The sequence below is a fragment of the Micromonospora sp. WMMD708 genome, from assembly GCF_049315245.1.
Lineage (GTDB): Bacteria > Actinomycetota > Actinomycetes > Mycobacteriales > Micromonosporaceae > Micromonospora > Micromonospora wenchangensis.
Map to the genome: position 1 here is coordinate 3,813,311 of NZ_CP186060.1, position 230,686 is coordinate 4,043,996.

Consider the following 230,686-nt stretch of genomic DNA (forward strand, 5'->3'; position numbering starts at 1 on the left):
CCGCAGCAGCACCCGGCCGAACGCGACCTGGCCGGGCGGGTCGAGGTGGTCCGGGGCGAGCAGGACCAGCACGGTGCCGCCCCGGGCGAGGGGGTCGTCGGCGGCGGCGAGCAGTCGGGGCAGGCCGAGCGGGCGCAGCACCGGGTACCCGGCCAGCGCCGCGCGCAGCCCGACGGCGGCGGGGCGCGACAGGGCGAGGCACCTGTCGGTCAGCCCGTCGGCGTGGTAGCCGGGGTGTGCCAGGTCCAGCCGCAGCCAGTGCCGCAGTTCGGCGACGAGCGCCGGGTCGGCGTACTGCCGGCGGTCGGCGGCGCGCAGCAGGGTGCCGAGCCGGCCGGCGTCCGGCACGGCCCGCACGCCGCCGCCGGCCGGGCGGGCGACCGCGTCCAGCGCGGCGAGCACGTCCGGGTCCACCGTCCCGGCGAGGGTGCCGCGGTGGGTCCGGCGTTCCCACACGTCGGTGGTGCGGAACGGCGTCGGGTAGCGGTCCGGGGCGGGACGCAGCAATCCCACCCACCGGTGGTGGTCGTCGTGGTCGGCGACGTACTCCAGCCGCTGGCCGGCGTCGGCCGCGACGATCAGGCAGGTTTCGACGAACGCGCCGAGGGACAGCCGCAGGTCCCGGCCGGTGGGGTCACCGACGGGCAGGGTGTGGGCGGGGTCCCAGCCGATCCGGATCGCGTCGGGCTCGTAGCGCAGCCGCCACGGTTGGGTGTTGTGCGCGCTCGGGGCCCGCCAGCACCACGGTTCGAGGGCGCGGAACGCGTCGTGGTCCACTAGCGCTCCTTCGCGTAGAAGGTGTACCCGTGCAGCGGGCGACCGCCGAGGCGGCGGTACTGGGCGGCCGAGGCGACGTTGTCCCGCTCGACGTAGGTGCTGCGCAGTGTGGTGTAACCGCCGGTGTACAGGTTGCGGTGCAGGTGGGCGGAGAGCAGCCGCTGGTAGCCGCGCCCCTGGTGCTGCGGGAGCACCCCCTTGACGATCAGCACCGCCTCCCGGCGGTAGCGGCGGCGGGCGGCCAGCAACCGGGCCTGGTTGAGCAGGTGCAGGTCGCCCCGGACCGCGATCAGGAACTCTGAGATGTCGGGTACGCAGAGCACGAACGCGACCGGCTCACCGTCGCGGGTCAGGTAGAGCAGCAGCGACTCGTCCAGCAGGTACGCCAGCCCGTCGGTCTGCCGCCGTAGCTGCGCGGCGGAGATCGGCGTGTAGTAGCCGAGTTGGGCGAAGGAGGCGTTGAGCATCCCGCGCAGCAGGTCGAGCTGGTCGTCGAGGTGGCGTACGTCGCCCCGGTGCAGCGCGATCCGGGCGCCGTCCGGGTCGACGTGCACCGGCGGGAGGGGCTCCGGTGGGGCGGGCACGGGGCAGATCCAGGTGTCGGCCTCGAACCGGCGGACGAACCCGTACGCCTCGTAGGCGGTCGGGTACCACGGCGGGTTCCAGGCGCTGTCGACGAAGCCCCGCTCGGCGTGCCCGGAGGTGATCACGCCACCGGCCTGGTTGGGCAGCAGCGCCACCGGGCCGAACAGCAGGTCCCGGTCGGTGCCGGCGTGCGCGGTGATCGCGTCGAACAGCGGCTGCGCCGCCGGCTCGGTGAACTCGGTGAGCCCGAAGAGCTGGCACCGGCGGCCGAGCTTGGCGTCGAAGTCCGCGTCGGTGTGCAGGGTGGTCCGGCCGACGACCGTGCCGGCGGCGTCGCGCAGCAGGTACAGCGGTACGCCGTCGCGCCACCAGCGGCGGATCTGCTGGCGCGGGGTGGGCACGTGGCGGGGTTCCCCGGCGTAGAGCCGGTCGCCGAAGGCGAGGAACTGCCGCAGGCCGCGCCGGTCGGTGACCCGGGTGAACCGGGTGAACCGGTGCCGGGCGGGGCTCATCGGCGCACCGCCGGCCCGGTCGTCTCCGCGCCCAGCGGGGTGAAGGTGTCGATGTGGCCCATCTCGGGGCCCTCGGCCCGCCAGGTGCCGTTGGAGTAGCCGTCGGGGCTGGCGGTGTAGAGCCGGATGAAGCCGGCGGTGGCGTTGCGGGTGCCGTCGGTCAGCCAGACCATCAGCCGGCGGTGGTGCCGGGTGCGGGCGAAGCGCAGCATCGCGTCACGGTCGGTGAAGAACGCGATGGTGCCGAGGGTCAGCGGGAACTGCCAGTAGACGGTGTGCCAGCAGTAGCCGTTCATCCGGCGCATGTCGCGCAGCATCCGGAACCAGGAGGGGGCGAGCCGCAGCAGCACCAGCGGGTTGGTGTAGCGGGTGCCGCCGATGAACATGGCGCCGGCGCGGGCCTGCGCGGGGGCGCGGGAGAAGTCACGGGTACGCATGGTCACCTCACCAGGTAGCTGTTCTTGATCTTCTGTTGTCCGGCGAACGGGCCGGTGCCGGGCGCGTGCAGCTCGACCCGCAGGTCACCGGCGGTGGCGTCCTCCACCAGGGACTGCGCGAAGTCGCGGGAGACCGAGGTCAGGTGGCGGCGTACGCCGAGGCGGCACGCGTCGGCCAGCGCGGCGCGTCGCGTCGCGTCCAGCGGGCGGCGCAGTTCGAGGTGGATCACCGGACGGCTCTCCAGCGTCGCGTCCTCGACCAGGGCCAGGCAGAACCGGCTGATCTCGGCGGCGTACGGGTTGCCGACGTAGAGGCCGTACTCGACGTCCTGGGGGTAGAGGTTCGCACCGAGGTAGGAGATGGTGGAGTCGCTGCGGCCGAAGAGCAGCAGCAGCGGCAGGGTCATCCGCTCGGCGGCGAGCGCGGGGCGCAGTTCGGCCCGGCGTACCGGGTCGGCGCAGACCAGTTCGACGGCCCGCCGGTACGACACGAGCAGCGCCTCGTCCCCGACGTTGTAGCGCAGCCGGGGCTGGAGCACGTCCCCGGTGACCGTGCAGAGCAGTTCCCGTCGCCCGTTGGTCTCCAGGTAGGTGGCGAACGGGTTGTACTGGAACACCATCGGCAGCCGTTGCTCGTCGGCGCCGAGCAGGGCGTCGCGCAGCCCCCGGTCGGTCTGCAGGCGGCGGCGCAGCCACACCGTGAACCGGGTCTCCGCGCCGATGCCGATGCTCAGGTCCGACGCCCCGTACGCCGAGCGGACGCGGGTGAAGCGTTGCTCCAGGTAGTCGCGCAGCGCCTCGGTCATCGCCTCCCCGCCGCAGCTGGCTGCTATGCGGTACCGCGACCAGGGGAAACCCTCGGCGTCGAGCCGGTCGCGCAGGTGCTTGAGGAACGGTGGGTAGGCGGTCACCAGGTAGTCGAAGTCGGGGCCGAACTCCCGCAGGGTGTCGATGATCTTCCCGAGGTCGGGGCCGGTGTTCTTCACCACCGCGATCCGGGCCATCGCCGCGCCGGTGGTCGTCCCGGTCGCCCAGGCCCCCATCGAGTAGGCGTTGATGACGAACGGTCGGCGCATCGGGAAGACCAGTCCGGTGTAGCCGGCGATGTCCCGGTGTACGGCGTGCAGTTCCCGTTCGCCGCGCGGCCAGTTGAACGGCTGCCCGGCCGAGCCGGCGGACTCGTCGACGACCACCCCCCGGGTGGGCAGCCGCCCGTGCCGGCACCGGGCGGTGGCGTCGTGCGCCAGCACGTAGCTGCGCTTGTCGGTCTCGGGGAAGTCGGTGAGCCGGCGGCGTACGCCCGCCGGGTGGGCCCGCAGGAAGGCGCGGTAGGCGGGAACCTGCCGGGCGGCCCGCGCGCACACCGCCCGGGCGTGCGCGGCGGCCAGCGCGTCCAGTGCCGGGTGGTGCCGCCGGGCCGTCCAGCGCCAGCCGGCGGGGTGCCGGGCGGCGAGCCGCCCCAGCGCGCCCACCGCGCGGCCGAGGGCCCCCAGGCCGACCTGCCGGCCGTGCGCCACCACGGCCGGCAACGGCGATTCGACGGTACGCAGGGCGACGGGTCGGTGCGGTAGCTCGGCCATGCCGACCACTCTGTCCGGGCCGGCGCGCCGGGTCCTGAGGCCGGATGCGGTGGGTACCTGAGTATTCCTACTCGGTCGACGCCGACCGGGGTCAGCAGGTGGGTCGGCCGGCCACCCGGCGCCGAATTTCGAATGTTTCGGCGTCCGCCCTACGGACGGCGGACGCAACCGGGTGTCGCCCGCCCGGCCACTCCGCGTTCCGGCGCGACCACCTGCGCGAATCCGACTTCCACCAGCGCAGCCCACCCGAAGAGGTTTCCGGAACATTTCCGAAAGTTGTTGACAGTGTGGTAGACCGGTATCGATACTGACCCTCCGATGGGCATACACATGCATCAATTATTGACGTCAGCTAGCGAGGAGGGTCCGTGGGCAGCAGCCTGAGGCGACGCAGGATAGTGAGCAGAACGGCCTTGCCGGCGGCGGTGTTGCTACTGGTCGGCGGTGCGGTGGCGGTCCAGTCCGGCACCCCGGCCGTCGCCGCCGAGACCACGCTGCGGGCCGCAGCGGCCAAGGCCGGGCTGTTCTTCGGCACCGCGTCCTCACCGAACCGGCTCTACCCGATCCTCAGTCAGGAATTCGGCCAACTGACCCCCGAGAACGACATGAAGCCCGACCGGATCGCCACGTCGAGCGGTGGGTTGCAGAACACCAGCGGCGCGGACCAGCTGGTCAACCACGCGCAGAGCAACGGCATGCTGGTCCGGGGGCACACCCTGGTGTGGCACTCGCAGGCCGGCGCGTTGCAGGGGGCCAGCCAGTCCACGCTGAACACCTTCATCGGCAACGCCATCAACCGCTGGGGCAGCAAGATCGCCTACTGGGACGTGGTCAACGAGGCGCTGGAGGACAACAACACCGGCCGCCGCCGCAACCAGTGGCCGCACACCATGAACCGGGACGCCAACGGCGACGGCGACTTCTTCGACGCCGGGGACACCGACGTCATCCGGGACTCGTTCATCCGGGCCAGGCAGGTCGTGCAGGCCGGGGGCTACTCCACCAAGCTCTGCATCAACGACTACGACGTCGAGGGGCTGACCGTCAAGGGCGGTGGCCCGAACCGCAAGGCCAACGCGCTGTACGACATCGTGCGGACCTACCGCCAGTACATCGACTGCGTCGGGTTCCAGTCGCACTTCAACGACAACCCGAACAGCATCATCAGCAACGACCTGCAGGCCAACATCCAGCGCTTCGCCGACCTCGGCGTCGAGGTGCACCTGTCCGAGGTGGACATCGACGACGACCTGAGCAACAACGACATCGGCGCCGGCCAGGCGGACAACTACCGCAAGGTCGTCCGGGCCTGCCTGAACGTCGCGAAGTGCACCGGCATCACCGTCTGGGGCATCTCCGACAGCGAGTCGTGGCGTTCCTCCGAGCGGGGCCTGCTGTTCACCGGCGGCAACGGCAACTACCAGAAGAAGGCGGCGTACTACGCCGTCCTCGACGAACTGAACAAGGGCCGGGGCACCACCCCGCCGCCGACCACCACCCCGCCGCCGACCACGCCGCCGCCGACGACCCCCCCGCCCACCACGCCGCCGCCCACCACCCCGCCCCCCACCACGCCGCCGCCGACGACCCCCCCGCCCACCACGCCGCCGCCGACGGGCGGTTGCACGGCCACGGTGTCGTTGAACTCCTGGACCGGCGGTTTCGTCGCCACCGTCCGGGTGACCGCCGGCAGCGCGCCGCTCCAGGGCTGGAACGTCCAGCTCACCCTGCCGTCGGGCGCCGCGATCACCAACGTGTGGAGCGCCGAGCGCACCGGCACCAGCGGCAGCGTCCAGTTCAGCAACGTCAGCTACAACGGCTCGGTCGCCGCCGGCCAGTCCACCGAGTTCGGTTTCCAGGGCACCGGGTCCGCCACCGGCCTGACCCCGGTCTGCACCGCCTCCTGAACCACCCGGTCCGGGACGGACGCACGCCGTCCGTCCCGGACCGCCCGGAGGGGACCGGCCACGGGGCCGGTCCCCTCCGCCACGGGTCAGCCACGCCCGGACCCGGCGACGATCCCGTGCCGTCCGGCGTCCGCGCCGCCCACCCCGGCGGCCCGGCGACGGCGCACCACCACCAGGGCCACCGACAGCAGTACCACCCCGGCGCCGACGCCGGCCGACAGCCACCGGACCGGCACCGGGGACGGGTCGACCGTATCGGCGATCCACTGCCTGAGGACGTCGGTGCGGGCACTGAAGTCGGGGCCCGGATGGGGACATCCCGGCCCGGTGCTGACCAGGGCCACCAGGACGGCCGTACCGTCGGCCCGCTCCCGGAAGTAGGGGCCGCCGGAGTCGTGCGGACACGGACTGGTGTCCGCCCGGGGCCGCCGGCCGGAGGTCTCGACAAGGTCCGTACCGACCCGGTCGACGGTGAACTCACCGGTCTGGAGCCGGGCCGCCGGCGCGGTCGCGTCGGCGGCGGTCAGGCCGTACCCGGTCAGCCGCAGCACCTCGCCGGCCACCGGCGGCCCGTCGGCGATCTCCACCGGCGGCACACCGGTGACCGCGGTGTCGAGTTCGACCAGGGCCACGTCCGCGCCGTCCGCCTGACGGACCGCGACGACGCCGGCCTCGTGGCCGTCCCGGCCGCCGAGGTCAGTCCGCCCGAGGGTGACGGTGGTCCGCCCGGCCACCGTCCGGCCGACCCGCCGGCCGTCCGGGGTACGGAAGCAGTGGCCGGCGGTGATCACCCAGCGCGGGGCGACCAGCGCGCCGGAGCACCAGCTGTCCCGGGTGCCGCCGCCGTCCACCGGCAGACCGGTCATGGTCAGCCGGGCGGTGAACCGGTACGCGCCGTCGGCCGCGTCCTCGCCGTGGGCGATCGCCGCCGCCGGCCGGGGCGCGACGGCAACGACGGCAACCGCGGTGGCCGCCACGGCGGCCATGACACACTGTGTGGCGAGTCGGAGCACGGGTTCACCAGCCTGTACGTACGGGAGCAGGAACGCTGCGATGCTGCGCCCCCGGCCGTCCGGGCGGCGTCAGCGGCGCCCTTATCGGTTCTTTATGCGCCGGGTGCCAGCCTTGCGGGCGGTCCCGGGCACGGGGAGGCGACGGGAGGGGGTCGGCGTGCGGGTGCTGATGGCCGACGACGAGCGGGTGCTGGCCGACATGGTGGCCGAGGGGCTGCGCCGGTTGTCCATGGCCGTCGACGTGGTCTACGACGGCGACAGCGCCCTGGAACGGCTCGCCGTCAACCGCTACGACGTGGCCGTGCTCGACCGGGACATGCCCGGTCGGACCGGCGACGAGGTGTGCCGGTGGATCGCCGGTTCCACCACCGGCACCCGGGTGCTGCTGCTGACCGCCGCCGCCGGCATCCGGCACCGCGTCGAGGGCCTCGGCCTGGGCGCGGACGACTACCTGACCAAGCCGTTCGCCTTCGCCGAACTCGTCGCCCGGTTGCAGGCGCTGTCCCGGCGCTCGACCCCGGCGCTGCCCCCGGTGCTGGAACAGGACGGCCTCGTGCTGGACGTCACCCGGCACACGGCCACCCGCGACGGGATGCCGCTGTCGCTGTCGCCCAAGGAGTACGCCGTCCTGCACGTGCTGATGCGCGCCGGCGGCCGGGTGGTCAGCGCCGAGGACCTGCTGGAACAGGCGTGGGACGAGCACACCGACCCGTTCACCAACACGGTACGTACCACCGTGATGACCCTGCGCCGCAAGCTCGGGGACCCGCCGGTGATCCACACCGTGCCCCGGGTCGGCTACCGGCTCGGGGCATGAACCTGCCCTCACCGGCCCGGCGGATGCTGCTGGTCGTCGGAGCACTGCTGCTCGTCGCCCCGTTCGTGACGACGGCCGCCGACCTGCTGCTCGCGCTGTGGCGGGAGTTCGGCCCGTCCTGGTGCGCCACCCCCGACCTGCGGGCACCGGGCGACGACGCCCCGTTCGTCTGTGTCCAGGTGTTCAGGCGGCCGAGCATCCCCCTGGCGATCGCCGTGACGATCGTGCTGCTGGCCCTATTCGCCGCCGCCTACCCGGCCGTCCGCTGGTGCCTGCGCCCGCTGCGGGACATCGTCCCGGTGATCGCCGACGTCGGGCCGCAGAACCTGGGCCACCGGCTCAGGCCCGGTCCCGGCCGCGACGAACTGGCCGTCCTCGGCCGCACCATCGACGAGATGATGAACCGGATCGCGGTGGGGTACGAGGCGCAGCGCCGGTTCGCCGCCGACGCGTCCCACGAGCTGCGCACCCCGTTGGCCGTCCAGCGCACCCTGATCGAGGTCGGCCTGACCCGTACCCTCACCGACGACCAGCTCACCCTGCTCGCCGCGCAACTGCTGGAGACCAACGAACGCAACGAGCGCCTGATCGAGGGGCTGCTGGTGCTCAGCGAGAGCGACCGCGGCCTGCTGACCCGCGTCCCGCTGCGGCTCGACCGGATCGCCGCCATGGTGCTCGACGCCCACCGCGGCCGCGCCGAGCAGGCCGGGGTCACGATCGTCAGCCGGCTGGGCCCCCGGCTGGTCGTCGGCGAACAGGTGCTGCTGGAACGGCTGGTCGTCAACCTGGTACAGAACGGCCTGAAGTACAACCGGCCCGGCGGCACCCTCACGGTTCAGGTGGGCACCGACCCGGCGCTGGTGGTCGAGAACACCGGTGACGACGTCCCCCCGGACGAGGTGGCCGCCCTGTTCGAGCCGTTCCGACGCCGCTCCGGCAGGCGCATCGACCACAGCGGCGGCGCGGGCCTCGGCCTGGCGATCGCCCGTTCGATCACCCGGGCGCACGAGGGCATCATCACCGCCTCCTCCACCGGCCGCGACGGGCTGCGGGTGCAGGTGACGTTTCCGGCGGTGGACACCGGCACGGCCGGCACGGACGACGGCTGAACCGGCGCACCGGCCCGACGCTCAGTCGCTGTCGCCGGGGCGGGCGACCGGTTCGCCGCCGATGCAGCCCACGTTCACCTCGAACTCCCCCGCCGGGCCGGCGAAGGTCACCTCGGCGTCGTCGTCCGGGCCCCGGTCCACGTCCTTGACCCGGAAGTCCTGCGCCGGGGCCCAGGAGACCAGCCGCACCTCGGACCCGACGCACTCGGCGACCGCCGTACCGCCGGGGGTGGAGAAGCTGCGGCGCTGGCCGGGCGTCGCGGAGGGGCCGACGGTCGGGGACGACGGCGTGGACGCCGACGACGGCGCGGAGGCGGCCGGGGCCGACGGGGTCGGCTCCGGGGCCGCCAGGGCCCGTTCCACCTCGGCCTGGCTGCGCACCCCGCCGGGGGTGCCGGTGATGCTCTCCCCGACCAGCCGGATCGCGGCCACCCCGATCAGGGTGGCGAGCACGGCGGCGGCCAGCCAGCCGGCGGTGGCGAGGAGCGTACGGCGACCCATGCCCCGACTATGCCCGACCGGCCCCTAAGCCGGGCCCGGCGGCGGGATAAGCGGAGGTTAAGAGCCGGCCCTCAGCCGGTGGCACCGGCTAGCCTGCCTACCGGTGGCAACCCTGCTCCTGATCGGGGACGACGGATGAGACGGCGGCTGGCGCTGCTGGTCGCGGCGACCAGTTGCCTGACCCTGGTGGCCTTCCTGGTGCCGCTGGCCCTGCTGGTGCGCACGGTCGCCGAGGACCGGGCCACCGTCCGGGCCACGGCCGACGTACAGGGGCTGGTGCCGGTGGTCGGCACCGCCGACACCGCGACGATCCGGTTGACGGTGGAACAGCTCACCGCCGAGTCGGGGCGGCCGGTGAGCGTCTACCTGCCCGACGGCACGGTGCTCGGCGCGCAGGAGCCGCGTACCCCGGCGGTGGCGCTCGCCGCCCGGGGCCAGAGCCTCACCGCGGAGCTGGACGGCGGCCGGGAGATCGTGATCGCGGTGCAGGGCCGGGCCGACGGCACCGGCGTGATCCGCACCGTGGTACCCCGTGCCGACGTCACCGCCGGGGTGGCCCGCGCCTGGCTGGTGCTGGCCGCGCTCGGCATCGTGCTCGTGCTGCTCGGCCTCGCCGTGGCCGACCGGCTGGCCCGCACCCTGGTCCGGCCGATCACCGAGCTGTCCTCGGTCTCGCACCGGCTGGCCAACGCCGAACTGACCGCCCGCGCCGAGCCGGCCGGCCCACCGGAGCTGCGGGAGGTCGCCGGTGCGCTCAACCACCTGGCCGCCCGGATCCAGGTGCTGCTGCGGGAGGAACGCGAGCAGGTGGCGGACCTGTCGCACCGGCTGCGGACGCCGTTGACGGCGTTGCGGCTGGAGGCGGAATCGCTGCGCGACCCGCACGACGCGGCCCGGGTGGCGGCGGCCGTGGACGGGTTGGAGCGGGCGGTGACCGGCCTGATCCGCCAGGCACGCTGGCGCAGCGACCCGGCCGACGGTGATCCGGGCGCGGTCACCGCCGACGCCGCCACGATCGTGGGGGAACGGGTCGCCTTCTGGGCGGTGCTGGCCGAGGACACCGGCCGCACCGTCGACCTCGACCTCGCGGCCGGGCCGCTGCCGGTCGGGGTGCCCGCCGACGAGTTGGCCGCAGCCGTGGACGCGCTGCTGGGCAACGTCTTCGCGCACACCCCGGAGGGCACCGGCTTCACCGTCCGGTTGACCCGGGAAGCGACCGGGGCCGCGCTGACCGTCCGTGACGCGGGGCCGGGGATACCGGCCGTGCTGGTGGAGCGGGGGGCCAGCCAGGCCGGCTCGACGGGGCTCGGCCTGGACATCGCCCGCCGGGCCGCGCAGGCCAGCGGCGGTCGGCTCGACCTGGGGTCGGGCGCGCAGGGCGGCGCGGTGGTGACGCTGTGGCTCGGGCCGCCCCGGTCGGCCTTAACCGGAGCTTAGGGTCGGCGCAGCGCGCCGCTATCCACCGCCGGAGCACGCTGGGCGCACCAACCGAGAAACTCCGGAGGTACGCATCATGAAGCGCACATCCCTGCTCCTGGCCGCTGCCGGTGGCGCCGCCGTCCTCGCCGTCACCGGCACGGCGATCGGCGTGTCCGCCGCGGAACGGGCCCCCGGCCCCGCCACCACCGCGACCACCGCCCCGGCCCCGGTGGACCCCACCGTCGCGCCGACGGCCACGACCCCCGGCGGTACGCCGACGGCCGGGACGCCGGGTGGCGGCCCGACGGCGGGAACGCCGGGCGGCACCACCCCGACCACCGACGACGCGGTGAGCCAGCAGCGGGCCGGTGAGATCGCGCTGGCCACGGTGGGTGGTGGCCGGATCACCGAGGTCGAGCGGGAGCGGGAGGAGGGCCGCCCGGTCTGGAGCGTGGAGATCATCAACGGCGACACCGAGCACGAGATCGACGTCGACCGGGACAACGGCGGCATCGTCAAGTCCGAGCAGGAGAAGGCGGACGCCGACGACCGTTCCGGTCACGACGACGACGCCGACGACGACCAGGACGACGACTCCGACGACCGGGACGACGACGGCGACGACGACTGACCGTCCGGGTGGCGGTCAGAAGGTGTACAGGTCGACCGTGAGGCCACCGGCGCCGGAGCGGCTGACCGCCACCCAGTCCGTGCCGGCTCCGACGAGCCACCCCGGATAGCGGCCGAGCTGCCGGCCGGTGTCCACCTCGTACACGAGCACCGTCGGGCGCTTGTCCTCGACTGCGCTGACCGCCACCAGCCCGGCCGTCACCGCCGACCGCCAGCTCGCTGAGCTGCCGGGCAGCACCGGGTCCGGCGCGGTCCAGCGGGAGACGCCGGTGGCCAGGTCGAGCAACGCCAGCGCGCCGGTGTCGGCGGTGTCGCGGACCAGGACCGACCGGTCGTCGCCGTCGATCGGCACGCCCGCGGTGGCACCCTGCCAGACCGTCCGGCCGGTGCGCAGGTCGACCAGTTGCGGCCGCTCGTCGGCGGTGACCGCGACGAGCCGGGTCCCGGCCCCGATCAGCTCCCTGCCGCTGCGGGGGTGCGCCAGCCGCTTCGCGCACTCGCCGTCCTCCCGACGCCCGCTGTAGACCGCGCCGGACCAGCCCTTCGCCCCGGTGCGCGCGTCGACGCTGGCGATGCTGACCGTGCAGCGCCCGTCCCCCTCGGGCGGGTCGTGGTCGGTGGTGACCAGCAGGTCGTCGGCGGCGAAGCCGAACCAGGCCCGGTTCGGCAGCCGCCCGGCGCCGGCCCGCCCGGTGGTGGGGGCGACCGGGGTGTAGGTGGCCGTCCGGGCGGAGGTGCTCAGCCGTACCACGACGTACCGGCCGGCGGCCGGCGCGTACGGCAGGCGCGCGCCGAGGGTCACGTCGCTGACCCGGGCGAACCGGTCGGAGGGCAGTTTCCACAGTTGGCGGCCGCTCTGAAGCTCCCGGCCGACGATCACGCAGGTCGCCTTCGTGCCGGCACCGACGCACTCCCGGGCGTAGACGACCCTGCCGTGGACGACGACGTCCTGACTGCCGTCGGCCCGCCACCGGGTGGTTCCGGTGACCGCGTCGAGCACCTCCACACCGCCGCCGTCGTTGTCGCCGGCCACGATGGACCCGTCGGCGATGACGTACCGGTAGCCGCCGTCGAGCGGGTGCCGCCACCGCTCCTGCCCCGTGCCCCGGTCCACCGCCCGCAACTCCCGCTCGTCGGGGACGACGATGAGCTGACCGGTCTCCCCCACCTCCTGGTCGATCCGCCGCAGCGACACCGACCAGGCCGACGCCGGGCCCGGCGGGGTGGTCGGGTCGGGCCCGTCGCGCAGCCGCTCCGGGGTCTGCCCGACCGGGGCCGGCGGTCGCTGCGGGCGGGGCCCCGCGCAGGCGGGCAGCCCCACGACCAGGGTCAGGGCGGCAGCGGCGGTACGCCAGCGGGCTGGTCGGTGCGACGGCAACGGGTTCCCCCTCGGTGGACGGTCGATCCGTCACCCTAGGACCCGCGCGCATCCCCTGCCACCGGACGGACGATGTGCCGGTCCCGGCGGTGCGGGACATCCACCCCTGGCCGGCGGGACAGGGCGCGGACCAGGCTGCGCTGCGCGTCCGCCGATCCGGTGGCGCGCGGTGACCAGGAGGAGGCCCGTGGGTGTGCTGGTGCGGTCCCCGTCGCCGGGCGCGGCCGGTGGCACTGTCCGTGGCGGTGGTGGTGGTCGTGCTGGGACAGTGGACCGGCCATGCCGAACGTATCCGTGACCGCGCGCTCGACCGGGTGGGCGGTGCTCACCGGCACCGTCCTGCTCAGCCTCGGCGCGGTCGTCGCCTGGGCGGTGGCGACGCCGCCGTGGTCCGCCGACCAGCTCTACTCGCTGGTCGACCTGCTCGACGGCATCGTCTACGGCATCCTGGCGTGGCTGATCCTGAGCCGGCAGCGCGCCGGCAGCCGGATGCCCGCCGTGATCGCCTGCGCGGCGGGGCTGGGCAGTGCGGTCGCCGCCTGCGCCGGCCAGTGGCAACTCGCCGTCGGCGGGCCACCGGTACTGACCGCGCTGCACCGCTTCGCCTGGGTGCCCGGCCTGTACGCGCTGGTCGTGGTGATGCCCTGGCTGCTGCCGGACCGGCCGCCGGAGCGGTTGGGCCGGTTCGCGGTCGCCGCCGGGGTCGGCTACGTGGCGGTGACGATGGCCGCCGCCGTCACCGCGCCACCGCCGCTGGGGGTGGTGCCGCTGCCGGACGGGCTGCGGGGCGTGCGGGCCGTGCTGCTGCCCTTACTGCCGTACCCGCTGGTCGGGCTCGGCCTGCTGGCCTGTGTCGGGTTGGGGTGGCGGTGGCGACGTGGCCCCGCCGCGCAACGCCACGGCCTCGGCTGGGCGACGGCCGGCAGCGGGCTGCTCACCCTCGCCTTCCTCGCCACCCTGCTGCCCCCGGCCGTCCCGGCGGCCCTGCCGGCGCTGCTGATGCTCGCCTCGCAGGCGTTCTTCCCCGCCGCGGTGGCGGTGGTGGTGCTGCGTCAGCAGCTGTGGGGGCTGCGGCTGGCCGTGCGCCGCACCCTCGTGTGGTACCTGATGACCGCGGTGGTGATCGCCGCCTACTGCGCGACGGTGACGCTGCTCGACCGGTTGCTGCCGCAGCGGCTGCCGTTGCCGCAACTCGTCGTGACGGGGGTGCTCGCGGCGGCCTTCCAGCCGATGCGCGAGGCGGTGCAGCGGCGGGTGGACCGGCTCGTGCACGGTGAGGCCCCGGAGCCGCTGCTGCACCGGGTGGTGCACAGCGTCGGCAGCACCACCGAGATCAGCGCGACGATCGCCGCCGCGCTCCGGCTCGCCGAGGTGCGCATCACCGAGAATGGGGTGCAGCCACCGCCACACCCGTACGGTTGCCCGTTGACCGTGCCGTTGACCAGCGGTGACCGGCTCGTCGGCCAGTTGCACGCCTGGCCACTGCCCGGTGAGCTGCTCGACGGGCGGGCCCGCGAGTCGCTCGCCGTCCTCGCCCCGGTGGTCGCCGCGGTCGTGGACCTGGCCGGCACCAACCGGGACCTGGCCCGCTCACGCCAACGGCTGGCCGAGGTACGCGACGAGGAGCGCCGCTCCCTGCGCCGCGACCTGCACGACGGGCTCGGCCCCGCGCTCAGCGGCATCGGGTTGGGGCTGGCCGCCACCCGCAACCTGCTGCGCCGCGACCCGGACCGGGCGGAGGAGCTGCTGGACCGGTTGACCGGGGAGCTGACGGCACGGGCGGCGGAGGTCCGGGACTTGGCGCACGGCCTGCTGCCCCCGGTGCTCGCCGACGGCGGCCTGAGCCCCGCCCTGCACCTGCTGCGGGACCAGTACGCCCGGACCGGCCTGCGGATCGTGCTGCACGGGCCGGCCACCCTGACGCCGCTGCCGGAACCGGTCGCGACCGCCGCCTACGGGGTCACCGCCGAGGCGATCCGCAACGTGCAGCGGCACGCCGGGGTGGACCGGTGCACCGTGTCGCTGGACCAGCGGCCCGACCGGCTGCGGGTCACCGTCACCGACCAGGGTCGGGGCCTGCCGGCCGGCCGCACCAGCCACGGCGTCGGCCTGCACGCCATGCGGGAGCGGGCCGAGGCGGTCGGCGCGACCCTCACCGTGGGGCCGGCCGGCCCCCGGGGCACCACCGTCTGCCTGACCGTCCCCCTGGAGCAGCCGTGACCGACACCCCGATCCGCGTCGCCGTGGTGGACGACCACCCGGTCTTCCGGCTGGGCATGGGCGCGTTGCTCGACACCCTGGCGGGCATCGAGTGCGTGGGCGAGGCCGCCGACGCGGCGACCGCCGTGGCGCTCGTGGCCCGGGTACGCCCGGACGTGGTGCTGATGGACCTGCACCTCGGCCAGGGGTCGGGGATCGAGGTGACCCGGCTGCTGCGCCGCGACCATCCGTCGGTGCGGGTGCTGGTGGTGAGCATGCTCAACGACGACGCGTCCCTGGTCGCCGCGCTGCGCGCCGGAGCCCGCGGCTACCTGCTCAAGGGGGCCTCCGCCGCCGACGTGGAGCGGGGCATCCGGGGCGTGGCCGGTGGTGACCTGGTCCTCGGCGGGCCGCTCGCCGACCGGGCCGGCGCGCTGCTGGGTGCCCGCGCCGACGCCCCGTTCCCGCAGCTCACCGACCGGGAACGGGAGATCCTCGAACTGCTCGCCCGGGGGCTGTCGAATCCGCTGATCGCGCACCGGCTCGGGTTGAGCGCCAAGACCGTCCGCAACAACGTCTCGGTCATCCTGGTCAAGCTGCACCTGGGCAGCCGTGCCGAGGCGATCGCCCTGGCCCGCGACCACGGGCTGGGCGCACCCAGCCCGGCCGAGGCCCCGGCGGCCCCGGTCCCGGACCTGTCGTGACCGGGGACGACCCCGGTCGCGGGCCGGCCGGCGGCCCGACTGCCGGTCGGGGCGGGGTCGGGCGGTCACCCGGCCGGTGCGCCGCCACCGTCGGAGGGTCAGCTCGGTCGGGCGTCGGGCAGGGTGACGCCGGTGAGCTGCGCGCAGTGGGCCAGCAGCTCCTCCCCGAGCCCGGCGAGCCGCGACAGCGACGGCCGCCAGTCGCGGGCGCTGACGTATTGCCCGCTGACCAGGACGTCGGGGTCGGTGCCCACGGCGAGGCGCACCTGGGCACGGGCGGCGTCGTCAGGGCTGGTCGGGGCGGCGGCACCGCCCATCCGGGTGCGTACCCAGCCGGGATCGAGCGCGTTACTCAGGGTGGCGGGCCAGCGACGGGCGACGGCCACGGCGAGCGCCAGGTCCAGCAGCTTCGAGGTGCAGTACGCCCCGACACCGTCGAAGGGGCGGGTGTCGTACCGCAGGTCGGTCAGGTCGGTGGCCCCGTCGGCGGCCATCGCCGACGACACGAACACCAGCCGGCCGGGCGGCGGCAGCAATGCCGTCAGCAGGTACGGCGCGAGCACGTTGACCTGGAACGTCGACTCCAGCCCGTCGCCGGTGAGCTCCCGCTCGGCGGCGTCGAGGCGGGCGATCCCGGCGTTGTGGACGATCGCGTCGTAGCGGCCGAACGCGGCCAGCGACCGGGCGAGCGCCGTGGTCTCCTCGAGCGAGGCCAGATCGCCGACGACGGTTCCGGCCGCGTCGGGGACGGCCGCCTTGGCGACGGCCGCCCGTTGTTCGTCGCGGGCATGCAGCACGACGCGGTGCCCGGCGGCGGCGAGCTGCGCCGCGGTACGCCGGCCGATGCCGTCCACCGACCCGGTGACCACCATGGTGCCCATACTGTTGCCTCCGTCCTGGTGCGACCGCACCCCGGGCAGGTCGCTGCCCCGACCGATGGGACCCGGTGCCGCTTGGCGACGGCTGAACGGGGCCGCGACCGGGCACGCCAGGTGGACGCCAAGTGGTGGTTGCTGTGCTGGACGGATGAAGAGAATCCTCGCCGTCGGCCTGGCGCTCACCCTCAGCGCCGGGCTGACCGTGGCCGCGGCCGGCACGGCGCTGGCCCGCCCCTACTGCGACGTACCCAATCCACCGCCGGCCTGCGACGACAGTCCGGCCGAGCCGACTCCACCACCGGTGGGCAGCGACAAGTACCCGATGGGCTGGCTGGAGTCGTGGGAGTACGTCGGCGGGGCGGTCCGGGTCAGCGGCTGGGCCAGCGACCCCAACGGCGGCCCGGTGCAGGTGACGGTGCAGACCGACGTGCCGCCGGCGGTCACCCGCCCGGCGAACCTGTGGCACGTCGAGCGGGGCGGTTTCGTCGGTTTCTCGTTCACCGTGCCGAGTTCGGCGCTGGCCGGGGTGCACACGTTCTGTGTGACCGCGAACAACGTGCCCGACGGCAGCCAGCCGGTGCCGGAGGTCGTCCCGCTGGCCTGCCCGCAGTACCGGGTCAGCCCGGCGGCGCCGAGCGGGCTGACGCTGTCCGCCGGCTACCAGGAGGGCAAGCGGACGTTGGACGTCACCTTCACCGACAACTCGGTGCGGGAGGACGACTACCGGATCGACCTGAGCTGGCTGCAGACCACGCCGGACGACACCCCGACCGACCCGGGGCTACCCACCACCCCGCCTGGCGGGCCGTCGCTGCCGATCCCGCAGCCCACCTGGGGTGCGCCGATCCCCACCACCGAGGTCGGCGTCGCGCGGGCGGTCATCTACGGCACCCCCGACACCGGGCGGCGCACCTGGCACTTCACCCACATGCCGCAGGCGTTCGTGCACGTGGTGGTGGTGTCGAACGAGGCCGGCCTGACCTCCGCCGCACTCAGCGGAGGCGTCTCCACCCGCTGAGCGGGGTCCGGGCGTGACGGCGATCGGCGTGCTCGGCCCGGTGCGGGCGGTCCGCGACGGCACGCCGGTCGACCTCGGCGCGCCCCGGCAACGCGCGGTGCTGGCCCGGCTCGTCGCCGGCGGCGGTCACGTCGTGTCGGTGGACCGGCTCGTCGACGACCTGTGGGTGGGCGATCCGCCGCCCCGGGCCCGGGCCTCCCTCCAGGTGTACGTGTCGAACCTGCGCCGTGTCCTGGAACCGCACCGTCGCGCCCGGACCCCCGCCCGGGTCCTGGTCACCGTCGCCCCCGGGTACGCCCTGCGGCTACCGACCGCGCGGGTGGACGCCTGGCGGTTCGAGGCGGCGCTGCGGTCGGCGACGCCGGACGCCGTACCCGGTCCCGGCGCGGCGCTCGCCGTCCTCGACGCGGCGCTCGCCTGCTGGGGTGCCGACGCCCCGTACGCCGAGTTCGCCGGGGAGCCGTGGGCGGACCGGGAGGGGGAGCGGCTGACCCGGCTCCGGGCGGGTGCCGTCGAGCAGCGCGCCGGACTCCTGCTCGAACTCGACCGACCGCACGAGGTGGTTCGCGACCTCGACCCGCACGTCCGCGAGCATCCGCTGCGGGAACGGGCCGCGATGCTGCTCGCGGTCGCCCTGTACCGCCTCGGTCGGCAGGCCGACGCGTTGGACGTGCTGCGGGCCGTCCGCGCGAGCCTGGCCGAGCAGTTGGGCATCGACCCCAGCCGGGCCCTGCGGACCCTGGAGACGGACCTGCTGCGGCAGAGCCCCCGGCTGGAGCCGGCCGTCCCCGGGCCGCCGGTGCACGCCGCCCCGGGTCCGCTGCCGGTGACCGCCGTTCCCGACCCGCCACCGGCGCCGCCCGCACCAGGCCCGGACCAGGTGTGGGGGCGTACGGCGGAACTGACCCGGCTGCGGGCGGCGGCGGACCGGGCCGCCCGGTCGGGGCTCGGCTTCTGCTGGCTCGGCGCGGAGGCCGGGGCGGGGAAGTCGACGCTGGTGCGGCAGCTCGCCGCGACCCTCACCGACGCCGGGTGGCGCACGGCGGTCGGCACCTGCCCGCCGGTGGCGGGTGCTCCGCCGGCGTGGGCCTGGCGCGAGGTGATCGCCGCCACCGGGCGGTCCCTGCCGCCCGTGGGGACGGGGAACGGGGACCTGAGCCCGCTGCCGGACCCCGGCGGGCCGGACGACACCCGGTACGACGAGTTCCACCTCCATCGGGCGTTGGCCGCCCACCTGTCCCGGCTGAGCGGGCACGGTCCGCTGCTGCTGGTGGTCGAGGACGTCCAGCACGCCGACGGGGCGACCCTGCGGGTGCTGCGGCATCTCGCCGCCGCGCTCACCGGCTCCCCGGTGCTGGTGGTGGTGACCTACCGGCCGGACGAGGTGACCGACGACGTGGTGGCGGCGCGGGCGGCGCTGGCCGGCGTACCGGCGGTCGAAGTCACGCTCGGTGGTCTCGACGCGGAGGCCGTCACCGCGTTGCTGCGCCGCCACGGCGTGCACGACACCGCGCTGTCGCGTACGGTCCGGGAACGCTCGGCGGGCAATCCGCTGTTCGCCATCGAGCTGGCCGGGCTGGTGGCGGCGGAGGGGCCGGCGGCGGCGCTGGACGGGGTGCCCGCCGGCCTCGGACACCTGCTGGCCCGCCGGCTGGCACGGCTACCGGCGGACGCGCGCACGGTGCTGCGGCACGCCGCGCTCTGCGGTGTGGAGGTCGACGTCGATCTCCTGCTCGCCGTCGACGGCGGACCGGAGGAACCGGTCCTCGCCGGGTTGGAGGCCGCGGTGGCGGCCGGCCTGCTCGTCGAGCCCGCACCGGGACGGGTGCGGTTCGCCCACGCCCTGATGCGCGACGTGCTCTACCAGGGCCTCCCGCTGCTGCGCCGGACCCGGCTGCACGCCCGCGTCCTCGCGGTGCTGCGTGAGCAGCGACGCGACGACGTGGCCAGGCCGGGACGGCACGCGCTGACGGCACCCATCCCGCCCGCCGGCGGCGCGCCCCGACCGGCGGGGGCGCAGGTGCAGGTCGGTCACGCGGCCGCGTCCGGGTGAACAGACGCCGCAGGGGCAGGGGGCCGCCGGACGGGGACGGCTACCGGGTCCGGGGCCGTTGGAGGGCGAGGTGGTCGAGCAGTTGGGTCAGTCCGTCGTCCCGGGGCGCGACCTCCAGCGCCGGGTCGTCGGCGAGGACCGCCTGTTGGAGCAGGTGCAGCCGCTTCGACGGCTCCAGCCCCAGTTCCTCCACCATGGAGGTGCGCAGGCGGTGGAAGACCGCCAGGGCCTCGCGCCGCTGGCCGCTGCGGTGCAACGCCACCATCAGCTGTGCGCACAGGTTCTCGTTGAGCCCGTGCTCGGCGATGAGCAGGGTGAGTTCGGCCAGCACGTCCTGGTGGTGGCCGAGCCGCATGCGTGCCTCGATGCACTGCTCGACGGTGGTGAGCCGGGTCTGTTCCAGCGCCTTGAGGCGGGGCTCGGCAACGGTTCCGGCGCGCACGTCGGCGAGCGCCGGGCCACGCCAGAGTGCGCAGGCGCGCACCAGCAGGGCCGCCGCGTCGACGTTCTCGCCGGCCGCCAGGGCGCGTCGACCGGCTGAGGCGAGCTGCTCGAACAGGCGCAGGTCGAACTCGTCGGGGCCGACCCGCAGCACGTAGCCGCCGGGGACGGTGACCAGCACCCGCTTGGCCACCTCGGCGACCGGGACGTCGAGCAGGCCGGCGAAGCACTTGCGGATCTGGAGCACGTACGTCTGGAGCGTGGTCAGCGCACTCACCGGTGGGGACGCGCCCCACAGGTCCTGGATCAGCGCGGAGACCGGTACGGTCTGGTCCGCGTTGAGCAGCAGCAGGCCCAGCACGCTGCGGGGCTTCGGGGCGGTCGGTGTAGCGGTGTGACCGGCGTGGGCGAGCACGAGCGGTCCCAGGATCTGGATTTCCATTGCCTCTCCCCCCAGAGCACGAACTGCCTGCGTCGACGTGCCGCCGCGGGGGCCGGAAGACAGCGGAAACCACGCCTATCCATAGACAGGCGTCAGCTACAGGCGACATTCGGGCCTTTTCGCGTCGCAGTGGTACGACGTTCGACTGAGAGGCTAGCCGGTTTCTGAGCGATCGTCGTCGATTGTTCGAGCAATTTTCGAGGACCGGCGGGCACACCGAGGTCAGACCCCTCGGCGAGACGACAGCGCAGGGCCCTGCGGTGGCCCGGGGCGGGCGGCAGTCATCCACACATCGACACCATTGCTTGCCTTCATGAGAAAAGGGATGGGTCGCCGCGAAGCATCCCGAGCGCCACGCTTCGGGCGGGCCGGTTCACCGTCGGCGCAGTGCCGCCACCCCGACCCGCCAGAGGATGTCCGGACGACGCAGCCGGGCGGGGCCGGCCGTCAGGTTGACGACCTCCAGGAAGGCCCGGTGCACCACCTCGTCGGTCACGGTCGCGTGCTGGACCGCCTCGGCCAGGCCCCGGCGCAGCCGCCAGCCGAACGGTCGGGCGACCCGCACGTGGGGCAGGTAGCAGTCCTGCGCGGCGGAGAAGTCCCAGGCGTCGTCCACCACCGCCCGGACCCGCCGGAAGTACCCGTACGCCGGCCGGTCAACCGCGCCGGGCCCGGCGAGCCACTCGCCGAGCGCGACCGCCTGCAGGGCCGCCACCGAGATGCCCTGGCCGTAGGTCGGGTTGAACGAGGCGACCGCGTCGCCGATCGCCACCAGGCCGGCGGGGAACCGGTCCAGCCGGTCGAAGTCGCGCCGGACGCTGTCCGGGAAGCGGTGCACGTACACCTCGCTGGCCGGCTCGCACGCGTCCGGCAGCAGTTGCAGCGGGGTGGCCGGGTCCGACCGGCAGCGCGCCAGGAACCCGTCCAGGTCACGGCCCGGCCGCCGGTCGCCGTATCCGCTGACCAGGGTCAGCCAGCGGTTGCCCTCGACGGGGGTCATCGAGCTGGGGCCGGTGCGCGCCCGGCTCGGCGTGTGGACCGAGTACACCGCCACCTGCCCGGCCAGCCGCTGGCCGGGTTCCCGGTGGAACAGGCAGGTGGCGTAGCCGAGGTCGAGGGCCATCCGGCGCTTGTCGGGCGCGGGGTAGCCGAGCCGGCCGAGCCAGTCGGCCAGCCGGCTGGACCGCCCGGTGGCGTCCACCACGAGGTCCGCCCCGTGCCGCTGGGCGTCGGTGTGGCCCGGGGCGCGGACCAGCGCCCCGTCGACCCGGCCGGCGGAGGCGGTGAGCCCGACCGCGGTCCCGCCGACCACGGCCACGTTGGGCAGCGCGAGGACCCGCCGACGGAGGTGCCACTCCAGGAACGGCCGGGACACGCTGACCACGCTGCCGCCGCGTACGGGGACCTTGGCCCGGCCGTTGAGGAACCACTGCGCGCCACCGGGACCGCTGGTGACCAGTTGGCCGCCCTCGCGCACCATCTGCCGTACGATGCCGGGCAGCAACCGGTCGATGACCGTGCGGCCCCGGCCGAGCAGGGTGTGCGCCTGGCTGCCGTGCGGAGCGCCACGGCGGATCACCGGGGCGTCCGCCAGCCGGTCGGGCTCGACGATCCACACCTGGTCGGCGTGGTCGGCCAGGACCCGGGCGGCGACCAGGCCGGCGATGCTGCCGCCGAGGACGAGCGCGGTCCGCATCAGCGACCGGCGGCCGGCCGGGGGCGGCCGGGCCACGCCGACGCGCGGGCGACCGCCAGGACGTGGCCGGGCAACTCCCGGTGGGTGACCAGGACGCCGGGGGCGTCGACGGCGGGTCGCCACGCCGGCGGCGCCGGCGGCGCGGTGCGCCAGCGCAGCAGCCGGCCGCCGCGCAGCCCGGTGCCGTGCAGCTTGGCCACCGCCTCCTTGCCGGTCCACAGCGCCAGGAAGTCGACGCCGAGCCGTTCCACCGGCCGACCACGCAGCCAGTCGGTGTCCTCCGGGGCGAACCACCGCCGGCTCAGCGCCACCGCGGGCACCGGGCGCAGCGCCTCCACGTCGACGCCGACCGGTCCGTGCCGGGACACCGCCACCGCGACCAGGCCACGGGTGTGGCTGACGCTGGTGTGCCAGCCGGTGGCGACGCCACGCAGCACGGGCGCGCCCGTGGCCGTGTGCTCCACGGTGACCGCGGCCGGCGGGGCACCGGCCATCGCCGCGGCCGTCTCGACGAGCAGCGCGCGGGCCGCCGCCCGCCCGTCGTCCACCGTGCGGCGCAGCCGCACCACCAGGTCAGCCGGCACGACGGTACGCCCCGACGGACGTACGCCCCGCGGCCCCGACGGACCACCCGACCGTAGCGACCGCACCCATTCGATCCCCCCACGGATCCCCATTGACGACAATTGTCAACGCACGCTGGTTAATGCGAGGATGACCGGGCCGAATTGACCATACCGAGGCGCCTGCGGGCCCGGCCCGCACTTCTCTGGACATTCACTAGAGTCTCAGTGGAGGGCCATCCGTGGCGCGTGACGACGACTACTTCCGCAAGCGGCTGCTCACCATGCTCTGTGCCACCTGGACGGCCCAGGCGTGTTCGGTGTTCGCCCTGCTCGGCCTGGCCGACCGGATCGCCGCGGGCACCACCGGCGGCGGCGAGTTGGCGGCCACCGCCGGATTGGACCCGGTGGCGCTGCGCCGGTTGCTCGCCGCGCTCGCCGACGCCGGTGTCCTGCGTCAGACCGGTCCCGACGACTTCGTCCTGTCCGGCATGGGGGAATACCTGCGCACCGACGCCCCCGGTTCGGTCCGCGACACGGCGGTCCTGTACGGCCAGGAGGTCTTCGCCTCGTTCGCTGGCCTGCTCGACACCGTCCGCACCGGCCGGCCGGCCTTCACCGACCGCTTCGGCGAGTCCTTCTACCGGTACCTGGGCGGGCACCCGGAGCTGGCCGCGACGTTCAACGGGGCGATGTCCACCGCCCCGGAACCGCCGCCGCCCCCCGCCCGGCTGTTCGACGACGCCCGTACGGTGGTGGACCTCGGCGGCGGCGACGGCGGCCTGCTCGCCGACCTGCTGCGGGACCGCCCCGGGCTGCGCGGGGTCCTCGTCGAGCTGCCCGAGGCCGCCGCCCGGGGACGTGCCCGGCTCGCCGCCGCCGGGGTCCTGGACCGGGTCGACGTCGTCGTCGGCAGCTTCTTCGACCGGGTACCCACGGGCGGGGACCGGTACGTGCTGCGGCGGGTCCTGCACAACTGGAACGACGGGAACGTCACCCGGGTGTTGACCCGGGTACGGGCGGCGATGCCGGCCGGGGCGCGACTGCTGGTCCTGGAGGAGCTGCTGCCGGCTCAGCCGCAGCGGTCCGGGGCCGGCGCGGGCACCTGGGGGGCGCCCCGCAACCGGATCGTGGACCTGCTGATGCTGGTCCTGATGGAGGGCCGGGACCGCACCGCGGCGGAGTACGGCCAGCTCCTCGCCGACGCCGGCTTCGCCGTCACGGGAGTCACCGACGGCGCGATCGAGGCGGTCCCGGTCTGAGGCGGCGGGCCGGGGCGGAGCCGTCGTGCCCGGCTCAGCGGGCGGACCGGGTCAGCAGCAGACCCTCCTGGGCCACCGTGGCCACCAGGTCGCCGTCGCGCGTGTACAGCCGCCCGGTCGCCAGGCCACGACCGGTGGCCGCCCACGGGCTGTCGCAGTCGTACAGCAGCCACTCGTCGGCCCGGCAGGGCCGGTGGAACCACACCGTGTGGTCGACGCTGACGCCGAGGTCACCCGGACCCCACTCGGTCGCGTGCCCGGCCACCATCGCGCTGAGCAGCAGGGGCAGATCCGAGACGAGCACCAGCGCGCCGGCGTGCAGCGACGCGTCGTCGGGCAGCGTCCCGGCCACCCGTACCCAGGCCCGGCGGTGCGCCTCACCGGCCCGTTCCCCGTCGGCCGGCCCGCCGGGCGGCGGGTCGGGGTACCTGACGTCGAACGCGAAGAGCATGTCCCGCACCGCGGCCAGCCGATCGGGCGCATGGGCGAGCAGCCGGTCCAGGGTCGGCACCTCGTCCGGCGGCGGGACCCCGGGCGGCGGCCGCCGGTGCGTCGGCCCGGTGCCGGGATCGTGGAACGAGGCGGTCAGGAAGAAGATCGGGGTGTCGCGCTGGAGGGCGGTCACCCGTCGGGTTGACATTGCCGGTCCGTCGCGCAGGGTCTCGACCAGGTAGGTGACGGGCCTGCGGCTGTCGCCCGGCCGGGTGAAGTAGGCGTGCAGCGAGTGCACCGGTCGACCGGGGCGCACGGTGTGCGCGGCGGCCGTCAGCGCCTGGGCGGCGATGAGCCCCCCGTACCGGCGGGTGGTGCCCCGCGTCGTACCGCGTCCGGAGAACATCCCCGCGACGGGCACCAGCCGGTCCGTGGTGACCCCCGCAGGGTCGACCCGCACCAGGTCGAGCAGTCCGACCACCTCTTCGACGACCGCCCGGGCCCGGTCGGGGGCGGCTGCTCCGCCGCTCATCCGGCGAGGTACTTGTCGACCTCGTCGGCGGCGACGAGCGTGCCGTGGGGTTCCGCGCGCATCTGCTCGCCGAGCTGTGCCGCGCGCCGCCGCAGCGCAGCGGTGGTCAGGCGGGACATGCCGGAGCGCAGCACGTCCTCGGACAGGTCGGTGAACCGCACGTGCACACCGGCACCGAGCCGTTCCAGCTGGCGGCCCCAGAACGGCTGGTCGGCGTAGGAGGAGCAGACCATCGTGGGGATGCCGGCGCGCACACCGGCGGCGGTGATGCTGGCGCTGCCGTGGTGCACCACCATGGCACAGTGCGGCAGCACCAGGTCGTAGTCCACGTAGGGCACCACCCGCAGCTCCGGTGACGTGGACGGCGCGACCCCGGCCAGGCCCCAGCCGGTGGCCACCAGGGCACGTACCCCCAGCGACCGGCAGACCCGCCCGATGCCCGCCATCATCGCCGCCGGATCCGCCACGTGTGTGCTGCCGAACGTCAGCAGGGCCGGCGGTTCGCCCGCCGAGAGCCACTCCGCAAGCTCCGGATCGAGGGTGGACATCCCGGCGCGGTCCAGGTCGGCCGGGGTCAACCGGAGGTCACCGACGATCGGCCGGTAGGCGTCCCAGGTCAGGCCGGGCACCAGGGTGGGGCTGTAGCCCTGCAGCTCCAGCGGTCGCCGCAGCTGCCTCGGGGGCATCGCCGGGAGCCCGAGCTGGCGGCGGAAGTCGAACATCAGTTCCCGCCGGTACCGCCAGGCCCGTCGGGTGTAGTGCAGGTAGGTGGCCCGGTTCGCCGCGGCGGTCGGCAGCGGGTCGAGAGCCACCAGCGGATGCGGCACCACGTCGTTCGGCCGCGACGGCGTGAGGTCGTACGCGATGAGCGGGACGTCGTACGCCTCGGCCAGGGTCGCGGCCCACTGCTCGCTGACCACGGCGCAGACGATGGCCTCGCTGCCGGCGGTGATCTCGATCGCCTCGTCGCCGAACCGGCGACCGTAGTCCCGGTACGCCTCGATGGTGATCTGGAGGAAGGAGTCGAGGGTGCTCTTGGTGACCCACTCCCGGCCCCGCTCGGTCTGCATCATCGACTGCTGGTTCCAGCCGACCGGCACCACGTCGAGCCCGAGCTGCCGGGGCAGGTCGACCAGGTTCATCGACGCCCCGACGCGTACCTCGTGGCCGTGGCGGGCCAGCTCGGCGGCGAGTGCCGTCAGCGGATGGACGTCACCGCGGCTGCCGAGCGCCAGGACGGTGATGCGCATCGTCGTTCCCCTCCGGTCCTCGGTGCGGCGTCGACGGCGTCGACCCGTCGCCTGCGTTCAGGTCGGTGGAGAACGCGAGCTCCCGCTGGCCCTCCAGCTCCACCAGCCGCGCGGTCAGCCCGCGCCGGATCGAGGCGTACGCGTCGCTGCCGAGCGCGAGCCGCAGCGGGACGGCCGGCCCGGTGGCGACGTCGACCACTGCGGCGGCCAGCTTCGCCAGGTCGCCACGGCACGGCAGGCGGCCGTCCTGCGCCCGGCGACGCAGGATCGCCGCCGGGGTGCCCGCGTAGGCGGGCGACGCGGTGGTCAGCTCCTTGCTCCGTCCGAAGAATCCGGTGCTCACCGTGCCCGGCTCGACGATCGTCACGCCGATCCCGAAGCCCTTCACCTCGGCGGCCAGCGACTCGAAGAAACCCTTCACGCCCCACTTGGTGGCGCAGTAGACGGCCGTGCCGGGTGACCCCCGTTGCCCGGCCATGCTCGACACCTGGATGATCCGCCCGCCGCCCTGCGTGCGCAGGTACGGCAGCACCGCCCGGGCCAGGTTGATGGGTCCGGTCAGGTTGGTCCGGATCTGCCTGTCGACCTGTTCGCCGCTGGCCTCCTCGGCGGCGCCGACCAGCGCGTACCCGGCGTTGCTGACCACCACGTCGAGACGGCCGAGCGCGCGGACGGCATCGTCGACCACCTGCCGGATCTGCCCGGGGTCGGTGACGTCGAGGCGGGCCGTCCACAGTGTTCCCGCCCCGGCGGGTCGCAGGTCCGCCAGGGTGCGGGGGTCGCGGGCGGTGGCCGCCACCGACTCGCCCCGGGCGAGCAGTTCGGTCACCAGCGCCCGGCCGATCCCGGTGGAGCTGCCGGTGACGAGCCAGGTACGGGGGGACGCGGTCATGCCCCGGCCCACTGAGGGACGTCCAGGATCTCCAGGACCGCGCAGGACAGGGTGGCCGGAGCGCCCCCGTAGATCAGCAGGTGGTCGCCGGCGGTGAGCTGGCCGGTGACCAGCAGGTGGTTGAGCGACAGCAACTGGTCGCTCGCACCGGTGTGTCCGACGCCGCGACCGAACTGCCAGGTGGTGCGTTCCATCGTGATGCCCAGCGGCTCCACCAGGTCGTGCTGCACCATGTACGCCGCCGCGTTCCCGCAGATGACCCGGGTCATGTCGGTCAGCTTGCGGTCCGCCTCGTCGAGTGTGCGGTCGATCAGGTCGAGCCGGGCCCGGTTGCGCAGTTCGGCGGCGTCGGTCAGCGACATCACGTTGTCGCGGAAGTACTCGGCCCGTTCGCGCATGTCGATCACGCGTCCCTGGCCCGCAGCCGGCGGGTACAGCGGCTCGCCGCCCCGGTACAGCGGCTCCACCCCGGGCACCGCGACGCTGCCCACGGCGCGTACCCGGGCGAAGCCGTGGTCGCGGTCCAGCAGCAGCGCGCTGCCGGCGTCGCCCAGGATGAACCCGGGTGCCGAGTTCCACCTGTCGATCAGCGGTGAGCCGAGGTTCTCCGCCGTGGTCACCAGCACCGTCGTGCCCGCCGCCGCGCCGGCCAGGTGCCCGGCGGCGATCTCCAGCGCCGCGAACACCCCGTTGCAGCCCAGCCGGACCTCGAACGCGGGGGCCGCCGTACCGACGACCTCCCGCTGGATGTACGGGCCGGGCAGCCACATCTCCGGACCCTGGTGGTGGATGGAGGCGTGCAGCACCAGGCCGATCCCGGTCGGGTCGGCGGCGGCACGGGTCAGCGCCTGACGGGCGGCGTGCACGGCCATGTCCGGCGGTGAGACGTCCCCGGCGACGCAGGCACCGGTGAGCCGGTTCTCCAGGTAGGCGGCCGGGCTGTAGTCGCCGCGCCGGGCGGCCTGGCCGGCGTCGACCACGGGGGGTTGGAAGACACCCAGCCCGGACAGGTGAACGTTGGTGATCTTCAAGCGCGTCTCCCGGGTCGGCCGTCCATGGCGCCACGTCCGCCTTTCGCAAGGACTGTAGTTGCCCCGCGTGCCGAGGCGGTGCACCCGAACTCGACGCCGGACTGAGAACTGCTCGAATTCCGCCGCCGCTCCGCCTTGCGCACCCGTGGAGGCCCATTTCCGACGCATTGACCGGCGCGAGTGCCCGTTGATAACTTCGGCCCACTCATTTCGGCAGTAACGTCGTCGACCGACGCCGCCGCGCGCCATCCGACAGGAAGGTAGCCCCACCATGTCAGCCGACGAGGTCCTGGCGTTCACCCTGCAGTCGCTGCGCGAGATGAACTTCTACACCGACGACACCGGCCCCGACTCGATGCTCGGCCCGTCCGGTGTGGACCTCGACTCGCTCGCCGTGTCCGAACTCGCGCTGCGGGTCGAGGACCAGTTCGGCGTGACGTTCGACGACGACGACATCGAGACGCTCGCCATCATGACGCTCGGCGAGTTCGCCGCGGAGGTGGCCCGGCGGGCGGAGCTGATCCCGCAGGCCGACGCGGCCCGCGGCTGACGGCGCGACGGGCGGCACCCGACGTACGACACGGTGGCGGTGACCGGCACGTCCGGTCACCGCCACCGGTCGTGCCGGGACCCGACCGCGCCGGTGGGCGGGACCGGCCGGACCGGGGCCGGCGGGTCGCCCCGTGCGGGCGACCCGCCGCACCGTCCACCGGCGCGGTCAGCGGCGGCCGGCCTCGCCCAGTTGGGTGAACACCTCACCGGCCAGCTCGGCGACACTGTGCCCGCCGAGCATCTTCGCGATCGGCAGCAGCATCCCCAGGTCCCGCTGGACCCGGGTGCGGACCTCCACGGCCATCAGCGAGTCCAGTCCCTGCCGCTTGAGCGGCCGCCGGGTGTGCACCTGCGCCGACGGCATGCCCAGTACCTCCGCGAGAACCCGGGCCAGGTAGCGCTCCACGGCGTCCCGGTCGGTCAGCGTGCCCGCCACCCCCGTCTCCACCGGTGCGGGACGGGTCGGCGCGGGGGCGGGCGGGGCGGCGGTGGCCGTAGGGGCGACGTCCCCGGGCCGCGCCGGAGGTTCTGAGATCGGCGGCGACCAGGGCACGACGGGCGTCGCAGCGGCGGGCGCGCCGACGGCGGCAGGGCTGCCGGTGGGGTCGGCGAGCAGGTCGCGCAGCAGCGGCGAGGTCGCCGCGTCCGGGTGCGCGCCCGCCCACCGCCGCCAGTCCGCCGGCAGCACCACGCCGTGGGTGGCGTCGCGGGCCAGCAGCAGGCGCAGCGCCTCGATGCCCTCCCGGGGACTGAACGTGTCCATGCCGGCCGGGTTGATCGCCCGGCCCTGCTCCCGCCCGACCCGGGCGGGCATGCCGATCGACCAGAAGCCCCAGTTCACGCTGAGCGCGGTCTGACCGGCGAGCCGGCGCTGGTCGGCCAGCGAGTCCAGGGCGGCGTTCGCGGCCGCGTAGGCGCCGAGCATCGGGGAGCTGAGCACCGCCGAGCCGGAGGAGAACAGCACGAAGAAGTCCAGCGGCTGGTCGGCGAAGAGCCGGTGCAGCACGGCCGCGCCGGTGACCTTCGGACGCAGGACCGCCGACAGGGTCCGGTCGTCCAGCTCGGACAGGGCGCGGTGCTCGATCACCCCGGCGGCGTGCACCACGCCCCGGATCGTCACGCCGTCGGTGGCGTACCGCTCCACGACCGCCCGCATCGCCTCCTCGTCGGCCACGTCGACCGCCTCGTACGCCACCCGCACCCCGTGCCGCCGCAGCTCCGCCAGCCGGTCCGCGCCGCCGGTCCCGGAAAGCGGGGTACGCCCGGTGAGCACGATGTGCCGGGCCCCCTCGCGGACCAGCCAGTCGGTGACCACCCGGCCGAGGTCGCCGAGCCCGCCGGTCACCAGGTAGCCGGCGGTCGGGTCGATCCGGACCGGCCGGTGCGGGATCGCTGCCGGGGCGGGCCGGGGCGCGGTCAGCTCCCCGACGGACACCAGCACCTTGCCGATGTGCCGGGCCTGGGCCATGTGCCGGAACGCGCCGACCAGGTCGGTCGCGGGGAAGACGCGGTACGGCAGCGGTTCGAGCAGACCGGCCTGCACCAGGGCCAGCGTCTCCTGGAGGATCGCGCCGAGCCGGCGCGGTTCGTTGAGCCCGAGGTCCACCACGTCGACCACGAAGAACGACGCCCCGCGCGCCAGCAGCCGCAGGTCCAGCCGGGTGCCGTCGACCAGGTCACGCCGGCTCAGCTCGACGTAGCGCCCCCGGTCGGCCAGCAGTTCCACGCTGCGCAGCAGGCCCTCCCCCGCCTGCGTGTTGAGCACCACGTCGACGCCCTCGCCCCGGGTGGCGTCCCGGATCTCGTCGGCGAACCCGGTGCCCCGCGAGTCGGACACGTGGGTGACGCCCATCATCCGCAGCAGCGCGCGCTTGTCCGGGCTGCCGGCGGTCGCGTACACCTCGGCACCGCGCCACCGGGCCACCTGCACCGCGGCCAGGCCCACCCCGCCGGTGGCGTGGTGGATCAGCACCCGTTCGCCGGGCCGTACCTGCGCCAGCTGGACCAGCGAGTGGTACGCGGTGACCAGGGCCACCGGCACGGTGGCGGCCTCCTGCGCGGTGAGCCGGGACGGCCGCGGACGCACCAGGTGCGCGTCGACGCAGAGGTGGCTGGCGGCGGGCGTACGCAGCGAGATCGCCACCACCTCGTCGCCGGGCCGCAGCCCGGCCACGCCCGGTCCGACCCGGGTGACCGTGCCGGCGCACTCGCCGATCATGCTCGCGGGCTGGTCGGACAGGCGCGGGTACAGGTCCATGGCAATCAGCACGTCGCGGTAGTTCAGGGCGAGGTGGTCGGCGCGGACCTCCACCTCGCCCGGCCCCGGCGGCCGGCGCGGCACCGGCACCAGGCGCACCCCGTCGAGCAGGCCGGGCGAGGTGACCTGGAGCTGGTGGGTGACGTCGGCGTCGGCCGGCCGGGCGGTGGGCGTGGGCAGCAGGCGGGCGGCGTACCGCTGGCCGTCGCGCAGCGCCACCTGGTCCTCCGGCCCGGCACCGGCCAGTTCCCGGTCCAGCGCGGCGGCGAGTTCGGCGGGTGGGCCCGCCGGGTCCAGGTCGACGAGGACGCAGCGCAGTTCCCGGTGCTCGTGGGCGACTACCCGGCCCAGGCCCCAGAGCGCACCCTGCCACATCGACACGGTCCGGTCGGCGTCACGCACCCGGTGCGCGCCCCGGGTCACCAGCGACAGCCGGGGCGGCTCGGGCAGGCCGGCGTCGGCGAGCGCCCGCAGCAGCCGCAGGACGCTGCCGCAGCCGAGGCGTTCGGCCTCCCCGGCCGCCTGCTGCGCCGACTGGGAGCTGTCAGGCTCGTCAAGCGTCCAGAGGTGCACCACCTCGGTCGGCGCGAGGCCGTCGAACCCGGCCCGGACGTCGGCGAGCAACCGCCGGTACTGCGCCGGTGCCGTCGGGTCGATCTCGTACCGGTCGGCCGCCAGCCGTTGATACCCGCCGCCCGCGAACACCCGGACGTCGGCGGGCAGTGCGCCGCCGACGCCGGACCGGTCGGCGAAGACCAGCCGGCGCTCGGCCGGCCGGGACGGGTCGGGCAACGCCGGCAGCGGCTGCCACCGCAGCTCGTGGAACCATCCGTCGGGGTCGCGTACCGAGTCCGGGGGTTGCAGGTACTGCAGGCGCAGTCCCTCGATCTCGACGATCACCCGGCCGTCGGCGTCGGCCACCACGAGGTCGCCACAGACCGAGTCGGACCGCCAGGCGGTGACCGCGACGGCGTGCGCCCAGCCGGGGACGCCCGGGTCGGGGTGGACCGTCACCGCGTCGATGCCGCCCAGGACGAACGCCGACGACCGGTCCCCGGCCGGGATCAGCGACGCGAGGACCTGCCCGCACGCGTCCAGCAGCGCCGGGTGGCAGGTGTACCCGGCCGGGTCGACCCCGGCGGGCACCTCGATGCGGCCCAGGGCCTGGCCGTCGCCCGTCCAGAGTTCCGCGACGCCCTGGAACGCGCCCTGCCACTCGTTGCCCCGCGCGGCGAACCGGCGGTAGAAGTCGACCCCGGTGAGGTGGTCGGGGCAGCCGGCGCGGGTCGCCTCCACCGGCAGCCGACGTCGTTCGGGCGGCGGGGTACGGGTGACCGTCGCGGTGACGTGGGTCGTCTCCGCCCCGGTCACCGCCACGTCCCAGGTGTCGGGCCCACGCGGGGTGAACGTGGTGGACAGCGCGGGCGGCGGCTGGTCCGGACGCAGGAACAGCGCGTCGAGGTAGCGGATGTCGCGCAGCACGGGTGTCTGTCCGGCGCAGATCCCGGCGGCGGCGGTGTGCAGCAACTCGACGTACGCGGTGCCCGGCACGACCACGGTGCCCTGCACCCGGTGGTCGAGCAGGTACGGCTCGCGGGCCGGGTCGACGACCCGGTCCACGCGGTGCGGGGCCGGCTGTCCGGCCGGGGCCGGGGCGAGCCAGTACCGCTGGCGCTGCCACGGGTAGGACGGGAGCCGCACGTAGCGGGCCGGGGGGCCGCCGACGACCCGGTGCCAGTCGACCGGGCAGCCGGCGCGGTGCAGGGCCGCGACGGTGTCGAGCAGGCTGGCCCGTTCCGGCTCGTCGCGGCGCAGGCAGCCGACGGCGGCACCGTCGGTCCCGGCCGCCGCCAGGGTCTCCTGGATGGCGGGCAGCAGGATGGGGTGCGGGCTGATCTCGACGAACACCGTGTCGCCCGATCCGGCGAGGTGTGCCACCGCCGCCCCGAACCGCACCGGTTCGCGCAGGTTGCGGATCCAGTAGGCGGCGTCCCAGCCGGATCCGTCGCAGGGGGCGTCGTCCACGGTGGAGTACAGCGGGACGTGCCCCGCGTGGGGGGTGACGTCGCCGAGGTCGGCCAGCAGGTCGTCGCGGAGCTGGTCCATCTGCGGGCTGTGCGAGGCGACGTCGACCCTGACCTGCCGGCAGAACACGCCGCGTTCGTCGAGGGCCGCGACGATGGTGGCCAGCGCCTGCGGGTCGCCGGAGAGGACCGTAGAGGTGGGGCTGTTGCTGACCGCCACGGACACGAGGTGCTCGTAGCCGGCCAGCGCGGCCTGGGCGTCGGCGGCGGACAGCTCCACCGAGTACATGACGCCCTGCCCGGCGACGCTGCGCAGCAGCCTGCTGCGCCGGCAGATGACCGCACCGGCGTCGGCGAGGCCGAGCGCGCCCGCGGCGCCGGCCGCCGCCACCTCGCCCATGCTGTGCCCGACCACGTGGTCGGGCTCGATGCCCCAGTCGCGCAGCACCGCGCAGAGCGCGGTCTGCATCGCCCACAGGGTCGGCTGGACGGTGTCGATGGACGCCGGGGCGTCCGTCTCGCCGGTCAGCCGGGCCAGCAGCGACCAGCCGACCTCGGCGCGGATCACCTCGTCGCAGCGGGTGAGCGTGTCGCGGAAGACCGGTGAGCGGGCCAGCAGTTCGCGGCCCATGCCGTCCCACTGCGAGCCCTGTCCGGGGAAGACGAAGACGACGGTGGGCCGGTCGCCGTCCACCGGCGCGGACGCGGTGACGCCCAGCCGGGGGCGGGACTCACCGGCGGCGTACGCCCGTAGCCGCTCGACCAGGTCGTCGGGTGACGCGCCGACGGCGGTCAGCCGGTTCTCGTGGTGGTCGCGGCGGGTGGCCGCGCTGAAGCACACGTCGCGCAACGGCAGGTCCCGCCCGTCGCCGCCCGGCCCGAGGAACCGCGCGTAGTCGGCGGCGAGGGCGGTGAGCGCCTCCCGGTCGGGTGCGGAGAGCACCAGGAGCTGCGCGTCGTCCCCGTCGGATGCGTCCCCGTCGGTGGTCGCGGGTGCCGGTGCGGTGTACTCGCCGAGCACCACGTGCGCGTTGGTTCCGGAGATGCCGAACGAGCTGACCCCGGCCAGGCCCGGCCGGTCGGTCTGCGGCCAGGGGGTGCGCTCCCGCACCAGTCGTAGCCGCAGCCCCGCCCAGTCGACCGCGCCGGTCAGGTCGGTGGCGTGCAGGCTCGGCGGGATCTCCCGGTGCTGGAGGGCGAGGACCGCCTTGATGACCCCGGCCAGCCCGGCGGCCGCCTCGGTGTGGCCGATGTTCGTCTTGACCGAGCCGACCAGACAGTGCCCGTCCCGGCCCGCGCCGGCCACCGCGCCGAGGGCGGCCAGCTCCACCGGGTCACCGGCCGGGGTACCGGTGCCGTGCGCCTCGACGTAGTCCACCAGCGTGGCGGACACGCCCGCGTCGGCGTACGCCGCGTGCAACGTCTCCTCCTGGCCGGGTCGGGAGGGTGTGAGCAGGTATCCGCCGGACTGGCCGTCGTTGCCGACGGCGGACCCCCAGATCACCGCGTGGATGGCGTCGCCGTCGGCCTCGGCGCGGTCCAGTGACTTGAGCACCAGCACGGCCACCCCCTCGCTGCGGACGAAGCCGTCGCCGTGGGCGCTGCCGAACTTGCACCGGCCGTCGACGGCGAGCATCCGGGCCGCCGAGAACGGGATGGTCTCCTCGGGGGCGATCACCAGGTTCACCCCGCCGGCCAGCGCCAGTTGGGTCTCCCCGTTGCGCACGCTCTGGTAGGCCAGGTGCAGCGCCGCCAGGCTGGAGGAGCAGGCGCAGTCCACCGCCATGCTGGGGCCGCGCAGGTCGAAGGCGAAGGACACCCGGCCGGCCAGGAAGCTGCGCGCGCCGCCGGTCGCCGCGTGCAGGTCCAGCACCGACGCGTCGCTGAGCAGTTGCCCGTACGCCGAGGACATGCCGCCGACGTAGACGCCGGTGCGGGTGGTGGACAGCCGGTCGCGGGTCAGGCCGGCGTCGGCCAGCGCCTCGGCCGCGGTCTCCAGCAGCAGCCGCTGCTGGGGGTCCATCCGTTCCGCCTCCCGGGGGGCCACCCCGAAGTAGCCGGCGTCGAACTGGTCGATCTGGTCGAGGAAGCCGCCCCGGCGGCTGACGATCCGGTTCGGCGTGCCCGGTCGTGGGTCGTGGTAGGCGTCGATGTCGTACCGGCTGGCCGGCACGTCGGTGATCGCGTCGCCGCCGTCGCTGAGCAGACGCCAGAACTGCGCCAACCCGTTGGCGCCGGGAAACCGGCAGCCGATGCCCACCACGGCGACCGGTGTCCCGCCCGGTGTGTGCGCCGACTCGTCCCGTCCGGTCATCCGCCCCGCCTCTCTCGGCGTCGTGTGCTGGCTGCGCCCCGAGTCTCCCGGCCACCGCTTGGGAACGGCTCGAGAAACCACGGACGCCGGTGGGCAGACCCGCTCGCCTTCCGGTCGGAGCCGGCGGCGCGGGGTCCCGACCGGCGGGGCCCGGCGGTGGCCCGTCCTTGAGAACGGCTCGACGACAGCTCTCGGGGAGGGTCGGGGACGGTGCCGCGGGTCGACAACGACCGTCGTGGATCGATAGTTTGGCAGCCGGTCCGACGCCGGCCCACCGGTCGGGCACCAGGACGTATCCGGTGCGGTCCAACGGCACGAACCGTCAGCACGATTGGACGCCGACCATGAGGGTCATCACCATCGCCACCGACCTCGAACACCCCTTCCTGCAGCGGCTGCTGACGCCGTCCTGCGCGGCGGTGGGGCTCGAGCTGGTCGTCCTGGAGGGCAGGCAGCGGGGGTTCCGGCCGCGGGACAAGCGGGCGCTGTTCACCGATCACCTCGCCCGGCACGTCCCTGCGGACGAGCTGGTGCTGTTCACCGACGCGTACGACACGCTCCTGCTGCGCGGGGAGGAGTACATCCGCACGGCGTACGCGGGCTTCACGCAGCGGGTCGTGTTCAGTGCCGAGCCGAACAGCTGGCCGATGGGCCCCGTCGGTCTCGCGTTGCACGAGGGTCCCCCCGTCGGCCCGTACCCGTACCTCAACAGCGGCGGTTTCCTCGGGCCCGCCGGTGACCTCCTCGCCCTGTGCGCGGCGTATCCGGACCCCCCGAGCGGGCGTTTCCCGCTGCTGAACCGGCTGCGGGCGCACCAGGTCGACACGGACCGGCTGCACGGCACGAGCGACCAGTACTACTGGACCCTCGTCCAGCTCCTCGAACCGGACACCGTCGGGCTCGACCACGGGGCCGTCCTGTTCGAGAACTTCGCACCGAGGGTCACCAACTTCTGCGAGCTGAACCGCTGGACGGACGACTTCCGCACCCACGGCAGGCAGTCGGCAAGCTACCGGCGGGAACGTTCCCGGCTCCTGTCGCGGCTGCGCACGCCCAGCGGGGCGGCCCAGGTGCACTTCGCCTCCGCCCTGGCCAAGACGGTGGTCCTGGACCTGCTCGACGAGGGTCTGCTGCCCTCCTGGCTGGTGGGGACGGTGGCACGGTGACCGCGCGACCGGAGTACGAGCAGCGCCACCGTCCGTCGTTGCAACGCAACGAGCTGCAGCGCAACGACCTGCTTGCCATGCAGGCGCTGGCCCCGCTGTCGCTGACGTACCTGCCGTGGAGCGCGAGCGCGATGCGACCGAGCGGGGTGGTCGCGGTGCTCAACGAGATCATGGTGAACCGACGTCGGTCCGTCGTCGAGCTGGGCGGTGGGGTCTCCACCTTCTACATCGGCCGGCTGCTGCGGCAGCGCGGCGGGCACCTCTGGACCGTGGAGCACGACGAACGCTGGGCGGAACTACTCGGTCAGGAGCTGGCGAACGAGGGCCTCGACGACGTGGTGACCGTGGTGCACGCCCCCCTGACGCCTGTCGAGTCCCGCTGGCCGGACGAGGAGTCGACCTGGTACGAGCAGCGCCGCCTCGCGGAGATGACCACGGGCCGGGCCGTCGACCTGCTCGTCGTCGACGGGCCGCCCGCCTACCGGGCAGCCAACGCGCACGCCCGCCATCCCGCCGGACCCTTCTTCGCCGCACGGTTCGCCGAGGACTTCGCCGTCGTGCTCGACGACATCGACCGGGAGGGTGAACAGGACATCATGCGGTGCTGGGAGGATGAGCTGGGGGTGACGTTCGAGCACCGCCCCACCAACGGCCGGATCGGCATCGGCCGGCCCGGACCGGCGTTCACCGTGTAGGGTCACTGCCCCGACTGCGGGAACCCGCCCGGTCCGCAGTGGCCGATCACTGATCCACCGTTCGGGTAGGCCCCGGGCGGCCCGCGCGGGGCGGCCGGGGTGCCCCGCGCCCGTACGGGAGGTGTCAGTCGTGGACGCCGACGTGGAAGTTGAAGACCGCACCGTTTCGGGTGAGGACGAGGTTCCACTTCCCGCCGTTCTTGAGCACCACCGGGTTGGAGTTCGGATACCGCTGGAGGAACCAGTCCTCCAACCGCTGCGCCTCCGCGGCGGCGAGCACCCCGACCTCACCGATCGCCGCCGCGTGGTGCGGTTCCTGGTTGCAGCCGGCGTTGAACCGGTAGCTGGTGTCGCGGTTCCACCGGCCGCTGCCGAGCATCGTGACCGTCACGGGGCCGGAGTGCTGGAACGCCAGCTGCGGGACCGCGGGGTCGGCGACGACCACGCCGGGTGGTGTCTCCAGGGACGGGAACGGTACGGCCACCGTCTCGATGACGGCCTGCGATGCCCAGTTGAAGTCGACCTCGAACGGCATGCCCATCCTCCTGACCGGGGTGTCCCGTCCGCCGGCCTGTCGCGACGGCACGTCGACGTGACCCATCATGGTTGGGACATGGCGTCACCTGGCGGCCACTGTCCGTGCCCGGACACTGCCGGCCAACCGACAGCGTCCGGCACGGACCCGGCCCCCGCGGGCGGGCGCGACGCCGACCGTCGGGGCCGGAGCGGACGTCGCACCACCGGAGGTCGTCAGCAGGCGGCGCGCTGGCCGGAGTAGTGGACGCCGATCCGGCCGACCACGGTCAGGTCGGTCAGGGCGGTGTCGGCGGCACGGTTGACGTAGCAGGAGTACCGGTGCTGGTTGATCACCTCGAGGTGGATGTGCGCGCCGCTGTCCCCGTTGACCTGGTAGCAGCTGGAGTACCGGAACCGGCCGGTCTCACCGAGCTTGGTCCACGGGCCGACCGAAGCGCCGACGACCACGCCGCCGGGCTTGTTGTTCACGTGCATCACGTCCGCCCGGCCGACGACCCCGCCGGTCGTGGTGTCGCGGGCCTCCAGCCCGATCCGGTAGCCGCCGTCGGCGAGGTTGCCGGTCGCGCAGCCCGGCCGGACCGTGACCACGGTGACCGCGACCGGGTGCCCGGCCGCCGTCTTGGTGCCGAACGGGGACACGACGGTGGCCCCCGGGTTGCGGTAGATGTCGACCGCCCAGTCGTTGGTGTAACCCCAGTTGCCGAACACGATGTGGTGGTTGGCCGGCCCGGACCCGCCGAACCTGTTCCAGGTGGACGAGCCCTGGATCGGCGGGTACACCGCGATCGCGTCGGCGGTGCCGTGCGCGGCGGCCGGGGCCGCCGGTACGGCGAGGGCTCCCAGCACGAGCGTGAGTGCGCCGAGCGTACGGGCGATGCGGAACCTCATCGTGCCTCCGAAGGGTGTGCGGAGCGGAACGAAACACCTCGCCGATCGACGAGAATGGATGAGGATACCGCCTGCAACGCGACGTCGACGCGCGTAGCTAGGCCCCGGTCAGCCGTCCCGGTGCGGTGTCCGTGGGTCCGGGGCGGCGTCGGTGCCGGCCTGGAAGGCGGCGAGCTGGTCGCGGGCCGGTTCCGGGGATCGGCCCGCCCCCGGACACCCGGAGCGCGGGCAACCCGGGTACGGGGACCGGTCGGATGGCAGGGTGGGACGCATGGACAGGAAGCACGTCGACGACTGGCTCGTCGGCTACGAGCGGGCCTGGCGCACGCCGGGCACGGACACCCTGGTCACGCTCTTCACCGAGGACGCGAGCTACCAGCAGGGGCCCTACCTGACCCCCGTGGTGGGTCTGCCGGCCATCGCCCGGATGTGGGAGGACCAGCGCGACGGCCCCGACGAGGTCTTCCGGATGACCGGCACGGTCGTCGCGGTCGACGGCGACACCGCCGTGTCCCGCCACGAGGTGCACTACGGCGACCCGGTCACGCAGGAGTACCGCGACCTGTGGGTGATGCGCTTCGCCGACGACGGCAGGTGCCGGTCGTTCGAGGAATGGCCGTTCTGGCCGGACCGGCAGCCGCCCGGGGTGCCGCAGCCGTGACCGGCGATACCGACCCCCGGGTCGGTCAGGCCCGCGACCGGAACGGGGCCAGGGTGGCCCGGACCGTGTCGGCGGCACCCCAGTCGTCGTCGAACTGGGCCAGTACCGCCAGGTGCTGCCGCAGCTGGATGATCGGCGCACGGTCCCGCCAGCCGGCGTCGAGGCCGGTCAGCTCGGCGTAGACGGCGAAGAACCGACCCGACTCCGGTGGCGCCGCCGTGGTCCACAGGTGCGCCAGGTCCACCTCGGCCCACAGGTACGACACCGCCGGATCGATCAACGCCGCCCGTCCGTCCCCGGTGGACAGCACGTTCTGCGACCACAGGTCGCCGTGCGTCAGGCACGCCGGCCGCTCCGGCAGCAGCTCGGGCAGCCGGGCACACAGCCGTTCCACCGCGGCCCGGTCGGCGGCGTCGAGCGCGGCCCGCACCCTCGGCTCGCGCAGCCAGCGCAGCAGGCGGTGCTCGGCGAAGAAGGCGAAGCCGTCGTCGGCCCAGGTGTTGACCTGCCGGCGACGCCCCAACCAGTTGTCCCGGTGCCAGCCGAAGCGGGGGTGGACGGTGCCGGTGTGCAGGTGGGCCAGCGCGTGCGCGAACCGCTCCCAGAACGCCCCGTCCGACGGCCTCGGCGACAGCAGTGACAGCACCAGCAGTTCGTGGTTCGCCACGAGCACGTCGGGGGTGGCCAGCCCGCCCTGCTCCCGTAGGGCCGTCAGCCCTTCGGCCTCCGCGGCGAAGGCGTCGCCGGCGGGCGGTTCGGCGACGGTCTTGACGAAGATCGGCGGCGCGTCCCTGCGGTGGGCGATCCCGGCGAGCGCGGCGAGGCCACCGCTCACCGGCTCGACGGTGACGACGTCACCGATCCCGGCCCGGAGCAACCGTTCGGCGAGCAGTTGCGTCACCCCGGTCACCCGCCGGTGCCCTCCTCCGCGCCGTCGTGCTGGTCGCCGTCCAGATAGACGTGCTGGTGGCCGTGACCGGCGTCGACGTTGACCTGATCGAGCTGGGTGGCGGCGACGGACCAGGCGGCGGCGGCCTGCTCCGCCTGCCGTTTCGCCAGTGCCGTCAGCGCCGCCCGCTGCGCGGGTGGCCCGGTGACCGCGAGGAGGTACGACTCGACGGCCAGGGACGTCTGCTCCACGGCGGCGCGCAGGCCACCGCGCGCCACGTTGGTCGCCGTGCTGCCCGACGGCGGGTTGGCGAACGGCTCCGCCGCCCGCTGCAGGGTCTGCTGCCACTGGCGTGCCTGCTGCGGGTCGGCGGTCGGCCCGGCCCGCAGGGCGTCGAGCACTGGGGTGATCTCGTCGCGGAGGCGTCGGGCGGTGGCCGTCAGCTCGGTTATCTGCTGGGCGTCCCGCTTCGCCTCGGCCCGGCGCAGGTCGGCGATGGTCGACTCGGTGGCGTCCGGTCGACCGACCGCATAGCCGATGCCGCCGCCGACGAGCGCGATGACGAGGCCGATCGCGACGACGACAGCGAGCCGGGACAGCCGGCGGCGTGGGGGTGGCGAGGCGGCCAGCAGATACGAGGGCCTTCCGGTACGACGCGACACGTCATCTCCCTGCTCGACGGGGACTGGTCGCAGCATAGTGCCGCTCGGCGGGCGACGGATCGGCCGTTTACCGACCCGCCGTGGTCACCGCAGCGCCACCACGGCGTCGGTGCCCCCGTGGTGGCGCAGCACGGTCTCCGGCGCCGGATCGTGCCGCAGCAGCGTGTGCCGGACGAGGTCGGTGCCGGCGGCGAGATCGTCGAAGACCGCGATGTCCACGCTGACCGCGTGGGTGACGTAGCCGCCGGAGGTGTCCCGGCGCATGCTGCTCCCGCTCTGCTCGGCGTGGCCCAGCCCCCGGTCGCGCAGCGCCCGGTCGAGGTCGCGGGTCACCGTCGTGGCGTACCCGCGCGGGTCGGGCCGTCCGTCGACCGCCAGGTGCAGGCTCAGCCGGTGGCGGCGGGCCGCGTGCAGCGCGCTCGGGCCGAACCACCTGGCGACGAGGGAGCCCCGCGCCGCGCCGGTGACCGTTTCGAGGATCCAGCAGACCTCGGCGGGGTGCGCGGGTTCGGCGAGTCCGCGCAGGAGCACCGGATGTCCGACGCCGGCGGCGGCGAGCGTCCGGCCGGTCTGCGCGGCCAGGCTCAGGTCGCGGTCGGCGACGGCCCGGGCCGGCAGGTCACCGAGGGCGTCCCGCGCCGCCGCGGGCACGGCGTCGGCGACGGTACGCCCGGCGGCGGCCAGCAGGTCACGCCAGGCGTCGAACGGGAACTCCGACCCCGGTCCGCGCAGGCTGTAGAGCGTGAAGTCGCCGCCCTGCTCCTCGTCCTGGTCGACGGTCCAGTTCCCGGCGTCGTCGCGCTGCCAGGTGACGCCCCTGCCGCGCCCGTCGCACCGGTACAGCCAGGAGCGGACCGTCGGCCAGTGGGCGGCGTCGTCGGGGCCGGTCCCGAAGGCGGCGGCCAGCAGCGGGGTGACCGCGTCGAGGTCGTCGTGCTCGCCGAGCAGCACGAACCGGCTGGCCAGCGCCAGCAGCGGGCCGGGATGCGGCAGGTCCGGGTCCCGCAGGGCGACGGCCCGGGCGATCAGGTCGAGTTCGTCCCAGCGCAGGGCGTGCGGGAAGGGGTGCGCGTCGTCGTCCCAGCCGAGTTGCAGCGGCTCGGTCACGCCGGGCGGGCACACCCCGAGGTTGAGCATGCCGAGATCGATGTCGATCTCCAGGACGAGGGTGTGACCGTCGCCGACGTCGGCGGTCAGCGTCCACCCGGGGTGGTCCTCCCAGCGCTCGTCGTCGTCATCACCGTAGTCGCCGTCGGTGCGGTCGTAGGCCGACCAGAACGACGGGTCTTTCAGCAGGTCAAGCAGGTCTGCGGGGAGAGGCACGCCGGGCATCGTACCCAGGCACCCCGACGTTTCCCCGGGTCGGTTCGCACACCACCGGGTGCGGATCCACGACGGCGGGGAGGGACAGGCACCCTCCGCGACCCGTTCACCTGTCGTCGGCGGCCGGGTCGACCACCCGTACGCCGGGCCAGCGTGCCGCCGGGCGCTGGCGGGCGAGCCGACGTCGGGACACCTCGCGGCCGGCCCGGGTCGGGTTGTGCCGCCACACCCCGTCGAGCAGGTCGTCCAGGCCGTACGGCGCGCAGACGGCGATCGTGTCGTCGGCGTGCAGGCGTACCGCGACGGCGGTGGCGTACTCGGGCCAGGTGGCGACCGCCTCGGCAATCGTCCGCAGCGGGGCCACCGGGTCGCCGCCGAACGTCGCCGGGTACCAGGTGTGCACGGCGGCCTGGTTCTTCGCCTCCCACGGCGGCTGCGGCCAGGCCGTCGCCAGTCGCGCGGTGGCCCGGTCGTCGTTGGCGCGGGTCAGGTCCGTCGGGTCGAGGAAGACGACGTCGACGTCCCGGACCGCCGACGGGTCGAAGCCGTCGCCGTAGCGTCGGCCCCAGACCAGGTCCCGCACGACCCCCGCCCCGATCCACGCGTCCGGCAGGCCGGTGTCCCGGACCACCCCCAGGGCCCGCATCAACCACCCGCTGCCCCGGACCAGGTCCCGTAGTTCGTCCTCGCGCACCCGACCAGCCTAGGAGCAGCGCGTGGACGGGGACGGTGGGTGCTCAGGGCCGCACCGGGAGGAAATCGGCGTCGCTCCCGGTCAGGGGCAGGCCGGCGGTGGCGGCGATCCGCCGGACCGCCTCCTGAAGCGGGGTCGTCTCGGGCAGGACCATCTCGTCGTCGTACCCGAGCAGGTCACGCGGGGCGTACCAGCCCCGCATGTCATCCGCGGTGAACTCCGTGGCCTGCGGCCGGGTCGCGTGTCGTCGCAGGGTCTCGGGCAACGACACGTCGAGATAGACGAACACCGTCCTGCCCCGGTGGCCGTCGCGCAACGCGGTGAGCATCCGCCGGTACCGGGCGGTGTGGAGGATTCCTTCGAGGATCACGTGGTAGCCGTGGTCGAGGGCCAGCCGGACCGTCTGCCCGATCAGGGTGGGCGCGAGCCCACCCGGTCTGTCCCGTTCCCGTAACACGACCCGACGCAGGTAGTCCTGCTCGACCAGGGCACAGCCGCGACCGTGCCGCAACCGCAACTGCCGGGCGATGCTGCTCTTGCCCGCGCCCGAGTTACCCCGGACGGCGATCAGGATCGTCCGGTCGCTGCCGGTCGGGATCGCCTCGTCCATCGCGGTGGCCCTCCCCGGGTGTCGACCGGTCCCGTCACCGGTGTGGCGTCGACCGGCGGGCCCGGCGGGACTCTGCGACGATGCCCGGGCCGCACGGAGTACGGCGGAGGGGGGCGGCGCGGATGGTCACGGACATCCTGGTCGGCGGCGCGGTCGCGGTGGCGGTCTCGTGGGTGGCGTTGCTGGTCGGTCTGCTGATCGTACGACCGCGGGGGCCGTTGCTGGCCGAGGCGCTGCGGATCCTGCCCGACCTGGTACGGCTGCTGCGGCGGCTGGCCGGTGACGCCACCCTGCCCCGCGGCGTCCGGGTACGCCTGGGCCTGCTGCTGGCGTACCTGGTGATCCCGGTCGACCTGATCCCGGACTTCGTCCCGGTGCTCGGGTACGCCGACGACGCGATCCTCGTCGTCGCGGTGCTGCGGTCGGTGGTCCGCCGGGCGGGTGTCGGGGCGGTGCGCCGGCACTGGCCGGGTACACAGGACGGTTTCGCCGCGCTGTGCCGGATGACGGGCGTCCGCCGGACCGACGGCGACCATACGGCCCGGCGGTGACGCCGGCCGGCCTGGAACAGGAGGCCGGGCGGTCAGTCCAGGTAGTTCTCCGGACCGCCGGCCCGGACGGTGTCCAGGGTGACGCAGTGGAAACCGCCGCCGAGCAGCTGCGCGTGGCGCAGCCGGTGCGGAAGCACGGTGATCCCGCGCCGTTCGAGTGCGGCGATCAGGTCCGGCTGCTCGGCGTCGACGATGGCGTGTTCCTCGTCGACCATCAGCAGGTTCATGCTGATCCAGTGTTCGCTGAGGGTGGGCGGTCCCGCTGCGGGGCGACGCAGCGGCGGGCACCACAGCACGTCCCAGCCCCGTAGCGGGGCCGGTATCCCGTCCGGCGTGATCCGACCCGGGTTGAGCAGCACCAGCCCGGGGCGCAGCAGGGCGATCGTGCTGTCGATATGGGTGTAGCCGTAGATCCCGCGCAGCGGATGGACCCGGATGTCCCCCAGTAGCCGGACGACCGATTCCAGCCAGCGCAGGCCGAGCTCGTTGCCGCTGCGCGACACCTGGTAGAAGAGGTCGCGACCGAGGCGGAGCACGTTGGCGGCGTCGAAGACCGGCTCGCTGTCCCCCAGGTCCGGCAGGCCGTCCGGGTCGAGCAGGTACAGCTCGTCGGTCAGTCGTGGGCGGGGCGCGGCCAGCCAGGTGGCACCGCGCCGCAGGTAGTCCTGGAAGAGTGGACGCAGCCCGAACACTTCGAAGTAGCGGGACCGCGTCGGGCTGGCGGTCTCGATGATGGTGGATCCCACCACCAGGGTGAGGTCGCGTGGGCAGTAGGAGGTGAAGCCGGCGCTGCGCCAGTGTGGTGAGGCGAACTCGACGCGGTGGTCGACCACGGCGGGTTGGTGCACGGTGACGCCCAGCCCGCGCAGGCTGGCGCACAGCACGGCCAGGTCCTCGTTGGTCTCGTCGACGACCTGCGCCGGCATCTCGCCCACGGCGATTCTGCCCAGCTCGGCCCGGGTGAGCTGGGGAAAGCAGCTCAGCCATGCCGACGGGTCGTCCTGCTGCGGGAGTCGGGCGTGGGTGGCGTCCCCGACGACGATCTCACGCAACGCGGTGAACTCGTCCCACGAGTTGACTGCGGGCGCACCGAACGCCGCGGGGAGGGACGGGGCCGGCGTGGTGACGGTCCGTTCTGCGGTCACGGTCAGTATCCTGTCCTGTCGTCGGTGCGGGAATCCTCCGTCGGCACCAGGAAGCTGCGCTCGAAGGTGAGGACCACCTCGCCGGTGGCCTTGCGTCCGGTGGTCCGGCAACTCACGATGCCCTCGCCCGGCCGGCTCGCGGACAGCCGTTTGCCGGTCACCTCGCTCTCGGCGTAGAGGGTGTCGCCGACGAAGACCGGGCAGGGCAGGTGGATCCGTTCCCAGCCGAGGTTCGCGGTGGTCCGGCCGCTGGTGCTGCGGGCGGTCATCCCGCCGACGATGCTCAGAGTCACCAGGCTGGAGACCAGTGGCCGCCCCCACCGGCCCGCCGCGGCGTACGCGGCATCGATGTGCAGCGGTGCGGCGTTCATGCTCAACATGCTCATCAGCACGTTGTCCATCTCGGTCACGGTTCGGCCGGGACGGTGCTCGATCACCGTGCCGACCACGATCTCGTCGTAGTAGAAGCCGACCTGCTCGCGGTACCGGTTCTCCCCCACCAGCCGGAAGCCGGTCGGGCCGGTGCGGTCCGTCGCCTGCCGTCGCTGCGGTTCAGGCCGCATCGGTCAGCTCCCGCACGTGGTCGGCGAAGGTGGCCAGGACCCCCCGGTCGATGTCCGCGCGGATCATGATCCGGAGTCCGGCCTGCCCCTGCGGCACGATCGGAAAGAACACCGCGGAACTGTAGAAGCCGCGCCGGTACAGCTCGGCGGAGAGCTGCACCGCCCGGTCGGCGTCGCCGACGGTGATGCGGCGTACGGGTAGGCCGTTGCCGGCGAACGGGGTGGGCAGCAGCTCGTCGAAGTAGGCGACGTTCTCGTGCAGCCTGCGCTGCAACCGGCCCAACTCGGGCGAACGGTGGATGGCGGCACTCGCCAGAGAGGCTCCCACCAGGGGCAGGGACACGTTCTGCGACCAGCCGACCGGCCCGGCGTGCCGGGCCAGGAAGTCGTGCATCGCCGGGTCGCCGAGCATGGCCACGCCGCCGCCGGTGCCGAAGCCCTTGCCCAGGCTGGTGACGATGACGGTGAGCGGGTTCATGGTCAGGCGGGACCGCACAAAACCCTCACCACGCTCGCCCATGAGCGACAACGAGTGCGAGTCGTCGATGAACAGGAACAGTCCGTACCTGTCCTGGAGTTCCAGCAGGCCGTCCAGGGCGGCGGCGCCCCCCATCGAGTAGGCACCGTCGGCCACGTAGGCCACCCGCGGATAGCGTCGGCAGACGTCCTCCAGATAGTCGAGGTCGTTGTGGTCACAGGTGAGGACCAGGCTCTCCTCGGCGCAGATCGGCTTGACGTACGACATGCAGAAGTGGCAGAACCGGTCGAAGACCATCACCCGCGGACCGCCGGACGCGAGGTGCCCGGAGGCGACCAGGGGCAGGATCCCGGCGGTGAGCGCGCTACAGGTGGTGCCGGGGATCACCCGGGCGCCGAACAGGTCGCCCAGTTCCTCCTCCAGCCGGGTCAGCAGCCGGTGCCGGATCCGGGTGGTCGAGGTGACCAGCCAGGTGGCGCCGGCCTCACGCAGCGCCGACATCGCTCCCTCGATCACCGCCGGGTGGTGGTTGAGCCCGAGGTACGCGCAGGAACACATGTTGACGAACTCGTGACCCGTCGCCCCGTCGACGAGCCGGTTGTTCGCGTCACCCGAGGGTGTGTCGACGCTGATCCCGGTCAGGCCGTGGTCGGCCGCCGCCTGCCAGACCGGGTCGGCGGTGCGGATCATCTTCTCGGCGTTGCGGTAGCGGTGCGGTCCGACGATGCTCTGACGCTCTTCGGTGCTCGTCACTTTCCTCTCCCTGCCGATGATCTGACGGCTGGTGTCGCAACGACGGTCAGCCGGACGGGTCGAACTCGTCGAGCAGGCGCTGGGACGCCTCGAAGAAGGGCCGCCCCACCATCACCCCGTCGACGGTGGTGATGCCCTGGCCGCTGCGCTGGCCTGCGGCCACCACCCGGCGGGCCGCCTCCAGCGATTCCGCGTCCGGGGAGAAGACCTCGTTGATGACGGTCACCTGGCGCGGATGCAGGGCGATCTTTCCGCTGAACCCGAGGTCCTGGGCCAGGACGGCCTCCCGGCGCAGCACGGACAGATCCTGGAGGTGGAAGGTCGGCGAGTCGATCGCCTCGACCCCGGCGGCCCGGGCGGCGTTCACGAGCCGGCTACGGGCCGGTACCAGTGGTCCCCAGCGCAGCGGGATGCCGAGGGCGGAGGCGTAGTCCGCGGATCCGAAGATCAGTGCCCGGGGGCGGGGGGACGCCGCCGCGATGGCCACGGCGTTCTCCACCCCGCGCGGCGTCTCGATGACCACGCAGAGGTCGAGGTCCGGGCGGACCGGGCGGAGCAGTCGCGCCACGATCTCGACGTCGCGTGGCGATTCGACCTTCGGCACCAGCACGATGGGCGGCGGTACCGGGTAGTCGCGCAGGGCGAGCAGGTCGCGCACCCCGTCCGGATCACTGATCACGTTGATCCGGACGGCGCACCGACGGCCGGCCGCGCTCTGGTCGGTGAAGAACGCGCTGGCCCGGGATCGGGCCTCGGCCTTGGCCCGGGGCGGCACCGAGTCCTCCAGGTCGACCAGGCAGATGTCGGCCGCCGAGAGGTGGCAGTTGGCGTACCGGTCGGTCGCGGTCGCCGGGGTGCAGAGCATGGAACGGCAGTACCGGGTGAACATCACGCCTCCCGGCGTACGTCGATGAGGACCTTGCCCGTGGTGGCGCGGGTGGCGACCGCAGCGTGCGCGAGGCCGATCTCGTGCAGGGCGACGGTCCGGTCGACGTGCACCGTGACCAGCCCCTGGGCCGCCAGGTCGAACAGCCGCTCGGCGGTCGCACGCAGCAGCGCGCGGTCGTCGACCACGTGTCGCATCCAGAAGCCTGCGCACCCGATGGACCCCTGGGCCAGCTGCGCGGTGGTCACCGCGACGACCCCGGCGGGGGTCCGCGGGTCCGCGGCACCGTCGCTGCCGGGTGGTCCGGGGGGACGCCAGCCCAGACAGACCAGCCGTCCGAACGGGGCCAGGCTGGCCAGGGCGGACCGGGCCACCGCCCCGCCGACCGAGTCGACGAAGAGGTCCACGCCGGTTCCGCCGGCCGCCGTCCGCAGCCGGTCGGCCAGCTCCGGATCAGCCGGGTCCAGCGCCACGTCGACACCGAGCCGGGTGACGAACTGCCGCTTCACCGCGGTCGACGCCAGCCCGATCACCGGCGCGGCCCCGGCTGCCACGGCGAGTTGCACCGCGAGGTGCCCGACGCCCCCGGCCGCGGCGGAGACCGCCACGCTTTCACCGGCGCGCAGCCGACCGGCCAGGTACAGCGCGCCGTGGGCGGTGACGCCCTGCTCGAACAGGCCGAGGGCCTGGGCGTCGTCGATGTCCGCCGGGACCTCCACGGTGTACGCGTCGCGGGCCGCCGCCACCTCGGCGTAGCCGCCCCCCTGGCGGAGCAGGGCGACCACCCGCCGGCCGTCGGCCCGTCGACGCCCGACCGCCTCCACCCCGAGCACCGCGGGCAGCGGCGGCTGCGGTGGTACGCCGGCGGCGCGCTCCAGGTCGTCGAAGTTGACCCCGGTCAGCGTGACGTCGATGAGGCTCTCCCCGGGACCGGGTGACGGTTCGGGTATCCGCTCGACGCGCAGCGCGTCGGACGCTCCTGGTCGGTGCAGGACCACCGCCCGCATCCACCGGCTCATCGCGATCACCACCGGTCCGGGGACGGCAGCCCGGCGGGTGGCGGCACCCGGCTGTCGCGGCCGGTCCGTCGCGACGGGGTGTCGCGGGTCATGACGGCCGGTCCGCGAAGAGTTCCCCGAGCCTGCGGTGCAGTTCCCGGGCTGCGGGGAGGTCGGGGGCCACGGCGCAGCAGACGACGGTGCCGTCCCCCTCGACGTCGTCGGAGGTGACCACGATCCCGGTGCGGCTGCCCGGGTCCCAGGCCAGTCCTGTCGCCGCGAGCCGTCCGACGGCGGCTGTGAACGACGGTACGGCCCACCCGTCACGTTCCAGGAGGACCCGCTCCCGGCGTGGGTCGGGGTCGACGACGCGACCGTCGAGCACCAGGTGCAGGTGGGTGGTGCCGGTCAGACGGCAGTTGGTCTCGGTGAACAGCACGCGCCCCTGCGGGGTGAGGATGGCGTCGGCGCTGACCACCCCCCGGTAGCCGAGCACGCGGAGGGATTCGACCAGGCGTTCGGCACCGTCGAGCAATTCTGCCCTCTGCTGCGCGTCGAGAATCTGCGCGGGGGACACGGTGCCGACCGCCACCGGCTCCATCAGCAGTTCACCCACGCCGATCAGTTCGGCCGGCTTGTCGGTGACGAGATACTCGGCGTAGACGGTGGCGCAGCCCGGGACGAACTGCTCGACCACGAACCGGTGTGCACCCGCGGCGGTGAGCCACTCCCACCGCTGCTGCACGTACGACAGCAGCGCGGGACGGTCCGGCAGCACCACCACCCGGGGCGCGCCGACCGGCGCGACGCCTTCGGTGCGGCTGAGGATCTCGTTGCCGAATCCGCCCCCGTTGTACTCCAGCTTCACCATCACGCTGTGGCCCTGGTCGAAGAGGTCGGTGATCGCCTGGAGTGCCTCCTCATGGCGGTTTACCACGGTGCCGGGGGCGATCGGCACGCCGGCGCCGGCCGCCAGCGCCCGGAATCCGGCTTTGCTGTTCACCAGCGCGTCGCCTCCCTGGGCGCTGAACGGGTAGCCGGGCAGGGCCGTCTCGGCGGCCAACGCCCGGGCGAGTCGGGTGACGGCGAGGTCCTTGTAGACGGCCACGATCTCCGTCGGCGGCCGGTGGCGCAGGGCGCGGCGCAGGTCGTGCAGGAGCCGTGGATCGGCGAGCCGGTCGGGGGTGAGGATGTGCGTGCCGAGGCTGCCGGGAGGTGGGATCACCACGCTCAGCGAGGACGCGTCGGTGCCGGTCAGCTGGGTGACGTAGGTCAGGTAGTCCGCCGGTGGGGCGAACGGCAGCACCAGCACGTCGCCGTCGCGGGCGTACCAGAGCAGGCGCTGTGCGGCGCATCCGCCGGCCCGGAGCTGGTCGCGGGTCAGGGCCGTCAGCTCGCCCACCATCTCCCGGGTACGGCTGTTGCCGATGATCAACGTGGTCATGACCGCCCCATCACTGTCGGCGGTGTTCTCGGGCATGGCTGCGCCGGTCGGTAATCGAATCGACAGCCGGGGGGCAACAGAGGACAGGCCGGTCACCGCCGTGACCTGCACAACAACGCATCGCGTGACTTCGATGCCGTCAGTCAACACGCTACCGATCGTCACCAATGATCGCAATGAGTGATGTTACGGCTACGAAAAGTGCCGTAATCGGGTCGACACCCCGCCGGAGCGGCAGGCGTGACCGGACGCCGACTGCCGGGCGCCCGGGAGAAAACCGATTCGGCGTCCTCACCTGCGGAGACGATCGGGCCGCATCCCCACTGACGCCCGTCAATGTTGCCGGAGCACCTCCAGACGTGTTGGAATGGTCCATATCGCCGCAGCACGGGGGCAACCGTGCTGAGCACGGCCAGCATGGGAGCACCGCGGTACGGGTAACGCGCCACCCTGGCGGACGCCCGCACGTCACCGCACCGGGCCATCGTCCTGACGACGGGCATCCTGCCGGGCGGGCATCAACGCCTGCCATGCGCACCCCTGGCACGTGTCCCCGACGACCGGCGTGTCCGACGCCCCGGGCCGTGGTCGGCCTGCCAGCACCAGAACCGGCGACGAGGTGAAGCGATGAGTTCCCCAGAGAGTTCCGTGTGGTACCGGCACCGCCTGGTGTGGGTGGCGGTGGTCCTGCTGGTGGTGTCGGTCGGCACGGTCGTGCTGGCCAACCGGAGCAGCACGGGGGCGGAGCCGGCGGACCTGCCGGCGCAGATCACGGCCCGGATGCGTACCACGCTGGAGCGGGCGGACCCGGCCCAGCACCAGCATGCCGGGCACGACGCCCAGCAGGGTGCCGGCGCGGAGAAGCCGCCGGTGATCTGCGGGGTCCGCGTCTACGGCTACGAGCCGGCCGGGGCCGCCACGTTCGCCGACGTCCGGACGGTCTACGGCTTCCACCTGTGCGGGATCGCCGAGCAGAAGCGCCCCTGGGACGTGGCGGTCAAGCTGGCCGGACCGCTGATCATGGACATGTCCACCGATCCCCCGGGCATCAGGGTCGTCGAGGCGACGGCGGAGGTCAGGTTCGTCGACCGGCTCCGGGAGATGTTCCCGCCCGCGTACGCGACGATGGCGCAGCAGGAGTCGCTCGGCGCGACCGAGATGGCCGACCTCCGTCGCCGCTACGACGCCGCCGCCGAGTTGTGACGCGCCCGGCGTCGTAGCGGCCGTTCCCGTCGCCGGACCCCGCACCGACCCGCGGTGACGCCGTGCCCTCGGCCCGCCACGCCGGTCGTCGATCCGGTGATCCCGGACAGCTCGACCACATCCGACAGCTCGCTCCAATCCGACTAAACATCGATCAACATTGATATTTTGCGTCATTGGTGCCACAGTGGATTCGGGAGCATTCGCCTTCCGATGTCTCGTACCGACGAATGGAGGATGAACAGTGCGTTCACACCAGTCCGACCAATCCGGCGGACGTCCCCGGTCAACCGTCCGCCGGTCCCTCCAGGCGCTCGTCCTGATGTTCGCCATGGTGGTCGGTACGCTGCCCATGACGAGCCCCGCCCAGGCGCACGGCACGGTCATCAACCCGGCTACCCGGGCGTACCAGTGCTGGAAGACGTGGGGCAGCCAGCACACCAACCCCGCGATGCAGCAGCAGGACCCGATGTGCTGGCAGGCATGGCAGGCCAACCCGGACACCATGTGGAACTGGATGAGCGCGTTGCGCGACGGCCTCGCCGGCCAGTACCAGCCGAGCACCCCGGACGGGCAACTGTGCAGCAACGCCCTGTCCCGGAACAACTCGCTGAACACGCCCGGGGCGTGGAAGGCGACCACCGTCAGCCGCAACCTCACCGTCCAGATGTACGACCAGGCCAGCCACGGTGCGGACTTCTTCCGGGTCTACGTCACCAAGCAGGGGTTCAACCCGGCCACCCAGCGGGTCGGGTGGGGCAACCTGGACCTGATCACCACGACCGGGCGGTACGCGCCGGCACAGAACATCTCGTTCAACGTCTCGATCCCGTCGTCGCGTTCCGGGAGCCACGTGCTGTTCTTCATCTGGAAGGCGTCGCACGCCGACCAGACCTACATGTGGTGCAGCGACATCAAGATCGCCTGATCGACGACGCGCCACGCGTCCGGCCCAGGGCTGCCCCGCCCTGGGCCGGACGCGTGCCGGGAGCGTCCCACCCGAGGAGATCCGACCGGGGTGACGCCGGAGCCGTTGTTACGGTGTCCCGCATGCTGCCCGACCTGCCGCAGGGCTTCCCCGTGACCGCGCCGCCGGTGCTGCGGGTGACGGACGCGGCCGTCGTCCGCGACGGCAGGCCGATCCTGTCCGAGGTCTCGCTGACGGTACGGGCCGGCGAGCACTGGGCGCTGCTCGGCGCGAACGGAGCGGGCAAGAGCACCCTGCTCAGCCTCCTCGGGGCGGTCGCCCATCCCACCCGGGGCACCGTCGAGGTGCTGGGTCACCGGCTGGGCCGGGTCGACCTGCGGGAGCTGCGTTCCTCCGTCGGCCACGTCGATCCCCGGCACGACCCGGGTTCGCCGCTCACCGTGCACGACGTCGTGCTGACCGGGTTGACCAACACCAACGACCGGGTTCCCCGGTGGGCGCCGACCCCGGAGCAGACCGCCGAGGCCGACCGGTTGACCGGCCTGCTCGGCCTCGGTGAGCGGCGCGGGGCGCGGTGGCCCACCCTGTCGCAGGGCGAGCGGGGCCGCACGCTCATCGCCCGCGCGCTGATGCCCAGGCCCCGGCTGCTGCTGCTCGACGAGCCCGCGACCGGCCTCGACGTGGCCGGCCGGGAACAGCTCATCGAGCGGCTCGACGCACTCCAGCAGACCTGTCCGCGGCTCGCGTCCGTCCTGGTCACCCACCACCTGGAGGAGCTTCCTCCCGGGACGACCCACGTCATGCTGCTGCGCGACGGACGTCCGCTGGCGTCGGGCCCCGCCGACGAGGTACTCACCAGCGACCAGGTCAGCAAGTGTTTCGACCATCCGGTCCGCCTCGCCCGCACGGACGGGCGGTGGAGTGTGCGGGCCGACCGCCCGACGGCGCGTCCGGATGGCCCACCGCCGGGTCGGTGAAGGTCAGGCGCGGCCGGCCGTGACGTGGTGGCGGCCGATCGGCAGCATCAGCGGCCGGCCGGAGACCGGATCGACGATGACCCGGCTGTCCAGGCCGAAGACGGCCCGGACGCACTCCTCGGTCAGCACCTCGGTCGGCGGTCCGGCCGCGTGCAGGCCGCCGTCGGCGAGCGCGACGAGGTGGCCCGCATAGCGGGCCGCCATGTTCAGGTCGTGCAGCACCATCACGATGGTGGTGCCACGTGTGGCGTTCAGGTCGGTGAGCAGGTCGAGCACCTCGACCTGGTGGCTGACGTCGAGGAAGGTGGTCGGCTCGTCGAGCAGCAGCAGGTCGGTCTGCTGGGCCAGCGCCATCGCGATCCACACCCGTTGGCGCTGGCCGCCGGAGAGTTCGTCGACCGACCGGTCGGCCAGGTCGGCGGTGTGGGTGGCGTCGAGGGCGGCGGCGACCGCGCGGTCGTCGTCCCTGCTCCAGCGGGACAGCAGCCGCTGGTGCGGGTTGCGGCCCCGGCCCACCAGGTCGGCCACGGTGATGCCCTCCGGCGCGATCGGCGACTGGGGCAGCAGGCCGAGGGTGCGGGCCAGTTCCTTGGCCGGCATCCGGTGCACCTGCCGGCCGTCGAGCATGACGTGACCGGTGCGCGGGGCGAGCAGCCGCGACATCGACCGCAGCAGCGTCGACTTCCCGCACGCGTTGGCGCCGACGATCGCGGTGATCCGGCCGGGCGGGACGAGCAGGTCGAGCGATTCGATGACGACGCGGTCGCCGTAGCCGACGGTCAGCTTCTCGGTCGTCAGGGCGTGGTCGGTGGTCACAGCGAGCCTCCGGCGCGGTTCGTGCGGACGAGCAGGTAGATGAGGTACGGGGCACCGAGCACGCCGGTGATCACCCCCACCGGGAACCGGATGTCGAAGGCGAACTGGCCGAGGAAGTCGGCGACCAGCACCAGCAGCGCGCCGACGAGGGCGGACGGCAGCAGCGGTGAGCCGCCGGCCCCGACGAGCCGGGCGGCGATCGGCCCGGCCAGGAAGGCCACGAACGCGATCGGCCCGGTGGCCGAGGTGGCGAACGCGATCAGGCCGACGGCCGCGACGATCGAGACCAGCCGGGTACGTTCCAGCCGGGTGCCGAGCGCCGCGGCGGTGTCGTCGCCGAGTTGCAGCATGGTCAGGCTGCGCGCCCGGCTCAGCAGCACCGGGCCGAACAGGGCCAGGGCGGCCAGCACCGGAACGGTCTCGTCCCAGGTGGAGCCGTTGAGGCTGCCGTTGAGCCAGCGGGTCGCCGCCTGCAGGTCCCACTGGCCGGCCTGGTTGAGGATGTACGCGGTGGCGCTGTTGAGCATCGCGGCGATGCCGATACCGATCAGCACCAGCCGGGTGCCGGCCACCCCGTCGGTGAACGACAGCAGGTAGATGAGCACGGCGACGCCGAGCGCGGCGACGATGGCGAACACCGCGACGCCGGTCCCGTCCAGGCCGAGCACGATGATGGCGAAGGCCGCGGCGGCGCTCGCCGCCGAGCTGATGCCGATGATGTCGGGGCTGGCCAGCGGGTTGCGCAGCATGGTCTGGAAGGTGACCCCGCCCATGCCGAAGCAGAGCCCGGTCGCCAGGGCCAGGACGGTGCGGGGCAGCCGGAGTTCACCCACGGTGAACGACGCGCCGGGCACGGTCTCGCCGAGGATCACCCGCAGCACGTCGCCGGCCGGGTAGAAGGTCCGCCCGACCATCAGCGAGACGACGACCATGGCGGCCGCCGCCAGGGTGAGGGCGACGAGCACGGCGCGGCGTCGTCGGTCGCGCCGGACCCGGCCGCGGGTGACGGCCGCCAGGGTCGTGGTGCTCACAGTTCGCGTACCTTCTGCCGGCGGACGATGTAGATGAAGAAGGGCGCGCCGATCAGGGCGGTGATGATGCCGGCCTCGATCTCGTCGGGGCGGTTCACCACCCGTCCGGCGACGTCGGCGACGGTCAGCAGTGCTGCGCCGACCAGGGTCACGAACGGCAGCAGCCAGCGGTGGTCGAGTCCGACGAGCAGCCGGCACAGGTGCGGCACGATCAGGCCGACGAAGGCGATCGGCCCGGCGACGGCGGTGGCGGCGCCGCAGAGCACCACCGCGCCGGCGGCGGCGATTCCCCGGACGAGGGCGACGCGTTCGCCGAGGCCGGCGGCGAGGTCGTCGCCGAGCGCGAGGGAGTTCAGGGCCCGGGCGCACAGCAGGCAGACGGCCACCCCGGCGAGCAGGAACGGCAGGACCTGGCCGATGCTGTCCCAACTGGCCCCGCCGACGCCGCCGACCTGCCAGGACTGGAAGTTCTCGGCGATGTCGCCGCGCGGCAGCACGACCGCGGCCACCAGGGACGCGAGGGCGGCGGAGGTGGCCGCCCCGGCGAGGGCGATCTTGAGCGGGGTCGCGCCGCCGCGACCGAGCGAGCCGACCGCGTAGACGAACAGCGAGGACAGCGCCGCCCCGGCGATGGCGACCCAGATGTACGCGGTGGCGGTATACAGGCCGACGGTGGCCAGGCCGACCGCGATGGCCAGCATCGCGCCCATGTTCACCCCGAGGATGCCCGGGTCGGCGAGCGGATTGCGGGTGACGCCCTGCATCACCGCGCCGGACAGGGCCAGGGCCGCGCCGACGAGGGCGGCGAGCACCGTACGGGGCAGGCGTTTGACCACGGCCGCCTGGTCGAGGGTGTCCTGGGTGCCGCCGAGCGCGGCGGTGATGTCGGCCCAGCCGACGATCCGGGAGCCGAAGGCCACCGACGCGAGCAGGGTCAGGGCCAGCGCGGCGAGGACGACCAGGAGCCAGGTCAGCCGCGTCCGGGCCGGACGTCGCCGCAGGGCGACGTCCGGCCCGGATGTCGTCAGAGCGGTCATCAGAGCTTGTCGGCGGCTTTGCCGAGCAGGTCGACGTAGTCCTTGAGGACGTACGACACGCCGAGCGGGGTCGGGTTGGCAGCGGTGGCGACGGGGGTGCTGCCGGGCAGGGAGACGAACGAACCGCGCCTGATCGCGGGGATCTTGGACAGCAGCGGGTCCTTCTGGAGGGTGGCCAGGGTGGTGCCGTCGGCGTCACCGTAGGTCACGATGATGTCCACGTCGCTGAGGTTCTGCACCTGCTCGGCGCTCTGGGTGAGGCTGAACTCCTTGGTGGTCGCGGAGGCCTTCGCGATGCTCTCCGGGTGCTTCAGGCCGAGGTCGGTGAAGAACTGGGCCCGGGTGTCGTTCGTGGTGTAGAAGCTGATCTTGCTGAGGTCGGTCGGGTCGAGGTGGGTCAGGAACATCGCCGACCGGCCGGCCAGCTTCGGGTAGCGGGCCGCCTCGTCCTTCATCTGCTGCTCGATCTTCGCGATCAGCGCGTCACCCTCGGCGGCGAGGCCCAGGACCGTACTTTCCAGTTTGATGCTGTCGCGCCAGGAGGTGGCCCAGGGCGCCTGCGGGTACGCGACGACCGGCGCGATCTTGCTCAGGGTGTCGTAGTCCTGCTTGGTCAGGCCGGAGTAGGCGGCCAGGATGACGTCCGGCCTGGTGTCCGCCACCGCCTCGAAGTCGATGCCGTCGGTCTCGTCGAACAGCACCGGGGTCGACGCGCCGAGTTCCTTGAGCCGCGCGGCGTCCCAGGGCAGCAGCCCGTCGCCGTCCTCGTCACCGAAGTTGGCCTTGGCGTAGCCGACCGGGACGACGCCCAAGGCGAGGGGGACCTCGTGGTTGGCCCAGTTGACGGTGGCGACCCGCTCGGGCTTCTTCGCGATCGTGGTGGTGCCCAGCGCGTGGGTGACGGTCAGCGGGAAGGTCGCCGTCGCGGACCCGGACGCGGCGGGCTCCTCGTCGGTGCCGGCGGACCCGCCACAGGCGGCGAGGGCGAGCGTGGTGGCGACCGCGACGATTCCGGTGAGCAGCCGGGTGGGACGCATACGGAGTACTCCAACTCACATAGTAAGGACAGGCTTACCTAAAACTTGATCGGTAAAGTACTCCACGTTCCTGAGCCGTTGACCAGGGGGTTCTGCATAGTGAGCAAGGTCAGTACCGGCGCCGCGGTCCTGCTCCGGGCGGTCGCCCGCAACGGGCGACGCCTCTGGACCGGCACGGCACTGGCCGGCGTCTACCAGCTCTGCGCGGCCCTGGTGCCGATCCTCATCGGCGTCATCGTCGACCGGGCCGTCGCCACCGGTGAGGTGACCGCGCTGCTCGGCTGGACCGCGGCCCTGGCGCTGGTCTACCTCGTCGGGGCGGTGACGTACCGCTTCGGCGCGCGGCACCTGCAACGGGCCATCGCCGAGGAGGGCCACCAGCTACGGGTCGAACTGGCGGCGAAGATCCTGCACCCGCGCGTGCTGCGCACCGGGCGACACACCGGCGACCTGCTCGCGGTCACCACCACCGACGCCGAGTACACCTCCTACCTGCTCGACCACATCCCACGGGTCACCAGCGCCCTGGTGGCGGTCACGGCCAGCGCGGTCGCGCTGCTGCTGATCTCGACACCGCTCGGGCTGACCGTGCTCATCGCCATCCCGGTCGTGCTGGCGGTCCTCACCCGCACAGCCCCGCTGATCGCCCGGCGCGTCAGGGAACAGCAGGACCAGGCCGGTCGGGCCAGCGCGCTCGCCACCGACCTGGTCACCGGGCTGCGCCCGCTGCACGGCATCGGCGCGCAGGACGCCGGGGCCGGGCGGTACCGCCGGGTGAGCCGGCACAGCCTGGCCGCCACCCTGCGCGCCTCCCGGACCCAGAATGCGTACCTGGGCGCGTCCACCATGCTGAGCAGCCTGCTGGCCGGGGGCATCGCGCTGATGGCGGGCTGGTTCGCGCTGACCGGCCGCATCACCGTGGGCGAGTTCATCACGGTGATCGGCTCCGCGCAGTTCCTCGTCGAACCGTTCGGCGTGCTCGCGGTCGTACCGGGCTGGACGGCTGCCGCCCGCGCGGCGGCGGACCGGGTCGCCGCCGTCCTGCGGGCCGACGTGGTCCTGCCGCCGGGCACCGCCGTGCCCGACGGGTGCGAGCTGCGCCTGACCGACGTGACGTACGGTCCGCTGGCCGGTCTGCACCTGCACGTCCGCGCCGGGGAGTTCGTCGGCGTGGTGGCCTCCCGGCCGGCGGACGCCGAGGCGCTGGCGCGGCTGCTGGCGGTGCCCGACGGCCATTCGGGTGACGTCCTGCTCGGCGGCGAACGGCTGGAGACCGTGGACCGGGACCGGGCGCGCCACCTGCTGCACAGCGAACCGCACCGCACCGACCTGTTCAGCGGCACCCTCGCCACGAACGTCGCCCCGCACGACGACGACGGCGGACGCCTCGACGAGGCCCTGCGCGCCGCTGCCGCCGACGAGGTGGCGCACCTGCATCCGGCGGGCCTGGACATGCCGGTCACCGAACGCGGCGCGAACCTCTCCGGCGGCCAGCGGCAACGCGTCGCGCTCGCCCGCGCACTGCTCGCCGGACCGCCGCTGCTGGTCCTGCACGACCCGACCACCGCCGTCGACGCGGTCACCGAACAGGCCGTCGCCGACGGCATCCGGTCGCTGCGGCACGGGTCGGACGGCGGTTACGGCACCATCGTCATCACCAGCAGTCCGACGTTGCTCGCCGCCACCGACCGGGTCGTGTTCGTCGCCGACGGGGTCGTCGCCGCCGAGGGCGCGCATGCCGAACTCGTCGCCGACGACGACAGCTACCGCCGGGCGGTGCTGCGGTGACGCCCCCGATGCTGCCCGTGGCCGGCCCGCGCGAGAGCAGGGCGTGGCTCGGCGCGCAACTGCGGGCCCGCCGGGGTGCCGCCTGCGGCACGCTGGTCGTCGGGCTGCTCGCCGCCGCCACCGCGATCGTTCCCGCCTACGCCTTCGGCCTGCTGGTCGACCGGGTCCGCGCCGGTGGCGGCACCGGGGTGCTCGTCCCGGTCGCCGTGCTCATCGCGACCGCCGCCGTCGTCGGTGGTGCGGCCACCGGCGTCAGCGCCCACCTGATCCGCCGGTTGGGTGCGGGCATCCTCGCCGACCTGCGCGAACGCACCCTGGACGTCGCGTTGCGGCTGCCCGTGGCGGTGCTCGACCGGGCGGGCCGGGGCGACCTGGTCTCGCGGGTCGGCGCGGACGTCAGCGCCATCGACCGGGCCGTCACCGAGGTGCTGCCCACCCTGGTCTCGGCCCTGTTGCTGGCGACGATCAGCCTCGGCACGATCGTCGGCATCGACTGGCGGCTCGGGCTGGCCGGCGCGGTCGCCGTCCCGCTCTACGTGCTCGCTTCGCGGTGGTACCTCCCCCGGGCCGCGCCGGCCTACGCGGCCGAGCGGGTCGCCATCGCCTCTCGGTCCCAACGCTTCGTCGAGAGCGTGCAGGGCATCGGCACGGTGCACGCCTACCGGCTGGAGGACCGCCACCTCGGCGGCATCGCGGACGCCTCCGCCCGCGCCCGGGACCTCTCGACGAGCGTGTTCGCCCTCTACACCCGGTTCGTGGGACGGATCAACGCAGCGGAGCTGGCCGGGCTCGGGTCGGTGCTGGTGGTGGGGTTCCTGCTCGTACGCCGGGAAGCGGTCACCCTCGGCGAGGTGTCGGCGGCGGCGTTGCTGCTGCACCGGCTGTTCGGCCCGGTCCTGCAACTGATGGTCACCTTCGACAAGGCCCAGGACGCGGGGGCCAGCCTGGCCCGCCTCGTCGGGGTGCTGCGCACGGACCCGGACCGTCGCGCGGGCGGCACCGCGCCCGCGACGCACGACCTCGTGCTGGACGGCGTCGGCTTCAGCTACGACGGGGCGACGCCGGTGCTGCGCGACGTCTCCCTGCGGGTCGGGGCGGGCCGGGTGGTCGCGCTGGTCGGCTCCACCGGCGCCGGAAAGACCACCGTCGCGTCGATCGCCGCCGGGGTCCTGCGCCCCGGCCGCGGCGTGGCCACCCTGGGTGGTGTTCCCGTCCCGGAGCTGCCCGCCCGGACGATCGCCCTGGTCAGCCAGGAGACCCACGTGTTCGCCGGTCCACTCGCCGAGGACCTGCGATTGGCCCGGCCGCATGCCTCGCCGCAGGAGCTCACCGCCGCCCTGGCCCGGGTCGGCGCCCTGACCTGGGCGCTCACCCTTCCCGACGGGCTGGATACGGTGGTCGGCGAGGGCGGCCACCCACTGACCGCGGCGCAGGCGCAGCAGTTGGCGCTCGCCCGGGTGGTGCTGCTCGACCCGGCGGTCGTGGTGCTCGACGAGGCGACCGCGGAAGCCGGCAGCGCGGGGGCGCGTGACCTCGAACAGGCCGCCGCCGCGGCGTTGGCGGGACGCACCGCCCTGGTCGTCGCCCACCGCCTCACCCAGGCCGTGACCGCGGACCACATCGTCGTCATGGACCGTGGCGAGATCGTCGAGAGCGGCCCGCACGCCGAGCTGATCGCCGCGGACGGCAGCTACGCCCGGCTGTGGGCGGCGTGGACCGCCCGCGCCGACGGCACGCCGACCCGGGCCGGCGACGCGCCGGGCTCCACGGTGGTCGGCGACGACCCGCCCGTACCGCGACCACGGCACGGGCGGTTGACCGGGCCGCCGCTGACCGCTCAGCGGGAGTAGAACTCCACCACGAGCTGCTCGTCGCAGATCACCGGCACCTCGTGCCGGGCGGGCTCGCGCAGCAGCGTGGCGCGCAGCCCGGTCAGCTCGACCGACAGGTACGGCCGGGGTCGGTCGTCGGCGTGCGCGCCGGCGGCGGCGAGCTGGAACGGCGGCAGGGTGCGGCTGCGCTCGCGGACCGCGACCACCTGGCCGGGCCGCAGCCGGTACGAGGGCCGGTCGACCTTGCGTCCGTCCACCGTGAAGTGGCCGTGCCCGACGAGCTGGCGTGCCTGGTAGATGCTGCGGGCCAGCCCGGCCCGGAGCACCAGCGCGTCGAGTCGCCGTTCCAGGAGCGCGACCAGCGACTCGCCGGTCTTCCCGGCGCCCCGGGCGGCCTCGTCGAACGTCCGGCGCAGCTGGGCCTCGCTGACGTTGTACTGGTGGCGCAGCCGCTGCTTCTCCAGCAGCCGCACCTGGTAGTCGGAGGTCTTGCGCCGGTTGCGGCCGTGCACGCCCGGCGGGTAGGGACGCCGCTCGAAGTAGCGCACGCACTTGCGGGTCAGCGGGATGCCGAGGGCACGGGAGAGCCGGGCCTTGGGACGGGGGTGGTTCACGTTCGACGTCTCCGATCGGATGGTCTAGCCTGCGAGTTAGGTAAGGCTAACCTATGTTGAGGAGATCGGGATCATGCGACCCAGCCCGGCGGAGATCGTGCGTACCCTCGTCGCGGGCCGGCTGCCCGCCCTCGCCCATCTGGCCGGCAGCACCGGCCCGCACCAGGTCAGGCACGCCACCGACCCGGCCGGCCGGGTGCTGCTGCTGGTGCCGGCGCTCGGCGACCTCGCCACGGCACTCACCCCGCCGGCCGGGGACACCGACGTCGCCACGGTCCTCGACGTACTCGACCTGCCGCCCACCGCCGACGCCCCCTCGCTCGGCCGGGCCTGGGTCTCCGGCTGGGCCGAACGCCTCGACGGCGACGCGGCCCGACAGGCCGCGATGGACTTCGCCGCCACCCGACCCACCGGCGACCTGCTCGACGTGGGCAGCCGGTTCCTGCTGCACCGGTTCGCGGTGACCGAGGCCCGCTGGGAACGCGCCGGCGGCATGCGCCCGATCGACCCGCAGGCGTACGCGCAGGCCGAGCCCGACCCGTTGCACGCGGCCGAGGCGGACCTGCTGGCCGACCTCGCCGACCACCACGCCGAGCAGGTCGCGGCCCACCTGCGCCGCCAGTTGAAGCTCTCCGGCGCCGAGTCGCCCCGGGTGGTCCGGATCGACAGGTACGGCCTGACGGTCGCTTACGGTCGGCCCGGCGCGGTCCGACGGGCGAGGGTGGGCTTCGCCCGACCCGTCGCCGACGTCGACGAGCTGTCCCGGCTGCTACACCCGATGCTCTGCCCCCGGCAGGCGGCGGCCTGAGCCCGCCGCGACGGCGCTGACGCCCGCTGCCCACCCTGACCACCGGCCGGGGTCAGGCACCCCGGACGTCGTCGACGCGGCGGCTCCTGGCGCGCCGTTACCCCGGTCCGCCGGATACGGTGGTGCGGTTCACCGGGAACGTCCCCTGCGCGAAGGCGGCGACGCCGCAGGTCGGGGCTTCCTGTACCAGTGGGGGTCCGGAGCGGTTTATGCAGTCTTCCTCGTCGCAGGGTGGTCGGATCGGACGCCCTGCACGCCTGTCCAGGGAAGCCATCGTGGCGGCGGCCCGACGGATTCTCGGCGAGGAGGGCGTCGGGAGCCTGTCGATGCGTCGCGTCGCCAAGGATCTGGACAGCACGCCGATGGCGCTCTACCACCACGTGAAGGACAAGGATGAGTTGCTGCTCCTGCTGCTGGAGGAGCACGCCGCGCAGTTCCCCCGCCCGGACCTGCCACCCGAGCCCCGCGACCAGCTGATCACGGCGGCCCAGCTGCTGCACGACATCCTGGCCGAATGCCCGTGGATCGTCGAGGTGCTCGCCTCCGACGACCTGATGGCGGTCTCCGCCCTGTGGATCGTCGAGAACATCGTCGACGGCGCCGTCCGCTGTGGCATGACTCCCGAGCAGGCCGTCTACGCCTACCGGGTGATCTGGTACTACACCGCTGGCGAGCTGATGCTGCGGGCTTCCCGCGGGAAGCACTACTCCCGGCCGGACGCGGGAGCACACCGGGAGAAGGCGTTCGCCACCCTCGACCCCACGATGTTCCCGCGGCTGTCCGCCCTCGCCGGCCGGTGGTCGACACTCACCGCACGCGACACGCACCGGTCGGGGCTGATCGCGGTCATCGACGGGTTGCTGGGGCAGACCGTGGGCCGACCCGACCGGCCGCCCACGCTCGACCCGAACGCGATCTGATCGCAGCACCTGCATCGAATCTCACCGGCGTTTCCCCACCCGCTGAGGACGTCCCTGCGCCATCGACCAGAAGTTCGCGTACCGGCCGCCCCGCGTCAACAGCTCGTCATGGGTGCCCGACTCGACGATGTTCCCGTCGTCGACAAAGAAGACCTGATCAACATGACGTACGGTACGTAGCCGGTGCGCCACCATGATCACCGTTCGCCCCGCCATCAGTCCGTCGAGAGTGCTCTGCAGCGCGGCTTCACCCACCACATCGAGTGCGGCCGTCGGCTCGTCGAGCAGGAGCACGGGTGCGTCCTTGAGCAGCGCCCGCGCGATCGACACCCGCTGCCGCTCGCCGCCGGACAGCGCCGCACCACCCGCACCCACTGCGGTGTCCCATCCCCGGGGAAAGCGATCCACCACCTCCTGGAGGTTCGCCGCCCGCGCCGCCGCGAAGACCTCCTCGTCGGAGGCGTCGGGACGACCCAGTCGTACGTTCTCAGAGATCGTTGCATCGAAGAGGTAGACATCTTGAAAGACGATCGACACGTGCTCCGTCACCTGTGCCGACCCAAGTCCTTTCAGATCCTCACCGCCGAGCCTGACGGCACCCGAATCTGGATCATGAAAACGGGCGATGAGTTGGAGAATGGTGCTCTTGCCGGCACCGGACGGTCCCACGAATGCGACCCGTGCGCCCTCGGGGATGACGGCCGAGACGCCGTGCAGCACCTCCCGGCCGTCGCGGACGAACCTGACGGTGTCCAGTTCGATGTCGCCACCGCGTACCGGAGCCGGATCGGCAGGCTCCGGCAAGGTGGGAGTCGCGAGCACCGCGTCGATCCGCTCCAGTTCCTCCCGGGAGTTGCGCAGTTGGCCGGCGAGGTCCGAGAGCGACAGGAGCGGGTCGACGCACCGGGTCGCGAGGATCAACACGACCAGCAGGTCGATCGTGCCGATCCCGTCGCTGAGCGCCAGGCCGGCACCGAGGACGAGCGGCGCGGTCAGCCCGGCCTGCACCGTGAGGGAGAGCGCCAGCACGCCGGGGATCGCCTTGATCGCCGCACGTCGCCCGGTGCGTTGCTGCTCGGCAAGGGCCGAGTCGAGCAGCCCGTAGCCCCGGCCGGTCGTGCCACCCATCCGCAGGACGGGCTGGGCCTGCACGTACTCCACGACCCTGCTCGCGGCGTCGTCGGCGCTGACCGACCGCTCGCGGTCCAGGTTCGCGGTCGTTCGATTCGTCCAGACCTGGGCCAGCAGGATCAGTGGCGCCGTGGCCAGCGCGGCCAGCGCGAGCCGCCAGTCGACCAGAAAGAGCACGAGCGCCACCGTCGCCGGCGTCGCCACCGCACCGATCATCGGCTGGAGCCGGTGCGCCGGCACCGCCATGGTCGACAGGACGCCCCGACTGGCGAGCATGCCGACCTCACCGAGCCGCCGACGGGTGAACCAGCCGAGCGGCAGGCGGGCCAGGTGGTCGCCGAGCCGGTGGTGCAGGCCCCGGGACAGGGCCGCCCCGGTGCTGAAGCCGGCGACATCGCTGCGGAACCGCAGCACCATGGCGACCGCCACCGCGCCACCGAACGCGGCGAGCCACGGCCAGGCACCCGGGGCATCACCGGCCAGCAGCGCCCGCAGCAGCGGGATCAGCAACGCATAGGCCAGCCCTTCGGCGACGGATGCGACAGTGATCAGGACGAGGGCACGGTTCAGCGGGCGTACGTGGTCAGGCCCGAGGATCCGGGAGAGCAGGGCGATCACCACGTGGCTCCTCTCGGTGGCGCGACGGCTTCCGCCGCCACGGTTACCCCGGTGGGTGCCTGCTGGGCACGCCACATGGCGGCGAGCAACCCGTCGGCGGCGAGCAACCCGTCGAAGGTGCCCCGCTCGGCGATCCGGCCGTCCGCCATGACCAGCACAAGATCGGCGTCACGGATCGTCTCGAGCCGGTGGGCGATCACCACCCGGGTACGCCGGTTGTCCGCGCGGTCTATCGCCGCGCGGGTCTTCGCCTCGGTCGCCGGGTCGGCGAACGCGGTGGCCTCGTCCAGCACGAGCACGGGAGCGTCGAGCAGCAGGGCCCGCGCCACCGAAACCCGCTGGGCTTCGCCGCCGGAGAGTCCGGCGTCCTCGCCGACCACGGATTCGTAGCCGCGGGGCAGGCTGTCGAGGTGCGCGTCGATTCCCGCCTCGCGTGCGGCCCGCACCACCTCCTCGGGGCTGGCCGTCGACGACGCGAGCGCGATGTTGTCGGCGACGGTGGTGCGGAGCAGCCGGACGTCCTGCGGGACGAACGCGACATGTCGATAGAGCACGGAGGGTTCGATGTCGCGGACCTCGACGCCGCCGAGCAGCACCGATCCGGTGGTCGGGGTGAGGAAGCCGAGCAGCAACTGCGCGACGGTGGACTTGCCGGCACCGGACGCGCCGACAACGGCCACCTTGCTGCCGGGCGGAATCACCACGTCGAGGTCGCTGAGCACCGTGCGCTTCCCGTCGTAGCTGAAACTGACGTTGCGCAGCTCGATGAGGTGACCATCGGGGATCCGCGGCGTCGCCGGGCGCGGGGCGGGCGGCACCGCCAGGATCGCTCCGATCCGGACTGCTGCCCGGCGGGCGGCGTTGACGTTGTCCAGGCCGTGGGCCAGTGCCGCGACGGGTGCCGTGAGCGCCAGGGACAGCAGGAGGAACGGCAGCAGGTCAGCCGGAGCGAGGGTGCCCGATCCGATCATTGCGGTACCGCCGACCAGCACGACCAGCAGCACGAACATCGGTGAGAGCACCAGGGTGGCCAGTGAGGCGAGCCACGCCGCACGGCCCACCCAGCGCAGGAAGAGTTGGGCGAAGTCGTCGGCGGCGGCGACGAACCGCCCGTGCGCGCGTCCACCGCCACCGAACGTCTTGACCACGGCGATGCCCTCGACGAACTCCACCGCCGCGACCGCGATCCGCCCCATCGCGGCGTCCACCTCGAGCTCGTCGCGTTTGCGTCGCTCGGTGGAGAGCGCGCGACGCAGCACGAGCCCGACCAGGACCGGCACGAGGGCCACCAGCGTCATCCGCCAGTCGATGGTGGCGAGGTAGACCAACGACAGGACCGGGACCACGACAGCCGAGGTCAGCTCGCCAGGGGTGTGGGCGACCAATGTGTGCAGATCGTTGACGTCGTTCTGGACGACCTGGTTGAGGCCACCGGAACTCTGCCGGGAGAACCAGCTCATCGGCACCTCGGTCAGCTGCCGGGCGAGGATTCGACGCAACGAGAGCTGCATGCTGCTGTCGGCCGTGTGGGCAACCGCCGAGGCCAGTGCTCCCGCGACCAGCCGGACCAGCAGGCCGGCTGCGGCGACGGCCACGACGAGCCAGATCCGACGCCGGTCGGGCGGCCCCGGAGCGAGCAGCTCGCGGCCGAGCTCCACCACGGCCAGATAGGGCACCAGGCCGCCGACGGCGCTGACGACCTGCAGGAACAATGCACCGGCGAGCTGGTAGCGGTGGGGGCGCAGTAGCTGCCACAGCCGGGTCTGCTCAGCCATCGGAGTCGTCACCTCGATTCGCTGAGGGGTGAGGCAGCACGATCCGAGAGCGGCCCGGCGGGCGCGGTCGTCGTCTTGGGGGAAGACGACGCGGCGCCGCGCCGGACCGCCGGTCCACCGGCCGGGCGGCCGACGGCCCGCTTACCAGGGAGAACGAACAGTGCCACGAGGGCGGCGATGAACAACAGCGCGCCTGACAGCGTGAGGCCGACGCCGAATCCACCGGTCAGCGCGTCCAGCGGCGGGTCACCGGCGGATCGGCGTTGGGCCGTGTACGTGGTCTGCGCGGTGACCAGGGCGGCCAGGCCGAGAGCACCGCCGATCTGGCGGGAGCTGTTGAGTACGGCCGAGGCCATGCCGGCCTCGTGCCGGGGCAGACCACCGACTGCGGCTCCGGTCAGCGGCACGAACGAGATGCCCATGCCCAGGCCGGTGAGGATCGAGGGGCCCAGCAGGTCGGCCACGAAGCTGCCGTCGACGTCGAGCGCCCCGAACCAGGCGAAGCCCACCGCGGCGAGCAGGCCACCAGCCACCAGCAGCGCCCTGGGGCCGGTCCGGGGAAGCAACCGGGTCGAAATGTTGATCGCCACCACCACGGTGAGCGTCAGCGGCAGGAAGGCGGCACCGGCGCGCGCCGCGTCGAAGCGCAGCACCTCCTGCAGATAGAGCGAGATGAAGTAGAAGGCCGCGAACTGACCCGCGCAGAGCAGCAGGATGAAGAGGTTGGCACCGGCCACATTGCGCTTGGTGAGCAGGCCGAGCCGTACGAGCGGGTCGCCCTTGACACCCCGGGTCTCCCACAGCACGAAGAGCACGAGCAGCAGCACGGCCGCGCCGAGGGTGAGCAGGGTCGTGGTCGAACCCCAGCCGTGCTGTTCGGTGCGGACGAGCCCGAGCACCAGGGTGCCCACACCAGCGGTGACCAGCACCGCGCCACCGATGTCCAACTTGCGACCGAGCGGAGCGCTGAGCAACCCACCCGGCACGCCCGTCAGGGCGAGCAGGACAACGCAGGCGGCCATCGGAACGTTGACCAACATCACCCATCGCCAACCCGCGTACTGGGTGAGCAGGCCGCCACTGAGCACCCCGGCCGCGCCGCCTACAGCCGAGACAGCGGCGTAGACGCCCAGGGCACGGATGCGTTCCCGGCCCTCACGCTGGGTCAGCGTGAGCACGGCGAGTGCGGCCGGCGCCATCATGGCGGCGCCCGCGCCCTGCAGGGCCCGGGCCACGATCAGCTGCCACGGTGCCTGCGCCAGGCCACCCATCAGCGACGCGAACGCGAAGAGCACCGTGCCGCTCAGCAGCAGGCGGCGCTGGCCGAACAGGTCGGCCGCGCGGCCGCCGAGCATGAGGAAGCCGCCGAACAGCAGGGCGTAGATGTTGACGACCCAGGGCAGCTGAGTCTCTCCGAAGCCGAGATCAGCATCGAGCGACGGCAGCGCGACATTAACGATTGTCATGTCCAGGGTGACCATGAACTGCGCCAGGGCCACTGCGATCAGTGCGCCACGCCTGCTCGGCTCCGTCTGGACCATGCCAGCTCCTCATTGTTTTCCTACAGATAAACTATACGCGTACGATAATTATGCGCCACACGACGGGATCACCGCCACCCCAACCGGCCGGTCGGGGTTTTGCCCGTTGCCCGTTGCGGGTAGCGGAGGGCCGTGAACCGCGATCTCGTGACGGCCCTACAGGCGGCCTGGGGCCTACCGGAGTTCCGCGACGGGGTGCGCCACGTCGTCGACCTCGACGAGGTGGCGCTGCTCCTGGCCGCGCTCTCCGTCCCGGACCACGACCGCGAGGTGGAACGCAGCCTGCTGCGGCTGCTGCGGTCCAGCCTGGACACGACCGAGATCCGGGAAGCGGTGTTGCTGCTGCTGGAACGCGACGCGGTACGCCGTCCCCTCCTCGCGGCGGTGGTGCGACCGCATGCCGACCGGCCGGGTCAGGCTGCCGCCGTCACCGCGGCGGCCGAGGACCCCAAGGTGCGGCGTGAGGTACGCGCCGTGCTGGACGACGCCCGGGTACGCGAACTGATCTGGCAGGCGGTCGAGAACCAGGTGGACGCCGACCGGGTCGGCCTGGTCCGCCGCGCCGCCGTGCTGTTCCTCCGCCACCCGGCCGTTCCCCGCCTCGCCTGGGCCCTGCACCGCCACGGTGTCCTGCGCGAACTGCGCCGTAGCGCACCGTCGGATGGCGGCGCAGCGGCCTGAACAGCCGGCGCCCACCGCCGCAACCACGAGCGGCAGGCGCGGAGACGAGCGATGATGGGGCGCGCCGACCGGAGGGTGACGATGGGGCGACCGACACTGTTCCTGACCGTGGGACTCCCCTGCACCGGGAAGACCACGGCGGCGCGGCGTATCGAGGTCGAACACGATGCCCTTCGCCTGACGAAGGACGAGTGGGTGAAGGCGCTCTACGGGCCAAGGAACCCACCCCTGGCGGGGGCCGTGATCGAGGGACGGCTCATCGGGATCGCACTACGCGCCCTCGAACTCGGCACCAATGTCGTGCTCGACTTCGGCCTCTGGAGCCGCGACGAACGTTCCGCCCTGCGCCAGGCCGCAGCGGACCTCGGCGCGCGGGTGGAGCTGCGCTACTGCACCCTCACCCCGTCGCAGCAGCGCATCCGGCGTGACCGACGCCAGGCCGACGCGCCGCACACGACCTGGCCCATGACGGACGAGGAACTCGCCGGGTGGGCCGCCCGCCTCGACGTCCCCACACCGGGGGAACTCGACGGCAGCGAGCCCGTCGATGCTCCCCCGGCGGGATTCCCGACCTGGCACGCGTGGCGTACGCACCGCTGGCCGCCGTCGGCCCACTGACACCTGCGGAACGACGTCGTCGCCTGACCGCCGGCTCAGCCGAGCGCGCAGGGCGTCCCGTTGAGGGCGAACGAGGACGGGCTGCCGGTGTCACCGGTGTGGTCGGCCACGAACCCGATGGCGATCGCCCCACCCGGCCCGATGGTGACGTGGTCGTCGTGGCCACGGGCCGTGACGGTGCCACTCGACGGCGAATACACCGCGTTCCAGCCGGTCGTGATGCGTTGCCCGGCGGGCAGCGGAAACGTCAGCCGCCAGGAGGTGACCGTGGTGGCGCCGGTGTTGACGATGGTGATGCTGCTCGTCAGGTAGGTTTCCCAGGTGTAGGCCGAGTACCGGATGGTGCAGGCGGCCCCGCTCGGTGCCGGGTCGCCCGGCACGGGACTGCTCGGTGGCGGGCTGCCCGGCACGGCGGTGGATGAGGGCGGGGTCGCGCCGGCGCCGGGTGCGCTGACCCCGGCCAGGGCGGCGGCCAGGGTCACGGCTGCCGCGGCGACGCCGGGAAGGCTGCTCGTCGGTCTCATGGCGGTGGTGGCTCCTCCGGGGTACGGCGCACCGCTGCGCGGCGGAGCGAGGACGCAGGTCGACGCCGGGTGGCGGTGCACCTCGCAGGATCTGACGATAATCGATCGACATCGATCGTGCGGCGGATCGGACCGACGCCCCCGACCCGGGCCGGTTCGGCCCGGCCGGCACCGCGCGGGCGGACGCGGGCCGGCCGGGCCACGGGACGGTTCAGATCGGCAGCCGTGGGCCGAGCACGGTTCCCGGGTCGTAGCGGCGCTTCACCTCCCGCCACCGGTCGACGGTCGGCGCACCGAACTGGGCCCGGTAGAAGTCCCGCTCCACCCGGTGGTAGCCGTGCAGGTAGACCCGGCCGCCGAGGTCGTGACAGAGCGCCCCCGCCGCGTCGAAGTGCTCCCGGTAGGCGTCCACCCGGTCCGGAGGCACGATGCAGTAGAAGCCGAACGTTCGTACCCGGTCGGCAGCGGGCAACGGGCTCAGCGGTGGCCGGGGCCGGTCCCCGGGACGCAGGAACGTGCCGTTGACCACCGGGATCACCGCGGGGTCGGCGAACCTGTCGCGGACGGCGGCGAAGAAGGCGTCGGCGTTCTCCATCGGCAGGAAGAAGTCGCTCCACAGCCGACGCGCGTCGGCGGCGTCGGCCAGCAGCCCTGCGGCGACCTGGGCGCGGGCGATGCCGACGGAGAATCCCGCCTCCGCCTCGAACAGCCGCTGGTGGTAGTCGGCGACCGGGGTCTCGTCCGGCCCGGCCGCCGCGTCACCCGCAGCCCGGCCGACCTCGACCTTCCACCGGCCGGCGGCGGTGGAGAACACCGTACGACACACCCGCAGCCGCTCGTCGCCCCACACGTGCTCCGCCACGGTGGCGAGGTCGTCGCCGCCGAGCCGGCGGACCAGGACGGCCGGTTGGGCGGGGACCACCCGCAGGTCGGCCCGGACGATCACCGCCACCTGGCCGAGGCCGCAGAGCGCGTACCGGAACAACTCCCGGTGCGGCCCGTCGGCGGTCGCGCGCACGAGCGCGCCGTCACCCGTGACGACATCCAGCGCCGTCACCTGGTCGACGACCGAACCGACGAAGGGCGACGTCGGCCCGAACCCGCCGACCGACAGCGTCCCGCCGACCGTGGCGTGTTCGTTGCTGGTCACGACCGCCAGGGCGAGGCCGTGCTCGTGCAGCCAGCGGTGCAGGGTTCCCCAGCGCACCCCCGACTCGACCCGCACCGTCGCCGCGTCGACCAGCTCGATCCGGTCCAACGCGGTGGTGTCCAGTTGCAGGCTGTCGGTGAGGCTCTGCCCGTTGCTGCTGCATCCGTTTCCCCGGGCGACGACGGCCAGCCCGCCGGCGAGGGCGTACCGCACCGTCTCCTGCACGTCGGCGACACCGGCGGGGTAGACCACCGCCTGCGGCTGCCGACGGTGCAGCCGGCCGAAGTCCCGCTGGCAGCCCTCGGGTGCCGGATCCACCAGTTTCCCGGCAAGCAGCCGGGCGAGCGGTTGGTGCGGCGTCATCAGACGGTCGCCGCCGGCCGGCTGAGCAGGCCCTTGAGCTTCACCGCGAAGTGGTCGAAGAACGGCACCAGGTCGCACACCGGGTCGCCCTGCCGCACCGCCGCGACGGCCCGGTCGCGCCACTCGTCGATCGCGGCGGCGACGTCGGTGAGGTCGGCCGCGCCCGTGGCGACCAGGTGGGCGAGGTTCCCGTCGCGCTCCTGGATCTCGTCGAAGTCGACCGCGTCGTCGCCGATCATGTAGAGCACGCCCAGTGCCTCACCGAACTCCCGGGCCGGCCCCACCAGCTCGGGAACCCCGCCCGCGAGGCAGTTGACCGCGGCGTAGTTGGCGAGCATCACCCCTGCCTTGATCCGGGCCGCCGCGATCCACGACTCGACGGTGGTCGGCCGGGGCGCGGCGACCTCGACGATCTCCTGCCGCCAGATGTCCCGGTAGTCGTCCTCGAGCGTCTTCAGCACCTCGACCGGGCGCTGGTGGCTGGCCAGCAGCGTGGTGCCGACCGAGAGCAACTGGACGCCGAAGATCTGGTCGCGCGGCGAGAGCGGCTGGTCGTCGTCGATGAGGTCGTCGATCAGCTTCACGCCGACCGCGTGGATCGATACCCCCGCGCCGAGGTCGGCGCGCACCTGCGGGTCGTGCACCCACAGCGTCGTGTAATAAGGGGTACGCGGGTAGCCGGGCAGGTCGCGTACGAAGTCCAGCCCCTGGCGGGACATGCCCAGGCTGGTGAGTTCGGTGAGACACCGCTGGACCACCCGCGCCTGGCTGGCGTCCATCTCGGCCTTGAACTCAGGAAACGTCAACACGGTCGTCCTCCAGAAGAAAGGTGATCAGACGGTCGGCGAAGTCGGCCATGAAGCCGGCGATCGGGAACTCGGGTGGGAACTCCGCCAGGGCGCGCAGCGCCTCCGCGCGCCACCAGCGGGTCGCCGCGACGGCCGCCTCGCGGCTCACCCGCCCGCTACGGATCAGGTGACACAGGTTGCCACCGGTCTCTCCGAGGTCGCGGTGGTCACGGATGTCGTCACCGATCATGAACAGGACGCCGAACGCCTCGCAGAACGCGCGCGCGGCGGGCAGCCGGTCCACGACGTCGGCGGCGAGGCAGGCGGCGGAGGCGTAGCACATCATCATCCGACCCGACTTGATGCTGGCGTAGTGGATCCAGCTGTCCAGGTCGTGTGCCGGGCGTTCCGCCTCGTTGATCTGCTCCCGCCAGATCACCCCGTAGTCCTCGTCGAAGACCCGCAGCACCTCGGCCGGCCGGTGGTGGGCGCCGAAGGTCGCCGTGCTGCTCTGGGTGAGGAACATGCCGAGGATCTGGTCCCAGGGCCGGATCGGCTGGTCGCCGTCCATCAGGTCGTCGACGAGCTTGATCCCCATCGCGTGGGTGCAGATCGCGATGCCCAGTTCCTGCCGCAGCGCCGCGTCCGGCACCCACAGCGCGGCGAAGTAGGGAATCCGGGGATAGCCCTTCATCTGCCGGACGTACTCCAGCCCCTCCGGCGTCATGCCGGTCCCGGCGAGCCGGTCGGTGACCCGCTCCAGCAGGACGCGCTGCGCGACCGCCCACTCGTCGTCCAGGCCGCTCACTCCGGAGAGCACGGGGCCTCCTCGTCGACCCGCACCGGCCCGCCGTCGAGCACCGCGGCGACGGCGGCCACGGTGCGCTGCCGGGCCCGGTCCGGATCGAGCAGCGTACGGGCCAGGGTGGAGGCCAGGTGGCGGCGTCGGGGCAGCTCGTCGGGGTCGCCCAGCCAGCGCACCGCGACGTCGACCAGATCCTCCATCCGGTCGAAGCCCTGGCCGACGCCGTGCTCGGCGAGGAACGGACCAACCCACTCCTCCATCGGCAGACCGGAGCGCACCAGCAGTTGCGGGATGCCGAAGTAGAGCCCCTCCAGCATGGAGTTCGGTCCGGTCTTGGAGATGAACAGTGGCGCGTCGGCGGCGTGCAGCCAGGACAGGTACCGCAGGTAGTCGCCCTGCGCCAGCCGGTCGAAGGTCTGCCAGGCCGGCACCTTCAACTCGGTCAGCAGTTCGGCGGCCTCGGCGGCCATCGCCGGATTGTTGTACGCGATGAAGACCAGCGCCGCGTCCGGGTGGGCGCCGGCGATCCGCTCGACGGCGGCGAGATACTCCCGACCGCCCCGGTTGGACAGGATCAGGACCCGGGTACGCGCCTCGGCCAGCGCCGACTCCATGGCGTCGGCGTCGGTGGCACCGATGCGGCCGGCCTGCCCGGTGCCCTCGAAGACCTGGGCGGCCTGGGCCTGCGCGAGCAGCCGGCCCACCGGCACGACCCGCTCGGGCCGGTAGCCGTGCTCGCGGACGAGATAGTCCCGGGCCCGGTCGAACTGCACCAGGTGCACGGGCAGGTGCGGGGCCCGGTGCACCGGCAGCCGGAGCAGCCCCTCGTTGGTCACGTAGTTGACCACCGGGGTCGGCAGGTCCGCGACCCGCAGCGCGGCGTGGCTCAGCCGGGAGATCACCCCCTTGGTGCCGATCACCAGGTCCGGCTTCGTCGTGGCGAAGTGCTCGACGACGGCGGCCAACCGGTCGGCGGTCGCCGCCGGCACCGGGTCGTCGTCCAGGCCGCCCGGCAGCCGGCTGGTGAAGTCGGCCATCAGGCTCAGGTAGCCGGCCCGGACCTCGTCGGCGGGCAGCCGGGCCGCCACCAGCTCACGGATGGCGGCCCCGGCCTCGGCGAACTGCGGGAAGATCGTCTCGGCCTCGACGACGGTGACGTCGACGTCGTCGAGACCGCCGGCCAGGGTCGCGGCGAGTGTCCGCCCGGCCAGGAGGTTCCCCAGCTCTCCCCAGGTGCGCATCGAGATGACCTGCACGCTGCGGGTCATGCCCACTCCCTCCGTCGCGCTCGCGGTGTCATGCCAGCAGTCCCTGGTTGAACAGACCCTGCGGGTCCAACTCCCGGCGCAGCCGGCGCAGGGTGGTGAGGTCGTCGCCGTACATCGACTGCAGGTCCGCTTCGGTCAGGTCGTACCAGCCGGCGAGGTAGGGCCGCCCGCCGAGCGCGAGGCACTCGGCCAGCACCCGACGGTGCAGGCCCTGCACCCGGTCGACGGCGGGCCGGTCCCCGCGCGGGACGCTGAAGTACAGTCCGAAGCCGAGCGCCAGGCCCCGCAGACCGGCCGCCGGGGTGAACGGCACGCCCGGCCGCTGCTCGGGCCGGTGCACGCCGAGCATGAGCAGCCTGCCACCACCCTCCCGGTAGCCGGTGCCCGCCAGGACCTCCGCGTCGAGGAAGCGGGCGAACTCGGCCGCGGCCGGCAACGACAGGCAGTAGTCGGCCCAGATGAAGTGCACCGACGGGTCGGCCGGGTTGCGCCGGGACTCCCGCATGGACCGCAGCGGCCAGTCGGCCTCGACGCGGGTCTCGGCGCGCCCCTGCAGCCGCTGCGGCAGCGGGCCGCCGCGCATCCCGTACGTGGCGACGAAACCCCCCTCGTAGTGCTGGGCGGAGAAGAGGTCGACCGGCGAGCGCTGCTCCTGCGCCATCCACCCGACCTCCGCCACCAGGGCGGTCAGGGACGGATGCCGCTGGGTGGCGATGGTGGTGTGCCGCTGGTGCTCGACCGTGCGCAGCACCACCCGGTCCAGCACGCCCAGGGTGCCCAGCGCGCCGATGCCGTAGCGGAACAGCTCCGGCGACTCGGTGGGCGAGCACCACCGCGGCTGCCCGTCGGGCAGGACCAGCCGGAACCGCTGGACCAGGTCGACCTGGCCGCCGTGGGTGATGGTGCCCTCGCCGTACCCGCCGACGGACAGGGTGCCGCCGATCGAGACCGTCAGGTGGTTGGTCAGCACCGGGATGCTGCGTCCCTGGGCGTTCAGGGCCAGTTCGGCGGCGTACCAGGGGGCCCGGGCGGACACCTCGGCGGTGCCGTCGTCGAGGACCCGGACTGCGGGGTCCCCCGGCTCGCCGACGATCAGCACCCCGCCGTCGGACAGGCCCTGCCGGCCGAAGGAGTGGCCACTGCCCCGCACCGCGACGGGTGTGCCGGCCGCCCGGGTGGTCCGCAGGACGTGCGCGACCTCCTCGGCCGAGGTCACCGGGGTCACCACGGCCGGTAGCAACTCGTGCAGCCGGCCGACGTTCGTGGCGTAGGCCGCCCGGCCGGCCGGGTCGGACCGTACGGGCCGGCGCAGCCCGCGCTGCAACTCGGCGGCGAGCGCCGGGGGGACGGCCGGGTCGCCCGCGCCGCCGGCCCGTCCACCCGGACGGCCGGACAGGCCGTGCAGGGTGTCCCGCCAGTCGGCGGTCTCCAGGCCGTTGCCGACGACGACCCAGTCGACGCCGCAGTCGTGGTACTCGCGGACCTGACGGTACGCGTTGACCCCGCCGCCGACGAAGAGCAACTGCTGGGGTGCCAGGCCGCGCCGGTAGGCACGCAGCACCCGGTCGGGGACCCGGCCGTGCCGGTAGAGCAGGTAGGCGAGGTCGAAGTCGGCGGCGGCGACCTCGGCCACCAGCCGGGGCAGTTCCAGGCCGTCCTCGGCCGCCGGCCGGGCGCCGACCGCCTCGTGGGTCTTGCCGTCGGCGCCGAAGGCGAACGACGCCGAGCGCAGCAGTTCGGGTCCGTCCTGCCCGAGCGCGGTCGCGGTGCGGGCGGTGGCGGCCAGACCCCCGGTGACGAAGAACGACCGCACCGAGTTCAGCACCGCGTGCACCAGCACCGCGTCGGCGCCCGGACACAGCGGGGCGCCCCGTCCGGGTATCGACGGGAAGTGCAGGATGAGTGGCAGGTCGGTCCGCTCGCGCAGCTCGGCGACGTAGGGGGCGACCTGCTGGTCGAACGCGGGGTTGTCGGTGCTGCCGACCAGCAGCGCGGGATGACCGAGGTCGGCCATCGCCCGTGCCTTCTCGACCGCCTCGGCCAGCGGCACCTTGTACGGATCGACGACGTGCAGGAGCCCGGGGGCCTGCGCCCGCAGCGCCGTCAGCACCGGGGCGGTGGCCGGGACCGTGCTCAGATTCCCGGGAAGTCGCACTTCGCGCATAGGTCGGTCCGCTCCTTTCGCAGCAGGCTCGCGCGGCGGGCGGTGTACTTCTCGTTGTTCCAGATCTCCTCGATGGTGTTGTCGTTGACGTTGCCCATGACCTCCTGCACGCTCCAGTCCTGGCAGCACAGGACGACACGGCCGTCATGGGTGATGTAGAACTCGTTGAACGGCCGGACGCAGAACTGGTTGAGCAGCACGGTCGGCCGCCCCAGCACGTTGCCGGCCCGGTTGGTGAGGGTGGCGTCCGGGTCGCGGTCGACCAGCACCAGCTCGGGTCGGGCCGGGTACCGGCGGACCTTCTCCAGCACCGACAGGTCGGTGGTGTAGTCGTTGACCACGACGGTGGCGTACTTCGTCAGCTCGTCGGCCAGTTCCTCGGTGAGCTTGGAGCCGTTGGTCTGGATGGAGATCGACGCCCTGGTGCGTTCCTTGGCCATCCGCACCATCTCGGGTAGCCGCCGGTCCAGCAGCGGCTCGTTGAACAGGTACGGGTGGATGACGCCGGTGAAGTCGGCGAGTTGGTCGAGCAGCGACTCGTAGAGTTCCATCGACATCCGGCCGGACGGCATCTTGATGGTGCCGATGGGGCAGAACGAGCAGCGGTAGTTGCAGCCGCTCATCGTCTCGATCGCGATCATGCTGAACTGCGGTGGCGTGCGGCTGGACTTCTGCTTGAGCCAGGCGGCGTCGCTGAGCGTCTTGGTTCCGGTGCCGTTGAGGTAGGTGCGGGACACCCCGCTGAGCACGTTCAGGACACCTTTGCCCTGTGCGCGTTGCTTGATGTATTTCGCGATGTCTGTCATGCGCGTTCCCCTCCGGAGATCGTGGGAGACAACGGGACCGACGAGGCCGTTGGCTTGGCGTGCTTCGTGTATGCCGACCAGGGGATCTCGCGTCGGGGCCGACCGGCGACGCCGCGTACGGCCAGCCCCAGCGCCACCGTCGAGAACCAGCCGAAGTGGATCGACTTGAGCAGCCACTTCTTCGCCGCGAAGCGGACGCCCTGGCCCCGGGCGGCGGGCGCCAGCGGCCACAGCCCGTAGAAGTACATGCGCCAGTACCGCCCGGCGACGTCGGCGGGAAAGTCGGCCATCAGCACCGCCGCGGTCAGCAGCGAACGGTTGACGCGCTGTCTGATCTCACCCGCCGGGCCGCCGGTCAGGTGGTAGCTCACGGCGTCCGCGACGATGTGCGTACGGTGCAGCGGGTTCTCGTCGCGCGGATCGAGCAGCGCGAAGCAGAAGTAGTCGTCCTCACAGGTGTAGCGGTCCGGGATGCCCCGGGCCGCCAGGTCGGCGTCGACCACCATGCAGCAGCCGTGCGGGTAGCTGAACTTCGGCGTCTTGGTGATCCCCTTGCCCCGGTGCAGCAACCGGGCCGCCGCGTAGGGGTTGGGTTGGGGGACCTTGCTCGCCCCGACCGAGCCCCGGGCGCCCCGGTCGAGGAAGTCCTCGAACAGCCGGCCGATGCAGCCGGTGCTGAACGTGACGTCGTCGTCGACCCACGCCACGCCGGCCAGGCCGAGGCCGGTGGCCATGGCGAAGGCGGCGTTGAGCATGCGGCTCTTCCCGGCCTGGGGCATCGCGATGCCGACGAAGGTCGACCCGCCCGGGGAGGCGGCGACCTCACTCAGCCGGCGCAGCCGCTCGACCGCCTCGTCGTGCTGGTCGTCGCGGTACTGCATGCCGACGACCAGCACCAGCGGGCGGGCGGCCACCGTCGGGGGGAGGTCGGTGAGCTGGCTGACGAGTTCCTCGACGCTCTCGCGGTGGCTCGACAGCGGGGCGCGCCCCACGTAGGTCGGCAGGACCAGCGCCAACCCACCGGCGAAGCCGTCGCCGAGCGCCGCGGCCACGTCCCGGACCGGGATTCCGGACCGGACGACGACCGGTCCGGGGCGGACCACGAGGCACCCGGTGGGCGGCGGATCCCCCTCGGCGGGCTGGTAGCCGCGCCGGATCGCCCACCGGACGGGCCGGGTCACTAGCTCGAACATCGATGCCTCCGCATGGGTTAGTCGTGGGTCACGGCGGACCAGAGCCGGCGTATCTCGTCGGAGCTGTCGAGCAGGTCCGCCGGGGCCCCGACCGCCGTCAGGCGACCGTCGTGCAGGACGACGACGAGGGCGGCCCGGCGGAGCACCTCGGGCCGGTGGGACACCGCCAGGACCGTGCTCCCGCCGTCGCGGAGGATCCCCTCCCACAGGGCGTCGCTCGTCTCGGGATCGAGTGCGCTGGAGACGTCGTCGCACAGCACCAGCGGGGTACGGCGCACGAGCATCCGTGCCACGGCCACCCGTTGTGCCTGGCCACCGGAGAGGCGCAGGCCGCGCGGCCCGATCACCGTGTCGAGCCCGTCGGGCATCGTCGCCAGGTCGGCGTCGAGCGCGGCGCGGGACACCGCATCGGCCAGCCGGTCCGCCGGCAGCCCGAGCAGGATGTTCTCCCGGATGGTGCCGGTGAACAGTCGCGGCACCTGCGGCGTGTACGCGCACCGGGGCGGCACGAGCACCGCGCGGCGGTCGGCGGGCAGCGGGACGTCGTCCCAGCGCACCTCACCGGTCGTCCCCGGCACCTGACCGAGCAGGGCCCGCAGCAGCGTGGTCTTGCCCGAGCCGACCTGGCCCATCACCACCGTCAGTTGCCCGGCCGGCATCGTGAAGCCGACGCCGGTCAGTCCGTGGGCCGCACCGTCGTGCCGTGCGGTGAGGTCCGTGACCGTGATCGTTGGTGGGCCCGGAGCGGGCGGCGGGGGTGGCCGCCGCGGTGGGACACCTGTCATCGCACCGGGTCGCCCCTGGTCGAGATCCATCCCGTGCCGGGGGTGCAGCCGACCACCCGTGATCGCCGTCATCCGGCGCAGCGCGACGAGCACGCGTTGCAACTGGACGGTGAGCACGCCGAGGGAGGCGAGCGTGTCGACGAGCAGTTGCAGGTAGAACGTGAACAGCACCATGTCGCCGATGGACAGCTCGTTGCTGCTGAGGGCCGGGGCGGCGATCAGCAGCACGATCCCGGTGCCGAGCGGAGCGGCGTTCAGCAGGGTGCTGCGCTGCACGGCGACGGCGAGTTCCTCGGCGACGGCGATCCTGGCCCGGTCGGCGTTGAGCCGGTCGAGGTGCCGGGTGACGGCGTCCTCGGCCTGCGCGGCCTGCACGCCCAGCGCCGCGCCCGTCACCTCGCGCAGCGCCTCGGTGACCCGTGCGGTCTGGGCGCGACTCTGCTCGCGGTAGGCCATCATCCGCCCGTGCACCAGACGCATCAGCGCCACGATCAGCACGAAGAGCCCGAGGATGCTCAGCGTGATGAGCACGTCGATACGCATCATGATGGTGATCGCGGCGACTGCGAAGAGCCAGCGGGCGATGTTGATCGGTGACCACACCACGAAGAAGCCGGCGTCGGCGGCGTCGGTGCCGACGGTCGCGACGGCCTCGCCCACGCTGCCGCGTCCGGCCTGCGGTGGCGGTTCGAGCAGGGACTCGAACAGCGACATCCGCAACGCGCCGACGGTGTGGTACTGCATGCGTGGTTCGAGCCAGGGCACGACCGTGCTGAACTGCAGCGAGATGCGTGCGGCCTCGATGCCGGCGACGAGCGCGACGACGCTCCACAGGTTGAGGCCGGCGGCCGACTGGCCGCTGAGGGAGTCGAACGCCGTCTGCATCAGCAGTCCCAGGGCGAGCATGCCCAGGCGCAGCACCGCCCACACGGCGGCGAGCACGGCGTACCGGCGTCCGCGACCGGCCAGCAGCAGGCGGGCACGGCCGCCGCCCGTCGTGGTCATCAGGACCGCCCTGCGAAGAACCGCTGGTCGACCGGCCCGTCGGTGCCGTCCGTCGGGTCCGGGCGGGGCGTCAGGCTCACGACCCGGCCCTCCTCGACCACCATCACGTCGTCGACGATGGTGAGCGTCTCGGGTCGGTGGGCGATGACGAGCGCCGTACGGCCCTCGATGAACCGCTCCATCGTGCGGCGCAGCCGCCGCTCCGCGTGCGGGTCGAGGCGGGCCGACGGCTCGTCGAGGAGCACGATGTCGGGGTCGGTCAGCAGTGCGCGGGCCAGCGCGAGCAACTGCTCCTCGCCGGCGGACAGCCCGGCCCCACCCGGCCCGATCCGGGTGTCGAGGCCGTCGGGCAGGGCGGCGTACCAGGTGCCCAGGCCGACCTCCTCCACCGCGTGGCGCAGTTCCCCGTCGGGCCACCGGTCGTCGTAGAAGGTCAGGTTGTCGCGCAGCGTGCCGGCGATGACGTGTACGTCCTGAGTGACGAGCGTGATGCGGGAGCGCAACGCGACGACGTCCAGCCGCCGGACGTCCACCCCACCGACCGACACCGTCCCGGCCTGCGGGTCGTACTGGCGGAACAGCATCCGCAGGATGGTCGACTTCCCGCCGCCGCTGCGCCCGACCAGCGCCACCCGACGGCCGGCCGGGATCGTGAACGAGATGTCCGACAGCACCGGACGGTCGTCGTAGGCGAAGGTGACGCCGGTGAAGCTCACCGCGCCGCGTCCGGGCGGGAGGGTGCCACCGCCGTCGGGGACGACGTGGGCCTCGGCGAACAGTTCCTCGACGCGGCGGACGCTGCCCAGGACGTTCTGCACGTCCTGGAACCGCGAGGTGATGCTGACCAGGGGCATCCGCAGCAGGATCGCGTACGACAGGCCGGCGAAGACGGTGCCGACGCTGACGCCCCGGTGCTGGCTGAGCCACACACCGACGGCCAGTGCCGCGCAGAGGTTGACGGCGGTGAGCACCTGGACGGCCGCCGGCCAGGTGACCGTGGCGCGGGCGGCCCGCCGGGCGAGCCGGTAGTGGTGCGTGATCCGCTCCCAGGCCGTCTGGAGGGCGTGGGTCGTCCCGCCGTTGGCGTTCAGGTCCTCCCGCCCGGTCAGGTTCTCCTCGAGATAGCCGAGCAGGCCCGCCTCCGCCCGTTGCCGGTCGGCGATGAGCGGCACCGCGCGGCCGAGCAGCCGGCGCAGCAGCAGGAGCATCACCAGGGCGAGCGGGGTGAACAGCGCGCCGTACCGCCAGTCGAGCAGGAACAGCGCCGCGACGATCCCGATGATCATCAGCAGTTGGACGGCGATGTCGAGCACCAGTTCGGACATCAGCTTGGCCAGCCGGGTGACGTCTCCGTCCATCCGGTCGACCAGTTCCCCGGGCGGGTGCCGGAGGAAGAACGTCGGCCCCTGCCGCAGGACGTGCGCGAGCAGGTCACGACGTACCTCGTTGGTGGTTCGCCAGGCGACCCGGCCGGAGACCCAGCCGGTGCCTGTCGACAGCACCTGCCGGACGACCGCGAGCACCACGAAGACCACGGCGTATCCGGCCAGCTCGGCCTGCGACCGGCCGCCCACCGCCGCGTCGATGAACCGGCGTACGACCTGCGGTGCCACCAACTGGGTGCCGACGTCGAGCGGGATGAGCGCGGCCAGGAGCAGGAACCAGCGCCGGTGGCCGCCGACGTAGGCGACGTAACGCGCCCAGTTCGTCGTGGCCGTCCGCGGCTCGTGAGACGCCATCTGGTCAGCCGTGCCCGGCGACCGCGACCCTGGCTGCGGGAGGCAGCTCGGCGTCGTCGCCGGTGGGCCACTCACCCGGCACCGGACCGAGCCCTGCCAGTTCGCCGACCTGCAACCGGCACCACGGGGACAGGGCCGGGTCGGTGCGGACCCGCTCCCGGAAGGAGTCCCAGTCGACCCAGTCGACCCGGTCGACCTCGTCCGGGTTCGGCACCGGGTCGCCCACCGCGCGGGCCACGTACACCGGGCACATCTCGTTCTCGACCACACCGTCGAGTTCGGCGCGGTAGCGGAAGCGGGGAAGCACCAGACGAAGGTTGCTCAGCGTGAGGCCAAGCTCGGCGGCTGCCCGCCGGTGGACCGCGTCGGCCATCGCCTCACCTGGGGCGGGGTGGCCGCAGAAGCTGTTGGTCCATATACCTGGCCACGTCTTTTTCCGCAACGATCGGCGCGACATCAGGAAATGCCCACTATTGCTGAACACGTAACAGGAGAATGCGAGGTGGAGCGGCGTGCCTCCATGATGGACGGCATATTTGTCCTGCTCACCTACGACTTGGCCGTCCTGGTCGAGTAGCACGACCCGCTCCATACCGCTCCCCCACCATCCGGATCGGTCAATTTCGCTCGCACAACAATCCACCGTGAATCGACTCCAGTCAACCCCCTACAAGATCAGGAAGCCCACACGGGAAATTGTTGATAAGCAAAGTAGGGGGTCCCGGATGCCCCTCGATCGGCTACAGTGGATACCCAGCCAGCCACGAGGGGTCACGTAAGCGCAGGCCACCCCACCCAGGCCGTCACTGATCGTGATCACTTCACATCGAGGGTCGGCCCCGCTCTGCCGCATTGCGCCTGCGCGATCGTTCACCCCGGCGGGACCGGACACCGGTTACCTGCCGTCGACATCGCCTGCGACCGGACGGGGGACAGATGACCGCCACCAGCGAGACCGCCCGAGGTGCGCCCGACCTCTCCGGGCCCGGGCTCAGGGTCGAGGTGGAACGCACGATCGACAGCTTCCTGACCGCCCGGCGGGACATGAACGCCAACCCCGAGTGGCGCGACGGGGTCGACGCCCTACGCGCCCTGGCACTGGCCGGGGGCAAGCGCACCCGGCCGACGTTCTGCTGCCTGGGTTGGCGGGCGTTCGGCGGTGACGACGACCCCGGCATCATCGTGGCCGCCACGGCACTGGAACTGTTCCACCTCTTCGCCCTGGTGCACGACGACATCATGGACGACAGCGACGTCCGGCGGGGTAACCCGACCCTGCACGTCACCATGGCCCAGGCGCACCGCCGGCTCGGTTGGCGCGGCGACCCCGAACACTACGGCCGCAACGCGGCGATCCTCTGGGGTGACCTCTGTCTGACCTGGTCCGACGAGGCGTTCCACAGTTGCGGCCTGCCTGCGGAGCGGGTGGCGGCGGCGGCCCGGCTACTCCAGAGCATGCGCGTCGAGGTGCTGCTCGGGCAGTATCTCGACGTCCGTGGCGAGGCCGTCCGGGCCGATCTGGCCGACTGCCTGACGATCCTGCTCTACAAGTCGGCCAAGTACACGGTGGAGCGTCCGCTGCAGATCGGCGCGATGCTGGCCGGCGCACCCCGACCGGAGGTGGACCGGCTCTCCCGGTTCGGTGTTCCGATCGGTGAGGCGTTCCAACTGCGTGACGACATCCTCGGCCTGTTCGGCGACGACGCGGTCACCGGTAAGTCGACCCTGAGCGATCTGCGCAGCGGGAAGTCCACCGTACTCATGGCGCTGACCAGGCAACGGGCTGACGCCACCCAGGCCGCCGAGATATCCCGGTGGCACGGCAACCCGCGCCTCGGCGAGCGGGAGGCACTGCGGCTGCGGCACATCGTGCGGGACACCGGCGCGTTACGGACGGTCGAAGAGATGATCCACGCCCGCACCGAGCAGGCGGTGTCGGTGCTCGATTCCCTGCCCATCGCCACGCAGGTGCGGTCGGCGCTGACCGAACTGGCCCACACGCTGTCGGTCCGGCACAGCTGAGAGTCCACCGCCAGGCACGTCCCAGCACCAGGAAGGGCACGGAAATGACGGTTCACGACCCACGGGGCACGGTGCTGGTGACCGGTGCCGCCGGGTTCATCGGGCGACACCTGGTGGAGCACCTGACCGGCCGTGGCCAGCCGGTGGTCGGTGTCGACCTGCGGCCCCAGCCGGCCGGCGCGGCCGGCGGGCACGTCGTCGCCGACCTGCGCACCACGGACATCCGACCGTTGCTCGACGGGGCCTCCGCGGTGGTCCATCTCGCCGCGCTGCCCGGGGTCCGGCCCTCGTGGGACCGCTTCGACGACTACGTCGAGTCGAACGTGATCGTCACCCGACGGCTCCTGGAGGCAGGGACGCAGACCGGACTACGACGGCTGGTGATCGCCTCGTCGTCCAGCGTCTACGGCAACCAGCCGGACGGGGTGATGAACGAGGACCAACCGCCCGCACCGATCTCCCCGTACGCCGTCACCAAACTGGCGGCGGAGCACCTCGCGCTGGCCTACGCGGCGCGCCCCGCCTCCGTGCTGACCAGTGTGGCCCTGCGGTTCTTCACGGTGTACGGCCCGCGGCAACGGCCCGACATGCTGATCTCACGGATCATCTCCGCGGTCCGCGACGGTCGCGAGATCCGGGTCTTCGGCGACGGCTCGCAGCGTCGTGACTTCGTCTTCGTCAGGGACGCGGTGCGCGCCGTGGCGGCGGCGGTCGACGCGCCGGGGCCGAGCCGGGTGTGCAACGTCGGCACCGGTGAGCAGATCTCGGTCACCGGGATCATCGACCTGATCAGTGAGCTGATGGGCCGCCCGGCGAACGTCCGCGTCGAGCCCCACCGGGCGGGGGACGTGGCGTCGACCCGCGCCGACGTCACCCGTACGGCCGATGCGCTGGGCTTCCGCGCGTCGGTCTCCCTCCGGGAGGGGCTGCGGGCGCACATCGACGCGGTACGCAGCGAGTCGATGCCGGTCGGCGCCTGATGGGTGGGCAACCCCTGCTGACCGTGATCGTGCCGCACTTCCGCTGCGCCACCTACCTGCCCGAGTCGGTCGCCTCCGTGCTCGGGCAGACCCATTCCGACCTGCGGCTCGTGGTCGCGGACGACCACTCGCCGGACGACGACTGGATCACCGCGCTCGCACCCTGGCGGAACGACCCACGGCTCACGCTGCTGCGCGCGTCGCGCAACGTCGGGCCGCTGCGGCTGAAGAACGCGGTGGTCGCATCGGTGTCCACGAAGTACATCGGTTTCCAGGACGCCGACGACGTCAGCGAGCCCGACCGCTTCGCCCGCCAACTGGCGGTGCTCGAACGGGGCCGGGCCGATCTCGTCGGCTGCGGGTACCGCGTCATCGACGCGTCGGGCACCCCCCAGGGGGTACGGCACATGCCGCGCAACGGGAACCTGGTGCACCGGTTCGGCCGTAAGACGGTCGCGCTGCACCCGGCGACGGTCGTCCGGCGGGACGTCTTCACTCGGCTCAACGGCTTCGACGGCACCGCGGCCTTCGGTTCCGACACGGACTTCCAACTACGGGTCGCCTGGCTGTACCGCATCCGCAACCTGCGCCGGCCGCTCTACCGCTACCGGGCCTGGGCAGCCTCGCTGACTGCGGCGCCGGAGACCGGCTTCGGGTCACCCGCCCGTGCCGAGTGCATGCGACGCATGGCCGAGTTGGAGCAACGCCGCCGGCAGGCCCGTACCCCCGAGGAGCGGCTGCCGTTGCTGGTGGCACCGCCGAACGACGTGTCGTTCGCCCTGCGGGAGGTGGGGTGAGCGTCGGGCGGGCACGGCGCACCGCACCCGCCCGGCTGTTCCTACCGGACGGCCGCCCGGATCCGCAGGTGCCTGCGCTGCCGTAGCCGCACGCTGGCCAGCACCGCCGTGACCAGAATGAGGCCGACGCAGTACACGGCGCCGTGCAGGAGGCCCTGGCGCAGGTACTCCGGGTCGCCGCCGTCGAGGCCGAAGGTCCCGACCTGTTGGGTCGACCAGAACGGCAGGGCCTTGCCGAGCTTCTGGTCCGGCTCGACGAGGAACTGCAATCCGGTGATCGAGATCAGGACGAGGGTGCCCTCCAGATCGTGGGGGGCGACGGCGCTGATCAGCAGGCCCAGTGGGGCGGCGACCACGATCGTGAGCCCGAACTCGATGGCGACCGCGTCGGGCCGGGCCAGGTTGTCCTGGTCGAGATAGATGAGCACCCAGTAGACCGTGGCGAGTACGGCGCCCAGGGCCAGCAGCGCGGTGAGCGTGCCGAGGTAGAGGTGCGCCGGCCGGTAGCCGATCTGGCGTAGCCGCCGCTCCACGGCCTTTGTGGTGTTGCTCAGGAAGAGGCCGGCCGTACTCACCGCCCAGGCCAGGCCGAGACCGGCGAAGCGGATCGCCTTCTCGGGATTGCCGTCGTGCCGGGCCAGGTAGAACAGCAGGGGAACGAATGCGAGCAGCGCGAGGGCCACCCGTCGCCGGGCGAGATCCCGGCTCATCATCTCTGCGACGGTGAGCAGCTTGGTCATGAGTCGGCTGCCGCCTTCGCGCCGAGGTCGAGAACGGCGTCGACCCGATCGAGCGAATTCAACATGTGGGTGATGACGAGCGTCGACTTTCCGGCGTCGCGTCGCTGTAGCACCCAGTCCCAGAAGTCGATGTAGCTGCCCCGGTCGAAACCCTGATAGGGCTCGTCGAGCAGCAGTATGTCGGGATCGGTCAGCGCGGCGAGAATGAGGTTGAGTTTCTGCTGGGTGCCACCGGAGAGATGTCTGGCCTGAGTTGTCATTCCGCCGTCCCAGGCCAGGCTCTTTGCGAGCTGCCGGCCGATGGCCTGGGCCTCGCTGCGACCCATCCCGTGGCCGGCACCGAACAACGCGAAGTGTTCGTCGGCGGTCAGGTAACCCATGAGTCCTGCCTGCTGAGGGCAGTAGGCCATGCTCTCGTCCACCTCCACCACACCACTGGACGGGCTGACCAGACCGGCGCAGATCTTCATGAGCGTCGACTTTCCGCAACCATTGGCGCCGATAATGGCAACCACCTCGCCGGCACGAACCGTCAGATCGACGCCCTTCAGGACGTGGTTCTTGCCGTACCGCTTGTGAATGTCCGCCGCACGGAGCCGGATCGGTGTCGACGAGTCGCCCTCCGCTGGACCGTGCCGGGTGGCCGTCACCGGTGAGGCGCTGTCACTCAGATCCATGGGAGCACCCTAGTACACCCGCATGTCCGGCAGTGGTCGCGATCACGCCGGAACCACCGTGTCGTTTCGGGTGGAACCCGCCGGGACACATGCGCACCAGACATCGATGGCTGTCTTATTTGCCGGTCCTGGCGTCATCTGACGGCCAACGCGACGACGGTATTTCCCGGCACGTTCACGGCTCTTCAACGACGTCATCGCGTCGACACGGCATCGCAACACGCCGGACTCGACGTCCCCCGCCGATGGGAGAAAACCTGTCATGGGCAAGGTAGGAAAGCGCGTCCGCCGCTCGACGCTGGCCGTCCTCACGGGCGCGGCGCTGGCCGGGCTGCTGGCGGTCACCGCCGCCGCCGCGGCACCCGGTGAGGCACCGCAGGGCAAGGCCGCCGCGGCAGCCCGCACCGACGTCTACATGAAGGACGTCACCGCCGACACCGGCATCCAACCGCACTCGTACAGCCCGCTGTGGGCCAGTCCCGACATCAAGGTCTGCCCGACGGCCGTGGAGTGCTCCGTCAGCCAGAACCCGAGGGTCGGGGTCACCAACTACCTCTTCATCAAGCTGCGCAACAACGGACCGTACGGCTCGGGCATCGACAACGGGGTGCTGCGCGTCTACCGGACGACCCCGGGCGGCGGCGCCACCTGGCCGACCCACTGGACCCAGATCGGCGCGGTCAGCGTGCCCGTCTACCCGGGCGTCACCACCGTGACGGTCCCGTGGACCGGGGTGCCCGGACCGGGGCACTTCTGCCTGCTGGCGCGCTGGGTCTCGCCCACCGACCCGATGACCTTCGAAGGGCCGAGCACCAGCGTCAACACCCAGTACAACAACAACGTCGCCTGGCGCAACGTCGACTCGGTCCGACTCGTCTCGGGCGGGCCCCGGGTCGTCCGGCCGTTCGCGATCGGCAACGTGACCGCCGCGGAGACCAAGAACGACCTGGTCTTCACCCAGCCGGCCGAGCAGGCCCAGGGTGCCCGGGTCTTCGTCGACCTCGGCCCGACCCTGTTCGAGCGCTGGCAGTCCACCGGCAAGGTCGGCACGGGGGTCCGCCAGGTCGGCAAGACCGAACTGGAGATCGTCGAACCCACGAAGGCCAGCATCAGCGGGCTGCTGTTGAAGCCCGGTGAGCGCCTCGAGTTCTCCCTGGCCTTCTCGGCCGACACCGCCCTGGCCAAGGAGACCGCGCTCAACGTGACCCAGTTCGGACCCGACGCCGACGGCACCGCGCGGGCCGACCTCGGCGGGGTGCAGTACCTGCTGGCGGGCGAGCAGCGGGGGTAACACCGTCACCACCGCAGGACGGGGGCGCGGGCCGCACGGCCCGCGCCCCACCGTCGTGGGTCGCGGGTCACCACCGGGCACGGACGACGGCGGCACGGGCGGACGCCGTCGAGAGGGCGGCGCACCGCCGCCGGGCCGGGGTCAGCGCAGACAGACCCAGGCGGTGGACACCGCATACCCGACGGTGCGCGCACACAACTGGACCGGGCCCGGCGGTGGGACACCCAGCGAGAAGAAGCCCACGGCGTCCACCGGCGCCTCGTCGTAGGTGCCGGCGGCCGTCCGGGCACTGACCCGCCCGCCACCGGACGGGGAGAGCTGACCGACGATCCCGGCATCGGTCACCTCGATCTCCACCAGCACCGACCCGGCCCGGAAGGACAACGTCCGCGCGGACGCCGCGGAACGGGTCATACCGGCCAGCTCGGCGTCGACCGCCGAGTCGAACGTCAGCTCGGCGACCGCCAGTTCCGCGTCGGCGGTCCGCCAGGTGAACGCGGCCAGGGCCGCGCTCAGGTACGCCTCCGAGACCGGCCCGGTGTCCCACAGGGCCGCACCCAGCTCCGTCGTCAGCGCCTCGTCATCCGCGGGCGGCCACGGCTCCATCCGGTTCACCCCCGTTTCGTACCGATGGTGGAAGCTCCGAGAAACTCGACGATCGCCGGGCACTCCCGCAGCCTACGCAGGCATCGTGCCTGGGTCGGGCCGATGCTGCCGACCGGCACGCCCAGCCGTTCGGCGACCTCCCGGTAGCTCACCGGCGGGTCGGCCGTCAGCAGCGCCAGCAACGCCTGGCAGCGCGACGGGAGCTGCACGAAACCCGCCCGCAACGCCTGCCGGCGCTCCGCGCGCAGCAACTCGTCGTCCGGAGCGGGTGCCATCGCGGCCAACTCCCGGGAGAACCCGTGCTGGAGCTCCAACGTCTGGTCGTAGGGGTCGACGGGGTGCGACCGGCGGCTCACCCGGGACAGCCGGTAGCACTCGCGGCGGGTCGTGGTGGCCAGCCAGCCCGGTAGCGCCTCGGGTTCGCGTACCCGGCCCAACTGCTCCACCAGGCGCAGCCAGACGGTCTGGTTGACGTCGGCCGCGTCGGAGCGGCTGAGGTCGTAGGCGCGGATCACCGCGTACACGATCGGGGTGTACCGGCGGACCAGCTCGGCCCAGGCCGACTCGTCGCCGCGGGCGGCGGCGGACAGCAGGCTGGTCGCGCTGGCACCGGTCGCCGGGTCACCGCCCGGGGCGTCGACGCGGCTCATCCGACGAGGACCCCGTAGTCGGGATGCCAGCGGGGGGCGGCGAGCAGGCTCGCACGCGCGGCAGCGGCGCTGATGCCCCCGGCGGTCATCATCGCGGCGAGCCGCCCGGAGACGTGCGCGGTGGCGAACGAGGTGCCGGCCCAGACGGCGAACCCGTGGAACTGCCGTGCCGGCCTGCCGGGCAGCGGGAGCTGGCCCTCGACGTAGGTACTGTGCCGCTCGCCGACGGCGCAGGCGTCCACCCAGGGCCCGTAGCAGCTGTCGGCCGCCGGCACCGGGCCGCCGGTCGTCTGGCTGACCGCCGCGACCGCCACCACCCGGTCCAGGGCGGCCGGCCAGAGCGGGCGGCTGGTGCCGGCGTTGCCGGCCGCCGCGACCACGGCGCTCGTCGCCGGCAACGCCGCCACCGCGTTGGCCAGTGGCAGCGACGGCTGGTCGTCCAGGGTGTAGCCGCCCAGCGAGAGGTTGAACACGGTGACCTGCGGCGCGAGCCGGCTCAGGGCGGCCACCACCGTCGACTCGTCGCCCACCCCGGTCGGGTCCAGGGCCAGTTCCGGGTCGACGCGGACGCCCGGGGCGGCCTGCCGGACCACCCCCGCGACGAAGGTGCCGTGCCCGCCCTGCGGGGCGAGCACGTCGGTGTGGACGTAGAGCGGGTCCTCGTCGTCGGGTTGCGGAAGGTAGGTGCCGCCGAGCCACTGCGGGTGGCACGCGCCGGCCTGCTGCCAGATCCCGGTGTCGCAGATGCCGACGGTGACACCGGCGCCCTCGCCGAGCCGGGTCGGGTCGGGGGGCGGCAGCGCCGCGGCGGCGCGGGGCGGGGTGCCCGGGTTGCCCATGATGTTGCCCAGCCCGAGCAGCACGTGGTGGGGTTGCACGGCCGGCACCGGTTGGCCGGGCCACTGCTGGGGGTCGCGCAGTTTTCGCACCACGCCGGGGATGTCGGTCTCCCGGTCGAACAGCAGCCGGGTGACACCGGCGAATCCGGTGCCGACGGTCACCGGATAATCGTGGGCGCGCAGCCAGGTGGCGACCCGTTGGGCGTCGGCGGCGGCGGCGAGCAGTTGCCGGGGGCGGTAGAGGATCTCCCGGCCGGGGGCGGTGTAGCGGCGGACGTTCTGGTCGGCGGCCAGGGCGGCCTCGAACGCCTTCTGGTAGGCGTCCGCGTCCGCGTCGCCGGCGGTGGCCGGGGCCGGACGCGGCAGCACACCGAACGGCACCGCCACGGCCAGCGCGGACAGCGTCAGGATCCGCCGTCGGGACAGTGGGCCGCCCGGACCCGGCACGGTGGGGTGGTCAGACGGCGGCACGGATCCTCCATGCTCGTGAAAGAAGCGTGCCCACCGAGGGCGGGCGCGGTGAATTCCCCGACCGCCAATTATTCCGCACCATCGCCGCTTGTCAATTAGGGGCAAGCGAGCAGGACACCCATTGACGACATTCCCGCGATGGATTCTCGACGTTGACTCGCGGCTGTTCGTCGTGGACTCTCTAGGGCATGCCCGACAGCACCGGTTGCGGTGCCGCGGCGGCCCAGGCGGCGCTCGACGCCGTCCAGCGATACCCACCCGAGGCGATCAGCATCGCCCAGCGGGTCCTCGCCAGCCAGACCGCCGACGACGACGAGCGCTCCGCTGCCGAGCGAGCCATCGGGCTGGCCCTGCGCGAACTCAACGACCTGCCCGGCGCGCTGCGCCACCTACGCCGGGCGGTGCGGGTGGCCGGCACCCCCCGTACCCGGGCGCTGGCCCGGATGAGCCTCGGGTACGTGCTGGCCAACGCCGGTCGTACCGCCGCCGCGCTGCGGGCGGTGACCGCCGCGCTGCCCCAGCTCACCGGTGCCGACGCCGGCCGGGCCCGGATGCAGCGGGGGGTCGTGCTGCACTACCGCGGACGCTACGCCGAGGCGGTGCGCGACTACGGCATCGCCATCGACATCGCCCAACGCGAGAACGATCCGCTGCTGGAGGCCCGCGCCCGCAACAACCGGGGACTGCTCAACGCGCACCGCGGTTCCTCCGGTGGCCCCGGCGACGACCTCTCCCGGGCGGCGGCGGTCTTCCACCGGCTCGGGCTCGACCTCGCCGCGGCCGACGCCCGGTGGAACAGCGGCATCGCCGCCGGGCAACGCGGCGAGATCGCCGTCGCGCTGCGCTGCTTCGCCGACGTCGACGAGGAGTACCGGCGGCTCGCCGTCCCGCGTCCGGCGCTGCTGCTGGACCGGTTCGAGCTGCTGCTGTCGGTGCCACTGCTCGACGAGGCGGTCGGGGTGGCCGCCGCCGCGGTACGGGAGCTGCACCGCCGGGGCATGGCCTCGGACCTCGCCGAGGCGCTGCTGGCCCAGGCCCGCGCCGCGTTGCTCGCCGACGACCTGGACACCGCGACCGCGGCCGCAGCCCAGGCCCGGGTCAGGTTCCGGCGTCAGGGTCGCCGCACCTGGGCCGCCTTCGCCCGGCACGTCGAGCTGCGCGCGGAGTTCCGCCGGGGCACCCGGACGGCGGCGCTGCTCACCGCGATGGTGCGGACGGCCGACGAACTCGACGCCACCGGGTGGCCGGGGCCGGCGCTGACCACCCGCCTCGAAGCCGGCCTGCTGGCTGCCGCCTCGGGTCGGGTCGACCGGGCAGTGACCCTGCTCGACGTGGCCGCGCAGGCCCGCCGTCGGGGCACCGCCTCCCGCCGCGCCCAGGGCTGGTACGCCCTGGCCCGTTCGCGTCGGCTCACCGGTGACGACGCCGGGGCGGCCCGGGCGCTACGGCGGGGGCTGGCCGTGCTGGACCGGCACCGCACGTCGCTCGGTGCCACGGAGCTGCGCGCCCACAGCGGCACGTACGGTCGGGAACTGGCCGCCGAGGGTCTCGACATCGCGGTGCGGGCCGGCTCCCCGGCCCGCACCCTGGCCTGGGCCGAACGCTGGCGGGCCAACACCCTGCGGATGCGTCCGGCGCTGCCCCCGGACGACCCGGACCTGTTCGCGGCGCTCACCGAACTGCGGCTCGTCAGCAGCCTGCTGGAGGACGAGGTGCTGGCGGGCCGGCCGGCACACGCGCTGCGTGGCCGGCAGGCGCGGCTGGAGCAGCGCATCCGGGACCTGGCCCGCCGGGTACCTGGCGGGACCGGTGTGGTGAACCCGCCCGGCGTGGGCGTGCTCGCCGGACGGCTCGGTGCCCGGGTGCTGGTCGAGCTGGTCGCCCACGGCGACCGGCTGCGGGCGGTGCTGGTCCGCGACGGCCGGGCCAGCCTGCACGATCTCGGTCCGCTGGCCGAGGCGGTGCGCCTGACCCGGTGGCACCGGTTCGCCCTGCGCCGGCTGGTCACCACCGGCGACACGGCGACCGCGCGGGACGGCGCCGGACACGCCGCCGCCGCACTGGACCGTCAGCTCTTCGATCCGCTGCGCCGGCACCTCGGCGACCGTCCCCTGGTGATCGTGCCGGTCGGGGCCCTGCACGCGGTGGCCTGGTCGGGTCTGCCGACCTGCGCCGGGCGCGCCGTGACGGTCGCCCCGTCGGCCACGGCCTGGCTACGGGCGGACGACGGTGAACCCTCGGCCGGGCCGTCGGTGCTGGCCTGCGGGCCGCGCCTGCCGGCGGGTCAGGCCGAGGTGGGTCGGCTCGCGCGGGTGCTGCCGGGGGCGACCCTGCTCACCGGCGCGGACGCCACCGCCGCCGCGTTGACCGCGGCGCTCGACGGGGCCGGACTGGTCCACATCGCCGCCCACGGCACCTTCCGCGCCGACAATCCGCAGTTCTCCACACTGGAGCTGGCCGACGGACCGCTGTTCGCCTACGAGTGGGAGCGGGTCACCCGTCCGCCCGGCTGTGTGGTGCTGTCCGCGTGCGACTCGGGGCTGACCGGGGTGCGCCCCGGTGACGAGGTCATGGGCTTCACCGCCGTGCTGCTCGGCCTGGGGGCACGGTGCCTGGTGGCCACCGTGCTGCCGGTGCCGGCCGACCCCACCACCGCGCTGATGCTCGACCTGCACCGACGGATGCGGGCCGGGCTGCGACCGGCGCAGGCGCTCGCCGACGCCCAGCGGGCCTTCGTCGCCTCCGGTGACGGCACCGCCGGGGCCACGGCGGCGGCGTTCGTCTGCCTCGGCGCCGGGTGACGCCCCGCCCGGCACCGCCGGTGCGGGTCACCCCAGCGTCGCGACCCGGGGACGCAGGCCGTCGATCAGCTCCGGCGGCGCGGCGAGCACCCGGCTACCGCTCACCTCCACCGCCGCGCCGGCCTCGACGGCGATCACCTGACCGGCCGCCCAGTCCCAGCGGAACGTGCGGTCCTCGACGTAGGCGTCGCAGCGTCCCGCCGCGATCCAGGCCAGCGCCAGCGCCGTCGAGCCCAGCATCCGCACCCCGCGCACGTCACCGGCCAGGTCGGTGACCACGGCCGCCTGCACCCGGCGGTGGGCGACGTCGTAGGCGTAGCCGGCGGCGAGGACGACCTCGCCGAGGGTGACACCGGCACGCCGGGTGAGCGGCACGCCGTTCAGCACCGCGCCGCCGCCCCGGACACCGCAGAACGTCTCGTCGTGGACCGGGTCGTGGACCACCCCGACGACGGGCCACCAGCCGTCCGGGGTCTGCTGCTCGCAGGCGACGCTGACGCACCAGAACGGTATTCCCGAGACGAAGTTGACGGTGCCGTCGAGGGGGTCGAGGACCCAGCGCAGCCCGGAGTCGCCGACGTGGTCGCTGCCCTCCTCGGCGAGGATGCCGTCGCCAGGGCGACGGGCGCGCAGCAGCTCGACGATGCGCGTCTCGCTGGCCCGGTCCGCCTCGCTGACCAGGTCGGTGGGGGCGGTCTTGTAGTCGACGCGGCCGTGGTCGCCGAAGCGCCGCAGCAGTTCCCGACCACCGAGGCGGGCCGCCTCCTCGGCGACCCGCCGGCAGTCGTCCAGCTCGGCAGCGGTCGCCATTCGCGCTCTCCTCGGGTCGTCGGCAGGGCCGGTGGAGATCGTCGCACCCGTACGGGCGCGGGCACCAGGCGGACGCGGCGAGCGGCGGGGCCGGCCGGTCGGGCACACTGTGGACAGCGGTCGGGGAACCGACGCTCGCCGACACCCCGTCGACCCGCCCCGTCGCCATCGCCGTGGGGAGGCAGCGCGACATGGGTACGGTCGACACAGAGCGGCTGCTGGCGCGGATCCGCGACGGGGTCATCGGCGAGGGCGAGGTGCTCGACGGCCCGTACGGGCCCCGCCGGATCACCTACGCCGACTACACCGCCTCCGGCCGGGCGCTGGACTTCGTGGAGGACACCGTCCGGGACTGGGTCCTCCCCCGCTACGCCAACACCCACACCGAGAGTTCCGCCACCGGCCGGGCGACGGGGCGGCTGCGCGAGGACGCCCGGCGGACGATCCTCGACGCCGTCGGCGGCAACGACGACCATGCGGTGATCTTCTGCGGTGCGGGGGCCACGGCGGCGATCGACAAGCTGGTGGGCATCCTCGAACTGCGGCTGCCCGACGGGCCGGCGCGCCGCCACGGCCTGCTGGACGCCATCGCCCCGCACCAGCGCCCGGTGGTCTTCGTGGGCCCGTACGAGCACCACTCCAACGAGCTGCCGTGGCGGGAGACGTACGCCGACGTGGTCGTCATCGGCGCGGACGCCGACGGGCACATCGACCGGGCCGAGCTGGCCGAGCGGCTGGTCAGCTACGCGGACCGCCCGCTGCGGGTCGGCAGTTTCTCCGCCGCCTCGAACGTCACCGGCATCCTGTCCGACATCGACGCGATCGCGGCGTTGCTGCACGCCCACGGCGCGCTGTCGTGCTGGGACTACGCCGCCGCCGGCCCGTACCTGCCGATCCGGATGGGCGAGTCGACGCCGGGCGCCGCGGACGGCAAGGACGCGGTGTTCCTGTCCCCGCACAAGTTCGTCGGCGGCCCGCAGACCCCCGGCGTGCTGGTGGTGCGGCGGGATCTGATGCGCAACCGCATTCCGGTGGTGCCCGGCGGCGGCACCGTGGCGTTCGTCGACCCGGTGGGGCACCGGTATCTCGACGATCCGGTGGCCCGTGAGGAGGGTGGCACGCCGGCGATCGTCGAGTCGATCCGGGCGGGCCTGGTGTTCGCCCTCAAGCAGTCCGTCGGCACCGACGTCATCGCCGAGCGTGAGCAGCGGCTGTGGTCGCGGGCGTTGCGCCGCTGGTCGACGAACCCGGGGATCGTGGTCCTGGGCAACCCCCGGGCGCGGCGGCTGCCCATCGTGTCGGTGCAGATCCGCCACGGCGCCCGCCACCTGCACCACAACTTCGTCGTGGCGCTGCTCAACGACCTGTTCGGCATCCAGGCCCGCGGCGGCTGCTCCTGCGCGGGCCCGTACGGGCACCGCCTGCTCGGCATCGACGAGGAACGGTCCCGGGCGTTCCGGGTGGAGCTCGCCCGGGGGTGCGAGGGGATCAAGCCGGGGTGGACCCGGATCACCTTCGGCTACTTCCTGTCCGACCGGGTGGCCGACTATCTGATCGACGCCGTCGACCTGGTCGCCCGGCAGGGGCACCGGCTGCTGGCCGACTACCGCTTCGACGCCCGTACCGGCCTGTGGCGGCACCACCGGGGGCCGGGCCGGTCGGTGGGTCTGGCCGACCTGGCCCGGCTGGTGACCGGCGGGGAGCAGCCGGCGGCACCCCGACGTCGGGCCGGGGAGGATGCCCTGGCCGGCTACCTGCACGAGGCGCGGGAGATCCTGGCCGGCCGCCGGGACCAGGTCGACGAGGGGCCCACCGGGCTGCCGGCCGGCGTGGAGGCGCTGCGCTGGTTCCACCTACCACCGGCCTGCACCGCCGCCGCGTCTCCGCGCTGACCGGGCGACGCCCCGCCCGGCCGCCCGGTCATCCCCCGCCGCGTCCGGCGGCGGCTCTCCTGCCCGCCGCCGGACGTCGGAGCCGCTACTCCGCCGGGTCGGTGCGGGCGGGGCCGGCGACCGCGTAGCCGACCAGGCCGGCGAGGGCGAAGGCCACCGCGGTCACCGTGGCGGCCCGGCTGTCGGTCGGCTGGCCCTGCCAGGTGGCGACGGCTCCCCAGGTGCCGCCCTGCGGGTAGATGGCCGCGATGGTGGTCCAGCCCACCGGCAGGAACCAGGATCGGGCGGCGCCGACCACGCTCGTGCACAGCGCGGTCAGGCCGAGCAGCCCGGCGGTGTCGCGGACCACAAGTGCGGCCGGCCCGAACCGGGCTCCGGTGTGCAGCGTGGCGAGCAGTACCGCGAGGACGAGCACTCCGCCGGCGAGCAGGTGCACGCCGCGTCGCCAGGGCCAGCGCAGGGACGCCGTCCGGTCCAGGTTCGCGTCCGGGCCGGCGAGGGTGGGGGCGAGCGCCGCGACCATCATCAGGACGGTCAGCACGACCAGCAGCGGGGTGGCGTCGCGGTCCTTGGCCAGGGCCCGGTAGAGGGCCCAGAGCACTGCGGCACCGCCGACCGCCGCGGCCAGGGCCACGGGTACCCGGCGTGCGCGCAGGTAGAGCAGCGTCCCGGTCACCTGGCGCTCCGGGACAGCAGGCCCGCGGAGTCCTGGCAGGCCCGCGCGGCGTCGCGGACGGCCGTCACCCGGGCCACCGCCTCCGCCTCGGGTAGTGCCCGCAGGCCCTGCCACAGGGCCTTCGCCCCGGTGGTGATCGCCGGGTCCTCCTCGATCATGCCGGGAACCAGCCCGACGTCCGAGCGCGGCTCGCGACCCATGAGCCAGTACGCCGCCGCCCGTTCGACCGTCTCGTTGCGGTTCTGGCAGTCGTAGTCGTACGGGACGCCCAGTCCTTTGACGACTTCGAGGAACACGAGGTCGGGGTGGGCGAGCCGGCCCCGCTTGTCGATGCGGACCTCGACCGTGACGACTCCGTCCCGGGCGGCCGGCTGCTCCCGGCGGTACCCGATCGTGCGGGTGTCCTCGTGCACCATGGTCGGCGCGTCCGGCAGCTTCGCCAGCGCCGCGAGGCCCTCCCGGGCCGGCGGGGTGATCGTGTCGAGCACGTTGGCGTGGACCCGGCTGACGCACACCGTCGGGGTGTCGTCGGTGCAGACCAGTTCCCGCGCGACCGGGTCGACCGGCCAGGTGAGCACGTCGCGGTCGGTGGGGAGGATCGCTGTCGCCACCCCGACGCCGAGCAGCACCGGCAGCACCGCCACCGCCCGCAGCCGCCAGCCGTCGGCGACGAACAGCAGCAGGCCGGTGACGGCGAGCGTGATCATCGAGATCGCCAGCGCGCCGCTGACCCGGTTGTCGATGGTCTGGTACTCGTGGAAGCCGCCGGAGCCGTGCGCCGGGGAGATCGCCGCGGCCACCCGCTCCGGGGGCGAGATGGTGGCGAAGAAGACCAGCAGCACGCCGCCCACCGCGAGCGCCGGGGCGGTCACCAGGGCGGGCAGCAGCCGTCCGATGCCCAGTCCGAGCCACGCCGCGGCGACCAGGGACAGCGCGCCGACCGCGGTGACGACGACGAAGTTCAGCAACGGCAGGTATGAGGCGGTGGTGACGATCCAGGCGATGCCCGCCGCGGTCACCACCAGGTAGGCGACCACGAGGGTGAGGGCCATCGTGCCGAGCACCGGCAGCATCCGGGCGGCGCGGGGGCGGGCGGTGGTGGCGAACAGTTCGCCGACCTTCGCCCGGTGTTCCCGGCGGCCCTGCCAGGCTCCGGCCGCGAGGGCGAGCGGCCACATCAGGAGCAGGTACTCCCGGATGGCCAGGGCCAGGGCCATCCAGCCGGTCGACCAGCGGCCGGTCGCCACGTACAGCGCCCCGACCCCGACCACCACCGTGATCACGGCGGCTCCCAGCGCGGCGGAGCGGCGCAGTTCGATCCCCATGACGCCCACCCGGGCACCCCGCTTTTCTTCGGGCCGCCGGGCGGCGGCAGTGTCCACGTCGACGGCCCGCCCGCTCATCGGGTGGCCTCCGCGCGGTGCTGACGCAGCAGCGCCGAGTAGCCCCGCTCGGCCGGGCTGTCACCGGCGTGACCCGAGTCGCCCTGTGCGGCCAGCACCTCGGGCGTGCCCCGCCACACCAGGCGGCCCTCGTTGACCAGGACGACGTCGGTGCAGGCCGCGACCACGTCCTCGACCAGGTGGGTGGAGACCAGCACGCAGGTGTCGACGCCGAGGTCGCGCAGCAGTTCCCGGAAGTCGAGCCGTTGTTCCGGGTCGAGGCCGACGGTCGGCTCGTCGAGCAGCACGAGCCGCGGATCGTTGACGATGGCCTGGGCGATGCCGGCCCGGCGCAGCATGCCTCCGGAGAGCGTCTTCATCCGGGCGTCGGCCTTGGCGGTGAGCCCGACCCGGTCGATGGCCCGCTGCACCGCCTCGGCGACGCCCGCCTTGGGCATCTCCTTGAGCCAGGCCATGTAGCCGACGAACTCCCGCACGGTGAACCGGGGGTAGTAGCCGAACTGCTGCGGCAGGTAGCCCAGGGCGCGACGGACCGCCCGCAGCTCGGAACGGCCGTCGACGGGGTGTCCGAGCAGGGTCAACCGGCCGCCGGCCGGGGACACGACGGTCGCCAGGGCGCGCATCAGGGTGGTCTTGCCCGCGCCGTTGGGGCCGAGCAGTCCGTGCACGCCGGTGGGCAGGGCCAGGTCGAGGCCGTTGACGGCGAGGTACCGGCCGGCGCGGACCTGGAGGCCCTCGGCGTGGATCGCCCAGGGATGGGTGGTGGTGGTCGTCTCGACCGCGCTCACCGCACGCATCGTCGCTGTCTCCTTCGATAATTGCCAGGGCAGGGTGGCGGTCCGGCCCGGTGGCCGTACCGCTCCGCAAGGTCGGGGGTGTGGTAGGTAAGGGCAGGGGTGGGGATCAGTCGTGGTGGGCCAGGCGCCGGAAACCGTCGACCCGGAGCAGGGCGACGACGGTCAGGACGGCCGTGACCAGTGCCCAGGTGCGGGCGCTGTCCGCCGACAGCACCACCGGCATCCGGGCGGCGACGAGGCTGGGGGCGATCACCGCGAGCGTCCAGGCCGTGATGAGGCCGAGCGCGGCGCGGCGTACGCCGACGAGGGTACCCAGCAGCAGGGTGGCGGCGGTGAACGCCAGGCAGGGCAGCAGCAGCAGCGCCATCGACGCCCCGGTCCCGGCGCCGACCACGGCGAGCGCGGGGATGACGAACGCCAGCACCGCAGCCGTGCGCCGCAGCAGCATCGTCAGGCCGGCGGCGGGCGTGGCGGCGATCAGCTCCCAGGCCGGGTCGGCCCGACGGTGCCAGGCGACCGCCACGCCGGGTAGCGGCGCCAGCGGCGCGATCAGCAGCACCACCGAGGGGAGGCCGACCCACAGCGCGCCGAGCAGCGCGGCACAGCCGAGCACCGTCACCGTCATGACCAGCCAGGGCAGCAGGGTGCCGACGAACCAGCGGTGCCGGGCCACCGACCAGGGCCGGCTGCGGCGGGCCGGGGCCGGGGTCGCCGCGATCTCCCGGTCCAGCGCGGTGGCGACCAGATCGATCACGGTCCGGCTCTCCGCCGTGGTGCAGCCGGCCAGGCGGGCGCGGCAGTCGGCGCAGTCTTCGAGGTGCACCTCGATCGCCCAGACGCTGGCCTCGTCGAGACCGGGGTCGCCGGTGGCGTAGCGGTCGATCTGGGTCAGGTTGGGGTGGGTGGTCATGACAATGCCTCCCGTAGGGCGACCCGGGCCCGGCGGACCCGGGACTTCACCGTGTTTTCCGGTACGCCGAGCAGCACCGACGCCTCGCGCGCCGAGAGCCCGTCGAGGACCGTGGCCCGCAGGGCGGCCCGGACCCCGGGCGGCAGGGTGAGCAGGGCCTGCTCCAGTTCCTGGCCGATCCGGGCGGCCATCACCTCGTCCTCGGCGGCGGGGGCGGTGGCCGGCATCAGCTCCACCTGCGGCACCTGGCTGCGGCGGGCGCGACGACGGAACGCGTCGACCAGCCGGTGGGCGGCGATGGTCCACAGCCAGCCCACGGCGCTGCCCTGCGCCTCGCCGCCGGTGCGCGCCCGGGTCCCGGCGAAGCTGCCCGCCGCCCGCCAGACCGCCAGGTAGGTGTCCTGGAGCACCTCGGCCACCATGTCCGGGTCGGCGCAGCGGCGGCGCAGGCGCACCTCCAACCACGGGGCAGTACGCCGGTAGAGCTCGTCGAACGCCTGGCGGTCGCCACGGGCGACGCGGCGTACGAGTTCACCCTCGTCGTCTGCTTCCATGTCTGTCCTCACACCTGGTAAGACGACGGCCGCACCGGATCGGGTCCCCGATCGAAGTGACCGGCGTCATATCTTCGCCGGATCGGTTTCCTTCCATCCTGACGCACCCGTCCGGGGCGGTCCGCGGGCGGTCTGCCGCGTAGCCGCAGGTCAGCGCTGCGGGGCCGGGAAAGCCGGCAGGGCGGTGTCCCGGGACACCGCGTCGAGGTCACGCTGCGCGACGATGCCGGCCGTGATCTCCTCGGGCGGCACCGGCCGGCCGAAGTGCCAGCCCTGCCCGTTGTCACAGCCGGTCGCGGCCAGCCGGTGGGCCTGCTGGGCGGTTTCGATGCCCTCGGCGGTCACGACCAGACCGAGCCGGTGCCCGAGGGACACGACGGTACGCAGGAAGTCGTCGTCCGTGCCGGGCCGGCGGGCCCCCGGTTGCCGGACCGGCTGCGCCGCCGGACGGGTCAGGCTGGCGTCGAGCTTGAGACCGTACAGCGGGAGGGCGCGGAGGTTGGCCAGGTTCGCGTAGCCGATGCCGAAGTCGTCGAGGACGATCCGGACGCCGAGGGCCATCAGCGCCGCCAGGGACTCCGTCACCGCGCCGGTCAGGTCGATCACGGCCTGTTCGGTGACCTCCAACTGGAGCAGGTGGGGCGGCAGGCCCGTCCGGTCGAGGATCTGCGCCACCTCCCCGGCCAGGCCGTTGCGGCGCAGCTGGCGTACCGACACGTTGACGCTGACGTACAGCCCGGATTGGATCCGCTGCCACCGGCTGGCCTGCTGGCACGCCTGTTCCAGCAGGTGGCGGCCGAGTGCCACGACGAGGCCGGTGTGTTCGGCGAGGTCGATGAACCGGGCGGCGGTCAGCAGTCCGAGCCGGGGGTGCCGCCACCGGGCGAGTGCCTCCACGCCGGCCAGCCGTCCGGAGCGCAGCGCGGCGATGGGTTGGTAGGCGGCGGTGAACTCGCCCCGGTGCAGCGCCGCCGGCATGGCCGCCGACAGCCGGTAACGCGCCGCGTCGGCGGCGCTGCGGTCCTGGTCGAACCGGCGCAGGGTGGCCTTCCCGTCGGCTTTGGCCCAGTGCAACGCGATCTCGCTGTCCCGCATCAGGGTGGCGCCGTCGTCGGCGACGGCGCCCTCGGCCACCCCCGCGCTCGCCGTGAGGGGCACCTCGGTGTCGTTGACGTGGAACGGGGCGGCGAGCGTGGCCAGTGCCCGGTCGGCGATCTTGATGGCGTCCTCGGCGCAGGCGGTGTCGCGGACGAGGATCGCGAACCGGTCGCTGTCCAGCCGGGCCACCAGGTCGATCCGCGGGTCGGTGAGGGCGGCGAGGCGGTGGGCGATCTCACGGAGCAGCAGGTCGCCCACCTGGTGTCCGAGGACGTCGTTGACCGCCGCGAAGTCGTCGACGTCGAGACAGCAGACCCCGACCCGGTCGACCGGCACGGCGGCGGAACAGAGTCGTCCCAGTTCCTCGGTGAACCGGGTCAGGTTGGGCAGGCCGGTCAACTGGTCGTGGGTGGCGAAGCGGCGGAACCGGGCCTCGCTAACCCGCAACGCCTCCTCGGCCTGGGTGCGGGCGGCCAGCGCGGCCAGCCGGACCGCGTCCTGTTCCCGCAGGCTGCGGTCGTGGGCGGCGGACGCGAAGCCCGCCGCGAGCTCCGCCAGCAGGTCGTTGAGCCGGGTGGCGCGGGTGGGATCGGCGGCGATGCCCAGCGCGGCGGGCAGTCGAGCGCCGATGACCGCGATCGTTCCGCCGAGCGCCTCCGGCGAGCCGAAGCCGGCCGCCACCAGAGCGGCACCGATCCGCTGGCCGTCGCCGGGCCTGCCCGGGTCGGCGAGGACGGCGGTGACCAGCTGGTCGGCCAGTGCGCTGACGATCCGGTGCCGCTGTTCGGCGGTGACCGGCACGTAGTGGGCCCGGTGCAGGGCGGTGGCCCACGCCGCGACGAACTCCTCGACGCCCGGCCGGTGCCGGTCGTCGATTCCGTCGGCGTCGGGCCGATCGCTCACCTGCGGCGTCCGACCCCGACGTAGAAGCTCATCCGCTCCGGGTGCTCGCCGACCTCGGCCGGCGACTCGGGACGCCACAACGGTGACCACACCACGCCGGGCTCCACCAGATCCAGGCCGGCGAAGAAGTCCTCCACCTGGGCGCGGGTGCGAGCGGTGACCGGCGTGTTGGTCCGGCCGCTGAGCCGGGTACCCTCGCCCATCTCGTCCGGTCGGCTGTCGGCGGTGACGTGGCTGATCGCCACGCAACTGCCGGGGGCCAGGCGCGTCCACAGGCGCTTGATCAGGCCGTACGGGTCGTCGTGGTCGGGGATCGCGTGCACCACCGAGACGAGCAGCAGGCCGACGGGCCGGTCGAGGTCGAGCAGCCGGCGGGTCTCCGGGTGCTCGAGGATGGCCTCCGGGTGGCGGAGATCCTCGAGCAGGGCCACCGCGTTGGGTTGGCCGGCGAGGATGTGCGTACTGTGCGTCACCGCCACCGGGTCGATGTCCACGTAGACCACCCGGGCGTCCGGGTCGACCTGCTGGGCGATCTCGTGCACGTTGCCGACGGTGGGGATGCCGGAGCCGATGTCGAGGAACTGCCGGACGCCCTGGTCGAGCATGAACCGCACCGCGCGGTGCAGGAACTCCCGGTTCGCCCGCGCGACCAGGCGGAGATCGGGCACCGCGGCCAGCGCCTGGCGGGCGAACTCCCGGTCGACCTCGAAGTTGTGCGAGCCGCCGAGCCAGTAGTCGTAGGCTCGCGCCACGCTCGGCCGGCTGAGATCGACATCCGCTGGCGCCCACTCCGGCCGTTCCATCGCCGCCCTTCCTCACCACCATGGCGTGACCGCCGCCACTATAGTCGGATATCTTCCACTTCCGTACCGCGCTCACGATGCGGCACCACGGCGACGGCCACCGATCTTCCGTCCACACGGTACAGACATCGACCGTCGCGCGCCCGGATCGGGTCGGGAGTCGACGGACGGTGGCGGTCCCCGTCCACTCCGCCACCGTTCAGGTTGCGTTGGTAGCTTCCGGCCGCAGCGGTTTCCACAGTGGATGTCTTTGAAGTCGTTGCCGGGCAACGATTCCGTGCCGGGTAGTTGAACCTGACCGGCGGCAGCCACGACGTGGATACGGCCAGCCCGCGTACGGGCACGGCGGGTACGGGCATCCGGGCGGCCACCACAGGGAGGGGCACCACGACCACGACGGGCCCGGCATGGGCGCGGTCACCACCGGTGTGCCCGGTGGCGCGGCGCTCGGCTTCGCCGGCAGCATGATCGCCGACGAGATCCTCGACGACGAGGACGAGGGCGACGACGAGGACGCCTGATCTCACCCGGTGGCCCGGGACTCCCCCGGGGCCACCCGGCCACCGCCCGCGCAGACCCACTGCCGGGCGGACCGCGACGACGCCGGCACGGCCGCCGCCGACAGGCGCACCCGACCGTCGTGCCGGATAATTGTCCGATGACAAACCCTGACCTCGACCCGGACGTGTACCCACCCCTCGACCCCCGCGAGCCGGTGCCGGACGACGTCGGCGAACTCCTCCCCGACACGCCCGGCGAGCTGCCGGAGGCCCCGGTCGAGCCGATGCCCGACGACGGCGATCCGGGCGGCGTGCCCGAGCCGGCCTGACGGCGGGCCCGTCCAGACCGGCCGCACCACCGGGCACCATCCGGTCACGCCCCGGTCGGCGCGGGTGACGGTCTGGTGGGCGGGACGGGTCCGATCGGCCTTCGAAAGCGACCGGGGTGCGGGACAATGCGTCCATGACCTCCACCGGATCGTCGCGGCTGTCGTTGTGGTCCACCGACTCGGTGTTGTCGATCGGGTCGCGGGGCTCGGTGCTGTCCATCGGCAGCGTCGGGTCGATCGCCTCCGTCGGCAGCGTCGGCTCCGCCGGATCGGTGCTGTCCATCGGATCGGCGCTCTCGGTCGGGTCGGCCCTGGCGTGGCGGTCGCGCTGGTCGTTGCTGGCCGACCGTTCCTCGGGGGTCGCGTTGGGTTCCCGCGCGAGCGCCCGCGAGCTGGCCGGTCCGTCGGCGATGGTGGCGGCCGTGGCGCTGGCCGCCTATGCCGGCTACCTCCTCACGCGCAGCCGCCGACCGGACGACGAGGGTCGAGGACGGTGACGCCATCCGGGACGGCGGGGCCGCGTCACCGCTGTCCGCTCCCGGACCGGGTCAGCAGTTGCCGATCTCGTCGGTGCGCGTCACCGCCGCCGAGGTGAGCCGCTCGCCCGGCACGTCGGCGACCGGGTAGGGCGACCCGTCGTGCGTCGTGAGTTCCCTGGCGTACGCGTCGCTGACGAGGAAGACGTGCAGTTCGAAGCGCTGTCCCGGCGACGTCCCGTCGCCGACGACGACCCGGTTGGCCCGCCAGCTGTGCGGGGTGGGAAAGCGCAGCGGCTGTTCGTAGAAGTAGGTCCCGCCGGCCGGGCGGACGAAGAGCACGGCGGTTCGGCCGGCCGCCGGCTCGTCCCCCGTGCCGAACACGTCCGAGCAGTTCGGCACCACCGTCGCACTGGTGATCGCGAACCGTACCGTCGGCGTCCTGGTCACGGTCGGAGCGACCGTGGGGGGCGGTGTCCGGGTGGGAGGTGGGCTGCTCGGTGTCGCCGGTGCGGTGGTGGTGGTGGTGGGCGGTGGGGGCGGTGGATCGGTCGGCTCCGGCGTCCCGGGTGGACCTGTCGTCGGTTCCGGAGGTGGGGTGGAGCCGGCCGCAGACCCGGACCCCGTCGGTGTCTCCTTGGCGGCGGTGAGGTACGCCGGCACCGCCGCGATGACACCCACGACCAGTGTGACCAGTGCGCCGAGCGCCACCACCTGCTCGGCGGGTTTCAGCGTCCGCCACCATCGCCGCATGCCCACCCTCCTTAGTCGACGGAGACCTGCCTGCAGTGAACACCGCGCGGGCAACACCGGCCTCGTCCAGAGGAGGTCGACGGGCGCGGAATCCTGGTGGACCGGTCGGGTCCTGATCGTCGAGGATCAGCGGATGTCCGTGCCCGAGCGCCAGATCCGTGCCCGCCACACCGCCACGACCGTCACCGTGTACCAGGCGTACCCACCGGACATCGCGGTGCCGGCGGTGGCCGCCGGCCGCTTCGTGGCCCCGTTCAAACGGGAGCGGATGACGTGGATCAAGCCGTCGTTCCTGTGGATGATGTACCGCTGCGGCTGGGCCACCAAGCCCGGCCAGGAACGTGTGCTGTCCATCGAGATCACGCGGGCGGGGTTCGAGTGGGCGCTGGGCCGGGCCTGTCTGAGTCACTACGACCGTGACCTGCACGGCGACCGGGAGAACTGGTCACGGCAGTTGCGGGCCAGTCCGGTCCGGATGCAGTGGGACCCGGAGCGTTCACTGCGGCTGACCGCGTTGCCGTACCGGTCGTTGCAGGTCGGGCTGTCCGGTGAGGCGGTCGACCGGTACGTCGACGACTGGATCGTCGCGGTCGAGGACGTCACCGCCACCGTCGGGCAGATCCGGGACCTGTTGCGCCGGGGCGACGAACAGGCAGCGGCGGCGCGGCTGCCCGTCGAACACGTCTATCCGCTTCCGGACCGGATCGCGGCCGGCCTCGGGGCCGCCCCCGTCGATGATCCCGATCGGCGGCACCGGCAGTGACAGCTCACCCGCTGCGCCCCTGACAGGTCACCCCACGCTCCGGCGTGCTCGGCCGTCGCCGCACCGGGCGCCCCGCCCGGGACGCACGGTGCGGCGACGGGTTCGCGTCCGGCTCAGTGCCCGAAGCCCGGCGGCCGGGGCCACTGTTCCGCCTCCGGGTCGGGTCGGTAGCCCGGTGGGGGTTGCCCGGTGGGCGGGCGCACCGGGGCCGGTGGCGCGGCGGACGGCCCCGGAGGGTGCGCCCCGGCAGCGGGTGGAACCGGGGTGTCGGCCACGACCGCACCGCCACACGGTGGCGCAGCCGCCACGGCGGCAGCCCGGGGCCGCCAGACCGGTTCCGCACCGATCAGGCTGCGGAAGTCGAACTGGCACTTCGGGCAGGTGCGCAGCGCGGTCTCGGCGCGACGGTCACCGCATTTCTGGCAGTAGGTCACCACCGTCTCGTCGGCGTCCATCCCCTGACAGCGGGGGCAGGCGAACTTCGGGCCCTTGTTGTTGAGCTGCACCAGCCGGCCGGCGAGCACGTAGGGCGTGACCAGCCCACCGATGCTGGTCGCCAGGTCCCGGGTCCGCCGGGTGCGCTCCTGCATGCGTTCCAGCTCCGGGTTGGCGACCTTCTCCAGCCGGCAGGTGGTGCAGGTACGCAGGGTCCGTACCGGCAGCAGGCCGCGCAGCCGGGCCTGCTGGTGCAGGAAGGTCACCGCCGGCACGTCCGCCGGCTCGACGGTGATCCGGTCCGCGCCGCCCGCCGCGAGACGTTCCTCGACCCGGAACACCAGCGACTGCACCTGCCCGACCAGCTTCGGCGGCATGCCGCCCGGCCGGCTGACGATGAGCGTGCCGACCATCAACATGCCGTCGGCCAGCTCGGCGGGGACCTCGGCGACGGTGTCGGCCGTCTCGAAGGTGAAGGTCGCGCCGCCGGTGCGGGCGACCACCGCCTGCCGTTGCGCCGGCCCGTCGCTGTCGAGCAGCCGTCCCGCGTGCCGGGAGAGCGCCGCCTGCGCCCGGTTGGCCAGGCCGGCGGCGTGCTGCATCATCGCCACGTCCCCCGGGCCCGTCTGCCGCCACCACGGCGTGAACGAGGCAGCGGCGGTCGCGTCGAGCCGGCCGAGCACGGCATCGAACGTGCTCAGCACCGACTCGAACAGACCGACGTACACCGAGGTCACACCCCAGTTCCGCCCCAGCCTGCCCGGCCAGCGGTCGACCAGCAGCACACCGACCCGCACCCCGGGGCCGTCGGCCTCCAGGGTGACCCGCAGCAGCACCGGCACCTGCGTCGGCGAGAGGGTGACCCCGCCGAGCCGGGAGCCGCGTACCGCCTCCAGGAGGCTGAGTTGCTCGGCCTTCAGGTCGAAGGCGAGGTCGCGGATGCTGCGCAGCAGGTGCTGGCGGACCACGCTCGGCGGTGCGCCGAGCCGACGGTGGGCCCCGGCCGCCAGCCGGCCGGGCTCCAGCCCGGCCGCGACGGCCGGCGGCACGGCACCGGGTCCGCCGGGGTCAGCCCAGCTCATTCCGCTGCGTCGTAGGAGATGCTGGTGTCGAAGCTGGACGCCGCATCGTACCCCCCGGCGTCGTACGAGGTGTCGTAGGACGTGCTCGTGTCGTAGGACGTCGTGTCGTAGGAGGCGCTGGTGTCGGTGCCGCTGGCGGCCCAGTCGACCTCGGCGGCGGCGGTCTCCACGTGGTCGGTGACGGCGTCGGAGTACTCGTCGGAGACCGTGTAGTTGTTCTCCGCGATGCCCGCGTGGTCGGCCGCCCGCGCCATCGCGCTCTCGGCGACCTCGATGTTGCCGGCCGCCGCGTTCTCCACGGCGTAGTCGGCCCAGTCCTGCGCGGAGTCGGCCCAGTCGTCGCCGCTGTCCGCGTGCCAGTTCGACCAGTCCTGGTCGGCGACGGCACCGCTGATCTCGCTCTCCACGATGGACGCCGAGGGCTCCGGCAGCGCCGCCACCGCCTCGGTCAGGGTGGTGTCCCCGATCGGCGTGTCGGTGGTCAGGAAGTCGCTCCACTCCGAGTCGGCACTCATGCTCTGATTCCCCAGATTCTGATGAACGGTGCGGTCAGCGGTCGTCGCCGGGGTACCCGGCGGACCGACCAGAACTGTCCCACGCCCACGCCAGGGGCCGCGCAGTCGCGACGGCGGGGCCGCGGTGCGTCGACCGAGGTCACGACGGGTGCCCGCCGCCGGGATGGCGATGGTGTCAACATGCCGACAGACCCGCTGGACGCCGTGCCGGCTCACCGGGTGGTCGGCGGTGGTGGGGTCAGCCCTTCACCGCTCCGGCGGTGAGCCCTTCGGTGAGGAAACGCTGCCCGAAGGCGTACATGATCACCACGGGGATGCTGACCAGCAGTGACGCGGCGGCGAGTTGTCCCTGCGGTACGACGTCCCCGGTGATCATCGACTGCATGCCCACGGGCAGGGTCTTGTACTCGTCCTTGGTGATGAACACGAAGGCGAAGAGGAACTCGTTCCAGGCGTTGGTCAGGGTGAACAGGGCGACCGCCAGCAGTCCCGGCTTGGCAAGGGGTAGCACCACCCGGCCGAACGCCTGGAGCCGGGTGCAGCCGTCGACCAGCGCGGCCTCCTCCAACTCGATGGGGATCGACGCGAAGTACCCCGCCAGCAGCCAGGTGGCGAACGGCAGCGTGAAGGTCGGATACGTCACGACCAGCGACCACAACGAGTCGGTGAGCCGGGCCCCGATGAGCAGTTGGTACAGCGGGATGAACAGCAGCGCGCCGGGCATCACGTAGGTGACCAGGACCGTGACGGTGAAGCCCTGTGCCCCACGGAACCGCAGCCGGGCCAGGGCGTAGCCGGCCAGCGCCGCGCAGACCAGCGCCACCACGGTGGACGCCGTGGACACCAGCACCGTGTTGAGGTACCAGCGGCCGAACGGCTTGGTGGTGAACAGGTCGGTGAACTGTTGCAGGGTCCACGGGGTCGGCCACAGGTCGTGCTCGTGCACGACGATCTGGCCGTCGGACTTGAAGGCCGTGACGACGATCCAGTACAGCGGGGCCAGGACGAAGAGGAGCAGCGCGGCCAGGGCGATGCCGGAGGCCAGGCCCGACACCAGGGCGGACGTCCTGCGCCGTCCCCACGACTGCAACGCCGACAGGACCCGGCCGACGGCCGCCGCGACCAGCAGGACCACCCCGAGGACCAGCGCCGCCTTCCAGATGATGTGCGGTGACGCCCAGGCCAGTGCACCGGCGACCAGCACGGCGGCGACCCACGGCAGGGCCCGGCGCACCGTTCCGGCGGGTCGGGTCGGCGCGCTGTCGGCGTCCCGCCGCAGCAGCCGGACCAGCACGTACACCAGCACGCCGATGACCGGCAGCATGACGAGCGTGACGGCCGCGCCCGCGCCGTACTGGAGTTGGAGGATCGCCTTGGAGTACGCGACCAGCACGTACGGTGCGGTCGCGTCGCCGGGGCCGCCCTGGGTCAGCAACCAGATGAGGTCGAAGTTGTTGAACGTCCAGATCGACGACAGGGTCACGGTCACGGTGATGACGTGGCGCAGTCCGGGCAGCGTCACGTGGACGAACCGCCGCCACGCCGACGCCCCGTCGACGGTCGCCGCCTCGTACAGGTCGGTGGGGATGGCCTTCAGCCCGGCGAGGAAGGCGACGGTGAAGAACGGCACCCCCTTCCACACGTTGACCATGATCACCGACGGCATGGCCAGGGACGCCTCGGACAGCCAGCCCGCCGGCCAACTGTCGACCAGGTGCGCGTCGACCAGCAGCGGCCCGATCCCCGACTCGGTGAGCAGCAGGTTGACGCTGCCGAAGATCGGGTCGAGCAGCGAGCGCCAACTGAACGCGGTGACGACCGTCGGCACCACCCACGGCAGCAGGAGCAGGCCCGCCAGCACGGCCCGTCCCCGGCGTCGGTGGTGCAGCAGCAGGGCCGCGGACAGGCCGAGCACCACCTTGAACACCTCGGCGTACGCGGTGAAGACGAACGAGTTCACCACGCCGGTGTGGAACTGCTCGTCGTCGGTCAGGGCGAGGTAGTTGGCCAGACCGACGAACACGCTGTGCTGACCGTGCCGTTCGGTGGTGCTGGTGACGACCGCCCAGCCGATCGGGACGAGCACGAGGGCACCGACGAGCACGGCCGTGGGGGCCAGGAACAGTGCCGCCAGCCGCCAGTCGCGTCCCAGCCGTCGTCGGGTCGCGGGACGCGCCCCGGGCCTGCGCCGTGGGGATCCTCCTGACGTCGGGGCCGACGCCGGGCGGACCGACGTCACTGCGGCAGACCCTGCTGGGTGAAGATCTGCACCATCTTGGCGTGGGCGGCCTGCACGGCCCGCGCGGGCGACGTGCCCTGGATTACCTGCTGCATCATGTCGGTCAGCACGTAGGCGCCGACGGCGGCCTGCTGCCCGGCGCTGGCCTTCTGCGGGAAGTCCAGGCCGTTCTTCGTCGACAGCGGCAGTTTCTGTTGGGTGATCCTACGCATGATGGGGAACGCCGGGTCGCCGCTGGTGAAGAACGGGTCGGCGTCCCAGACCCGGTCCCAGGCCGGCAGGGCCAGCCCCGGGGCCTCCTTCGCCACGCCGACGAGGGCGGGCGCGCTGACCAGGTACTGCGTCAGGAGCTTGGCGAGTTCGGCGTTCTTGGCACCCTTGAAGATGACGAAGCACTGGGACTGGCCCAGCAGCAGGGAGGTGTCGGTGGCCGGGCCGGTGCAGTCGGGGAAGACGTGGGTGCGTTCGTAGACCGGGTTCTTCTTGGTCTTGGAGTCGGCGTAGACGCTGAACTGGTTACGGGTGTAGCCGAGGATGCCGGCGAGCCAGTTCTCGTTGTTGCTGGAGTCGGTCCAGGCGGCGACCCCAGGCGGCAGCATCGGCTTGTACTTCGGGTTGGTGTAGATGTCGCCGAGGAAGGTGACCGCCTGGACGGTCTCGGGAGAGTCGAAGGTGACCTTCCGGCCGTCGTTGGAGGCGATCGCCCCGCCGTAGGAGTTGATCAGGGCCTCGATCATGCCGTTGGCGTCACCGGAGCGGTTCACGGTCATGCCCCAGCCGAACCGCCGTTTGCCGGGGTCGGAGATCGCCAGGCAGAGGTCCCGCAGTTCCTCCCAGGTGTAGCTGTCCTTCGGGGTGATGCCCTTGTCCTGCATCCAGTCCTTGCGCAGGAACGACCCGATCCCGATGAAGTGGTACGGGATGGCGTACCACCTGCCGTCGAAGACACAGAAGTTCTTGGACTCGGCGGTGGGTTCGCCGTACTTCGCCGTCAACGCCTGGACGACGTCCGTGACGTCCTCCAGGTCGCCGAGCGCCTGGAACTGGGCGACGAACCGCGAGTCGGTCATGAACGCGAGGTCACGCGCGACGCCGCCCTTGACCTCGGCGTCGATCTTGGCGACGACGTCCCCGGCGTCCGCCTGGACCAGGCTGTTCCCGATCTTCGTGCCGGTGGTGTCGGCGAACTTCCTGATCGAGCTGTCGAGGGCCGCGTTCGCCGCCTCCGAGTACAGCTTCTGCGACAGCATCCCCATCGAGGATCCCTTCAACGCCGCTGCGGCGTCGACGAGTTCCTGCGGAACCTCGGCCTGCGCCCTGGGCGTGGACGGTCCGCTTCCTCCGCAGGCGGCGAGACCGGCCGCTCCGAGCAACCCCACCCCCATTCCCAGGAAGCCGCGCCGGGTCCGTAACGAGCTGTCCTCCGTGGACATCTGTCTCCTCCGTTCCACCTCACCGCAGCTCACCGAAGGCCGGGAAGGGCGACCATCCCTTATGGACGTCAGCACCTTTTGCCATCGATGACGATCATTTGCTCACCCTACACATTTCGGAAAGTCGCGACCAGACCTTACTTTCCACCTGAAGACAGTTCGGCTGATTCACTGTGATCAATAGCAGTTGCGGCGGACGCGACGTCGGGCACCCACACCCGACGTCACCCGCCGGTCGGAACCGGCGGAGCCACGCCCGACGCGGGCATCCCTGCGGCGCGGTGCCCACCCACACGACGGGCACCGGTCGCGGTCGGGCCGCGCGGCGTGGACGCGACCACAGACCCGCGCCCGCCGATCCGACGGCGCGGGGCACACCCGCCCGGGGCGCACGGATCCGGCGGCCAGGTCGGCGTGGCGCGACACCTTTCGCCGCCCCGGCCGACCACCCCTCGGCCCGACGCCGCCCGGCCGGCCCCGCAGCGGCCCGCGCCCGCACGCCGGCAGCCCTCCCGTTGCCGATCGATGCACGTGCATCTATTCTTTGGCGGCCCATCGGCTGCCGGAACAGGCAGTCGAAATATCGTCGAAACGCTTCGACAACCGTCGTGCGACGGTTGACCCGAAGACGGGAGATGCTGATGAAATCCACACTGAGGAGGGTTCAGTTCGCCGTGCTTTCCGGCGTACTGGCGCTGGCCGGATCGACGGCCGTGATGACCAGTTCCGCGTCGGCCGACAGCATGACCCAACTGAACGCCACCCAACTCGTCGCCAACATGGGGGCGGGCTGGAACCTGGGCAACGCCCTGGAAGCCAACGCCAACGGGATCCCCAGCGAGACGGCCTGGGGCAACCCGGTGGTGACGCAGGCATTCATCGACCGGGTACGGGCGGCGGGATTCAAGACGATCCGTATTCCGGTCTCCTACCTGGGAAACATCGGGGCCGCCCCGAACTACACGATCAACTCCGCGTGGCTGAACCGGATCCAGGAAATCGTCGACTACGCCTACGGCCGCGGCCTCTACGTGCTGATCAACATGCACGGCGACGGCTACAAGACCATCAACGGTTCGTGGCTGATCTGCGACTCGTCGAACCAGACGACGATCAGGGACAAGTACCAGAAGGTCTGGCAGCAGGTCGCGACCAGGTTCCAGAGCTACGGCGAACGACTCGTCCTCGAATCCATGAACGAGGAGTTCGACGGGCAGTACGGCAATCCCACCCAGCCGTGCTACTCCAACATCAACGCCTACAACCAGATCTTCGTGGACACGGTCCGGCGCACCGGCGGGAACAACGCCTCGCGCTGGCTGCTCATCCCCGGCTGGAACACCAACATCGACTACACCGTCGGCAACTACGGCTTCGTGCTGCCGACCGACCAGTACCGCTCGTCGTCCGTGCCGGCCAACGAGCAGCGGCTCATGATCTCCGTGCACTACTACGACCCCTGGGACTTCGCCGGTGAGGAGAACGGCACCATCACGCAGTGGGGGCCGGCCGCCACCAACCCGGCCCGGAAGTCGACCTGGGGACAGCAGGACTTCATGGACGGGCAACTGAAGAAGGTGCGGGACACCTTCGTCGCGCGTGGATACCCCGTGTTCGTCGGTGAATACGGATCGGTCGACAAGACCTCGGCCGACTCGACGAACAACCGGTACCGGGCGGACTACGCGCGCACCCTGGTGGCCACCGCCAAGAAGTACGGTGCGGCCACCGCCTACTGGGACAACGGCTACAACGGCGCGTACGGGTTCGGGCTGTTCAACCGCAGCAGCGGCGCGGTCACCCAGCAGGCCATCATCGACGCCATCATGAGCGCCGTCGGCGGCACCACCCCCACCACGCCGCCGACCACCGCTCCCCCGACCACGCCGCCGCCGACCACCACGCCGCCGCCGACGACCGCCCCGCCGACGACCCCGCCGCCCGGCGGGCGCTCCTGCTCGGCGACCTACACGGTGACCGGTCAGTGGCAGGGCGGCTTCCAGGCCGAGGTGCGGGTCACCGCCGGCAGCTCGGCGATCAGCGGCTGGACGGTGACCTGGACGTTCGGCAACGGGCAGCAGGTGTCGCAGGCGTGGAGCGCGACGCTGACCACCAGCGGTGCGACGGTGACCGCCCGCAACGTCAGCTACAACGGCGCGCTCGGTACCGGCGGCAGCACGACCTTCGGTTTCCTGGGCTCGTCGAACGGCACCAACGGCGTACCGACGGTGTCCTGCACGGCGAGCTGAGCAGGCCGTGACCGACGCGGGCCGGGTGTCACGCACGCCCGGCCCGCGCGGACCCGGCTACCCGGGGCCGGCCTCGTTCAACGCGCCCAGCAGCAGGTCGTAGGTGGCGTGCTCCGCCCCCGCCGCTCTGGGCACCAGCACCGCCCCGGGGCGTAGGCGGACCACCCGCATCAGGCTGTCGTACATGGTGCCGAGCACGGTCGACCCGCCGGCGCAGATGATGAGCCGATAATGGTGGCGGACCCACTCGTCGTCGCTGTCGCGGGCGCGGCGGTGGAACCGCTCGATCGCGGCCTCCCGTCCGTCGACCAGGACGACCTCGTGGAAACTCGCCCCGTGCCCGCGCGCGAGCGCCGCGAGACCGTCGATCTCGTCGACCGTCGCGAGGTACTGCGGCACAACGACGTCGCCTCCGGCGGCCAACCTGACCGTCGCCATCGCCCTTACCAGGGACCACACGACGGGCCAGGTGTCGAACTCCTCGTCGCGCCATCCGCCGACGAGGTGGTGCAACGCGTCGACGTCGAGATTCAGGGTGCCGGGGTGGCGGTCGGCGTAGCGCGCCGAGAGGGTGGACTTACCGATCCCCGGCGGGCCGTTCAGGTGGATCAGTCGCGCCACCGCGCACCACCGGTGTGCCGGTCACCCGCGCCGTCCAGGCCCTCGACGAGCAGCTCCGCCTCGTCCACCGAAATGGCCATGGTGGCGCTGAGTAGATCGACGGCCTGCTCGCGCTGGCCGGCTTCCACCAGCGCCGCGATCCGGAGCCAGGCGAACGCGTCGACCATCGCATCGCTGTTCCCACCGGCCGTCGACCCGGCCGGCGGGGCGGTGGGGTCCTGAACCGGCCGCTCCCCCGTCGCACCGCCCGGGGTTTCCGCGCCGGGTGACGTGGCGTCCGCGGCAGGCGTGCCGGCGCTCGGCGGGTCGACGCTGTCGGGGGAGGCGGCTTCGTGGCTGCGGGCGGCGGCGATCCGGGTGGCCGCGTCCCACGCGCGGGTGTCCGCATCCGGGGACGTGGCGGCGGCGACCCGCGCCTCCAGCTCGCGGACCTGGGTGCCCACCAGGTCACGGCGGTCAGCACGGCGACCCAGGACCACCGTGATCACCGCGATGAGCGAGACCGCGACGACGAAGCCCACCGCCAGTTCCAGCAGGCTCGCGTCGGTGCCACCGGGGCTCACGGGGCCGGCCGGGCGGGGACGGTGCGGCGGTGGACCCGGGCGACGCGGAGCCCGGTCCGGAACCGGCACCCGGTAGCCGGCGACGCCGTCGCCGCGCTCGTCGCGGTCCTCCACCCCATGCGGGGCATCGTATCGCCGCAGTGTCACCTGCCGGGCCGCATCTCGGTCCGTATGTGGTCCCTTTGTCCTCCGGAGTCCGATACCGTGGGACGACGTCACGACGTCACGACGACCGCCACCGATCGCCCCGGAGATCCCCCGACGTCCACGTCCGGCCGGTGGGCCGGACGTGACCTGACCGGCCGCCCCGCACCCCCACTGCCAGCCGCCGGCGGCGCAGCCCGGCCCCGGCGGCCCGTCCGATGGAGACGGCATGACACGTCCCGATCCCGTCCGCCTCGCCGCACCGCTCCTGCTCGTCCTCACCCTGGTCGCCGGACTGCTCGCCGCGCCGGTCGGCCCGGCGCACGCCGCACCGGCCAAGAACCCGCCGCTGACCACCCCCTGGACCGCCCGGGCGCTCGACGGCACGCCACTGCCGGAGTACCCACGGCCGCAGATGACCCGGCCGGACTGGCTCACCCTCAACGGCGAGTGGCAGTTGCGCCAGTCCGCCACCGACGACGCCCCGGCCTTCGGCACCGACCTGCCCGAGCGGATCAACGTGCCGTTCCCGGTGGAGAGCGCCCTGTCCGGGGTGCAGCGCGCCGCCGCCGACACCCGCAACTACCTGTTCTACCGCCGCACGGTGACGGTGCCCGGGAGTTGGAACGGACGCCGGGTGCTGCTGCACTTCGGCGCCGTCGACTGGCAGAGCACCGTCTGGGTCAACGGCGTGGCGGTCGGCGGGCACACCGGCGGCTACGACGCCTTCAGCTTCGACGTCACCGCCCCGTTGCGGAGCGGCGCGAACGAGATCGTGGTGAAGGTGTGGGACCCGACGGACAGCCGGCAGAACGGCAGCCTGCCACCGATCGGCAAGCAGACCAAGCAGCCCGGCGGGATCTTCTACACCCCCAGCTCGGGCATCTGGCAGACCGTGTGGCTGGAACCGGTGCCGACCGCCTCGATCAGCAGGGCCGACCTCACACCGCGCCTGGCCGACGACACCCTACGCGTGCGGGTTCTGACCCGGGGCGACGTCAGCGGACACAGCGTCCTGGCCGAGGCGCTCGACGGCACCACCGTGGTCGGCTCCGCCACCGGCGGTTTCACCGAATTCACGGTGCCCGTGCCGAACGCCCGCCGCTGGTCGCCCGACACGCCGTTCCTCTACCAGCTGCGCATCACCCTGCGTAATGCCGCAGGCGTCCAGGTGGACCGGACCACCCACTACTTCGGCATGCGCGAGATCAGCACCGGCGTCGTCAACGGTGTCCTGCGGCCCAAGCTCAACGGCCAGTTCGTCTTCCAGATCGGCACCCTGGACCAGGGGTTCTGGCCGGACGGGCTCTACACCGCGCCCACCGACGCCGCGCTCGTCTTCGACCTGCAGAAGCACAAGGACCTCGGCTTCACCATGGTGCGCAAGCACATCAAGGTCGAGCCGCAGCGCTGGTTCTACCACGCCGACCGGCTCGGGCTGCTGGTGTGGCAGGACGTCCCGTCGCTGACCGCGCAGGACGTCGACGCCACCGACGCGCAGCAGGCGCAGCTCGAAGCCGAGGCCCGCGAGATCGTCGACGAGCACCGCAGCTCGCCGGCCGTCGTCACCTGGACCGTCTACAACGAGGGGTGGGGGGAACGGGCACTGGCCGACACCCGCCGGGTCGCCCAGGCCGTCAAGGCCCAGGACCCGACCCGGCTGGTCAACGCGCACAGCGGCCACAACTGCTGCCAGTCGTCGGGCGACCCCGGCACCGGCGACATCGACGACTGGCACGTCTACCTGGGGCCGGACTCGCCGGTGCCGTCGGGCAGCCGGATCGCCGTTCTCGGCGAGTTCGGCGGCCTCGGCCTGCACGTACCCGGGCACGAGTGGAGCCCGAACGGCAGCTTCTTCGCCTACGAGTGGCAACCGGACTCCACCGCGCTGACCGACCGCTACGTCGGCCTGGTACAGGGCACCCAGAACCTCATGCTCGGCAAGGGGTTGAGCGCCTCGGTCTACACCGAGATCACCGACCAGGAGGGTGAGCTGAACGGGTTCCTCACCTACGACCGGCAGGTGGTCAAGCTGGACCAGGCCCGGGTCCGGGCCGCCAACCTGGCCCTGATCACCGCGTCGCGGTCGGTCGGCAGCTCGGCACCGGTGGCGTTGCCGCTGAACACCCGCCGGTCGTTGCAGGTGACGACCCCCGGGTACACCGACCGGTTCCTGCGGCACCGGGACGGCCTCGCCTACACCGAGGTGGTGAACGCGGACAGCTCGGCGCTGCTCAGGAACGACGCGACGTACACGGTCCGGGCCGGGCTGGCCGATCCGGCGTGCTACTCGTTCGAGTCGGTCAACTTCCCCGGGCAGTTCCTGCGCCACCAGGAGTCGCGGGTACGCAACTCCCCGGACGACGGTTCGGCGCTGCTGCGCGCGGACGCCACCTGGTGCGCCCGGGTCGGGGTGAGCGGGAGCGGGGTCTCGTTGGAGTCGTACAACTTCCGGGGCAGGTACCTGCGGCACTACGCCTCCCAGGTGTGGCTGAGCAACGGCACGGGTGGCGAGGCGTGGAACTCACCCACCCTGTGGGCCGCGGACAGCACCTGGAACGTCACGACGCCCTGGGCGCCCTGACGGGGCCGCCGTCCGCCGGGGCAGCGTGGCTGCCCCGGCGGTGGGGGTCAGCCGATGCGGAACTGGTCACCGTAGACGGCGAACACCAGTGGCGTGTTCAGGTCGAAGTTGCCGTTGTCGAGGAACACCCGCTGGGCGGTGTCGACGCGGGAGGTGTCCGAGTGGGCCTCCTCCTTGCGCATCTCGACGACCCGCTCGTCGAGGAACGCGTTGAGCCAGGTCCGCTCGTTGCCGCCCTGCGCCGGGGGCTTCGCCCGGGTGAGGGCCCGGCTGCGGATCTGGCGCATGCCCTCGTATCCGTGCATGACGGCCGCGTCGTAGTAGGCGAACTGGCCGAGTGCCCGGACCCCGTCGTTCTTCCCGTCCCGCACGGAGGGGGTGAAGTAGACCCGGTCCCGTTCGGATTCCTGCGCGGCCCGGAACACGGAGTCGTTGGCGGCGGTGCGCCAGTCGCGGGGGTAGTTGGGGTCGAGGCCGGCGTGCGAGGCGGTGCCGTTGACGGCGCGCAGCGCAGGCAGGTATCCGGCCAGCACGTTGCCGGGCTTGGTGTTGGTGTACGCCTGGACCAGTTCGAGCATGTCGCCGGTGCCGGAGCAGAAGCCGATGATGCCGGCGGTGTAGCCCCGGCCGTCACCGATGTCCTCGATGTAGGAGAACTGGGCGCGCCAGTCGAGCGAGGAGTTCTCGGCCGCCGAGACGAGCTGCATGGCGACGTCCTTCTTCGCCGGGTCGTCGAGGTTGGTGCCGGCCGGGGCGGTGGCGGTCGGGGTGGGGGTGCCGCCGCCGGGCAGGGTCCACTGCTGGTTGCTGGTGCCGCCGCAGGTCCAGATCTGGAGTCGGGCGCCGTTGGCGGTGCTGTGGTCGGTCACGTCGAGACACCTGCCCGAGGCGGGGTTGACCAGGGCACCACCGCTTGCGGCGGTCCACTTCTGGGCGCCGGTGCCGTTGCAGTCGTACAGCTGGATCCTGGTGCCGTTGGTGGTCGACGCGGCGGTGACGTCGAGGCACTTGCCGAGCGCGCGGATCGAGTTGTCGCTGTTGCCCACCGTCCAGGTCTGGGCCGCGGTGCCGTTGCAGTCGTAGAGCTGCACGGCGGTGCCGTTGGCCGGGTTGGCGCCGGCCACGTCGACGCACTTGCCGGCCAGGCCGGTGATCGGGCCGGCGGTCGCGGCGCTGGCCGGCGGCAGGCCGTAGCCGACCGCCGCGATGCCGGCCAGCAGGGTGCCCACGCCGTAGGCGACTGTTCTTCTGCGCAGCATGGCGTTCCTCGGGGACGGGGCGGCGGGCCGCCGGCCGGTCGGTGTCCGGGGGCGACATGCGCCCGGGCGGGCACCGCAGCAATCAGTAAGGTCTATTTACTGATAGCAGTGCATCGATCAACTGTCAATCGTGGCACCGAGCGATCATGGCAGGTCAGGGCGGCACGCGGTCCACCGGCCGGTCGTACCCGAGGACGGCACGGCCGCATCCCACCGCCGCACCGTCAGGGGCGGTGCTCCGGGCCGAGGAAACCCGCCAGCAGGTGCCGGAACTCGTGCGGATGCTCGATCGCCGGCACGTGCCCGCACCGGCCGAACACGTGCAGCCGCACGTCGGCCAGGTGGTCGAGCAGGGGCCGGGTCGCCGGGTCGAGCGGGGTGACCCGGTCGTCGGCACCGTGCACGAGCAGCACGGGCGCGCGGATCGCGGCCAGCGTCCGCACCGGGAGGGTCAGGTCGTCGACCCACCGTTGCCGGGGCGGCGGGAACAACCCCGCATATGCGGCGGCTCCCGCCAGCATCGCGTCCGCGCGGGCGGCGACGGCCGCGTCCGTCACCAGCGCCTGGTCGAGGACGAGCCGACCCAGCATGTCCCGCGCCCCGACCGGGCCGGCGGGAGCGGCCCAGAGCGCGTCCAGGTCGGCCGAGAGCGGCGCCCCGGGGGCACCCATCGTCGAGACCGCCACGACCCGGGTGACCCGCCGGGCATGCTCGGCCGCCAGGGCCAACGCCACGGCCCCGCCCATGGAGTGGCCCACCACGGCGTAGTCCCCGATGCCGAGGGCCTCCATCAGGCCTGCCGCCTGCCGGGTCCACAGGCGCAGGCCGCCCCGGGCACCCACCGGGACGGGGGTACGGCCGAACCCCGCGTGGTCGGGGGCCAGCACCCGCCAGGACGGGCCCAGCGCCTGCGCCGTCGCCGCCCAGGCTCCGGACCCGGTGGTGCCGGGTCCGGAGCCGTGCAGCATCAGCACCGCCGGCCCGGCACCGGTGTCGAGGACGTGGACGGGCGAGCCGTCGACGGTGACCGTCCGCGTGGTCGTCATCGGCACGGGCCGGACGCGCTCAGGCCGAGGGGGCGTCGACGGACTTCGCGAAGAGTTCCATCATGGCCCGGCCGAACTGCGGCATGTCGGGCCAGCCACGGCACGAGACGAGGTTGCCGTCGACGACGTCGGGGGCGTCGATGACCGTCGCGCCGGCGTTCTCCATGTCGCCGGTGATGGGCGGGAAGCACGCCGTCCTACGGCCCTTGAGCAGGCCGTAGACCGCCGGGACCTGCGCGCCGTGGCAGACCAGGGCGACGGGGAGGTTGCGCGCGAAGAAGTGCTCGGTGATGCGCCTGACGTCGGCGTCGACCCGGATCCACTCGGGGGCCCGCCCGCCGGGGATGATCAGGGCGTCGTAGCGTTCGACGTCGACCTCGGCCCAGGGCACGTCGACAGGCAGTTTGCGGCCGTTCTTCTCCACGTAGGCGTCGGAGTTCGGGTCGAACTCGTGGATGACCAGTTGCACGTCACGTCGCGTACGGGACGCGACGTCGACCTCCCAGCCGCCCTCCTGGACGCGGTAGTAGGGGTACATGGTGTCGAGTTCCTCGGCGGCGTCGCCGGTCAGGAGCAGCGCTCGGGGCATCTGCTTCTCCTCGCAATGGTGGTGGCGGTGAGGTGGACGCGATCCAATCCGATCCGATCCGATTGGGCTAGCATTCCCCCGCCCCGCCCGCCCGTCAAGACTGCACGGTCAACGCGCGGCCGTCCCCGATCTCGTCGAACAGCCGGCGGAAGCGCTCGCCGGAGCGCAGGATGTGCCGGCGCATCGCGTAGGCGGCGGCGTCGGGGTCCCGCGCGGCGATCGCGGCCACCACGTCCTCGTGCTCGGCCATCGCCAGGTGGGTGACCTGGGTGTCGTGGTGCAGCCGGAACAGGTGCACGTGGCTGTGCAGACGGGCGAGCGTCTCCCGGATGACCTGGTTCTCCGCGCTGTGGGCGACCAGGTCGTGGAAGGCGGCGTCGCGCAGCCCGAAGGCGCCGTAGGCGGTGGGCCCGACGCCCCCCTCCAGTTCCGCCATCTCCGCCAGCATCCGGCGCAGGCCGGCCACCTGTTCCACGGAGGCGCGTTCGGCCGACCTGCGCGCCGCCGCCGGTTCCAGGAGCAGCCGGACCTCCAGCATGTCCTCGAACCGCTGGCGGGTGATCTGGGGTGGGATGCGGTAGCCGGCGTGGGGCACCCGGACGACCAGGCCCTCGGCCTCCATCCGGTTGAGCGCGTCCCGGATCGGTGTCTGCGAGACCCCCAGCTCGCGCGCCAGGACGTCGATCGTGACGCGGGAGCCGGGCTCGATCCGTAGCGACATCAGCTGTCCGAGCAGCGTGTCGTACACCTCGTCGGCGAGCCGGCCGCGGGATCGCGCGGGTGGGGTCGCACCCGGCGCGGCCGTGCGGCCCCGCGCACCGATCGCTTCGTCGTCCATCGTGACGTGCGGTCCTTTCGTGCACCTTCGGGAACCTGTTGACATCAGTTACGACGCTGCGACATGCTGACGCCCCCCACCCGATCGTATAGGAAACGTGACGGGCAACCGTCATTTTGCACCGTCGCCGTAACGCCTGCCATCGCTCCACTCGATCAACTGGAGCTCCCATGAGCATGCTCGACGTCCCACCCGGCCCGTCACCGGGTCACCGCCGGGTCGGCGTGCCCACCGACGGCACCACGACGAACCGGCACGTCGCGGCGCATCCGTGACACCGGCCCACGGGGCGGCCCCCGCGCCGGCCCGGCACCACGCCTGAAACACCCAAGCACCTGCTCGGCGAGGCACATAGCGAGGCCCTCGACGTCCCCACCACCCCAGAAAGCAGGTACCACCATGCGGCACCCGAAGCGAATCGGTCGAACATCGGTCTCCCGGCGGACGGTACGACTGGCGACGGCCGCCATGCTGCTGGTCGCCACGACCCTGGCGGCGTGCGGCGACGGCGGGGACGACGGCACGAAGGCCGGCGCCCCGAAGGCACCGGCGACGGTCCCCGAGCTCACCAAGGACCCGCTGACCCTCAGCTTCATCTGGTTCGACTGGCCTCCCGCCAAGGCGCTGGAGGACTTCGCGAACGCGGAGTACAGGAAGGAACGGCCGAACGCGACCATCAAGGTCAACACCGTGCCGAACGCGAACTGGCACGACGCGATGTTCACCCAGTTCGCCGCGCGCAAGACCGACTTCGACATCGCGATCCTGGACTCGCAGCACATCGGTGAGGCCGTGACGAACGGCAACATCCTCGACCTGACCGACTTCGTCAAGAAGAACATCGAGGTCGACGCGTACAACCCGTACCTGCTGGCGGCGTACGGCCAGTTCCCGCAGGCCGAGACCGGCAAGCGCGACGAGAACGCCAGCCTGTACGGGCTGCCGCTGCTCGGCGACACCTGGACGATGATCTACCGCAAGGACCTGATCGGCGACAAGCCCCCGCAGACCTGGGACGAGATGATCTCGGTCGCCGCGAAGTGCCAGGCGGACAACCCGGGCGTCAGCGGGCTGGCCTTCCACCAGGCCAACGGCTCCGACGCGGCGGCCGTCACCTACAACACGGTCAACGGCGTCTACGGCGGCAACCTCTGGGACGCCAGGAGCCGCAAGATCGACGGCGTCCTCAACGACACCGCGGGTCACGAGGCGATGGACGTCCTGGTCAACAAGATGAAGCCGCTGACCGCCAAGGGCTCCGGCAACTGGTTCATCGACGAGGTGAACGCCGCGGTCGCCCAGGGCAAGGCGTGCATCGCGTTCAACTGGATCGCCGCGAGCGGCGGTCTGCTCGACCCGAAGCAGTCGACGCTCGGCACCACCCGGGAGCAGATCCTCGACAAGCTGGGGTTCGCCACCCTGCCGACCCAGAAGACGAACCTGGTCCCGCTCGGCGGGATGGGGATGCACGTGTCGGCCTACTCCCCCTCGGCGCAGCAGGCCGAGGCGCTGAACTTCATGCGCTGGTTCGAGCAGGCCGACGTGCAGAAGAAGTGGGCCGCGGCCGGTGGCGTGCCGTCGCGTACCGACGCCCTGCAGTCGCCCGAGTTCCTCAACGCCGGACCGTTCAACCAGGTGTACGCCGACTCGGTGCCCCGGATGCGGGACATGTGGAACGTGCCCGAGTACGCACGGCTCGTCGACATCGAGAACACCAACGTCAACGCGGCGCTCAACGGCGCGAAGAGCCCGAAGGCGGCGCTCGACGACATCGCCCGGGAACAGCAGGGCGTGCTCGACTCCAGCAACCGCAAGGGTGGCGGCGGGCTGTGAAGGACCCCGACCCGCTGACGACCGACCACCCCGGGCAGGTGGCGTCCGCGACGCCACCTGCGCCGGGCCGGCCCCGCCGCCGGCTGGGCGACCGTGGCCTCGCCGTGGCCTTCATCTCCCCCGCGCTGCTGCTGTTGCTCGGCATGTCGGTGTTTCCGCTGCTGTGGGCGTTGTACCTGTCGTTCACCGACTACTCGGCCACCCGAGGGGGGCCCGCCCGGTTCGTCGGCTTCGGCAACTACACCGCCATCCTGACCTCGGCGCAGGTCCACCAGCGGGCGCTGACCACCCTGATCTACGTGGTCGGCGCGGTCACCCTGCAGACGGTGCTCGGCTTCGCCATCGCCTACCTGATCTCCCGGCGCACCCACGGGCGGGGCGTGCTGACCACCCTGTTCCTGGTGCCGATGATGCTGTCGCCGGTCGTGGTGGGGCTGTTCTGGCGGTTCATGCTCGACGCGCAGTTCGGCGTGGTCAACAGCATGCTCGGCTCGCTCGGCCTGGGGCAGGTGGAGTGGCTCACCCGGCAGCGGACCGCGCTGGTCTCCCTGATCGTCGTCGACACCTGGCAGTGGACGCCGTTCATCATGCTCATCGCGCTCGCCGGCCTCACCGCGGTCCCGAAGTACCTGTACGAGGCCGCCTCGATCGACCGGGCGTCCGAGTGGTTCCGGTTCCGCACCATCACCCTGCCGCTGGTGTGGCCGCTGCTGCTCATCGCCGTGCTGTTCCGGGCCATCGAGGCGTTCCGGCTGTTCGACCTCGTCTACATCCTCACCAGCGGAGGTCCCGGGGTCTCCACCGAGACGTTGTCGTTCCACGTCTACAAGGTGGCGTTCCTGGGCTTCAACACCGGCACCGCCTCGGCGTACGGGATCCTCATGGTCCTCGTCGTCATCGTCCTCACGCAGCTCTACCTGCGCTACCTGAACAAACTCAAGGAGGGCTGATGGCCGTCTCCGTCGACGCGGCCGTGTCCGCAGGCCCGACCCCGGACCGCCGGTCCCCCGCACGCCGTGTGCGCCGCCGGGGCCGCGGCCGGTCGGTGCTGGAGGTCGTGCTGCTGACCGCACTGGCCGTCGTGATGCTCTTCCCGGTGCTCTGGATGATCGAGACGTCAATCAAGGAGAACCGGGACGTCTACGCCGTGCCGGCCGAGTTCTTCGGCTTCACGGTCACCCTCGACCACTTCCGGGACGTATTCGTCGACGCGGACGGCGGCCGCTCGGCCCTGTCCGTGGCGTTCCTCAACTCGGTGGTCGTCGCCGGCGTGTCCACGGTGCTGGCCACCGTGCTGGGGGTGCCGGCGGCCTGGGCGTACTCGCGCTTCACCCTGAAGGCCAAGAAGGATCAGCTGTTCTTCATCCTGTCCACCCGGTTCATGCCGCCGGTGGTGGTCGTGGTGCCGATCTTCCTCATGTACCGCCAGGCCGGACTCATCGACACCAAGCTCGGCCTGATCCTCATCTACACCGCGTTCAACGTCCCGTTCACCATCTGGATGATGAAGGGGTTCGTCGACGAGGTGCCCGCCGAGTACGAGGACGCCGCCATGCTCGACGGCTACAGCCGCCTGCAGGCGTTCTGGAAGTTCACCCTCCCCCTGCTGGTGCCCGGCATCGCCGCGACGGCGGTGTTCGCGCTCATCTTCTCGTGGAACGAGTTCGTGTTCGCCATCTTCCTCACCTCCAGCGACGAGGTGCGCACGGCCCCACCGGCCATCGCCGGCCTGATCGGCGGCACCACCGTCGACTGGGGCCTGGTGGCCGCCGCCTCGGTGGTGTTCGCCCTGCCGGTGCTCGTCTTCGCCTACCTGGTCCGCCGGCACCTGGTCGCCGGGGTGACCCTCGGGGCGGTGCGACGCTGATGGCGGGCATCGAGGTGAGCGCCCTGCACAAGCGCTACCCGGACGGCACGGTCGCCGTCGAGCACGTCGACCTGTCGATCGGTGACGGCGAACTGTTCGTGATGCTCGGCCCGTCGGGGTGCGGCAAGACGACCACGCTGCGGGCCATCGCCGGCCTGGAGCGGCAGACCAGCGGCGACATCCGCATCGGCGACACGCTGGTCAACGACCTGCCGCCGGCCGAACGCGACATCGCCATGGTGTTCCAGTTCTACGCGCTGTACCCGCACCTGAAGACCCGCGACAACCTGGCGTTCCCGCTGCGGGCCGAGGGACTGCCCAGGCACGAGGTGCGGGAGCGGGTCGAGGAGGCGGCCCGGCTGATGCGGCTCGGTGCGCTGCTGGACCGGCGGCCCCGTCAGCTCTCCGGCGGGGAGCAGCAGCGGGTGGCGCTCGCCCGCGCCCTGGTGCGCCGGCCGCGTGCCTTCCTGATGGACGAACCCCTCACCAACCTGGACGCGGAACTGCGGGCGGACATGCGCACCGAGATCAAGCACCTGCAGGGGGAACTGGGGGCGACGATGGTCTACGTCACCCACGACCAGGTCGAGGCGATGTCGCTCGGGCACCGCATCGCCATCCTCAACAAGGGCCGCGTCGAGCAGATCGGCACCCCGCTTCAGGTGTACGACCGGCCGGCGAGCCTGTTCTGCGCGGCGTTCATCGGCTCCCCGCCGATGAACCTCATCGAGGTGGAGGTGGCCGACGGGAAGCTGCGCGGTCAGGGCGGACTGGTCCTCACGCCACCGCCGGGCCTGCCCCGCGACCGTCCCCTGGTGGCGGGCGTACGGCCGGAGGCGCTGGAGGTCACCGCGCCGGGGGCGGACCGGTCGGTGCCGGCCCGCGTGGTGTCGGCCGAGTGGCTCGGCGACGAGATCATCTACGTGGTCGACCACAGCGGCGGACACGACGTGCGGGTCCGGATGCCACCGACCGTGCGGTTCGCCGCCGACGCGCAGGTCGGGCTGCGGCACACCGGCGGGACCCCGGCGGTCTACGACGTACGCACGGAAGAGCTGGTGGCCTGATGGGAACCGTTGCGGTCAACGGGCTGTGCAAGTCCTTCGGCAAGGTCCGGGCGCTGGACGGGGTGACGCTGGACGTGCCGGACGGCGCGTTCTTCGTCGTGCTCGGGCCGTCCGGGGCGGGCAAGACGACGACCCTGCGGGCGATCGCCGGCCTCGACAAGCTCGACGCCGGGTCGGTGCACCTGGATGGCCGGGACGCGACCGCCGACGCCCCGGCCGTCCGGGACCTGGCCATGGTGTTCCAGAACTACGCCCTCTACCCCCGGCACACCGCGTACGAGAACATCGCCTCACCGTTGCGGGCGCGTCGCCGCCCGGCAGGTGAGATCGCCGCCGCCGTCGAGCGGATGTCGGGCCTGCTGCACATCGAACGGCTGCTGCACCGTCGTCCCGCGCAGTTGTCGGGCGGTGAGATGCAGCGGGTCGCCCTGGCCCGGGCGCTGGTCCGCAGCCCCCGCGCGTTCCTCATGGACGAGCCGTTGACGAACCTCGACCTCAAGCTCCGCGTCGAGATGCGCACCGAGCTGACCCGCATCCACCGTAGCCTCGGGGCGACCTTCGTGTACGTGACCAACGACCAGGTCGAGGCGCTGTCCATGGCCGACCAGGTCGCGGTCCTCAGGGAGGGCACGGTGCAGCAGGTCGGCACCCCGACCGAGGTGTACGAGCGGCCGGCCAACCAGTGGGTCGCCGGGTTCGTCGGGAGTCCGCCGATCAGCCTGCTCGCCTGCCACGCCGAGGGGGACCGGCTGGTCGGCGCGGCGGGCTGGACACTGCCCCGGCCCCGCTGGGCCACGGCCGCCGACGGTCAGGCGCTGCGGCTGGGGCTGCGCGCGGAGGACCTGTCCGTGGAGCGGCGCGGGGACGCCTCGCTGCCCGGTGAGCTCTACGGCCTCGAACCGCTCGGTGACCGGACGGTGGTCGACGTGCGGGTGGGCACGGAGATCCTGAAGGTCAAGGCCCGACCCACCGTCACCGGTACGCCCGGCGAGCGGGTGCAGGTGACGGTCGACCTGGACCGGGCGCACCTGTTCGACGCGGGCACCGGGCTGTCGCTCTCGGCGGCCGGACGGTAGCCGGGGCGGCGCCGGCCCGCACCGCTACCCGCAGGTGACCCGTCGCGGCACACCGGACATCACCACGAAGAGCACTGGAGGCGACGCAATGAGTGACCCGATGGACGTCCTGGCCCCCGAGTACCGACGGCTGCGGATCGGCGACACCTGGCGGGACGCCGCGAGCGGCGTCACCTTCGCCGTCGAGGACCCCGCCACCGGCACGACCGTCGCCGAGGTGGCGGACGCCGCCGTCGTCGACGGGCTGGCCGCGTTGGACGCGGCGAGCCGGGCTGCGGCGCAGTGGGCGGCCACCCCGCCCCGGAGACGGTCGGAGCTGTTGACCGCGACCTACCGGGCGCTGACCGACCGGGCCGAGGAGGTCGCCCGGCTGATCACCCTCGAGATGGGCAAGCCGCTGGCCGAGGCCCGGGCGGAGGTGGCCTACGGTGCCGAGTTCTTCAGGTGGTTCGCCGAGGAGGCGGTACGCGTCGAGGGCCGCTACAGCACCGCTCCCGCCGGTGGTTACCGCATCCTCACCGTGCCGAAGCCGGTCGGACCGTGCGTGTTCGTGACGCCCTGGAACTTCCCGTTGGCGATGGGCGCCCGCAAGATCGCCCCGGCGTTGGCGGCGGGCTGCACGACGGTCACCAAACCGGCCGCCCAGACGCCGCTGACCATGCTGCTGCTGGCCCGCATCATGGAGGAGGTCGGCGTCCCTGCCGGTGTGGTCAACGTGGTGACCACCAAGCGTGCCGGTGAGGTGGTCTCGGCGCTGCTGGCCGACACCCGGACCCGCAAGGTGTCGTTCACCGGGTCGACCGAGGTCGGGCGGGTGCTGCTGCGCCAGGCCGCGGACAACGTGCTGCGTACCTCGATGGAGCTGGGCGGCAACGCGGCCCTGATCGTGTGCGCCGACGCCGACCTGGATGTCGCGCTGCAGGGTGCGATGGTGGCCAAGATGCGCAACATCGGGGAGTCCTGCATCGCGGCCAACCGGATCTACGTCGAGGAGCCGGTACGCGAGGAGTTCACGAAGCGGTTCACCGAGCGGATGGGCGCGCTGGTGGTGGGCAACGGCTTCGCCGACGGCGTGGACGTCGGGGCGTTGATCGACGAGCCCTCGGTCGCCAAGCTCGACGACCTCGTCGCCGACGCGGTCGGGCGCGGTGCCCGGGTCCTGACCGGTGGCGTACGCCCGGACGGGCCGGGTCACTTCTACCCGCCGACGGTCCTGGTCGACGTGCCCGACGACGCGCGGATGCTGCGGGAGGAGATCTTCGGCCCGGTGGCGCCGGTCATCGGGTTCACCTCCGACGACGAGGTGCTGGCGAAGGCCAACGACACCGAGCACGGCCTGGTCGGCTACGTCTTCACCCGTGACCTGCAGCGGGCGCTGCGGTTCGCCGAAGGGCTGCAGACCGGGATGATCGGCGTCAACCGGGGGCTGATTTCGGACCCGTCGGCCCCGTTCGGGGGCGTGAAGCAGTCCGGCGTCGGCAAGGAGGGGTCACACGAGGGCATCCTCGAGTACCTCGACGTCACCTACGCGGCGATCGACCTGCCGTGACCGTCCCGCACACCGCCGCCGCCGTTCCGGAGAGGCACCGCCATGCTTGAGACCGTCCGTGGACCACGCCAGCTGATCGTCGGCGAAGGGGTCGCGCAGAACATCCCCCGGGTGGTGGCCGAGAACGGCTCACGGGTCCTCGTCGTGACCGACCGGACCCTGCTGGGGCAGCCGGGGGTGGCCGGGATCGTGGCCGCGGTGCGGGAGCAGGTCGACGTCGTCGAGGTGTTCTCCGACGCGACCCCCGACGTGCCCCTCACCGACGTCGACCGGGCCGTCGCGGCCGCCGCCGCGGTGGACGCCGACGTGATCCTCGCCGTCGGCGGCGGCACGGTGATCGACCTTGCCAAGATCGTCGGTGTGATCCGGTGCCACGGGGGCACGCCGCGCGACTTCTACGGCGAGTCGCGGGTGCCGGGGCCGACGATTCCGCTCGTCGCGGTCCCGACCACGTCGGGCACCGGCTCCGAACTGACCCCCGTCTCGGTGCTGACCGACCCGGACCGTGCGCTGAAGGTGGGGGTGTCCAGCGTCCACATCGTGCCCGACTTCGCGATCGTCGACCCCGAACTCACCTACACCTGCCCGGCGACCGTCACCGCCCACTCCGGAATCGACGCGTTCTGCCACGCGGTGGAAAGCTACACCGCGCGACCCCGGCCCCACGGGCCGCGCGACCCGGTGGAGCAGGTGTTCCTCGGCCGCAACCCGGTCACCGACCACTACGCGCTGCTGGCCGCGGAGCGGATCGCCCGGAGCCTGCGCCGGGCCGTGCGGGACGGCGGCGACACCGAGGCGCGGGCGGACATGTCCTACGGGTCGGTGCTCGCCGGGCTCGCCTTCTCCCACGCGGGCAACGCGGCCCCGCACGCCCTGCAGTACCCCATCGGCGCGGCCACGCACACGCCGCACGGCCTGGGCGTCGGGCTGCTGCTGCCGTACGCGCTGCGCGCGGCCCGGAACGCCGTCGGTGACCGGTTGGCGACCCTCGCCGGGGTGTGCGGGCTCGACGTGGCCGACGCCGCACCTGCCGAGGCCGCCGGGGTGTTCCTCGACTGGCTCGACGGGCTCCTCGCCGACATCGGTATCCCGCCCACCCTGGCGGACATCGGGGTGGCCCGCGCCGACCTGCCCCGCTTCGCGGAGCTGGCCTCCGGCGTCACCCGCCTGATCCAGAACCATCCCGGGCCGACCGACACCGCCAGCCTGACCGCGATCCTCGAGGCGGCCTGGACCGGGGACCGGAGCTGACGGGCCCGGCCGTCGTGCGCCGGGTTCGGGGTCGGCGCACGGCGGCCGGGACCGTCAGGTCCTGGTCCTCCGGCTCCTGCCCGCTGCGACCCGTTGCCCGGGACGACCGGAAGGGCTTGGCGTTCACCGTCCGAGGGGGCGGTAGCGCAGGTGTACGACGCCGTTTCCGAACCGGCGCTCCTCGAGTAGCTCAAGCTCGGCGCGCATGCCGGTCGGTAGTCCTGGTTTACCCCCACCGACGACGATGGGCAGGATGAACAGTTCGCACTCGTCGATCAGCCCGGCCTTGAACGCCTGTGCCGCGAGATTGGCGCCTCCGACCATCAGGTCGCTGCTGGCGGTGGCCTTCAGTGCGTGGATGGCGGACGGGTCGAAACGGCGTTCGACCCGGGTGTCGGCGGTGGAGACGTCGGTGAGGGTGGTGGAGTAAACGATCTTGCTCGCCTCCTGCCAGGCGCTGGCGAAGTCGGCCATGAGGTCCGACTTTCCCGCCAGAGCGGGGTCGGTCTCCCAGACGGCCATCGCCTCGTACAGGCGTCGCCCGTAGAGGAACGTGCCCACGGACCGCACGCGCCCGGTGTGGAACGCGAACACTTCGTCGTCGATGGGGAACCAGGCGAACGTGCCGCGTTCGTCCTCCATGTAGCCGTCGAGCGACACGTTGTTCATGTAGATCAGCTTTGCCATACCCCTACCTCCCGGTGGTCAGCTGGGCATTCACCAGGTCGGCGTCCAGCTTGGTGAATGCTTGACGCCAGCCCTCCTCGCTCGGCCGCGCCAGGTGTCCGGGGAGCCACTGGCGGATCTCCAGTCGCGTCCGACCGTCCGCCTCGTCGTGGAACTCGACGCGCAGTCTCGTCTCGAACGGTTCGATGCCCCGTGGCAGCCGCCCGCTGACGCGCATGACACCGTCGATCAACTCGCCGTCCACGACGTCGGTGAGGTCGATGTGGACGTGCACGCGCAGGCCGGGGTCGGCGGCGTTGACCTCGGTCCACCGTTGGAACCCGCCGGGGCGCACATCGAACTCGATCTCGGCGCGCGGCAGTGTGTTCCCGGTCGGACCCCACCATGCCGCCAGGTGTTCGGGTTCGGTGAAGGCGCGGTAGACGAGCTTGCGCGGCGCGTCGAACAGACGCGAGATCGCCAGCTGCGGAGTCGTCGGTCTCATTTTCTCTCCCGATGTTCGTCCGCCGCCGGGTCCGTCGCCCGCTCAGCGGCCTGCATCGCGGCGAGATGGGCGTCGAGGCGGGTGAGGGACGAGTCCCACAAACGCCGGTAGTCCTCGATCCAGTCGGCCGCCTCGCGCAGCGGGGCAGCTTCGAGGTGGCTCGCGCGCCACTTGCCCGAGCGCGACCGCGAGATGAGCGCGGCGCGCTCAAGCACCTTCAGGTGCCGGGACACCGCCGGCATCGAGATGGACAGCGGAGCGGTGAGCTCGGTGACCGTGGCGTCGCGTACGGCCAACGTGGCGATGATCGCCCGCCGGGTGGGATCGGCGAGCGCCGCGAACACCGCGCTGAGCTGATCGGTCGCCACCATCCAGAGCCCTCTCACTTAACCAACACGTTAAACGTGTAGGTCGCGATCGGCACCGTCAACGGAGGAGTCGATCGACGTGCACACCTGACCGTCCGACGTCGTTCCAGCAGGCCGAAGGTAGCGAGGCCACGGTGTCGCAGGTGCGAAGGCCGCCCAGGGGTGGCTACGAAGACCCGCTGCACCGGCGTGGGGTGGTGCGGTCGCCGCCACGGACCCGGACATCGTGGGCGGTGACGACCGGACCACGATGCCGTACCGGGGACGTCGAGGAGAGCGCGGGGGCTGAATACCAGATCCTCCGCTTGCGCGGAGGTCCCGAATCGAACGGAACAGCAGGAAGCACCCGCATGGCCTCGACAGTCACAGCTTACCCGGGGATCAACTCGTTGAGCCGACCCAGGGTGAACGCCTCCGATCCGTCCGGCAGGTTCTCCGGGGCCTCGATGCCGACGAAGGTGACCGGCCCGTCCGGCAGCCGGCCGTCCCACATCGTCACCCCGGCCTGCCCGCGCCACCGGTCGACGAGGTAGGCGACGGTGAGGTACCGCCGTTCCACCAGTGCCCGTACCCGGTCGGCCGTGGTGAAGGTGCTCTCCTCCACCCGGTTGAACGACGGCCGTCCCTGCAGGTACAGGTGCAGCCACACCGCCTGCCAACCCTGCTCGTTCCTGGCGAACACCATCGGCAGCGCCACCCGGCCCTGGCCGCGCAGCTGCGAGCGCGCCCGCACCGTCCGGGCGTCGAACGGAGCGCCGCCCTGGTCCCGCTCCCGGGTCTGGTACCCGAACATCGACTCGGCGACCTCGTCGAACGACTCGCCCGCGTAGATGTTGACCTGCGGAACCACGTACCGTCCGCCGACGGTCAGGGGCACGTCGATGAACTCGGTCGCACCGTTGCGCGCGTCGGTGACGTCGCCGGAGTGCACCACGCCGTCGTGCCGGTAGTTCGTCCAGGACACCTGACCCGCGCTGTGGAAGTCGTCGTCGAGCAGCAGCAGCGACAGGTCGTAGTCGGTGCGGCGGCTGGTCTGCCGCCAGTAGGTGAAGAAGCGCAGCAGCTCACCGGAGACCGACGCCCGCGAGCCCCTGGGCATGATCGCGAAGCCGCCCTCGGCGGCCTTGCCGGACAGCGGCAGGGCGACGTCGAGCACCTGCGGATCCACCAGCAGCGGTCGCTGCCACTGCGGCATCCGGGCGGTGATCTCGGCGTCGAGCAGCGCCGACAGTTCGGCCACCAGCCCGGCCGGCAGCGGCGGCCGCTCGTCGGGGCCGACCCACGCGGTACGGGAGCGACTCGCGTACATCCGGGCCGAAGCAGGGGTCAGTCGGTTGTCGACGTGCTCCCGCAGCGAGAGCAGCACCCGGCCCGATGCCGAGCCGAGCGCGCCGGTGACCGCGTCGACGACCGTGGCCCGCTCCGACGCCGACGCCAGCCGCAACAGCCGGTCGGCGGAGCGCAGGAGCAGGCCCGGCGCGGCCGACAGCACCGATGCGGCCGGACCGACGGCACCGGCGCGGATCGCCGCCTCGGCCCGACCGGCGAGGTTGGTCACCCGCCGCTGGCCACGCGCGACCGTGAACACCTCCTGTGCGTGCGGCCACCGGTCGTACTCGTGGGGGTGCAGCCGTTCCCCGAGGCGCTTCCAGCGCTCCGCGTAGCGTGCGACGTCACCGAGCTTGTCCGGGTTCGCGGCGACGACCTCGTTCAGCGCGGCCAGCAGCATCCGCCGCTCCGGGCGGCGGAAGGCACGAAACCGCGTCGGGGCCGCCAGCGACACGTCCCCGCCGGAAACCTGGCAGGCGAGACGCAGCACGTCGGTCGTGGTGTCCACGCCGACCAGCGGCCGGCCGAGGACGAGCCGGATCCCGTTGAGGACGGCCCGGTTCTCCCGTACCGGGATCTCGGCCGGCTGCGCGCCGTCCGCGCAGGCCACCGCCAGCTCGCTGAGAATCGCGAGGTCGGCCTCGCCGTGCGGCGTCGGGCTGCCGGCCAGGGCCAGGTAGAGCCGTGCCGCCTCCACCTCGGGAGTGTCACCGAGATGCAGCAGGGTCACCCGGTCACCGGCCGCGGCGATCAGCGTGTCGTGCGCGGCCAGCAGTTCCGCGTAGGTGTGCTGGTAGGTGCCGTAGGCCGGCAGGTCGAGCAGGTTCACCGCGCCCGCGACGGCGGCGTCGCGCAACTGCGCGTCGGTTGCCGTGCCCCCACCGGCGAGCACGGCCGCCCGCAGCCGGTCGACCCAGAACTCGACGGTGTCCGGCACGTCGTGCGGGAAACCGATGAAGTAGGCGTTGTGCTGGACATGGTCGCCGACCAGCTCGCGTACCGCAGAGACGACCGTGGCGGCGAGATCCAGTGCCGGCCCGGGGGCCAGGCCCCCGACGTGCTCCAGCAGGGCCCGCGAAGCCGAAAACCCGACGCCGAGCAGCGCCGCGTCCAACTGTCGGGCCACCGTCGTGCCGTCACCGGCCGCAGCCGTGCCCGCCGGTACGCGCAGGGTCTTCTGGATGATCAGCTTCTCGATCACGTGCTCCTCCGTTCCGGTCGGCTCTGGCGGGTGGTGGCGCCCGGTGGCGCAGTGGGTCGCCGGGGACTCGAACCCCGAACCTTCCGATCCAACAAGGAGAAGGAAGCGCACCCATCGCCGCGCGGGCGGAGGGCGGACGCGCTACTCAGTCGGATGCTCTGGCCAGTTGAGCTAACGACCCGGATGTCGATCATCCATGAGCCGGGTCGACCTGGCCACCGGGATTCGCGGCCACCGCCCGGGGCCGGCGGGCACGTGCCGCCGGTCCCGGTGACGAAGGCGAGATGGTTGCCACCGAAGACGGCCGGAATGCGGTGCCACCCGGAGCGCCTGGTCCAGCGGATACCGCGCCTGTCGATTCCATCAGCTCCCCCGTCGCCGTGCTGTGCGCGACACCGGACCATGTTCTCGCCCGACTATTCGGGGTCCACATACGACCGCACCTGACCGGAGACGCATATCCCACCGGAGAAAATTGCGTTACACAATGGCTTCCGGGCAGGCCGGCGGTTGCTGCCCCGGCACGGTTGATCCCCTTCGGACGTGCGATACGACCACCATCGACAGGGGAGGCGGAATCCGGTTTCCGACAGTACGACCTCCATCCGGCTCCCCCACCAGGCTCGTCATTCATCAACGCCAAAGCGTAATGTGATGAATAGCTCGTTGCGTACGTGTGACCGTCCTGGATCGAGGGAGTCCGCACCATGTCCGAGCAGTACTCGCGGCGCTCCTTTCTCAGCGGGGTGTTGACCTGTGGCGCAGTGAGCGCCACGGCGGTCTACCTGCTGCCCGGCGGACACCGCCCACCGCCGGTCGAGCTTCGGCTCGCCACCGGCACCGACCCCACCGGTGCCCGGGAACTCCTGCTGGCCATGTGGAACCAGGCCAACCCCGACACCCCGGCCCGGCTGACCGACGAGATCGAGGGCGGATCCGGCGACGAACACACGAGGCTGTTGGCGGCAGCCCGTAACGGCCGTGCCGACATCCTCAACCTGGACGTCGTCGACATTCCCGAGTTCGCCGCGCAGAAGTTGATCACCCCGATCCGGCTGGCCGACCCGAACTTCCTGAACTCGGTGAAGGACCTCCACCAGGTCGCGGACGCCCCGGACAGCTACTGGGCCGCGCCACTGAACACCGATGTCGGCATGCTGTTCTGCCGCGACCACGGGATCGACCAGCCCGGTCCGGTGAACTTGTCGAGCGTGCTCGACAAGGCCGGTACAGCCTCGTTCGTCGGTCAACTGAGCCCCAACTCGTCGAACTACAACGAGGGTTTCCTGGTCAACATCCTGGAGCACGCCCTGTCCGCGGAACCCGACCTGCTCAGCCCGACGGGGCAGATCCGGTTCGAGCTGAAACCCTGGCAGCGAGCGCTGCAGCCGTTACAGGAGGCCATTCAGGCCCGGAAGGTCACCCGCTCCAGCGACGAGAAATCCAGCCTGGACGCGTTCGTGGAGAAGAAGCCGACGTTCATGCGCAACTGGCCAGTGAAGTACCGCGAACTCCAGCTGCGGAAGGACCCTGACCTGCTGGCCGGGAAGATCCAGGTGCGCCCGCTGGCCTACGGGGTGCTCGGCGGCCAGAGCCTCGCACTGGCGCGCACCTGCCCGCATCCCGAGCAGGCCATCCGGTTCATCAACTTCATGACCGGCACGGCAGCCCAGAAGGTCCTCGCCGGACACGGCTTCGCCCCGACCCTCGCCGAGGCGTACAACGACCCGAACCTCCGGGCGGTCATCCCGCACCTGGACGCACTACGGGGTGCGGTGGAGAATGCCCGGCCCCGGCCGATGCACCCGGGATATCGCACGTTCGCCGCGGCCTTCGTCGACCACACCGCCCGGCTGCTGCGCGGTGAGTCCGAACTGACCTCTGAGTTCATCGCCGCCATGAAGGCGGCGCTCGCATGAGCGAAGTGGAGGAGGGTCCGTGAAGGTCGAGCCGTGGCAGGTGCCGATCCTGGTGATGGCCGGCATCATCCTGGCGGAGTTGGCGACCAGGGTGGTCCCGCGCCGCTGGACGGCGCACCTGGCCAAACAGCAGGTCCGCACCGTGGCCCTCGGCGGGCTGGCGGTCCTGGTCATCGTCGTCGGGGTGTTGGCGCTCGGCCCGGACCTCGCCGACCAGATCGCCAGCGTGGCGGCATCCGTCGCCGGGCTGGTCGCGCTCTGGCTGACCTACCGGTCGTACCAGTTGCAGACCACCGCGACCACGGACGCCGCGCCCCCGGGTGGGCCGGCGCGGGACGCCGCCGGGCCGGCGGCCCCGGCCGGCACCGGTCAACCGCCCGGTCGGTGAGCGGCGGCCACCGGTCAGGTCGCCCGGGCCAGTCGTCCTGGTAGAGGTGATCCACACCCGGTGCCGGCACCTCGGGTCGGCCCGCACCGCGCAGGCGACACCACCGACCCTCAAGCGAGGGATGCCATGGGCGCTGCTAGCAGGCCGTGTCGTGCTCCGGCAGGCGCCCGTGCACCAGGTACGCCGTGACCGTGTCCGCCAGGCAGGGGTCGGCCGGGCCGTTGAGCACCGGCGCATGGGTCCTTCTGTCCACGGTGACCAACCGGGATCCGGTGATGGCCCGGGCGGTGGCGATCGAGTTGGCCGGCGGTACCGAGGCGTCGCGGAGTGCGGCGACGACGAGCGCCGCCGGTGCCCGGTTACCGGCGAGCGGCGGTGTGTTGTCCCGGCTGACCGGCCAGAAGGCGCAGGGGTTGAGGTTGGCGATCGACGGGCCGAAGACGGGATAGCGGGTGCCGAGGCGGGCCAGGTCGCGGCGGTAGGTCGCCGGGTCACGCGGCCACGCGTCGTCGCCGCAGCGGAATGCCGTGTTGACCGCGGTGTGGTTGTCCGCCGGCACACCCGGGGTGCCGGGCAGCGGGGCCGGTCGCGGGTCGAGCGGGATCGGTGGCGGGCGGTGGGCGAGGATGGCGGCCAGGTCGGTCGCGACCACCGGCCACAGGTGCTCGAAGTACGTCGCGATGACCGTCAGGGAGCCCAGTTCGCCTGCGGTCCAGGCGTGGTATCCGGCCACGATCGGCTCGGTCGCCGCCCCGGCGAGGGACCGGTTGAGGGTTTCCGCGACCTCGGTCGGCGTCGCGCCGAGCCCGAACGTCGCGCTGTTGTCGGCGAGGTACCCGGTGAAGGCGGCGTAGTTCTCCTCGAAGGCCGGGATCCGGGCCAGTTCGTAGGGACGCCAGGCGAGGTCGTAGTCGACCGGGCTGTCCAGCACGAACCGGTCCGCCCGGTGCGGGAACAGGGTGCCGTACGCGACGCCGAGCAGCGCCGCGTACGAACCCCCGAGGAAGGACAGTTTCCGCTCGCCGAGGGCTGTGCGGATGGTGTCCATGTCGTGGGCGGCCTGTGCGGTCGTGGCGAACGGCAGCGCCCAGCCGGCGTGCCGGGCACAGGCGCGGGCGTACGCGCGGGCCTGCGCGGCGGTGTCCGCCAGGGACTGGTACGTCGCGGTGCGCACCCAGTAGCCACCCGGTTCCTCCTCCGGCTGGCCACAGGTGATCGGGGTGCTGCGTTCGACGAAGCGCATGTCGAACCCGACGATGTCGTAGCGGGCGGGCACCGCGGGATCGACGGCGGCGGCGAGGTTCAGCGGCTCGGGCACCCCGGCACCGCCCGGACCGCCGCCGGTGGTGACCAGTACGCCGCGGCGCAGCGCCGGGTCGGTCGCGGGAAGTCGGGAGATCGTGATGTCGATCGTCGGGCCGGTCGGCCGCGCGTGGTCGAGTGGCACCTGGACGGTGGCGCAGCGCAGTCGGCTGTCGTCGACACCGGGGCAGGATCGCCAGGCGAGGGTCGCCCCGCTGGCCGGGGCGGCCGGGGCGGCAGCCACGGTGAGGCAGGCGGCCACGACAGCGGCCATCGCGCGCATTTCCGTCCCCCGACAGTTGATCCGCACAGGTCTATGTCGGACACGTTAGGGCGGGTGGTCTCCCCACCGCAACGTGGGTGTCGGTGACGACGAACCGACCGCTCATCAGTTGAGGGAGCCCGTGTCGGTGGTGGGGTTACCGGTTGGCGGCCGTCCGTCGCTGGCCAGACAGCCTGCGCACGGAGGCCCGTCCCGCGAGCCCTCCACGCGGGCACGAGGGTCCGCAGCAGCACGGGTCGGACTCCTGCTGCTGTCTCTGGTGACCGTGCAGTGCCTTCGGTAGCGTCGGGTGCACCCGTTCGCCGTTCTCGATTGGGGATGCCGCTTCGATGTCAACCGTTGAGAGAATCACTGGTGAGCTGCGGGCTGTGATGGCCGGCGTCGAACGGGCCCAGGGGTTGACCGCCGCCGCCGACCGGCAGGCGCAGGAGGTGGCGCTGCGTGCCGCGAGCGCCGGCTTCCTCGCTGTCGCGGCGGGCGTGGCCCGGGTGCGGAGTGCCCTCACCGATGTCCAGGGGGGCCTGGGGCGGCTCGGGGGGTCGATCAGTGAGGCGACGAAGGCCGTCGCCGCCGTACCCCAGCAGGCGAGCCCGCAGGAGACGATCGCCGCGCTGACGCCCGTGCAGAGCGCCGTCGGCGACGCCCGCGACGCTGCCGGCGGCGCCATCACCCGGATCGGTGAGACGCAGCAGCTCGTCACCACGATCCTCCAGGGCGGCCAACCCGGACCGCTGCTACAGGCCCTGGACGGTATCAAGCAGGTGCTGATGCAGGTCGTCGCCCGCACGAGCGGTGCACGGCAGGCCGTCGAGGCGGCGATCGCCGAAGCACAGAGGGTGGGATCAGAGGGGAACTGAGGTTCCTCCGGTTCGCCGGCGGGGGGTCGCTTCCTGTGCGTCGTTCCTGCCCCACTTGCCGAGTGCGACGATCGCCTCGCGCAGGGCGGATCCGCGTTCGGTCAGCGCGTAGGCCCGGGTGTTGTGTCGAAGGGGCAGGCGGATCAGCACGCCGGCTGCTTCGAGTTCGCGCAGGCGGGTCGCGAGCATGTTCGTCGGCACGCCGAGGTCGCGTTGCAGGTCGCCGTAGCGTTGTGGCCCGTCGAGCAGGCGTTCCACGATGAGCAGGGCCCACCGTGCTCCGACGATGTCGAGGGCTGCGGCGAGGTCGCTCACGCGGCCGGGTCGGCGTCCGCCTTCATCCAGAACGGTGAGTAGTGGTAGCCGTCGGGGTCGTCGAACTGGCGCTGGTACATGAAGGGGTAGTCGTCGGTGTCGCCGATCCGCCCGCCGGCGGCGCCGGCGCGGTCGACGAGTTCGTCGACCGCCTCCCGGCTGCCCAGGTCGAACGAGACCGTGACCTTGGAGGGCGTCTGAGGGCCGCCGATCAGGTCTTCGACTCCGCCGACGCTCGCGTACATCTCGCGGCTGCCGAGCATGACGTACTGCTCGGGGGCGATCGCGAAGCACGACACGTTGTGGTCGGACATCTCGGCGTTGAGGGTCCAGCCGAGGGCGGTGTAGAAGGCGGTTGCGCGTTCGACGCTCTCGACCGGACAGGTGATGAAGAGGCCCATGCGGGCCATACTTGCAAAATGCAAGTGACAAGTCAACGGGAAGACGCCCGGGCCGCCGGACCGACCGGCGGCCGGGGCAGGTAGGGGGTGTGGGCTTGTGCACGGCGGGTGGTTCCTGGTTCCTCGGTCACCCGTCCGCCGGGGGACGCGAGGGGTGTCGAGGTGCAGGCGGTACCGGGCGGCGGGTCGCCCGGAGTGGTGGCCGCGCCGGCCGGGTCGGATACGGGCTGGCATCATCTCCTGTCAGCGGTCCGGGTCGCCGGTCGCGCTGGGCGACAGCTACCCGAAGGAGACGGCGTGTCCCACTGGGACGACCTGCTCGGTCACGCGTTCGGCCTGCTGCTCGGCCGGCCACTGGCGGAGTTCGACACGGCGGGCACGTACGCGGTCTTCCACTACGACGACGAGACCGCCGGCGAGGCGATCGAGGACCTCGATCCCGGCGAACTCGTGACCGACGCCAACGGACGGTCAGGCGACCTCGGCGGTGACGGGCTCGATCCGGACCGCTGGGTGCCCGACCTGGCCGGGTCGGCGTTCATCGCCACGCAGGTGCGGCCCGCCGCGCTCCACCCGCTGATCACCGCCACGACCGACGACGACCGGGCCGTGGTATGGGGCAGGGACATCGGCCGGGCACTCCGGGACGGCTCGCTGAGCCTCGACGAACTCACCCCCGACGGCTACCGGCTCTACCCCCATCTGCTCCTGCGGCCCCGCACGGACGGCTCACTGCTGGACGCGATGCGCGCGGCGACGTGGACGATGAGCGCCCCCGACGGCCTGAGCGACATCGGCGACAGCCTCCAGCGACACGGGTACGTCGAGCCCGACGGGAGTGTGGTCGACCCCCGCTGGGAATCGACCCTGGACCAGATCGACGACGACGCACTCCGACGACACCTGCGCGGGCTGTGCCTCGACGCCCACTGGGCACGGATGACCGGCGCGTACTACCTCGGCCCCGGTGAATGCCCGGGCGACCTGCAACCGATCGCCGACCTGCCGGGCACCACGGTGATCGCCGGCTGGGAGTTCGGTGAGGGCCAGGGCGCCACGGCCGTCGTACGCCTGGCAGGCCGCGAACCGGGACGGTGCGGGCCTGGAGCGTAGCCGCTTCCCCGGCGGCGGGCCGCGAAGCGCGCTCCGGTACTGCCTCCGCGTGGCGACGCGGGGCCCGTACCGGGGCGGGTCCGGGGACCTCAATTGGTGCTATTCGCGGCCGCACATCCGCCCTCTGTCCACGGGTCGGTGAAAGCGCCCGCGCGGGCGGCGGTGGCCGCGCCGCGGGCGACACGGTCGGGCAGGTCCACGTCCGTCGTCGCCCGCAGGAGTACGAGCTCGTGGTACAGCGGAGCGGTGGTGGCGATGAGCAGTCGGCGCGCATCGGTGCCCGACGGAATCTCACCGCGGTCGACGGCACGGCGGGTGATGTCGGCGCAGCGGTCGTACCGGCCGGCCCAGAAGGCGCTCAGTGCCTGGGCGGCCCGCTCGGACCGGAACGACGCGGCGATCAGCGCGGTGGTCACCGGGTCGGTGGTCAGTGCGGTGTAGACCTCACGGTTGACCGCGACCAGGTCACCTTCGAGCGATCCCGTGTCGGGCGGACGCCAGGCGTCGGCACCCGCCTCGTCGACGACGTCGGCCAGCAGGCCACCGACGTCGCGCCAGCGCCGGTAGACCGTCGTGCGGTGGACCCCCGAGCGTTCGGCGACCACCTCGATGCTCAGGGAGTCGTAGCCGTGCTGCACCAGTTGGGCGAGCGCGGCGTCGAGGACGCGGTGACGGACCGCCGCGCTACGCCCGCCGGGTCGGCGCGTGGGGGCGGTCACCGTCTCGTCGGGACGATCGCTTGTCGGTGGTGGCGACGCCATGCCAGGATGTTATCGCTACAACCGTAGCCTTAATGAGCGAGGTTCCCCGTGACGCCTGACCCGACGGCCCTTCACCCGGTGGCGACACCTCCCCGGGTGGTGTTCCTCAAGCCGCTGGTCACCTCCCCCGGATCGTCGTCGGGGACTACACCTACTACGACGACCCCGACGATCCGACCGGCTTCGAGCAGCGCAACGTGCCCTACCACTTCGGGCCGGAACGGCTGGTCATCGGCAGGTTCTGCGCGACAGCGGCAGAAACCCGGTTGCTGATGGCCGGCGCACCCGCCGAGATCGAACGCATCGCCACCGACGGCGGACTGGAGCGGACCCCGTGACCTGCGTCGTCATCGAGGAGCATCCGGTGACCGACGCCGGTAGCGGCCTGTACGGCGTCACCACCGGACCCGACGGCGCCCTGTGGTTCACGCTCGCCCACAGCGGCCGGGTCGGACGGATGGTCCCGGGCGAGCCGGCGACCACCCACCTCGTCGATCCCGACGGGCAGCCCACGATCATCGTCCCCGGGCCCGACGGCGCGCTGTGGTTCACCGAGTCGCGGGCCCACCGGATCAGCCGGATCACCACCGACGGCGACACCACCAGGTTCCCCGTGCCCAGCCGTGACGGCGGCCCGTACGGCATCGCCCCCGGACCCGACGGCGCCCTGTGGTTCACCGAGATGAACGCCGACCGCATCGGCCGGATCACCACCGACGGTACGGCCAGCGAGTTCCCGCTCCCGGTCATTGGCGCCTATCCGTCGGCCATCACGGCCGGCCCCGACGGCGCCATGTGGTTCACGATGAACCAGGCGAACGCGATCGGCCGGATCGACATGGCCGGCACCGTCAGCGTGCACCCGCTGCCCACGCGATCCGCCGCCCCCGTGGGCATCACCGCCGGCCCGGACGGGACCGTCTGGTTCGTCGAGATCGCCGCCGGCCAGATCGGCCGGATCACCCCCGACGGCACGATCGACGAGTTTGCGCTGCCCGACCGCGCCGCCCGCCCCCACGCCATCACCACCGGTGGCGGCGGCGACATGTGGTTCACCGAGTGGGCGGGCAACCGGGTCGGCTCCATCACCACCGACGGGGCGATCGAGGTCCATGACCTGCCCACCCCGCGCTCCGAGCCGCACGGCATCGCCCTCGGACCCGACGGGGCCCTGTGGACGGCCCTGGAGAACGGCACCCTGGCCCGGATCGGCACCGCAGGTCGTTCCCGCGCGGTGTGAGGTCATCGACGGTGACTGTTCATCACCCCGGCGGCTGGTCCCGCACATGCAGGCTGAATCCGCCGCGGCCGGCCGCCTCCAGGCCCTCCTTCAACCGCAGTGACGGCACCTCGTAGTCACCGGAGTTCTGCCGCCGGAACGCGATGGGCGCGGTGGTCTCCAGCGTCAGCAGTCGTTGCTTCCACCGTGTCGCGGCGTCCGCGAACGTGTCGTCGGAGATCCTGTCGGCGCGGTACAGCACGAACGGCGGCAGCACCTCCAGGCCCGGGTAGTAGAGGATCCCGTGGTGGATCGGGAACAACAGGTCCTCGATCGGGCCGTTGATCCCGCGATCGGTGTAGTGCGACTCCGGGCCGCCGATGGTCACCGAGAGGATCGCCCGCCGACCGGCCAGCGTCCCCTCACCGAAACGCTCGCCGTAGCGGGTCTCGTCGTGTACGCCCACGCCGTAGGCGAAGTGGAAGGAGAACACCCGGTCCACCCAGCCCTTGAGGATGGCCGGCATCGTGTACCACCACAACGGGAACTGGAAGATCACCGTGTCGGCCCAGAGCAGTTTCTCCTGTTCGGCCGTCACGTCGGGGGTGAGCGCGCCGGCGTCGTACGCCCCACCCGAGCTCGGTGCCACCCGCAGCGGGCGGGTGGCGTACCCGCCGAAGTCGGCGGCGTCCACGACGGCCTTCCAGTTCATCGCGTACAGGTCACTCACCCGCACCTCGTGACCGGCGGACGCGAGGGTGGACACCGCGACGTCCTTCAGCGAACCGTTCAGTGAACGCGGCTCCGGATGGGCGTACACGATGAGGGTCTTCACAGCTGGTCCTTCCGACGACCGGGTGTCGCCGCCCATGCTCGACCGCCGGGAGCGCGCCGTTCAGGGACGCGCGTTCCGTCGGACCGGACTTCCTGGTACCGGCAGGACCACCCGCACTCCCGTCGCCGGAGCGATACTGGAGGTCATGGACGATCTCGCGGGCTTCCTGCGTACCCGACGCTCCCGGGTCGACCCGTCGGTCGCCGGCATCCCGACCGACGGCCGACGTCGCGTCGAGGGGCTACGTCGTGAAGAGGTCGCCCACCTGTCCGGGGTGAGCGTCGACTACTACGTACGCCTGGAGCAGGGTCGCGCCACCCAACCGTCCGAACAGGTCCTCGATGCGCTCGCCCGGGTCCTCGGACTCGACGAGACCGAACGCGGTCACCTGCACCGGCTGGCCCGGCAACGTCGCCGCCGCACCAGGTCATCCGGCGGTCGACCCCGGGCGGAGCTGCTGCGGGTACTCGATCTGATCATCGATGCGCCGGCCCTGATCATGGACCACCGGATGGACGTGGTGGCCGGCAACCGCCTCGCCGGACTTCTCTACGGCCGCGACACCACGGGCCTGAACACCGCCCGGCACATCTTCCTCGACGAAGCCGAGCGCGGCCTCTACGCGGACTGGGAGACGTGCACCCTCGACGTGGTCGGGCACCTGCGCCTGGCCGCCGGCAAACACCCCGACGATCCGCGCCTGGCCTCGCTCATCGGCGAACTGTCCATGGGCAGCGAACGCTTCCGTCGGCTCTGGGCCCGTGCGGACGTGCGCGCCCGCACACATGGCCGCAAGGCCTTCCGGCACCCGCTGGTGGGACTGCTGGAACTGCACCAGGAGAACTTCGCCCTGCCGGATGGATCGGGCACGGAACTGATAGTCCTGTCGGCGCCGCCGGGGAGCCCCGCCGAAGACGGGCTGCGCCTGCTGGCCGCACTCAACGACGGCGCAGACCCCCACGAGGAAGGAATGCGGGCTCAGTCCAGGCGGTGTCGGCGGTACCGCGGGGAGGGACCGCCCTCCTGAATGCCGTTCTCGTCCAGCGCGTTGTGGACCGTCAGCCAGCCGCTCGCGAATCGCAGGCCCAACGCCACGGTACCGTCCGCCAGGTCACCCCCGGCCCACTCCAGAAGCTCCACCGCCTCAAGCCGCTGCCCGTGCCGGGCAGCCAACAGTGCCGGAGCATCGCTGCGCCAGCGGAGCCGGAAGCCGTCCGAGGTGGGCCACACCGGCTTCCGCGTCACATCGATCGACCCATACGTGATGGACAGATCATCAAACTTCTGATGATTGACCTCAAGGCGCTCGTCGTCGAAGTCGAACACCACCGGGCAGTCGGCGAACCAGGTGTCGTCATCGTCATCCCACACCACCCAACTGGACGTCAGCCGCCGGCCGACGAGGCCCCGCAGCCGTCGCGCGTGACGGCCGGCGACCTCAGCAACTCCGCTCAGCCAGGATGGCTGGTAGCCGGTGATGCCGAAGTCGAAGTTCATCACGGGACGGTAATCCCGACCGGCCCGACTCGCACGCGGGTATCCGGCTCCGCCGCATGCCGTTGGCGCGGTGGCCGGCAGTCGGCGCTACAACGGCAGCCAGGACGGCGCGGTCGTTTCCTGTGTGCCAGGATTCTGCTGTGGTGACGATCGAGGTGGTGCTGGGCGACATCACGCGGGAGGACGTGGACGTCATCGTCACGGCCGCGAACGAGTCGCTGCTGGGTGGCGGTGGTGTCGACGGGGCGATCCACCGTGCCGCCGGTCCCCGGCTGGCCCGGGCCGGGGGTGCGATCGGCCCCTGCCGGCCGGGTGACGCGATGCCGACGCCGGCGTTCGACCTCGACCCGCCGGTGCGGCACATCATCCACACGGTCGGACCGGTCTGGGAGGGCGGCGGTCACGGCGAGGACGACATCCTCGCCTCCTGCTACCGCAGGAGCCTCCAGGTCGCCGACGAACTCCACGCCCGGACCGTGGCCTTCCCGGCGATCGCCACCGGCGTGTACGGTTTCCCCGCCGGGCGGGCCGCGCGGATCGCCGTGACGACGATCAGGTCCACGCCCACGAACGTGCAACGGGTACGGCTCGTCGCCTTCGACGACGACACCGGTGACCACCTGCACGCGGCGATGGCTGCCACCGCCGGCTGACCGTCGGGCAGGAGGCGTTCCGCCCGACCGGTGGGGCGCGGTGCGTCCCCGACAGGGGCGTCAGCCGTCTGCGATGTGTCCGGTGCCGGGGTCGACCATGCCCAGGAAGCCACGGATGTTCCTGACGTGCTCGTCAGTCGACAGGTCAGGCGTCGGGCTCACACCGAAGCCGTAGCCGGGGTTCGGCCCGCTGAGCCAGGTGTAGTCGGTGCCGCCGAACCCGTTCCTGCGGACGGCGAAGGTCTCCCCGTCGACCTCGAGCGTGCGGGACGTGTCGTCGGCCGAATCTTCGGGTCCGGGGCGCAGGCCGGGCACGGCCGCAGGATCCGCCGTTCGGTCACCGTCGCCGTCGTCGGGGTAGATCGCCTTCACACCATCATCATGGCGGGTCCACCCGCCCGACGCGTGTTCTGCGCGGTGGGCAGGCCCGCGTACACCACCACGGCCCACCCGTTCCACGACGGCGGCACCGAATGTGAGACAGAGCCGAAATCCTACGCGGTCACCATTCCCCCGGTTTCGGCTCACACCCGCCCGACCCGATAGAGTGAGGCCCGGTTCGCTACCGAACACGGGTCGCCGTATCCGCTGCAGGGCGGTCCGGCCCCAGGGCGATGGGAAAGGAACGGACGATGGCCGGAGCTGCTGCGGCGGTAAAGCCGCAGATCACTTTTGGCAAGTTCCAGAATGTCGACCTCCGGGTGGCACGGGTCCTGTCGGCACCCATTGCCGAGAACACGCGCTTCCCGTGCCGGGTGATCGAGTTGGATCTCGGCCCGTTGGGCAAACGCGTCTCGGTCGGCCAGTACGCGCTGATCGGCGAGGACGAGCTGGTTGGTGCGAACGTGGTGGCGTGCGTCAATCTCGGTGAGCGCGAAATGGGCCCGTACGTGTCGCAGGCGCTGGTCCTGGGGGCTCCGCATCCGGAGAGCCCCGAGGGGCAGGCCCAGGCGATCCCGATCGTGGTCGCCGGTGACGCCGTTCCCGGGGACGCCATCTACTGACGCGTCGCCGGCTCCGTGGCGTCAGTGCCGGCGCGGCCGACCACCGCCAACCCGGCGACGATGGCCGCCATCCCGGTGAGGGTCCAGAAGGTGGCCTCCTCGCCGAGGACGAAAATGCCGAGTGCGCTCGCCATCAACGGTTCGGCGAGGCCGATGGCGGTGGCCGACGACACCGCTGTGGTCCGGAGGCCACGGATCCACAGCAGGTACGGCACCGCCGTCGCGCCGATGCCCAGCCAGAGGGTTACACCGATCCCGTTCCACGCGGTCAGCCACGTGAAGTCGTCACCGGCGGAGAGCGCGACGACCGGCAGACAGGCGAACCCGAAGAAGGTGCCGACCACGACCCGCCCGTCGACCCCACGGGAGAGCAGCATCCGTCCGGCCACCGTGTACGTCGAGTACGCGGCGGCGGCGGCCAGCGCGTACAGCACCCCGGAGAGCCGGACCAGCACCGCGCCGCCCGGAACGGAGAGCAGCGCCAGTCCGGTGACGGTCATCGCGGTGCCGACCGCCCAGATGCGGGTGAGTCTTTCCCTGATCGCCAGGCCGAGCAGGCCCGTGATCAACGGCGCGCAGCCGATCGCGATGAGGGTTCCGGTGGTGACGCCCGTGCTGCGCACGGCGGAGAAGAAGAGCGCCTGGTAGGCGGCGACCGAACCGATCCCGACCACGGTGAGCGCCCAGGTGGAGCGGGTCCAACAGGCGGCCATCCCGGCGGTCCCACGGCAGGCCAGGGCCCACGCCAGCAGGATCAGGCCGCCCGTGCAGAGCCGGGCGGTGGCTATGCCGAGCGCGGACGCCTCGGACGGCGCGAGTACCTGGGTGGCGCCGGTGGTGCCCCACAACACGGCGGCGACCAGTACCAGGAGGGCCCCCTGCCGGTTGGCGGCGGGAACCGGGGTGATCTGCCGGTCCGGACCGATGTGCAGGGATGCGGTTTGATGATCCATAGTTGTGCCTACTGTCTCTTGTGCCGGAGCCATTGAACGGATCTTGAACCTGTAGTACCTTCAACATCGCCTCACTCTGAGTAGAAGCGATAGACGCGGAAAGTAATCTCCCGGTGCTGCACCGGGGCGCGACCGATAAGTCTGGAACCGATGTTCGATCTTCGGCGGCTCCGCCTGCTTTCTCATTTCGCCTCCCTGGGCACGGTCAGTGCGGTCGCAAAATCGGCACAGCTGACCCCCTCCGCGGTGTCCCAGCAGCTAGCGACCCTGGAGAAGGAAATCGGCATGCCGTTGCTGGAGCGCAAGGGCCGTCAGCTGACCCTGACTGAGGCCGGACGGGTGCTGGTCAGCAGCGCCGAGCGCATCTTCGCCGAGGTGGAGCGGGCCGAGACCGAACTCGCGCACCTGCGGGACGGCATCGAAGGCGCCGTGCAGTTGGCGTCCTTTCCGAGCGTCTCCCGACTGGTGGTCCCGCAGGCCCTCGCGTTCTGCGTGAACAAGAAACGCCCGGTCGAGATCGGCCTGCACGAGATGGAGGCCCACGAGAGCCTGCCGGCGTTGCGCCGTGGAGAGATCGACCTCGCCCTGATCGACGAGTACGACCCGTTGCCGGCGCTGGTCGAGCCCGGGACCGAGTTCACCCCCTTGTTCAGCGAACAGATGTGTCTCGTCCTCCCGATGAAACACCCGCTCGCCCGGCCGGCCCTCCCCATGACCGCGTACGCGGCCGAACCGTGGCTGACCTGCCAGGTGGGCACCCTGTGCCACGCGGCCATGGTCAGCACCTGCGTCGACGCCGGGTTCGAGCCCGAGATCGCGTACATGAGCAACGACTTCACCGTCATGCTGGCCATGATCGAGGCCGGTCTGGGCATCGGGTTCGTGCCGGCGATCACCATCGCCCAGAGCCGGTACGACGTGCGGTGCCTGGTGCCGGCCGAGCGCCCGTTGCGCCGACGGATCTCGGTTGCGGTGCGCAGCGCCGCCCGCAGCCGGCCCACACTGCGGCGGCTGATCAACGCGTTCACTGCGGTCACCGCCAATCTGGACGACACGGTCAGGCTCGGCACTACCGTTGCAGGCCCGGTTGACGGTGGGCGGGGGACGGCGCTGCACCGTTGACCGCCTCGGCGGCGCAGGCAAGCGCCAGCTCGTCCAGTACGGTCCGTAGGTGCGTACGGAAGCGACGCACCGACGAATCGTCCAGCCCGTCGGCGGGCGAGGGGGCCCAGCTCAGCCACACGGCCAACTGCTCGTCGAGGACCACGGCCGACACCTCCACCGGGTAGGGCCGCTCGGCACGTGGAGAGCGCGCCTCCCACGGCACCGGCGTGCCGTCGGTCCGGAACCGGTCGCCGGGCGGGCCGAGGTCACCCCGGCCCAGGTAGTTGAAGCAGACCAGAGCCGGCGGCGTCGCCCTGAGTGCCGCCGCCGTCCCCGCGTCGCCGGCGTGACGACGGAGGACGCCGTAGCCGGTACCTCCGTGCGGCACCGCCGCCAACGCCGCCCGCGCGGGGGCCAACTCGGTGGCCAGGTCGGTCGACGGCGCGCTGGTCCAGGCGACCGGGAAGACGGCGGTGAACCACCCGATCACCCTGTCCAGTCGCGGCCACCGGTGCCGGCCGTGGGTTTCCAGGTCGAACGTCACGGCCCCGTCCGGACGCCAGCGGGCGAGCGCGAGCCCGACGGCCGCCGCCATGACGTCGTGGACGCACATGCCGAGCCGGACCGGAGCCGGACCGAGCAACTGCCGGGTCGTCGCGGCCGGGACGAGGAACGTCAGGAGTTCCCCGGCCTGCTCGGGCCGGGCGACGCCGCGCGCCGCCAGGCTCGGTGCCGCCTGCCGCAGGCGCAGAACGGAGAGCCAGTAGGCCGCCTCGTGGAGGTCCGTGCCGAGTGACGGCAGGACTTCGACCCAGTCCTGGAAGGTCTCCGCCTGCGTCGGCAGTGCGGGTTCCTCACCGCGTTCGAGGGCGTCCAGCGCGACCACCAGGTCGTCGAGGAGCACATGCCAGGAGACGACGTCGACGACGAGGTGGTGGATCGCGACGACGAGGTACGTGACGTCGCCCTCCCGGTCGTGGATCAGCAGCGCCCGCAGGTGGTCACCGGTGGACGGATCGAGGGACCGGTGCAGCCGGTCGACGGCGGCGTCGCGTTCGGCGGTGCCGGTCACGTCGAGGGTGCGTACCAGCCGGTCGGAGGTGATCCGGTCGGCGGGCACCATCCGCATCCCGGTCGCGTCGTCGACGAAGCGGGCGCGTAGGGCGGGGTGTGCTGCCAGGAGGGCCCGGAGCGCGGCCTCCAGGTGCGCCGGGGCGAGCGGCCGGAGCACGCGCAGCCGCACGAACATGTTCCAGTACGTCCGGTCCGTGCGGACCCGTTCGGTGAACCAGTCGTGTATCGGCGCCGCAACCGTCGGGGCCGTGGTCGGGCGGGTGCCGCCGGAATGCGGCGGCACGGGTCGGGCCGGGGACCTGCCCAGGTGTGCTACCAGGTCCGCCAGCACCGGGTGGGCCAGGAACTCGGCCACGGAGACTGTTACGCCGGCCCGGCGCAGCCGGGCCACCACCCGCATGGCGAGGAGGGAGTCGCCCCCCTCGTGCAGGAAGTGGCTGTCGTCCGTCGGTGGCGGGCCACCCAGCGCCTCGGTGAAGCACCGGCGGACCAGCTCCGCGATCGGGGTGTCCTGTCGCAGCGGGGTGACCGGTCGGCCCCCGGGCGACCGGGGGGTGGGGGCCGCCGGGTGCAGCCGGGCCAGGGCCAGCCGGTCGGTCTTGCCGTTGGACAGCAGGGGGATCCTCGGCACCGGCACGAGATGGGCGGGGACCATGCGTCCGGGCAACCACGCCGCGAGCGCGGTACGCAGTCCCGTGGTGGTGAGGTGGCCCGTCGGGTCGAACTCCACGAAGGCCGACAGTTCGGGTGCCCCGTCCGGGTCCCGTTCCCGTACGGTGACCGCCGCCGCGCGGACGCCCGGCACGTCGAGGATGGCGGATTCAACCTCGCCGAGTTCGATCCGCTGTCCTGCGATCTTGATCTGGTCGTCGACCCGGCCCAGGTAGAGCAGGTCCCCACCGGGCAGGCAGCGGACCAGGTCACCGGTGCGGTAGACCCGGTCGGTCCGCCCCCCGCCGAGGTCGACGTGGTGGAACCGTTCCCGGGTGCGTTCGTCGTCGTTCAGGTAGCCGTCCGCCAGGCTCTCCCCGCCGATGTGCAGCTCGCCGCTCTGACCGTCGGGCACCGGCCGTCCGGCGTCGTCCAGGACGTAGCACCGGACGTTGTCCAGCGGTCGTCCGATCGGGACGGTGGCCTGGTCCGCCAGGGCGGCGGCGTTCTCGGGCACCGCCCGGTAGGCGGTCGCGTACGCGGTCTCGGTCGGGCCGTAGAAGTTGTAGAGCGGTTCCCGGCGGACGTGGTGGAAGGCCCGCTGCAGCGCGACCGGCAGTTTCTCACCGGTGCTCATCACCGCCCGCAGGGACGTGTTCCGGACGAACGCCCCGGTCTCCGTCAACGCCCGCAGCTGCGCCGGGACGGTGTGCAGGACGGTGACCCGGTAGTCGTCGACGGTCGCCGCGAGCAGGTCGGGATCGCCCTCGGCACCGGGGGGTGCGACGACCAGACAGGCCCCGGCGGCCAGGGTGGAGAACATCTCGTAGGCGCTCACGTCGAAGGTCAGCGGCGTCTTGAGCACGAGGGTGTCGTCGGGCCGTAGTCCGAAGGTGCGCACGCAGGCGCGGACGTTGTTCGCGACCGCACGCTGGCTGAGCCGCACGCCCTTCGGAGTTCCCGTGGAGCCCGAGGTGTAGAGGATGTGAACGGTGCCGTCGGGGGTGGCGTCGCTCGACGACGGAGCGTCCGTCGTGGACGTCTCGGCCTCCGCAAGCAGGTCGTCGAGGGCGACGTCCTGCCCGGGGCCGGGTGGTGCGGTGTGCCCACCGGCGGTGACCAGGAGATGGACGCCGCTGTTCCGGCGGACGTATGCCAGCCGCCTGACCGGGTGGCCGGGGTCCAGCGGGACGTAGGCCGCACCCCGGCGCAGGACCGCGAGGATGAGCGCCACGCACTCGGCCGACCGGGGCAGCAGCAGCCCGACCCGGGTGCCGTGGCCCACCCCGCGTGCGCGCAGCGCGCCGGCCAACCGACCGACCCGCCGGTCCAGCTCGGTGTAGGTCCAGCTCCGTCCCGGGCCGCGCAGGGCGCAGCGGTCGGGATGGGCCTGCACGCTTCCGCGTAGCAGCGTGTCGACCGTCCCCCCGGTCGGCGTCTCGTTGCCAGGCACGGCCCAACCTCCTGCATATCTGCGTGATTCGGCGCGATCATCGTCCGTCGTTCGGCAATTGTAGGGGGACCGCCCTATTACTGGGCCTCTCATTTGGCACAGAATCGCTACAAGCTCGATATAGAAAATCTTAATTGATTTACGCCATCGATGCAGATAGAAATACGGGGGTCACCTGACGGTCAGTGCGCCCAGAATGACGGGGAGTAGGGGCAGCGGCGGTAGTTCGGTTCCGCCAAGCCGAGCAGCGGGCACCGCGCAGCGCAGCGATCCGGTTGCTGGTTCTGCTCAGTCGGTTTGGTTCTGCTCGAACATTCGTTTTGAAGCGTCTGGAGCGCGACGCCCTGTTCCACACGCTCGCCGCGCGCGGACAGTTCACCGGCCGGATGCTCGACGTGGGCACCGCCACAGGCCGGTATCCGATGCTGTTCGCCCGCGCCGGCTGGCGCAGTGTCGGCCTCGACGTGGCGGACGCGGCGGTCGCCATGGCCCGGGAGGAGCTACGCCGGTCCGACATCACCGACCGGGTGGAGTTGGTCTGCGGGGACATCCGTACCGTCACGTTCCCGGACCAGAGCTTCGATCTCGTGACCTTCATGATGGGCACGTTCGCCCACATCCCGGACGTCGAGCGACAGCCGGTCGGCGACCGTACCCGCGCCGGACGGGCCGGTGCCGGTGGTCCCCCGCCGGACCGTGACCGGTGCACCCAGCCCCGTCGCTGTCGGCAAGGAGCGAAGGAGTCCCCGTGTCGGCCCGCGATGACCGCAAGACGTGGCTGTTGGTCAACGCGACCGTGCTGGACCCGGTCGCCGGCACCCTGACGCCGGACCGTCGCGTCCTGGTCGTCGACGGGTTGATCGCCGAGGTGGGCGGTGCCGAGGTGCGCCACGGGGAGGCGCCGGTGGTGGACCTGGAGGGGGCCACCCTGATGCCCGGACTCATCGACGGCCATGTGCACGTCACGGCGGCCACGGCCGATCTGTCCGCACTGCCGGACCTGTCGCACTACTACGTGGGGGCCCACGCGTCCCGGGCGCTGCACGACATGCTGATGCGCGGCTTCACGACGGTCCGCGACTGCGGCGGCGCGGACCACGGCCTCGCCGACGCCATCGCCCACGGCCTCGTCACCGGGCCCCGGCTGTTCTTCGCCGGCAAGGCGCTCTCCCAGACCGGGGGCCACGGCGACGTACGACGTCCCGGCCGCAACGTCAGGACCGTCCCGTACTGCTGTCCCGACTTCGGCCGGGTGTGCGACGGCGTCGCGGAGTGCCGCCGAGCGGCCCGCGACGAACTTCGCAAGGGGGCGCACCACATCAAGATCATGCTGGGTGGCGGGGTCACCTCGCCGACCGACCGGATCGAGGCCACCCAGTTCACACTGGACGAGATCACCGCCATCGTGGCCGAGGCCCACGCGGCGGGGCGGTACGTCGCCGGCCACGCGTACACGGCGGAGGCGATCAACCGAGGGCTGCGGTGCGGGGTACGCAGCATCGAACACGGCAACCTGCTCGACGACAGCAGCGTCGCACTGTTCCGTGCCACCGGCGCCTATCTGGTCCCCACCCTGGTCACCTACCAGGCCATCGCCCGGGACGGCCGGGCCGCCGGCATACCGGAGCACGTCCACCGCAAGGTGTACGACGTGCTCGACGCGGGCCTGGGAGCGTTGGAAACCGCGCACCGGGGTGGCGTCAACATCGTCTTCGGCACCGACCTGCTGGGTGGGATGCAGCGCCACCAGCTCGACGAGTTCCAGTTGCGGCGGGAGGTGCTGAGCCCGCTCGACATCATCCGCTCGGCCACCTCCACCGCCGCCGCGATGCTCGGTGCGGAGGACACCCTGGGGGTGGTCGCCCCGGGTGCGTACGCCGATCTGATCGCGACGGACGGCAATCCGCTGGAACACCTGGGGGTGCTCGCCGAGCCGACCAAGTACCGCCGGTTGCTCATGGTGGCGGGTCGGCTGCTCCGTGGCAGCTGGTGATGCGGCCGGCGGCCCGCTGGGACCCGTACCGGACCCCGCTGCCCGAAGCGGACCACCCGCGCCGGCCGCCCCTGCCCGCCTCGACGGACATCGGGTGGCACCTCAGGCGAGGTGCCACCCGATTCCGCAGGCCGGGCGACGGCCGCAGCAGGGTGGGTCAGCTGTGGCAGCCACGGGGTGCGTGGGCGCACATCGCAACCACGTCACCGGACGGTGCCGACGCCAGCGCCGTCTGGGCACCGGCGACGACGAATGCGAGCGCGGCAGCCGCGACGGCCGCGCGAACCAATGTGGACATAATCGTCCCTTCGACAGGCCGGGAATTCAATGCGATCGATAATATCGCTGTCGGTTGATGACCGGCCAACGTCGGATTCCCTGGCGGACGCAGATCGAGCATGCCGGGCCAATGCCGCCAATTCGGCGCGGCGTTTTCCTTTACCCAGAATTCCGACAGAACCTGGCCAGAACATACGATCGCGTATGGATCCGGCGGCGGACACCGGGTCACCCGCGCCGGCCGGTCGGAATTCCGATGGAGGCGCATTGTTGCCCGACTATGCCGTCGCCGGTTTCCTGGCCGCCACCGAGCACCTGGTCACCCACGGGATCGCGGGGTGGGCGGCCGACACCGCGCGGTTCGTGCACCCCACCCTGTTTCACAGCTTGACCAGGGCCAGCGTCCACTGGCCGTGAGCGTCTTCCCAGAGGGTGACGATCTCGCCGACCGGCACCGAGTTGTACCCGTGCCGCTCGTCCTCCTCGTAGTAGTCGCCATCCTCCTCGGCCGCTGCGACGATGCGTAGGGCGTCCTCGCGGGTGCCGTCGGTGGCTGCGCGGATGCGGGAGACCCGCCACGTGACACCGCTGAGGTCGCGGCCGATGAGCTCACTACCGGGCACGAGGTTCTTGTCGTCGTCATCGATCGCGAAGAGAGTGCCGGGACCGTCGACCAGTAGCGTGTCGGTGTCGCCGATCATCAGGCCGTCGTCGACGATCTGGCGTTCGCCGCGGAGCACCGCCGGGTCGAGCCAGGCCGGCCGCCGGTCGAGTCCGACCTCGCTGATGAAGTTTCCCCAGGCGTAGAGCGCATACATGAACGCATGCTATAGAGCGGCAAGATCCTCGTTTCCTCGGGAGGATCACCGCGGCGTACCGCGGGCCCGGTGACCCTGGCCCGCCATGGTGACCGCCGCGTACGCCCACAGCGGGCACCAGGGCCGGTTCGGTGTCACCGCCCCAGCCACGTCAGGATCGCCTCGGTCGTCTCCTGCGGCTTCTCCTGCTGGATCCAGTGACCGCAGTCCAGGCTGACCACCTCCACGTTCGGCACGAACTCCGTCAGTCTCTCCGCCTTCGCGACAGGGTCGCGGTCGCCGTAGATCATGAGGGTGGGCTGGCGGATGACCGGGTCCACGTCGGCCAGCAGGTGCCAGTTGCGGTCCAGGTTGCGGTACCAGTTGATGCCGCCGGTGAATCCTGTCGAGGCGAAGGCGGAGACGAAGACGGCCAGGTCGCTGTCACTCATGAGGGGTTCGCCGGGTGGGGTTTCCGCCCTGGCGAGGTTGATCAGCGCATTGCCCGGCTCAGGCGTCAGCGGGGGCAGGTTCTTGCGGTACAGGTTCCGCAGGAACCGGGAGGTATCCTCCTCGAACACGGCGTCCGCGACGCCCGGCTGCCGGTTGAAGTGCACGAAGTAGAAGTCGCCGCCGAGCCCGGCCGCCATGGCCTCGATCCAGGGCGTCTCGCCGCGCTCCTGGTAGGGCACGCTCAGCGCCACCACGCCGTTGACCCGGTCCGGGTGCAGCAGGGTCAGGCCCCAGACGACGAATGCGCCCCAGTCGTGGCCGACGAAGGTGGCGTCGGCGTAGCCGTAGTGGTCGAGGAGGGCGACGAGGTCACCCGACAGGTGGGCGAGGTCGTAGTCCGTCACGTCGGCGGGCCGGGACGAGGTGCCGTAGCCCCGCTGGTTCGGGACGATGACGTGGTAGCCCGCCGCAGCCAGGGCCGGCACCTGGTAGCGCCAGGAGTAGGCGAGTTCCGGCCAGCCGTGGCAGAGCACGACGGGGTTCCCCGCGTTCTGCCGGCCGGCTTCGAAGACTTCGAGGTGCACGCCGTTGACCGCAATGCGGGTGGGCTCGGGAAAGTCGATCGTCATGCCGGCATCCTGCGGACCGAAACCGGTCACCTCCTGACCGGTTTTCCGTGGCAGTGTCGTCCGGGTGCGCGCCGACCGGTTGATGGCCCTCGTCCTGCTGCTACAACAGCGCGGCCAGGTGACCGCGACGGAGGTCGCCCGGGAGTTGGAGGTCTCCGAGCGCACCGCCCGCCGCGACCTCGACGCCCTGGGAATGGCCGGCGTGCCGGTGTACTCCGTGCAGGGCCGGGGCGGCGGCTGGCGGCTCGTGGGTGGCGCCCGTACCGACCTGTCCGGGTTGACCGCGGGTGAGGCCCGCGCCCTGTTCCTGGTCGCCGGCCCGGCCTCGACCGTCACGCCCGCCGTGAAAGCGGCGCTGCGCAAGCTCCTCCACGCCCTGCCGGAGCCGTTCCGGGCACAGGCCGAAGCGGCGGCGTCGGCGCTCGTGACGGACCCGCAGCGGTGGGGGTCGAGCCGGGTCGAGCCCCGCCCGCCCCGCTTCCTCGACGAACTCCAGGACGCGGTGATCCGCGGCGTCCAGGTCCGGCTCGGCTACGTCGACCGCGACGGCACGGCCACCGGGCGGACCGTCCATCCGCTGGGCGTCGTCGCCAAGGGCCCGGCGTGGTATCTCGTCGCCGGCACCGAGGCCGGCCGGCGGACCTTCCGGATCGACCGGGTGTCGTCCGTCGACCCGACCGCCGATCCCGTGCACCGGCCGGAGGACTTCGACCTTGCCGGGAGCTGGCGCGAGATCGCCGACGAGGTCGAACGCAGGCGAATGCCCGTCGAGGCGCACGCGCTGTGCGCGCCCCACGGGGTCGGCGTGCTCCGGATGGGGTTCGGTGCCCGGCTCGACGTGGGAGGTGCCACGACCGACGGCCGCGTCGAGGTCGTGATCCGCAGCAACGACGCACACAAACTCGCCGGTGAGCTTGCCGGATTGGTCGATTACCTGGAGGTGACCGGCCCTGCGGGGCTGCTGGAACACCTGGCCGCGATCGGCACCGTGCTCGTCGAGCGATACGGCCCGGAGCGGCGGGGAACCCGTACGGCGGAACGGTGACCGGGGGCGGCGCCGGCGCTGCACGGTCCGGGTGCCGCTGCCCCGACGGCGAATTTTGTCAAGCCATTGAACTAATACGGTTGTTGGACGTAGGGTCGGGTCCCACCGAGCTACGGAGGCACCGCCATGGGTGGCGCGAGAACCCTCGTCGCCGGGGTCGATTCGTCGACCCAGTCGACCAAGGTCGTGGTCTGCGACGCCGAGACCGGCGAGGTGCTCCGCGAAGGCCGCGCCCCACACCCCGACGGCACCGAGGTCGATCCACGATCGTGGTGGACCGCGTACCAGCAGGCCAGCGCCGGCCTGCTGGACGGTGTGGCCGCGATCGGCGTCGCCGGACAGCAGCAGGGCATGGTCTGTCTCGACGAGGCCGGCGAGGTACTGCGTCCCGCCATCCTCTGGAACGACACCCGCTCGGCGCGCGCCGCCGTCGACCTGACCGTCGAGTTCGGCGGCCCGAAGGCGTGGGCCGACGCCGTCGGGCTGGTGCCGGTGGCAAGTTTCACCGTCACCAAGCTGCGCTGGTTCGCCCGCGCCGAACCCGAACTCGCCGATCGCACCGCCACGGTGCTGCTGCCGCACGACTGGCTCACCCACCGGCTGCGCGCGGACGGCGGCGAGCCGACCACCGACCGGGGCGAGGCGTCCGGCACCGGCTACTGGTCACCGGCCGCCGGCGCGTACCGGCACGACCTGGTGCGGCTGGCCTTCGGCCGGGACGTGGCACTCCCCCGGGTCGCCGGCCCGGCCGAGGTGGTCGGGGAGACCGCCTCCGGCGCGCTGCTCTCGGCCGGCACCGGTGACACGATGGGCGGGGCGCTCGGCGTCGACCTGCGGCCGGGTGACGTGCTGGTCTCACTGGGCACCTCGGGGTGCGTGTACGGGCTCAGCGACGTACCGACCGCCGACGCGAGCGGCCTGGTGGCCGGGTACGCCGACGCGACCGGCCGGTTCCTGCCGCTGGTGTGCACGCTCAACGCGGCCCGGGTGCTGGTCGCGGTCGCCGACCTGCTCGGCCGGTCACTGGCCGAGTTGGACGACCTGGCGCTCTCGGCGCAACCCGGGGCGGGCGGGTTGACGCTGCTGCCGTACCTGGACGGGGAACGCACCCCCGATCTGCCCGACGCGCGCGGTCTGCTCGCCGGCCTGACGCGGGCGAACGCGTCGGCGGCGAACCTGGCGCGGGCCGCGGTGGAGGGCATGCTCGGCGGCATCGCCGACGCCCTGCACGCGTTGCGCGCCCAGGACGTCCCGGTCGACCGGGTGTTGCTGATCGGCGGAGCGGCGCGGTCCCGCGCGGTGCGGGCGGTCGCACCGGCCCTGTTCGGCGCGCCGGTAGGCGTGCCGCGCCCCGCCGAGTACGTGGCGCTCGGCGCGGCACGGCAGGCGGCCTGGGCGTTGTCCGGCGACGCCGAACCGCCGCCGTGGCCGGTGGAGGCCGGGGAGGTCACCGCCGCCGGCACCCCCGGGGTGTACGAACGCTACGTCGACGTCCGCGAGCGGGCGCTACCACTGCTGACCTGACAGTCGCAGGGGTGCAGGGCCGGCACCCGTGCAGCCACCACGCCCAGGGAGGGGCACCCGCCGGGGTGGCGGGTGCCCCTCTTCGCCGCAGCGCATCCGGGGTGGCTACCGGAAGGTGACGTCACTCCTGTTGACCTTGCAGTTGGCGTCGTTCCAGCCCTCACCGAGGTAGCTGGGTTCGCTGCCCTTGGGCACGCCCTTGTACTTGCCGCAGATGGTGGCCGAGCCGATCACGACCACGCGGGTGATCGTCGCGGTGTCGTTCCAGTTGCTGTTGATGCCGGCGAGCATGTCGATGTCGTCGACCAGGACGTTGTCGATGCGCACGTGCCGGGTGTACGAGGTGGTGCAGTTGCCGCAGCCGCGGTACAGCTTGCCGGACCCCTTCAGGTAGAAGCCGGAGATGTTGACCGTGCCGTTGCCGTTGTGCTGGAAGGTCTTGTCGCTGCCGCTGCGCGCGCCGCCACCGATGACGTACGAGGTGCCGCCGTTGGTCTGCTTGAAGGTGGCGGCGTCCTCACCGATGTCGTTCCACCACACGTTGCGCAGGGTGCAGGTGCCTTCACAGTGCACGCCGTCGCCGGCGGGCGAACCGAGGATGACGTTCTGCAGCGTGCCGCCGTTGGCGATCTTGAACATCGGGTCCTGCGACTCACTCTGTCCACCGTCACCGATGCAGCAGTACGTCTTCATTCCGCCGTCGAAGGTGCCGGAGACGTTGACCGTGCCGGAGATGCTGACCGAGCCGGCCGACGACGGCCACGCTCCGGTCGGCGTGCCCGGGTTGCTGGTCGGGCCGGACGTCGGGCCGCTGGTGGGGCCGGAGGTCGGACCGGAGGTCGGGTTCGATCCGCCGCTTGCGTACGTCTCGAACTCGGCGATCCGCGGGGTGCCGGACGCGCTGGTGATGACGAAGGAGATCTTCTTCAGCGACGTCGAGGAGAAGGTGATGGTGCTCGGGGCGCTGCTGCCGCTGGCCAGCACGGCGCCCGTGTCGTAGTTCTTGAGCTGCCAGCCGCTGATCGAGCCGCCGCCCGAGGACTGCACGATGACGGCCGAGGACACCGTGGTGGCGCTGCCCCACTTGACCGAGACCGTGCCGGTCGAGCCGCTCGGTGACCAGTAGGTGCTGGCGTTGCCGTCGACGACGTTGCCGTAGCTGGTGCCGCTGGCCTTGCTGGAGCCGTCGGCACCGGCGCCGAGGCTGAGGTTGGTGGCGGCCGAGGCGCTGGGGATCTGCAGCGCCAGCGCGACGACGGCACCTGCGACCACGGTGACACCGCCTGCCAGCCACCGCGAGGCGACTTTGCGTCTCATCTGGTTTCACCCTTTCGACAGTGAGCGCTCGGGACGGGAAAGCGCTTTCCGTCAACCATAGGGACTGGTCGATGATGAGGCAAGGGTCACACCCAGCCGTGCACCTGCCACCCGACCGCCCGACGCCCCCTCCGTCCGACCTGTCCCACGCCGCAGGACCCGACCACCCCGCAGGGGGCGGTGCGACGACGAGAGCGCGGCCACCGCGCGACGACGGTGGTCGTCGCACGATGGCCGCGGGGACGGGTGTGGGATCAGGCCGCGATGGTTTGCAGATAGGCGAGCCCGCCACACGGGAGCGTGCTGAGGTTCTTGAACCACATCGCGAGCTGACGCTGCGAGGAGCCGTCACTGTTGATGCGCTGGATGTAGACCACGCGCGTGACCTCGAACTGGCAGTAGGTGGGGGCGCTGCCCTGGGGCGACGGGCCGATCACGTATGCGGAGGTGACGGGATTCGCGTTGTTCCAGGTCGTGGACCAGGTGCCGCCGCCGCCCACGGTACCGATGGTGAACTGCGACCCGATGGTGGTGGAGCCGAGCCGGACGTCGGCCTGGCAGGTGATGGTCCCGACGTTCTTGACCTCCACCCAGATCTGCCGCAGCGAGCTACCCGGCTGCACGGTCCAGATGCGCGTCACCTGGAACTGACAGGCCGACGAGCTCGTGGCCCCGTTCGGGTTGAGACCGGCCACCCAGATGGTGTTCCAGGGGACGTTCCAGAGGTACGTCTGGGTGCCACCGGGGTTGACGCCGCCGGTTGAGACCAGGGACGAGCTGGTCACCGCCGCCAGCTGTACCGTCGCACCACAGGCGATCGAACCGACGTTCTTCAGAGTGAACTGGAACTGCCGCTCCCCACTGGGCAGTTGGACGTACCGGCTGCTGATCGTCTCGAACTGGCAGGTGGCCGAGGTGGTGGCGCCGGCCGGGTTGTAGCCGACCACGTAGGCGGCGTCGGCCGGAGCGTTGGTCCAGGTCCAGCCCTGGGTGCCGCCGGCCGCGACGGTGCCGGTGAACCACGCCGCGGCGGTGCCGATCCCGCCCTTCGCGGCGGGTCCCAGTCCGTTCGACGCCGCTGCGGCGGCCCGTGCGTCGCGCAGTGACGACTGCGACGGCTGCCGCGGCGCGCCGGCCTGCGCGACCCCTGACGATGCGACGACCATGCTGAGCGCCGTCACCGCGAGGAGAACCGCGCGGATTCTTCGTCCCATGGAAGCTCCTTCAGCTCGGATTCCGGGCCGTCCGCCCGGCTCCATCAGGCTGCGCGGCTCCGCTTGCCATCGGCTAGCCGTCCGATAGCCGCCCTGGCGGCGACACATAGAATCAGGTTCGATACATCAATGTGGGGGCTGGATGACGTGGCGCTTGCTCGGCCCGGTCGAGGCCGTGGTGCGGGGCGAGCGAGTGCCGCTGGGGCGGCCCCAACAACGCGCGGTGCTGGCGTATCTGTTGCTCAACGCCAACGTGGTGGTGTCGGCGGACCAGTTGGCCGAGGCGCTGTGGGGCGGAGCTCTCCCCACCCGCGCACGGGCACAGGTCCAGGTATGCGTCTCCCGCTTGCGACAACTGACCCGGGCGGCCGGTATACCCGAGACGATCCATTCGGATTCTGGCGGATACCGCCTTGAGTTGGCCGGCGACGACCTGGATGTGGTGGTCTTCTCCGGGCTGACCGAAACCGCACGCCGGTACGCCGACTCCGGACGGCACGAGCGGGCCGCGACCCTGTTGCGACAGGCGTTGGCGTTGTGGCGGGGGCCGGCACTCGCGGGCGCGTCCGCCGCGTTCGTGCCGGCGGCCGCCGCCGGCCTGCACGACAAGCGGCTCGCCGCGTCCGAGGACCTGTCCGACGCCGAGTTCGCGCTCGGCCGGCACGCCGCCGCGGTGGCGCCGTTGCGCGAGCTGGTCACCGCGAACCCGTGGCACGAGGGTCTCGCCGCGCGGCTGATGACGGCGCTGGCCGGATCGGGGCACCAGGCCGAGGCGCTGCGGGTGTTCGAGCGGATCCGCCGCCTCCTCGCCGACGAGCTGGGCATCGAGCCGGGCCCGCGCCTCGCCGAGGCCCACGTGCGGGTGCTGCGGCAACAGTTTCCGCCGGGCAGGCCCGCGCCACCGGTCCCACCGACCGGATCCGGTCCGCGTCCCGCGCAGCTGCCCCCCGGGCTGGCCACCTTCACCGGCCGCGGCGACGCACTCGCCACGATGGACACGATGCTGCGCCGGGCGCGGGAGAACGGCGCCCTGGCGGTCGTCGCGATCGTCGGGACGGCCGGGGTGGGCAAGACGGCGCTGGCGATCCGTTGGGCCCACCGGGTACGGCCGCTCTTCGACGACGGGCAGCTGTTCCTGGACCTGCGCGGTTACTCCCCCGGAGCGGCGACAGCGCCCCTGGACGCGTTGTCGCGCTGCCTTCGCGCGCTCGGTGTGCCGCCCACCTGGGTGCCGGACGACGTCGATGAGGCGACGGATCTCTACCGCAGCGTGCTCGCCGACCGGCGGGTGTTGATCCTGCTCGACAACGCCCGCGACACCGCGCACGTACGGCCGCTGTTGCCCGGCGGCGCGGGCTGCCTGGTGATCGTGACCAGCCGGGACGGCCTCGGAGGGCTGGCCGCCGGGCACGACGCGCAGCGGCTGTCGTTGGACGTGCTCGCGTCGCAGGAGTCCACCGAACTGTTGACCCGCGTCATCGGCGCGCAACGGGTCGCCGGGCAGCGGGAGGTTCTCGCGGAACTGGCCCGTGACTGCGCACACCTGCCGCTGGCCCTGCGTATCGCCGCGGCAGACCTGCACGGCCGGCCACGCGAGACGGTCAGTGGGTATCTGGCGCGGCTCCGGGCGGGCGACCCGCTGACCATGCTGACCGTCCGGGACGACGAACAGGTCGCGGTGCGTTCGGCGTTCGCCGCGTCGTACCGGACGCTGCCACCGCGGCTCCAGCGGCTCTTCCGGCTGTTCGGCCTGGTGCCCGGCTGCGACGTGACGGCCGAGTCGGCCGCCGCGATGCTCCGCTGCGACGCCGGCGAGGCGGCGGACATGCTCTCCCGGATCGCCGACGCGCACCTGGCGCAGGAACGGACCCCTGGCCATTTCGGCACCCACGACCTGCTCGGCCGCTACGTTACCGAGCTGGCGGCGATGGAGGACAACCGGGAAACACTCGTCGATCTGCTGTCGTGGTACCTCCTGAGCGTGTACGCCGCGGCCGACCGGCTGTATCCACAGGTGCTACGGGTGCCCACGCAGCCACCCGCGCCCGCCGGGCCACCGATGCGGTTCGCCGCCCACGTCGACGCCCTCGCCTGGCTCGACGCGCACCGGCACAACCTCGTCGCCGTGACCCGCCACGCGGCGCACCAGGGCTTGCACACCCTCGGCTGGTCGCTGGCGGATGCGCTGCGCGGGTACCTGTGGCTGGGAATGCACACCACGGAATGGTCCGAGGTCGCGGGGATCGGTCTCTCCGCGGCCCGGGCCGACCGGCACGAGCAGGCCGAGGCGGCGGCCCGGCTGAGTCTCGCCGCCCTGCACTGGCGGCTGGAACGGTTCCCCGAGGCGATCGACGACTATCAGCTGGCGCTACGCTGCGCGAACCGCTCGGGATGGCACGACGGCGAGGCAGCCGCGCTGGGCAACCTGGGTCCGGTGTTCCGGATGACCGGCCAGCCGGGTGAGGCCCTGCGGGTCATGGAACAGGCGCTGGAGTTCAACAGGCGCAACGGCCGGGCCGCGGGCGTCGCCGTCAACCACAACAATCTGGGGCTGGTCTGCGCCGACCTCGGGCGGCTCCGGGACGCCGCGGACCATCACCACGCGGCGCTGACCCTGGCCCACCAGGGCGGGGCAACCTCCAGCCGGGCGCTGATCCTGAGCAACCTGGGGGTCGTACACCACCTGCTCGGCCGGTCCGACGATGCGCTACGGACGCTGACCGAGGCACTGGAACTCCATGAGCAGACGGGCAGCCGGGGTCGTGCCACGACCCTGTGCGCGCTGGCTCGGGTCCTCTGCGACCGGGGCGACCATCAGCAGGCGGCCCGCCTGGCCCGGCAGGCGCTCGACATGGCGCGTGCGCCGGTCGAGCCCCGGGTCGAAGCACTCGCTCTGCACGTCCTGGGCGTCGTCGAGGGCAGGACCGGCACCCTGCTGGATGCGCTGCGAACCGCGCGCTCGACCGCAGACCGGTACATCGAGGCCGATGTCACCGTCAGCCTCGCCGAGATCGACGAGCCTGCGGCACCGTCCTGGTGTCATGCGGCGCTGTCCATCACGCGGCAGTGCGGCTACCTGCTGCTCGAAGGGCGGGCGCTCGCCGCCCGTGCCGCCGCCGAGTACCGGGCTGGTGATGTGGCGGCCGCCCGGCGCAGCGCGCGACTGGCGGCGCAGTCGCACGCCCTGACCGGCCACCAACCGGGCACGGAACGCATCGAGAAGCTGCTCGCCCGCATCGCTGCGGAGTCCTCACCGGACACCGCGTGCGGGCCCGGTCAGCCGTGAGACGGGTCAGCGGTGCCGGGTGTCGGCAGGCGACCACCGAGCCGGGTCGGTGAGGATGGTCAGCGGTCGTCGTGTGGTCCCAGCGCGCCGCGTCGCCAGGTGTGCCACCCACGGCACAGCAGGTAGGCGACGACCGTGGTCGACGAGACGAGTCCCGTCGGCGACGAGGGTGCGGCCGGCGTTGGGCAGGTCGATGACGAACGCGGCCTGGAACTCCCACATTCCGCGCTCCGCCGCCACGTCCAACGATTAAAAAGGGACTCACCAGCCCACCACACCCGATGCCTCGACATCGAAATGCAGCCGTTATCCCGAGCCACGACCGCCGTACCAGCCTGCGTCGGGAGAACAGCAGTTCCCGCGTTCTGTGGCAGATAGCTCTCCTCCACGAACTGCCCCGCCGTTCGGACCAACCCGAGCAGATCCTTACCCGACCCGCCGCCCGGGCCGGCATCCGCCGGGGTGGAGTCCAGTCCCGATCGGCCAGGCCAGCCTCCACCGCCAGCCCCGGGTCCCCTGCCGGGGTTTGAGCGCTGCCGACCATGCTGCGCCGGAATCATCCGGCGATAAGCTATCCTGCCTTGACTCGAAGACTTCGTCACCACGGGGGCGTGGCAGTGCAGCCAGTTAGCAGAGATCGGCTCTCCAATGACGGTAATGCAACTGCCACCCCCTCGAATGAGCTGAACGCCCAGAAAGCAGTACGCATCACCGCCGGCCGCGTGGCCATCGCCGCCGGGCTCGCCGGTCTCCTTTATCGGGTCGTCCTGGTGGCGCTCAACGTTCCACCCACCAACAGCGATGAAGGCACTGCCGGTTTGGCGGCGATACACATCGGGGAAGGTCGGGACTGGCCGGCCTTCTTCTACGGCCAGCACTACATGGGCACTTTTCATTCATACCTGGCGGCACCCCTGGTCCAGATTTTCGGCGCGCACTGGTGGGTCATCCGGGTGCCGGCTCTGGCCATGTACGCGCTGTCCCTGGTGCTACTCCACCAATTGACCAGAAGTCTCTACACGCCATGGTTCGCCGCTTTCTCCGTGACGATCATGGCATTCGGTTCCGATCGCATCGTAAAAGACCAGGTAATCGGCGCTGGTGGATACTCCGACGTCGCCGCGGCCACGGCGGCGTTGATGGCGGCATCGGCATTCCTGGCCCTACGCAGATCGGGGGGGCCGATAATCCACCTCGCCTGGGGGCTACTGGCCGGCTACATCGTGTGGACCCACTGGCTGGCACTGCCCTACGTAGCCGTGGCCGTGGTCCTACTGGGTTGGGCGAACCGGGAGGTGTTGACCAGAGGACGGCTACTCCTCGCCACCGCTGGCTTCATCCTCGGGGCGGCCCCCTTGATCTGGTACAACCTCCGCCCCGGCCACCCCAACTCGCTGTCGGTCCTGCTTTCCGTCAGCGGTGCCGCCGAATCGGCCCCACTGGTCGACCGGATGTACGGGGCACTTCTTCTCGGTCTACCACTGAGTTCCGGCACGTGTGCGCCGAGCCACTGTGACGCGTGGCAAATGTGGTGGGGCCCCGTCTACCTGATCCTGCTCATCGCGGCCGCCGTGACGGGGGTCGTTTCGTTCCGTCGGGCCGACGATCAGGATCGACGGCTACATGCCGGCCGGCTCGCTCTTCTTGCCGGCGGGATGCTGACCATCGGCTCCTACGTCCTCAGCGCCTCTTCGGCACTGACCCCCGTGGAGAGCGCCCGCTATCTCCACTACGGTCTCATCTCACTGCCGGCAGTTCTCTGGCCGGCGTGGGTCGGCCTGAGTCTCGCATTCCGCAACGCGGTACCGTGCAACTCCGGTTCGAACCGCCCGACAATGATTCGGAAGGTAACCGGCTTCGTTCCGGTCGTCGCCGGTGTCGCAACGATCGGCGCGTTCACGGGCAGCGTGCTGGTCGCCAGCGGACAGCTGGTTCTTCATCAGCCACGGTACGCGGCAGAGGCGGCCGAGGAAAGGCAACTTCAGGATTATCTGCTCACCGCCGGGCTCACCCGGATCTACACCGACTACTGGACGTGCAACAGGCTGGCCTACGCAAGCGCGGAGAAGATCCGCTGCGCAGTGGTCGACGACAACCTGAACCCTGGGCACGATCGGTACCGCCCGTACCGCGTCCAGGTGGAGCAGGCGGATCGCGTGGCGTACGTACTACCCCGCGCGAACGGACTCGCGGACACCTTCGCACGATCCACCCCCACCAGGATCGAAGTCGTCGGAGTGCAGGATATCGGCGGGTATCGCGTTCACCTCTGCCACCAGAGGCCATAGGGTGCGGCGACGCCGATTCGACACCGCCATCGGGCAGCCCCTACTCCAGCACCGACCGGGCCCGCGACCACGGCGAAGCCGTCGTCGACCTCCAGGAACAGAAAGGAGGGCTGGAGAGCGTAGCCACGCCGCCGGTGACCGGTTGCCAGCGGATCTCCCCGACGCTAGGTTGATCCTCTATCGATAGACGTCTACATAATCGTCGGGGGTCGCATGTCCACGCCGGTCACTCGCCGCACCGTCCTGGCCGGAGGCGCCGGCGCCGCCATCGGCCTCGCACTGCCCGGCCCGACCGCCCACGCCGGCGGTCACCACCCCACCAGTGTCAGCTTCACCCTCGACGCGACGACGTTGGACGGCGGCGAACAGGTCACCTCGGTCACCCTCGACACCCGCCGGCTCGGGCCGATCGACCCCGCCGGGCTCCACCCCGGCACGTTCACCGTGCATGCCAGGGCCACCAGCCCGATCCCGATCGCCCCGGGCGACCTGATCTTCAGCGAGTACGACCTGGACCGCACGGTGACCGCAGCCCGGCTCGACCGGCAGGGGAACATCGTGCTCGAACTGAGCCACGGTGAGGGTCAACTCGGCGGCGGCACCCTCGGCTACATCCTGAGCAAGGGGCGCAACGTCCGGCTGGACCTCGTCTACACCATCACCCAGAACACCCCGCTCGTCCGGCGTCACGGCACGCCCGTCACCATCACCGACTTCGTCCAGGGACGGCTGTCGAACCCTGAGGTGGACGCCTTCAGCCACCACGTCTCGGGGTCGGGCATGAAGTACCGGCTGTACTCCCCGAAGCGTTCACCGGGCAGTGGCCGGCGACCGCTGATCCTCTGGCTGCACGGTGCCGGCGAGGGTGCTTCCCTGCCCGACGGCTACTACGACAACGAAACCACGCTGCGCGCCAACCGGGGTGCGTTGGGCTTCGCCACCCCGCAGGCGCAGCGGATCTTCTCCGGCGCGTACGTCGTCGCCCCGCAGAGCACCTCCTACTGGATGGAGGACGGCCCCCGGTTCGCCCCGCTGATCCGTGACATCATCGACGACCTCGTCCGCCGTGAGCGCGTCGACCCCGACCGGATCCACGTGGTCGGCTGCAGCAACGGCGGCTACATGTCCCTGAAGATGACGGTCACCTACCCCGAGCTGTTCGCCGCGTCGGTGCCGATCTGCGGCGTCGTCGAGCCGCTCGGCGGGGAGGGTCCGCCGCTGGTCACCGACGCGGAGCTGGCGGCGATCGACACCCCGACCTGGCTGGTCACCTCACGTGACGACGACACCGTGCCGCCCGCGACCAACACGGTCCACGCCCACGACCTCATCCCGGGATCCCTGATCACCCTGTACGACCAGGTCGTCTGGAACGGTTACCGGTTCCCCGGTCACTTCTCCTGGATCTACGTGGCCCGCAACGACCCGAGACTCGACGACGGCACCCACCTCTGGCAGTGGATGTCCCGCCGTCGCCGGTGATCCGCCCCGACCGCATCCGCGGACCCGCCACCAGGTCTCCCCGGCGGTGCCGCTCGCCCCGTCGGGCACGGGTACGCGGCCGACGCGCAGGTCCTACTCCTGTCGGGCGGGACGGAACACGTGGCGCACGGCGTCACGCAGCCACTGGTGGGCGCCGTCGACGCTGTGCCGTGGGTGCCAGGCCATACCGATCGTCAGTGGTGGCAGCGGCAGCGGAATGTCCAGCAGACGCAGCCCCAGCGTGTGCGCCGCTTCGCTGAGCCGTGACGGGGGCTCACCCGGCAGCGCTGTCGGCACCAGGCAGACCACGTCCTCGGCTGCGGCCAGCATCATCGCGGCCAGGTGCCCGGGCAGGACGGCGCTGACCCGCCGGCTGAGCCCCTGCGCGGCCAGGGCCGTGTCCAGCGGCCCGGTGAAACGTCCGCGGCGGCTGACCACCACGTGCTCGGCCGCCGCGAGCCTGGCGGCCGTCAGAGTTCCCTCGGTGAGGGGGTGCCCGGCCCTGACACCGGCCGCCATCCGCAGGGTGACGAGTTCTTCCACGCGCGTCTCCGGGTCGACGTGGTCGATGGCCCCGATCTCCAGGTCGATCCGTCCGTCACGCAGGGCGGGGCCCGCCTCCCACTCCTCGGCCAGCACGCGCAGCGAGACGCCCGGCGCCCGCTGTCGGGCGAGCCCGATCAGACCGGGCGCGACTGCGGCACCGACCAGGTCCGCGGCCTGGACGGTGAAGGTGCGTCGCAGTGCCGCGGGATCGATTCCGCCGCTCGGGGCGAGCAACGCCTCCAGCCGGCTTACCACCGCGGCGGCCTCGTCGCGCAGCGCCTCGGCGCGCGGCGTGGGCACCATCCGCTGTCCGGCCCGGACCAGTAGTGGATCTCGGAGCACCCGGCGTAACCGGGCCAGGGTACGGCTCATCGCGGCGGGGGAGGTCTGCAACCGCGCGGCGGCGCGGGTGACGCTCTGCTCGGTCAGCAGGGCGTCGAGAGCGACGGCGAGGTTGGCGTCGAGGTTCGGGGATGGGCTGCTCACCGTAGTTATTCCATTTCAGGCATGGATTGGATGCTGAAGTTCCCATTGTGGCAATGCGGTGCCCGTCCGCACGATGCGTGGGTCCTGTCGATCCGACAATCGGGGTTTCATGATCGTCATTACCGGACCCACCGGGAACATCGGGCGGCACCTGCTGTCGCTGCTGATCGAGGCCGCACCCGCCGGCCGGGAGGAGGTGCGTGTCGTCGTCCGGGATCCGGGCCGGCTCCCCGAAGACGTCCGTGGGCGGGTCGAGGTTGTCGTCGGCTCGCACGGCGACGCCGCGACCGTCGACCGCGCCTTCGCCGGGGCGGACGCCGTGTTCTGGCTGGTACCGCCGGACGCTTCCGTCCCACCCGACGACGCCTACAGCGGCTTCACCCGCCCGGCCACGCGTGCCTTCGCCGCGCACGGCGTCGGCCACGTCGTCGGCGTCTCGGCGCTCGGACGTGGCACCCCGCAGGCCGCCCGGGCCGGGCTGGTCACCGCCTCCCTGGCGATGGACGACCTGATCGCCGGCTCCGGCGTCGCCTACCGGGCCCTGACCTGCCCGTCCTTCTTCGAGAACCTGCTGGAGGAGGTCGACGCGATCCGCGACGACGGCGTCTTCACCGACACCGTCGCCGCGGACCGTCCGGCCCCCATGGTCGCCGTCGCCGACATCGCCGCCGCCGCGGCCGGGCTGCTGCTGGACCGCTCCTGGACCGGTGTGGGCGACGTCCCGGTGCTCGGCCCGCAGGACCTCTCGCCCGACGACCTGGCCCGCATCATGACCGGGGAACTGGGCCGTCCGGTCCGCTACCGGCGTCAGTCGCTCGACGAACTGCGCTCCACCATGCTCGGCTACGGCCTCAACGAGGCGTTCGTCGAGGCCATGGTTGACATGAAACGCGCCAAGGACGAGGGCCTGGACTCGGGCGTCGACCGCTCACCTCAGGCCGGGTCGGGCACCGCGTTCGTGCGGTGGTGCGCCCGGACGCTGCGGCCCGCCGTCCTCGCCGCGCAGGAGGCCGACGATGCCCGCTGACCTGACCGGGCCGCCCGTCACCGCGTTCATGCTCGTCAAAACCACGCCCGAGTGGTTGGCGATGACCGTGGCCGAACGCGTCGAGGCCTTCACCACCCACGTCCTGCCCGTCATCCAGGCCCGCACCCGTGGTGTCCGCTCCCGCTTCTACGACACGGAGTTCTACTCGGCGCGGGTCACCGACGTCTGGGTCTGGGAGGCGGACGACCACGACGCCTACCGCCTGCTGATCGACGCCCTGCGCGAGACCCCCTTCTGGGACCGCTACTTCGAGGTCGTCGACCTGCTCGTGGGCACCGAGAACGGCTACGCCCGCACCTACGGCCTGAAGCCGCTGGCCACCGTCAGCACCTGAGGTGACGCCGGAACGGCCGGTGCCGCCGTAGCCCGACGGCGGCACCGGCTCGGCGGACGACGATCCACCCGGTACCCCCCTTTCTGTTCAGCGGGCGTCGGCCAGCCGGGCCAGCTGCCCGTCGTCCAGCGGCACGTCCACCGCGTCGACCGCCTCGTCGAGCTGCGCGAGGCTGCTCACGCCGACGATGGGCCGGATGCCCTGCCGCAGCAGCCAGGCGAGCACCACCTGGTTGCGCGTCGCCCCCGTCTCGACGGTGATCTCGTCGAGCACACCGAGTACCCGGCCCGTCCCCGGGTGGTCGTAGGCCTCGGGGAGAGGTTTGTCGGGGCGCACGTAGCCGCCGTTGATCAACGGGGTGTACGCCCACACGTCCAGGCCCTCGGTGTGCGCGTAGTCGAGGTCGTCGGCGGTGAGGAGTTTGTGACCCTGGTCGGGCAACGCCGCCCCGGGTCGGGGTTGCGCCAGCGAGTGCCGCAGTTGCAGCGCCGACCACGGCGCCACCCCCTGGTCGCGGGCCAGGGCACGGGCCTGCTCGACGCGCCACGACGCGTGGTTCGCCGCCCCGACCCGGTGCACGGTCCCCCTGCCGACGAGCGCACCGAAGGCGGCGACGGTCTCGGCGAGCGGCACGGTGCGGTCCTCGCCGTGTGCCCACAGCAGGTCGACCGTGTCGACGCCCAACCGGGACAGGCTGCCGGCGACGCCCGCCGCGACCGCCCCGGCCGACAGTCCCTCGGCGGACTCGGGCCAGCGGTGCGCCACCAGCGGGTCGTGCCGGACCTTCGTCGCGATCCGCACCCGGTCCCGCCCGCCCGGCCGGGCCCGCAGCCACGCCCCGATCACCCGCTCACTGGCCCCGCCGAGACCTGTCGGATCGGACCAGAACGCGTAGCAGTCGGCGGTGTCGAGCCACTGCCCGCCCGCCTCCACGAACCTGTCCAGCAGCGCGAAGGCGCGGCCCTGGTCCACCGTCGTGCCGTAGTTCATCGTCCCCAGCACCAGCCGGGCCGCCGTCCTGTCGCCTGCCATGGCGTCGACCCTGCCAACTGGAGCGCACTCCAGATCAAGCCGTCCGCGACGGACCCGGCATGCCCGGGTACGACGGGCGGCTACCGGTGGCGGCCGGACAGCGGGATCTCGAAGTGGACGGTCTGGCAGGTGTCGTCGTGGCCGTCACGCGCGTCATGCACCGGCGTCGCCAGGCTCCGCCAGAACGGTTCGGCACCGACGACGCGGGTGTCGGTGTGCAGGTAGAGCGCGCGGTAGCGGGGTTGCCGGGTGACGAAGTCGACGGCGAGGCCGACCAGTGCCCGGGCGAGACCGCACCGTCGGTGTCCGGGCCGCACGTAGACCCGGAACAGCTGCGCGGTGGTGTCGTCGGGGTAGCGCTCGGCGAGGAAACGTGGATGGGGTGGGCTCTTGGGCGCGGCGGCGCGTACCGCAGTGGTGCCCACGACCTCGTCGCCCCTGGTAGCGACGAACAGGGCGTGCCGGTCGGGGGTGAGGTAGGTGCCGTCGAGGTCGATGACGTCGGCGTGCCATTCGGGTCGGTAGCCGAAGCCGAAGTCGCGGTAGAAGGTGTCGAGCATGACGCTGCGCGCCCCGTCGACGTGCCGGGGTCCGGCGATCTGGACCTCGTACGGGCCGACGCGGTGTCGGTGGTGCGGCATGGTTCCTCCGGTCACGGGTGGGTGGGTGCGGTGTCGTCCGCCGGGTGGGTGTGCAGCAGTGCGCGGGTCAGCGGGTGCTGCGCGTGGTGGAGCAGGTCTTCGGCGGGGCCGTCGTCGACGACGGTTCCGTTGTCGAGAACGACGATGTGGTCGGCGAGGTGGGCCACCACGTCCCGGTCGTGGCTGATCACCACGACGGTCAGCCGGAGGCGGTGGCGCAGGTCGTCGAGGAGGGTGAGGATGCCGTGTCGGGTGAGCCGGTCGAGCCCGGCGGTCGTCTCGTCGCAGATGAGCGCCCGGGGCCGGCTGGCCAGGGCGCGGGCGAGCGCGGCGCGGTGCAGTTCGCCGCCGGAGAGCCGGTCGGGGTGTCGGGTGACCGTGGATTCGGTGAGGCCCACCCGGGCGAGCAGGTCCAGGGCGGTTCGGCGGGCCTGCTCCGGTGGGGCGTCGTGGAGGCGTCGCGCCGGGGCGGCCGTCTGGTCGAGGACGCTCCGGTGCGGGTCGAAGCTGGCGCGGGCGTCCTGGAACACGTACTGGATGGCGGCGAGTTCGTCGGGTCGGCGGCGGTCGAGGTGACCGGCGAGGGGCCGACCGTCGAGGGTCACCAGGCCGGTGTGGGCGGGGTGCAGGCCGGCGAGGCAGCGGGCGAGGGTGGTCTTGCCGCTGCCGGAGCGGCCGACCACGGCCAGGCACCGCCCGGCGGGGACGGTCAGGGTGACGTCGTGGAGCACGTCGCGTCGTCGGCCGCCGTCGCGGTGGGCGGCGCTCAGGTTGGCGACGTGCAGCAGCGGCCGGTCCTCCCCGGCCACCGCCGGTGGCCGGTGCGGTGGCGCGGCGAGCAGGTCCCGGGCGCGCCGGTGGCGGGGGGCGGCGAGGACGTCGGCGGCGGGGCCGTGTTCGACGGCGGTTCCCCGGTGCAGCACGAGAATCTGGTCGGCGACGGCGCGCACGAGGGGCAGGTCGTGGCTGAGCAGGAGCACGGCGATGCCGTCGCGGGCGAGCGTGGTGAGTTCCCGGGCGACGTCGGTGCGGGTGAGGGCGTCCTGCCCGGTGGTGGGTTCGTCGGCGATGAGCAGGACGGCGTGGGCGAGCAGGGCGTGGGCGATGACGAGGCGTTGCTGCTGACCGCCGGAGAGCTGGTGCGGGAAGCGGCGTAGGAACCGGCGGTCGGTGGGTAGGCTGACCCGGTCGAGGGCGGCCGCCACGGCGCGTCGGCGGGCGCTGCGGCCGGTTCCGGGCAGGTGGTGCCGGGCGATCTCGTCGAGCACGGCACCGATGCGGCGTACCGGGTGCAGCGCGGCACCGGGTTGCTGGGGGACGTAGCCGACGCTCCCGGGCGGTGGTGGGGTGCGGGCGGTGACGGGCGTGCCGGCCAGGGTGACGGTGCCGGTGTGGTCGACGTCGCCGAGCAGGGCCCGGCCGGTGGTGGTCTTGCCGCTGCCGGAGACGCCGACGACGGCGAGGATCCCCCCGGCGGGCAGGTCGAAGGAGACGCCGTCGACCGGGCGGGTGTCGCCGCTGGTGACGGTCAGGTCCCGTACCTCCACGAGGGCGCCGGGTGCCCTCGGGCGGGGTGCGGTCGTGGTGGGGGTGGGCCGGGGCGGCGGGTCGGTGCGGGTGACCAGCATCCGGTCGGTGGCCAGGTTGAGGCCGACGGCCAGGCAGACGAGCAGGGCGGCGGGCACGGCGACGGCCCAGGGTTGCAGGAACAGCCCGGCGCGGTTGCGGTCCACCATGACCGCCCAGTCGGCGGCGTCGGGGGCGACGCCGATGCCCAGGAAACTGGCGGTGGCCACCAGGTACGTCGCGCCGACGAACCGGACGCCGGCGTCGGCGAGCAGGACCCGGCGGATGCCGGTGCCGACGTAGCCGGGGCCGCGTCGCCACCAACTTTCGCGGTACAGGCGCATCGCCTCCATGGCCGGCCCGTGGGCCAGGGGCAGCGCGGTGGCCCGGGTGATCCGGGTGATCTCCGGCAGCCCGATCAGCGCGACGATCCCGACCAGGGTGAGCGGTCCGGGCGGTGCAGTGGCGGCCAGCAGGATCAGCAGCAGCAGCGACGGCACGGCCAACGCCAGGTCCAGTGGGCGCATGAGCAGTTCGTCGGCCCACCGGCGGCGGGTGGACGCGGCCAGCAGCCCGAGCGGCACCCCGACGAGGTACGCCAGCACCGTCGCGGCGGCGGCCACGACGACCACGGACCGGCCGCCGAGCATGACCTGCTGTCCGACGTCGCGGCCGACGAAGTCGGTGCCCAGCGGCCCGTCGTCGGCGAACGGGAACGTGCGGCCGGCCGGCCCGCCCGCCAGGAACGGGCCGCCCACGGCCAGGCCGAGCGGCACGCTGAGCAACGCCGCCGCGGTCAGGGTGCGCAGCCGCCTCATCGGCCCACCGGGGTACGCGGGGCGAGGCGGAACGCCACCAGGTCGGCGGCCAGGTTCACCAGCACGGTGGTGACGGCGACGAGGACGCACAGCGCCTGCACGGTGGGCACGTCGCGGGTGGACACGGCGTCGACCAGGGCGGTGCCGAGTCCGGGGATGACGAACACCGCCTCGACGACGATGACCCCGCCGAGCAGCCAGTCGGTGGTGCGGGCGAGTTGCTGCACGACCGGTGCCAGGGCGTCGGGCAGGGCGTGGCGCAGCCAGAGCCGACCGCCGGTGATGCCGAGGCGTCGGGCGTGGCGGAGGTGCTCGGCGCGTAGGGCGTCGAGCAGGCCGGCGCGGGTGAGTCGGCTGATGGTGCAGACGGGTCGGGCGAGCAGTACGAGCAGGGGCAGCACGAGCACCGACGGCTGGGCGAGCAGGTCGGCGCCGAACGCGGTGGGTGGCAGCCAGCCGAGGCGGACGCCGAACACGGCGACGAGCAGGATCGCCAGGGCGAACTCCGGCACCGCGTACAGGGCGACCGACACCGCGGACACCGTCCGGTCCAGTGGTCCCCCCTCCCGGCGGGCCGCCAGCATGCCCAGGGCGACGGCCAGCGGTACGAGCACGAGCAGGGTCACCGCCGCCAGCAGCAGGGTCACCCCCGCGCTGTCGACGAGCCGGTCGGCGATCGGGCGTCCCGAGATCAGCGACACGCCGAGGTCGCCGTGGAGCAGGCCGGTCAGCCAGTCGAGGTAGCGCTGCCAGGTCGGCCGGTCGAGGTCCAACTGTTGCCGGATGGCGGCGATCCGGGCCGGGTCGGGCTGGTCGCCGGCGATCACCACGGCGGCGTCACCGGGCAGCGCCTCGGTGAGCACGAACACGATGGTGGTGATCCCGGCGACCTGTCCGAGGCCGAGCAGCAGCCGCCCGGCGGCGTAGCGGGGCAGACTCACCCCAGCCAGACCTTGTCGAAGCGGGCCCAGTCGAGGGTGTTGGCCGGGGCCTGGGCGGACACGCCGCCGACGTGGGGTGCGGTGGCGACGAGGAAGTCGGCGAACCCCCAGATCAGGAAGCCGCCCTCGGCGTGCAGGAGGCGTTGCATGTCGCCGTACGCCTGCCGGCGGGTGGCCTCGTCGGCGCTGGAGACGGCCCGGGTGTAGAGGGCGTCGAAGTCGGGGCGGGTCCACCGGGTCGCGTTGGTGGTGGAGGTGGTCAGCAGCCGCTGGGAGATGTGCGTCTCGATGGGCATGGCGCCGGAGCGGTACGAGGCCAGCACGCCGGTGTCGAGGATGTCCTTCCAGTAGGTGTCCTTGTTGCCCAGCGCGGTGTCGATGATCAGGCCGGCCTGCCTGGCCTGGTCGGTGAGGACGCTGGCGGCCTCGACGAAGCCGCTGGCCACCGAGGCGGTGTCGAGGCGTATCCGTAGTCCCCGGGCGTCGGCCTTGTCGACGAGGAAGCGGGCCCGGTCGAGGTCGTGGGTGCGTTGGGTGATGTCGTCGGCGTAGTGCTGGTAGCCCTTGCCGAACAGGTCGTTGCCGATCTGTCCGGAGCCGGCGAGGACGGTGTCGACGAGCTGTCGGCGGTCGGTGAGCAGGAACATGGCCTCGCGGAGGTCCCGGTTGTCGAACGGCGGCCGGTCGACCTTCATGGCGAAGGACTGCATGGTGCTGTTCGGCATCCGGGTGACGGTCAGCCGGGTGCTGCCGGCGTGGGTGCGGGCGGTGGTGGGAGTGATGTCGTGGGCGTACTCCACCTGCCCGGCGAGCAGGGCGTTGACCCGGGCCGACTCCTCGTTGCTGATCAGGTATTCCAGCTCGTCGAGGTGGGCTGCGCCCTCCCAGTAGCCGTCGTACCGTTTGAGCAGCAGTGACCGGCCGGGTTGCCAGGAGTCGAAGGTGAACGGACCGGACCCGACGGGCCGGGTGAAACTGTCGGCACCCTCGGGGACGATGTACGCGCCGAACGCGGCCAGGGCGTTGGGGAACTCGGCGAAGGGGCGGGTCAGGGCCAGTTCCACGGTCCGGTCGTCGATGGCGCGGCTGCGGCGCAGGTCGAGCAGGCCGAGGCTGGCCCTGGCCCGGAACGCCCGCTTCGGGTCGGTGATCCTGGCGTAGCTGTACAGCACGTCGGCGGCGCGGACCGGCCGCCCGTCGTGGAACGTCGCCTCGCGCAGGGTGATCCGCCAGCGGGTGAGGTCACTGTGGGGTTCCCAACGTTCGGCGAGGCGGGGCCGGATGGAGACGTCGGGGCCGTAGTCGGCGAGCTTGTCGAACATCGCCTTGGCCCGGGACGCCTCGTTGAACAGGTTGGCCAGGTGCGGGTCGAGCGTCTCGTTGACGCCGCCGCCGGCGAACGCCGCCCGCAGCCGACCGCCGCGCCGGGGTCGCCCGGCGGCGGGGGTGCTCGGGTCGTCGCCCCCACCGCAGCCGGCCAGCAGGGCAGCGGAGGCGGCGGCGACACCGCCGAGCAGACCGCGACGGGTCACCGACGGCGTGCCCACTGACAAACTATCCATCATGAATATCCCTTCCGATAAGGTGTGGAACTCCCGCCGCTTCGGCGCGGCGGTCGGGGTCAGACCGGGTCGGCGCGTCGCCGGGCGACCAGGTGCAGCCGGTCACCGGACAACGCGGTCGACAACGCGGCCGTCGGATGCCAGGGCGGGTCGGTGCGGGGACCGGGGGCGTCGAACAGGGCCACCACATCGAACCCGGCGGTGTCGAGCAGGTACCGCAGCTCGGCGGGGAACAGCAGCCGCCAGGCCGAGGTCTGCACCAACGGTTGCGGGCAGGCCGGCCAGGTCCAGACCCGTTCGCGACGCAGCAACTGCCCACCGTGGTCGATCCACAGCCGCGTGTCGGACGTGTACGGGACGTCGCGCCAGGTCACGGTGCGGGTGCGGGTGCCGTCGAGGAGTTCGGTGTTGCCGAGGAAGAACGCCCCGTTGCGCATCTCGGCCAGCAGCAGCCCGCCGGGGCGCAGGTGCCGGTGGCAGCAGCGCAGGAACGCGGTCAGGTCGGCGTTGGTGTGGCAGTACAGCAGCGCGCTGTCCAGGCAGGTGACGACGTCGACGGGGCCGGCCAGGTCGAAGTCCCGCAGGTCGGCGTGGACGAACCGGACGTCGGGGTGGCGACGCCGCGCGTAGGTCAGCATCGGCACCGACGTGTCCAGCCCGACGGTGGCGTAGCCGAGGGTGGCGAGGTACCCGACGTCGCGGCCGGTGCCACATCCGACGTCGAGTAGCCGGGGCGCGACGTCGGTGCGGTCGGCGAACCGGCGTACGACGTCGTCGACGAACCGGGCGGCGCGGTGACCCGGATCGGGGAACTGCTGTTCGTACAGTTCCGGGTTGTCGGTGAGGAGGTTCCCGCCGCTCATGACACCCCCGCCGGGGTCGGCGTGGGCGCGGACGTACGGGGGCCGTCGAGGCGCAGCAGCCATACCGCGCCCGCCGAGGCCACCCCGACGGCGGCGGTGAGCAGCCACGCCACCGGCGGCACCCCGGCTGCCGTGGCGGTGCCCACCGTCGCACCGACGGCGGCGGTGCAGCCGGCGGCGAGGACCCCGGACACCAGGTAGAACAGGCCGAAGTAGGTACCGGTCAGCCGGGGGCCGGCGAAGGCGGGGATCAACTCCAGCACGAACGGCTGGGCGATCATCACCCCCAGGGTGAGCAGGACGGCCGCAGCCAGCACCGGCACCAGCCGCAGCACCGGCGACGTCGACTCCACCCGCAGCAGCGGCAGCAGGAACCCGGCTCCCATGACCGCCATTCCGACGGTGATGCTCTTCCCCCGGCTCCAGCGGCCCTGTAGCCAGCCGGTCAGCGGTAGTTGCAGGGTGAGCGTCACGACGGTGGAGACGACGAACAGCCCGGCGACCGCCACCGGGTGCCCGGTGACGTGCTCCGCCTGCACCGGCAGGATCAGGTACAGCTGGGTCTGCAACGCGAACATGCCGGCCAGCGCGACGCTGAAGGCCAGGAACCGGCGGTCGGCGAGGCCGGTGCGCCAGTCCTGCCAGAGCGTCGCCTCGGCGGAGGTGGCCGGGGTGGCGGGCAGCCAGACCGCCTGCGCCACGGTGAGTGCGGCGAACAGCCCGGCGGCGGTCGACGCGGCGGCCCGGAAGTCGACCAGGAGCAGCGCCGAGCCGAGCAGTGGTCCGAGCAGCGCGCCGGCGCTGGCGAAGACGGTGAACAGGGCGAACGCCTCGGCCCGCCGGTCGGCGGCGGCCTGCGCCACGTAGCTGCGTACGGCCGGGTTGAACAGCGCGCCGGCCAGTCCGGACAGGATCGACGCGGCCAGCAGCACCGGCAGTGCCGTGCCGAGGGCGAACAGCCCGAACCCGACGGCGCGCAGGGCGCAGCCGGCGATGATGACCCCCCGGGCACCCAACCGGTCGGCAGCGGAGCCGCCCAGCAGGAACAGGCCCTGCTGGCTGAGGTTGCGCACGCCGAGCACGATGCCGATCACGGCGGCGGAGAGGCCGACGTCGGCGGCCAGGTAGCCGGCGAGATAGGGCAGCAGCAGGTAGAAGCCGACGTTGACCCCGAACTGGTTGACCACCAGCAGCCGGATCGGCAGCGGGAAGCTGCGCAGGGTGGACCACGTCTTCACCGGACCGCCCGCACGCCGAGCCCGGGTGACCCGCTCAACCGCAGGACGCCGTCGTGGCCGCCGATGCCGGTCCACGGATCGGCGGCGAGCAGCAGGTGCCCGTCCAGGTCGATCCAGCGGGCGTCGCCGGTGAGGTGCACCGCCGGTGCGATGCCCAGCGAGCTGGCCACCAGACAGCCCAGCATGAGGTCCATGCCGTGGGCCCGGGCGGTGGCGGCGATCTGCCGCGCGGCGTGGATGCCGCCGCACTTGGCCAGCTTGACGTTGACGCCGGCCACCGCGCCGGCGAGGGCGTCGACGTGCGCCGCCGTGGCCGCGTCCTCGTCGGCGACGACCGGCACCTCGGTGCGTGCGCTGATCCAGGCGAGCAGTTGCGGGGTGCCGGGCGCGATGGGCTGCTCGACGGCGTCGACGCCGTACGGGCGCAGTGTGTCGAGCAGCCGCACGGTCTGCTCGGGGGTCCACGCGCCGTTGGGGTCGAGCACGAGCCGCGCCTGCGGCAGCGCGGCGCGGACGGCGGCGACCCGGGCCACGTCGGCGGCGTCCCCGCACTTGACCTTGACCATTCGGAAGCCACGTCGGGCAAGGTCGAGCGCGGTGAGGCGGGCGTGTCCGGGCGCGACGAGGCCGACGGTGTGGGCCGTGACCGCCGGGGTCGGGGCGGGCCGGCCGAGCCACCGGTGCACCGGCTGACCGGCCCGCCGGCCCAGCAGGTCGTGGACGGCGGCGTCCAGGGCCGCCAGCACACCGGCCGGCAGCTCCCCGGCGAGCGCCGGCAGCTCCGCGAGCAGCACCTCGGGTTCGCCGCAGGCGCGTACCCGGTGCCGCAGCCCGGGCAGCAGCCCGAGGATGGCGGCCAGGTCCAGTCCGTAGTAGACGCTGGTCACCACCTCGCCGTGGCCGGTGACGCCGTCGTGGGACAGGTCGAGCTGGACGGCGTCGCGGCCCGGCATCGTCGCCCGGGAGATCCGCAACGGTTCCCGCAGCCGCAGCGGGTAGCTGCGCCAGTCGAGCCTCATGCCGGCACCGCCAGGCGGCGCAGCGGGTCGAGGACGGTCCGGCAGCGGCTCCACCGGGTCACCTCGACGGCGTCCGGGTACGGGATCTCGATCGGATGGTCCGGGGCCGGGGCGAACAGGCCGTGGCGGGCGCAGTACGCGTCGTCGAAGATCGAGTCGAGGTAACGGTGCGGGCCGTCCGGGAAGATCGTCACCACCCGGGCACCGGGCTGCATCCGGCAGACCCACGCGGCGACCCGGGCGACGGCCCCGGTGCTCCAGCCGCCGGTGACGAACGCCGCCCGGGCCAACCGGCGGCAGGTGTCCACCGCCTCCACCGGTCCGACCCAGTGCACCTCGTCGAAGGCGGCGTAGTCGACGTTGCGGGGGAAGATGCTGCTGCCCAAGCCGCGCATCAGCCGGGGCCGGGCGGGCTGCCCGAAGATCGTCGAGCCGACGGTGTCGACCCCGACCAGCCGCATCCCCGGCCAGTAGCGGCGCAACGCCCGGCCCAGGCCGGCACTGTGCCCACCGGTGCCGACGCTGCACACCAGCACGTCCACGGCTTCGACCTGGCCGGTCAACTCCTCGGCGAGGCCGCGGTAGCCGGCGACGTTGTCCGGGTTGTGGTACTGGTCGGGCCAGTAGGCGTCGGGGATGCGGGCCAGCACCTCGCGCAGCCGGTCCAGGCGGGCCTGCTGCCAACCACCGGCCGGGTGCGGCTGCGCCACCACCTCCAGCGTCGCCCCGTGGGCCGCGAGCAGCGCCCGCATCGAGCGTTCGATCTCCCGGTCCACCACGAGGACGACGGGGTGGCCCAGGGCCTGTCCGGCGAACGCCAGACCGAGCCCCAGCGTGCCGCTGGTCGACTCCACCACGGTGCCGCCCGGCCCGAGGTCACCACGCCGCCGGGCGGCCCGCAACATCGCCACCGCGGCCCGCGCCTTCATGCCCCCCGGGCTCAGGTGCTCGACCTTGGCGTGGAAGCCGCCGTGCGGGTGCGGCAGCGGGGTGTCGACGAACACCACCGGGGAGCGTCCCAGCAGGCCCAGCAGGTGCGGTGCGCGGGCTGCCGGCGTGGAGGTGGTCAGCACGGCGACCCGGCCCCGGCGCGGTAGCGGTAGATCGTCGTCGCCGCACCGTCGAGCCAGAAGAACGGGTACGGCTCGGCGGACAGCCCACTCAACCCCGCGCCCAGGAAGCACGGCAGGACGGCACTGCCGGTCTGGGCGAAGGCCACCATCGGCTTGCCGGTGGTACGGGCGTGCCGCAGCAGCGGGGCGAACGTGTCGTTGCCCAGGGTCATCCCGGACACCAGCAGCGCGTCGCAGCGCTCCAGCAGCACCGCGGCGTCGGGCAGGCACGGCTCCCCCCACTCCGTGCTCCCGCCGGCCCGGTCGCACGGCAGGTAGCCGACGCCCCGGTCCCGCAACTGCGCCAACAGGGAGTTCACCACCCCGACGACCAGGACCTGCTGCCCCGGCTCCACCGGTAGCAGGTCCACCACGGCGGCGGCCCGGGCGGTCGACTTGGCAAGCGACGTCCCGGCCGGGATGGTGACCGTGTCGCCGGCGGCGTGCCGGTGCGGTCGGACCGTGGCGAGGTAGGCGTCCAGGGCCGCGACGCGCACCGCCGACGCCGGGTGGGTGAGCAGGTCGGCGACGCTGCGACCGACGCAGTCGTGGGCGACCTCGTCGGTCAGCTCGTCGGGTTCCGTGGCGCACGAGCCGACGGCGGCGTCCACCCGCAGGCTCAGCACCTGGTTGCGGTAACCGCGGGCCCGTCCGGCATGCCGGGCGCCCTGTCGGGTGGTGAACGCGACGGTGACCTGCGCGGTGGCCGGGTCGGGGCCGAAGCGGCCCGCCCGGACCGCGTCGATCAGGTCCGGAACCGACGTGACCGGCCGACCGGTGTCCACCGGCGTCACGCGTGGGCCCCGGCCAGCTCGTCGGCGTAGCGGACGCCGAGCCCGGCGACCAGTTCGTCGGCGCGGGTCCGGGCGCCGGGACCCGTGGTGTCCACCGTCATGACGTGACCGAGGTAGTCGTTGTTGCTCACCGCGTCGCCGGTGCGGTGCCCGGCGGGCTTCACCGCCCAGTCGACCACGTCGGGAGCGGCAGCCAGCGCGGTCACCCCGTCGATCCCGGCGACGGTGCCGGCGCGGGGCGGGAGCAGGAACGCGATGGCGGCGCTACGGACACCCGTGTCGGCCACCGTGACCTCCGGCTGCTCACCCACGGCCAGCCGGGCGTACACCATGGGCAGATCCACCCCGGTCGCCCGCCGCACCAGCTCGGTGATCTGGTTGCCCGCCGGGCGGGGGTTGATCTCCACCACCCGTGGCCCGGCCGCCGTCAGCCGTAGCTCGGTGTGCGCCACCCCCCGGTCGAACCCGACCGCGGCGAGGGCGGCGACGGCCATGTCGCCCACCGCGCCGGCCGTCGCCGCGTCGAGCGCGGCGGGGAACATGTGCCCCGTCTCCACGAACCGCGGTGCACCGGCGAGGCTCTTGTCCGTCACACCGAGCACCGTCGTCTCCCCGTCGACGGTCACGGTCTCCACGCTGACCTCCGGCCCGGCCAACACCTCCTCCAGCAGCACCAGCGGCGAACGCCGCTGCCCCCGGGCGTTGACCGGGAACCCGCCGAGGGCGTCGAACGCCTCGCGTAGCTGGTCCCGGTCGGCCACCAGCCGGACGAACATCCCGGCGCACAGGTCGACCGGCTTGACGACCAGCGGGAAACCCAGCGCGTGGGCGGCGGCCTCGGTGCCCGCCCAGTCCCCGGTGACGGCGAACCCGGGGCCGGGCAGGCCGGCCGCCCGCATCCGCTGCCGCGCCAGGTCCTTGCGGTAGGCGCACTCGACGGCCTCGGGCCGTGCGCCCGGCAGGCCCAGGTCCGCGGCGAGCCGGGCCACGGTGGCGAGGTAGTAGTCGCAGGACGTGAGGACGCCGTCGAAGCGCAGCACCTCGTGCAGCTGCCGTACGTACGGCAGCAGCCGTTCCGGATCGTTGGTTTCGGCGGTGATCACGTGGTCGGCGTCGAGCAGCGGGTGCGTCCCGGTGCCGCCGCCCTGGCGCAGGTAGTGGTGCAGGTTCCTGGTCAGGAACGTGAACCGATGTCCCGCCTCCCGGATCGCCCGGGGCAGCAGGGTACTCATCGCACCGACCCAGCTCTCGACCAGCAACACATGACCCACCGCGCACTCCCGACGCTCGACGACTCGGACGAGCAGACGATAACGGTTCCCATTACCAATAGCTAGCGACACGCCCCGGGACATTCGCCTGTGGAGCCGATCGAACCCGGAGCGCCGGCAACAGCGGGCAGATGCCATCGCGCGGACACGGCCTGCACGCAAAGTAGCGAAATGCGTAACTTGACCGATTTATACTCGTTCACTCGTTGACGGCTGCCGCCACATCACGCAGGCCCGTCATCCATCTGAACGGGGGAAATTGGTGAGGACCGTCCTGCGAAGAACCACCAGCGCCGCCACGGCGCTGCTGGTCACCAGCCTGGCAACCCTGTCCCTGGGTACGCCGGCACTGGCGGCACCGGGCGACGCGAGCGCCCGCGGCGTCGTCGTCGACCTGTCCGCCGAGGTGGCCGGGATTGCCGTGATCAGCGCCGACGCGACCGTCGGCACCGCCACCGCGCCGGCCGCCGGGGGCACCGACACCGAGACACTGCTGGCGATCTCGGTGCCCGGGGCGGTCGGTGTGACCGCCAGCGGCACCGTCGAGGAGGTCACCGCCACCCGGGCGGCGGACGGGTCGTCGGCGTCCTCCAGCGTCAACGGGCTCAACCTGACCGTGCTCGGCATCGACGTGCTGGACGCCGCCGAGGTCACCGCCACCGCGGTCTGTCCGCAGGTCGGCGCGACCAGCGCGGACACCACGCTCGTCGGGCTGGAGTTGTTCGGCTCGGCGGTGACGCTGACGGCGAACACCCCCGCCGTCGTGGGCAGCGCGGCGGTGGTGGTGCCGGGGCTGCTGGACGCGAGCCTGAACGCCTCGTTGACCCGGGTCGAGACGACCACCGCCACCGGCGCCACCGCGATCACGGTGCGGGCCGTGCTGACCCTGTCGGGCAGCATCCTCGGTGTCCCGACCACCATTCCCGTCGGCACCGTCATCGTGGCCGAGGCGCTCTGCGAGCGTCCGCCGGCGGCACCGACCACCGCGACGATCACCCCCGACGAGGGCCCGCAGTCGGGCGGCCAGACCGTGACGATCACCGGCACCGGCTTCATCCCGGGCGGCACCACGGTCACCTTCGACGGGGTGCCCGCGACCGACGTCACGGTCGCTCCGGGCGGCACCTCACTGACGGCCGTCACCCCGCCCGGCGCGGTCGGACCCGCCGAGGTCGTGGTCGGCACGGTGAACGGCACCGCCGCACCGCTGGGCTACACGTACCTCGCCGACGGCAGCGCGGCCACCATCACCGGCCTCACCCCGACCTCCGGGCCGACCGTCGGCGGCACCACGGTGACGATCACCGGCACCGGCTTCACCGGGGCGGCCGGCGTGGACTTCAACGGCCTGCCCGGCACCGGGTTCACCGTCAACCCCGCCGGCACCACGATCACCGTGGTCACACCGCCGAACCCGGCGGGCCCGGCCCTGGTCGAACTGGTCTTCCCGGCCGGTCGGGTGACCGCGCCGACGTTCACCTACCTCGGGCCGACGATCACCTCGATCGTCCCGGACACCGGACCGACCGCCGGCGGCACCACCGTGACCATCACCGGCACCGGCTTCACCGGAGCGACCGGGGTGACCTTCGGTGACACCCCGGGCACCAACGTCACGGTCAACCCGGGCGGCACCTCGCTGACCGTGGTCACCCCGCCCGGCCAGGTCGGCCCGGTGGACGTCACCGTGCTCCTGCCGGGCGCGGACGCGACCGCCCCGGACGGATTCACGTACGTGGCAGCGGCGCCTACCGTCGCGTCGATCACCCCGAACGCGGGTCCACAGTCGGGCGGCCAGACGGTGACGATCACCGGCACCGGATTCGTCCCCGGTGACACCACAGTCACCTTCGACGGGGTGCCGGCCACCGACGTCACGGTCGCACCGGGCGGCACCTCCCTGACGGCGGTCACCCCGCCCGGCGCGGTCGGGCCGGCCGTCGTGCTGGTGACCACCGGCGGCGGTACGGCGGCACCGCTGGGCTACACCTACCTCGCCGACGGCAGCGCCGCGACCGTGACCGGGCTGACCCCGACGAGCGGACCGACCTCGGGTGGCACCACGGTCACCATCACCGGGACCGGGTTCACCGGAGCCACCGGGGTGACCTTCGACGGGGTGCCCGGCACCGGGTTCACCGTCAACCCGGGCGGTACCACGATCACCGTGCTGACCCCGCCGAACGCGGCCGGGCCGGCGGACGTCCGGCTGGTGTTCCCCGCGGGCACCGCCACCGCGCCCGTCTTCACGTACGTCGCGCCGACGATCACCTCCATCGTGCCGGACACCGGACCGACCACCGGCGGCACCACGGTGACCATCACCGGCACCGGTCTCACCGGCGCCACCGGCGTGAACTTCGGCAACACACCCGGCACCAACCTGGTCGTGAACCCGGACGGCTCCTCGCTGACCGTGGTCACCCCGCCCGGTTCGCCCGGGACGGTGGACGTCACCGTCCTGCTGCCCGGCGACGACGTCACCGCACCTGACGGGTTCACCTACGAACCCGCCCCGCCGCGCATCGACACCGTCAACCCCGGACAGGGGCCGACCGGTGGCGGCACGACGGTGACGGTCGGTGGCTCCGGGTTCGTGCCGGGCGGCACCACGGTCACCATCTGCGGCACGACCATCCCGGCCGACCAGGTCACCGTGGCGTCGGACGGCCGTTCGTTGACCTTCCGCACACCGCCCTGCGCGGCCGGGAACGCCACGATCACGGTGAGCACCGCCGGTGGAACCTCCGACGGCTTCACCTTCCGCTACGTCGGGGGGATCCTGCCGGTGACCGGTGACGCCATGTTCGCGCCGCTGACCGTCGGGCTGCTGCTCGCCCTGCTCGGCGCCGTCCTCGTCGGGCTGACCCGCCGCCGGCACCGCGCCGGCCGCATCGGCTGACCGGATGCTCCCGGCCAGGGTCCGACCGGACCCTGGCCGGGAGCGACGCCGTCCTTTCCGGTACGCGCTTCGCGCGCCGCCGGTGAAGGGCGGTTCGTCATGCCACGGTGCATCCGCCGCACGGCGTCCGCTCCGGCCCCACCGTCGAGGGCCGGTCTTCGAGGGCGTCGAGATAGCCGGCGAAGCCGTGCGGGGCCCGACCGTGGCGGCGGGCACTGGTCCGTACCGCGCAGCCGGCGTCGGCGACGACCCGCATGGCCTGTCGACGACCGCGTTCGACGAGGTCGTGGTCCTCGCCGTGGCGCAGGTCGGCGAAGCCGCCCAACCGCTCGTACGCGGTGGCGGCGCAGCCCAGGTTCGCACCGTGGACGTGCCGGTGGCCGGTGTCGGTCAGGCCCTGCCGGTACCGGGCCTCGTACCGGTCACGGACCGGGATGGCACGGGGCGCCCAGTCGGTGACCCGTACCGTCCCGACCAGCAGGTCGGTGCCGGCGCGGGCGTGCCGCAGCTGCCAGCCGCCCCACCGCCGGGGCACCCGGCTGTCCGCATCGGTGGTGGCGAGCCACAACCCCAGCGGGCCGTGGCGCAGCGCGTACGCCATGCCGGCGGCCCGGGCGCGGCCGACGTTGCGGGCCCGGACCGTCAGCACGACGACGCCGGGACGTTCGGCGACGGCGGCCGTGGCGTCCCGGCAGTCGTCGGCCACCACGATCACCTCCGAGGGCACCGGCAGGTGCCGCAGCGAGTCGAGGACGGAGGTCAGACAGCCGGGCAGCAACGCCTGCTCGTCGTGGGCGGGCACCACGACCGCCATCCGGTTCACCACAGACCGTCGGCCTGGGCGACGGACCTGGCCGGCGGCGGCACCCGCAGGAACACGTCGAGGAGGAAGTCGGCTTCCTCATGCCGTGCCGTCCGCGTCAGGGCGTCCACCCCGTCGAGCAGCCGGTGCACGTCGTCGCCGCTGCGGGCGTGCTCGGCCACCGCCGGCCGCCAGTGCACGGCCACCAGCGTGCCGCCGGGTTCGAGCGAGTCGACCGTCCGGGCCACCAGCAGATCCAGCCCGGCGTCGTCGAAGTAGTAGCCCAGCTCGGAGAGCACGATCAGGTCGAACCGGTCGTCCGTCACGGCCGGCCACTCGTCGGGGACCCGCATCCGTTGCACCCGGACGTGTGGCTGCTCCGCCAGCCGCCGTCGGGCGCTCGCCACCGGCGCGGCGGCGATGTCGACCGCCAGTAGCCGGTCGCACCGCGGGGCGAGGCGGCGGGTGAGCGTCCCCGTCGAGCAGCCCGGCTCGAATGCCGACCGGTACCGCCGGCGCGGCAGGCAGGCCACCGTCACCTCGTGCTTACGCTGGTCGTACCAGCGGGTTTCGAAACTCCACGGGTCCTCCGCCCCGGCGTACATGTCGTCGAAGTACCCGGCCGGGGTGCCGCCTGAGGTCATGGCCCGAACACCGTTTCGTAGGGACGCGTGAAGCGGGCGAGGACGTTCGGGGGCAGGATCGCGGCGTCGGCGGGTGCCGGCCCCAACGGCAGCACCTGGCTACGGAAGGCGTCGATCGCGCTCAGCTTGGCCGATCCGGCCGCTGCGGTGAGGTCGATCCGACGCGCGCGGTGCCACGGCACGTCGGGGTGGTCCGGCCGGGCCCAGTGCCACGTCCACACCGGGAACTCCAGCAGGATCGCACCCATACGCCGGCAGGCGAGCGCTGCCGCCCGCCCCACCGCCTCGTGGTCCGGGTGTCCGTCGCCACGCCACGTCGTGACACACCACCGCCCCGGTGCCAGCCGGCCGGTCAACGCCTCGGCGAGCGCCGACTCGTCGACACGGCCGTCGGGATGAGCGAGATGGTCGATGGCGGTGGGGGCGACCCCGAGCAGTCCGCAGGCCGTGACCGTCTCGGCCCGCCGGATCGCGGCCAGCGCCGCCGGTGAGTGGACCGTGGAGTCCGGATGCGAGGCTTCGCCGTCGGTGACGACCGCGATCTCGACGCCGCCGGCGAGCATCGCGACCAGGCCACCCACCCCGAGCACCTCGTCGTCGGGGTGCGGGGCGACCACCAGCGGCGGCACCGTCAGGTCGTCCAGCGCCAGCACGGGCCAACCGGCCGGGGCCGGCCACGCACGCCAACTGCTCTCGTCGGTGCCCGCGTCGACGATCGGCCTCACCATCCGGGATCCCCGACCGCCGCCACCAGCTCACCGAGGTGGGCCAGGTCCGCCTCCGCGTGACTCTGCCGCAGGTACACGGTCAGGTCGGCGACCCGGCGGGCGTGGTGGGCGTCCTGGCACAGCGGGCCCGCCCCCAACGCCCGGCCGACCCGGTCGACGACCGTGGTGGCGGTCGCCTCGACGGTGGCGCGGACCTGGTGGGCCAACCGGTCGGCGTCCCCGGTGGGGTTCGCGTCGATCTCGTCGGCGGCGGCGAACAGGACGGTGCGGGCGGCGGCCAGGGTCGCGTCGACCGCGCCGAGGTGCGCCAGGGCGTGCGGGCCGAGACGGCGGTGCCGCGCTGCGGCGTACAGGGTGTCGGCGACCCCGACCGCCCCGCCGTACCAGCACGCCGCCACCCCCAGCCCGCCGTGCCGGAAACCCGGCCGCGCGGTGTAGCTGCCGGGCCCGCCCACCGCGACGGCGGTCACGCCGTCGAAGCTGACGGTGCGGCTGTCGCTGGCGGCCATGCCGACGGCCGGCCAGGTGTCGGGCAACGCGGTGACCCCGGCGGCGTCGACCTCGACGGCGAACAGCCGGACGCCGTCGTCGGCGGTCGCGGTGACCAGAGCGTGGGCCAGCAGCCCAGCCCCGGAGCACCAGGGCCGGTCACCGGTCAGCCGCCACCGGTCGCCGTCCCGGGTGGCCGTGACCGATGCCGGCACGGCCGCCCAGACACCCCACGGCTCACGGCTCCGGTCGGGATCGACCGGCATACCGAGTTCGGCGAGGATCGCCAGGGCGTCGGCGTGCCCCTCGCCCAGCCGGGCCAGGGCCAGGTCGGCGCGGCCGAGTTCGACGAAACGCAGGAAGCGGTCACGGGTGCGTCCGCCGCCGGGCAGCGGCAGGTCGAGCAGCCCGGCGTGGACGGCCGACCGGAACGCCGTCCCGGGGTCGTCGCCTCCGGGGGTCACGACCGGGTTCCCGCCGTCCGGGACGGTCTCCCGGACCGCAGCCGGCCGGCACGGCCCGATCCGCAGTCGACCACGGGCAACGTCTCCGGACGACCGACCGTCATCGGGCACCTCCATTCGGACCAGGCACGGCCCGCACGGGTCGCCGCCGGAAGATGCCCCTCTCCCCCGGGCCGAAACATGGCACGGCCCACACCGCTTCGTGTGACATCGGAGCGCCGCCGGCCGTCGTCGTCACCGGAGGCGGGCACGGGAAGGGGGTACGCGTGCCCAACGGCGGGGACTTTTCGTGGTTCGAGCGAAAGTCTGCCCTGGTTCGACAGAAGCCGTAGACAGCGGGATCGAAACAGCTTAATGTCTTCGCCATCACGGAAGTGTTTCAGCGAGGTGAACCGGCGGCGCGGTGATCCATCGACCCCCTCCCCCGCTACGGCATCCGGCGCGACGGCGCGCGCCCCGCCCTGGCATTCGAACGTCAGGAAGGGACGGACAGCCAGTGTCCTCACACCATGGCGCGTTCGGCCGGCGAACGGCGTCGGTCAGCTCCGCACTGCTCCTGGTGGCCGCCGCCGGGCTGGTCGCCCTCGGCAGCCCGGCCCCCGCCCAGGCCCACACCATCAACCCGACCGACTTCCAGCAGGTCACCCTGGCCAAGGGGGAACCCGAGGTCGGCGAGCCCATGACCATCGCGGTGCTACCCGACCGGTCGGTGCTGCACACCGCCCGCAACGGCACGCTGCGACGTACCGACGCCGCCGGCACCACCACCGTGGTGGGCACGATCCCCGTCTACACCCACGACGAGGAGGGCCTGCAGGGCGTCGGGGTGGACCCGAACTTCACCACCAACCGGCACGTCTACCTGTACTACGCCCCGCCGCTGTCCACCCCCGCCGGGGACGCCCCGGCCACCGGCACGGACTTCTCCGCCTGGCAGGGCGTGAACCGGCTGTCCCGGTTCACCCTCAACGCCAACTGGACGCTGAACACGTCCAGCCAGGTCAACATCCTGGACGTGCCGGCCGACCGGGGCATCTGCTGCCACGTCGGCGGGGACATCGACTTCGACGCGGCCGGGAACCTGTACCTGTCGACGGGCGACGACAGCAACCCGTTCGACTCCGCCGGCTATTCGCCGATCGACGAGCGGACCAACCGTAACCCCGCCTACGACGCGCAGCGCAGCGCGGCCAACAGCAACGACCTGCGCGGCAAGATCCTGCGGATCAAGGTGAACGCGGACGGCAGCTACTCTATCCCGGCCGGGAACATGTTCGCCCCGGGCACCGCCCGGACCCGTCCGGAGATCTACGCGATGGGGTTCCGCAACCCGTTCCGGATGAGCGTGGACAAGGCCACCGGGGTGGTCTACGTCGGCGACTACGGCCCGGACGCCGGCACCACCGGCACGCGCGGCCCCAGCGGGCAGGTCGAGTTCAACCGGGTGACCGGGCCGGGCAACTACGGCTGGCCGTACTGCACCGGCACCAACACCACCGCCGAGACGTACGCGGAGTGGGACTTCGCCGCCGGCACCGCGGGTGCCAAGTACAACTGCGTCGGTGGGCCGACCAACAACTCGTTCCGCAACACCGGCCTGCCCACCCTGCCCGCGGCACAACCGGCCTGGATCCGGTACGCCGGTGACGCCGGCAGCCCGGCGGAGTTCGGTGGCGGCTCCGAGTCGCCGATGGCCGGCCCGGTCTACCGGTACAGCGCGTCGAACCCGTCCACCACGAAGTTCCCGCAGTCCTTCGACGGCCAGTTCTTCGCCACCGAGCTGGGCCGGGGCTGGATCAAACCGATCCACGTCAACGCCGACGGCTCCCGGGGCGCCATCGACGCGTCGTTCCCGTGGAACGGCAAGCAGGTGATGGACTCCGCGTTCGGCCCGGACGGCGCGCTGTACGTCCTCGACTACGGCACCGGCTACTTCAACGGTGACGCCAACTCGGCGCTGTACCGGTACGACTACGTCGGCGGTGGCAACCGCGCGCCGACGGCCGTCGCCGCCGCCGACCGGACCTCCGGGGCGGCCCCGCTGACGGTGGCCTTCTCGTCGGCCGGGTCGTCGGACCCGGAGGGCGGGGCGTTGACCTACTCGTGGGCGTTCGGTGACGGCACCACCTCCACGGCGGCCAACCCCAGCAAGACGTTCACCGCCAACGGCACCTACAACGTCACCCTGACCGTCCGTGACCCGCAGGGCGCGGCCGGCACGGCCAGCGTGCAGATCGGCGTCGGCAACACCGCCCCGACCGTCACCATTACCGGCCCGGCGAACGGATCGCTGTTCTCCTACGGCGACACGGTGCCGTTCAGCATCACCGTCACCGACCCGGAGGACGGCACCATCGACTGCGCCAGGGTCAGGATGACCTACGTGCTCGGCCACGACCAGCACGGCCACCAGATCACCTCGAAGAACGGCTGCTCCGGCACGATCACCATCCCGGTCGACGGCGAGCACGACGACGCGGCGAACATCTTCGCCATCTTCGACGCCGAGTACACCGACGCCGGTGGGCTGACCACCCACAAGCAGCACACCCTCCAGCCGCGCAAGCGGCAGGCCGAACACTTCAAGACCTCGTCCGGGATCACCGTCTACGACAAGACCCCCGCCGAGGGCGGCAAGACCGTCGGCAGCATCGACAACGGCGACTGGATCGCGTTCGAGCCGTACCGCCTCGACAGGACCACCTCGTTCAGCGCCCGGGTCTCCTCCAACGGCGTCGGCGGCACCCTCCAGGTGCGCACGGGTTCACCCACCGGCACCGTGCTGGGCCAGGCGACCGTCCCGGTCACCGGCGGCTGGGAAACCTTCACCACCGTCACCGGCACCATCTCCGGCGCGCCGGCCAGCACCGGCACGCTCTACCTCACCTTCACCGGGGGCACCGGGGCGCTGTTCGACCTCGACACGTTCACGTTCGTCACCGGCGGCACCGTCGGTACCGGGCCGATCGTCGGGCTCGGCGGCAAGTGCCTCGACGTCCGCAACGCCGCCACCGCCGACGGCACCCAGATCCAGATCTACACCTGCAACGGCACCGCCGCTCAGACCTGGACGGTCACCCCGAACAGCACCGTCAAGGCACTCGGCAAGTGCCTCGACGTCTCCGGTGGGGGCACCGCCGACGGCACGAAGATCCAACTGTGGACCTGCAACGGCACCGCCGCCCAGAACTGGTCCGCCCAGACCGACGGCACCCTGCGCAACCCGCAGTCCGGCAAGTGCCTCGACGTGTCCGACAACAGCGCCACCGACGGCCAGGCCGTCCACCTGTGGACCTGCCTGTCCGCCGCCAACCAGAAGTGGACCCTGCCGTGACCCGGCACACGGGGCACCCGGCGCCCTCCTCCACCCGTTCCGGAGAGTGACATGCGCAGACTCCTTCGATCCGTCCTCAGCGCGGTGACCGCCGCCGCCGTGGTCCTCGCCGTCCCGACGCCGGCCGGTGCGGCCGACGCCCCGTACGACGTGCTGGTGTTCTCCAAGACCGCCGGGTTCCGGCACGACTCGATCGCCGTCGGCGTCCAGGCGATCCGGGAACTCGGCACGGCGAACAGTTTCACCGTGACCGCGACCGAGGACGCGTCCCGGTTCACCACCGCGAACCTGGCCCAGTACGAGGCGGTGGTCTTCCTCAACACCACAGGCGACGTCCTGGACGCCGCGCAGCAGTCCGCCTTCGAGTCGTACGTCAACGGCGGCGGCGGATACGTCGGCGTCCACGCCGCCGCCGACACCGAGTACGGCTGGTCGTACTACGGCAGCCTGGTGGGGGGCTACTTCGCCTCGCACCCGGCCATCCAGCAGGCGACCGTCCGCGTCGAGAACCGGGCGCACCCGGCCACCGGGCAGCTGCCGCAGACCTGGACCCGCACCGACGAGTGGTACAACTTCCAGACCAACCCGCGCGCGGGCGCCCGGGTCCTCGCCACCCTGGACGAGTCGTCGTACTCGGGCGGCTCGATGGGCGGTGACCATCCGATCTCCTGGTGCAAGACGGTCAACTCCGGCCGGTCGTTCTACACCGGACTGGGGCACACCCAGGCGTCGTACGCGGAGGCGGCGTTCCGCAGCCACCTGCTCGGCGGCATCCGGTACGCGGCCGGTCGGGCGAAGGCCGACTGCCGCCCGGAGACCGGCTACACCAACCTCTACAACGGGTCCACGACCGGCTGGTCGCAGGCCGGTCCGGGCAGCTTCGGCAACGCCGACGCCACCCTCACCTCCGTCGGCGGCATGGGCCTGTACTGGTACGGCGCCAGGCAGTTCACCAACTACTCGCTGAAGCTGGACTGGCGGATGGCCGGCGACGACAACTCGGGCGTCTTCATCGGCTTCCCACCGTCAACCGACCCCTGGTCGGCGGTGGACAACGGCTACGAGATCCAGATCGACGCCACCGACGCCGCCGACCGCACCACCGGTGCGGTCTACACCTTCCAGTCCGCCGACCTGGCCGCCCGGGACGCCGCCCTGAACCCGCCGGGCGAGTGGAACAGCTACGAACTGCTGGTCGAGGGGGAACGCCTCCAGGTGTTCCTCAACGGACGGAAGATCAACGACTTCACCAACACCGACCCGGCCCGCTCGCTCGCCGGCCATATCGGGCTCCAGAACCACGGTACGGGCGACGACGTGTCGTTCCGCAACGTCCGGATCAGGGAGCTGGGCGGTACGCCGGGCGGCACCACCACGGTGCAGGCGGAGGCGTTCGGTTCGGCCAACGGGGTCAGCGCGTTCGCCAAGGCCGGGGCCAACGGCGGGCAGACCCTCGGCTACGTCGACCCGGGCGACTGGGCCGCGTACCCGGGTCTCGACCTGACCGGGGTCACCTCGGTGCGGGCCCGGGTGGTCTCGGGTGGTCCGGGCGGCACCATCGGCATCCGGACCGGCTCGGCCACCGGCCCGCTGCTCGGCCAGGTGGCGGTGCCCAACACCGGTGGCTGGACCACGTACGCCGACGTCGGCACCACCCTGGCCGGGGTGCCCACCGGTACGCAGACCGTCTACCTGACGTTCACCGGCTCCGGGACCGGCCTGTTCGACGTGGACGACTTCACCCTGGTCCGGGGCGGCGGCACCCCCGGCACACCGGGTACCGGGCCGATCGTCGGGCTCGGCGGCAAGTGCCTCGACGTCCGCAATGCGGCCACCGCCGACGGCACCCAGATCCAGATCTGGACCTGCAACGGCAGCGCCGCCCAGACCTGGACGGTCACCCCGAACAGCACCGTCAAGGCACTGGGCAAATGCCTGGACGTCTCGGGTGGCGGCTCCGCCGACGGCACGAAGATCCAACTGTGGACCTGCAACGGCAGCGGCGCCCAGAACTGGTCCGCCCAGGCCGACGGCACCCTGCGCAACCCGCAGTCCGGCAAGTGCCTGGACGTGTCGAACAACAGCGCCACCGACGGTCAGGCCGTCCACCTGTGGACCTGCCTGGGCGCCGGCAACCAGAAGTGGACCCTGCCGTGACCCGGTAGGCGGTCACCCGACGTGCCCCCGCTGCCGGTCCGGCAGCGGGGGCACGTCGGGTCTTCGGCCTTCGAACGCGGACGGCCGTCCGCCGGTGTCAGCCGACGGTGACGTCGCCGGACGACGCCGGTGCGGTCACCGGTGTGCCGGGTGCGGTCCGTCGCGGGCCCCGGGCGAGCACGTACCCGAGCAGGACCGCCATCACGGCGGTGCCCACCCACATGGCCTGCTGCCAGCCGTCCACGAAGGACTCCTGGGCGGCCCGGACCAGCGCGGGCGCCTGGGCGCCTGCGGTGTCGGAGGCGGCGATGGCGGTGGCGATGCCCTCGCGGGCGGCATCGGCGGTGTCGGCGGGGATCGTGTCGAGGTGGGTGTCGACGGCACTGCGGTAGCCGGCGGTCAGGACCGCGCCGAGTAGCGCGACGCCGAGCGCGGTGCCGAACTCCCGGGTGACGTCGTTGAGGGCGGACGCGACACCCTGCCGGTCGCGGGGCAGGGCGGAGGTGATCGCCTCGGTGGAGGGGGTCTGGGTGAGGCCCATGCCGAGTCCCATGGCGAGCATGCCGGGCAGGATCGCCGGGTAGCCGCCGTCGACGGAGACGAGGGTGGCCATGAGGGCCAGGCCCGCGCCGCCGAGCACGATGCCGGTGGCCATGGTCGCGCGGGCCCCGACGCGGGCGGCCACCCGTGGGGCGAGGCCGGAGGACAGCATCATCATCGCCGCCATGGGCATGAGCGCGAGGGTGGCGCGCAGGCCGGACCAGCCGAGGACGGCCTGGAAGTAGGGGAACAGGACGACGAAGATGCCCGCCTGGACGCCGAAGAGCGTCAGCAGCGCCAGCGAGCCGCTGGCGAGGCGTCGGTCACCGAACAGGCGGACGTCGAGGAGGGGCGCCGGCCGGCGTAGTTCCCACCCGACGAACCCGATCGCGGCGACGGCACCGACGAGCAGGCTCGCCACGGTCACCGGCGCGGTCCAGCCGTGGACCGGGCCCTCGTGCAGGACGTAGATGAGGGCGGTCACGGCGACCACGGACGTCAGCGACCCGACGACGTCGAAGCGGTGCCGCGTCCGCTCACGGGAGTTCGGGACGGCCCGCAGGGCCGTGACGGCGGCGGCGACGACGAGGACCACCGGCAGCAGGAACAACCACCGCCAGTTCGCCCAGTCGACGAGCACCGCCGACAGGTACATGCCGAGGATGCCGCCGCCACCGGCGACGCCGGTCCAGATGCCGATGGCCTTGGAGCGTTCCCCGTCGGGGAAGGTGGAGGTGATGACGGCGAGCGTGACCGGCATGATCAGCGCCGCGCCGACGCCGGCGAGCAGCCGGGCGGCGATCATCATCGTGGCGGTTGTGGCCAGGCCGGCCGCCGCGCTGGCGACGCCGAACAGGGCCAGGCCGGCGAGCAGGATCGGCTTGCGGCCCACCCGGTCGCCGAGGGCGCCGAGCGGGAGCAGCAGCGCGGCCAGGCTGAGGGTGTAGATGTTGATCATCCACAGGACGGTGCTCTGCGACGCGTCGAACTCGACGGCGACCTGCGGCTGGGCGACGTTGAGCCCGGAGACGGAGGCGATGACCGCCATCAGGGCGATGCACACCGCGACCAGGATGGCGCGGCGTCGGCGCGGGTCGTGGACCGTCGCGTCGGGGCCGCTCACGTGGGAGGGAGTGTCGGGCGAGGACATGCGCGGGTCTTCCTTTCGAGGGCGCAGTTCGGTACGGCGCCGGGGGTGGACCTCCGTCCCGGCGTCGCGGCGAGGAGAGGGTCAGGGGCGGCGGGTGGCGCGTACGACGACGTCGTGCAGGGCGACCGTGCGTCCGCCGGGGCCGGGAATGGCCCGGTGGTGTTCCTCGGCGGTGCGGATCTCCCAGTCGGCCACGTCCAGGCCGGCGGTGATGTCGGCGAGGGTGACCGTCGCCTCGGCGGGATGGTGGTGCCCGTGGCCGCCGGAGTGCGGTGCTTGCCCGTGGCCGCCGGAGTGCGGCGTGTGCAGGTGACCGACGATCAGGAGGGTGCCGCCGGCCGCCACCCACCCGCCGATGCGCCGGTAGAACGCAAGGTGCGGCATCGCGGGGTGCGCGTAGTGCGTGGTGACCAGGTCGAAGCGGACGCCCGGCTCCCAGCCGGTCAGGTCCGCCTCCACCCACCGGATCGGCGGTCCGGTCAGCCCGGCGGCGCTCGCGCGGTCGGCGGCCCGGGTAAGCGCCTCGGCGGCGATGTCGACGGCGGTGAGCTGCCAGCCACGGGCGGCGAGCCAGATCGCCTCCGCGCCGGCACCGCACCCGGCGTCCAGCGCGGTGCCCGGGGTCAGGCCGCCGGTCTCCCGGGCGAGGTACGGGTTCGGCGGGTTGCCGGCCATCGAGCCGGGCCGGTGCCCGGCGGTGGGCTGCCAGTGCCGTTGCCAGTAGTCCCGGTCGAAGCGGTGCGTCATCGGACGGCCCCCGCGTCCAGCAGGCGGGCGACCGCCCGGTCGGTGTCCTCGGCGACGAGGTCGGCGTTGAGGTGAGCAGCGGCGCGTGCGCCGTCCGCCGCAGCCGCTCCGACCTGGGCGGACAGGTCCCTGGCGTTGCCCGCCACCCACACCCCGGGCACCGGGGTGCGGCCGGTCTCGTCGGCGGCGATGCAGGAACCCGCCGGGTGCGGTGTCGCGGTGACGCCGATGCCGGCGAACACCCCGGCGCGGGCGACCATCCGCGACGCCACCGCCACGGTCTCGACCGGCACGATCCGGTCGTCGTCGAGGCGGACCCCGGTCAGGCGGTCCTCGACGACCTCCAGCCCGGCGACGCGGCCGGTGACCACGGGAATGCCGAGCGCGTCGAGTTTCATCCGGTCCCGTTCGTCGATCTGCTGGTCGTTGCCGAAGAACCGCACGTCCTCGCTCAACTGCCGGAACAGCAGCGCCTGATGCACCGACATCGGCCCGGTGGCGAGCACCCCGATCGCCCGGTCACGGACCTCCCACCCGTGGCAGTAGGGGCAGTGCAGCACGTCCCGTCCCCACCGCTGGCGCAGGCCCGGGATCTGCGGCAACTCGTCGACCAGGCCGGTGGCGATCAGTAGCCGCCGGCCGTGCAGCACGGCCCCGTCGCGCGTCCGCACCGTGAACCCCCGTGGGGTACGCGCCACGTCGCCCACCTCGGCCGCGACGATCTCCGCGCCGTAGCGGGTGGCCTCGTCGCGTCCCCGCCGGAGCAGTTCCCGCGGGCTCAGCCCGTCCAGCGCCAGCAGGCCGTGCACCGCCTGCGCCGGCGCGTTACGCGGCGTTCCGGCATCCAGGACCGTCACCCGCCGCCGTGAACGCGCCAGGACCAGCGCCGCACTCAACCCGGCCGCGCCGCCACCGACCACCACGACGTCCCTGACGTTCTCCTTCGGTTCGGCCATCGGACCTGTCCTTTCCGCGTCTTCGCCGGTCATGACGTGATCCTGCGACCGCCGCCCGAGAACCCGCAAAGATTCTTGCCAAATGGCAAAATGGCCGGGTGGACGAGAACCTGAACCGCACCCTCGACGCGGTCGGACCCCGGCTCAAGCAGCTACGGCTACGCCGCAACATCACCCTCACCGACCTCGCCGAGGAGACCGGCATCTCCGCCAGCACCCTGTCCCGACTCGAAGCGGGCCTACGACGCCCCACCCTCGAACAACTGCTCCCGCTCGCCCGCGCCCACAGCGTCACCATCGACGAACTCGTGGACGCGCCCCTGACCGGTGACCCCCGGATCAACCTGCGACCCATCGCCGCCGCCGACGGCGTGACCATCCTGCCGCTGACCCGCCGGCCCGGCGGCATCCAGGCCTACAAGTTCGTCCTGCCGGCGGGCGACGACGACCGCGTGCCCGACCTGCGCACCCATGAGGGGTACGACTGGGTCTACGTCCTCAACGGCACCCTGCGCCTGGTCATCGGCGACGACGATCTCGTCCTGCAACCCGGCGAGGCCGCCGAGTTCGACACCCGCACCCCGCACTGGTTCGGCGCGACCAGTTCCGGGCCCGTCGAGTTCCTGAGCCTCGTCGGCAGACAGGGCGAACGCGCCCACGTACGCGCCGCACCCCGACCGGGCGCGACCGCCTGAGAGATCAAGGTCCATGTCCCGTCACCGCCGGAAAGATCGGTTCCCTCCCAACGATCTTGGCGGCTGAACCCCGGACCGGTTCTGATCGGCATTGCATCGACAGGTCACACTTCGACACATGGATCGGCGAGAGGCGACTGCATCCCCACCGGAAGACAGGCCGGCGGACCCGGTGGCAGCACCCTCGACGTCGCTGGAGGAAGCCGGACCCGCGCCAGAATCTGGTGGCCCGGTTGCCACGGAGAGCGGGACACCGCGTCCGGGGCCCAACTTCCTGGTGCGCCACCAGGGGCTGTTCAACTTGGCAATGGTCATCGCTACCACGATAGTGACCGGGTGGGGCTTCTATTACGCCCGCGCCGCCTACTTCATGGCGGATGCCCAGGAGCAGCGCCGAAACGCCAGCGAGGTGGCAGTCTGGACAATCCGAAAGGACAACCCTCTCAATCCCTACGGGACCGACGCGATCCAGATTCAGAACCGGTCGTCCAGCACCGCCGCATCGGTCAGCCTCGTGAGTTGGAGCGATGCGCGCACTCTGGCGTGGCGTGTAGAGGACGGCAACACCACGATCGACGCCTACGGCGCATGGCCGGTCGACGACCTGGGTGGATGCACCAGCCTCGTTCTACAACACCCCGACCCGGAGAATCGACGGATAGGACTGATCTTCATCCAGGACGGTCGAACCTGGCTCATCATTGCCGGCCAGCCGCTGACCCCCCTCGGCCAAGGGGACTACGAGATACGGAACACGATGACATCAGTCGCCGTCAGAGTGAGCATCACGATTCCCGGCAAGGACGGCAAGCTTCCCACCACCTCACCCGAACCTCCCGCCGACGGACAGTGGCACGATTCCAGCTGTTGATGGACCGTTCGTCTGGCGGCCGTTCGCAGTTGCCCGACGCGGAGGCAGGCAGTAGTCCGGCAGCCGCGAGACGCCTAACGACCCTCGTATGCACGGTTGCGAACCCTTATGCACGGTTGCGAACCCTTGAGCATCGACGATCGCTGTTCGCGTCACGGCGGATGCTGCGGTCATGACCAATCGGCGTCCGACGGACCTGTCCCGCCTGGTGATTGAGGGCCTGGTCAGCGGGTTGGGGCCACAGCGGCAGGTACTCGGGGCATCAGGGAGTTTTTCCGGTCCGACAGTTCTGTCTTTCCCGGGTGGGCGGGCAGGCACCTCCAACTGGAGGACGCTCGGATGTTCGACCTGCCCGACGAGCCCCCGGTGATCGCGGTGGCGGCGAGCGGTCCGGTGTCCGCGGCGATCGCCGCCGAGTACGGCGACGGGTTGTTCGCCACCGAGCCGAAGCCCGACCTGGTCGAGGCGTACCGGCGCGGCGGCGGTGACGGTCCGCGGTACGCCGAGGTGCCGCTGGCGTGGGCGTCCGACGAGCAGCAGGCCGTGCGGGCGGCGTGGGAGACCAGCCGTTGGGCGGTGACCGGCTGGAAGGTGATGAGCGAGTTGCCGAACCCGGTCAACTTCGACGCTGCCTCCCGCACCGTCACCGACGACGACATCCGCGCCCAGTTCGCCGTCGGAGGACCCAGACGCGCACGTGGCGGCGGTGCGGAAGTACGTCGACGCGGCTTTCGACCACCTCGTGCTGCAGAACGCCGGTCCCGACCCGGACGGCTTCATCGACTTCTATCGCGACACCCTCGCCGCCCGCCTGCGCTCCCTCGGCTCCTGAATCGAACGCATGTTCGTCGGCACGTTGTTGGCGCGCAGTTGACACGTCCCGCATGAATGGCCTCGTCGCCGGCTCCACCCTGATCGTCCGCGTCGTGCTGGTGGGTGGTGCGCTGCGGCGGCGGGCGGCCCGTCGTTGTCCGGACCCCGCTCCCGCGATCGCTGCACATTCTCCGAGGGGATCCCTGAGCGCGTGGCATGCCGGGTCCCGCCGTGCCCCGGTGCCGGTCTCGGGACGCCGGGGTGACGACGACCTGCGGGAGAACGCCTGGCAGTCAGCTACCGGTGTGGGCCGGTCGAATGACGGTGAAGACGGCTCCCGCCGGGTCGGCGAGCGCGCAGACCCGGCCGGTCACCACGTCGCGCGGCGGCACCAGCAGTCGGCCACCGCCCCGCTGGGCCCGTTCGGCGACGTCGTCCGGGTCCGCCACGGCCAGATAGACCATCCAGCCGGCGGGCAGCAGGGTATCCAGCGGCGGAGGCGTGGCGAGCCGGCCGGCGACCGGGGCGGCGTCGCCGACGAGCAGGGCGTACGAGTCGTCGGGGGCGCCGGGTGGCACGCTGGACCGCAGGCCCAGGGCGGCGGTGTGGAACCGGTCCGCTCCGGCCGGGTCGGTCGTCATGTACTCGTACCAGCAGGGCCGACCGAGGCCCGGGGCCACCGGGGCCGATGCGGTGCGTAGCCGGAAGCTCCCGCCCAGCGGGTCGTGCACCTCGTCGCCGGTCAGCCGGCCACCGGCTGCGCCGGCGGCGGCCCGGACGGTGGCCTCGTCAGCGGTGCCGAAGACAGTCCACCAGCGGGCCGGGGCAGGACCGGACCGCAGATCGGCGGCGGGAACCCCGTCGGCGAGCGCGGTGCAGCCGTCGGCGGTGGCCTGGTACGTCCATCCCAACAGGTCCTGGTAGAAGCTACGGGCAGCGTCGAGGTCGCTCGTGACGAGTTCGGCGCCGGTGGGGAACGGCCTTGGCCGGGGTGCGTTCACCTGGGTCTCCAAACCGGGGCGGTTGATCAGGGTTCAGGATGCCCCACGACTGTCCCGGCCGCCCCGCCGCCCTGCCGCGAGTCGAGCGTTCGACCGAGTAGTTCGTCCAATGGGGTCGGTCGGCCCAGGTGGTAGCCCTGGCCGGCGTCCACGCCCAGCATCCGCAGCGCCGGCACCAGCGCGGCGCGCTCCACCGACTCGGCGACGGTTCGCATGCCCAGGCCGTGCGCGGCGCGGACGACCGCGTCGATGAGCACGGGATCGGCGCCGCCGTGATCCGCCTGGCGGACGAAGTCGCCCGCGATCTTGACCGTGCTGAAGGGCAGGTGCTTGAGGTAGGCGAACGAGCCGAACCCGGCGCCGAAGTCGTCCAGGCTCAGCCGGCAACCGGCGTCGCGCAGGGTGCTGGCGAGGTGCCGCACCGCGGCGACATTGGTGATCGCTGCGGTCTCGGTGATCTCCAGGCCGAGCCGGCTCGCGTCGATGCCGGCCGCGCGCAGGGTGCGCACCACCCAGTCACCGAAGCCCGGCGATTCCAGGGATCGGGCCGAGATGTTGATGTCGAAGCACATTCCCGCTGTCATGGCCTCGGGGTGGGCCAGCGCCTGGGTGGCGGTGGACACCACCCACCGGTCGAGTTCACCGATGAGGTCGTCACGTTCCACCGTCGGCAGGAACTCCGCCGGTGACAGGCGGGGCTCGCCGCCGTCGCGCAGCCGGATGAGCAGCTCGCGGCTGACCACTTCCCCGGTCGACAGGTCGATGATCGGCTGGGCGTCCAACCGCATCCGGTTCTCGTCGAGGGCCTTGCGGACCCGGGTCACCACGTTGACGCGCTGCACGGCGTGCCGGTACTGCTCCGGCAGGTAGAGCCTGGCCCGGTTGCGGCCGGCGTTCTTCGCCTCGTACAGGGCGAGGTCGGCGTGGGCGAGCACGGTATCGCGGGTGTCGCCCGGTTCCAGCGAGGCGGCACCGATGCTCAGGGTCACCCGCAGCCCGGTGCCGGCCAGCGGCACGGGCGTGCGGACACTGGCGTCGCAGAGCCGCTCGGCGACGGCGAGGGCGTCCTCGGCGTACGCCCCCGGCAGGACGACCGCGAACTCGTCGCCGCCCAGGCGGCCCAGCACCGTGCCGTCGGGTAGCTCCTGCAGCAGCCGCCGGGCCAGGACGCGCAGCACGTCGTCGCCGACCGCGTGCCCGTGCACGTCGTTGATGTCCTTGAAGTTGTCGATGTCGATCAGTAGCAACGCCGCGGACCGTTCCCGCAGCTCGGCGATCAGGTCGTCGAGGCGGGCCAGCAGGGCACGGCGGTTCGGCAGATCGGTCAGCGGGTCGCGTTCGGCCAGCTTGGTCAGCTCGTCCTGCACCCGCCGCATCGCGGTGATGTCGTGGGCGGTGCCCAGGACGCGCGCCGGCGCCCCGGTGGCATCGGGGAAGACCTCGCCGTAGCACTCGAAGACGCGCAGTGTCGCGCCGTCGGCGAGGTACATCCGATGCGTGTAGGAGAACGAGCCGCCGTCACGCAGTGCCTTCTCCAACGTCTGTTCGATCATCGCGACGTCGTCCGGGTACAACATCTGCCGGTAGGAGTCGTAGTCGAGGTGCGCATCAGCAGGCAGACCGAACATCTGCAGCAGCACGTCGCTCCAGACGACCTCGCCGGTGAGTACGTTCCATTCCCAGGTGCCCACCTTGGCGAGTTGCTCGAGGTGGGCCAGCCGCCACCGGTAGTTGCGCCCACGGTCGCGTTCCTGCCGTTCGGCGCTGACGTCACGCAGCTCGTACAGGCGCAGCGGTTGTCCCTCGTGCTCCATGCCGTGACATCGCACCCGTAACCATTTGGTGGCCCCGTCGGCGCCTTGCACCGGGTGGTCCACTGCGGGCCCGTCGGGCCCGATCTGCCCCAGCGGCAGCTCTGCCAGCCCGACACCCAGCCGGTGACCGGCTGGGTTGCACCAGAGAAGGCGGCCGTCCGGGGCCGTTATCGCCAAGGCGGTGGAGGCGGTGTCCGCCGCGAGTCCCGGCAGCGTGCTCACCTGGGGCCACCACTTCTCTTCGCCGAGCAGGGCGCAGCACGGCCATGGCTGACAGACGGTCATCCTATTGCGACGGGCAGTCTAGCGGCCGTCCGGACGGTCCGCTCAGGGCGTCGACGGCGAGAGCGGCGACCGGTCGCGATGTTGGTCGATCGAGGCCGTGGTGACGGGTTGAAGCTGACCGGTGGGGCGCATGCACCCCAGCAGCCAGCGGCGTGCGACGCGGCGCGGCGACGTCTGTTCGCACGTTCTGAGGGCAGGCTTGTTCTGGTCGACGGCTGTCGATTCCCGACTGCAGGGGCTGCGTTTCGGTCCCTGAAGACCGTAATCTTGCGGCGTCGGTCACTGGTGAGTCTCGGAGAGTAGCGGGGAGTGTTGGTGAGTGCCGCGCCGAGGGCGCGGTAGGTAGGTAATGGTCTTGTGGGAGGAACTGCGTGCCGAACCTGCCACGGCTGTGGTGGCAGAGGCGACCGAGGACCTCGATCCCGGCGAACTCGTGGCCGACGTCAACGGACGGTCGGGCGACCTCGGCGGTGACGGGCTCCACCCGGACCGCTGGGTGCCCGACCTGGCCGGGTCGGCGTTCATCGCCACGCAGGTGCGGCCCGCCGCGCTCCACCCGCTGATCACCGCCACGACCGACGACGACCGGGCCGTGGTGTGGGGCAGGGAGATCGGCCGGGCACTCCAGGACGGCTCGCTGTGGTCGACCCCCGCTGGGAATCGACCCTGGACCAGATCGACGACGACGCACTCCGACGACACCTGCGCGGGCTGTGTCTCGACGCCCACTGGGCACGGATGACCGGCGCAAACTACCTCGGCCCCGGTGAATGCCCGGGCGACCTGCAACCGATATCCGTCGTGCGACCCCCGGTGCATGATCCGCCCGTCCCGTACGGCGGCGGGCATCACCGCGCACCGCCGCACCGGCACCAGCCCCACCGGTCGAGGGCCCTCGACCTGCCCGGTCGACCGTCGGTGCTCCCGTCCCGGCCACACTCAGCGACGAGGGCACCCATGCTTCCTTGATGATCACCCCGGTGCGCCGACCCTGCGAGACTCCGACGGGGTGCCGGTCGACGGTCGCCACATCCTGCTATACGATACGGTGCGTGTCGTATTGTAATGATGGATCGCCGGGGGCCCGCGGTCGACCGCGCGACGCCGAGTTGGAGCGGCGGATCACCACGGCCGTACTCGGGATCCTCGCCGAGGACGGGTACGAGGACGTGACCTTCGAGGCGGTGGCCCGCCGCTGCCGGACGTCGAAGGCCAGCCTGTACCGACGATGGGGATCCAAGCGGGACATGGTGATCGCCGCGGTGAAGGCGGGGCCGGCCCGGCACTCGACGTCCCCGCTGCCGCAGGGGGCCACCCTACGCGAGGACCTGCTGATCCTGGCCCGGCGGCTGGATCGCACGATGGCCGCCGGCGACACCGGTACCGCGTTGATGCTGCTCCAGGCCGGGCTGAAGGACCCCGAACTGTGCGACGCCATCGAGAACTCCACGGGCCCCACGGGTGCCAGGCTGCCGCAGGCGGTCATCGACGCCGCCGTTGCCCGCGGCGAACTGCCCGCCGGCGCGAGCCCGTTCGCCTTCGAGGAGGTCGTCGGGTCGGTGCTGCTGCTCCGGCACGCGAACGGGCTCGCGGTCGACGACGCCTACCTGTCGGCGCTCGTGGACACCGTGGTCATCCCCGCGCTCGTCGCCTCCACCACCAGCGCCGCCACGCTGCCCGCCGGCATCTTCTCCGGCCATCCCGAGACCCGCACCACCGACCGACCCCAGGAGGACTCGTGACCACTCCGTTCGTGATCGACAACTTCACCTACCGCACGATCACCACCGACGGCGGCGTCGACCTCAACGTCGCCGTCGGCGGCCGGGGGCCGACCGTCGTGCTGCTCCACGGCTTCCCGCAGACCCACTACATGTGGCGCCACGTCGCCGGGAAACTCGCGACCGACCACACCGTCATCGTCCCCGACCTGCGCGGTTACGGAGCCAGCGACAAGCCCGTCGCCGACGACCCGGACACCTACTCCAAGCGCACGATGGGCAACGACGTGATCGCCATCACCCGTCAGCTCGGCTTCGACCACTTCGGGCTCATCGGCCACGACCGTGGTGCCCTCGTCGCCGTCCGCACCGGCCTCGACCACCCCGAGGCGGTGCGTTACCTCGGCATCCTCGACGTCCTGCCGACCCTGGACACGTGGGCCGTCCTGCGCGGCGTAGACGCCAAGGTCGCCTGGCACCTCTACCTCATGGCGCAGCCGCCCGGCCTCCCCGAGAAGATGATCGCCGCTGTCGGCCCCGAGTTCTTCGGCTCCTTCCTCGACGCCTGGGACCCCACCGGCACCACCTTCACCCCCGAAGAGCGCGACCACTACATCGACAGCTCCGTCGCCGCCATCGACTCGATCGTGGCCGACTACCGCGCGACGGCCAGCATCGACCTCGACATGGACGTCGCCGACCGGGAACGCGGCACCCGACTCACGATGCCCGTCGGCGTCATCTCCCAGGACTGGGGCTCCCAGCTCGGCTTCGACGCCTCCGCGCTCTGGCGCGCCTGGGCGCCGGACCTCACCTACCAGGCCACCACCAGCGGACACTTCATGGCCGAGGAGAACCCCGACGAGATCGCCGCGTTCATCACCACGCTGGCCGGTCGTACCCCTGCCGCCGGCGATCGCAACGAAGAGTGAGCCACGCGCATCGTGGGCGACGGCCGTCCCCGGTGGCGGCAGGGACGACACGGCCTGCGCCGTCGGGGTGGCACATGCCCTCACCGGAAGGGCCGCCGGTCGGCGACCCGGTCGATCATGATCGGCGTGCCGGCGAGGACCGTCCAGGCCAGCCGTGCCACCGGCGCAGGGTGGCGGTGAGGTCGTCGGTGCAGGTGGGAAGCACGTCAGGGGCCTGACGCAGGTAGCGCCGGCCGGTCGTCACCGAGACCACGGCGCCGGCCGCGAGGCGGGTGAGGTCGAGCGGGCGAAGCCGGCACCCCGGGATCGCTGATCTCCAGGGTGCCGGCTTCGCCGCTGGCCGTCGGTCCCGCCGTGACCGCACCGGGTCCACCGCAGGCTCTACGGAGGTTCGCCGGGGCAGACCCGGGCGCGTTTGCGGCGTCGGCCGGCGGGGCGTCCGGGGCCGGGGTGTCCGGGTTTCGGGTGGCCTGGTGGTTGCCAGGCGTTGCGTAGAGCGGGTGAAACCTGTCGGCGGGTCTGGCCGGGGGTGGGGGTTGTGGTGGTGGTGGGTTCCCAGGGCAGCCGGTGGTGGGTGAGGTGGTTGCGGGTGCAGAACAGGTGGAGGTAGGCGTAGGCGTGTAGGCGGAGCCAGGTGGTCAGGGTGTGGGGTTGGCGGGGGTGGAAGTCCGGGGCGTGGGCGGTGGTCTTCAGGTAGCGGAAGTAGTGTTCGATGTCGTAGCGGGTCAGGTAGGTCATGACGAGGGTGAGTAGGTCGTGGCGGGTGCCGGAGTACCAGAGTGCGAGGTCTCCGGCGCGGCGGCTGGGGCGTAGGTGCTGGACGCGGGCGAGGAGGACGGTGCCTTCGACGATCGGGAGGGTGGTCTGGTCGGTGAATCTGCGGCTGGCGCGGGTGAGTTTGGGGTGGACGTGGTGCCAGGCCCGGACGGTGACGGTGCCGTAGATATCGATCGGGCCGCTGACGCCGGTGTCGGGGGTGAGGTCGGGTTCGCGTAGGGCCAGGCGGAATCCGTGTCGTCGGGGTCGGCCTCCGAGTGGGTGGGCGGCCCGGTGTTCGGGTCGGGTCCACATGGTCTGCGAGGTCGCCAGGCGGATCAGGACGTCCGCGGGAATCCTGCGTTCGCGGATCAGGTGGGTGATCCGGGCCGCGGGGTAGCCGGAATCGAGGAGGAACAGCGACGGGTCGCCCGGGCGGGCGCCGTCGGCTGCGCAGACCCGGGCGATGTGGTCCACGGTGACCTCGACCAGGTCGTCGTCGGAGGCGATCCGGTCGACCAGGACCGGCACGACCCACGAGTCCGGGGTCAGCGTCAACCGGACGACGTGCTGATACCGCCACCCGGTCTTGATCAGCGCCGCGCCACGCGGGCCGCCCGGGGTGTACTGCGGCTGCCGGTCCGGGCTGGTGACTGCGTTCGGCCGTGGCCACGCGGTGGTATCGACGGCATACACCCGCGGCAGACCGGACCGCGCGGCGATCCGGCACGCCGCCCGCAACGCCCGGCCGGTGTCGATCTCGCCGTCGCGTAACGCCCGATAGGCCGCGGCGTGCCCGGTGACCGTGCCCAGCGACAGATGCGCCGGGCACCCACACCGGCCCTGATCAGCGGCCAGCTCATCGACCAGCGAGAACAACGTCCTCGACCGCGACACGAGGACGCCCTCGTACAACTCCCGCCGCCACGCATCCAACAAGATCCGACCCGGCTCACCATGACCGGTACCGGCAACCGCTACCCTGCTCATCGAGGACCCTGTTCATTGATGATCTTTGTGTGAGAACTCAGATCATGGACAGGGTCCTCCCCAATCCGCTAGACCTCGACCACCGAAAATCCCCCCGATGGTCAAAACACGAGGATGCCCGTCCTCGTCGTCGACGAGGACGGGCATCGCACATCATGGACGCAGAGCGAGAAGGTGATCACCCTAGGATACGGTCGTTGGCATGGGAGATGATCGAGACGCTGGCCACCGACCCGCGTCTGCAGATCTGGCTGACCGTCTTCGTGTCGGTGATGGTGCAGGCGGTGCCGCTCCTCGTCTTCGGCGTGCTGCTCCGGCATACCGGCCGTCGCTATCGCGCTGGAGGTCCCGAGGTTCTGCCCCTGACGACGGCGAGGCGACCACCGCCGCTCCCCGGCCGCGCTTCACCACCTGTCTTCGGCGAGCGGCAAGGCGGGCAGCTTCACCGGGTGAGCATCGACGACGAGTTGGCCATCTCCGCCGACGGCCACGGCTCCTACCTGGTGCGGGAGAGACCCGAGCAGCTGCCAGAGGGTGAGTCGTCGGTCCTCAATGGCGCCTGTCGCTCCATCGGCGGGTCCTCGGGCCGTGGCTGCGGATCGCCGACTCCACCGAGCTGGCCAACTCCCGGCTCGGCACTGAAGGCGCTGCCGACGTATCAGCGGCGGCACCCTGGCCTTGGCGTACCAGGCCTCCGGGCAGGTGACGCAAGCGGGCATCCTGGACCTGATCAGAGTCGTACCGTCCCGGCGTGGTCGTGTTCGTGCAGGTCGCCGAGGTCCCACTCGGGGAAGGGATCGGGCAGGAGCCGCCACCCGGACTCTCCGAGGGCGATCTCCGCGTCGGTGAGCAGGCAGCCGGTCAGGGCCGCCCGCAGCCCGTCGCCGTCGAGCCCGACGCCGATGAGGACCAGTTCCTGCTGGCGGTCCCCGAAGACCGGGTGCCAGCGGGACTCCACCTCCGCCCGCTCGGCGGGATCCTCCGGCCACTCCCCCGACACCGCCACCGGCACGCCGGCCGGGTCGCACCGCCCCGACGGGCCCGCCTGCGACCACAGGGCCACCACGTCCGGGCGGCTCGCCAGCCAGAGGAACCCCTTGGACCGCACCACGCCGAAGACGTCCAGCCCACCTGCCAGCAGATCCCACAGGCGCTGCGGATGCAACGGCCGGTGGTCGCGGAACACGATGCTGGAGATGCCGTACTCCTCGGTTTCCGGCACGTGCTCCCCATTGAGTTCGGCGACCCAGCCGGGCGTGGTCTCCGCGCGTTCCAGGTCGAACCGCCCGGTGTGCAGGATCTCCGCCGCGTCGACCCGCCCGTGGACCGCCCGGACCTGCCGGGCCGCCGGGTTGAGCCGGGTCAGCAGCGCCTCGACCACCGTCAGGTGCTCGGCCGCCACCAGATCGGTCTTGTTGACAACCAGCACGTCGGCGAACTCGATCTGGTCGACGAGCAGGTCGGCGATGCTCCGGTCGTCCCCCTCGTACGCGGCCAGGCCGCGTGCCTCAAGCGTCTCGCCCGCCTCGATCCGGGCGATCAGCCCGGCCGCGTCGACCACGGTGACCGTGGTGTCCAGCCGGGCCAGGTCGTCCAGGACCTGCCCGTCCTCCACCCCGAAGGCGAACGTGGCGGCCACCGGCATCGGCTCGGAGATCCCGCTGGACTCGATCAGCAGGTAGTCGAACCGACCCAGGCGCGCCAGCCGAGAGTTGCCGCACACGGGCAGGGTCCGCGTCCCGGGCAAAGGGTGACGTAGTGGTCCATGACGGCCGGCCGGTAACGCACGGGCAACGTCTGCCCTGGGGCGAGTCGGGCGAGCTCGGTGATCGTGAGGTCTTCGCCGGCGATACCGCGGAACGAGACGCCCTCGGCGGTCTCCACATCGAACATCAGGACCACGCGAGGATTGCTGTTCACCTCCCGCCAGCCGACGAGAACACCGAGAACAAGCGTCCCCGTACGCAGGTCCGCATTGCGCTTGCGTGCATCACTGCCCAGGAGCGGATTCGGGGCGACGCCCGGGAAGTCAGGCCCGACACCCAGCTACTCCCGGCTCAGGTCGGGCCTGAGCTGCGCCACCATATCGTCGACCCCGCGCGCCAGGCACCCGTGTCAGATCCGGTCGGACGTATCCACCGCATGGAATTCGAATCCCGGCATCTCGCCTCTCGACAAGAGGCGCCCCTTGCCCCTCTACGCCTCGCCGTCAACAGGCACGACGTAGATCTAAATAGCTTCTCCTCGGCTCTCAAGTGGGGGTGCGGACGGCCCACGGAGCCTGCGGTGGGGTACGTAAGCTGTGACGGATGGCTGCCGACGACGGCGAGGACCCGGGTGAGCTGCATCGCCGGGGTGCGGAGTTGGTGACGCGGTTCGAGACCACTGGGCATCCGCCTGACCTGGAGTTGGCCGTCTCACTTCACCAGCGGGCCGTGGCGCTCACCGGTCCCGACGACGAGAACCGGGCCGAGCGGCTGGACGGGCTCGGCGGCGCGCTGCTGACTCGTTTCGAGCAGAGTGAAGATCCGGCAGACCTGGCGGCCGCGCTGGATCTTCTACGGACCGCTGTAGCGACGGCGGTCGCCGGCAGCGCCGCGGAGGTCGAGGCTCTGTCGACGTTAGGCTCGGCTTTGCAGGCGCAGTACGAGTACTCAGGCGATCTCGCGGTGTTGCAGGAGGCGGTCGCGGTCGGCCGACGGGCCGCCAATGCGATGGCCTCGGGCTACCCACGGTTGAGCACCGTGCTGCTGGATCTAGGAAGTGCTCTGCATCTGCTCTTCCTGCGCAGCAACGATGTGCGGGACATAGATGAGTCGATCCGGGTGACCACGGCGGTGGTCGAGGCTCGGCCCCGGCCCGACGCGGGACGGGCGGCCGCGTTGTCGAACCTGTCCGCGGCGTACCGGGTGCGTTACGACCGACTCGGACAGCGTGCCGATGTCGAGACCGGACTGGCCGCGGCGCGTGAGGCGGTCGCGGCGGCGCCCGCCGGTGATCCGTACCGGTGCGGGTACCTCTACAACTTGAGTGTCGCCCTGCGCACACGCTATGACGCGTACGGGGTCGCTGCTGATCTCGATGAAGCTGTCACCGTTGCCCAGCAGGCCGCTGCCGCCGCACCTGACGGTTATCCGGCGATGCCGATGTTCCTGTCGAATGTGGCGGGTCTGCTGATGGCCCGCTATCGGCGGCGCCCGGCCACGGCGGACCTTGAGGCGGCGGTACGGGCGGCGGAGGACGCCGTGCGGGCCGCACCGAAAGAGCATCTGCACCGGGCCGGGTACCTGAGCAATCTCGCGGTGATGCTGCGCAGCCGGTACGGACGGCTGCGCAGGATCGACGATCTCGACGAGTCCATCCGTGCCGGCCGGGAGGCGGTGGATCTGACTTCGCGAGGTGACCCGGCCCGGCTGCGGCGGCTCGCCAATCTCAGCGTCGCGCTGCGACTGCGGCATACGGTCGGCGGAGCGCCGGCCGACCTGGACGAGGCCCTCTCGGCGATCGCGGCGTCGGTCGACGGGACACCAGGCGACGATCCGGCGCGGCTGAGCCGGCTGGCCGTGCTTGCCGCCACCTACGAGGCGCGATATGCCCTCACCGGCCGGTCGGTGGATCGGGAGTCGGCGCTCGCCGCCGCCCGCCGGGCTGCCGACGGGACGGCGACGGACCACTCGGCGCGGGCCCGGCGGCTGCTCGCGGTGGCGAATCTGGTCGACGACACGTCGGCGCTGCCGTTACTGCGGGAGGCGGCCGGTGTGGACGCGGCCTCCACCACCAGTCGCCTCGACGCGGCTCACCGGTGGGCCCGGTGTGCCGCCCGGACCGGTGACCGACAGGCCTCCCTCGAGGGGTACGAGGCGACGGTGGCGCTGCTGGAGCAGGCGGTGTGGCCGGGCCTGCCCTTCCCCGACCGGATCTTCAGCCTGGAGCAGGTCGTCGGTATCGCCGGAGACGCCGCGGCCGCCGCGGTGGACAACGATCTGCCCGGCCGGGCCCTGGTGCTGCTCGAACGGGCTCGTGGACTGCTGTACGCCCACCGGCTGGCCACCGATGCCGACCGGTCGGTGGTTCGCGCCGCGGCCCCGGAACTGAACGCCGAGATGCTGGCGGTCCGCCGGGAGCTCGACGAGACCGACCGGCTCGGTGACGCCGCCGACGACGTCGACGCGGTGGTTACCGGGCGAGGCCCGTGGGACCGACGGCGGCACCTGATGGGCCGCTGGGAGGAACTGGTCACGCAGGCTCGTACGCTGCCCGGCCTTGAGGATTTCCTGCGGCCGCCGAGTCTGGAAACGCTGATCACCGCGGCCGGTGACGGTCCCGTCGTCGTAGTGAACGTCGGCCGGAGCCGCTGCGACGCCCTGATCGTCACCACCGCAGGTGTCGAACTGTTGCCGCTTCCACGGCTCACCCTCACCGCGGCGCGGCGGGTGAGCGCAGGGTATCTACGGGCCGCCCGCAGACCACTGCGTCCCGGCGCGGATTCCAACCTACGCGCGGTGCTGGCCTGGCTGTGGAAGACGGTCACCGGCCCGGTGCTGGACCATCTGGGGATGGTGCACCGGGACGGGCCGTCCTGGCCACGTCTGTGGTGGTGCCCGACCGGGCCGTTGGCGGTGTTGCCGCTGCACGCGTCCGGCCACTGGGACGCCGGTGCCCTCGCCGACGTCGGCGTGCTCGACCGGGTGGTGTCGTCGTACACGCCGACGGTCGGCGCGCTCGCGCACGCCCGGTCCAGGAGCCGTACGCCGGGCGATGATGCGCTGCTCGCGGTCCGGGCCGGCGACGATCTGCCCTACACCGGGCACGAGGTCGCCCGGATCGCCGGACGGCTGCCCGCTGACCGGGTGACCGTCCTGCGCGACGCCGGCCGGGCCGCCGTGAGCGCCGCCATGGGCACACACGGCTGGCTGCACTACGCCGGTCACAGCCGTACGGATCTCGGCGATCCCGGCGCGTCAGGGCTCGAACTGGCCGACGGCCGGCTGACGTTCCAGGAAATCGCCGCGCTGCGGTTGCCCACCGCCCGTTTCGCGTACCTGTCGTCGTGCGAGACCGGTGCGGGATCCGCGCGGCTGCCCGACGAGGTGCTGCATCTGTGCGGTGCGGCGCAGCTCGCCGGCTATCAGCGGGTCGTCGGGACCTACTGGCCGGTCACCGACCGAGCCGCGGCGATGGTCGCCGCCGAGTTGTACGAGCGGATGGACACCGGCGGTGACCTCGATCCGGGACTCGCCGCCGATGCCCTGCACAGAATCGCCCGCCGGCTGCGGACCGTCCACGCGGTGACCACCTGGGCCGCCTACTTCCACGCCGGCCCGTGACAGTGGTGTGATGGCGGGGATGGACGCGAACCGCGGCACCCTGATCGGACGACTCGCCGGGATGTCCGACGAGGAGGTGATCACCAGGGACGCCGCCGCGTGGTGCCGGGCTCTGCAGGCGGACCTCGACGCGACCGCTGTCGGCGCGGACGGACGTCTCGACGACGACCGCGAGGCGCTGCGGTTGGTAGCGGTGACCTGGTGGCGGCGTCGCCGCCTCGGTGCGCCGACGCCGGAGACCGGGGCGATCGTCAGTCTGCTGGCGGCCTGCAGCGACCCGGACGATCCGGATCTTCCGCCGGACGCCGCCAAGGTGCTCACCCTGTTCGCCGACCGCCCGGAGGTGACCGCGGCCCGGCCGATCCGGCAGGCGGAACTCGGGGTACGCATCATGCAACAGGCTCTACTGGCCGACGACCGGTCCCTGTTGGACACAGCGGTGGCCGCCCTGCGCGGCGCCGTGGAGGCGCTGCCTCCCGGCCGGCATCGCACCAGCGCGCTCGGCAATCTCGGCATCGCCCTGCGCGAGCGTTACGCGCGGACGAGGCAGGACGTGGACATCACCGCGGCGATCGCGGCCCATGAGAACGCGATCGGCTCCAGCGACTCGGCGGAGCCGGCCATGGCCGGGCGACTGGCGATGCTCGGCCATGCCTGGCAGGAGCGGTACGACTGGACCGGCGACGTGGACTCCCTGGCCTCGGCGGTACGGGCGCATCGGGCCGCCGTGCTGCAGGCCGCACGGTCTCATCCGGACGGGGGCGCGGTCGTGCTGGCCTACGCCTCCAGCCTGCGGACCGCGGCGACGCTGGACGGCGACGCGGGCCGGCTCGACGAGGTGTCGATGATGCTCGCGACGTTGATGGAGGACGGCGGGCCCGCACCGGAGCAGGCGGCCGTCCACTCGGTGGCCGCGACCACCGCGATAACCCGCCACCAGCTCACCGGCTCCGTCGGTGACATCGACATCGCCATCGACCTCCTGAAGACGGCGATCGAACTGTCCGCCGGCACACCTGCCGCGGACGTGTACCGGGGCAACCTGGGCTCCGCGCTACTGACCCGCTACCTCGTGGCCGATGACCCGGACGATCTGGACGCGGCGGAACGCGTCCTCGAGCAGGCGACAGCGACGCACCCCGACGATGTGGATGTCCTGCTGTACCGGGGCACCCTGGCGCTGGTGTGGCTGCGGCGCTTCGAACGCACCGGGAATCCGGCTCTGCTCGCCGAGGCGGTGGCCGTGACACGTACGGTCCTGGACCGCCTGGACACCGATCAACCGGACCGTCCCGGTGTGCTGGCGAACCTGGCAGCGCTGCTGTTCACCCGCTACGAGCGGCACGGCCAGCCCGCCGACCTGGACGAGGTGGTCGACTACTCGATGGAGTCGGTGCGGCTCACCCCCGACCGGCATCCGCAACGGCCCGGCCGGGTGGCTAATCTTGCGGCCGCGTTGCGGGCCCGGTTCCTGCTGCGTTCGAACGCCGACGATCTCGACGAGGCCGTCCGCCTGCTGTATGAGGTGGCCGGGCGCCCGAACGCGGAGTCGGCGGCATGCTCGGCGGCACTCGGCAGCACCCTGCTGCTCCGTGCCGATGTCGCCGCTGACCGGGCCCGGGATCTCGACGAGGCGGTACGAGTGCTGGCCGGTGTGGCGAACACGCCGGCCGGCTCGGGACCCTACGGTGCGGGCTACGCCGCCGAGTACGGCCGTGCCCTACTGGCACGTCAGAGTCTGCTCCGTGACAGCGGTCGTGTTCCGGCTGCCGACCGGGATCTGCAGACTGCGATCGATGTTCTGACCGGGGCGGCCGATCGGCTCGCGGTGGGGCATCCGACGCGGGCTTCGTGTCTGGTGAATCTGGCGATCGCGCACCGGGCCGCGTACCGGGCAGACGGCAACCTGTCCGCCTTCGAGTCCGCGGTCTCGTTCTACGCGGACGCCCGTACCGAACCGGGAGGCGCCGTCCGGGTCCGCTACCAGGCGGCGGTCAGTGGTGGTCACCTGGCGATGGACCAGCGGCGGGTCGCGGACGCGCTGGAAGCCTTCCAGGATGCCGTGGCGCTCCTGCCGCGGATGGCGTGGCCCGGTCTGGACCGTAGCCAACAGGAGCGGATCCTCGCCGCCGAGGGGGCGGTGGCCGCTGACGCCGCCGTCATCGCTGTCCTGCACGGACGGCACGAGCTGGCCGTTCAACTGCTGGAGCAGGGCCGTGGGGTGCTCTGGGCGCAGCAGACCAGGACCACCGACGACCTGTCGGCGCTGCGCTCGGCGCGTCCCGAACTCGCCGCCCGGTTGCAGGGTCTGCTCGCCGGCCTCGACAGCGGCGGCATCGGGCTGCGGGACACCGCCGACGAGAACACGCACCGCCGGGAACAGGACGCCGACCGGCGGATCACCGTCAACACGCAGCTGGATCTGACGCTGGCGGAGATCCGCGCCGATCCCGAGTTCGCCGGGTTCTGGAGCATGCCGACGCCTGCTGAGCTGGCCGCGGCCGCCGCCGATGGCCCGGTGGTGCTGCCGGTGGTCAGCCGCTACGGCGCCTACGCTCTGATGCTGCGGGCCGGCCCGAAGATCCTGCCGGTGCCGTTGCCGGAACTGCACACCGGTGACCTGCTCGATCATTCGCTGCGGTTCGCGCGTGTGGTGACCGCGTCGGGGTCGCGCAACCCGGCTCGGCGCCGGTCCGCAACCGTCGATCTCGACGCGGTCCTGACCTGGCTGTGGCGCAGTGTCGCCGCGCCGGTCCTGAGGGGTCTCCGGCTCAAACCCGGTGAGAGCGGGCAGCCGCGGTTGTGGTGGTGCCCAGCCGGGCTGCTGGCCCTGTTGCCGCTGCACGCCGCCCAGTATTTCGATCAGGAGACGCTGACCGAGGTGAGCGTCGCCGATCATGTCGTCAGCTCCTACACACCTACTCTGCGTGATCTTGTCGCTGCCCGTTCCCGGCCGGCCGCGGTGATCGACACGGCGGTGGCCGTAGGTCTGCAGCACACTCCGGGACTTCCGGAGCTGTCGCACGTGCCGGCGGAGATCGATCGGGTCCGGGCCGCGCTGCCGGTGCCGGTGGAGGCCATCATGGACGACGCTGCGACCCTCGATCGGGTCACGCAGGCACTGCGGTCGGCTTCATTGCTGCATTTCGCCGGTCACAGCCGGCAGGACCTCGACGTGCCCGCGAACAGCTGTCTTCTGCTGTCCGACGCGGAGCTGACCGTCGCCGGCATCGGTGCGGCCGGCGTTACGAGGGCTCAACTCGTCTTCCTCGCCTCCTGTGAGAGCAGTGTCGGCAGCCCGTCGCTGCCGGACGAGGCCCTGCACCTGGCCGGGGCGATGCTGGCCGCCGGCTGCCCGCAGGTGATCAGCACCAGATGGGCGATACCGGACGCCGCCGCCGCCGACATCACGGGTGTGGTGTACCAGGCGTTGTGTGCATCCGGCGACGAACTCGGGCCGGGCTCGGCCGCCCGGGCGCTGCACGAGGCGTTGCGCCCGATACGCCGTGGCCGCCCGTCGGTGTACTGGGCGGCGTACTGCCACACCGGACGGTAGGCGACGCCGTGGACGCCGCCGACATCGATTGGGCGGCCGGCCGGGACGTCGCGATGCGTCAACTGCTCGCCGCCGTGCAGACGTCACTGGCCGGCGGTGATCTTCCGCGGGCTTTGCGGCTGCTGACCATCGGCACCGACCGGTGGCCCGGTTCCGTCGATACGGGGCTGCTCGACCGAGCCTACCGAGGGACGGGCACGCTGCCGGTGGTGTCGGCGTATACCGGTGAAGGGCTGGCCCTGCAGGAACGGGCCGAACAGACGGGCTCGCCGGTGTTGCTGGATCGGGCGGAGATCCTGCTCTCGGCCGCGGTGACGGCTGCCCGGGTGGACGGTCGGCGACTCGGCGTCTGCCTGTCGAATCTCGCGGCCGCGAAGATCCTGCGCTTCGAGCTGACCGGGGATCAGGCACCGCTGGACGAAGCCCTGACGGTCTACGCCGAGGCGATGGCCGTGACCGTGGAGAACGATCCCGACTGGGGCGTCCTGACGGCGAACCACGGCGCGGCGATGGCCCTGGCGGCGCAGCGGTCCGGTGACCCGGCGACGCTGCGGGCCGCGATAGCCGCCCAGCGGCAGGCGGTACGGCAGGGCGGGGCCGAGGATTGTGGTCTGCGTCTGTCGAACCTGGCGAATTCCCTGACCACCGTGTACGAGAACACCGGCGACCAGGAGGTCCTGGAGGAGGCCCTGGAGATCCTGCGGGAGGCGGTCGCCGCCGCGAGCACCGAGGCGGAACGTGCCTCCCGACTGCAGAACCTGGCGGTCGCCAGTCTGCAGCACTACCAGTTCTCCGCGGACACCGATGTGCTCGACGCGGCCGTCACCGCGGCACGGGAGTCGCTGACCGTGACGCCATCGGATCATCCGGACTTCTCCGAACGTCTGGCCGTGCTCAGCACGCTGATCCTGCTCATGTCCGACCGGCTCGGCGGCGACCTCGACGTCCTCGATCTGGCCGCCGAGGGCTTGCGTGAGGTGCTACGGCGCCGGCATCGGTCGCGGGCCGCCCATCTGAGCAGCCTCGGCACGGTGTGTCTGCGGCGCTTCGCCCTCAGCCGGCAGCCGGCGGACATCGACGCAGCCGTCGAGCACTACCGCGATGCGACACGGACGGTCGCCGACGGGCACCCGCAGCGGCCCGGCTATCTGTCGAACCTGGGCAAGGCGCTTCTCGACCGGTATCGCAGCCGACCGGCCGACGCTGATCTCGACGAGGCGATCCGGTGCCTGGACGCGGCGATCGACGCGACTCCGGCCGGACACCCGGACCAGGCGGCATTCCGGCTCAACCTGGGTGACACCCATCGGCAACGCGGCGACGAGCAGGCCGCTGTCCGCGCCTATCAGCAGGCCGCTGCGGTGCAGGCGGCACCACCGCTGGTGCGGGCCCGCGCCGCCCGGGCGCAGGCACAGGTGCTGGCGGCGTCCGGCGACATGACGGCCGCTCTCCCGGCGTACGCCCAGGTGACCGGGTTGCTGCAGGTGATGGCGTGGCACGGGCTGGACGCCGTCGACCAGTTGCGGATCCTCGCCGAGTTCGCCGGAGTCGCCGGGGACGCGGCGGCGTGCGCGATCGCATGTGGGCAGCCGGAGTACGCCGTCGAATTGCTGGAGGAGGGCCGCGGTGTCCTGCTGGCCCGGGCACTGGAGGTTCGTACCGATGACAGTCCGCTGCGCCGGGCGCGTCCGGACCTGGCCGGGCGTCTCGACGCGCTGCGGCGGCAGCTCGATCGCGGTGCCGGACCGCCGGGCGGTTCCGCGGCAGCGACGGCCCACCGGTTCACCCGACTCGCCCGCGAATACAGTGACCTGCTCACCGTGATCCGGTCTGAACCCGGTCTCGACGGTTTCCTGCGGCGCCCGGCCATCGCGGACCTGTACCCCGCCGCCGCGAACGGCCCGGTGATCGTCGTCAACGTCAGCAGATGGCGCTGCGACGCGCTGATCCTGCACGACGCGGCAACCACCCTGGTGCCGCTGCCGCTACTGACCGCCGAGCGGGTGGCGACCGCCGTGCGACGACACCAGCGTGGTGGCGCACGCAGGGCCGGCCGGCTGCGGGAGTTGCTGGCGTTCCTGTGGACGGCTGTGGCCGAACCCGTTCTCGACGCCCTCGGCATCGGCGCCGACGCAGGTTCGTCGCCCCGGGTGTGGTGGTCACCGGCCGGTGAGATCAGCCTGCTTCCGTTGCATGCCGCGCAACGCTACGACCCGGTCGTGGGCCGGGATGTGGGCACCATGGACAGGGTGGTGTCGTCGTACACCCCCACCGTGCGGGCCCTGCTCGACGGCCCGGCGCCGGACGAGGCGGGACCGACCCGAGTGCTGGTGGTCACCGCTTCGGAGGTTCCCACGCTGGCCGGCCTGCCCCGGGCCGAGCAGGAGGGCCGGCATCTGGCCGCACTCGTCGGGCCAGCATCGTGCACGGTGCTCGCCGGGCCCGCTGCGACCACCCGGCGGGTGCTCGCGGCGCTGCCGGATCATCAGTGGTTCCACTTCGCCGGGCACAGCCGTCAGGGCGACGGCAGGTCGGCATCGGCGGCGCTACTGCTGCCGGACGGTGAGCTGAGCATCCGCGCGCTCGCCCGACTGCGACTGGCCGGAGTCCGGTTCGCGTTCCTGTCGTCGTGTGAGAGCCAGACCGGTAGCCGGGCCGTCCCGGACGAAGCGGTTCATCTGTCGGGGGCGTTGCGGCTGGCCGGTTACCGGCACGTCGTGGCCGCGCAGTGGCCGGTCCGCGACGATGTCGCGGCGTCGGTGGCGGCCGCGATCTACGGCGAACTGACCGTAGGCGGCGTGCTGGCGGAGGCCGGGGCCGCGCACGCTCTGCACCGGGCGGTAGCGGCGATGCGCCACGTGCGGGGCCCGCAGGACTGGGCGGCGTTCTGCCACACCGGAGCGTAGGGGCTCAACCGGTGACGGCGGGCTTCATCCTGCGGTTGAACAACTCGCATCGTGGTGCCTCACCGAGGTAGAGGCGCGGTTCGACCCGTGAGCACTGCGACTTCGGGCAGACGAACTCGTCCGCTTCATCGGCATCGTCGTCGTCCGATTCCTCATCCGGGTAGCGCAGCGACGAGTCGTCGGCCGTGTCGTCACGAAGTCGGATCTCGCGGTCCAGCGCCTGCCAGCCCGCGAGGTCCGGCCGGTCGTCGCGGCAGTCGCGGACCAGGCGCTGCCACTCGGACACCAAGTCGTTGCGGTTGGCTCCCAGCCGGATGTCGTGGAAGTCACGGCAGATGTTTCCCCAGATGGTGGATTCGTCGACCACCGATCCTCCTCCATGGTCGGCACTTGCCTCGGCGACTACTGTAAGTCGCGCCGAGACCACGTTCATCTGTGAGGGCGAATGCGCGTCACGTACGGGGACACCGATTTCACGGACGAGGAACGCACCCTGATCGACGCGGCTCTCCTCCGGCTCGATACCGGTGCCGAGCGTGGTTCGTGGTCACAGCCGGTCGACCGGATCAGCCTCGGACGCCGGCTGTCCGGCGCCGGTGGCGCCCTGGTCTTCGAAGCACTGTTGCACCGGGGCAACGAGGAACTGGCCCGGGTCGTCAAAGTCGGTCCCGCCCGGCTGATGCACGAGGAATGGAAGGCGTACGTCTCGATCGTGTATCCCCGGCAGACCGCGGTGCTCGTCGGTATCGAGGCGGCCACGCCCGGAGCCCGTGACCTGGCCCGGCGGATTCCCGGCGAGGCCGAGGCGCTGGTCTACGACCATGTGAAGCATCATTCCGGCACCGACGGGCTGAGCACTCTGGAGGAGGTGGCCGCCGAGGCGATCGCCGCGGCGGACGACGTCGCGGCGGCCCGGGTGGCAGAACTGGTCAGCGACTTACTCGACAAGGTGGGCCGGGCCTACTACCGGCCCGCACTGCCCGATCCGGCACCACGATCACTTGCCGAGTTCAACACGACGCTCGGCGCAGACCTGGTCGTCGAGGTCGATCGCGCCGTAACCGGCCGGGCATGGTCGGATACGGCGACCACCCAGGTCGGGCGGACCATGCCGCCGAGAGCCGTGATCGTCCAGGCCCGCCTGGCAGCACCACGACCGGGGCCCGGTGAGCGAGTCACGGTCCACGAACTGCAGATTCCGCACGACGAGAACGACGAGGACGACGTCGTCGGGGAACGCGACGGCATGCGGGTAAAACTGCGGCTACGACCCGGCTCGCCCGGCCCGCTGTCACCGGCCGTTGTCGGGCCGGGACCGTTCAGTGTCTCGGGCGAGGTGGTCGGCTGGCGGACGGCGGACACCCTGCGCCGGATGGGCGAGGCGCTCGCCGAGGATGCCGATCCTCACCTGGTGGACGCCATGTTCGCGGTCCTCCCGCAGGTGCTCGACGAGGAGGTGCCGGCACGGGTACGGGGCGTGGTCCACGGTGACCTGCACGGCGACAATGTGTTGATCGCCGGCGGTCACCCGTACCTCATCGATCATGCCCGGACCCACGACGACCAGCCGTTGCTCGTCGATTTCACCTGGCTGGAGATCAATCTGATGCGCCGGGTCGTCGCGGTGCACATGGGGCTGGACGACATGGTGCGGTTGCAACGGCTCCTCGCGGTAGCGGCAGTGTGTTTCCCGGCAACGACCCCCACGGTTCGCGACGCGGTCGTCGACCGGCTCGTGCCGGCCGGCGCCCTCAGACCGACGTTTCTGATTCTGGCCCGGCTGAGATGGGAGGCGCAGCGCTGTCATCCGGCAGGCGCGGCCAGGTTCTGGCTGGAGTATCAGCGTCACCTGCTGCTGGCCGCGCACCGGACCCTCAAATGGCGTCGGCAGCGTCCGGAGCACTGGCGGGCGTCGCTGGCCGCCGGATCGGTGGCCGCTGAATGGCTCGGAGATCGGCCGCTGGCACGGTGGAGCGAGGCGGACCTGACCGAGATCGTGGTCGACGCCCTGGGCACACCGGGGCTGGTTTCGCCCGACCTGACAGCGGCGGCCGCGGTCGAGGCGGACCGTCGTGGGTCGCTGCCGGTGCTGGAGACGGTTCTCGCGGAGGCGGCCGGCGCGCTGGCCCGTGCCTTTCTCAAAAGTCCTGGACTCTCGGCGTCCGGTGTACCGGGACCACTCATCGACCTCGGCGGCCGACTGGAGCGTACCGGTGAGCAGATCTCCGACGCCGTCGCCCATCTGGCGAACCATCCTGCGGTCCGGCTGGCCGGCCGCTCCGGGGCGGGGAAGTCCACAGCGCTTTCGGTGCTGCGCGACAAGCTGATCAGCGACGGGACACGCATCCCGGTGATGCTGCGCGCCGTGGATCTCGCCGGCCGGACATCGGCGGGCGCAGTCGCCACCGTTCTCGGCCCGGCCGCGGCCACGCTGCTCGATGCGGGGGCGGTCCACGTGATCGTCGACGAATGGCACGGCGTACACGGCGAGGCGCGGGACGCGGCCCGACAGTGGCTGCTGCACCTTCGTCGTGCACATCCGCGTGTCCCGGTCGCGGTGGCGACCCGCCTGGATACCGAGGACGGGCTGACCGGTTTCGAGAGACTGGACCTCGCCGAACCCAGCATTCCGCAAGCGATCATCTACCTGATGTCGGCGGCGGCCCGTCGCCGGCCCGGCACGATCTCCGTAGGCCGCGCGGCCGGACTCGTGCGGGCTCTGCTCAACGGCACCGAGCCGGGGCTGCGCGAGCTGGCCCGTACGCCACTGTTCCTCTCGTTGCTCGGCCGCCGGCTGACCCGTGCGGCAGTTCCGGCCACCGTGGCCGATCTGCTCGGCGACCATCTTCAGTGCTCCGAGGCGGCTTCGGCCATGGCAGCGACCGAACTCGACGGCGCTACCGCGCCGCCGGTCGGGACTCTGGCCCCGTTGGTGGATCAGGGTGTGCTGGGGCACGACCTGCAGTTCGCATTCCCGGTCTACCGCGACTTCTTCGCCGCCCGGGCCCTGATCGACGGTCTCGTGCCCCTCGAGCCGAGAGCCCGGTCGATGCGATGGCAGGAGGCGATTCGCCTGTACGTGTCGATGGCCGGCGCCGGCGAGGTGATCGGCCTTCTCGACGGCGCCGATCCGGTGCCGGTGGCCCACGTGCTGGCCGCCGCCCGCCCGCCGAGCGAGCACACCGAGGCGTTCGTGGCGCGGATGACCGCGCTGCTGAAGGACCCGACGACGGGCTCCGCGCTCTGGGCCCGCGCGGGCCGGGCGCTGTCCCTGCTCGGCGAAGCCGGATCCGACAGTCTGACCGAGGTGGCGGAGGATCCCCGAACACCCGTCGAGGCCCGGGTGATCGCCGTCGAGGAAACGCGCTCCCGGCGTCTGGTGCTGAGGGTGCTGCGCGACAGGTCGGCTCCCACCGAGGTACGGGCGGCCGCGTTGCGTGCGGCTCGTGGCTTCTCCGACCTGTCCGTCCTGGTGGCGGCTACCCTCACCGACGACGCCCCATGGCCGGTCGCCGACGCGGCCCACCACACGCTCCGTCTCGACCGGATCCAGCTGACCCCCGCGCAAGTGACGGCCTACACCGCGGCGACCAGCAGGCGGCTCACCGACATCGAGGCGCAGCTGCCGGCGACGACGACCGCTGCCGACAGCCGCGCCCTCCAGGACGAGCGGATCACCCTGCTGACCCGCCGCATACCGCGTGCGACACGGCTGCCGCTGCTGCTCGCCCGCCGCTTCGCCGTAGAGATCCACACCATCATCGGTGAGCAGATCGACGAGCTGCTGACCGATTTCCCCGAGCCCGACGACCCCGACGGTGTCCTGCACATCCACAGACGACTGGCCGGCGACGGCACCGAGATCGCCGACCTCCTGCAGGAATGCGAGCAGGAAGCCTCCCCGGATCCGCTGATCGTCGCGGTTCTGCTGCAGCGGATCGCCGCCGACCCGGAGCTGAGCGGCCTTCGGGCGTCGGCGCTGGATCTGGCGCAGCGCCTCGCCACCGCCCTGGTCGACGCCGGCGGCGAGCTACAGGGTCCGGCGGCACTGCTACGAGCGGCCGCAGCGATCGACGCGTTGGCCGGGCTGCGGCTGGCCGACCGGCTCCACACCGCCCTGCGTGTACGGGGAGACGCCGCCCGGTTGCGCTGGCCCTGGCCTGCGGCGATGGCCCACTGCCGGGCCGTGTTCACCGGCTGGCCGACATTACTCGCCGGCACACAGCAGGATTCCCGGCTCGCCGTCGCAGGTCTGGCCGCCTCCGGGTTTCCCCTGCACGCCGGAGTGTCGCCGAGACCCGCATGGGTCACCGACGAGGTCCGCGAGCGTCTGTGGTCGCTGCGGCCGGCGGTCACGGCGACCTGGGAGTGCGTGGATTTCCTGCGGGCCGCGGCCACCGCCGAGCTGACCAGAGCCCTGCCCATGGCCGTCGCGCTACTCGCCGACCCCGCCCTCGGCACGCTCACCGGGGCGATGCAGTCCGGGGTCACCGGCGTCCACCACACGACGGCCCGCGCCGAGGTTCTCGCCGTCGCGGGATACCTGGCCCGGCTGGTGTCCGGCGACGCACCGTCGCCAGAAGCCGACGCGTGGCACGCCACACTGTCCGGTGTCGACACCGGTGACGACCCGAGTGGACGGGTGGCCAAGGCCATCGCCCTGGCCTACCTGGGTGATTGGAGTGTCCTGCTCACCGAACTCACCGCGGATCCCCGGATGCGTACGGCAGCCGGTAATGCCCTGCGGTGGTGGGCCCCGGGACCGTGCACCCCGGCGGAACTTCACGGGCCGCCGCGGATCGCACAGCGGATCGCCGAACGACTCACCGCACCGGGTCTGGGGCCCGAGTGCCGTGACACTCTGTGGGAGATCCAGATGAGCGAGGCGGCGAAAGCCGGGGTGCTGGCCAGGTTGGCCTGACCGGGATCACCGCAGCGCGGGCAGGTCCTCGTGGAGCCGCCGGTCGCCGAGCAGGAAGGCCGACTGCGGAGCGATCAGGTGCCATCCGTGCCTTCCGTGCCGGATGTCCCTGCTGTTGACCGCGATGATCTGCGTCTCGGTGGCGTCGCGGCCAAGTGTCTGCAGGGCGCGCAGCAGGTCGGCGGCAGCCGGGCTGTCCACGACGACGTCGTAGACCTCGAACGCGCGCATCGTGCGGTACGCCATCGAACCCACCCGGCGAGGCGGTTCGAACACGGTCCGTACCGGCTCCAAGACGAGATCCGTAACGAGCGGGATCAGCTCCGGGTGGCCGGTCTCGGCCAGTTCCTCGGCCAGTTCACGGCGGGCGGCGTCGGCACCGCACTCGCGGTCCCGCCGGGTGGCGTACCAGCGCATGAAGCCGATCCCGTGTCGGGCCGGCAGGAATCCGCGCAGGTCGTACACCATCGTCTCCTCCATCTCGGAGACCCTGTGCTCGACGAAGCCGAGGGCGTCGAGGGTGCGGCGCGCTGACGGGGCGTACTTGAGGACGCCGCCGGGTGGGCCGTAAGCGCTGGGCCGGTAGGGGTGGTGGAAGAGGACGTAGCAGTCATCCTGCTTGATCCGGATGAGTGTCGCCACCGAGACCCGTAGCTGTCCGGAGGAGAGGAGTGTCGTCCGCAGCAGCGGAAGGTACCCACGGTGACGCCAGGAAAGGGTCACGAGAGCCAGCAGTACGGAGGTGATCAGGCCGGCGACGATGTTCGGAATCACGACACACCTCCGCGGTCGGGCACACAGTCAGGTGTGGCCACCAATCGTGACATAGATGTAATCCTCAGTCACCGCGAGCGTAGCCGGTGCCGTCAACGCTCACGGACTGCGCCGAAAGCCGCTCGCCAAGCGGCTGCCGACGAGCACGTCGGTACCACCGCTCGAGGTGACCGCGGTGGCGATGGACGAGGAACGGCACCATCGGGGCGCCCGACGCAGTCCCTCGATTCCCGCGGTGAGTTCGAGACATGGATCCCGACAGCGCGGGCGTCGGCCATGCTCGCCGCGATGGCTTCATCGTCATGGACAACACTGTCGCGCAAGATCGAGGTTTGTTCACATTGAGCCGGTAACACGGTGAATATGGTTCACGGTATCGCACGCCTCTTTGCGGCCAACCGGCCGTGCCGTTTGCTTGAAGATCTTTTTTGCGAAGAGTCTTCACCGAGATCCGTCAAGGCCATTCGGTCAGAGCCGAGTTACTTCTTGCTAACGCCGAGCGATTACGCTAACGTCGTGGCTCTCCCTCTCCTGTGAAGGACTACCCACATGGGAAACCCCTGCGGCATTGCCGCCTGGGATGTGGTCGGCGCGGCTCCGACGATGTCTGCACTTAGTGGATTGATCAGCGGTTTCATGTTTGCGGGTCTGATTGTGCTACTCGTTGAGCGCCAGCCCAGAAGCCTGACGGCGCGCCTGCCAGCCCTGACACCATTCCTCTCCGGATTCATTGCACTGGGACTGGGTTCGTACTTGTTTTCCCTGATCTCCGGTGAAGCCGATGCGTCCTGTCGGAGGGTCTGGGCCGCAACGGCCGTGGCGAGTGCCCTGTTGGCCATCGGCTCCGTCGCTGCCGTGGGCGGGATCGTTCTTCTTGTCCACACGTACTTCGACGACCGTGCGGAAGAGGGAGCCAACCTTGACGTTCTGCCGGGAAGTAGTCCAGATAGATTTCTTCGTTTCACTCTGATCAGCGTAGCGTGCACAGCCGAGCTACTCCTACTCGTTCGGGTCGGCGAGGCCCTGTGGGTGTGGTTGAGTCTGGATAGAAGCCTGACGTCGGCAGCGGCACCTCTGCTCATCATATTCATGATCCTGGCCCTCTTTTTCTACCTTGCCGCGAACATGGCATTCGGGCCGGCAGCAAGCAGACCCAGTCCGTCAAGCCCGCATATCCAGAAACTCAACGGCTCGTCTCTTTCGATCATGCTGTTCTCCACAGCTGGAACGACCACCGTTGGAGCAATGCTTGCCATCGCCAATGGCAATTGGGAAAAGGCCAGCGGATGGGTTGCCTGGATATTTGCGGTTCCGAGTCTCGGAATGCCGAGCGTTGCGATCTGGCTACTTGTCAAAGGTGTTCTTGGCATGCTCGGTTCTCGCTCCGAGTCTGCGGAGAAGGAGCCTGAACCTCGACTGCCCCTTGGTTAGGAAGTTACACCGGCGCCCCATGGTGGACCTGCGGAGCGGCACGGGCCACGGGATACCGGGTCCGTTCCATCCGAAGCGCTTGTTGGCAGGCCGGCATGTTGATGTTCAGTCGATCGTCGCCTTGTTCCGGCTTCGGGTCTTCCTCGATCGTTGGCTCGCCTCGGCTTTCGATCCGTCAAAATCGCGATCAGACCATCAGACTGCTCGCTCAATCACTCGCCACACCAGAAGAGACGGTACTCCCCAAGCAGCATCCAGCACGCAAACCCGGTGCCGAGTTCGACAAGAAGATCGCCAGCTACAGGAAGGCCCTAGACGAGGGGGCCAGCCCAGCCGTCGTGACTGTATGGATCGCCGAGGCCGAACAGCGCCGGGTCCGCATTGACTACCATCCGCTGTACGACAACCGTCGGCCTCAACCAGCGTAAGCAGGACCGCCCCCATGGACGGAGGAGGCACTGCGGCTCATTTTCGGGTCATTCGCCGTCCCGGCTTCGTTCCCAGCACGGGTAGCACTGATAGGTTCACGGTCCGGACAGGTTCGTGGCGGGGTAGGGATGACGATGTCGGTACGCCTGATCGGTGCCAACCCCGGGCTCACCCTGTTCGACGCCGCCGGAGAGCGCACCGCGTTCGCGTCGGTGTGGCGGGTGGACTGGTCCGAACGGGGCCCGGGGCAGGCGGTCGTGGTGTGGCAGGCGGGCGAGGTCCGGATCCTGACCCCACGACCGGAACTCGGCCAGTGGCTGACCGACGAGTTCACCCGGCACTTTCCGGAGGTCGAGGGCCTGCCGTGGGGCATACCGGCGGTGACGCACACCGCGGTCCGTCTCGACTACGACCTGGCCCGGGGTGTCCGCGCGCAGGCGGCCGACGTCGTTGTGGAGATCGGCGAGCCGCTCGACCGGCGGCTGATCCGGGTGCCCGAGTTCGACCTCGGCGGCACCCCGAACCTGCTCTCCACCGTGTACGTGCCGTGCGCCGAGGGGCGGCTGACCGTCGGCGGGGTGGCCGTAGCGGGATCACCTCAGGTGACCCGCGAGCCGACGACGTCATCCAGCGCGTTCCTGGCCGACGCCGAGGTGTGGTGCCGGGTGGACGTTCCGAGCTGACCCGCTCCGGCCGTCGCCGGTACCGGCGGCGGTCCGCCGGGCAGCCCAGTCCGTGACCGTCCGGTCCTCACCTGCTGGCCGCCCGGCCGGCGGCGAGCCGCAGCAGGGCCGCCCGGACCAGCTCGCCGGCGACCAGCGCGGCGACACCGCCGAGGGCACCGGTGACCGGTACGAGCAGCCAACCGGTCCCGGCGACGACGGCGAACTGCGCCGCCGCCGCCTGTGCCGACCAGCGTCGACCCCGCGCGCCGCTGACCTCCAGGAGCAGTGCCGACACGGCGTTCGCGCCGAACAGCACGATCTCCACGGCGATCGCCGGATAGACCAGGTCCGGTCCCGCGCCGGCGGTGGCGGCGGCGGTCAGCGCGACGGCTGCGGGTAGCCCGAACGCCATGGTTGCGCCGAGCGTCCGTCGGGCGGCCCGCCAGCCGGCCTGCTCGCCGGCCTGGTCGTAGCGGTCCGCGACGGCGGGTTGGACGAGGCGCAGCAGGTAGCCCCACCCCGTGGACACCACCGACGTGACCACGGCCAGCACGTAGAAGAGGCTGATCTCGGCGGCGTCCCCCAGGCCGGCCAGGGCGGCGTACAGGGCCGACGCGCCGGCCGTGCCCGACAGTTCGGCGACGCCGAGCAGCGCCGCGGCGCGCAGCGCGACCCGGCGTGACAGCGCCGGTACGTCGGAGGCGACCGCGTCCCCGTGATCCGTAGCCGGGTCGGCAGGTCGTGCCGTACCGCCGTGGGCGGCCGGGTCCGGGTACTGCGTCGCCTGCTTCCGTGCGGTGTCCGCACCTGCTTTGGGACCGGGCGGGCTGCGGTCGCCGCGTGCGAGGCCGACGAGCAGCGCGGTGTTCACCGCGATACCGGCGGCGGCCAGCGCGGTGAGGACCTGGGTGGCGCCCGCTCCGGCCAGCGCCAGCGCGACCGCGACGGCATACGCCACCGCGACGGTGAGGTACGCCGCGCCGTCGACCAGCGGGGCGCCCCGCAGCCGGTACAGCGCGACGAGGACCGTGGCGCAGCCGATCCCGCCCGCGGCGGTGGCCGCGGCGGCGTAGCGGACGGCGGTGTCCCCCGCGCCGGCCACGATCAGCAGCAGCCATCCGGCCAGTGGCACGGCGAGCCCGGTGACCGCGATGGCGCGCACCAGCCGGTGCAGGTGCGCGCCGCCGGGCCGCGCGATCAGGGTCAGCGCGGCCTTCTCCGGTCCGCTGGACACCGCCACGGTGTACCAGGCGAGCGCACCGACAGGTCCCGCGTAGGCGGCGAACTCGTCCGGACCCCACACGGCCAGCAGAATCAGTCCTGCGGCGTACACGGCGAGCCGGTACGCGCCGCGTCCGGCCAGCAGGACCACCACGACGCGCGGCCGGGGCAGGGCGGCCGGGGCGGCTGTCCTCATGCGACCGGGTCGGGACCGCTCACGGCCGCTTCCGGCTGTACGTCGAAGTGCAGGTGGGTGTCGACGGCGGCGAGGGTGGCGCGCAGCTGGTCGTGGTCGGGGGCGGTCGCGAGCAGGTAGCCGAGTTTCGCGCCCGCCCGGTGGTACGGCTCGACGTGGTCGCCCG

At 72.4% G+C, this 230,686-nt stretch carries 192 protein-coding genes, 1 tRNA gene and 2 pseudogenes (2 of these 195 cut by a window edge); 78 read left to right on the top strand and 117 right to left on the bottom strand.

Annotation, left to right across the window (positions count from 1 at the left end):
• The 4 genes in view from ACN260_RS16925 to ACN260_RS16940 are tightly spaced (at most 2 nt apart) and all read right to left on the bottom strand, a layout consistent with a single transcriptional unit that may run on beyond the window.
• Positions 1–777, bottom strand: partial view of a nitroreductase gene (locus tag ACN260_RS16925; protein WP_422752027.1) — the 5' portion only. 186 nt of this gene lie to the left of the window's left edge; 777 of the gene's 963 nt are visible here — the first part of the coding sequence; the start codon lies at positions 775–777; the stop codon falls past the left edge of the window.
• Positions 777–1,874 (bottom strand): GNAT family N-acetyltransferase, encoded by a 1,098-nt coding sequence (locus ACN260_RS16930; RefSeq protein WP_422752028.1) that lies wholly within the window; start codon positions 1,872–1,874, stop codon positions 777–779. The genes ACN260_RS16925 and ACN260_RS16930 overlap by 1 nt, the downstream gene beginning before the upstream one ends.
• A complete protein-coding gene (locus ACN260_RS16935; protein WP_088642613.1) occupies positions 1,871–2,311 on the bottom strand; it encodes a DUF4188 domain-containing protein in 441 nt (146 codons plus the stop codon). Before ACN260_RS16935 ends, ACN260_RS16930 begins: the two co-directional genes overlap by 4 nt.
• 2 nt (positions 2,312–2,313) lie before the next feature.
• Complete coding sequence (locus tag ACN260_RS16940; protein ID WP_422752029.1) at positions 2,314–3,891, bottom strand: phenylacetate--CoA ligase family protein; 1,578 nt, start codon at positions 3,889–3,891, stop codon at positions 2,314–2,316.
• Positions 3,892–4,289: 398 nt separating this feature from the next.
• On the opposite strand from ACN260_RS16940, the gene ACN260_RS16945 reads away from it, so the two are divergent.
• Positions 4,290–5,798, top strand: coding sequence for an endo-1,4-beta-xylanase (locus ACN260_RS16945; RefSeq protein WP_422752030.1), 1,509 nt, complete (start codon positions 4,290–4,292; stop codon positions 5,796–5,798).
• Positions 5,799–5,884: 86 nt separating this feature from the next.
• Here the strand turns inward: ACN260_RS16945 and ACN260_RS16950 are convergent, their stop codons facing one another.
• Complete coding sequence (locus ACN260_RS16950; RefSeq protein ID WP_422752031.1) at positions 5,885–6,784, bottom strand: S1 family peptidase; 900 nt, start codon at positions 6,782–6,784, stop codon at positions 5,885–5,887.
• 184 nt (positions 6,785–6,968) lie between these two features.
• On the opposite strand from ACN260_RS16950, the gene ACN260_RS16955 reads away from it, so the two are divergent.
• Both ACN260_RS16955 and ACN260_RS16960 read left to right on the top strand, forming a co-directional pair.
• Positions 6,969–7,628 carry a response regulator transcription factor gene (locus tag ACN260_RS16955; protein WP_422752032.1) on the top strand — a complete coding sequence of 220 codons (660 nt, stop codon included), beginning with the start codon at positions 6,969–6,971 and terminating at the stop codon, positions 7,626–7,628.
• A complete protein-coding gene (locus ACN260_RS16960) occupies positions 7,625–8,737 on the top strand; it encodes a sensor histidine kinase (RefSeq protein WP_422752033.1) in 1,113 nt (370 codons plus the stop codon). The genes ACN260_RS16955 and ACN260_RS16960 overlap by 4 nt, the downstream gene beginning before the upstream one ends.
• 21 nt (positions 8,738–8,758) lie before the next feature.
• Here the strand turns inward: ACN260_RS16960 and ACN260_RS16965 are convergent, their stop codons facing one another.
• On the bottom strand, positions 8,759–9,238 hold the full coding sequence (locus tag ACN260_RS16965; RefSeq protein ID WP_422752034.1) for a septum formation initiator: 480 nt from the start codon (positions 9,236–9,238) through the stop codon (positions 8,759–8,761).
• Positions 9,239–9,373: 135 nt separating this feature from the next.
• Between ACN260_RS16965 and ACN260_RS16970 the strand changes: the two genes are divergently transcribed.
• Together ACN260_RS16970 and ACN260_RS16975 are read left to right on the top strand one after the other, a co-directional pair.
• Complete coding sequence (locus ACN260_RS16970; RefSeq protein ID WP_422752035.1) at positions 9,374–10,675, top strand: ATP-binding protein; 1,302 nt, start codon at positions 9,374–9,376, stop codon at positions 10,673–10,675.
• Between the two features lie 76 nt (positions 10,676–10,751).
• Positions 10,752–11,288, top strand: coding sequence for a PepSY domain-containing protein (locus ACN260_RS16975; RefSeq protein WP_422752036.1), 537 nt, complete (start codon positions 10,752–10,754; stop codon positions 11,286–11,288).
• Positions 11,289–11,303: 15 nt separating this feature from the next.
• Here ACN260_RS16975 and ACN260_RS16980 read toward each other — a convergent pair whose 3' ends face one another.
• Positions 11,304–12,665 carry a PQQ-binding-like beta-propeller repeat protein gene (locus tag ACN260_RS16980; protein ID WP_422752037.1) on the bottom strand — a complete coding sequence of 454 codons (1,362 nt, stop codon included), beginning with the start codon at positions 12,663–12,665 and terminating at the stop codon, positions 11,304–11,306.
• Between the two features lie 279 nt (positions 12,666–12,944).
• Here ACN260_RS16980 and ACN260_RS16985 point away from each other — a divergent pair, with 279 nt between their 5' ends.
• Entirely contained in the window at positions 12,945–14,885 is a 1,941-nt protein-coding gene (locus ACN260_RS16985; RefSeq protein ID WP_422752038.1) for a sensor histidine kinase, read from the top strand.
• Positions 14,882–15,568, top strand: a complete 687-nt coding sequence (locus ACN260_RS16990; RefSeq protein ID WP_422752039.1) for a response regulator — start codon at positions 14,882–14,884, stop codon at positions 15,566–15,568. The genes ACN260_RS16985 and ACN260_RS16990 overlap by 4 nt, the downstream gene beginning before the upstream one ends.
• A 98-nt stretch (positions 15,569–15,666) precedes the next feature.
• On the opposite strand, the gene ACN260_RS16995 is transcribed toward ACN260_RS16990, so the two are convergent.
• Positions 15,667–16,449: an SDR family NAD(P)-dependent oxidoreductase gene (locus ACN260_RS16995; RefSeq protein WP_422752040.1), complete on the bottom strand. Its 783-nt coding sequence runs from the start codon at positions 16,447–16,449 to the stop codon at positions 15,667–15,669.
• A 145-nt stretch (positions 16,450–16,594) separates the two neighbouring features.
• Here ACN260_RS16995 and ACN260_RS17000 point away from each other — a divergent pair, with 145 nt between their 5' ends.
• Together ACN260_RS17000 and ACN260_RS17005 are read left to right on the top strand one after the other, a co-directional pair.
• Entirely contained in the window at positions 16,595–17,464 is an 870-nt protein-coding gene (locus ACN260_RS17000) for a hypothetical protein (protein ID WP_422752041.1), read from the top strand.
• Between the two features lie 13 nt (positions 17,465–17,477).
• The gene (locus ACN260_RS17005) at positions 17,478–19,517 is read left to right on the top strand and encodes a BTAD domain-containing putative transcriptional regulator (RefSeq protein WP_422752042.1); all 2,040 of its coding nucleotides are present in this window, start codon (positions 17,478–17,480) and stop codon (positions 19,515–19,517) included.
• A gap of 40 nt (positions 19,518–19,557) precedes the next feature.
• On the opposite strand, the gene ACN260_RS17010 is transcribed toward ACN260_RS17005, so the two are convergent.
• The 3 genes from ACN260_RS17010 to ACN260_RS17020 form a co-directional block, all read right to left on the bottom strand.
• Positions 19,558–20,400: an AfsR/SARP family transcriptional regulator gene (locus ACN260_RS17010; RefSeq protein ID WP_204926621.1), complete on the bottom strand. Its 843-nt coding sequence runs from the start codon at positions 20,398–20,400 to the stop codon at positions 19,558–19,560.
• 373 nt (positions 20,401–20,773) lie between these two features.
• Positions 20,774–22,096 carry an FAD-dependent oxidoreductase gene (locus ACN260_RS17015; RefSeq protein WP_422752043.1) on the bottom strand — a complete coding sequence of 441 codons (1,323 nt, stop codon included), beginning with the start codon at positions 22,094–22,096 and terminating at the stop codon, positions 20,774–20,776.
• On the bottom strand, positions 22,096–22,680 hold the full coding sequence (locus ACN260_RS17020; protein WP_422752044.1) for a 4'-phosphopantetheinyl transferase family protein: 585 nt from the start codon (positions 22,678–22,680) through the stop codon (positions 22,096–22,098). Before ACN260_RS17020 ends, ACN260_RS17015 begins: the two co-directional genes overlap by 1 nt.
• A gap of 221 nt (positions 22,681–22,901) precedes the next feature.
• On the opposite strand from ACN260_RS17020, the gene ACN260_RS17025 reads away from it, so the two are divergent.
• Entirely contained in the window at positions 22,902–23,921 is a 1,020-nt protein-coding gene (locus tag ACN260_RS17025) for a methyltransferase (protein WP_422752045.1), read from the top strand.
• 34 nt (positions 23,922–23,955) lie between these two features.
• On the opposite strand, the gene ACN260_RS17030 is transcribed toward ACN260_RS17025, so the two are convergent.
• Genes ACN260_RS17030 through ACN260_RS17045 form a run of 4 tightly spaced genes read right to left on the bottom strand, consistent with a single transcriptional unit; the run spans position 23,956 to position 28,058 of the window.
• Positions 23,956–24,885, bottom strand: coding sequence for an acyl-CoA thioesterase (locus ACN260_RS17030; RefSeq protein WP_422752046.1), 930 nt, complete (start codon positions 24,883–24,885; stop codon positions 23,956–23,958).
• The gene (locus tag ACN260_RS17035; protein WP_422752047.1) at positions 24,882–26,135 is read right to left on the bottom strand and encodes a glycosyltransferase; all 1,254 of its coding nucleotides are present in this window, start codon (positions 26,133–26,135) and stop codon (positions 24,882–24,884) included. The genes ACN260_RS17030 and ACN260_RS17035 overlap by 4 nt, the downstream gene beginning before the upstream one ends.
• Positions 26,098–27,027, bottom strand: coding sequence for an SDR family oxidoreductase (locus tag ACN260_RS17040; RefSeq protein ID WP_422752048.1), 930 nt, complete (start codon positions 27,025–27,027; stop codon positions 26,098–26,100). Before ACN260_RS17040 ends, ACN260_RS17035 begins: the two co-directional genes overlap by 38 nt.
• The gene (locus ACN260_RS17045) at positions 27,024–28,058 is read right to left on the bottom strand and encodes a ketoacyl-ACP synthase III family protein (RefSeq protein ID WP_422752049.1); all 1,035 of its coding nucleotides are present in this window, start codon (positions 28,056–28,058) and stop codon (positions 27,024–27,026) included. Before ACN260_RS17045 ends, ACN260_RS17040 begins: the two co-directional genes overlap by 4 nt.
• A 271-nt stretch (positions 28,059–28,329) precedes the next feature.
• On the opposite strand from ACN260_RS17045, the gene ACN260_RS17050 reads away from it, so the two are divergent.
• A complete protein-coding gene (locus tag ACN260_RS17050) occupies positions 28,330–28,608 on the top strand; it encodes a phosphopantetheine-binding protein (protein WP_363654658.1) in 279 nt (92 codons plus the stop codon).
• Positions 28,609–28,776: 168 nt separating this feature from the next.
• Here the strand turns inward: ACN260_RS17050 and ACN260_RS17055 are convergent, their stop codons facing one another.
• Positions 28,777–35,205, bottom strand: coding sequence for a type I polyketide synthase (locus ACN260_RS17055; protein WP_422752050.1), 6,429 nt, complete (start codon positions 35,203–35,205; stop codon positions 28,777–28,779).
• Between the two features lie 344 nt (positions 35,206–35,549).
• Between ACN260_RS17055 and ACN260_RS17060 the strand changes: the two genes are divergently transcribed.
• Both ACN260_RS17060 and ACN260_RS17065 read left to right on the top strand, forming a co-directional pair.
• Entirely contained in the window at positions 35,550–36,371 is an 822-nt protein-coding gene (locus ACN260_RS17060; RefSeq protein ID WP_422752051.1) for a glycosyltransferase domain-containing protein, read from the top strand.
• A complete protein-coding gene (locus tag ACN260_RS17065; RefSeq protein ID WP_422752052.1) occupies positions 36,368–37,066 on the top strand; it encodes a class I SAM-dependent methyltransferase in 699 nt (232 codons plus the stop codon). Before ACN260_RS17060 ends, ACN260_RS17065 begins: the two co-directional genes overlap by 4 nt.
• A 124-nt stretch (positions 37,067–37,190) precedes the next feature.
• Here ACN260_RS17065 and ACN260_RS17070 read toward each other — a convergent pair whose 3' ends face one another.
• Together ACN260_RS17070 and ACN260_RS17075 are read right to left on the bottom strand one after the other, a co-directional pair.
• The gene (locus ACN260_RS17070; protein ID WP_422752053.1) at positions 37,191–37,601 is read right to left on the bottom strand and encodes a hypothetical protein; all 411 of its coding nucleotides are present in this window, start codon (positions 37,599–37,601) and stop codon (positions 37,191–37,193) included.
• Positions 37,602–37,816: 215 nt separating this feature from the next.
• Positions 37,817–38,491 (bottom strand): hypothetical protein, encoded by a 675-nt coding sequence (locus ACN260_RS17075; RefSeq protein ID WP_422752054.1) that lies wholly within the window; start codon positions 38,489–38,491, stop codon positions 37,817–37,819.
• A 271-nt stretch (positions 38,492–38,762) separates the two neighbouring features.
• On the opposite strand from ACN260_RS17075, the gene ACN260_RS17080 reads away from it, so the two are divergent.
• Positions 38,763–39,152: a YybH family protein gene (locus tag ACN260_RS17080; protein ID WP_422752055.1), complete on the top strand. Its 390-nt coding sequence runs from the start codon at positions 38,763–38,765 to the stop codon at positions 39,150–39,152.
• Positions 39,153–39,177: 25 nt separating this feature from the next.
• Here the strand turns inward: ACN260_RS17080 and ACN260_RS17085 are convergent, their stop codons facing one another.
• From ACN260_RS17085 to ACN260_RS17105, 5 genes are all read right to left on the bottom strand, one after another.
• Positions 39,178–40,062: a fructosamine kinase family protein gene (locus ACN260_RS17085; RefSeq protein ID WP_422752056.1), complete on the bottom strand. Its 885-nt coding sequence runs from the start codon at positions 40,060–40,062 to the stop codon at positions 39,178–39,180.
• Entirely contained in the window at positions 40,059–40,703 is a 645-nt protein-coding gene (locus tag ACN260_RS17090; RefSeq protein ID WP_422752057.1) for a hypothetical protein, read from the bottom strand. The genes ACN260_RS17085 and ACN260_RS17090 overlap by 4 nt, the downstream gene beginning before the upstream one ends.
• Before the next feature lie 84 nt (positions 40,704–40,787).
• Positions 40,788–42,026, bottom strand: coding sequence for a hypothetical protein (locus tag ACN260_RS17095; protein WP_422752058.1), 1,239 nt, complete (start codon positions 42,024–42,026; stop codon positions 40,788–40,790).
• 106 nt (positions 42,027–42,132) lie between these two features.
• Positions 42,133–42,720: a nucleotidyltransferase family protein gene (locus tag ACN260_RS17100; RefSeq protein ID WP_422752059.1), complete on the bottom strand. Its 588-nt coding sequence runs from the start codon at positions 42,718–42,720 to the stop codon at positions 42,133–42,135.
• A gap of 43 nt (positions 42,721–42,763) precedes the next feature.
• Positions 42,764–43,330, bottom strand: coding sequence for a kinase (locus tag ACN260_RS17105; RefSeq protein ID WP_422752060.1), 567 nt, complete (start codon positions 43,328–43,330; stop codon positions 42,764–42,766).
• A 122-nt stretch (positions 43,331–43,452) separates the two neighbouring features.
• Here ACN260_RS17105 and ACN260_RS17110 point away from each other — a divergent pair, with 122 nt between their 5' ends.
• Positions 43,453–43,881: a YkvA family protein gene (locus tag ACN260_RS17110; RefSeq protein ID WP_422752061.1), complete on the top strand. Its 429-nt coding sequence runs from the start codon at positions 43,453–43,455 to the stop codon at positions 43,879–43,881.
• A gap of 32 nt (positions 43,882–43,913) precedes the next feature.
• On the opposite strand, the gene ACN260_RS17115 is transcribed toward ACN260_RS17110, so the two are convergent.
• The 6 genes from ACN260_RS17115 to ACN260_RS17140 form a co-directional block, all read right to left on the bottom strand.
• Positions 43,914–45,026 carry a scyllo-inosamine-4-phosphate amidinotransferase gene (locus ACN260_RS17115; protein WP_422752062.1) on the bottom strand — a complete coding sequence of 371 codons (1,113 nt, stop codon included), beginning with the start codon at positions 45,024–45,026 and terminating at the stop codon, positions 43,914–43,916.
• 2 nt (positions 45,027–45,028) lie between these two features.
• Entirely contained in the window at positions 45,029–45,589 is a 561-nt protein-coding gene (locus ACN260_RS17120) for a MaoC family dehydratase (protein ID WP_422752063.1), read from the bottom strand.
• Positions 45,579–46,820, bottom strand: coding sequence for an aminotransferase class I/II-fold pyridoxal phosphate-dependent enzyme (locus tag ACN260_RS17125; protein ID WP_422752064.1), 1,242 nt, complete (start codon positions 46,818–46,820; stop codon positions 45,579–45,581). The genes ACN260_RS17120 and ACN260_RS17125 overlap by 11 nt, the downstream gene beginning before the upstream one ends.
• A 46-nt stretch (positions 46,821–46,866) precedes the next feature.
• Positions 46,867–47,709 (bottom strand): HpcH/HpaI aldolase/citrate lyase family protein, encoded by an 843-nt coding sequence (locus ACN260_RS17130; RefSeq protein ID WP_422752065.1) that lies wholly within the window; start codon positions 47,707–47,709, stop codon positions 46,867–46,869.
• The gene (locus ACN260_RS17135; protein WP_422756739.1) at positions 47,709–48,713 is read right to left on the bottom strand and encodes a quinone oxidoreductase family protein; all 1,005 of its coding nucleotides are present in this window, start codon (positions 48,711–48,713) and stop codon (positions 47,709–47,711) included. Before ACN260_RS17135 ends, ACN260_RS17130 begins: the two co-directional genes overlap by 1 nt.
• Positions 48,714–48,813: 100 nt before the next feature.
• On the bottom strand, positions 48,814–50,148 hold the full coding sequence (locus ACN260_RS17140; protein WP_422752066.1) for a peptide ligase PGM1-related protein: 1,335 nt from the start codon (positions 50,146–50,148) through the stop codon (positions 48,814–48,816).
• Here ACN260_RS17140 and ACN260_RS17145 point away from each other — a divergent pair.
• The 4 genes from ACN260_RS17145 to ACN260_RS17160 all read left to right on the top strand — a co-directional run bounded on the left by ACN260_RS17145 (position 50,132) and on the right by ACN260_RS17160 (position 53,256).
• Complete coding sequence (locus ACN260_RS17145; protein ID WP_422752067.1) at positions 50,132–50,332, top strand: hypothetical protein; 201 nt, start codon at positions 50,132–50,134, stop codon at positions 50,330–50,332. The two genes, ACN260_RS17140 and ACN260_RS17145, sit on opposite strands and share 17 nt — an antisense overlap.
• A gap of 443 nt (positions 50,333–50,775) precedes the next feature.
• Positions 50,776–51,351 carry a hypothetical protein gene (locus tag ACN260_RS17150; protein WP_422752068.1) on the top strand — a complete coding sequence of 192 codons (576 nt, stop codon included), beginning with the start codon at positions 50,776–50,778 and terminating at the stop codon, positions 51,349–51,351.
• A gap of 352 nt (positions 51,352–51,703) precedes the next feature.
• The gene (locus tag ACN260_RS17155; protein WP_422752069.1) at positions 51,704–52,279 is read left to right on the top strand and encodes a lytic polysaccharide monooxygenase; all 576 of its coding nucleotides are present in this window, start codon (positions 51,704–51,706) and stop codon (positions 52,277–52,279) included.
• A 122-nt stretch (positions 52,280–52,401) separates the two neighbouring features.
• Positions 52,402–53,256 (top strand): ABC transporter ATP-binding protein, encoded by an 855-nt coding sequence (locus ACN260_RS17160; RefSeq protein WP_422752070.1) that lies wholly within the window; start codon positions 52,402–52,404, stop codon positions 53,254–53,256.
• Between the two features lie 3 nt (positions 53,257–53,259).
• On the opposite strand, the gene ACN260_RS17165 is transcribed toward ACN260_RS17160, so the two are convergent.
• From ACN260_RS17165 to ACN260_RS17180, 4 genes are read right to left on the bottom strand one after another with little or no spacing between them, the layout of a single operon-like run.
• Positions 53,260–54,072: an ABC transporter ATP-binding protein gene (locus tag ACN260_RS17165; protein WP_422752071.1), complete on the bottom strand. Its 813-nt coding sequence runs from the start codon at positions 54,070–54,072 to the stop codon at positions 53,260–53,262.
• Entirely contained in the window at positions 54,069–55,103 is a 1,035-nt protein-coding gene (locus ACN260_RS17170) for a FecCD family ABC transporter permease (RefSeq protein ID WP_422752072.1), read from the bottom strand. Before ACN260_RS17170 ends, ACN260_RS17165 begins: the two co-directional genes overlap by 4 nt.
• Positions 55,100–56,140, bottom strand: coding sequence for a FecCD family ABC transporter permease (locus tag ACN260_RS17175; RefSeq protein ID WP_422752073.1), 1,041 nt, complete (start codon positions 56,138–56,140; stop codon positions 55,100–55,102). The genes ACN260_RS17170 and ACN260_RS17175 overlap by 4 nt, the downstream gene beginning before the upstream one ends.
• Positions 56,140–57,177, bottom strand: coding sequence for an iron-siderophore ABC transporter substrate-binding protein (locus ACN260_RS17180; RefSeq protein WP_422752074.1), 1,038 nt, complete (start codon positions 57,175–57,177; stop codon positions 56,140–56,142). Before ACN260_RS17180 ends, ACN260_RS17175 begins: the two co-directional genes overlap by 1 nt.
• A gap of 99 nt (positions 57,178–57,276) precedes the next feature.
• Between ACN260_RS17180 and ACN260_RS17185 the strand changes: the two genes are divergently transcribed.
• Entirely contained in the window at positions 57,277–58,965 is a 1,689-nt protein-coding gene (locus ACN260_RS17185; RefSeq protein ID WP_422752075.1) for an ABC transporter ATP-binding protein, read from the top strand.
• Positions 58,962–60,815 carry an ABC transporter ATP-binding protein gene (locus ACN260_RS17190; protein WP_422752076.1) on the top strand — a complete coding sequence of 618 codons (1,854 nt, stop codon included), beginning with the start codon at positions 58,962–58,964 and terminating at the stop codon, positions 60,813–60,815. The genes ACN260_RS17185 and ACN260_RS17190 overlap by 4 nt, the downstream gene beginning before the upstream one ends.
• Here the strand turns inward: ACN260_RS17190 and rpsD are convergent.
• On the bottom strand, positions 60,803–61,411 hold the full coding sequence (gene rpsD / locus ACN260_RS17195; protein ID WP_422752077.1) for a 30S ribosomal protein S4: 609 nt from the start codon (positions 61,409–61,411) through the stop codon (positions 60,803–60,805). The genes ACN260_RS17190 and rpsD overlap by 13 nt on opposite strands.
• A gap of 73 nt (positions 61,412–61,484) precedes the next feature.
• Here rpsD and ACN260_RS17200 point away from each other — a divergent pair, with 73 nt between their 5' ends.
• Both ACN260_RS17200 and ACN260_RS17205 read left to right on the top strand, forming a co-directional pair.
• The gene (locus tag ACN260_RS17200; RefSeq protein WP_422752078.1) at positions 61,485–62,219 is read left to right on the top strand and encodes a DUF2470 domain-containing protein; all 735 of its coding nucleotides are present in this window, start codon (positions 61,485–61,487) and stop codon (positions 62,217–62,219) included.
• A gap of 275 nt (positions 62,220–62,494) precedes the next feature.
• Positions 62,495–63,139: a TetR/AcrR family transcriptional regulator gene (locus tag ACN260_RS17205; protein ID WP_422752079.1), complete on the top strand. Its 645-nt coding sequence runs from the start codon at positions 62,495–62,497 to the stop codon at positions 63,137–63,139.
• A 21-nt stretch (positions 63,140–63,160) separates the two neighbouring features.
• Here the strand turns inward: ACN260_RS17205 and ACN260_RS17210 are convergent, their stop codons facing one another.
• From ACN260_RS17210 to ACN260_RS17220, 3 genes are read right to left on the bottom strand one after another with little or no spacing between them, the layout of a single operon-like run.
• Complete coding sequence (locus tag ACN260_RS17210; protein WP_422752080.1) at positions 63,161–64,888, bottom strand: ABC transporter ATP-binding protein; 1,728 nt, start codon at positions 64,886–64,888, stop codon at positions 63,161–63,163.
• On the bottom strand, positions 64,885–66,663 hold the full coding sequence (locus tag ACN260_RS17215) for an ABC transporter ATP-binding protein (protein WP_422752081.1): 1,779 nt from the start codon (positions 66,661–66,663) through the stop codon (positions 64,885–64,887). Before ACN260_RS17215 ends, ACN260_RS17210 begins: the two co-directional genes overlap by 4 nt.
• Positions 66,664–66,671: 8 nt before the next feature.
• Positions 66,672–68,204, bottom strand: coding sequence for an MFS transporter (locus tag ACN260_RS17220; protein WP_422752082.1), 1,533 nt, complete (start codon positions 68,202–68,204; stop codon positions 66,672–66,674).
• Positions 68,205–68,336: 132 nt separating this feature from the next.
• Between ACN260_RS17220 and ACN260_RS17225 the strand changes: the two genes are divergently transcribed.
• Positions 68,337–68,885: a hypothetical protein gene (locus ACN260_RS17225; RefSeq protein WP_422752083.1), complete on the top strand. Its 549-nt coding sequence runs from the start codon at positions 68,337–68,339 to the stop codon at positions 68,883–68,885.
• 81 nt (positions 68,886–68,966) lie between these two features.
• A complete protein-coding gene (locus ACN260_RS17230; RefSeq protein ID WP_422752084.1) occupies positions 68,967–69,503 on the top strand; it encodes an AAA family ATPase in 537 nt (178 codons plus the stop codon).
• 35 nt (positions 69,504–69,538) lie between these two features.
• Here the strand turns inward: ACN260_RS17230 and ACN260_RS17235 are convergent, their stop codons facing one another.
• The 11 genes from ACN260_RS17235 to idi all read right to left on the bottom strand — a co-directional run bounded on the left by ACN260_RS17235 (position 69,539) and on the right by idi (position 82,685).
• Positions 69,539–70,027 (bottom strand): cellulose binding domain-containing protein, encoded by a 489-nt coding sequence (locus ACN260_RS17235; RefSeq protein ID WP_422752085.1) that lies wholly within the window; start codon positions 70,025–70,027, stop codon positions 69,539–69,541.
• Positions 70,028–70,238: 211 nt separating this feature from the next.
• Positions 70,239–71,540 (bottom strand): FAD-binding oxidoreductase, encoded by a 1,302-nt coding sequence (locus ACN260_RS17240; protein ID WP_422752086.1) that lies wholly within the window; start codon positions 71,538–71,540, stop codon positions 70,239–70,241.
• Positions 71,540–72,349, bottom strand: coding sequence for a hypothetical protein (locus ACN260_RS17245; protein WP_422752087.1), 810 nt, complete (start codon positions 72,347–72,349; stop codon positions 71,540–71,542). Before ACN260_RS17245 ends, ACN260_RS17240 begins: the two co-directional genes overlap by 1 nt.
• The gene (locus tag ACN260_RS17250) at positions 72,333–73,148 is read right to left on the bottom strand and encodes a hypothetical protein (RefSeq protein ID WP_422752088.1); all 816 of its coding nucleotides are present in this window, start codon (positions 73,146–73,148) and stop codon (positions 72,333–72,335) included. Before ACN260_RS17250 ends, ACN260_RS17245 begins: the two co-directional genes overlap by 17 nt.
• Positions 73,133–74,401 (bottom strand): hypothetical protein, encoded by a 1,269-nt coding sequence (locus tag ACN260_RS17255; protein WP_422752089.1) that lies wholly within the window; start codon positions 74,399–74,401, stop codon positions 73,133–73,135. Before ACN260_RS17255 ends, ACN260_RS17250 begins: the two co-directional genes overlap by 16 nt.
• 28 nt (positions 74,402–74,429) lie before the next feature.
• Entirely contained in the window at positions 74,430–76,565 is a 2,136-nt protein-coding gene (locus ACN260_RS17260) for a geranylgeranylglyceryl/heptaprenylglyceryl phosphate synthase (protein WP_422752090.1), read from the bottom strand.
• Complete coding sequence (locus ACN260_RS17265; RefSeq protein ID WP_204926682.1) at positions 76,535–77,371, bottom strand: radical SAM/SPASM domain-containing protein; 837 nt, start codon at positions 77,369–77,371, stop codon at positions 76,535–76,537. Before ACN260_RS17265 ends, ACN260_RS17260 begins: the two co-directional genes overlap by 31 nt.
• On the bottom strand, positions 77,368–78,564 hold the full coding sequence (locus ACN260_RS17270) for a glycosyltransferase (protein WP_422752091.1): 1,197 nt from the start codon (positions 78,562–78,564) through the stop codon (positions 77,368–77,370). Before ACN260_RS17270 ends, ACN260_RS17265 begins: the two co-directional genes overlap by 4 nt.
• A gap of 17 nt (positions 78,565–78,581) precedes the next feature.
• Positions 78,582–80,354, bottom strand: a complete 1,773-nt coding sequence (locus ACN260_RS17275) for an ATP-binding cassette domain-containing protein (protein ID WP_422752092.1) — start codon at positions 80,352–80,354, stop codon at positions 78,582–78,584.
• The gene (locus ACN260_RS17280; protein WP_422752093.1) at positions 80,354–82,093 is read right to left on the bottom strand and encodes an ABC transporter ATP-binding protein; all 1,740 of its coding nucleotides are present in this window, start codon (positions 82,091–82,093) and stop codon (positions 80,354–80,356) included. Before ACN260_RS17280 ends, ACN260_RS17275 begins: the two co-directional genes overlap by 1 nt.
• Before the next feature lie 4 nt (positions 82,094–82,097).
• Entirely contained in the window at positions 82,098–82,685 is a 588-nt protein-coding gene (gene idi / locus ACN260_RS17285; RefSeq protein ID WP_422752094.1) for an isopentenyl-diphosphate Delta-isomerase, read from the bottom strand.
• A gap of 344 nt (positions 82,686–83,029) precedes the next feature.
• Here idi and ACN260_RS17290 point away from each other — a divergent pair, with 344 nt between their 5' ends.
• Genes ACN260_RS17290 through ACN260_RS17300 form a run of 3 tightly spaced genes read left to right on the top strand, consistent with a single transcriptional unit; the run spans position 83,030 to position 85,892 of the window.
• Complete coding sequence (locus tag ACN260_RS17290; protein ID WP_422752095.1) at positions 83,030–84,115, top strand: polyprenyl synthetase family protein; 1,086 nt, start codon at positions 83,030–83,032, stop codon at positions 84,113–84,115.
• A 44-nt stretch (positions 84,116–84,159) separates the two neighbouring features.
• The gene (locus ACN260_RS17295) at positions 84,160–85,095 is read left to right on the top strand and encodes an NAD-dependent epimerase/dehydratase family protein (protein WP_422752096.1); all 936 of its coding nucleotides are present in this window, start codon (positions 84,160–84,162) and stop codon (positions 85,093–85,095) included.
• A complete protein-coding gene (locus ACN260_RS17300) occupies positions 85,095–85,892 on the top strand; it encodes a glycosyltransferase family 2 protein (protein WP_422752097.1) in 798 nt (265 codons plus the stop codon). Before ACN260_RS17295 ends, ACN260_RS17300 begins: the two co-directional genes overlap by 1 nt.
• Positions 85,893–85,933: 41 nt before the next feature.
• Here the strand turns inward: ACN260_RS17300 and ACN260_RS17305 are convergent, their stop codons facing one another.
• Positions 85,934–86,632, bottom strand: a complete 699-nt coding sequence (locus ACN260_RS17305; protein ID WP_422752098.1) for a hypothetical protein — start codon at positions 86,630–86,632, stop codon at positions 85,934–85,936.
• The gene (locus ACN260_RS17310; RefSeq protein ID WP_422752099.1) at positions 86,629–87,309 is read right to left on the bottom strand and encodes an ABC transporter ATP-binding protein; all 681 of its coding nucleotides are present in this window, start codon (positions 87,307–87,309) and stop codon (positions 86,629–86,631) included. The genes ACN260_RS17305 and ACN260_RS17310 overlap by 4 nt, the downstream gene beginning before the upstream one ends.
• Positions 87,310–87,571: 262 nt before the next feature.
• Here ACN260_RS17310 and ACN260_RS17315 point away from each other — a divergent pair, with 262 nt between their 5' ends.
• Positions 87,572–88,600: a hypothetical protein gene (locus ACN260_RS17315; RefSeq protein ID WP_422752100.1), complete on the top strand. Its 1,029-nt coding sequence runs from the start codon at positions 87,572–87,574 to the stop codon at positions 88,598–88,600.
• Between the two features lie 141 nt (positions 88,601–88,741).
• On the opposite strand, the gene ACN260_RS17320 is transcribed toward ACN260_RS17315, so the two are convergent.
• From ACN260_RS17320 to ACN260_RS17330, 3 genes are read right to left on the bottom strand one after another with little or no spacing between them, the layout of a single operon-like run.
• Positions 88,742–89,206, bottom strand: a complete 465-nt coding sequence (locus ACN260_RS17320) for a hypothetical protein (RefSeq protein WP_422756740.1) — start codon at positions 89,204–89,206, stop codon at positions 88,742–88,744.
• A 5-nt stretch (positions 89,207–89,211) separates the two neighbouring features.
• Positions 89,212–89,856, bottom strand: coding sequence for an RNA polymerase sigma factor (locus ACN260_RS17325; RefSeq protein WP_422752101.1), 645 nt, complete (start codon positions 89,854–89,856; stop codon positions 89,212–89,214).
• Complete coding sequence (locus ACN260_RS17330; RefSeq protein WP_422752102.1) at positions 89,853–91,166, bottom strand: S8/S53 family peptidase; 1,314 nt, start codon at positions 91,164–91,166, stop codon at positions 89,853–89,855. Before ACN260_RS17330 ends, ACN260_RS17325 begins: the two co-directional genes overlap by 4 nt.
• A 188-nt stretch (positions 91,167–91,354) precedes the next feature.
• Between ACN260_RS17330 and ACN260_RS17335 the strand changes: the two genes are divergently transcribed.
• Positions 91,355–93,967 carry a CHAT domain-containing protein gene (locus tag ACN260_RS17335; protein ID WP_422752103.1) on the top strand — a complete coding sequence of 871 codons (2,613 nt, stop codon included), beginning with the start codon at positions 91,355–91,357 and terminating at the stop codon, positions 93,965–93,967.
• 27 nt (positions 93,968–93,994) lie between these two features.
• Here the strand turns inward: ACN260_RS17335 and ACN260_RS17340 are convergent, their stop codons facing one another.
• Positions 93,995–94,777 carry an inositol monophosphatase family protein gene (locus tag ACN260_RS17340; protein ID WP_422752104.1) on the bottom strand — a complete coding sequence of 261 codons (783 nt, stop codon included), beginning with the start codon at positions 94,775–94,777 and terminating at the stop codon, positions 93,995–93,997.
• 191 nt (positions 94,778–94,968) lie between these two features.
• On the opposite strand from ACN260_RS17340, the gene ACN260_RS17345 reads away from it, so the two are divergent.
• A complete protein-coding gene (locus tag ACN260_RS17345) occupies positions 94,969–96,669 on the top strand; it encodes an aminotransferase class V-fold PLP-dependent enzyme (RefSeq protein ID WP_422752105.1) in 1,701 nt (566 codons plus the stop codon).
• Between the two features lie 85 nt (positions 96,670–96,754).
• Here ACN260_RS17345 and ACN260_RS17350 read toward each other — a convergent pair whose 3' ends face one another.
• The 7 genes from ACN260_RS17350 to ACN260_RS17380 form a co-directional block, all read right to left on the bottom strand.
• Complete coding sequence (locus ACN260_RS17350; RefSeq protein ID WP_422752106.1) at positions 96,755–97,345, bottom strand: hypothetical protein; 591 nt, start codon at positions 97,343–97,345, stop codon at positions 96,755–96,757.
• Positions 97,342–98,748, bottom strand: coding sequence for a hypothetical protein (locus ACN260_RS17355; protein ID WP_422752107.1), 1,407 nt, complete (start codon positions 98,746–98,748; stop codon positions 97,342–97,344). The genes ACN260_RS17350 and ACN260_RS17355 overlap by 4 nt, the downstream gene beginning before the upstream one ends.
• Complete coding sequence (locus ACN260_RS17360; RefSeq protein ID WP_422752108.1) at positions 98,745–99,545, bottom strand: ABC transporter ATP-binding protein; 801 nt, start codon at positions 99,543–99,545, stop codon at positions 98,745–98,747. Before ACN260_RS17360 ends, ACN260_RS17355 begins: the two co-directional genes overlap by 4 nt.
• Before the next feature lie 106 nt (positions 99,546–99,651).
• The gene (locus ACN260_RS17365) at positions 99,652–100,455 is read right to left on the bottom strand and encodes a hypothetical protein (protein WP_422752109.1); all 804 of its coding nucleotides are present in this window, start codon (positions 100,453–100,455) and stop codon (positions 99,652–99,654) included.
• The gene (locus ACN260_RS17370; RefSeq protein WP_422752110.1) at positions 100,452–101,009 is read right to left on the bottom strand and encodes an RNA polymerase sigma factor; all 558 of its coding nucleotides are present in this window, start codon (positions 101,007–101,009) and stop codon (positions 100,452–100,454) included. The genes ACN260_RS17365 and ACN260_RS17370 overlap by 4 nt, the downstream gene beginning before the upstream one ends.
• A gap of 150 nt (positions 101,010–101,159) precedes the next feature.
• Complete coding sequence (locus ACN260_RS17375) at positions 101,160–103,010, bottom strand: putative bifunctional diguanylate cyclase/phosphodiesterase (RefSeq protein WP_422752111.1); 1,851 nt, start codon at positions 103,008–103,010, stop codon at positions 101,160–101,162.
• Positions 103,007–103,813, bottom strand: a complete 807-nt coding sequence (locus tag ACN260_RS17380; RefSeq protein ID WP_422752112.1) for an SAM-dependent methyltransferase — start codon at positions 103,811–103,813, stop codon at positions 103,007–103,009. Before ACN260_RS17380 ends, ACN260_RS17375 begins: the two co-directional genes overlap by 4 nt.
• 658 nt (positions 103,814–104,471) lie before the next feature.
• Here ACN260_RS17380 and ACN260_RS17385 point away from each other — a divergent pair.
• Together ACN260_RS17385 and ACN260_RS17390 are read left to right on the top strand one after the other, a co-directional pair.
• Positions 104,472–104,642, top strand: a complete 171-nt coding sequence (locus tag ACN260_RS17385; RefSeq protein WP_168222526.1) for a hypothetical protein — start codon at positions 104,472–104,474, stop codon at positions 104,640–104,642.
• A gap of 134 nt (positions 104,643–104,776) precedes the next feature.
• Positions 104,777–105,139 (top strand): hypothetical protein, encoded by a 363-nt coding sequence (locus ACN260_RS17390; protein ID WP_422752113.1) that lies wholly within the window; start codon positions 104,777–104,779, stop codon positions 105,137–105,139.
• Between the two features lie 51 nt (positions 105,140–105,190).
• Here ACN260_RS17390 and ACN260_RS17395 read toward each other — a convergent pair whose 3' ends face one another.
• Entirely contained in the window at positions 105,191–105,871 is a 681-nt protein-coding gene (locus ACN260_RS17395; protein WP_422752114.1) for a hypothetical protein, read from the bottom strand.
• A 133-nt stretch (positions 105,872–106,004) separates the two neighbouring features.
• Between ACN260_RS17395 and ACN260_RS17400 the strand changes: the two genes are divergently transcribed.
• Positions 106,005–106,634 carry a DUF4291 domain-containing protein gene (locus tag ACN260_RS17400; RefSeq protein ID WP_422752115.1) on the top strand — a complete coding sequence of 210 codons (630 nt, stop codon included), beginning with the start codon at positions 106,005–106,007 and terminating at the stop codon, positions 106,632–106,634.
• A 113-nt stretch (positions 106,635–106,747) separates the two neighbouring features.
• Here ACN260_RS17400 and ACN260_RS17405 read toward each other — a convergent pair whose 3' ends face one another.
• The 4 genes from ACN260_RS17405 to ACN260_RS17420 form a co-directional block, all read right to left on the bottom strand.
• Positions 106,748–108,151 carry a hypothetical protein gene (locus ACN260_RS17405; protein WP_422752116.1) on the bottom strand — a complete coding sequence of 468 codons (1,404 nt, stop codon included), beginning with the start codon at positions 108,149–108,151 and terminating at the stop codon, positions 106,748–106,750.
• Positions 108,148–108,666 (bottom strand): hypothetical protein, encoded by a 519-nt coding sequence (locus ACN260_RS17410; protein WP_422752117.1) that lies wholly within the window; start codon positions 108,664–108,666, stop codon positions 108,148–108,150. Before ACN260_RS17410 ends, ACN260_RS17405 begins: the two co-directional genes overlap by 4 nt.
• Positions 108,667–108,904: 238 nt before the next feature.
• Positions 108,905–110,752, bottom strand: a complete 1,848-nt coding sequence (locus ACN260_RS17415) for an ABC transporter permease subunit (RefSeq protein ID WP_422752118.1) — start codon at positions 110,750–110,752, stop codon at positions 108,905–108,907.
• A gap of 149 nt (positions 110,753–110,901) precedes the next feature.
• Positions 110,902–112,338, bottom strand: a complete 1,437-nt coding sequence (locus ACN260_RS17420; protein ID WP_422752119.1) for an extracellular solute-binding protein — start codon at positions 112,336–112,338, stop codon at positions 110,902–110,904.
• Positions 112,339–112,979: 641 nt separating this feature from the next.
• Between ACN260_RS17420 and ACN260_RS17425 the strand changes: the two genes are divergently transcribed.
• Positions 112,980–114,587 (top strand): cellulase family glycosylhydrolase, encoded by a 1,608-nt coding sequence (locus tag ACN260_RS17425; RefSeq protein WP_422752120.1) that lies wholly within the window; start codon positions 112,980–112,982, stop codon positions 114,585–114,587.
• A gap of 57 nt (positions 114,588–114,644) precedes the next feature.
• Here ACN260_RS17425 and ACN260_RS17430 read toward each other — a convergent pair whose 3' ends face one another.
• On the bottom strand, positions 114,645–115,208 hold the full coding sequence (locus ACN260_RS17430) for an AAA family ATPase (RefSeq protein ID WP_422752121.1): 564 nt from the start codon (positions 115,206–115,208) through the stop codon (positions 114,645–114,647).
• The gene (locus ACN260_RS17435; RefSeq protein WP_422752122.1) at positions 115,196–115,885 is read right to left on the bottom strand and encodes a hypothetical protein; all 690 of its coding nucleotides are present in this window, start codon (positions 115,883–115,885) and stop codon (positions 115,196–115,198) included. Before ACN260_RS17435 ends, ACN260_RS17430 begins: the two co-directional genes overlap by 13 nt.
• Before the next feature lie 259 nt (positions 115,886–116,144).
• Here ACN260_RS17435 and ACN260_RS17440 point away from each other — a divergent pair, with 259 nt between their 5' ends.
• Positions 116,145–118,499 (top strand): AbfB domain-containing protein, encoded by a 2,355-nt coding sequence (locus tag ACN260_RS17440; RefSeq protein WP_422752123.1) that lies wholly within the window; start codon positions 116,145–116,147, stop codon positions 118,497–118,499.
• A gap of 47 nt (positions 118,500–118,546) precedes the next feature.
• On the opposite strand, the gene ACN260_RS17445 is transcribed toward ACN260_RS17440, so the two are convergent.
• From ACN260_RS17445 to ACN260_RS17460, 4 genes are all read right to left on the bottom strand, one after another.
• Positions 118,547–119,758 (bottom strand): chitosanase, encoded by a 1,212-nt coding sequence (locus tag ACN260_RS17445; RefSeq protein WP_422752124.1) that lies wholly within the window; start codon positions 119,756–119,758, stop codon positions 118,547–118,549.
• 224 nt (positions 119,759–119,982) lie between these two features.
• Positions 119,983–120,804 (bottom strand): alpha/beta fold hydrolase, encoded by an 822-nt coding sequence (locus tag ACN260_RS17450; RefSeq protein WP_422752125.1) that lies wholly within the window; start codon positions 120,802–120,804, stop codon positions 119,983–119,985.
• A gap of 19 nt (positions 120,805–120,823) precedes the next feature.
• Entirely contained in the window at positions 120,824–121,393 is a 570-nt protein-coding gene (locus ACN260_RS17455; RefSeq protein WP_422752126.1) for a DJ-1/PfpI family protein, read from the bottom strand.
• Between the two features lie 94 nt (positions 121,394–121,487).
• Complete coding sequence (locus tag ACN260_RS17460; RefSeq protein ID WP_422752127.1) at positions 121,488–122,231, bottom strand: GntR family transcriptional regulator; 744 nt, start codon at positions 122,229–122,231, stop codon at positions 121,488–121,490.
• 468 nt (positions 122,232–122,699) lie between these two features.
• Between ACN260_RS17460 and ACN260_RS17465 the strand changes: the two genes are divergently transcribed.
• The 7 genes from ACN260_RS17465 to ACN260_RS17495 all read left to right on the top strand — a co-directional run bounded on the left by ACN260_RS17465 (position 122,700) and on the right by ACN260_RS17495 (position 130,874).
• A complete protein-coding gene (locus ACN260_RS17465) occupies positions 122,700–124,064 on the top strand; it encodes an extracellular solute-binding protein (protein WP_422752128.1) in 1,365 nt (454 codons plus the stop codon).
• Positions 124,061–125,014, top strand: a complete 954-nt coding sequence (locus ACN260_RS17470) for a carbohydrate ABC transporter permease (RefSeq protein ID WP_422752129.1) — start codon at positions 124,061–124,063, stop codon at positions 125,012–125,014. The genes ACN260_RS17465 and ACN260_RS17470 overlap by 4 nt, the downstream gene beginning before the upstream one ends.
• Positions 125,014–125,931, top strand: a complete 918-nt coding sequence (locus ACN260_RS17475) for a carbohydrate ABC transporter permease (RefSeq protein WP_422752130.1) — start codon at positions 125,014–125,016, stop codon at positions 125,929–125,931. The genes ACN260_RS17470 and ACN260_RS17475 overlap by 1 nt, the downstream gene beginning before the upstream one ends.
• Complete coding sequence (locus tag ACN260_RS17480) at positions 125,931–126,998, top strand: ABC transporter ATP-binding protein (protein WP_422752131.1); 1,068 nt, start codon at positions 125,931–125,933, stop codon at positions 126,996–126,998. The genes ACN260_RS17475 and ACN260_RS17480 overlap by 1 nt, the downstream gene beginning before the upstream one ends.
• Positions 126,998–128,074: an ABC transporter ATP-binding protein gene (locus ACN260_RS17485; protein ID WP_422752132.1), complete on the top strand. Its 1,077-nt coding sequence runs from the start codon at positions 126,998–127,000 to the stop codon at positions 128,072–128,074. The genes ACN260_RS17480 and ACN260_RS17485 overlap by 1 nt, the downstream gene beginning before the upstream one ends.
• Before the next feature lie 88 nt (positions 128,075–128,162).
• Complete coding sequence (locus tag ACN260_RS17490) at positions 128,163–129,623, top strand: NAD-dependent succinate-semialdehyde dehydrogenase (RefSeq protein ID WP_422752133.1); 1,461 nt, start codon at positions 128,163–128,165, stop codon at positions 129,621–129,623.
• Positions 129,624–129,665: 42 nt separating this feature from the next.
• Positions 129,666–130,874 (top strand): iron-containing alcohol dehydrogenase, encoded by a 1,209-nt coding sequence (locus tag ACN260_RS17495; RefSeq protein ID WP_422752134.1) that lies wholly within the window; start codon positions 129,666–129,668, stop codon positions 130,872–130,874.
• Between the two features lie 123 nt (positions 130,875–130,997).
• On the opposite strand, the gene ACN260_RS17500 is transcribed toward ACN260_RS17495, so the two are convergent.
• The 5 genes from ACN260_RS17500 to ACN260_RS17520 form a co-directional block, all read right to left on the bottom strand.
• Positions 130,998–131,561, bottom strand: coding sequence for a dihydrofolate reductase family protein (locus ACN260_RS17500; RefSeq protein ID WP_422752135.1), 564 nt, complete (start codon positions 131,559–131,561; stop codon positions 130,998–131,000).
• Positions 131,562–131,565: 4 nt separating this feature from the next.
• Positions 131,566–132,045: an SRPBCC family protein gene (locus ACN260_RS17505; RefSeq protein ID WP_422752136.1), complete on the bottom strand. Its 480-nt coding sequence runs from the start codon at positions 132,043–132,045 to the stop codon at positions 131,566–131,568.
• Positions 132,042–132,416, bottom strand: coding sequence for an ArsR/SmtB family transcription factor (locus ACN260_RS17510; protein ID WP_422752137.1), 375 nt, complete (start codon positions 132,414–132,416; stop codon positions 132,042–132,044). Before ACN260_RS17510 ends, ACN260_RS17505 begins: the two co-directional genes overlap by 4 nt.
• Positions 132,417–132,783: 367 nt before the next feature.
• Entirely contained in the window at positions 132,784–134,943 is a 2,160-nt protein-coding gene (locus tag ACN260_RS17515; RefSeq protein WP_422752138.1) for a hypothetical protein, read from the bottom strand.
• Positions 134,944–134,995: 52 nt separating this feature from the next.
• Positions 134,996–135,124, bottom strand: a tRNA-OTHER gene (locus tag ACN260_RS17520).
• A gap of 526 nt (positions 135,125–135,650) precedes the next feature.
• Here ACN260_RS17520 and ACN260_RS17525 point away from each other — a divergent pair.
• On the top strand, positions 135,651–136,862 hold the full coding sequence (locus tag ACN260_RS17525; RefSeq protein ID WP_422752139.1) for an extracellular solute-binding protein: 1,212 nt from the start codon (positions 135,651–135,653) through the stop codon (positions 136,860–136,862).
• A 19-nt stretch (positions 136,863–136,881) separates the two neighbouring features.
• On the top strand, positions 136,882–137,250 hold the full coding sequence (locus ACN260_RS17530) for a hypothetical protein (RefSeq protein ID WP_422752140.1): 369 nt from the start codon (positions 136,882–136,884) through the stop codon (positions 137,248–137,250).
• A gap of 136 nt (positions 137,251–137,386) precedes the next feature.
• Here the strand turns inward: ACN260_RS17530 and ACN260_RS17535 are convergent, their stop codons facing one another.
• Positions 137,387–138,826, bottom strand: a complete 1,440-nt coding sequence (locus ACN260_RS17535; RefSeq protein WP_422752141.1) for an alpha/beta fold hydrolase — start codon at positions 138,824–138,826, stop codon at positions 137,387–137,389.
• Positions 138,827–139,164: 338 nt separating this feature from the next.
• Here ACN260_RS17535 and ACN260_RS17540 point away from each other — a divergent pair, with 338 nt between their 5' ends.
• Complete coding sequence (locus tag ACN260_RS17540) at positions 139,165–139,692, top strand: DUF6244 family protein (RefSeq protein ID WP_422752142.1); 528 nt, start codon at positions 139,165–139,167, stop codon at positions 139,690–139,692.
• On the opposite strand, the gene ACN260_RS17545 is transcribed toward ACN260_RS17540, so the two are convergent.
• Positions 139,678–140,007, bottom strand: a complete 330-nt coding sequence (locus ACN260_RS17545; protein WP_422752143.1) for a winged helix-turn-helix transcriptional regulator — start codon at positions 140,005–140,007, stop codon at positions 139,678–139,680. The genes ACN260_RS17540 and ACN260_RS17545 overlap by 15 nt on opposite strands.
• Positions 140,004–140,408 carry a VOC family protein gene (locus ACN260_RS17550; RefSeq protein WP_422752144.1) on the bottom strand — a complete coding sequence of 135 codons (405 nt, stop codon included), beginning with the start codon at positions 140,406–140,408 and terminating at the stop codon, positions 140,004–140,006. Before ACN260_RS17550 ends, ACN260_RS17545 begins: the two co-directional genes overlap by 4 nt.
• A 297-nt stretch (positions 140,409–140,705) precedes the next feature.
• Between ACN260_RS17550 and ACN260_RS17555 the strand changes: the two genes are divergently transcribed.
• Positions 140,706–141,521, top strand: a complete 816-nt coding sequence (locus tag ACN260_RS17555; protein ID WP_422752145.1) for a hypothetical protein — start codon at positions 140,706–140,708, stop codon at positions 141,519–141,521.
• Between the two features lie 89 nt (positions 141,522–141,610).
• Here the strand turns inward: ACN260_RS17555 and ACN260_RS17560 are convergent, their stop codons facing one another.
• The gene (locus ACN260_RS17560; protein ID WP_422752146.1) at positions 141,611–142,282 is read right to left on the bottom strand and encodes a TetR/AcrR family transcriptional regulator; all 672 of its coding nucleotides are present in this window, start codon (positions 142,280–142,282) and stop codon (positions 141,611–141,613) included.
• A 78-nt stretch (positions 142,283–142,360) separates the two neighbouring features.
• On the opposite strand from ACN260_RS17560, the pseudogene ACN260_RS17565 reads away from it, so the two are divergent.
• A pseudogene (locus ACN260_RS17565) lies at positions 142,361–142,566 on the top strand (antibiotic acetyltransferase); the annotation flags it as partial.
• Between the two features lie 50 nt (positions 142,567–142,616).
• Positions 142,617–143,522 (top strand): virginiamycin B lyase family protein, encoded by a 906-nt coding sequence (locus ACN260_RS17570; protein WP_422752147.1) that lies wholly within the window; start codon positions 142,617–142,619, stop codon positions 143,520–143,522.
• A gap of 22 nt (positions 143,523–143,544) precedes the next feature.
• Here ACN260_RS17570 and ACN260_RS17575 read toward each other — a convergent pair whose 3' ends face one another.
• The gene (locus ACN260_RS17575; protein ID WP_422752148.1) at positions 143,545–144,336 is read right to left on the bottom strand and encodes an NAD(P)H-dependent oxidoreductase; all 792 of its coding nucleotides are present in this window, start codon (positions 144,334–144,336) and stop codon (positions 143,545–143,547) included.
• A 145-nt stretch (positions 144,337–144,481) separates the two neighbouring features.
• Between ACN260_RS17575 and ACN260_RS17580 the strand changes: the two genes are divergently transcribed.
• Positions 144,482–145,363 carry a helix-turn-helix transcriptional regulator gene (locus ACN260_RS17580; RefSeq protein WP_422752149.1) on the top strand — a complete coding sequence of 294 codons (882 nt, stop codon included), beginning with the start codon at positions 144,482–144,484 and terminating at the stop codon, positions 145,361–145,363.
• On the opposite strand, the gene ACN260_RS17585 is transcribed toward ACN260_RS17580, so the two are convergent.
• A complete protein-coding gene (locus ACN260_RS17585) occupies positions 145,315–145,833 on the bottom strand; it encodes a hypothetical protein (protein WP_422752150.1) in 519 nt (172 codons plus the stop codon). The genes ACN260_RS17580 and ACN260_RS17585 overlap by 49 nt on opposite strands.
• Positions 145,834–145,973: 140 nt before the next feature.
• Between ACN260_RS17585 and ACN260_RS17590 the strand changes: the two genes are divergently transcribed.
• Entirely contained in the window at positions 145,974–146,486 is a 513-nt protein-coding gene (locus tag ACN260_RS17590) for an O-acetyl-ADP-ribose deacetylase (RefSeq protein ID WP_422752151.1), read from the top strand.
• Between the two features lie 60 nt (positions 146,487–146,546).
• Here ACN260_RS17590 and ACN260_RS17595 read toward each other — a convergent pair whose 3' ends face one another.
• Positions 146,547–146,945: a hypothetical protein gene (locus ACN260_RS17595; RefSeq protein WP_422752152.1), complete on the bottom strand. Its 399-nt coding sequence runs from the start codon at positions 146,943–146,945 to the stop codon at positions 146,547–146,549.
• 173 nt (positions 146,946–147,118) lie between these two features.
• Between ACN260_RS17595 and ACN260_RS17600 the strand changes: the two genes are divergently transcribed.
• The gene (locus tag ACN260_RS17600) at positions 147,119–147,490 is read left to right on the top strand and encodes a hypothetical protein (RefSeq protein WP_422752153.1); all 372 of its coding nucleotides are present in this window, start codon (positions 147,119–147,121) and stop codon (positions 147,488–147,490) included.
• Here the strand turns inward: ACN260_RS17600 and ACN260_RS17605 are convergent.
• Entirely contained in the window at positions 147,484–148,443 is a 960-nt protein-coding gene (locus ACN260_RS17605; protein ID WP_422752154.1) for a DMT family transporter, read from the bottom strand. The two genes, ACN260_RS17600 and ACN260_RS17605, sit on opposite strands and share 7 nt — an antisense overlap.
• A gap of 150 nt (positions 148,444–148,593) precedes the next feature.
• Between ACN260_RS17605 and ACN260_RS17610 the strand changes: the two genes are divergently transcribed.
• On the top strand, positions 148,594–149,565 hold the full coding sequence (locus ACN260_RS17610) for a LysR family transcriptional regulator (RefSeq protein WP_422752155.1): 972 nt from the start codon (positions 148,594–148,596) through the stop codon (positions 149,563–149,565).
• Here ACN260_RS17610 and ACN260_RS17615 read toward each other — a convergent pair.
• Positions 149,513–152,725: an amino acid adenylation domain-containing protein gene (locus ACN260_RS17615; RefSeq protein WP_422752156.1), complete on the bottom strand. Its 3,213-nt coding sequence runs from the start codon at positions 152,723–152,725 to the stop codon at positions 149,513–149,515. The genes ACN260_RS17610 and ACN260_RS17615 overlap by 53 nt on opposite strands.
• Before the next feature lie 275 nt (positions 152,726–153,000).
• Between ACN260_RS17615 and ACN260_RS17620 the strand changes: the two genes are divergently transcribed.
• The 3 genes from ACN260_RS17620 to ACN260_RS17630 all read left to right on the top strand — a co-directional run bounded on the left by ACN260_RS17620 (position 153,001) and on the right by ACN260_RS17630 (position 155,414).
• Positions 153,001–153,549, top strand: a complete 549-nt coding sequence (locus tag ACN260_RS17620) for a class I SAM-dependent methyltransferase (protein WP_422752157.1) — start codon at positions 153,001–153,003, stop codon at positions 153,547–153,549.
• Entirely contained in the window at positions 153,474–154,718 is a 1,245-nt protein-coding gene (locus tag ACN260_RS17625) for an amidohydrolase family protein (RefSeq protein ID WP_422752158.1), read from the top strand. Before ACN260_RS17620 ends, ACN260_RS17625 begins: the two co-directional genes overlap by 76 nt.
• A gap of 549 nt (positions 154,719–155,267) precedes the next feature.
• On the top strand, positions 155,268–155,414 hold the full coding sequence (locus ACN260_RS17630; protein WP_422752159.1) for a hypothetical protein: 147 nt from the start codon (positions 155,268–155,270) through the stop codon (positions 155,412–155,414).
• Here ACN260_RS17630 and ACN260_RS17635 read toward each other — a convergent pair.
• Both ACN260_RS17635 and ACN260_RS17640 read right to left on the bottom strand, forming a co-directional pair.
• Positions 155,378–155,815 (bottom strand): hypothetical protein, encoded by a 438-nt coding sequence (locus tag ACN260_RS17635; protein WP_422752160.1) that lies wholly within the window; start codon positions 155,813–155,815, stop codon positions 155,378–155,380. The two genes, ACN260_RS17630 and ACN260_RS17635, sit on opposite strands and share 37 nt — an antisense overlap.
• 134 nt (positions 155,816–155,949) lie before the next feature.
• Positions 155,950–156,876, bottom strand: a complete 927-nt coding sequence (locus ACN260_RS17640; RefSeq protein ID WP_422752161.1) for an alpha/beta fold hydrolase — start codon at positions 156,874–156,876, stop codon at positions 155,950–155,952.
• Positions 156,877–156,940: 64 nt separating this feature from the next.
• Between ACN260_RS17640 and ACN260_RS17645 the strand changes: the two genes are divergently transcribed.
• Positions 156,941–157,921 (top strand): helix-turn-helix transcriptional regulator, encoded by a 981-nt coding sequence (locus tag ACN260_RS17645; RefSeq protein ID WP_422752162.1) that lies wholly within the window; start codon positions 156,941–156,943, stop codon positions 157,919–157,921.
• A 126-nt stretch (positions 157,922–158,047) separates the two neighbouring features.
• Positions 158,048–159,445 (top strand): xylulokinase, encoded by a 1,398-nt coding sequence (gene xylB, locus ACN260_RS17650; RefSeq protein ID WP_422752163.1) that lies wholly within the window; start codon positions 158,048–158,050, stop codon positions 159,443–159,445.
• A gap of 105 nt (positions 159,446–159,550) precedes the next feature.
• Here xylB and ACN260_RS17655 read toward each other — a convergent pair whose 3' ends face one another.
• Positions 159,551–160,762 (bottom strand): pectate lyase, encoded by a 1,212-nt coding sequence (locus ACN260_RS17655; protein WP_422752164.1) that lies wholly within the window; start codon positions 160,760–160,762, stop codon positions 159,551–159,553.
• Between the two features lie 254 nt (positions 160,763–161,016).
• A complete protein-coding gene (locus tag ACN260_RS17660; RefSeq protein ID WP_422752165.1) occupies positions 161,017–161,976 on the bottom strand; it encodes a hypothetical protein in 960 nt (319 codons plus the stop codon).
• A gap of 142 nt (positions 161,977–162,118) precedes the next feature.
• Here ACN260_RS17660 and ACN260_RS17665 point away from each other — a divergent pair, with 142 nt between their 5' ends.
• From ACN260_RS17665 to ACN260_RS17675, 3 genes are all read left to right on the top strand, one after another.
• Positions 162,119–165,262, top strand: a complete 3,144-nt coding sequence (locus ACN260_RS17665) for a BTAD domain-containing putative transcriptional regulator (RefSeq protein WP_422752166.1) — start codon at positions 162,119–162,121, stop codon at positions 165,260–165,262.
• 611 nt (positions 165,263–165,873) lie between these two features.
• Positions 165,874–167,550, top strand: a complete 1,677-nt coding sequence (locus ACN260_RS17670) for an ArnT family glycosyltransferase (RefSeq protein WP_422752167.1) — start codon at positions 165,874–165,876, stop codon at positions 167,548–167,550.
• A 213-nt stretch (positions 167,551–167,763) separates the two neighbouring features.
• A complete protein-coding gene (locus tag ACN260_RS17675) occupies positions 167,764–169,032 on the top strand; it encodes a prolyl oligopeptidase family serine peptidase (RefSeq protein ID WP_422752168.1) in 1,269 nt (422 codons plus the stop codon).
• Between the two features lie 93 nt (positions 169,033–169,125).
• Here the strand turns inward: ACN260_RS17675 and ACN260_RS17680 are convergent, their stop codons facing one another.
• Positions 169,126–170,064 (bottom strand): LysR family transcriptional regulator, encoded by a 939-nt coding sequence (locus ACN260_RS17680; RefSeq protein ID WP_422752169.1) that lies wholly within the window; start codon positions 170,062–170,064, stop codon positions 169,126–169,128.
• Between the two features lie 109 nt (positions 170,065–170,173).
• On the opposite strand from ACN260_RS17680, the gene ACN260_RS17685 reads away from it, so the two are divergent.
• Both ACN260_RS17685 and ACN260_RS17690 read left to right on the top strand, forming a co-directional pair.
• Positions 170,174–171,091, top strand: a complete 918-nt coding sequence (locus tag ACN260_RS17685) for an NAD(P)H-binding protein (RefSeq protein WP_422752170.1) — start codon at positions 170,174–170,176, stop codon at positions 171,089–171,091.
• Positions 171,081–171,446: a darcynin family protein gene (locus ACN260_RS17690; RefSeq protein WP_422752171.1), complete on the top strand. Its 366-nt coding sequence runs from the start codon at positions 171,081–171,083 to the stop codon at positions 171,444–171,446. The genes ACN260_RS17685 and ACN260_RS17690 overlap by 11 nt, the downstream gene beginning before the upstream one ends.
• 87 nt (positions 171,447–171,533) lie before the next feature.
• Here the strand turns inward: ACN260_RS17690 and ACN260_RS17695 are convergent, their stop codons facing one another.
• From ACN260_RS17695 to ACN260_RS17745, 11 genes are all read right to left on the bottom strand, one after another.
• Positions 171,534–172,478: an aldo/keto reductase gene (locus tag ACN260_RS17695; RefSeq protein WP_422752172.1), complete on the bottom strand. Its 945-nt coding sequence runs from the start codon at positions 172,476–172,478 to the stop codon at positions 171,534–171,536.
• A gap of 80 nt (positions 172,479–172,558) precedes the next feature.
• Positions 172,559–173,119 carry a GNAT family N-acetyltransferase gene (locus ACN260_RS17700; protein WP_422752173.1) on the bottom strand — a complete coding sequence of 187 codons (561 nt, stop codon included), beginning with the start codon at positions 173,117–173,119 and terminating at the stop codon, positions 172,559–172,561.
• Between the two features lie 11 nt (positions 173,120–173,130).
• On the bottom strand, positions 173,131–175,503 hold the full coding sequence (locus ACN260_RS17705; RefSeq protein WP_422752174.1) for an ATP-binding cassette domain-containing protein: 2,373 nt from the start codon (positions 175,501–175,503) through the stop codon (positions 173,131–173,133).
• A complete protein-coding gene (locus tag ACN260_RS17710; RefSeq protein WP_422752175.1) occupies positions 175,500–176,444 on the bottom strand; it encodes an ABC transporter permease in 945 nt (314 codons plus the stop codon). Before ACN260_RS17710 ends, ACN260_RS17705 begins: the two co-directional genes overlap by 4 nt.
• A complete protein-coding gene (locus ACN260_RS17715) occupies positions 176,441–177,991 on the bottom strand; it encodes an ABC transporter substrate-binding protein (protein WP_422752176.1) in 1,551 nt (516 codons plus the stop codon). Before ACN260_RS17715 ends, ACN260_RS17710 begins: the two co-directional genes overlap by 4 nt.
• Before the next feature lie 74 nt (positions 177,992–178,065).
• Positions 178,066–178,869 carry a class I SAM-dependent methyltransferase gene (locus tag ACN260_RS17720; protein WP_422752177.1) on the bottom strand — a complete coding sequence of 268 codons (804 nt, stop codon included), beginning with the start codon at positions 178,867–178,869 and terminating at the stop codon, positions 178,066–178,068.
• The gene (locus ACN260_RS17725; protein ID WP_422752178.1) at positions 178,866–180,107 is read right to left on the bottom strand and encodes an MFS transporter; all 1,242 of its coding nucleotides are present in this window, start codon (positions 180,105–180,107) and stop codon (positions 178,866–178,868) included. The genes ACN260_RS17720 and ACN260_RS17725 overlap by 4 nt, the downstream gene beginning before the upstream one ends.
• Positions 180,104–181,126: an enolase C-terminal domain-like protein gene (locus tag ACN260_RS17730; protein WP_422752179.1), complete on the bottom strand. Its 1,023-nt coding sequence runs from the start codon at positions 181,124–181,126 to the stop codon at positions 180,104–180,106. Before ACN260_RS17730 ends, ACN260_RS17725 begins: the two co-directional genes overlap by 4 nt.
• Positions 181,123–182,199, bottom strand: coding sequence for a PLP-dependent cysteine synthase family protein (locus tag ACN260_RS17735; RefSeq protein WP_422752180.1), 1,077 nt, complete (start codon positions 182,197–182,199; stop codon positions 181,123–181,125). The genes ACN260_RS17730 and ACN260_RS17735 overlap by 4 nt, the downstream gene beginning before the upstream one ends.
• The gene (locus tag ACN260_RS17740; protein ID WP_422752181.1) at positions 182,193–183,023 is read right to left on the bottom strand and encodes a Rossmann-like domain-containing protein; all 831 of its coding nucleotides are present in this window, start codon (positions 183,021–183,023) and stop codon (positions 182,193–182,195) included. Before ACN260_RS17740 ends, ACN260_RS17735 begins: the two co-directional genes overlap by 7 nt.
• Before the next feature lie 5 nt (positions 183,024–183,028).
• Entirely contained in the window at positions 183,029–184,303 is a 1,275-nt protein-coding gene (locus ACN260_RS17745) for an ATP-grasp domain-containing protein (protein ID WP_422752182.1), read from the bottom strand.
• 262 nt (positions 184,304–184,565) lie between these two features.
• Between ACN260_RS17745 and ACN260_RS17750 the strand changes: the two genes are divergently transcribed.
• A complete protein-coding gene (locus ACN260_RS17750; RefSeq protein ID WP_422752183.1) occupies positions 184,566–187,205 on the top strand; it encodes an IPT/TIG domain-containing protein in 2,640 nt (879 codons plus the stop codon).
• 97 nt (positions 187,206–187,302) lie between these two features.
• Here the strand turns inward: ACN260_RS17750 and ACN260_RS17755 are convergent, their stop codons facing one another.
• Genes ACN260_RS17755 through ACN260_RS17770 form a run of 4 tightly spaced genes read right to left on the bottom strand, consistent with a single transcriptional unit; the run spans position 187,303 to position 190,332 of the window.
• The gene (locus ACN260_RS17755; RefSeq protein WP_422752184.1) at positions 187,303–188,019 is read right to left on the bottom strand and encodes a glycosyltransferase; all 717 of its coding nucleotides are present in this window, start codon (positions 188,017–188,019) and stop codon (positions 187,303–187,305) included.
• 5 nt (positions 188,020–188,024) lie between these two features.
• Entirely contained in the window at positions 188,025–188,651 is a 627-nt protein-coding gene (locus ACN260_RS17760) for a class I SAM-dependent DNA methyltransferase (protein ID WP_422752185.1), read from the bottom strand.
• Complete coding sequence (locus ACN260_RS17765; protein ID WP_422752186.1) at positions 188,648–189,379, bottom strand: PIG-L deacetylase family protein; 732 nt, start codon at positions 189,377–189,379, stop codon at positions 188,648–188,650. The genes ACN260_RS17760 and ACN260_RS17765 overlap by 4 nt, the downstream gene beginning before the upstream one ends.
• Complete coding sequence (locus ACN260_RS17770; protein ID WP_422752187.1) at positions 189,373–190,332, bottom strand: acyl-CoA dehydrogenase family protein; 960 nt, start codon at positions 190,330–190,332, stop codon at positions 189,373–189,375. The genes ACN260_RS17765 and ACN260_RS17770 overlap by 7 nt, the downstream gene beginning before the upstream one ends.
• A gap of 496 nt (positions 190,333–190,828) precedes the next feature.
• On the opposite strand from ACN260_RS17770, the gene ACN260_RS17775 reads away from it, so the two are divergent.
• Positions 190,829–193,666, top strand: coding sequence for a PQQ-dependent sugar dehydrogenase (locus ACN260_RS17775; RefSeq protein WP_422752188.1), 2,838 nt, complete (start codon positions 190,829–190,831; stop codon positions 193,664–193,666).
• 51 nt (positions 193,667–193,717) lie between these two features.
• Positions 193,718–195,823, top strand: a complete 2,106-nt coding sequence (locus ACN260_RS17780) for a ThuA domain-containing protein (RefSeq protein ID WP_422752189.1) — start codon at positions 193,718–193,720, stop codon at positions 195,821–195,823.
• A 97-nt stretch (positions 195,824–195,920) separates the two neighbouring features.
• Here the strand turns inward: ACN260_RS17780 and ACN260_RS17785 are convergent, their stop codons facing one another.
• From ACN260_RS17785 to ACN260_RS17795, 3 genes are all read right to left on the bottom strand, one after another.
• Entirely contained in the window at positions 195,921–197,486 is a 1,566-nt protein-coding gene (locus ACN260_RS17785) for an MFS transporter (protein ID WP_422752190.1), read from the bottom strand.
• Positions 197,487–197,594: 108 nt separating this feature from the next.
• A complete protein-coding gene (locus ACN260_RS17790) occupies positions 197,595–198,260 on the bottom strand; it encodes a class I SAM-dependent methyltransferase (protein WP_422752191.1) in 666 nt (221 codons plus the stop codon).
• Entirely contained in the window at positions 198,257–199,216 is a 960-nt protein-coding gene (locus tag ACN260_RS17795; RefSeq protein WP_422752192.1) for an NAD(P)/FAD-dependent oxidoreductase, read from the bottom strand. Before ACN260_RS17795 ends, ACN260_RS17790 begins: the two co-directional genes overlap by 4 nt.
• A gap of 98 nt (positions 199,217–199,314) precedes the next feature.
• Between ACN260_RS17795 and ACN260_RS17800 the strand changes: the two genes are divergently transcribed.
• The 3 genes from ACN260_RS17800 to ACN260_RS17810 all read left to right on the top strand — a co-directional run bounded on the left by ACN260_RS17800 (position 199,315) and on the right by ACN260_RS17810 (position 201,670).
• Positions 199,315–199,911, top strand: a complete 597-nt coding sequence (locus ACN260_RS17800) for a helix-turn-helix domain-containing protein (RefSeq protein WP_422752193.1) — start codon at positions 199,315–199,317, stop codon at positions 199,909–199,911.
• Between the two features lie 118 nt (positions 199,912–200,029).
• The gene (locus ACN260_RS17805) at positions 200,030–200,782 is read left to right on the top strand and encodes a hypothetical protein (protein WP_422752194.1); all 753 of its coding nucleotides are present in this window, start codon (positions 200,030–200,032) and stop codon (positions 200,780–200,782) included.
• Between the two features lie 339 nt (positions 200,783–201,121).
• Positions 201,122–201,670 (top strand): LLM class flavin-dependent oxidoreductase, encoded by a 549-nt coding sequence (locus tag ACN260_RS17810; protein WP_422752195.1) that lies wholly within the window; start codon positions 201,122–201,124, stop codon positions 201,668–201,670.
• A gap of 218 nt (positions 201,671–201,888) precedes the next feature.
• Here ACN260_RS17810 and ACN260_RS17815 read toward each other — a convergent pair whose 3' ends face one another.
• On the bottom strand, positions 201,889–202,596 hold the full coding sequence (locus ACN260_RS17815; protein ID WP_422752196.1) for a VOC family protein: 708 nt from the start codon (positions 202,594–202,596) through the stop codon (positions 201,889–201,891).
• A gap of 26 nt (positions 202,597–202,622) precedes the next feature.
• Entirely contained in the window at positions 202,623–204,410 is a 1,788-nt protein-coding gene (locus tag ACN260_RS17820; protein WP_422752197.1) for a putative bifunctional diguanylate cyclase/phosphodiesterase, read from the bottom strand.
• Positions 204,411–205,089: 679 nt separating this feature from the next.
• Between ACN260_RS17820 and ACN260_RS17825 the strand changes: the two genes are divergently transcribed.
• From ACN260_RS17825 to ACN260_RS17835, 3 genes are all read left to right on the top strand, one after another.
• Entirely contained in the window at positions 205,090–205,437 is a 348-nt protein-coding gene (locus ACN260_RS17825; protein WP_422752198.1) for a hypothetical protein, read from the top strand.
• A gap of 310 nt (positions 205,438–205,747) precedes the next feature.
• A complete protein-coding gene (locus ACN260_RS17830; protein ID WP_422752199.1) occupies positions 205,748–206,437 on the top strand; it encodes a TetR/AcrR family transcriptional regulator in 690 nt (229 codons plus the stop codon).
• Entirely contained in the window at positions 206,434–207,348 is a 915-nt protein-coding gene (locus ACN260_RS17835; protein WP_422752200.1) for an alpha/beta fold hydrolase, read from the top strand. Before ACN260_RS17830 ends, ACN260_RS17835 begins: the two co-directional genes overlap by 4 nt.
• A gap of 381 nt (positions 207,349–207,729) precedes the next feature.
• On the opposite strand, the gene ACN260_RS17840 is transcribed toward ACN260_RS17835, so the two are convergent.
• Both ACN260_RS17840 and ACN260_RS17845 read right to left on the bottom strand, forming a co-directional pair.
• Entirely contained in the window at positions 207,730–209,043 is a 1,314-nt protein-coding gene (locus ACN260_RS17840) for a hypothetical protein (RefSeq protein WP_422752201.1), read from the bottom strand.
• Positions 209,044–209,824: 781 nt separating this feature from the next.
• Positions 209,825–210,805, bottom strand: a pseudogene (locus tag ACN260_RS17845) (CobW family GTP-binding protein); the annotation flags it as partial.
• A gap of 598 nt (positions 210,806–211,403) precedes the next feature.
• Here ACN260_RS17845 and ACN260_RS17850 point away from each other — a divergent pair.
• From ACN260_RS17850 to ACN260_RS17860, 3 genes are read left to right on the top strand one after another with little or no spacing between them, the layout of a single operon-like run.
• Positions 211,404–214,421, top strand: a complete 3,018-nt coding sequence (locus ACN260_RS17850) for a CHAT domain-containing protein (RefSeq protein WP_422752202.1) — start codon at positions 211,404–211,406, stop codon at positions 214,419–214,421.
• Positions 214,422–214,440: 19 nt separating this feature from the next.
• Positions 214,441–217,977, top strand: coding sequence for a CHAT domain-containing protein (locus ACN260_RS17855; RefSeq protein ID WP_422752203.1), 3,537 nt, complete (start codon positions 214,441–214,443; stop codon positions 217,975–217,977).
• An 8-nt stretch (positions 217,978–217,985) separates the two neighbouring features.
• Positions 217,986–220,883 carry a CHAT domain-containing protein gene (locus ACN260_RS17860; RefSeq protein WP_422752204.1) on the top strand — a complete coding sequence of 966 codons (2,898 nt, stop codon included), beginning with the start codon at positions 217,986–217,988 and terminating at the stop codon, positions 220,881–220,883.
• Positions 220,884–220,887: 4 nt separating this feature from the next.
• Here the strand turns inward: ACN260_RS17860 and ACN260_RS17865 are convergent, their stop codons facing one another.
• On the bottom strand, positions 220,888–221,250 hold the full coding sequence (locus ACN260_RS17865; RefSeq protein WP_422752205.1) for a hypothetical protein: 363 nt from the start codon (positions 221,248–221,250) through the stop codon (positions 220,888–220,890).
• Positions 221,251–221,328: 78 nt separating this feature from the next.
• Between ACN260_RS17865 and ACN260_RS17870 the strand changes: the two genes are divergently transcribed.
• Positions 221,329–225,804, top strand: a complete 4,476-nt coding sequence (locus ACN260_RS17870) for a hypothetical protein (protein WP_422752206.1) — start codon at positions 221,329–221,331, stop codon at positions 225,802–225,804.
• A 6-nt stretch (positions 225,805–225,810) separates the two neighbouring features.
• On the opposite strand, the gene ACN260_RS17875 is transcribed toward ACN260_RS17870, so the two are convergent.
• Entirely contained in the window at positions 225,811–226,578 is a 768-nt protein-coding gene (locus ACN260_RS17875) for a hypothetical protein (protein ID WP_422752207.1), read from the bottom strand.
• 549 nt (positions 226,579–227,127) lie between these two features.
• Here ACN260_RS17875 and ACN260_RS17880 point away from each other — a divergent pair.
• Positions 227,128–228,009, top strand: a complete 882-nt coding sequence (locus ACN260_RS17880) for a hypothetical protein (RefSeq protein ID WP_422752208.1) — start codon at positions 227,128–227,130, stop codon at positions 228,007–228,009.
• 563 nt (positions 228,010–228,572) lie between these two features.
• A complete protein-coding gene (locus tag ACN260_RS17885; protein WP_422752209.1) occupies positions 228,573–229,121 on the top strand; it encodes a hypothetical protein in 549 nt (182 codons plus the stop codon).
• 67 nt (positions 229,122–229,188) lie between these two features.
• On the opposite strand, the gene ACN260_RS17890 is transcribed toward ACN260_RS17885, so the two are convergent.
• The gene (locus ACN260_RS17890) at positions 229,189–230,520 is read right to left on the bottom strand and encodes a hypothetical protein (RefSeq protein ID WP_422752210.1); all 1,332 of its coding nucleotides are present in this window, start codon (positions 230,518–230,520) and stop codon (positions 229,189–229,191) included.
• Positions 230,517–230,686, bottom strand: the 3' portion of a protein-coding gene (locus ACN260_RS17895; protein WP_422752211.1) for an ATP-grasp domain-containing protein. Its footprint extends 1,051 nt past the window's final position; the window shows 170 of its 1,221 coding nt (coding positions 1,052–1,221); its start codon lies off the right edge, out of view — the gene reads right to left on this strand; its stop codon occupies positions 230,517–230,519. The genes ACN260_RS17890 and ACN260_RS17895 overlap by 4 nt, the downstream gene beginning before the upstream one ends.

What these genes read in the sequence shown, in the direction of transcription:
- ACN260_RS16930 (WP_422752028.1), bottom strand. Translation starts at nt 1,874, where the DNA reads ATGAGCCCCGCCCGGCACCGGTTCACCCGGTTCACCCGGGTCACCGAC.
- ACN260_RS16935 (WP_088642613.1), bottom strand. Translation starts at nt 2,311, where the DNA reads ATGCGTACCCGTGACTTCTCCCGCGCCCCCGCGCAGGCCCGCGCCGGC.
- ACN260_RS16940 (WP_422752029.1), bottom strand. Translation starts at nt 3,891, where the DNA reads ATGGCCGAGCTACCGCACCGACCCGTCGCCCTGCGTACCGTCGAATCG.
- ACN260_RS16950 (WP_422752031.1), bottom strand. Translation starts at nt 6,784, where the DNA reads ATGGCCGCCGTGGCGGCCACCGCGGTTGCCGTCGTTGCCGTCGCGCCC.
- ACN260_RS16960 (WP_422752033.1), top strand. Translation starts at nt 7,625, where the DNA reads ATGAACCTGCCCTCACCGGCCCGGCGGATGCTGCTGGTCGTCGGAGCA.
- ACN260_RS16965 (WP_422752034.1), bottom strand. Translation starts at nt 9,238, where the DNA reads ATGGGTCGCCGTACGCTCCTCGCCACCGCCGGCTGGCTGGCCGCCGCC.
- ACN260_RS16970 (WP_422752035.1), top strand. Translation starts at nt 9,374, where the DNA reads ATGAGACGGCGGCTGGCGCTGCTGGTCGCGGCGACCAGTTGCCTGACC.
- ACN260_RS16975 (WP_422752036.1), top strand. Translation starts at nt 10,752, where the DNA reads ATGAAGCGCACATCCCTGCTCCTGGCCGCTGCCGGTGGCGCCGCCGTC.
- ACN260_RS16985 (WP_422752038.1), top strand. Translation starts at nt 12,945, where the DNA reads ATGCCGAACGTATCCGTGACCGCGCGCTCGACCGGGTGGGCGGTGCTC.
- ACN260_RS16995 (WP_422752040.1), bottom strand. Translation starts at nt 16,449, where the DNA reads ATGGGCACCATGGTGGTCACCGGGTCGGTGGACGGCATCGGCCGGCGT.
- ACN260_RS17000 (WP_422752041.1), top strand. Translation starts at nt 16,595, where the DNA reads ATGAAGAGAATCCTCGCCGTCGGCCTGGCGCTCACCCTCAGCGCCGGG.
- ACN260_RS17010 (WP_204926621.1), bottom strand. Translation starts at nt 20,400, where the DNA reads ATGGAAATCCAGATCCTGGGACCGCTCGTGCTCGCCCACGCCGGTCAC.
- ACN260_RS17015 (WP_422752043.1), bottom strand. Translation starts at nt 22,096, where the DNA reads ATGCGGACCGCGCTCGTCCTCGGCGGCAGCATCGCCGGCCTGGTCGCC.
- ACN260_RS17030 (WP_422752046.1), bottom strand. Translation starts at nt 24,885, where the DNA reads ATGAGCGGCGGAGCAGCCGCCCCCGACCGGGCCCGGGCGGTCGTCGAA.
- ACN260_RS17035 (WP_422752047.1), bottom strand. Translation starts at nt 26,135, where the DNA reads ATGCGCATCACCGTCCTGGCGCTCGGCAGCCGCGGTGACGTCCATCCG.
- ACN260_RS17040 (WP_422752048.1), bottom strand. Translation starts at nt 27,027, where the DNA reads ATGACCGCGTCCCCCCGTACCTGGCTCGTCACCGGCAGCTCCACCGGG.
- ACN260_RS17050 (WP_363654658.1), top strand. Translation starts at nt 28,330, where the DNA reads ATGTCAGCCGACGAGGTCCTGGCGTTCACCCTGCAGTCGCTGCGCGAG.
- ACN260_RS17055 (WP_422752050.1), bottom strand. Translation starts at nt 35,205, where the DNA reads ATGACCGGACGGGACGAGTCGGCGCACACACCGGGCGGGACACCGGTC.
- ACN260_RS17060 (WP_422752051.1), top strand. Translation starts at nt 35,550, where the DNA reads ATGAGGGTCATCACCATCGCCACCGACCTCGAACACCCCTTCCTGCAG.
- ACN260_RS17070 (WP_422752053.1), bottom strand. Translation starts at nt 37,601, where the DNA reads ATGCCGTTCGAGGTCGACTTCAACTGGGCATCGCAGGCCGTCATCGAG.
- ACN260_RS17075 (WP_422752054.1), bottom strand. Translation starts at nt 38,491, where the DNA reads ATGAGGTTCCGCATCGCCCGTACGCTCGGCGCACTCACGCTCGTGCTG.
- ACN260_RS17080 (WP_422752055.1), top strand. Translation starts at nt 38,763, where the DNA reads ATGGACAGGAAGCACGTCGACGACTGGCTCGTCGGCTACGAGCGGGCC.
- ACN260_RS17105 (WP_422752060.1), bottom strand. Translation starts at nt 43,330, where the DNA reads ATGGACGAGGCGATCCCGACCGGCAGCGACCGGACGATCCTGATCGCC.
- ACN260_RS17110 (WP_422752061.1), top strand. Translation starts at nt 43,453, where the DNA reads ATGGTCACGGACATCCTGGTCGGCGGCGCGGTCGCGGTGGCGGTCTCG.
- ACN260_RS17120 (WP_422752063.1), bottom strand. Translation starts at nt 45,589, where the DNA reads ATGCGGCCTGAACCGCAGCGACGGCAGGCGACGGACCGCACCGGCCCG.
- ACN260_RS17130 (WP_422752065.1), bottom strand. Translation starts at nt 47,709, where the DNA reads ATGTTCACCCGGTACTGCCGTTCCATGCTCTGCACCCCGGCGACCGCG.
- ACN260_RS17135 (WP_422756739.1), bottom strand. Translation starts at nt 48,713, where the DNA reads ATGCGGGCGGTGGTCCTGCACCGACCAGGAGCGTCCGACGCGCTGCGC.
- ACN260_RS17145 (WP_422752067.1), top strand. Translation starts at nt 50,132, where the DNA reads ATGATCAACGTGGTCATGACCGCCCCATCACTGTCGGCGGTGTTCTCG.
- ACN260_RS17140 (WP_422752066.1), bottom strand. Translation starts at nt 50,148, where the DNA reads ATGACCACGTTGATCATCGGCAACAGCCGTACCCGGGAGATGGTGGGC.
- ACN260_RS17150 (WP_422752068.1), top strand. Translation starts at nt 50,776, where the DNA reads ATGAGTTCCCCAGAGAGTTCCGTGTGGTACCGGCACCGCCTGGTGTGG.
- ACN260_RS17155 (WP_422752069.1), top strand. Translation starts at nt 51,704, where the DNA reads ATGACGAGCCCCGCCCAGGCGCACGGCACGGTCATCAACCCGGCTACC.
- ACN260_RS17160 (WP_422752070.1), top strand. Translation starts at nt 52,402, where the DNA reads ATGCTGCCCGACCTGCCGCAGGGCTTCCCCGTGACCGCGCCGCCGGTG.
- ACN260_RS17175 (WP_422752073.1), bottom strand. Translation starts at nt 56,140, where the DNA reads ATGACCGCTCTGACGACATCCGGGCCGGACGTCGCCCTGCGGCGACGT.
- ACN260_RS17180 (WP_422752074.1), bottom strand. Translation starts at nt 57,177, where the DNA reads ATGCGTCCCACCCGGCTGCTCACCGGAATCGTCGCGGTCGCCACCACG.
- ACN260_RS17200 (WP_422752078.1), top strand. Translation starts at nt 61,485, where the DNA reads ATGCGACCCAGCCCGGCGGAGATCGTGCGTACCCTCGTCGCGGGCCGG.
- ACN260_RS17215 (WP_422752081.1), bottom strand. Translation starts at nt 66,663, where the DNA reads ATGGCTGAGCAGACCCGGCTGTGGCAGCTACTGCGCCCCCACCGCTAC.
- ACN260_RS17220 (WP_422752082.1), bottom strand. Translation starts at nt 68,204, where the DNA reads ATGGTCCAGACGGAGCCGAGCAGGCGTGGCGCACTGATCGCAGTGGCC.
- ACN260_RS17230 (WP_422752084.1), top strand. Translation starts at nt 68,967, where the DNA reads ATGGGGCGACCGACACTGTTCCTGACCGTGGGACTCCCCTGCACCGGG.
- ACN260_RS17235 (WP_422752085.1), bottom strand. Translation starts at nt 70,027, where the DNA reads ATGAGACCGACGAGCAGCCTTCCCGGCGTCGCCGCGGCAGCCGTGACC.
- ACN260_RS17240 (WP_422752086.1), bottom strand. Translation starts at nt 71,540, where the DNA reads ATGACGCCGCACCAACCGCTCGCCCGGCTGCTTGCCGGGAAACTGGTG.
- ACN260_RS17255 (WP_422752089.1), bottom strand. Translation starts at nt 74,401, where the DNA reads ATGACCCGCAGCGTGCAGGTCATCTCGATGCGCACCTGGGGAGAGCTG.
- ACN260_RS17260 (WP_422752090.1), bottom strand. Translation starts at nt 76,565, where the DNA reads ATGCGCGAAGTGCGACTTCCCGGGAATCTGAGCACGGTCCCGGCCACC.
- ACN260_RS17265 (WP_204926682.1), bottom strand. Translation starts at nt 77,371, where the DNA reads ATGACAGACATCGCGAAATACATCAAGCAACGCGCACAGGGCAAAGGT.
- ACN260_RS17270 (WP_422752091.1), bottom strand. Translation starts at nt 78,564, where the DNA reads ATGTTCGAGCTAGTGACCCGGCCCGTCCGGTGGGCGATCCGGCGCGGC.
- ACN260_RS17275 (WP_422752092.1), bottom strand. Translation starts at nt 80,354, where the DNA reads ATGACCACGACGGGCGGCGGCCGTGCCCGCCTGCTGCTGGCCGGTCGC.
- ACN260_RS17280 (WP_422752093.1), bottom strand. Translation starts at nt 82,093, where the DNA reads ATGGCGTCTCACGAGCCGCGGACGGCCACGACGAACTGGGCGCGTTAC.
- idi (WP_422752094.1), bottom strand. Translation starts at nt 82,685, where the DNA reads ATGGAGCGGGTCGTGCTACTCGACCAGGACGGCCAAGTCGTAGGTGAG.
- ACN260_RS17290 (WP_422752095.1), top strand. Translation starts at nt 83,030, where the DNA reads ATGACCGCCACCAGCGAGACCGCCCGAGGTGCGCCCGACCTCTCCGGG.
- ACN260_RS17295 (WP_422752096.1), top strand. Translation starts at nt 84,160, where the DNA reads ATGACGGTTCACGACCCACGGGGCACGGTGCTGGTGACCGGTGCCGCC.
- ACN260_RS17300 (WP_422752097.1), top strand. Translation starts at nt 85,095, where the DNA reads ATGGGTGGGCAACCCCTGCTGACCGTGATCGTGCCGCACTTCCGCTGC.
- ACN260_RS17305 (WP_422752098.1), bottom strand. Translation starts at nt 86,632, where the DNA reads ATGACCAAGCTGCTCACCGTCGCAGAGATGATGAGCCGGGATCTCGCC.
- ACN260_RS17310 (WP_422752099.1), bottom strand. Translation starts at nt 87,309, where the DNA reads ATGGATCTGAGTGACAGCGCCTCACCGGTGACGGCCACCCGGCACGGT.
- ACN260_RS17315 (WP_422752100.1), top strand. Translation starts at nt 87,572, where the DNA reads ATGGGCAAGGTAGGAAAGCGCGTCCGCCGCTCGACGCTGGCCGTCCTC.
- ACN260_RS17320 (WP_422756740.1), bottom strand. Translation starts at nt 89,206, where the DNA reads ATGGAGCCGTGGCCGCCCGCGGATGACGAGGCGCTGACGACGGAGCTG.
- ACN260_RS17325 (WP_422752101.1), bottom strand. Translation starts at nt 89,856, where the DNA reads ATGAGCCGCGTCGACGCCCCGGGCGGTGACCCGGCGACCGGTGCCAGC.
- ACN260_RS17335 (WP_422752103.1), top strand. Translation starts at nt 91,355, where the DNA reads ATGCCCGACAGCACCGGTTGCGGTGCCGCGGCGGCCCAGGCGGCGCTC.
- ACN260_RS17340 (WP_422752104.1), bottom strand. Translation starts at nt 94,777, where the DNA reads ATGGCGACCGCTGCCGAGCTGGACGACTGCCGGCGGGTCGCCGAGGAG.
- ACN260_RS17345 (WP_422752105.1), top strand. Translation starts at nt 94,969, where the DNA reads ATGGGTACGGTCGACACAGAGCGGCTGCTGGCGCGGATCCGCGACGGG.
- ACN260_RS17355 (WP_422752107.1), bottom strand. Translation starts at nt 98,748, where the DNA reads ATGAGCGGGCGGGCCGTCGACGTGGACACTGCCGCCGCCCGGCGGCCC.
- ACN260_RS17360 (WP_422752108.1), bottom strand. Translation starts at nt 99,545, where the DNA reads ATGCGTGCGGTGAGCGCGGTCGAGACGACCACCACCACCCATCCCTGG.
- ACN260_RS17365 (WP_422752109.1), bottom strand. Translation starts at nt 100,455, where the DNA reads ATGACCACCCACCCCAACCTGACCCAGATCGACCGCTACGCCACCGGC.
- ACN260_RS17370 (WP_422752110.1), bottom strand. Translation starts at nt 101,009, where the DNA reads ATGGAAGCAGACGACGAGGGTGAACTCGTACGCCGCGTCGCCCGTGGC.
- ACN260_RS17380 (WP_422752112.1), bottom strand. Translation starts at nt 103,813, where the DNA reads ATGGAACGGCCGGAGTGGGCGCCAGCGGATGTCGATCTCAGCCGGCCG.
- ACN260_RS17385 (WP_168222526.1), top strand. Translation starts at nt 104,472, where the DNA reads ATGACAAACCCTGACCTCGACCCGGACGTGTACCCACCCCTCGACCCC.
- ACN260_RS17390 (WP_422752113.1), top strand. Translation starts at nt 104,777, where the DNA reads ATGACCTCCACCGGATCGTCGCGGCTGTCGTTGTGGTCCACCGACTCG.
- ACN260_RS17395 (WP_422752114.1), bottom strand. Translation starts at nt 105,871, where the DNA reads ATGCGGCGATGGTGGCGGACGCTGAAACCCGCCGAGCAGGTGGTGGCG.
- ACN260_RS17400 (WP_422752115.1), top strand. Translation starts at nt 106,005, where the DNA reads ATGTCCGTGCCCGAGCGCCAGATCCGTGCCCGCCACACCGCCACGACC.
- ACN260_RS17405 (WP_422752116.1), bottom strand. Translation starts at nt 108,151, where the DNA reads ATGAGCTGGGCTGACCCCGGCGGACCCGGTGCCGTGCCGCCGGCCGTC.
- ACN260_RS17410 (WP_422752117.1), bottom strand. Translation starts at nt 108,666, where the DNA reads ATGAGTGCCGACTCGGAGTGGAGCGACTTCCTGACCACCGACACGCCG.
- ACN260_RS17420 (WP_422752119.1), bottom strand. Translation starts at nt 112,338, where the DNA reads ATGTCCACGGAGGACAGCTCGTTACGGACCCGGCGCGGCTTCCTGGGA.
- ACN260_RS17425 (WP_422752120.1), top strand. Translation starts at nt 112,980, where the DNA reads ATGAAATCCACACTGAGGAGGGTTCAGTTCGCCGTGCTTTCCGGCGTA.
- ACN260_RS17440 (WP_422752123.1), top strand. Translation starts at nt 116,145, where the DNA reads ATGACACGTCCCGATCCCGTCCGCCTCGCCGCACCGCTCCTGCTCGTC.
- ACN260_RS17445 (WP_422752124.1), bottom strand. Translation starts at nt 119,758, where the DNA reads ATGCTGCGCAGAAGAACAGTCGCCTACGGCGTGGGCACCCTGCTGGCC.
- ACN260_RS17450 (WP_422752125.1), bottom strand. Translation starts at nt 120,804, where the DNA reads ATGACGACCACGCGGACGGTCACCGTCGACGGCTCGCCCGTCCACGTC.
- ACN260_RS17455 (WP_422752126.1), bottom strand. Translation starts at nt 121,393, where the DNA reads ATGCCCCGAGCGCTGCTCCTGACCGGCGACGCCGCCGAGGAACTCGAC.
- ACN260_RS17460 (WP_422752127.1), bottom strand. Translation starts at nt 122,231, where the DNA reads ATGGACGACGAAGCGATCGGTGCGCGGGGCCGCACGGCCGCGCCGGGT.
- ACN260_RS17465 (WP_422752128.1), top strand. Translation starts at nt 122,700, where the DNA reads ATGCTGCTGGTCGCCACGACCCTGGCGGCGTGCGGCGACGGCGGGGAC.
- ACN260_RS17475 (WP_422752130.1), top strand. Translation starts at nt 125,014, where the DNA reads ATGGCCGTCTCCGTCGACGCGGCCGTGTCCGCAGGCCCGACCCCGGAC.
- ACN260_RS17480 (WP_422752131.1), top strand. Translation starts at nt 125,931, where the DNA reads ATGGCGGGCATCGAGGTGAGCGCCCTGCACAAGCGCTACCCGGACGGC.
- ACN260_RS17485 (WP_422752132.1), top strand. Translation starts at nt 126,998, where the DNA reads ATGGGAACCGTTGCGGTCAACGGGCTGTGCAAGTCCTTCGGCAAGGTC.
- ACN260_RS17490 (WP_422752133.1), top strand. Translation starts at nt 128,163, where the DNA reads ATGAGTGACCCGATGGACGTCCTGGCCCCCGAGTACCGACGGCTGCGG.
- ACN260_RS17495 (WP_422752134.1), top strand. Translation starts at nt 129,666, where the DNA reads ATGCTTGAGACCGTCCGTGGACCACGCCAGCTGATCGTCGGCGAAGGG.
- ACN260_RS17500 (WP_422752135.1), bottom strand. Translation starts at nt 131,561, where the DNA reads ATGGCAAAGCTGATCTACATGAACAACGTGTCGCTCGACGGCTACATG.
- ACN260_RS17505 (WP_422752136.1), bottom strand. Translation starts at nt 132,045, where the DNA reads ATGAGACCGACGACTCCGCAGCTGGCGATCTCGCGTCTGTTCGACGCG.
- ACN260_RS17510 (WP_422752137.1), bottom strand. Translation starts at nt 132,416, where the DNA reads ATGGTGGCGACCGATCAGCTCAGCGCGGTGTTCGCGGCGCTCGCCGAT.
- ACN260_RS17525 (WP_422752139.1), top strand. Translation starts at nt 135,651, where the DNA reads ATGTCCGAGCAGTACTCGCGGCGCTCCTTTCTCAGCGGGGTGTTGACC.
- ACN260_RS17535 (WP_422752141.1), bottom strand. Translation starts at nt 138,826, where the DNA reads ATGGCCGCTGTCGTGGCCGCCTGCCTCACCGTGGCTGCCGCCCCGGCC.
- ACN260_RS17540 (WP_422752142.1), top strand. Translation starts at nt 139,165, where the DNA reads ATGTCAACCGTTGAGAGAATCACTGGTGAGCTGCGGGCTGTGATGGCC.
- ACN260_RS17550 (WP_422752144.1), bottom strand. Translation starts at nt 140,408, where the DNA reads ATGGGCCTCTTCATCACCTGTCCGGTCGAGAGCGTCGAACGCGCAACC.
- ACN260_RS17560 (WP_422752146.1), bottom strand. Translation starts at nt 142,282, where the DNA reads ATGGCGTCGCCACCACCGACAAGCGATCGTCCCGACGAGACGGTGACC.
- ACN260_RS17580 (WP_422752149.1), top strand. Translation starts at nt 144,482, where the DNA reads ATGGACGATCTCGCGGGCTTCCTGCGTACCCGACGCTCCCGGGTCGAC.
- ACN260_RS17585 (WP_422752150.1), bottom strand. Translation starts at nt 145,833, where the DNA reads ATGAACTTCGACTTCGGCATCACCGGCTACCAGCCATCCTGGCTGAGC.
- ACN260_RS17600 (WP_422752153.1), top strand. Translation starts at nt 147,119, where the DNA reads ATGGCCGGAGCTGCTGCGGCGGTAAAGCCGCAGATCACTTTTGGCAAG.
- ACN260_RS17605 (WP_422752154.1), bottom strand. Translation starts at nt 148,443, where the DNA reads ATGGATCATCAAACCGCATCCCTGCACATCGGTCCGGACCGGCAGATC.
- ACN260_RS17610 (WP_422752155.1), top strand. Translation starts at nt 148,594, where the DNA reads ATGTTCGATCTTCGGCGGCTCCGCCTGCTTTCTCATTTCGCCTCCCTG.
- ACN260_RS17635 (WP_422752160.1), bottom strand. Translation starts at nt 155,815, where the DNA reads ATGTATGCGCTCTACGCCTGGGGAAACTTCATCAGCGAGGTCGGACTC.
- ACN260_RS17640 (WP_422752161.1), bottom strand. Translation starts at nt 156,876, where the DNA reads ATGACGATCGACTTTCCCGAGCCCACCCGCATTGCGGTCAACGGCGTG.
- xylB (WP_422752163.1), top strand. Translation starts at nt 158,048, where the DNA reads ATGGGTGGCGCGAGAACCCTCGTCGCCGGGGTCGATTCGTCGACCCAG.
- ACN260_RS17655 (WP_422752164.1), bottom strand. Translation starts at nt 160,762, where the DNA reads ATGAGACGCAAAGTCGCCTCGCGGTGGCTGGCAGGCGGTGTCACCGTG.
- ACN260_RS17660 (WP_422752165.1), bottom strand. Translation starts at nt 161,976, where the DNA reads ATGGGACGAAGAATCCGCGCGGTTCTCCTCGCGGTGACGGCGCTCAGC.
- ACN260_RS17665 (WP_422752166.1), top strand. Translation starts at nt 162,119, where the DNA reads ATGACGTGGCGCTTGCTCGGCCCGGTCGAGGCCGTGGTGCGGGGCGAG.
- ACN260_RS17675 (WP_422752168.1), top strand. Translation starts at nt 167,764, where the DNA reads ATGTCCACGCCGGTCACTCGCCGCACCGTCCTGGCCGGAGGCGCCGGC.
- ACN260_RS17685 (WP_422752170.1), top strand. Translation starts at nt 170,174, where the DNA reads ATGATCGTCATTACCGGACCCACCGGGAACATCGGGCGGCACCTGCTG.
- ACN260_RS17690 (WP_422752171.1), top strand. Translation starts at nt 171,081, where the DNA reads ATGCCCGCTGACCTGACCGGGCCGCCCGTCACCGCGTTCATGCTCGTC.
- ACN260_RS17695 (WP_422752172.1), bottom strand. Translation starts at nt 172,478, where the DNA reads ATGGCAGGCGACAGGACGGCGGCCCGGCTGGTGCTGGGGACGATGAAC.
- ACN260_RS17700 (WP_422752173.1), bottom strand. Translation starts at nt 173,119, where the DNA reads ATGCCGCACCACCGACACCGCGTCGGCCCGTACGAGGTCCAGATCGCC.
- ACN260_RS17705 (WP_422752174.1), bottom strand. Translation starts at nt 175,503, where the DNA reads ATGAGGCGGCTGCGCACCCTGACCGCGGCGGCGTTGCTCAGCGTGCCG.
- ACN260_RS17720 (WP_422752177.1), bottom strand. Translation starts at nt 178,869, where the DNA reads ATGAGCGGCGGGAACCTCCTCACCGACAACCCGGAACTGTACGAACAG.
- ACN260_RS17730 (WP_422752179.1), bottom strand. Translation starts at nt 181,126, where the DNA reads ATGAGGCTCGACTGGCGCAGCTACCCGCTGCGGCTGCGGGAACCGTTG.
- ACN260_RS17755 (WP_422752184.1), bottom strand. Translation starts at nt 188,019, where the DNA reads ATGGCGGTCGTGGTGCCCGCCCACGACGAGCAGGCGTTGCTGCCCGGC.
- ACN260_RS17760 (WP_422752185.1), bottom strand. Translation starts at nt 188,651, where the DNA reads ATGACCTCAGGCGGCACCCCGGCCGGGTACTTCGACGACATGTACGCC.
- ACN260_RS17765 (WP_422752186.1), bottom strand. Translation starts at nt 189,379, where the DNA reads ATGGTGAGGCCGATCGTCGACGCGGGCACCGACGAGAGCAGTTGGCGT.
- ACN260_RS17780 (WP_422752189.1), top strand. Translation starts at nt 193,718, where the DNA reads ATGCGCAGACTCCTTCGATCCGTCCTCAGCGCGGTGACCGCCGCCGCC.
- ACN260_RS17790 (WP_422752191.1), bottom strand. Translation starts at nt 198,260, where the DNA reads ATGACGCACCGCTTCGACCGGGACTACTGGCAACGGCACTGGCAGCCC.
- ACN260_RS17795 (WP_422752192.1), bottom strand. Translation starts at nt 199,216, where the DNA reads ATGGCCGAACCGAAGGAGAACGTCAGGGACGTCGTGGTGGTCGGTGGC.
- ACN260_RS17805 (WP_422752194.1), top strand. Translation starts at nt 200,030, where the DNA reads ATGGATCGGCGAGAGGCGACTGCATCCCCACCGGAAGACAGGCCGGCG.
- ACN260_RS17810 (WP_422752195.1), top strand. Translation starts at nt 201,122, where the DNA reads ATGTTCGACCTGCCCGACGAGCCCCCGGTGATCGCGGTGGCGGCGAGC.
- ACN260_RS17820 (WP_422752197.1), bottom strand. Translation starts at nt 204,410, where the DNA reads ATGGAGCACGAGGGACAACCGCTGCGCCTGTACGAGCTGCGTGACGTC.
- ACN260_RS17850 (WP_422752202.1), top strand. Translation starts at nt 211,404, where the DNA reads ATGGCTGCCGACGACGGCGAGGACCCGGGTGAGCTGCATCGCCGGGGT.
- ACN260_RS17855 (WP_422752203.1), top strand. Translation starts at nt 214,441, where the DNA reads ATGGACGCGAACCGCGGCACCCTGATCGGACGACTCGCCGGGATGTCC.
- ACN260_RS17870 (WP_422752206.1), top strand. Translation starts at nt 221,329, where the DNA reads ATGCGCGTCACGTACGGGGACACCGATTTCACGGACGAGGAACGCACC.
- ACN260_RS17880 (WP_422752208.1), top strand. Translation starts at nt 227,128, where the DNA reads ATGGGAAACCCCTGCGGCATTGCCGCCTGGGATGTGGTCGGCGCGGCT.
- ACN260_RS17885 (WP_422752209.1), top strand. Translation starts at nt 228,573, where the DNA reads ATGTCGGTACGCCTGATCGGTGCCAACCCCGGGCTCACCCTGTTCGAC.
- ACN260_RS17890 (WP_422752210.1), bottom strand. Translation starts at nt 230,520, where the DNA reads ATGAGGACAGCCGCCCCGGCCGCCCTGCCCCGGCCGCGCGTCGTGGTG.